We start from the raw sequence: 230,686 nt of genomic DNA on the forward strand, positions 1-230,686 counted from the left end.
ACGTCGATGGGCATATTGCAAAAAGGCTTTGTTAACCGTGTAATCGAAGCCGCGTTTGAGCAAGCAGGCATCGAGGTGCGATTTGTTTTTCTACCTTGGGCGAGAGCGTTGGAAGATACGAAAAATGGCAAGTATCACGCATTATCATATGGTTACTTTTCAGTAGAGCGGTTGGAGCATTTTTTGTATAGCGACAAAATGACCACCGATCACCTGTCGCTGTTTGCTCGAAAAGACAAAGCCCCCAATGGTTGGGCTTCACTCAGTGAGCTCAAGCACTTACGGTTAGGATTAACCCGCGGATATGTGTACAACAACGACATTAAAGATCTGGCTGAAAACTTGGCGAATAATGTATCGATTGTTAACACCGATACACAAAACTTGCACATGCTGGTGCGCAATCGTGTTGATATATTCCCGATTGAAGAGTTAGCAGGGTTGTATTTATTACAGCACAGTTTAGCGCCAGAAGAGGCTGCAAAAATTAAAGTGCTTGATCCTCCTGTATCGGAAGTTAGTACATACTTACTTTTTCCAAAGGCGCAAGAAAAACAAAGTCAGTATCTACTCAATAAATTCAATGAGGGCTTGGTTGAGGTGAAAAAATTAGAGATGATTAAGACCTACCGAGAGCTTTTTATCAAGACGCGGCTTGATGATGTTGATACCAGCTATGACGACACCAATCAGTAAAGTAGAGTAGTAATTCCCTTCACCGAGATTGTGAAGGACGTTAACACTTACGCCAAATTAGACTCTAGAAAATCAATCAGTAAACGAATTTTGGGCGTGAGATGACGATTATGCGGGTAAATGGCCCAAATGCCTTCGGGCGCATCTCGATACTGGGATAATACCTCTATAAGTTGCCCAGATTGCATTGCCTCTTGAACATAGTAGTCAGGTAGTTGCACTAAACCAAGTCCACGTAGCGCTGCGTCTTTAAGTGCATGCCCACTGTTATATTGAATTTTGCCATTCACACTCATTGATTTTTGCGTATCGCCAACGGTAAAACGCCATACATCTAACGAGCCTTTCAAGCAGCGGTGGTGCTTCAATTCCGAGAGGGTAAAAGGCTCGCCGTGTTCTTTTATATATTGAGGCGATGCACAAACATATGACTGTCGTGAGGCAAGCTTACGCGCCATCAAGGTTGAGTCTTGTAGTTTTCCAATACGTACCGCTAAGTCAAAGCGTTGTTCAATTAAATCCAATGTGGCATTCGTGAAATGGCATTCAAGTGATATATCTGGGTAGTGGCGCAAAAATTGATTCACCAATGGCGCAATGTAAGACTCTCCAAATGCGACGGGGGCGGTTAGCCGAATTAAGCCTCTGGGAGCGTGTTGCAATTCTGACACCGAGCGCTCCGCTTCTTCTAATCCTGTTATTAATGGTTGGCATTGTGCAAAGAAAAGCTGTCCGGCTTCGGAGAGTGTTACCGTGCGGGTCGAGCGGTGCAGTAACTTGCAGCCAAGTCGTGCTTCTAACGCAGCAACACGGCGACTGACTTGTGCAACCGACGTAGAAAGATGCTTTGATGCGCGAGTAAAACTGCCATATTGTGCAACACGAACAAACTCAATGACGCCTTCCCAACTAACCATTTATGTTCTCTTGGTTATGTGTATCATGCTTTTATTATTACATATACGTAATAATAATTTACGAAAATGTCCCTTATCAATACGGTGTTAGCCTCTATACTTCAAAGCACATTTATAAATCGAAGTCATTTTTTGTGCTGATTTCAGTCTGGAGGCGACATGGCATTATCACTCTCACCCAATCAAACTCATATTAAGTCAAAGGCTGCCGTAGCGTGGGGTCCTGGTGAACCTCTTACAATCGAAGAAATTGATGTTGAGTTGCCAAAAAAAGGCGAAGTGTTGGTACGTATTATCGCTACAGGCGTGTGCCATACCGATGCCTTTACCTTGTCAGGTGAAGATCCTGAAGGCGTATTTCCCGCGGTGCTTGGTCACGAAGGGGGCGGAATTGTTGAAGCTGTTGGCGAGGGCGTATCCAGTGTGGCTGTTGGCGATCATGTTATTCCTTTGTATACCGCAGAATGTGGCAAGTGTAAGTTTTGTACGTCTGGAAAAACTAATTTATGCCAGGCGGTAAGAGAAACCCAAGGAAAAGGGCTAATGCCAGACGGAACGTCGCGCTTTTCTAAAGAAGGCAAAACCATTTATCACTACATGGGAACATCGACGTTTTCTGAATATACCGTGTTGCCAGAGATTTCCTTAGCCAAAATCAATCCGTCTGCACCGCTGGAAGAAGTCTGTTTGTTAGGATGTGGCGTTACAACGGGTATGGGCGCGGTAATGAATACTGCCAAGGTTCAGGAAGGCGATACTGTTGCCATTTTTGGCTTAGGTGGCATTGGCCTTTCTGCTGTTATTGGCGCGCGAATGGCGAACGCCGGTCGCATTATTGGTATTGATATCAATGAGAGTAAATTTGAACTGGCGAAGCAATTAGGGGCAACCGACCTCATCAATCCAAAAGATTACGACAAACCTATTCAAGAGGTCATTGTAGAAATGACAGATGGCGGCGTTGATTATTCGTTTGAATGTATTGGCAACGTTAACGTAATGCGACAGGCATTGGAATGTTGCCATAAAGGGTGGGGGGAATCAGTGATTATTGGTGTTTCAGGTGCAGGACAGGAAATTTCAACTCGACCGTTTCAGTTAGTGACGGGACGTGTGTGGCGTGGCACAGCGTTTGGTGGCGTAAAAGGGCGCTCTGAGTTGCCAGATATTGTCGAGCGTTATCTGGCGGGTGAGTTTGGTTTACAGGAGTTTATCACGCATACGATGGGATTGAGCCAAATTAATGATGCATTTGATTTGATGCATGAAGGCAAAAGTATCCGTTCGGTGGTTCATATGGATAAAGTCTGATTTGTCATGTCGGTTGCCTGATTGGGTTAATTCCATTACTTCTTCAGGCAGCTTATCGCTCGATCATTTTATCTATTTCAGGAGTCACATATGCAATTAGAGAACATTGCACAGAACAAGGTGCATGACGGATGGCACAAGCGCTATCGTCATGCGGCATCGTCAACTCAATGTCCGATGACCTTTGCAATTTATTTACCGCCGCAAGCAAGTAAAGATACTCCCGTTCCGGTGGTATATTGGTTATCAGGGCTAACTTGCACAGATGAAAATTTTATGCAAAAGGCGGGTGCGTTCAAGCGTGCCGCGGAATTAGGAATCGCGATTGTTGCGCCCGATACCTCGCCTCGGGGTGAAGATGTTGCCGATGACAAGGACTATGACCTTGGTCAAGGCGCTGGTTTTTATGTGAATGCCACGCAAGCACCGTGGAATAAACACTACAACATGTACGACTACGTTGTAAACGAGTTGCCTGAGCTGATTGAAACCCACTTTCCAGTGACTCAGCAACGGGCTTTAGCTGGGCACAGTATGGGAGGGCATGGCGCGTTGGTGATTGGTCTCACTGCGTCTGAGCGTTACTCTAGTGTGTCTGCGTTTAGTCCGATTGCGAATCCCATTGCGTGTCCGTGGGGGCAAAAAGCCTTTAGCGCCTACTTGGGAGGCGCTGAAGAGGATTGGTATCAGTACGATGCCGTCAGGCTACTTTCACGGGCAAGCGACATTTTGCCCATGCGAATCGATCAAGGACTAAGTGATCCCTTTCTTGATGAGCAATTAGGTATTGAAAAGTTAGAACGCGCCCTTGCGCCATTTAACCACAAAGCCACTGTTCATCGACATGCAGGGTACGATCACAGTTACTTTTTCATCTCATCGTTTATTGATGCGCATCTTACTTTTCATGCTGATTACTTTAATCGTTAATCTGCATATTGGGGCGCACTGGGTGTTTTAGTCAGTGCGCCCTCGCGTTTTGGCTGCCAGGTAGTCATCAATAGTTAGCTAGCGCTTAACGACTCACGTCGCCGTTATAAAACATGGCGCGTTCTTTCAAGATGTGTGATTCGCCGATCAGGCTATTTTGGCTATTAAAAGTAAATTCGATATCAGACTTTCTCAGTGTCGGCGGCGTTAGCGCTTGAACGGTGACCATGGCTGTGGCGCGTTCGCCAGGTTGAACGGATAATTGATGACGGCCCACAAACGCAACCGGAAAGTCAGCTTGCGCAGAGAGCGCGTAAGTTTGACTCTCTTGTGTTTTGTTTAACACGGTTACCTGATAGGCGTTTTCTATATTTCCTTGGGCATTTGTGCGATACAGCGCGTTTCGGTCACGAATAAGTGTGATTTCAGCTGGTTCACGGTCAACGGCCCAAAGTACCATCGCCGCGACAGTGAGTATCATCGCAAGCCCGTAACCCAGATGCTCTTTCCAATGCGTGCTGGCGCTATTTTCTTTACGGTAGTCTATCAAGCGAGAAGCGTAGCCAAATTTTTCCATCGTATTGTCGCAGGCATCAATACATAAACCACAATTGATACAGTCATATTGCATGCCGTCCCGAATATCAATGCCTACAGGACAAACCTGTACGCATAAATGGCAGTCAACACAGTCGCCAAGTGATGCACCTTTCTCGGCTTTGCGTTTGCGCTTTCCTCTTGGATCACCGCGCTCAGTATCGTACGTTACAATCGCTGTTCGCGTGTCAAACATGGCAGACTGAAAGCGTGCATACGGACAGACATGCTGACACATTTTTTCACGCATCCAGGCTGCATTAACATAGGTGCACACCGCAAAAAACCAGACCCAGCCTTGTACCAGTGGTGTGGCAGAAAAAGTAAAAAATTCAGTATACAGCGTGCGCGCTGGTACGAAATACGACATAAATACCAATGAGGTAAGTAGTGAAATCGCGATGTAAGCCGCATGCTTAAAAGCTTTTTTGCGCACTTTTTCGGCATTCCAAGCTTGCTTATCAAGTGATTTGCTTTGGGTGTGAGAGCCTTCAATGCGACGTTCTACCCAGTTGAACATGAGGGTCCAGATAGTTTGTGGACAAGCGTAGCCACACCAAACGCGTCCATAATGTTTAGTAACATAAAAAAGCGCAAAGGCGGCTAAAGTAAATAAGAGCGCAAAAATCATAAGGTCTTGTGGGAATAACGTAATGTGGAAGACCCTGAGTGTCTGCTGGCCTACATCAAACAATATCGCTTGTTGGCTTTTAAATTGGAGCAACGGCAGCATCAAAAATAACGCTAACAACACAAAGCCTATTGTGCGACGAATCTGTTGAAAGTGACCTTTCTGCTCTCGAATGTATATCTTTCCGTCATGTACAGGTGCTTTAAAAATGACGTGTTCTTGATCGACAACGACTTTACTCATCTTTCTAACCTCGAAATTATTCTGGCGCAGTCTAAGTAAAAAAAGCTGTCATCTATATATACAAAAAAGTAAACTTTAATAGATACAGATGTGAGGCGAAGGATTGGTAAATGAAGGCGTTCAGATATGCACAATTGGTTCAATCAATAGGGGAAAAACTGGATGCAGGTATGTGGCAGGAAGGAGATAAGTTACCCTCTATCCGTGCGCTGGCTGCGCAGTATGGTGTGTCTAAGATTACCGTGCAAACGGCGCTACATCATTTAGAAGCACAAGACCGTATCGAAGCAAAGCCACGGTCTGGCTTTGTTGTAAAACACGCTCATATTGATAAGCGTCATAACCCAGCTAGTCAAACCAGCAAAACCAAGCAACCACGACAAGCGACTGTGCCGTCATTATTTCACGACATTATGGCCCGAAGTGCGGCATTTGATATATACCCGTCAGGAAAAGTTGCCCCATTGTCTACCCATTTGCAATTGCTTAATCGACATATAGGTCGTGCTTATCGGCAGCAGGGAGAACGGAAAAGTTTGTATTATTCACCACCAGAAGGGCTCGCGAGTTTACGGGAGCAAATTAGTTTGCATTACCGGCAGCACAATATCGCGATTGGAAGCGATGAAGTGTGTGTTACATCTGGATGTCAAAACAGTTTGTACCTCGCATTGAGCACTGTTACGCAGCCTGGCGATATCGTTGCGGTAGAAAGCCCCGGTTTTTACGGCGTGCTGCATTTATTGCAGGCCCTTAATTTAAAAGTGATTGAAGTACATGCATCTCTTCAAACGGGGATTAATGTGAATGCACTTGAGCAAGCCATTGAAAAACACAAGATTAAGGCATGCGTGGTGTCATCGAACTTTGCTACCCCTTCGGGAGCGTGCATGCCATCGCACGCAAAGGCACGTATCGCAGCATTAGCTGCTCAGCATAATATTGCGGTGATAGAAGATGATATTTATGGCGACTTGGGATTTCATTTTCGGCCAATGCCAATAAAACACTATGATTCTCGTGGACATGTGATTTTATGCAGTAGCGTATCGAAGAGCGTGTCTCGTGATCTTCGATTAGGATGGATTTGCGGAGGACGGTGGCATGATAAGATTGTTCGGCATAAGCTTGCGCAACAATTGGCATCGCCCATTGCTGTACAAGAAGGGCTGTCTACGTTTATGTCTCAAGGTGATTACCGACGTCATCTAAGTATATATCGCAAACAGTTGCGTCAGCAGCGTGATGATTTATTGTCTGTCGTGGCGAGTGCGTGGCCCGCTAATTTAGATATCACAAGACCAGAAGGCGGGTTAGCGGTGTGGGTGTCTCTGGCAGATGACATTGATACGATGCAGGCGTATCAAACGTTGCTACAGAAAAACATCGTGCTAACACCTGGCCACTTATTTTCTCACTATACTCATTTCAATCACTGTGTACGATTAAGTTTTGTGCATCCTATTGATACGCAGAGACGACGCGCATTGGTTGATGCGGGGGAGTACTTTAAAGATGCATCACGTAAGTAACTGTTACCACTAAGCTTTTACGTTGATTATTTGACCAGAAGTAGTAATACTCCAGTGTATTATCATGTCGGATGAGACAATGCGTTGGTTGTTATGAAGTGTCTTCATGTTAGCAGTTCTCCTAATCTTAACGCTAACTTCAGCTTACAGGCCACGTATTTGGCCAAACCGCCGTGTTTACCTTCAACATAGACACCACTGCTTAGTGGAGCATAAACATCATGAATAAGAACAAAATACTTCTGTTGTACGCACATCCATCACAGCGGCGCTCAGACGTTAATCAACCGATGTTTGAAGCGGCAAGATCACTTGATTACGTGACCGCGGTAGATCTCTATGGCGAATACCCTCGATTTAAAATTGACATCGATAAAGAACAGCAACGTTTGCGTGAGCACGATGTGGTGGTGTTCTTGTTTCCTTTTTATTGGTATTCCACACCGGCTATTTTAAAAGAATGGCAAGACTTGGTTTTGGAGTACGGCTTTGCCTATGGAGCCGGTGGCGATGCACTGCATGGAAAATGGTTTATGTGCGCCTTAAGTGCTGGCGGAAATGAACAGGCTTACAGAGCGCAAGGATATAACCATTTTACTTTACGTGAGCTGCTGCAACCCTTAGAGCAAACGGCCCGCTTGACCGGCATGTGCTACATTCCGCCATTTGCTTTATTTCAAAGTCGTACGGCCAAAGACGAAAACCGATTAAGCACACATATCCAAGATTGGCTTTTGGTTTTAAAGGGGCTGCATACTGGTGCAATTGATATTGATGCTGCTATGGCGCTGAATAAACTCAACGACAATTTAGATTGCGTGATTGGCGATGTCGTCCGTGAGGAGCAACGCAATGACTGAGTATTTTCTACAAGCTTTTATTTACCTTGCTGCGGCCGTTATCGCCGTACCTTTAGCTAAACGACTTGGTTTAGGGAGTGTGCTTGGGTACTTAATTGCGGGCGTGATTATCGGCCCAATCACACATTTGGTCGGTGAAGAAACTACCACGATTCAGCATTTTGCTGAGTTTGGTGTGGTGATGATGTTGTTTCTTGTTGGCTTAGAATTGGAGCCTAAAAAGCTGTGGCAAATGCGGTCGCGTTTGCTGGGAATGGGTGGCCTTCAAGTGGGCTTGTCTGCGGCTTTGCTTGCGGCTATCGCACTGTTTTTCTCTCAGCCGTGGAAAGCCGCATTGGCCATAGGCCTAATTTTTTCGTTGTCATCAACTGCGATAGTACTGCAAACCTTTGAAGAAAAAGGCCTGACAAAAACAGAAGGCGGAAAAAACGCGTTCTCCGTGTTACTCATGCAAGATATTGCAGTGATCCCAATGCTTGCATTCATTCCTGTGTTAGCTGCACCAGACATTGCAGCGAGTTCGGTCAGCCTGAAAGAGACGGCGGCCCATCATAACGTATCGTTAGTAGCAGGACTCCCAGCTTGGGGATACGCGCTGGTGATAGTGGCAAGTGTTGGCGCGTTGGTATTGGCTGGCCATTATCTAAGTCGCCCATTATTTCGTTATGTTGCGAGTTCGGGATTACGAGAAATCTTTGTTGCAACGGCTTTGTTGCTGGTGGTGGGGATTGCCGCGTTAATGAATCTTGTTGAGCTGTCTCCGGCGTTGGGCACCTTTTTGGCGGGTGTGGTGTTAGCCAATAGTGAGTTCAGACATGAGCTTGAGTCTAATTTGGCACCGTTTAAAGGTCTATTGCTTGGCCTGTTTTTTATTACCGTTGGCGCTGGCATTAACATGCAAATATTCGTCGAGCAATATCAGCTGATTATTGGGCTGACTGTATTGGTAATGGTGGTAAAAGGCTTGGTGTTGATGGGGCTTGCGCTCATGTTCAACATTAAAGGGGCTGATCGTTGGTTGTTTGCATTGAGTTTGGCGCAAGCGGGCGAATTTGGCTTTGTTTTACTGAGCTTCTCTATTCAAAATCACGTTTTTACCTCTGAATTTGCCAGTGTGATGCAGATGGTGGTGGCTCTGTCTATGTTTCTTACGCCATTGTTATTTATTGTTTTTGATCGCGTGGTAGTGCCGAGATTCAGGCGGGCTAGGCAACAACGCGACAAAGACACGATGCACGATGATATTCACGAAACAGGCGAAGTGATTATTGCAGGAATAGGGCGATTTGGACAAATCGTTAACCGTTTGCTGACGGCCAATGGAATGAAAACCGTGGTGCTTGATCATGAAACTGCGCAAATCGACAACATGCGTAAAATCGATATTCAGAGTTATTATGGCGATACTACTCGCCCTGAATTGCTAGACACAGCAGGTATTGAGCACGCCGCCATGGTAGTGGTGGCCATTGATAATCGCGAGTCGATAAATACCTTAGTTAAACACATTAAGCATGCTCATCCGACCGTTAAGGTGCTGACTCGGGCATTTGATAAAGGCCATAGCTATGAGCTTAGATTGCTTGGTGCTGATTATATTGTTGCTGAAACCTATCATTCTGCGTTGGAGCTTGGCGCTAAAGCACTGGAAATGCTGAATATCCACCCGTTTGATGTCGAACAGAAGCGCCATGCTTTTTGCCAAATTGAAAAAGAAGCGACAGAGGAGCTATACGAAACCTGGAAACATGGCTCAGAGGGACAGCGCTTCGATCAGAACTACCGAAAACTCTTTATTGAATTGGAAGGCAAGATCAAAAAGGCCATGCTTGAAGATCGCTTAGATCAGCACAATAGCAGTGAACGGGGCTGGACACCTCCACCAAAAGGCTATGATGAAGACTTAAAAAACAATGAGCGTTAACGATGCGTGTTTAACGTTGAATGTGTCTTTTCTGCTCTTTACCGTGCCATTGTTTATGCTGATTTGATCTAAATCAAAGTGTGAAAATATTCTCTCTTTATAATTCGGGCGCGCGCGTTGGCAGCCTAAACGAATAGGTGTGCATTCGGACGAAAGCACACCTGATTGTGCCTTGTTGTTCCCTTTCTTCGCGCGGTTTGACTTATTGAATCGAGGACCACACATTGCAAACTCAAACCGAATTGTTATTACCTGCGGGCAGCTTGAAGCATATGCGCTATGCCTTTGCATTTGGCGCTGATGCCGTTTACGCAGGGCAGCCACGCTATAGCCTTAGAGTCCGAAACAATGAATTTGATATTCACAAACTAGGCATTGGCATTGCCGAAGCGCATCGGTTAGGTAAGCAGTTTTATGTGGTCAATAACATTGCCCCCCACAATAAGAAAGTGGACACCTTTTTAAAAGACATTAAACCCGTAGTGGCGTTAAAGCCGGATGCTTTGATTATGTCTGATCCAGGGTTGATTATGATGGTACGTGAAGCGTTTCCAGATCAGGTCATTCATTTGTCGGTGCAAGCCAATGCAGTGAATTATGCGTCTGTGAATTTTTGGCAGCAGCAAGGGATTAAGCGTGTGATCTTGTCTCGTGAATTATCTTTAGATGAAATTGAAGACATTCGTCAGCGTTGTCCCGATATCGAGTTAGAGGTCTTTGTACATGGTGCTTTGTGTATGGCCTACTCAGGTCGGTGTTTGCTGTCTGGCTACATTAACAAACGGGATCCTAACCAAGGTGCGTGTACAAATGCGTGTCGTTGGTCATATAGTGCCGCTGACGCTAAACAGGACGATGTAGGAAATATCGTTGCTATGGATGCAACGCCTACCTTGGGCATGGGAGCGAGTACAGAGCGCATGATGTTATTGGAAGAGCAGCAAAAACCCGGCGAGTTTATGCCCGCGTTTGAAGATGAACATGGCACCTACATTATGAACTCGAAAGACTTACGCGCTATTGAGCATGTAGAGCGGTTGGTTAATATGGGCATTGATTCGTTGAAAATCGAAGGTCGAACTAAGTCATTTTATTATGTTGCGCGCACCGCACAGACCTATCGCCGCGCAATAGATGATGCAATTGCGAATAACGGGTTTAACCCAGAGTTAATGCAAGATCTTGATAAACTGACGAATCGTGGGTACACCGAAGGCTTCTTGCGTCGCCATACGCATGATAGTTATCAAAACTATGAAACAGGCAGTTCAGTCAGTCACCTTCAGCAGCTAGTGGGTGAAGTCATTGACTTTGACCACAAAGCGTCAATGGCCACAGTCGACGTGAAAAATAAGTTTCTACTAGGCGACAGTCTGGAGTTAATGACACCCAAGGGCAATGAGCACATTCATGTCGAGTACATGACAGACTTAAAAGGTAATGCGCTAGATGCTGCCATGGGATCAGGGCATATTGTGCGATTGAAAGTCCCGCCAAGAAAAGTGCTTTGCCGAGGCATTGTGCTCAGAAATTTACCTCAAGGCACGGATACCCGCGCGCCCTTTATAGAGGTGTTGTAGATAACGTTACGCTTTGAATTGATATCTCGTTGTGCCTATTTGGCATGCCAATGGAGGCAGGTGAATAAGTAGAGTGAACGCAATTATTCAAGAATCAAGATAGGTTTAATTGCTTGATAATTATGGTCAATAGATCTTCAGCATCAGAGTATTCTATCTCAGCCGCTCTACTGATATCTAAAATTAGGTTATCTACATTCGCATCATTGCTGAAAAGCTGCTCAACAATAGATGTAAGGGACTCTGAACTTGCAATACTGTGTGTGTCGCTAGCCAGCCTCATTGCGCTGGCTTTTTGTTCATCATAGTCTTGAGCTTCCATATTGAACGCCTCGAAGAAATGGACAATGCCAATCCAGAACTGAAACATGACATTGTCTCAACTGGCTATCCACTTCGAAGGGCGACTGGACGGCATTCTAGATATTTAAGCCCGATTAGCTGACACAGAATTCTGAACGCCCTCTGGCAAGATCATTGCGAACTGTACATTAGTAAAGAAAAACTTTGGAGCTTAGTATGATAAAATCAACATCTTATTTAGTAGTAATTTTTGTTTCAATATTATTGGTTACTAATGGAACAGAGGAACTTTATAAATTTGTTAATTTGTACTCTCTGTTTATATATTTTTTTATTCTTTTCTCTTTTAGTTTTCTTAAATTTGGTATTAAAAACAGTATTTTTTGCCTTTCAAAAGCCTTATCTATCAGTGATGTGGATTCTGGCTTAGTAAGCTCTTTTTATAGGTTTCAATATAAATTTTCGTATTCGGTTGCGGTCATATGCTTTGTATCAGGGGCAATAATAATCTTAATCAGTAGTGGTGGTTCTGAATTGCCAGGAGGCGGAACCATTGCTCAAGCATTCGGAATAAACGGGCTAATTGTTTTTTATGCGGTCATTTATTCAGAATTGTTGTGTAGACTTAAATTTAATAAGGATTAATTATGAAATTTTACGCACTAGCTAGGCTAAGGAGCTAATGGGAATTGTATACTATCAATTTCAGCTTTTTGTAACTTTGTTGAAATGAAACCCATATTTTATCAGGGCTGCAGTCGTGTTGAGTGGGCTTACACACTCACATGAAATGATGGTAAAATTAGTCTCGTGCAAAGAAAATTTACACACGGTAGTCAATTTTGTGCTTCAGATCATGAATGGTGGTGAACGCTTTTGGTTATTATGAGTTAAATGAGCAAATTTTTTTGTACTGAAATTGGCTCTTGTTATATAGGTATTTTATAGGGAAATACAAATAGATGGCGCTAACAATACTAAGCAGCTGCATTAATTGCGATATGTGTGAGCCCGAGTGCCCGAATCAGGCCATTGTGATGGGGGCGGAAATATACGAAATTAATCCAGACAAATGCACTGAGTGCGTAGGGCATTATGACACGCCTCAGTGCGTGGCTGCATGCCCCATAGATTGCGTTGTTCCTGATCCGCAACACGAAGAGAGTTTAGCGCAGTTAGCTGATAAGTTTGTCATGCTTACCTCATAATCAAACAGCGCAGAGTGGATGATACGCGCCTTACAAACGGTAAGTAGTGGAAATTATTAAATAGTAATAATTTTCATTTGTAATAAGTTTTACATGTAACATCAAATCTATTACTCTTTGGGCATTCAAAGACTAGGGAATGCCCCCATGGACGAAACCAGCGCTAAACACACTTTTACTCATATTCGCTCCCGTCATGTTGCAGCCATTGTCATGACATTGCTGACGGCAACCATCATGATTCCGGGGATGACGACGTACCTACCCTTTGCGATCGCTGACAAAATCGGTGTGCCTATTTTTCTCTTCCCGTTTATTTGGGTCGGTCTGTTTTTGTATTGCTATATGGCAAAAAAGAGTGCGCATGCATGGATAATGCTTTGGGGATTAGCATTGGTGCATGGGCTGTTGTCGTTCTGGGCACTTAAGTAAGGATAGATTGATGAAAAGCACAGACATTAAAAAGCTGTATCTGGTGCACAGTTGGGTGGGGCTTGTGACTGGCGTTCTACTTTTTGTTATTGCGCTTACCGGGGCGATGTCGGTATTTGGTCGACCAGAAATTAAAATATGGGCAAACCCAGATATTCGTTCGGGTATTGATATAGACACCCAACGTATAGAAACACTGATTGAAACCCATGCCAGTCATTTGCCAGCGCGTTTTCATGAGGAAATTTTGGTATTTATGCCGGGCACGCGCAGTTATGCCAACTTACGTATTCTGTTTGAAGATCATGAAAATGAAGAAGCGGTGTATTTGACCTTCGATAATCAAACTCTCGAAGTGATAGACCGGCAAGATGGCACACCTCGCGAAGTGTTTGCACAACGTAGAACCGATATCGCCGATTTTATTGTCGACTTTCATGCAGATTTACATTTGGGTCGGCCTGTTGGCCTGTTGCTGACGGGCTTACTGGGCTTAACTCTCATGGCATCCATCGTGACGGGTTTTATTATTCATCGCCAAAAATTAAAGCAGTTATTTACTTTTCGTTGGCGCAGAAGCACAGATATCACGCTAGCAGACAGCCATAAACTGTTTGGTGTATGGGGCATGATTTTTCATGGTGTGATTGGGTTTAGTGGAGCTTTTCTCGGATTAGCTACAGTATTACTTATTCCCGCTGCGGCGTTTGTTAGCTTTGGTGGTGATCAGGATAAATTGATCGAAACCTTTAATACCACACCCGAGCCCGTACTGGCGCAAGTTCAGGCACCCACTCGCATCGCAGATGCGCTTGAGCATGCATTGTCATATGACCAAGATATGCGAATGGAAGTGATGAGCATTTATGGTTACAACGATAAAAATGCTGTGATTTATGTCAGTGGTGTCGGCAGTGACAACGTTTCTAGGCAAATCCTCAAATACGCAGGCGCCGAAGGTCACCTTGATGACGTCTTTGGCCAATTTGAAAAAGTGGGAGGCGTAACCAGTTACATTTTGGATCTTATGTTCCCACTTCATTTCGGTAATTTTGGGGGGCCTTTTGTAAAGCTACTATGGACCGTGCTAGGTCTTAGCACGGCCTTACTTCCTTTGAGTGGCTTAATGTTGTGGATAGAGCGTGGTGTAAAAGCCAAGCAATCGAGTGTTTCGCTAAATACCTATACGCGTTTTAATCGTTTGATTACAGGCGCTTGTGGCGGCATTGTACTGGCGTGCGCTGCGCTGTTTCCAACGCAACTTTACTTAATTGCCACAGACACCATTCATAATACAGGCTTTATTATAGGGTGTGTGTTTTTCAGCTTATGGCTATTGGCAATTGCGTGGGCGTTTCTAGCGCCTTCCGTCTCTTCTGCGGCAAAACATATATTGTATACTGCGGGCGTTATACTACTGAGTGTATTACCGCTGAATACGCTGATTACGGGCGATTCGGTGCTCACAAGCACGGTAAACCAGCAATGGGAGACCTTAATTGCTGATGTAACGTTGTTTGTACTGGGAGCCTGTATGGTGTTTTTCACGCGCAAAGGTGTGAAAGCGAGCCAGAGCGCAACGCAGGCCAATAAGACACAGGATGATACGTCATCAGCGCCAACAAATACCGCTACGCAGCATGTAGTCAGACTCGGAGATTAGAGATGGAAAGTGTATTGGTTTTAATCGCGTTAGCAATGCAATTCTCTGGGCTGATGGTGCTTAAATCTCGCCATGGATTGACCGCGCATATTGGCAAGCGAGCGTTGGGGCTTATGCTGTTGAGTTTGTCTTTTGTGAGCTTGAGTTTGGTGTATGGGACACTCGCAGGGTGTCTCATCGGAATCGCACTCATTGGAATGATGGGCATGATTGTATCCATTGTTCCGGCCCGCGCCTCAGCGGGATAAGGCTATCTTATATCGATTGAGGCAGAGAATAAGGGCAGACATCGCTAACTTCGTGGGCTAGGATCAGAAAATTATCATAAGTAGTCTCATGCACATATGAATTTACAACACCTTAAAGCACTGCTATTGGCAATGGAATTAGGCTCTATCTCTGCGGCTGCGCGTAAGCTTGGAAAACGTCAGTCGCAGGTGAGCCAATGGATTGCAGACATAGAGATTGATTTAGGTGTTACTGTGTTTGAGCGAACAGGCAATACAACACGATTGAGCCAGCACGGCGAACATTTGCTTCCCCACCTAGTTCATACGCTGAGTCAGGCTGAACGCTTGATTCAATCCGCTGCTCAGCTGTCTTCTGGCTTGCCTCATACTATTCGTTTTGGTCTGGACGACTATGTGCCTGTTGTCCCTATGATAAAAGCCATGAGAGCGGTGAAGGAGCTTCAATCCGTTAATATTGAAATGGTAAGGGGCAGTCAGAGTGCGCTTATTGCTCATGTGTTAGCGGGCGAGCTAGATGTCGCCTTAGTGCATGAAACGTCGGCGATTAATCGGCCTGATATCGATTTTCGTCATGTAGGGGCATATCGCGACGTGTTAGTTTGTGGTATCACTCATGCTTTGGCATTGAAATCATCAGTCACTCGCGCTGAACTCGCTGAGTGCCGTGAACTACTGTTAAGTGCGCATGAGGCGTCCACTGAAAGTGGGTTCAGCGCGAAGTATGCTATGTTCGATGATATTCATGCTCTGACTACTGCACTTGAGTTAGGGGAGGGATTCGCGCTTATTCCTGAGCAGTGGGTGGCGACACAGCTTGTATCTGGCACACTAAAGCGTCTCATATGTGACTTTCGACCTGAATCCGTCTCGCACAATCTTGAGCTTTGCTGGCGCGCCGAGTTTTTACAACACACGCTCGGCACGCAGTTATTACAAGCGATTCAGGTTCAATACGCAATGTAAGAGGCGGCCCAATTAACCATTTGGTTGATATCGATTCTGTTCTAGCCAGCCCAGATATTTCTCAGCGTTTTCTCCTCTAAGTTGCCACGACATGCACCTCACTCCGCCGCCCATATGACAAACCTGTGAAGATTGCACTGGGATGACGGTTTTGTTTGTCCAGCGCTGTATGTCGGCCAAAGCAAGTTGGTCTTCTGGAATACCAAATTGTGGTAAATAGATACGTGAAGGTGTTACAAGCATATTGGTATATAGACCACACGCAGAGCCAAATTTCTCATCGTAAATATCGCTGTCATCATAGGGGGTGACGATATTGTGGATCGTTACACCGGGTAAGCCTGCTTCTAAATCTTTCTTTAACCTGCGCGCGTAAGCCGGGTCGTCTGGATAAGAGTTAATAACGAGTGTATTTGGCGCGATAAAAGCAACTACACCATCGGCATGCTCCAATCCGCCTTGTTCGTCTGCTTCGATGAATGCAACATGGTCGATAGACGGATAAGCTGTAAGTATTGAGCGGGCTTCGCTTTCGGTCAGTTCATTGTCGCGTAAAAACTTGCGGCTGATTACTACACGGCCATGGTAGTCATCCACAAAGTTACCACCATCATTGAGCCAATCGCTGGCGCGATATGCGAGTTGTGCTGCATCTATTGATTGTCCCAGCTGCGCTTGAACTCGGCCTGCTTCTCCGACGGGGCTTCCTGCCTGGCCGGCTGGTGTATAACGAAACTGGATGGGAGACACCGCATTTGAGAGGCTAAAATCCCGCATCCAGATGTCGTTTTGAGGAACGATGTACACGCGCTTCTCCCCTAACACCTCTGCGTAATCCCAGTATGACATTTCATCTGTGAGTACGATGAAATTGTCGTGCTTAGCGGCCTCTTTGGCATAGGCAACATGGAACTGAAAGATATCATCAGCTACCTCGGCATAGTAAGGATCGTCATAACGTGGAGACGCCACCACGATCAGCTCTTTTTGCGCTAATAAATTCGTATTGCCTTGCTGCATGGTGGGCTCCTGATTAACAGCGTCGAGGTCTTTACTGCAACCTAATAATGTAACAAGCATTAGGCATAGTAGGGCGGGTTTGAACATTGTATTTTCCTATTCGGTTAGCGGATGGAATTTAATACACTCACGGCAGCGCAACGACGTAATGAGTGCACTTCAGCGAGGGGCGATTAAGCCAAAACAATGCATAAAGTAGAGTATAAGAAATACAATGAAAAAGGGCTGAGTATCTGACTTTTTAGATACTGAAAAAGGCGCGGTGAAATATGAACATAAAAAAAGGAAGCGCTTTGGCTTCCTTATTTGGCGTGATTTCGTTTACGCTTTTCTGCGTGCAGCGGCAATTAGCAGTAATGATAAAGCCGTAAGCAGTAAGCCGTGTGGCTCAGGTACTGCCGTTGCTGTATTTTTGTCAGTGGTTACATTGAATTGACCTGCATTCACCGTACTACCCAAGGTGTTAGTGCCGCCAGACCCATTGCTAAAGACAACGTTACCAGAGAAGTTGACCCAAATGCTATCCCATGCGACAAAGCGGCCATTACCGCGGTCTGCTACTGATGCAAAGGTGGTCTGATCGGTAATTGCTTGCCCTTCATCAACAGATGCGTCCCAACTAATACCGTATGTATTTTGAATGTTATCTGGAATATTGGCAGCATAGAATCCTAGTACGTTACCACGAATAACGGCAGCAAATAGGTCGCTAAATAAAGTACCACTTTGTCCATTCAGATAATTTTCAGCGCCGCTGCTAAGGCCTAAACGTGACCATTGTGTGCCATCCACTGCATCTTCGTAAACCAATGCAGGCGATGAAGGGGCAACGTTAATCAACGTAGCTTGCGTTGAAAAAGACAATACGGCTAATAGACCAACTAGAAAGGTTTTCACTACACCACTCCTATACAACAGGTGATAAATTGAATGTATTTTAAATTTTCACGCATTACATAAGCATTATGTGTGCCAATAATAAATTTTAATTAAAACAGCAAGATAAACCTTTTTCTGGTGGTGGGTGTAAAATTTGTTGACGGATTTTTATCTGGATTTTGCTTTTCGATGTAGTTTCTATCGCCTGCCTTACGACATACAGATAGCGTAATAAATGACTCCTATTGTATAAAAGTTAATCAAACGTTTCCTTTTTTGCTAATAATATTCGAATAAATATTGAAAATGATAATAGTTATCATTAATATCCGCGGAATCTTTTGGCTTTATCTCAGAAGCCACCTTAATCGGTGACCCGCGTTACCACAAACTGTTAGTTGTAAGGAATACCATGCATCGTAGTCGTTTATCTTATATTGCCGCGCTTGTTATCGCGAGCGTGTCTGGTAATACATTCGCTGAGCAAGCATCTGTCTCTTCGCCTGCCGAGTCTTCGTTAAAAAACAGCTCCGAAGCGCTTGAAAAGATCACTGTTTACGGTCGCCACAATGCGTTGATTCTGAATTCAGGCACCGCGACTAAGTCCAATATGAGCTTAATGGATACACCTGCAGCAATTGTGGTGGTGGATAAAACCTTACTCGACCAACAAAATGCGTTTTCACTTCAAGACGCACTTCGTAATGTGAGTGGTTTAGGGCAAGCCGGTAACAACTATGGCATCGGTGATAATTTGGTGGTGCGTGGTTTAGGCGTAAATTATGCTTACGACGGGATGTTTGGCGGTGCAGATCTAGAAAATAGCTACAACCCAACCCGTTCACTGACCAACGTCGAGAGCATTGAAGTGTTAAAAGGGCCTGCTACAGGGCTATATGGCATCGGTGCTGCGGGTGGTGTGATTAACCTAGTTGAAAAAAAACCGCTATTTCAATCTCAAACATTGTTTAGCGGAACTATAGGAGAGTGGGATCACACTCGTTTGATGGTTGATAACACTGGACCAATAAACGATAAGTTAGCATACCGTGTTGTGGCAGCGCACGAACAAGAAGACGGCTACAGAGATCTAGGCAATGAGCGTGCGGAAGTTTATGGCTCACTAAAATTCAATGCTTCAGACACGCATGAGTTCTTATTCTCGGCTGCTTACATCGATGATAAGGTGCAAATAGACTCTATTGGACATCCAGTTCGTATTCTCAATCGAGACAGCCTTGCTGGCGAAGGTGATGAGATTACGGCTGATCGCCTTGTGAATGATAGCGATGCCGATAACGATAAAAAATTGGGGATTCAGTTGACTGATGCTCAGCGAGAGCAGCTGGCGGCGTCGATTAATGATACAGATGGTGTTTTACCCTTAGATCTTGGTGCTACGGGATTGATTTCGCCTTTATCTCGTCCTAATGCGGGTGAAGAAGTGCGCATTAAGGTTCGTCATGACGTAGATTTTTCAGCACAAACTAAACTGCGTCATCAATTTCAATACCGTGAATACGATTCTAACTTCGTGAGACAAACCGGTGCATACAATTACGTGTACTGGAATCGCTACGGAGAAATCAATGCTGAGCCTCGCGCACCATTAGAGGTAGATGGTGTGTTATACCCTTACGCAGCGCGCAGACAGGAGTACCGCAAGCAGGAAGTGTCTGAAACGACGCTTCAATATTTTGCTGATTTGCAGTCTACTTGGTCGTGGGGAGCGTTTGAAGGTGAGCATTTGCTGAGTGTGAATTATGAAAACCGTGACATGTCGGTCATGTCATGGTCTGCTTATGATGCAGATGGCAGCAGCGGAGATAATCCCATTCCATATATCTTAGATATTCGCTCTCCTAATTGGCCGACAGGGCGCTTTGAAGATTACGATACAGCGTTGCGTACCAATTATGATAAAGAAGTATCGGCATACGGTATTAGTGCGCAAGAAGTACTCTATTTTGACGAAAAACTGACTGCGCGTATCGGAGTGGCGTACTCGGCAATAGAACAAAAATACCAGCACAAAGGAACGGATCGTGCACCTGAAGCGAGCGCCGAGGCGGATACGGATGATTCAGGTCTTACCTATAATCTTGGGCTGAATTATTCGGTGACTGAGAATGTGTCTACGTTTGTAAATTATGCAAAAGGACGCACTGCATATAGCATACTCGGAGCTGTCGATGGTGAGGATGATCGCCCTGACTCTGAGTCAAAGTCGTTTGATATAGGCGTGCGCTTTACTGCTTTTGACGAAGACCTTTTAGGTTCTTTTGTTTGGTTTGAAACTCGCCGCACTAACTTGCGCTACGGCAATGAACTGTATAACGATAACCCTGAGGATCCTGAGTTCAATGTATCGGTTCCGCAGTACTTTTACGATGATGAGGACAACTCTGAAGGCTTTGAGTTTGATTTAAACTTTGCGCTGATGGAAAGCTGGTCGATGAACCTAAACTATACTCGTCAAGATGCGATTAATATTCGCTCACAAGAGCGTTTAGGCCAAACCAAAGGCGTTCCCAAGCACATGGGCGGCGTTTGGACAGAGTATACGATGCCCATTAATCTTCTAAATAATCCGATCTCATTCAGATTAGGCGCTGATTATGTCGGCGAAAGAACGATTAATTCGACTTCGTTTGGTTTACCCGATGCCGTGATTAATAGCTATGTGGTATGGGATGCAGGCATATCTTATCAGGCTGAAGAGTGGGATGTTCAACTTAATATAAATAATTTGTTTGATAAAACCTATTATTCAAAAGCAATGTTCCTAGGCGGGTTGCCCGGTGAAGAGCGTAATATCAGCCTAACTGTAAATTACAGGCTGTAAACATTGAGACCATCCTCTTACTCAATGCAGGTGGCTAGCTATACGCTAGCCGCTTTGTTTGGAAGTGTTATTGCTGCCTCATCAATGAGCTTTGGCATGATCCCTGTCTTTATTCTCCTATTCGACATGTCGCTGGCAAGCGCGGTGTATCTGACTAGCATTGTTAGCTTTCTCTTTTATCTGACATGTTTACTCGTTTGTTATTGCATGCCTTCATCAATCAAAGCTTGGCTATTTTTGTTGGCTGTTTCGGTAGTCGGAGCCAGTATGTATTGGAGTTTAATGCCGTTATGATGAATACAGGAATTCGCCGGAGTATGATTTGGCTGCATACCTATTCTGGGCTATTGCTAGGATGGTTGCTGTTTGCCATCTTTCTAACTGGTACATTGAGTTACTTCAGCACAGAGTTGACGCATTGGATGCGGGGTGGCCAGGTTTCACAGCACTGGGAAAAAACCGTTCATGTTGCCTTTGATGCACTGGCTGATACAAAGGATGAGGCAAAAAATTGGCAAATCACTTTGCCTGATGAACGAGGCGCTGAAGCGCGAATTCAATGGCGAGATAATGAGAATAAGCGCCATACCATCGAACAAGATAACGTACACGTTAACACGGCAGGTGGACGCTTCTTTGTTGCTTTTCACTATACACTGAATCTACGCGAATATGGCGGTCGATATCTGGCGGGAATCGCTGCGATAGCGATGATCGTGGCAATCATTTCGGGTATTTTCACGCACCGCCGCATCATTCAAGACTTTTTCGTTGTACGCGCTCGCCCCTTACTAAAACTGGTGACGGACGCTCATGCGATAGTCGGTATTGTGACTTTGCCTTTTTGTTTTCTGATCTGTTTTAGCGCACTGGCAATTTACATTAGTTTGTATGTGCCTTGGTTTGCCAATGCACACTTTGAGCATGGCGTGCGCGATATTGATAAGCAAATTACGGCGCGATATCAAACAATTACGCCTTCAGCGGAAATATCTTCACAATTAACCCCAACGCCTGATTTGAAGGCAATTTTGCAAGACGTCAACACCCACTGGAGTGCCAAACAAGTGCCAGTGATACCCATCCGCATCAGTGTTGATGCACCGTTTACAGCGCAAGGGCGGATTATTGTTTGGGGCATAGAGCCGACGTGGGTGTCTAATAAATTAGTGTCGCGCGCTTACAGTTGGAAACACGGCGCGTTTATTGCGTTTGATGACAAAGAGCCGTTTGCTCGAGAAGTACGCCGCGCGTTATACGGTTACCACGAAGCGCATTTTGCACAAACTGGATTACGTTGGTTGCTTTTTTTAAGCGGTATCGCATCGACGTTTTTAATTGGCTCAGGCTGCATTATTTGGTTTAACAAGCGAAAGGATAAAGTAAAGCATCTCTCGATCGGGCATCGCCTTGTTGATAAGTTGAATATCGCTGTAATCGGTGGCTTGCCGATGGCCTGCGCTGCATTTTTTTCAACAAATCGAATGCTGCCTACGACAGTTGTTGATCGCGCTGGCTGGGAGGTATTGGCTTTCTTCGTTGCTTGGGCGGTAGCGTTTGTTATTGCTTGTCTGTGTAAAAGGCAGCGAGCCTGGTTGTTAATCCTGTGGCTATCGTGCGGATTGTTCACGGTTTCAGCGGCGCTGAGTCTAGCAAAAGGTATGTGGACTGAGCACGCTGTGAGTTCGCTGTACTGGTGGGTAACATGCCTGATGGTATTCAGTGCGGCTGTTAATCTGCTGATTGCAAAGGCATTGCAGCGTAGATGGAGTAAAGCAGCATGCTAGTTCTGTGTTTTGTTTTTCTTTGCGTTACGGCTTGGGTATTGGCATTAAGTCAGCACAAACACTTTAAATTGATATTTTCCAAGCCGCCTACGTTGCCTCAGCAGTATGGCTTGCGAGCTATTGCGCTGGCATCAGTAGTATTGTCTTGGGTTATGCTTGACGTTAACTCAAATTTACTTGCAGGTGTGTATTGGCTTAGCTTCGCCACCGTGTCAATCATGCTGACCGCAGCGGTACTGGCAAACAAAGAAGCGGCAAGACAGGCGAAGCGCAAACATGACAAGCGAGCTTCTAACACTTCGTTGGCTCGCAGTCGGAACCAGCCAAATAATCACGCGGCGTAAGCCTGTTTCTATTAGCGTTGTTTATATTGGGTGGGGCAGTATCCACGAGACGTTTCTGGATGTCTTAACTTTATGTGCTTGGTTTTTCTGCCCGACACTCGCGCACGCCACAGTTTAAATGAAGAAGGCTTCAGCGAGCGCCGCATGACGGCAATTACGGCTTTTTCATTTAAGCCATAAAGTCGCTCAATGGCCTCGAACGGCGTGCGATCTTCCCACGCCATTTCAATAATTCTAGAATGCGTTGCGTCGGTAAAAATGTGTTTAGTCATGGCAGATGTTTGGTCACAAAGAGTAGAGATAAAACGCTAATACGTTGTTCATCGCTATTTGGTTTTCGCTGACATAACGTAAACCATCGGTGTGTTTTGACGCATACCACCTGCTGCATGCGCTAATATTGCCCTATTAGATTGTGTTTTCTGGCGTATTTGTCACACCTTGCAAATGCCACCAACCCCAATACAAAGTAACCAATTGAATTTGCTAGCACAATCAGTACGTCAATCACCTCGGCTTGTTGTCCCTCTAACACAAAACTGCGAGCTAAACTTACTGCGGGTGTAAAGGGCAATACACTGATGATGTTGAAAGGAAGGCCGTTTGCGGCAACGATTCCCATTAGCGCAAACATCACTAAGGCATGGATTGCTCCAGTTTGTTTGAAAATCAGGGTAAAGCCACTGATTAAAAAACCAACCCCAACTAAACTGGGTGCACCTAAAAACATCACAAGGTAGAAACTGAAAAAGCTCATCTCTAGCCAATTTTCTGTTAACCACATGGTGGCGTAACCGAGTAATGTAATAAATACAATAGTTTGCAGCATTTCGGCGATGATTCGAGCCATCATCACAGTGGGAAATCCCGCGGGAGACAAAAACAATTGCTCTAAATAACCCCGTTGTGTGTCGTTGCTTACGCTTTTAGAAATACTGCCATAAGCAGACGTTGCAAAACTCCACATTAAAAAGCCGAATACCAATCCATCTAATGACGTAGGTTCAGCGCTGCTAGCGGTTATCGATTTAATACCGTAAAAAAGTCCAATAAAGGTGCCGCCTAATAAGGCAAACCCTGTGACAGTTTCAAACCAATATTGGCGCATTTCATACCATTGAAGACGGATTTCATTATGAATAAGCTGTAACATTTTTAATGGGCCTTCGATGTGGTAAGTAAGGTGCGGTAAGCGTTTTCTATGGTTAGCTCATTGATGCTTAAATGGCTCGGGCGAATGGCATTGTCATTAAGCCATTGGATGGTAGGAAATACGGCATCGGGCAGATTATAAAAAATTTGAATGCCTTTATCTGTCGGCGTCATGGCGATATTTGAAGGCCAATGTTTCGGCACTTCTTTTAATAATAAAGGCAATACGTCAGCGGCGACTTCGATATTGAGCTCATATCGGTACAACTGATCTTTTAAGGTTGAAATATCGCCACTGAATATCTCTTTGCCTTTATCAATCACAATCACACGCTGGCAGAGGCGATCAATAAAGTGCATGTCGTGTGATGTAATAAGAAAACCATGCTCTCCTTGCTGAGCAAAGGATTTTAGCGTGTGCTCTAGTGCTTCAACGGTTTCCATATCTAAGCCCAGCGTGGGTTCGTCTAACAGTAACAGATTTGGGTTATGGGCGAGGGCACACAACAGCGCCGTTTTTTGTTTGTTTCCCGTAGACAAGGTGCGAGTGATATGATGTTGGTACTCACGTAAACCCAGTAAATCTAACAGCTGCTGAATAAATGGCCGAAAGTCTCGTTGTTTCGCATTGTGTAAGCGTGCAAAATATTCTGCATTTTGAATCGGCGAAAGTCGCCAGTTGATATTTCTACAGCCACCTAATACAGCACCCACTCGCTTTAAATATTTGGCACTATGTTTAACCGATTTACCGTCGAAAGTAATGTCACCTGATTCAAAGTCTACTAAGCGGCAAATAGCGTTAATGGTGGTGGTTTTGCCCGACCCATTGGCACCGAGCAGCGCCACGACATCGCCTTTTTCAACAGTGAATGACAAATCAGACACAGCGGTAAAATCACCGTAGTGCTTAGAGAATTGATTGACTGATAACATCCTGTTTCTTTCAGTGAAGGTAAGAATAGTAATGAAATAGGGGTGTTGAGTAAAAACTCAACACCCCTGGATGTTACAAAATGTTAGTTTCCGAGAATTAAGACGCGTTGGCTACGTTTTCAACATCTCGCCAGACTCTCAACAGGTTGTCGCCAAGAATTTTTTTAATGTCACTGTCTGAATAACCGCGGTCTAGCAACCCTTGTACAAGATTTGGGTACGTCGATACATCTTTAAGGCCGATAGGCAAAGAATCACCTACGCCATCATAATCAGAGCCAATGCCCACGTGCTCAATACCGACTAATTTGACTACGTGATCAATGTGATCCAATACGATATTCAAGTCAGCAAATGGGAAAGGTGACTTAGCAATGTAGGCCTCGTCGAAGGACTTATATTGTTCACTGTCTTTACCAAATTGTTTTTCGACAGCCTTTTTCTTTTCGCTCATTTTTGAGCGCCACGCGCGAGCGCCTGCATCAACAAAGGTTGAGCCGAAGTTGATCATCACAACGCCGTTATTTTTCGCCAAGGCTTTAATCATGTCGTCGTCCATATTTCGCTCGAATCCTGGCGTAAATTTGCGTAGCGATGAGTGTGAGGCAATAACAGGCGCTTTAGTGATGTCGATTACCTGATAAAATGCCGCATCAGATACGTGGGAAATATCTACCATAATACCAAGTTTATTCATTTCTTTGACCATGTCTTTGCCAAACGGGCTGAGCCCTTTCCATTGACGACGCAAGTCATAAGATGAATCTGAAATATGATTGCTCATTGAGTGGGCAAGCGTAATATAGCGGATACCGCGGTCATAAAAATGCTTAAGCGTATCTAAGCTGCCTTGTACTGGGGAGCCATTTTCCATACCCATTGGCAGAGAAATAAGCCCTTTCTCAACGTTACGCTCTACATCTGCAACTGATGTTGCCAGTGCGAACTTATCTGGTGCTCGGCCTACTATGGCCTCAACATAGTCAATTAATCGGTTAGCCAATACCGTTGACTCTTTTGAATTATCGAGTGATGCTGGTACGTAAATAGACATAAAAGGTGCATTCAAGCCACCCTGTTTGGCGCGTGGATAATCAAAATCTCCGCCTTCTGTTGCCACCGTTACATCTACCCATTCTTCTTGGAGTCGATAAGGAACATCTATATGTCCATCCACAATGACGTGTTGTTGCGCCAGACTATGGGCTTTCTCTGATGCGCTAAATGTGTCAGTAGCAGCGAAAACGCCTGTGCTACCTAGCAGTATGCAGAGGGATAGGTACTTCATCATAACGAGCTCCTTTTGAATGATTTCATCAATATTGGCGCGATGAATGCTGAGTTTGCCTTGCAGTTTTAGCACGAACGGAGCGCAGTATTTCCCCAATACTAAATAGGGAGTGGGCGAGTTCACGCATGTTAGTTTTTCGTCAGGGCAATAGACTCATCGCACACGAAAACGTGCGAACTATACTCAAGCGAGAATAAGATCAGAAGGTCGATACTACGGGAGCATTGCCTGCTAAGCAAATGATCTTCGTTGAAATTTGCCTATCAGTCGGTGATGATGAAGCTACATCACAAGGCGGAGTGCAATTAATGCTGATAAGGCGTTAATTGCACCTTAATGTCATGATTATCTGAGCCGTGCGGAGGCCAACGTGAGTTCACTACGAGACAGTAATTTGAAGGCGTTTCCGAATACCACGTTTGATGTGTTGATTGTGGGTGGAGGAATAAATGGCGCAGTGTCGGCGGCAGCGCTGTCGGCAAAAGGGGTAAAAGTAGCGCTGATCGATAAAGATGATTTTGCTAGCGCAACCAGCTCGAATTCCTCAAATCTCGCGTGGGGAGGCATTAAGTATTTAGAGAGTTTTGAGTTTTCATTAGTGAACAAACTCTGCCGAAGTCGCAATCATTTAATGCGGCATTACCCTTCAACAGTGAAAGAAATTCGGTTTCTAACCAGCATTCAAAAAGGATTTCGTTTCCATCCTTTTGTTATATTTTTAGGCACCATGTTGTATTGGTTGATTGGACGATGTTTTACGCGTTTACCTATTTACCTCTCTCCTCGAAATCTGAAACAAAGAGATAGCCAAATCGATACTCGTCATGTTTCTGGGGGATTTGAATATTCAGATGCGTATTTACATGATAACGATGCGCGCTTTGTGTTCAATTTTATCCGCTCTAGTATGAGTTATGGCTGCATTGCCGCTAACTACGTATCATGTGTAAATAGCCGTAAAGACCAAGGTGAATGGATTACACACGCAAAAGATGAAGTGACGGGACAAACTTTCAACATTCGCTCGCGGGTTTTAATTAACGCCGCAGGCCCTTGGGTAGATGCGCTAAATAAAATTAATCAGCAAACAACGCAGTATCAGCACGTGTTTTCAAAAGGGATTCATTTGATTGTTCCGCGCATAACAAAAGAGAACAAAGTGTTGACGTTTTTTGCTAGCGATGGGAGATTGTTTTTTGTAATTCCAATGGGGCCAAAAACCTGTATTGGCACGACTGACACTGAAGTTTCAGAGCCCACGACGCGGGTGACGGATAGCGATCGCGATTTTGTGCTATCTAATGTCAATAAAATGCTGAAATTAGCTACCCCCTTAACGACTGCCGATATAATTTCTGAGCGCTGTGGAGTAAGACCGCTTGCAAGAGAAATTGGCGAAGGCACGTCGGATTGGGTGCAGCTTTCAAGAAAACACGCCATTGATGTGGATCAGCATGCTAAGCATATCTCTATTTTTGGTGGCAAACTCACAGACTGTTTGAACGTGGGAGAAGAGATAGTTCGTGCGGTTCGGTCTTTTGGTATTCCGATTCCTTACTTTTCGCGTAAATGGTACGGAGAGCCTGACAAGTCTATCCGAGATGAGTTTTTTCATCGCGCTAAATTAATGGATCTCGACGCACTGACGCCAGCATCGTCTTCAGAGCCATTGTCACAGCGCTTTTGGCGACGTTATGGACGAAACGCCATGTGGATGTTGGAAAACATCAGAGAAGATCCCGCTAAAGGTGTATTGTTGATTAAAAATTCAGAATACCTAAGAGTGGAAATTGAGCATGCTGCGAATAGAGAAATGGTGACGAAGTTACAAGATTTTTTACGTCGACGTTCAAAAATAGCATTGGTGGTTAAGCACGAAGATTTATTGCGCTCACCAGGGTTAAAAGAGGCCTGTGAAATTTTATTTAAAGACGAAGCACATGAAAAATTTAAAGAGTACTGTGCTGAAGTCGCAGAGCAGAAGTAAACTGGTTACATTGTAAATGAATCATACCAACATGAAGATAAAACGGGGTAATGTTGAACACCCTCAAATTATTGCACTGCTTGAAGAGCACTTGTCTGATATGTATGCGACATCGCCCGCTGACAGCGTACATGCTTTGGATATTGATAGACTTAAAACTAACGATATCCATTTTTTTAGCGGTTGGTTTAATCACTCGTTGGCTGGTTGCATTGCCCTCAAATGTTTAAATGATCGAGAGGCTGAAATAAAGTCGATGCGCACCGCTATAGGGCATCGTGGAAAGGGGGTTGCCTCTCAATTATTGGAACACGTCAGTGATTTTGCAACACGACAAGGGATTGAAATGTTGTATTTAGAAACGGGAACTCACGACTATTTTCTGCCCGCACGAACGTTTTACAAAAAGCAGGGATTTCACTATTGCCAACCTTTCGCTCAATATGAAAACGACCCAAATAGTTGCTTTATGGTGAAGGGATTGGGTAACTAAATTCAATCATTCTTATTTGAATGACGGCCTAGCAAACTGTGAAATTCATTTTTATAACGTCTATCTCATGGTACGTTTTTTCGGTTATGATTCTTACCTATTTTTGATGGTGGTTTGATAATAGTATGTATGCAGCTCATGGTGATTTTTCAGTTGTAATTCAAGACGATATTATTGAAGTTCAGTTAATCGGTATGTTTAATCACGAGGGAACAGAGCAATACGTTAACAAAGTAAAAGCCGCCGTGGCAAAATTTGATGGTCGGCCGTTTTCCATGTTAATTGATGACCTTAAAATGGAAGGTGGGACACCTGAAGCCTATGAAATCTTGAACCGCTACAATACTTGGTTGAATAATCAGAATTTAGTCGCCAAGGCACTCATTATTGATAGCGAAGTGAAGAAGTTCATCATACTCGACCGCACACCCGCATTGAAAAATCAAAATGCACGCTTTTTTAAGTCTCGTTCTAAAGCGATAGCTTGGCTTCGCGATGAAATGATGCGAATACCTTTTAAAGAACGGTAACGGTCAATTTTACCCTTTCTCTGATAGAAAAATTGATGCAATAACAATGGCCTAAATGAGTGTAACGACACCAATATCGTATTTGTGCTATCCGTATCTAGTATCCTAGATTTAAATGGGCTAGTATGCTCTTCCAGATATGCCAGCAGTTGCAGGTATCTGTTAATTTTCGTTGTCAATAAAATGAGATTCAGACGCCATACTGGTTAACCGTTCGCGGCTATCTTCATAGTCCGACAAACTTCGGTAAATAGGTTCCACTGCATCATTCGTTTTTCGATTCTGATGACAATACATGCTGGCATGAAAGTTCGAGTAGACCGAACACAGTTTTTATCTTTGCGTTCATCTAAATAGCGCGAAGTATCCTAAAATAATGAGATTAGAATAAATGGCTACAAACTATATTCCCCTAGATAAAGAAAAGCACCGTGCTTTGAAGGTAAACGTCAGACATAATTTTGAATTCGCAAAAGACACGCACTTGTCAGCGGTAACGTTAAGAGAATTCGCTCAGGTTGCGACTTGCATGCCGATTGCGTTAATTAAGGATCCTGCGACAGGTAACCATCACGTTATCGCAATGCTAGGTATAGAAGATAAGCAAAACTTGTTCATGATTGATGGTAAGTGGTCTGGGCACGCCGTACCATTGAATATCCAACGCTTTCCTTTTGATGTTCGTCCAGATGGCGACACATTAGGTGTTTTCATTGATGAAAATAGTGATTTGATTTCGGATAACGGTGAATCGCTATTCAACGATGATGGTGAGCCAAGCGATTTTCTAAAAAATCGTCAGCAATTGTTGGGTGATATTGCCAACAGTGAAATTGCAACACAAAAGTTTATCAAAAAGCTCAATGAACTTGCGTTATTAGAAGAAGTCAACTTAATGGTACATTACGCTGACGGCAAGCAGCGTAATGTGACTGGCATTATTACCGTAAGTGAAGCGCGCTTAAATGCATTGTCAGATGAGCAGACTCTTGATTTGAAAAAGTCGGGTTTTCTTGGTGCTATTTACGCAATGTTATTGTCACTAGGTCAGATGAACCGTCTAGTACAATTGTCAGCTAAAACGGAATCACCTGTTCGTGCAATTCAGCTGCACTTCAATAATGCAGATAAAGCGGATAACGCTGAGAAACAGTAATCTTACCATTTGGTAGACCGCTGAATAGCGGTATATTTCAAAGGAAACGCATTTAAAAGGCAGGTGTTACGCACCTGCCTTTTACTTTGCAAAATCGAGCGTGCTGCTTACAGCACGTTGCCAGCCAGACAATAGTGATCGGCGGGTAGTCTCATCTAATGATGCTGTAAATGTACTTTCTACTGAATTGTGATGGCATAATGCATCGGTTGATGCATAGATACCTGCTTGCAGCCCTGCAAGGTATGCTGCACCAAGGGCTGTGGTTTCCATCACCCGTGGTCGTTGCACTGAAATGTTCAAGATGTCAGAAAGAAACTGACAAGCCCAGTCATTCGCCACCATGCCGCCATCAACACGTAATGCTGTCGGCTTAACGCCGTCTTGCTGCATTGCATGAAGTAAATCGCTTGTTTGATAGCACACAGCTTCTAATGCTGCTCGCGCTAAATGTCGAGCATCTGATGCACGTGTGAGACCATAAATGGCCCCTCGTGCATGAGGCTGCCAATAGGGCGCACCTAGCCCAGCAAAAGCAGGAACCATATACACGCCATGATTGTAGTCTAATTGCTTCGCTAAGCGTTGTGTGTCGGCGGCACGTTCAATAACCTGAATGCCGTCTCTAAGCCATTGCACCGCAGCTCCAGCAATAAAAATTGAGCCCTCTAAGGCATAGTGAGTTGTATCATTGATAGTATAAGCTATGGTTGAAAGCAGTTTGTTGTTTGACTGAACGGCCTGTGCACCTGTGTTAAGTAATACAAAGCAACCCGTACCATATGTGCTTTTAATATTGCCTTTTTCGAAACAGCATTGGCCGATCGCTGCGGCTTGTTGATCACCTGCCACGCCAAGAATGGGGATTGATTCTCCAAGCAGTGCGACCTGAGTATGACCGTAATCATCATTGCACTGTTTTACCTCTGGTAATATAGCCTTAGGAATGCCAAATAGCTTAAGCAATTCGTCATCCCACCGCATGTCATGGATGTTATACAGGTTTGTGCGACTGGCGTTTGTTACATCGGTTGCATGAATGGTACCGCCAGTGAGTCGCCAGATCAGGAAGCTATCTACGGTGCCAAAAGCTAACTTTCCAGATGCCGCACGGGCCTTTGCACCTTCGACATTGTCTAGAATCCATTTGATTTTGGTGGCAGAAAAATAAGGGTCAAGCAGTAATCCAGTGCGCTCAGAGACAGACTTTTCCAAACCTGAGTCTCTTAACGAGCGACAACTATTGGCAGTACGGCGGTCTTGCCAAACAATTCCATTGTAAATAGGCTGTCCCGTTTCTTTATCCCAAATTATTGTGGTTTCTCGCTGATTTGTAATACCGATGGCTGCAACGTGAGCACCTTTTGCTTTTGCCTGTGCAAGCGCTTTTTTACAGACAGAGAGCGTGCTATTCCATATGTCTTCGGGATCATGTTCAACCCATCCGTCAGCGGGATAATGTTGTTGAAATTCTTGCTGAGAGACACTGACAATATCTGAAAATGGGCTAAATACGATGGCGCGGCTAGATGTAGTTCCTTGATCTATGGCTAATATGCATGAGTCCACTGTCATGAGTTATCCCTCTTAAAAAACGCTTAATTTTGACACTGCGTATGGTTATTGAAGCTAATAAGCACAATACACAAAGTAAGTACAACAGAGCCTAGCGCTCCCGTCTAGATTTATATAAAATCTTGTGTCTTATCGAATAAGATAAAATCGATGTTGCTTAACTATTTTAAGCCGAATATTTGCATTGGTAAGTAATTTTCACGCATTTAAGACTATGAATTGACTTACGCCTTTTATCGGCGTTGTAAATAAAATCCCCACTTTTCAGCCACTTCATGCTTTTTAGAGCAATCCCTTGATTCTTCTGGCTTCCAGCACGATCAAATAGACAACTTTAATCCTTGACATAGACGTGAATTGATACCTACACTGTGCAATGTGGGTAAATGTGGCAAAAAGTGGATCAATTTGATCTCGTAGTGTCACAAACCAGTGCCAAATAGATGTTAAAACCAATAATGATAACGAAATAATAAAGGCTATAGGAATGTTCCGCGGGGCAAATGCAATCAATCTTGATGCTAAAGGAAGGGTGACGATACCAACGCGGTATCGGCAAGCGCTTCTTGATGATTGCCACGGACAACTGGTTTGTACGATAGATACGCAACAAAGCTGTTTGCTGCTTTACCCCTTAACTGAATGGGAAGAAATTGAGCTTAAGTTAAGCAAGCTGTCGTCAATGAATCCTCACGAACGTCGGTTGCAAAGACTTTTGCTTGGTTACGCAATGGAAGGCGAGATGGATAAGAGTGGCCGATTCTTATTATCAGCGCCACTGCGTCAACATGCTGGCCTAGACAAAGAAATTATGCTGGTAGGCCAACTTAATAAGTTTGAAATTTGGGATGCCAATATTTGGCACGAACAAGTTCACCAAGACATTGAAACTGAAAAGTCAGGTGAATTTGAATTAACTGAACGTTTGCAGGACTTCTCACTTTAATGAATGAACCTTTTTCGCATTTGTCGGTGCTTTTACACGAATCTGTAGAAGCATTGGCAATTAAGCCTGATGGCACTTATATTGACGCAACGTTCGGACGAGGCGGTCACTCGCAAGTTATCCTTCAACAACTTTCAGAACAGGGGCGGTTAATCGGCCTTGACCGCGATCCTCAAGCCATTGAGTCAGCAAAACGCTTCCAAGATGATCCGCGCTTTAGCATCGTGCACACGCCATTTTCTGATATTGAATCTGTGTGCCAACAACTTAATATTCATGGTGAAGTCGACGGCATACTGATGGACTTAGGCGTGTCTTCTCCGCAATTAGATGACGCATCTCGAGGCTTTAGCTTCATGCGCAACGGTCCGTTAGATATGCGCATGGACACCACACGCGGCATGAGTGCTGCAGAATGGTTAGCAACTGCGGAAGAACAAGATATTGCACAGGTTATCAAAGAATTTGGCGAAGAAAAGTTTGGTAAGCGTATTGCACATGCCATTGTGAACCGCAGACAAGAAAAACCGTTAGAAACCACCGCAGAACTTGCCGCTCTTATTGACGAAGCTGTGCCAGTTAAAGATAAATTCAAGCATCCTGCTACGCGAAGTTTTCAAGGGATTCGTATTTACATTAACAGTGAAATGGACGAAGTCAGACAAGGGCTTAAGGGCGCATTAGCATCATTGAAATCTGGCGGACGTCTTGCGGTGATTAGTTTTCACTCCCTTGAGGATCGGCTTGTTAAACGCTTTATGCGTGAACAAAGCAGAGGAAAGCAGGTGCCTCATGGATTGCCAATTACCGAAGCAGAAATTCAAGCTTCTAGGGCGATGACGTTAATTGGAAAAGCCATTAAGCCATCAGAAGAGGAACTAGATAAAAATATTCGCGCCAGAAGTTCGGTGTTACGGGTGGCAGAAAAGCTATGACCGATGTGAAAACCAACTTCAATTTGGCGAGTTTAATCGCCACAGAAATTGCCCGTCATCCGCTACGGGTTTTGTTGTTTATGGGCGTTATAATCAGTGCTGCGGCAGTGATCTTAAGTACGCACCACAATCGCCAGATGGCCATTGCCCTTGAACAACTTATTCAAGAAAAAGATGAGCTTGACGTGGAGTGGCGTCATTTAATTTTGGAGCAAAGTGCGTTAACAGAACATAATCGCATTGAAGATATGGTTGAGCAGCATTTGAATATGCACCGCCCGACACCTGAACAAGAAGTGGTGGTGCGCATAAAATGACCAAATCGACACGCCAAGCTAAACAAAATAGTGCGCCTAAATTAGTACAGTGGCGTTTTTGGACGGTTATTGGCGTCATCTTGGTTGTCTTTGTTGGTTTGACGGCCCGCGCGGCGTATATTCAGGTTATCGAACCAGACATGCTGATCAAGCAGGGAGACAGTCGAACTCTGCGTACGCGAAATACCTTAGTGCACCGCGGACTTGTTGTAGATCGCCACGGTGAAGAGCTGGCAGTGAGCGTACCCGTTCGTGCGATTTGGGCAGATCCTAAAACGATTCACCAGCATGAAAGTTTGCAAGATAAGCGGCGTTGGACCGCCTTAGCAGAAGTGCTTGGGCAAGATGTAGAATCGCTGTTTAACAAAGTGGCAAACCCGAAAAAGCGTTTTGTGTATATTCAGCGTCAAGTATCGCCCGCTATGGCTAAGTTTGTCGACGAATTAGATATTCCCGGTGTGTATTTACGAAACGAGTCTCGCCGCTTTTATCCTACAGGTGAGGTAAGCGCGCAATTGATTGGATTTACCGATGTTGACGATAAAGGCATCGAAGGCATCGAAAAGATCTATAATGAATGGTTGACGGGAACGCCTGACACCCGAAAAATCCGCAGAGACGGTAAAGGGCGTCAGGTTGAAATATTAGAAGAACAAAAGGGAGAAGCCCCAAAAGATCTCCAGTTAACTATTGACCAACGCATTCAGGCTATCGCTTATAAAGAGTTAAAAACTGCCGTGCGCTATTACAAAGCGACATCGGGATCTGCTGTGGTGGCAGATGTAAATACCGGTGAAATCCTCGCGTTGGTCAATAGTCCATCTTTTAATCCTAATAATCGTAAGGGCGTATCTGCTCATAGAATTCGTAATCGCGCCATTACTGACGCATTTGAACCCGGTTCATCGGTGAAGCCTCTCGCAGTGCTCAGTGCGTTGGAATTCGGAGCAGTCGAATCGGATGGCATGGTCGATACATCGCCAGGCTGGATGAGGCTGGGTGGCAGTATTGTTGATGATCCGCGTAATTATGGAGAAATCTCTCTTACTGAGATTATTAAAAAGTCCAGTAACATGGGGACATCAAAGTTAGCCCTTTCAGTGCCGAAAGAGTTCCTGTTAGATACCTATTACAACATGGGACTAATGTCAGATACGGGCACCCATTTAATGGGGGAAAGTAGCGGTATATTCCATGAACGTAGTCGCTGGTCTGATTTTGAGCTGTCTACTTTGTCATTTGGTTATGGTTTGTCGGTGACGGCCATGCAGCTTACTCGCATGTATACCATTTTGGGTAATGGTGGCGTTAAACGTCCGCTTACTATTGTTAAAGGTAAGGCGTCATCTGAAGGCGAGCGCGTGCTTGATCAACATAACGCCAGTGCCATTGTAAAAATGATGGAAAGCGTGGTTGCACAAGGCGGCACGGCTACAAAAGCCAGTGTGCCCGGTTACCGCGTAGCGGGTAAAACGGGCACCAGCCGCAAAGCCGTCGCAGGTGGGTATGGTGAAGAGTATGTCAATATTTTTGCTGGTATTGCGCCTGTGTCTGCTCCTCAACTCGCGATTGTTGTGTTAATCAATGAGCCTGGCGGAGATTTGTATCACTCTGGTGACACTGCTGCGCCAGTATTTTCAAAAATTATGATGGGCGCGTTACAGCTTCTTAATATTCCACCCGACGACAAACAAGTTTCATCTTTAGCCTCAGTGCATGGAGGCGATAATGCAGGATAACGGCCAAATGAAAAGCATCAAAGAGGTATTGGCGGGCTACGGTATTGATTGCCCAGATATTCCTGTTACAGATTTGGTATTAGATAGCCGTGAAGTGGCAATTCACAAAGCATTTGTTGCGATTAAAGGGCATCAGTTAGACGGTAGAGACTTTATTCCACAAGCAATTAGCCTTGGCGCGAAACTGATTATTGCTGAAACTGAAGAGCATAATGAACATGGTCATGTGGAAATGCGTGAGCAAACGGTTATTGTCTATTTTCATGCTTTACTGCGTCAGTTGTCAGCGCTTGCCGATGCGTTTTATGGGCAACCTTCTGACTCGCTTGATGTGATTGCTGTGACTGGCACAAACGGTAAAACCTCTACGGTACAATTAACCACACAACTCCGCCATGCATTAGGTGAAAAGAGCGCCTCAATTGGGACGTTAGGAACGGGAATCTTCACGGGCAAAGAGTCAAATTTAGCAGTGTCAGTGAATACCACACCTGATGCGATAAACATGCAACGGCTACTTTCGCAGTATCAGCAAGATAGCGTTAAGCAAGTTGCGATGGAGGCGTCTTCCCATGCCTTAGTGCAAGGGCGCATTGATAATGTGCGAATTCGCGTTGCGGTGTTCACTAATCTAAGCCGTGACCACCTTGATTATCACGGCAGTATGGCAGAATACGCAAAGGCTAAGCGTCAATTAATCCATTTGGACGGTGTTCAAACATTGGTGTTAAACGCTGACGATATAGAATCTGATGCTTGGCTAAGTGAAAAGCCCGACGCCATGCAGGTGATCTACTTTAGTACTGAGCAGTCTGTTCAGACGATTTCTGAGCGTGGTCAGTATTGCGTTGCTTCTAACATTCAATATGTGAGCAGCGGGTGCCAATTCAGGCTGTCTAGTTCTTGGGGCAATGCTGACGTGGTGCTGCCTTTGTTTGGCAAGTTTAACGTATCAAATTTCCTAGCGGCGTTTGCCTCTCAATTAGCATTAGGACACCGGTTTTCAGCTTTGGTCAAAGCTATTTCCTCCTTGCGTCCTGTCGCGGGCAGAATGGAAATTTTTGAGGGGCGTGATAACGCCAATATTATTGTAGATTACGCCCATACACCTGACGCACTAGAGCAGGTATTACTTGCCGTGAAAGCCCATTGTCGGGGCGAGCTGGTTTGTCTGTTTGGCTGTGGCGGTGATCGCGATAGAGGGAAACGCTCATTGATGGGAGAAGTGGCTGAAAAGTTTGCAGATCGTATTGTTCTAACGTCAGATAACAGCCGCTCAGAAGATCCTCATCACATTATTAAAGATATTTTGTCGGGATGTCGTCAACCCGACAGCGTGCTTGTAGAGGTAGATCGCCAAACTGCGATTAAGCAAGCACTGACGCAAACGGACAAGCACGATTTGATTCTTGTGGCTGGTAAAGGGCATGAGGATTATCAAATCATTGGCGACCAAGTGTTAGATTACAACGAACGACAATACGTACAACAACTCTTAAAGGGGAATGGGCAATGATCGCTGTAACACTGTCATGGATTGCAGAAAAAGTGCAAGGGACGCTGACAGGTGAAGATCGCCAAATCGCCGGTGTAAGTACAGATACTCGCACCCTTGCCGACGGAGATCTTTTTCTTGCGTTAGTAGGGCCAAATTTTGATGGTCATCAATTCATTGAAACCGCGGTAGAGCGTGGCGCGAAAGCGTTGATTGTCTCTCAACCGGTTGACACTAAATTGCCATATATTTTGGTAGACGATACGCGCCTTGCCTTAGGGCACTTGGGCGCAGCCGTTAAACAGGCTGTAGCGCCGAAAACTGTTGGGGTTACGGGTAGCTCAGGTAAAACAACCGTGCGTGAAATGGTAGCGGCTATTTTATCGCGCAAAGGCAAAGTGCTGTCCACAAGCGGCAACTTTAACAATGACATTGGCGTGCCGCTGACGTTGCTTCGCTTAGAACAGGATCACGAGTACGCCGTGATTGAGATGGGTGCCAACCACCTAGGCGAAATTGCGTATACCACCAATTTGGTTAAACCCGATGTGGCGACAATCGTTAATGCTGCTGCCGCGCATTTAGAAGGGTTTGGTAGCTTGCTTGGTGTCGCTCGTGCGAAGAGCGAGATATTTAAAGGACTACCTAAATCAGGTTGCGCGATTCTGAATGCAGATAGTCAATTTTATAAATTTTGGCAGGGTAAATTATTCAACACCCGCATCAAAAGCTTTGCAATGGATGCAGATGCTGACTTTCATTCAGAAGACGTTCAGCTTGGCTTAAGCGGGTGTGCCGAATTTAGATTGATTACCCCTTCTGGCAGTATGATGGTGAACTTAGCGTTACCAGGTATTCACAATGTTGCCAATGCACTTGTGGCCTGCGCGCTTGCAATGGAAGTGGGCGCAAGCTTAGAAGACGTCAAGTATGGACTTGAAAACATGGTACAAGTAGGCGGACGCTTGCAAGTCATGCAACTCACCAATCAAGTGAAAATACTAGACGATACATATAACGCGAATGTCGCATCAGTAAACGCTGCGATTGATCTATTGAGCAGTTTCCATGGACGTAAAATTCTGATTCTAGGCGATATTGGCGAATTGGGTGAGAAGTCTCGTTTCTATCATGAGCAAGTGGGCGAATATGCAAAGCAAAAGGGCATCAATGATCTCTTTACACTTGGTGTGTTGAGCCAAAGCGCAAGCGATGGTTTTGGCGGACAACATTTTAGCGAATTAGAAGACTTGGTGGAAAGTGTCGTAAAAGAAATCGGCAACGAGCAGCGAGATATAAGTATTTTGGTGAAAGGATCTCGTAGTGCACGTATGGAACGCGTCGTGAAAGCATTGGAGGTATCCCCCGTGGGAAAGCTTGAGCGCGTCAGGGAGCGAATTGCATGTTGATGTGGTTAGCCGATTGGCTACAACAATTCGAATCAGGATTTAATGTATTTTCCTACCTGACGATGCGTGCCATTTTAAGCACCTTAACCGCATTGTTGATGGCGGTAATAATTGGTCCGAAAATGATCACATGGTTGCAAACCATGCAAATTGGACAAACTGTCAGAGATGATGGCCCGCAATCGCATCTATCTAAAGCAGGCACGCCTACTATGGGTGGGTTACTAATACTTGCGTCTATTGTAAGTAGCGTTCTGTTGTGGGGCGACCTTAGTAATCGTTATGTATGGGTCACTCTTGCTGTTGTTGTAGGGTACGGTTTGATTGGTTTTGTAGATGATTATCGCAAGGTGATCCGCAAAGATTCCAAAGGCCTGATCGCAAAATGGAAGTATTTTTGGCAGTCAGTGATTGCCATTGTGGTGGCGGTTTATCTGTATGCGAATGCTCAGGATCCTGCTGAAACTGCTTTGCTCGTGCCATTTTTTAAAGAAGTTATGCCGCAGCTAGGGCTGTTTTTTATCGTCATGACATACTTTACTATCGTGGGAACCAGTAATGCGGTGAACCTTACTGACGGGTTAGACGGTCTTGCTATTGTGCCAACCATCTTAGTAGCAGGTGCATTAGCAATATTCGCGTATGCCACTGGTAATGTGAATTTTTCTAGCTATCTGAATATCCCCTATATCCCACTAACCAGTGAATTGGTTGTAGTGTGTACCGCTATTGTCGGCGCAGGATTGGGTTTCCTGTGGTTCAATACCTATCCGGCGCAAGTCTTCATGGGCGATGTTGGCTCGTTGGCGCTGGGCGCTACATTGGGCGTTATGGCCGTGTTGGTTCGTCAAGAAATCGTACTGGTAATTATGGGCGGTGTGTTTGTTATTGAAACGCTATCGGTCATCTTACAGGTGGGATCTTACAAACTCAGAGGCAAGCGCATATTTCGTATGGCGCCTATTCACCATCACTATGAGCTTAAAGGTTGGCCAGAGCCTCGTGTGATTGTCCGTTTTTGGATCATTTCACTCATTCTCGTATTGGTTGGCTTAGCCACGCTGAAACTGAGGTAATAGCATTGCTGCACTACGATTGGCTTGAACATAAACGCATAACGGTTGTCGGTCTCGGCGCTACTGGACGTTCGTGTGTCGCGTTTCTACGCAAGCACAATGCGGAGGTAACGGTGACAGATAGCCGTGCGTATCTCGATACTCAAGGTATCGATGCCAAAGTAGTGTTAGGTCGGTACTGCGCAGATGCGATTGCCAATGCAGAATTAGTAGTGATTAGTCCGGGTGTGGACCCCAAACATGTGCCGTTACATGCTGCCAACGAGAAGGGGATTGAAGTGATTGGTGATGTAGAGCTATTCGCTCGATTTAACCAGACGCCAGTCGTTGCGATTACCGGATCAAATGGCAAATCTTCGGTAACTACCTTAGTACACGACATGCTTCAGGCATCAGGACTGACCGCTAAAATGGGTGGAAATATCGGTGTTCCCGTTCTCGACTTACTGGAGTGTGAGGCGGATATTTTGGTTCTTGAACTGTCTAGCTTTCAGCTGGAAACCATTCATTCTTTGGCGCCAAAAGTAGCCTGTGTGCTTAATGTTTCCGATGACCACCTTGATCGCCACGGTGACATGGATACGTACGTGAATATGAAGCGCCGTATTTATCTAAATAGCACATTTCAAGTGTGTCACCGAGAAGATGCGAATACGTGGCCAATGCGTGTTGATGTTAAGCATACGTTTGGCTTATCGGTGTGTGACTCTGCATTTAGCTGGAATCCGCAAACTCAAACCATTTTATTGCATGGCCGTCCGTTCTTACCATTAAGTGAGTGTGCAGTGATGGGCGCGCATAATGCGCTTAATATTCAGGCCGCAGCAATGTGTGCCTTATTAGCGGGCGCGACAGAAGAAGCTGTGATTGAAGGGGCAAAACGGTTTAAAGGATTACCACATCGGTGCGAAGTGGTAACTAATCGTCATGGTACAACATGGATTAATGACTCTAAAGCAACCAATGTCGGCGCTACGTTGGCTGCAATAGAGGGGATTAAGCCTACATTAGGGCGTGGAAAATTAATTTTAATCGCTGGTGGAGATAGCAAAGGGGCAGATCTGTCACCTCTGGATTCTGCACTAAAACATGAAGTTGCAGAATTGCTGCTGATTGGAAGGGATGCAGATAAGTTCAGTGCTATTCAGCCAAAGGCTAAAAAATTTGATAGCTTGGCTGAGGCAGTGAATTTTGCAGCAACAATCACAGAAGTTGGTGATGTGGTGTTATTGTCGCCTGCATGCGCCAGTTTAGATATGTTTGATAACTATCAACATCGCGGTCAGGTGTTTGCGTCTGCGGTGGAGGCGTTATCAGCATGATAGGGCACATGTCAGCTTCAGATCATATCAAACAGTTACGAGAACTCTTCTCTCGCCAACATGACACACGTGTTGATGGCGCACCTTTTGATGTTTACTTATTGTTGCTGGCACTGGCGCTATTGTCGATTGGCTTAATTATCGTTACATCTGCATCTATGCCAGTGTCTGCGCGTTTATACGATAACCCATTTCATATTGCTATTCGCCATGTCATCTATATTGTGCTGGCCTTGATCGCAGCGACTATAGTTTTACAGATTCCGATGCGTTGGTGGCGTATCAGCAACCCATATTTGTTGCTGTTTGCTATCGCTTTACTGGTTGCAGTACTGCTGGTTGGGCGTAGCGTTAACGGGAGTACCCGGTGGTTGGCATTGGGGCCTATTACTATTCAAGCGGCCGAGCCCGCAAAGCTATTTTTCTTTTGCTATTTGGCTGGGTACTTGGTTCGTCGGTATGATGAAGTGACGGAAAACCTGAAAGGCTTTATTAAACCGCTGGTCGTATTTTTCGCATTGGCAGTTTTGTTACTGATGCAGCCTGATTTAGGTACCGTGGTTGTGATGTTTGCTACCACCGTCGGCTTGTTGTTTTTGGCTGGCTCGAAACTTTGGCAGTTTTTTGGACTCGCATTTGCGGGTGTGCTTGCGATTGTCGCGTTAATCTTCTTTGAGAGTTATCGACTAAAGCGCGTTGTTTCATTTTTAGATCCTTGGGCTGATCCATTTGGTAGCGGATACCAGTTAACACAATCATTAATGGCCTTCGGGCGCGGCGATTTCTTCGGCCAAGGTTTGGGCAATAGTTTGCAAAAATTGGAATTTTTACCGGAGGCCCACAACGACTTTATTGTTGCGATTTTAGCTGAAGAACTGGGGTTCTTCGGGGTGTTCATCGTATTGGCATTGATTTTTGCAATGGTATTTAAAACCATGCAGATTGGAAATCGTGCCTTAGCAAAAGATCGTCCATTCGATGCGTATTTGGCGTATGCCATCGGTATTTGGTTTAGTTTTCAAACTGCAGTGAACATTGGTGCTGCATCGGGAATTTTACCCACCAAAGGGTTAACTCTACCGCTAGTGAGCTATGGCGGGTCGAGTATGATTATTATGGCAATAGCCGTGGCATTGTTGGTTAGAATTGATTTTGAGTTGCGCGTGGACGGCGTACAGGCAATGAGCAAAGGGCGTGCGAAAAAACGAACGGGTAAACAAGCGGTAAACGACGTGATAGAACAGGTCAAAGCTTCCCAAGAGGGAGGTGACAATGCCTAAACGATTATTAGTCATGGCGGGTGGAACGGGAGGACATGTTTTTCCTGGTTTGGCTGTGGCTGACAAGTTGGCTGAACAGGGATGGCAGATTGAATGGCTAGGGACTGAAGCCAGACTCGAGGCTACGTTAGTCCCCAAAGCGGGCTACAAAATTAACTATATTGATGTAGCCGGCGTGCGCGGAAACGGCCTAGTGCGAAAACTTAAAGCACCGATTCAGATTCTCAAGTCGATATTTCAAGCACGGACAGTCATCAAACATTTTCAGCCTGATGTTGTGCTGGGAATGGGAGGATTTGCCAGTGGACCTGGAGGAATTGCGGCATGGTGTGCAGGTAAACCGCTTGTGTTGCATGAGCAAAATGCGGTGCCAGGGCTGACCAACAAAGTATTGGCAAAATTTGCTAATAAGGTACTGATGGGCTTCGACCATACCTTCCCTCAGCAAAGTGAGCGCCCTGAGAAATTTGCTTGGGTAGGTAACCCTGTAAGAAAGGCGTTTTCGAATATTAAGCGTACTAGTGTGCCTAGTACACCTATACGCATATTGGTGGTAGGTGGAAGTCTAGGAGCAAAGGCATTAAATGATTGTGTTCCTAAAGCCTTGGCTTCGATTTCGTCAGCGGAAGTTCGACATCAATGTGGCAATGGTCACCAGCCGAGCGTGATTGATAATTATCAAGCCGCCAACTTGTGTGCTGAGTTACAATGGCAAGTTGTGCCGTTTATTGATGACATGGCAGAAGCTTATGCATGGGCTGATTTGGTTATTTGCCGTGCCGGTGCGTTAACGGTGGCTGAGGTTGCGGCCTCGGGTATTGCGGCAGTGTTTGTGCCCCTGCCTCATGCAGTCGATGATCATCAAACAAAAAATGCCAAAAGTTTATCTGATCAGGAAGCGGCGTTTCTTTTGCCGCAAAAAGAATTGATTGAAGGAGGCTTAGTGCCAATTCTTGAACGTGTTGTCTCTTCACCTGAGACCCTGTTTAAAATGGGACAACGTGCCCGAGCGCTTGCGCGCTATCAGGCAACAGAAGATGTTGCGAATGTGTGTAATCAACTTGCTGGAAGTATGTCATGAGCCAGGTTGATAGTATTAATTATCAAGTGCCAGAAATGCGCCGTATTGAGCGTATTCATTTTGTTGGTATTGGTGGCGCTGGAATGGGCGGTATCGCTGAAGTGTTGCTGAATGAAGGTTACAAGGTATCGGGTTCTGACCAGAATCAGAATGCGATGACACGGAGGTTGCTCGGCAAAGGGGCAGATATCTATGTCGGCCACGATGCGGAAAATGTAGAAAATGCAGATGTTGTAGTGGTCTCTAGTGCCATTAATCTAGAAAATGCAGAAATAAAAGCAGCCCAAGAAGCACGCACGCCGGTGATTCGACGTGCTGAAATGCTGGCTGAATTAATGCGTTTTCGACATGGTATTGCTGTTGCGGGAACCCACGGTAAAACCACAACTACGTCACTAACGGCTACTATTTTTGCTGAAGCTGGGCTTGATCCCACTTTCGTAATTGGTGGATTACTGAATAGCGCGGGCACAAATGCGCGATTAGGTAAAAGTAAGTATCTCATTGCGGAAGCAGATGAAAGTGACGCGTCTTTCATACACTTACAGCCTATGGTGTCAGTGGTCACGAATATTGAAGCCGATCATATGGACACCTATGAGGGTGACTTCCAACGTATGCTCGACACGTACATAGAGTTTTTGCATAACTTGCCGTTTTATGGCTTGGCTGTGTTATGCGGTGATGATCCTGTCATTAAAGAGTTACTGCCGCGTATAGGGCGAAAATATGTGACATACGGCGTGTCTGAAGATGCAGACATTCGCGCTACCAATATTGAGCATCGCTTGAATAGCAGCGAGTTTACCGTTGTCAGAGCAGGCATGGCTGATTTACGCGTAACCCTTAATACGGGCGGCCATCACAATGTGTTGAATGCATTGGCAGCCATTGCCGTAGCAACAGACGTGGGTATTAATGACGATGCGATTCAGCGTGCGCTGGCGTCATTTGGTGGAATTGGCCGACGGTTTGAAATGTTGGGTGATTTCTCGACATCTGTGGGCGACATTACCTTAGTGGATGATTATGGTCATCACCCAACTGAAGTCGAGGCGACTATTAAAGTCGCGCGAGCCAATTGGCCTGATCGGCGTTTGGTTATGGCCTATCAACCTCATCGCTTCAGCCGAACCCGCGATCTGTATGAAGACTTCGTGCGCGTTTTATCTCAAGTTGACGTGTTATTGTTGTTAGAGGTGTACTCGGCAGGGGAAGAAGCGATTGAGGGTGCAGACAGTAAAGCATTGTGCCGCTCAATTCGTCAAAGAGGACAGATAGAGCCAATATATGTGCGAGATAAAGATGAGTTGCCAGTTTTGTTGGCAGATATTATCGCAGATAAAGACGTTGTTATGACACAAGGTGCAGGAAATATTGGCCAATTGGCAAAAACCTTGCAAGAAGCAAAAATGGAGCCTTCGCGCTTATCGAAAGGAGGTGACGCATGACTGTCGAATCGTTCGGTAAAGTTGCGGTAATGTTTGGCGGTGCGTCAGCTGAGCGTGACGTGTCGCTTAATTCAGGTAAAGCGGTACTACGAGCGCTTCAATCTCAGGGAATCGACGCGCATGGATTTGATCCCAGCGAGGCACCACTATCACAGTTACTTGATGAAAAGTTTACGCGTGCTGTCATTATCCTTCATGGCAGAGGGGGAGAAGACGGTAGTTTGCAAGGCGCTTTGCAACAGTTGGGACTGCCTTACACAGGAAGTGGTGTGCTTGGCTCTGCACTGGCAATGGATAAAATTCGTACCAAGCAAGTGTGGCAAAGTTTGGGATTGAGTACGGCAAAGTATGAAATCGCAACAAAAAGGGACTTTGACGCAGGATCTTGCCCCGCTATAATGGCGCGTTTAGGTGAGATTGTTATGGTCAAGCCTGCGTTGGAAGGGTCTAGCATCGGTATGGCTAAAGTCACCAGCGTGGATGATCTCGAGAACGCGATACAAAATGCGTTCAAGTACGATGAAAATGTGTTAATTGAACAGTTTATTGATGGTCTTGAATATACTGTTTCTATTTTAAATGGGCGTGCGTTGCCGTCTATTCGAATGGCTACACCGCGTACATTTTACGATTACACGGCAAAATACAAATCAGATTCAACTGAATACCATTGCCCAAGCGGTTTATCTGAAGAGGATGAAATGGCGTTGGGAGAGCTGGCGTGTAAAGCGTTCGATGGGGTTGGTGGTGCAGGTTGGGGACGCATTGATTTTATGCGAGATCAAAGCGGCAGATTTTACTTGTTGGAAGCGAATACCGTACCGGGGATGACGGAGAAAAGTCTGGTGCCGATGGCAGCACGGGTTGCGGGTTTGTCGTTTGAACAGCTGTGCTTAGAGATCGTTAAGACCAGTGAGGTAGTACGGTGAACGACACGCAAAAAGCGACTTCTCACAAGTTAGGAGGCGTTGTCTTTTTGCTTTCGGTGATCACTGCGTTGATATATGGCGCAGTCGAGGTGAATCGTTGGTTGGAAGATGAACAACGAGCACCAATTCACCGCATTATGGTGTCGGGACAGTATGCCCATGTTTCGCCGCGAGATATTGAAAAAATGATTCGTACGTCTCATCCCGGCAGCTTTTTTGAGTTGAATGTAGAAAGCGTTCATCGAGATTTAGAGGCAATGCCTTGGGTGTATCGGGCATCGGTGAGAAAACGTTGGCCCAATAATCTGAGTGTGTATTTGGTTGAGCAAGAACCTGCGGCGATATGGAATCACGATTTATTGCTTAACAAGTTTGGCGAGAGTTTTCCTGCAACACTGGAAAATAGCGGTTTGCCAACCTTGTTTGGACCTGGAGGCAGTGAGCAGACGGCACTAAATGGCTTTCGTGCCATGCAGTCATTATTGGCACCTACTGGTTTAAAAATTGAAGAATTGTTGTTAAGTGAGCGATTCGCGTGGGATGTGCGACTTAACAACGGAGTTAAATTAAAACTTGGACGGTCTCAGTTTGTCGACAAGCTACAGCGCTTTGTTGATGTTTATCCTTTATTAGCGAAGGAATCCAGAGAAGTCCTTTATGTGGATCTTCGCTACGATACGGGGTTAGCGGTAGGTTGGAAACCTGAGAACCAAACAGAACGAGAGAGTTAATTACGTGAGAGCACATAGCGATGTCTAAGGTAGCAGAAAGAAAGCTTGTCGTTGGCTTAGACATGGGCACCAGCACCATTAAAGCTGTGGTAGGTGAATTGCTAGATGATGGCAATGTCAGCATTGTCGGCGTAGGTACACATGCATCCAAAGGCATGGACAAAGGAGGGGTAAATGACCTCAACCTTGTCGTACAGTCGGTTCAGCAAGCTGTTAATGAAATGGAGTTGATGGCAGATTGCAGGGTGTCGTCTGTGTTTATGTCAATTTCAGGTCGACACGTTCAGTGCCAGAACGAAAACGGCATGGTGCCAATTAATAACCAGGAAGTGACACAGGAAGATGTCGATAACGTCATTCATGCTGCGCGGTCTGTACCGATTGCAGCCGAAAGACGTTTGCTTCATGTGTTGCCGCAAGAATTTACGATCGACGTACAAGAAGGAATTAAGAATCCGATTGGTATGTCTGGTGTGAGAATGGAAGCTGAGGCCCACATTATTACTTGTGCTGACGATATGGCGAAGAATTTAGTTAAGTGCGTAGAGCGCTGCGAGCTAAATTCTGACAAGCTGATATTTTCGGCCTTGGCGTCGAGTTATGCTGTACTCACCGATGATGAAAAAGAGCTCGGCGTGTGTGTCGTTGATATTGGCGGCGGCACCATGGATATCGTCATATATACCGATGGCGCGATTCGTCATACCGCGGTGATCCCTGTGGCAGGCAATCAGATTACAAGTGACATTGCGAAGATATTCAGAACGCCTATTAGCCACGCGGAAGAAATTAAAATTAACTATGCTTGCGCACTTAAAGATATGGTGAGCATGGAAGAAAATATTGAAGTGCCCAGTGTAGGCGGGAGACCGTCGCGGGCGATGTCTCGCCATACATTGGCCGAGGTGATTGAGCCCCGTTACCAAGAGTTGTTCGAGCTAGTTCACGATGAAATTCGTGGGAGTGGATTACAAGAGCAAATCGCTGCTGGTATCGTTTTAACTGGCGGTACAGCAAAAATGGAAGGGGCTGTTGAGTTTGCAGAAGAAATATTTCAAATGCCTGTAAGAGTCGGCACCCCGGTGGGGGTAAAAGGCTTATCAGAGTATGTTGAAGATGCCACCTTTGCGACCGCTGTCGGTTTGTTGCAGTACGGAAAGGAAACAGTGCAGTCAAAGTCTGCTAACGCAGCTAAACAGACTGATGGACTTTGGCAACGTGTACAAAGTTGGTTCAAAGGGGAATTTTAACACGGTTTAACCTGTTAAATGAGTAACAAGAATATGGGGTGCATCATGTTTTCTCATTGTATTAAAAACACATGTATGTATCTTGTTGCGCTGAAAATCGGAGAGTAAAAATGTTTGAATTAATGGATAGTCACAGCGAAGAAGCTGTAATTAAAGTAATAGGTGTTGGCGGTGGCGGCGGAAACGCAGTCGAGCACATGGTATCCCAGAGTATTGAAGGTGTAGAGTTTATTGCTGTAAACACCGATGCGCAGGTGTTGCGCAGCTCCTCAGCTGATGTCACGTTACAGATTGGTTCTACAGTGACGAAAGGATTGGGTGCGGGTGCGAATCCGAATATCGGTCGTGAGGCTGCCGAAGAAGATCGCGAAACGATCCGTCAAACCCTTGAAGGTGCCGATATGATCTTCATTACCGCTGGTATGGGCGGCGGTACAGGTACAGGGGCTGCACCAGAAGTAGCCAAGATTGCTAAAGAACTAGGTATTCTCACTGTCGCAGTCGTCACTAAGCCGTTTCCGTTTGAAGGGCGTAAGCGCACAGATTTTGCCGACCAAGGAATTGAAGAGCTTGCCAAGTATGTTGATTCTCTGATTACGATTCCAAATGAAAAGCTACTGAAAGTAATGGGTAAAGGCACACCATTACTACAGGCATTCAGCGAAGCAAATAACGTGTTGCGCGGTGCGGTACAAGGTATTGCTGAACTGATTACACGCCCAGGCTTGATTAACGTTGACTTTGCAGACGTGAAAACGGTGATGTCTGAAATGGGCACAGCCATGATGGGAAGCGGTGCTGCGTCAGGTGAAGATCGTGCTGAAGAAGCCGCCGAGTCTGCGATAGCTTGTCCGTTGCTAGAAGATATCGACCTATCTGGCGCACGTGGTATTTTGGTTAACATTACTGCGGGCCCTGATTTTGCTATTGATGAGTTTGAAACAGTGGGTAACGCTGTAAAAGCCTTCGCATCAGAAAATGCAACTGTGGTTGTCGGTACTGTTATCGATATGGACATGACCGATGAGCTTCGTGTAACCGTCGTCGCGACAGGTATTGGCGCAGAACGTAAGCCTGATATTTCATTAGTGAGTAACCGTTCTTCACGCACGGTAGCCGATAGTAATGAGTTTGCTCTACGCTCGACCAATGCTGAATCTGCGCCAGCCATGCACACTGACGGCAATAAAGCGTTAGCACCAGAGGAAAAGGCCGAAGTAGGCAATGATTTGGAATATTTAGATATTCCAGCATTCCTTAGAAAACAAGCTGACTAATAGCGTGCCTAATGACGCTAATAGGCGATAAGTAGTTGATAAAACGAACTTTAGCCATATGTTAGGGTCTATTGGTTATTAAATGTTAAGTTTTTTTGACAATCTAGAGGTAAGCGGCTAGAATACGCGCCCGTTTTACGGTTGGTTAATATTTGAGCTAACAGGTACAATGATAAAACAACGCACTATCAAACATGCTGTACAAGAGACAGGGATTGGTCTGCACAAAGGTGACAAGGTCACCATGACTCTCCGGCCTGCGCCGGCGAATACTGGGATCGTATTTCGCCGCATAGATCTTGAGCCTTATGTGGATATTCCTGCGCGTGCAAATGCGGTAGGCGATACAATGTTGTGTACCTGTCTATCAAATGAAGACGGTAAAACCATTTCTACCGTTGAGCACCTTGCTTCAGCCTTGGCTGGGATGGGGATCGACAATATTATTATCGAAGTCGATAGTAACGAACTTCCTATTATGGACGGAAGCGCCAGCCCATTTATCTTCTTATTGCAATCAGCGGGCATAGAAGAGCTTAACGCGCCAAAGCGCTTTATTCGTATTAAAAAGCCTATTCGTGTAGAAGATGGCGACAAGTGGGCTGAGTTTGTTCCTTATGACGGCTTCCGAATTGATTTTGCTATCGATTTTGATCACCCAGTGATAAGTCAGACTCGTCAGCACGTAGTGATGGACTTCAATGCAGATTCATATGTCGATGAAGTTAGTCGTGCACGTACATTTGGGTTTATGAAAGATTTAGAGTACATGAATGCGAACAACCTAGCTTTAGGTGGAAGCATGGAAAATGCGGTTGCGCTAGATGAATATCGTGTACTGAACCCAGAAGGCCTTCGTTATGATGACGAATTCTTAAAGCACAAAATATTAGATGCTATTGGTGACTTATATTTGGGTGGGCATAGCATTATTGGTGAGTTGAGAGCCTACAAAACAGGTCATGGTTTAAATAATAAACTGCTCAACGCTATGTTAAACGACCAAACCGCGTGGGAATACATTACCTACGAGAATAAAGACGAGCTTCCAATTCGTTTTGCATCCCCAGTGTTGGCTGGGTAGTCGATATACTTTACTTTAAAATGCCGCTTTTTAGCGGCATTTTTTATATTTCTGGTATATTTTATGCTCCCCTCTTGATTAATGGGTGGACATAACAGTAAAGTTACGGGTTGGCGTTGTAGCGCACTTTGGGTGGATATTGATGCTATATCGTGACAAACAAGGTCTCTCTGCCATAAAAAGATAAGTATAAAAAGTGCACAGGTTTTATGATGACAGATACTCGCCTATGCTTTAAGAAGCGGTAAGTAGACGTTAGTATTTGGCAATAATGTGCCGCAAGAGAATGAATGGTTATGAGCTTAACGCTTCTATATAAAGGCAAAACAACACGATTTAAATACAGCATCAGCATCAAGAAATTGATGACTGTCGTTGCATTGGTATTTGGCGTGTTGATGATCTCTGGTCGGGCAACGCAGCAGGCTGATGAATCTGTTTCACGGGTTCAGTTCGCACAAGCTGGGCTAGATGCTCAGAAACAAGAAGTCGAACAACTTCGACAAACCACCGAGCAGCGTGTTACTGGCATGATGGTAAAACTCGCTGATGTTCAAAGTGAACTGCAACGTTTAAATGCATTGGGCATGCGTCTTGTTGAGCAAGCCAATTTAAATCCCGAAGAATTTAACTTCTCAGACGTTCCACCAGTCGGTGGTTTGAACTATGACGCTGAGCTTACCCTTCCTTCAAGTGATACACTGCTCAGTTCAATTGACACTATGTTGGTTGAAATAGATGACAAGTCACAGCAGCTTTTAGTGCTTGAATCTTTACTAATGAATCACCATATAGATGAGCAGCGGTATTTGACGGGGCGTCCAATCAAGTCTGGATGGTTATCTTCTTACTACGGCATACGCAAAGATCCATTTTCTGGATTACCTGCGATGCACAAAGGTTTAGACTTTGCCGGGAAAGAAGGGGCCGATGTTATTGCAACTGGTGCCGGCTTGGTAACGTGGTCTGGGGAGCGTTATGGTTACGGTAACCTTGTCGAAATTGATCATGGTGACGGATTGATTACCCGTTATGGGCATAACAAGGAACTTAATGTTAAGATTGGTGACGTGGTAACGAAAGGGCAAGTAATAGCCAAAATGGGCAGTACTGGCCGTTCAACGGGTGCACACGTTCATTATGAAGTGATACGAGCTGGTCAACAGCAAGATCCTCTTCCGTATGTTTACCGAAAAAATAAATAGCGTAAAATACGGCTCACTTTTGTCCCTTTAGTTTCAGTCAGCGATAATCGCTGATTGGTATAATTTTAAACATGCTTGCAAGAAGCGAGTAGAATAATGATAAGTTGGAAGCTGTAAATCCATGTTTGCGAACATCGTAAGAAAAATTTTCGGGAGCCGAAATGACCGACTCCTCAAGAAGCTCGGTAAAACCGTTAACGAAATTAATCAGCTTGAACCTCAATTAGAGGCGTTAAGCGATGAAGAGCTAAAAGCGAAAACATCGGAATTTAAGCAGCGTATTGCAGATGGCAGCACGTTAGATGAAATTCTGGTGGAAGCCTATGCTGTCGTCCGTGAAGCGAGTAAACGCGTATTTGGTATGCGTCATTTTGACGTTCAAATGCTGGGCGGACAAGTACTGCATCAAGGTAAAATCGCCGAAATGCGTACAGGTGAAGGTAAAACGCTAACATCTACATTGCCAACTTATCTTAATGCTATCAGTGGCAAGGGCGTTCATGTTGTTACCGTGAATGATTATCTTGCCAGACGTGACGCAGATTGGAGCCGTCCACTTTTTGAGTTTCTTGGCTTAACTGTCGGCTGCAATATTCCAGGGATGAACCACGCACAGAAAAAAGAAGCTTATCTAGCCGATATTACCTATGGCACAAACAACGAGTTTGGCTTCGACTATTTGCGCGATAACATGGCATTTAGCCCGCAAGAACGCGTTCAGCGCGAACTGAACTTTGCCGTAATCGATGAAGTTGATTCTATTCTTATCGATGAAGCCAGAACGCCACTGATTATCTCGGGCGCAGCAGAAGATAGCTCTGAGCTGTATCGCCGAATTAACGTGATCATTCCTGAGCTAGTTCAGCAAGAAAAAGAAGATGAAGAAGGTGAAATGGGCGAAGGACATTTCACTGTTGATGAAAAGTCAAAACAGATTCACCTAACTGAAAATGGTCAATTGTTTATTGAAGAAGTGCTTAAACGCGAAGGAATACTTCCAGAAGAAGAATCTTTGTTTGCAGCACAAAATATTTCATTGTTGCATCATGTTAATGCCGCACTTCGTGCGCATAAAATGTTCCAAAAAGATGTCGACTATATCGTTAAAGACGACGAAATCGTTATCGTTGATGAGCATACAGGACGGACAATGGAAGGCCGCCGTTGGTCAGAAGGTTTACATCAGGCGGTTGAGGCTAAAGAAGGCGTTAAAATTCAGAACGAGAACCAAACCCTCGCATCTATTACCTTCCAGAATTATTTCCGACTATACAACAAACTGGGCGGTATGACTGGAACAGCCGATACTGAAGCCTTTGAGTTTAATCATATTTATGGCCTAGAAACTGTCGTTATTCCTACGAATAAGCCGATGGTACGTGATGATAAAGCCGATTTGATTTATTTGACCGCTGAAGAAAAGTACGAAGCGATTGTCGAAGATATTCAAGCGTGTGTTGAACGCGGCCAACCTGTATTGGTGGGAACAGTTTCGATTGAAAATTCTGAGTTTTTATCTCGCGTATTAAAGAAAGCGAAAGTTAACCACAAAGTTTTGAATGCTAAGTTCCACGCTCAAGAAGCTGATATTGTTGCTCAGGCTGGACGTCCAGGTGCAGTAACTATTGCTACCAACATGGCTGGCCGTGGTACAGATATAGTCTTAGGAGGTAACTGGCAGGCTGAAGTTGAAAAGCTTGAAAACCCTTCTGAGGATAAAATCGAGAAAATCAAAACTCAGTGGAAAGACGATCATCAAAAAGTCCTTGATGCTGGCGGGTTGTATATTATTGGTACAGAGCGTCATGAGTCTCGTCGTATTGATAATCAGTTGCGTGGTCGTGCGGGGCGTCAGGGCGATCCCGGTGCATCGCGTTTTTATCTGTCGTTAGAAGATTCACTCATGCGTATTTTTGCTTCAGATAAGATGGGAGCAATGATGAAGCGCTTGGGCATGCAGCGAGGAGAAGCGATTGAGCATCCTTGGGTAACGCGTGCTATCGAAAACGCGCAGCGTAAAGTTGAAGGCCGCAACTTTGATATTCGTAAGCAGCTACTGGAATACGATGATGTCGCGAATGATCAGCGTAAAGTGATTTACGAGCAACGCAATGAACTGTTAGATGAAGGTGAAATCAGCGACACTATCAATGTGATTCGTGAAGATGTTGTGTCAGGTGTCATTGATCAATATATCCCACCACAGTCTCTTGAAGAAATGTGGGATGTTCCTGGTCTGGAAGAGCGTATTAAAGCTGACTTTATGCTGGACTTACCGGTTGCTAAATGGCTTGAAGATGACAACAAGCTGTATGAAGAAAAGCTTCGTGAACGTATTTTAGATGAAGTTAAAACCGCCTACGAAGAGAAAGAAAAAGCAGTAGGCGCAGACGTGTTACGACAGTTTGAAAAGGCGGTGATGCTGCAAAACCTAGATAGTCACTGGAAAGAGCATCTTGCTGCGATGGATCATCTTCGCCAAGGCATTCATTTGCGTGGTTATGCACAGAAAAATCCAAAGCAAGAATACAAGCGAGAATCATTTGAACTATTCTCTGAAATGTTAGAAAGCTTAAAGCACGACGTAATTGGTATTTTAAGTAAAGTTCAGGTACGTGCTGAATCTGACGTTGAGGCTGTAGAAGAGCAGCGCCGCCAAGCAGACGATGTACCTAAGCAATATGAACATGAATCAGCGATAGACAATAGTGATCAGGCGGCTCAGTCTGGTATGTCTAATGAAGGACGCAAAGTAGGTCGTAACGACCCATGCCCTTGTGGTTCTGGCAAAAAGTACAAGCAGTGTCACGGTAAATTAAGCTAAGCATTGTTAGCTAATTATATTAAATATGAAAGAGGTCAGAAGTTCTGGCCTTTTTTTATGGTGGGACAAATTGATGAAACGAATAGTTGTGGCAGTAGGTGTGGTGTTAAGGAACCATGAGGTTTTTATAAGTCATCGGGATTCATCTCGTCACCAGGGCGGCAAATGGGAGTTTCCTGGCGGTAAAGTTGAAGACAATGAGTCGGTATCTGATGCGCTATTAAGGGAATTAAAAGAAGAAATCAATATCGACGTGATATCTCAGCAGCCGTTTATGGTGATTGAATTTGATTATCCAGATAAACATGTGAGCTTAGATATACATCTGGTAACGGAGTTTGCCGGAGAGCCGAAACAACTTGAAGGCCAAGAGGCGCGATGGGTCGCATTGCAAGACTTAGGCAATTATGAATTTCCAGAGGCGAATAAACCCATTGTTGAGAAACTACTCTCTATGTAAACAGTTTGCGTAGTCAAAAACGGTTGTGATGACTTATTCAGTTACAGCAGCCGCATATTAGAAAGCTTGATTCGCATATTTTTTCTGGTATTTTGAGTAGTATTAATAAACTGCAGAGATTAACACTTGGAGCATTGGGTAACAGGATGTAACCGACTATTTCAGTGGATCTTCGCGATTGTATTTCTTTGGTGTATCGGGTTAACGGTATCGATGCCTTATGCCAAAGAGCGTTCGATACACTTTTCTGCTGACTCTCCGTCTTTCATTAATATTATTAATAATCGGTTAGCGCCGATTGGCATGGCGGAAGCTACGCATTTATTGTTGTTTGAGCAAATGAATCAATGGCCTGCTATTCATTACATCGCAAAAGGTCGAACCCAAGATAAGCTCGATTCTGATTCTCCTGCATGTACGTTTTTTAAGGTCAAAACCCCACAGAGGGAAAAGCATTATATTTTTAGTTTGCCGACGGATGTTTTTCTGGGTGTCAGGCTTTACCAGCATAAATCAAGCACCCCTATTCCTACTGCTTATTTAAATGATGAAGGCGCAGTGTCTTCGTTAACGTCTTACTTCAATCATTTTTCCGAACATTCGCTATTGCTAATTGCTGATCATCAATATGGTGGGGAACTAGACCATGAGCTTAGAGCGCTGCGGCAGGCCAATTGGTATCGGCTAGAGGGGATAGATCCGTATTTGACGTTTATGCAGATGTTTTTAAAACGTCGTGTGGATTTTACGTTTGTTTATCCCGCCAGCCTTGTTACTTTTCCTGATATTTCCCAACAACTTCGTTCATATGCAGTGGAAGGGGTGCCCGATTTTGTATCTAGCCATATTATGTGTAACAACACACCAGAAACACATCGTTTTTTAGCCCGCGTTAACGAAGCTTTGCAGCGTTTGTATTCAAGCCAAGCATTTATGCAAGCATTACTTGATTTTACGCCGATCAGTGAACATGATTTTATTAAACGTCTTGTAACGTCGCGTCGATTTTTGTTGGGAGAGTAAACCGAAATGCTATCGTGGAAAACGTGGTATCTTGCTCCAATACTGCTCTTGCAAGGATGGTACGTTAAACGGACTATAGTGCGGCTTCCTGAGGCTGAAGGAAAGAGGGAAGGTAGCATTGGTCATCTACATCCACGTGCCCTCAGCATCTTAGTGTTAGGAGATTCAGCGGCGGCTGGGGTTGGCGTAAAGACACAGCAAGACGCATTGGTGGGGCAATTGGTTGGGCAATTAGAGCCTCATTACTCGATCACTTGGCAGCTGTTAGCCAAAACGGGAGAAAATACGTCGTCTTTTCGCAAATTGTTTGACACCTCCAATCCGATATGTGCCGATTGGGTTATTGTTTCGCTTGGTGTTAACGATGTTACATCACGTCAATCGCTACGCGTATTTGTTGAACACACGCAGAGATTGATCAATGAAATACGTGAGCGCACAGGCGCTCGCCACATCATCCTTACTGCTGTACCACCCATGCATTTGTTTACTGGGTTACCTCAGCCACTACGATGGGTGCTTGGGCAGCGAGCTAAACAATTAGATTCTGCCCTCAGCGACGTATGTGACGTGCTCAATTGCCATCATCTTACCATTTCAGATGACAACATAGTAAGCTCTGAGGCCCATTCCGACATGATCGCTGAAGATGGCTTTCACCCTGGCAAAGGCGCATATATGCTGTGGGGACAAAAGGTGGCTGAGCTAATTGTTGAGCAAGAAGGTGTAAACTAAGGTTTTCTCGATAAATTCTGCAGTGCCGCTATGTAACATTGAACGATAATTACCTTGGCGCTAGGTCGCGGTATTTATCAATCACTTGTTCTATGAAGTCACGCTTTTTAAGCTTTATGAAGGCGGTATTAAGCTTACTTTTTATGTCTGAATCGGTGTCGCGGTTGAGGGCTAAATAGTTGCCTCGAATGAATGCATGTTTCAACGTATACACTGGAATCACTTCATTAGGCTCAAAACCCACAGAGGTGAGTTGATATGGCAGTGTGAGTTCAGAGCCGATAATTAAATCAAGCTTGCCATTAAAAAATACATGCATATCGTCATGCTTTCTCGAGAACATCAAAAGGTTTTCCTCGGGTTTAAAACCTAAGTCGACAAGTACATCGTGATAAACATCGCTTCGAGCAATGCCAATGGTATAACTTAATAAGTCGGACTCCTTGCGAATTTTGATATCGTGTCTTTTTTTCAACCTGTAGAAATTTGTTTTCGACGATGCAAGGGGACCTATCCAATGAAAAAGTTTCTCTCTTTCAGGGTTGCGAGAGGTGGAAAATACTGCTGTGTTTTTAGTTTGCCTAGCGAGATTATAAGCGCGGGTCCATGGCAGCAGTTCTATCGAGCAACTGATGCCTGCAACTGTACATAACTCTTTGACAATTTCGGTATTTATCCCTACGAGCTCATCATTTTGGGTGAAATTGTAGGGCGGAAATTCCTCTGTAAATATTTTGAGTTGAGAAGATGCATAACCCAACGTTGGAAAAAGCGCAAAAATCAAAATTGCGATGGCAAAAGATAAACGACTCATAAGAATAGGCGCGACCAACTTAAGGGAAAATACAGGGTAAATATACCGTTAGGGGGGGGAATGCGCAATATCGAAGGTGACAACTGATTGAGTATCATACTTAATGATGTGAATACTTGTAAACTAGGAAAAGGCATGCAATGGACTCCCTTGATACTTCACATTGCACGCCGTCGTTTAATCGATTAACTGTATTTATCAATTAAATTAATGAGCATGGCAGTTTTACGCAACATTAATTCTTTGTCACCCTTGGCTTCCACGTTAAGGCGAAGTAATGGCTCGGTATTCGACATACGCAAATTAAAGCGCCATTGCTCGAACTCCAGTCCTAATCCGTCAATTTTGATACAACGAATGGCATCAGGCTTGAGGTAGGCCTCAATCTCATTCATAACGTTTTTTGCATCTGAAACCCGGCGGTTAATTTCGCCTGATGAAGGATAAGCCTTAATACGTGCCGACACCATCTCAGACAGTGTAGAAGAGCCTACACTGATAAGCTCAGCAACTAACAACCATGGAATCATCCCTGAATCACAATAGGCAAAATCTCGAAAATAATGGTGAGCACTCATTTCTCCACCATAAATGGCATTTTCCTCACGCATTCTTTCTTTAATAAATGCGTGTCCAGTTTTGCTCATAATTGGCTCACCCGCGTTTGCTTTTATGATGGATTCTGTGTTCCAGTAAACACGGGGATCATAAATCACTTTTTCGCCTTCATGTTTGCGAAGAAATGCTTCAGCTAGTAAACCCACGATGTAGTAGCCTTCAATAAATTGTCCGTGTTCATCAAAAAGAAAACATCGGTCAAAGTCTCCATCCCATGCGATACCGAAATCAGCATGATGCTTGATAACTGCATCGGCGGTGTCTTGACGAGACTCAGGTAAAAGCGGATTAGGGATCCCATTCGGAAAACTGCCATCAGGAGTATGATGAATCTTGATAAATTTGACCGGTATCTTATGTGTATTGAAATGGGCTTCAATGGCGTCTACGACATGGCCCGCAGCGCCGTTTCCGGCGTTTACCACAACTTTCAGGGGGGGCAATGCATCAATATCAATGTAAGACAGTATGTGCGCGATGTATTCGGGCAAATATGTCGATGTTTGATACTGACCGGTATTTTCAAGCGTAGGTTGTTCAATACTTGCTTTACCATTAAAAAACTCATCAGCAGAAGCCTCTGATTCTGCGTATTCAGAAAATGCTGAATCAATTTGTTCTTCGCTGAATCCTTCGGCCAGTGATTTGATGACATTTAAACCGCTGTCAGCACTAATAGGAACAGCGCCTTTGCCAACGAATTTCATACCATTATAATCAGCCGGGTTATGGCTGGCTGTGACTTCAATACCGCCATCAGCCCCGCTAAACTTAGTCGCAAAGTAGATTTCTTCAGTACCTGTGAGCCCGAGATCAACCACGCGACTGCCGCCTTGAATGAGTCCCGCACTTAAGGCATGCACTAGAGCGCGTGAGGTAAGCCGAATATCACCGCCAACGACAACGCTTTGTGCTTGCGTATGTTCTGCGAATGCCAAACCAATACGAAAGGCAATTTTTTCATCAAGCTGTTGATTCAGCTGGCCGCGAATATCGTAGGCTTTAAAGCAGGTTAACTCCATGTTTACTTCACCTTTGCTGGTGTGGTTGATGCGGCAGATAATTGGGCTGCATCACTCTCTTGGTTAGCACTTGCTCGTGTTTGGGTTTCTGGCGCACGGCCATAGCGATCAGAGAAGCGAACAATATCATCCTCACCCAAATAGCTACCAGATTGAACTTCAATTAATTCTAACGGTATTTTACCGGGGTTTTCCAACGCGTGAACAACACCTACAGGGATGTAAGTCGATTCATTTTCTGCCACGAGAAATGTGCTGTCACCGTTGGTAACTTTCGCGGTACCAGATACAACGATCCAGTGTTCCGCACGATGATGGTGCATCTGAACAGAAAGCTTCTCGCCAGGTTTCACAGAGATGCGTTTTACTTGGTAGCGTGTGCCGTTGTCTATTGAGTCATAGCTACCCCAAGGACGGAAAACCTCTCGGTGAAACTCGAACTCACTGCGCTTTTCTTGCTTTAACTTGGACACGATTGACTTGATATTCTGGACCTTGTCTTTGGCTGCGACCAAAATCGCATCTTTGGTTTCAATTACAACGGCATCATCTACACCCACCAACGCAACCATACGTTCTTCAGCATTAACGTAGCAATTTTGGCTACCCTCTACCAGAACATCGCCTTTGAGTACGTTACCATCTGCGTCTTTACCGCTATCAATTTGCCACAAGCTTTCCCAACTTCCTACGTCATTCCAGCCTGCTGACATTGGAACCACCGCTGCGCTGTCTGTTTTTTCCATGATGGCATAATCGATAGAATCTTCTGGCGATTGGGCAAATGCCTCAGCGTCTACACGAACAAAGTCCAAATCTTGTAACTTATTGTCGATTGATGATTTGCAGGCTGCCAAAATGTCGGGTGCGTGTGTTGCCATTTCCTCTAATAAACGGCTGGCTCTGAACATAAACATGCCAGAGTTCCATACATAATTTCCTTGCTCCAAATAGTCTTTGGCTGTCGCTGCATCGGGTTTTTCTACAAAACTATCGACCACGTACCCTGATTCAAGTTGATTACCTTGTTTGATGTAGCCATATCCAGTGTTCGGGGAGTCCGGAACGATACCAAAGGTCACAAGGTGTCCTTCATTGGCTAGCACCGTTGCTTGTCGCACGGCATGATGAAAAGCGTCTGTATCTTGAATGACATGATCAGCGGCTAGAACAAGCAATAACGGATCTCGCTCATATTGTTGCGCTAATAGCGCCGACAAACAAATCGCAGGCGCGGTATTTTTACCCTGAGGTTCTAATAAGATTCTGGCTCCAGTATTAGGAAGTTGCTGCATCTGCTCTGCGGCAATAAAACGATGGTCTTCATTGCATACCAATAATGGGGCACTGATGGGTAGGCCACTTAACCGCAATACTGTTTCTTGAAGCATGGTTTTGTCATTGGCAAGACGAAGAAATTGCTTAGGTAACTTTGCGCGTGACTTTGGCCATAGGCGGGAACCACTGCCCCCTGCAAGAATAATTGGCGTAATCATAACTGTCCTTAAATTGCGGTGTATGAGTAAAACAATCGGTTACTGTCCGTACTGCGTGTAACCGTCTTCAATAAGGTCGTAGCGAATACTATGCCACATGCATATATTGTTCAATAAGTGTCCGAAAAACTTAATAAAAGTTCATATTTTAGACATCTTTAGCTCACGAATAATGATCCATAAATGCGCATTGTTGCGCCGATGTAATGCAAACCAAAGTCGAGAATTATATGAAGGTCACGGAATACGCTTGACTTCGGTTGCTCACTTCATAGAAAGCAGCGTGTGACACAGCGATTAAAATTCATTCCCTAAAACCGTGTTTGCGTCGCTAAATGACGACATGAATGCGAATGTTAAGGATGTTGCTACGGAATACTCGCGTTTAAAGATTGTCGGAGCGGTGTTCGCCCCTACCTATTTCGCCTTTTTACCCTAATCGAATTGCTCGTCTTTGCCTATTTCGACTGGATTTTTCGTATTGACGCTCACGCTTACGAATGCTGTCGCATAACTAAGACACACGGTAAAAATAATATCAGATATAAAAAATGCTTATAGAACATGTTTGTAGCGTAAAAATAGCTGTCAAGGCCTTTAAAAATAAGGTTTTGAGTATCTTTGTTTATCCCCTTGCGGAGCAAAAATCGAATCTCTACAATGCGCTCGACATTTGAAAAAGGCAAAGCTTGCGAAAGTGAGTGACGCAAAGTGACCGGTCTAAGGGGTAATACCTATGACGGCGGCACCGCCAGGTTATCAAGGTAGACAACTGGCTTTCTGTTTGAAGTTTTTAAAATAGAGGCTGTTACCATGTTGAAACGTATTCTTACTTCGGCTGTTGTATTAACAACGTCATTAATCACATCGGTTAATGTACAAGCGGAACTAAACCCTGCTTTCATTAATGACACCTATACTGCGCGTTTTTTGTGGCAGGCTGAAAACCAATCACTAGAAAACAACACGTTTTCTTGCCCTGAATTGGTTGCACCAAAGCACGTTTTTGAAACTGTGAGTATATACAAAGACACTGACTGTCGTTGTGAAGTCGACCCTGTTAAAAAGGCGGCGTACGATGCGGAAAATGCGTACATAAAAGACTATATTTCTACTATTGTTGGGTTAGCCGACACCTACGTTGCAACGCCATCAGAACGTGGCGAAATTGCGCAATGTATGATGCAACATGTCGAGCATTGGGCCGCAAATGATGCCATGCTGGGTGACCATGTTCAGAATGTGGGCTATCACAAAACAGCAGAATTAATTGGCACAATTGCAACGAGTTACCTGAAGGTGCGCAATAGCCCTGATATCGTAAAAATTGATGCAAACTCGGTGGTTGGCAGTTGGTTGAAGCGTGCGTCAGATCACGTTTTATACTTCTACGACAATATTGCAGGTTCTACTACGAAAAAGAACAACCACCGTTACTGGGACGGTTATCACTTAGGCCGTGTAGCCATTGCCATTCAAGATGAAAGTCTGTTCTCGTGGGCGGTTGAAGGCTTGAGTATCGGTTTAGATGAAGTTGACGCAAATGGCGTGCTACCTGAAGAATTCGCACGTGGTGACCGCGCATTCAGCTATCACTTATATGCCACACTACCGCTTGTTGGTTTGGCTGAATTGGCGATAGCAAACCGTGAATATATGCCTGTCGAATTTTATCCATATGAATATAACAACGGTGCACTACATACATTGTTGAAGCTAATGCGAGACGTATCAAATGGCAATGTAGTGGGTGTGTTTCCTGAAGAACGCGAAATGAAATGTCATGAAGCAGCTTGGTTAGAAGCATATTTGGAACGCGCAAAAGTCGCCGACAAAGCTGCTATAAAAGCCGACGTTATCAACTTTAGAAATAATTGTAATGGCAAACTGTTTAACACATTCTTAGGTGGTAACGTCAGCTTAACTTACGGTTCTCCTATGTAATTAAATCAGGCACCTTAGGGACTGCTCTAGGGTGTCTCAATACGTCTCACCGCGGTTTATTTCTTCTTAATAATCAGGCCGCTTCGCTTAGAAGCGGCCTGATTTTCTAAACCAAACTAGAATCACCGTCACGTCAATTTTTAGGTATAGAATGTGCTAATAGATCACCTTTTTTTACTATGTAAGAGGGGTTTCTGTGATTTTTTATCGAATTTTCCATTTACTTTTTTTGATGTGTGTTTGGCTTTTTTCTGTGGGTAGCCAGGCCAATATTCAACCTGCATTTTCGAATGACGTATATACGGCTCGTTATTTGTGGCAAGACATGCACCAGCGTTTTTCCTATACATCATTCCAGTGCCCGGCACTCATGCCCGTTAAACGTCAGTTTAATTCTGGCAGTATCTATAAAGAGACCGACTGTGGATGTGAAATAGATCCTGCTAAACAGGCACAATATCAAGAAGAACTCTCAGAATTGCGTGGCTATATTAAAACCCTTGTTACGCTCTCTGATCGGTACATTGCGACGCCAACAGAACAAGGCGATATTACACAATGTATCATGCAACATATTACCCATTGGGCTGAGAACGATGCAATGCTCGGCCAACATCGTAACGATATTGGTTATCATAAAACGGCAGAACTATTGGGGGCCGTCGCGACGAGTTACCTGAAAATCAGGCATAGCAGAGATATCAAAACGATTCATCATGAGGATACTATCGGGGATTGGATGAAGCGAGCGGCCAGTCATGTGCAGCACTTTTACACCGATAAAGCGGGGAACCAAACGTTACGTAATAACCATCGTTATTGGGATAGCTTTCACTTGGGCAGAGCCTCGGTAGCATTGCAAGACAAGTACCTGTTTCAATGGGCCATGGATGGATTAACGATTGGTCTGTCGCAAATTGATGAAAACGGTGCATTGCCACTTGAAGGAGCAAGAGGGAATCGTGCGTTTAGCTATCATTTGTACGCGACAATGGCGCTGGTGGGGCTGGCTGAGCTCGCCGTGGTTAATCGTGAGTATATGGTAAACCCCTACTACCCATATGAAGAGAACAATAGCGCGTTACGCCGACTAATTTGGACAATACGTGCCAACGCGAAACGCAATAGTAAAGTTCCTCTATTTGCTGATGCTCGCCCAATGAAATGCCATGAAGCAGCATGGTTAGAAATGTACAGTGCGCGAGCGTTAGTTAAGTACAAATATTCAATCAACAAAGAAGTCGTGGCAATGCGCCGCGCCTGCAATGGGAAATTATACAATACGTTGCTAGGTGGTAATGTTAGTTTGACATACGGTAAACCTATCTAACGTATCGCAAGGCGACAAAGCGTGAGGAAGGCGTTAACCATTATTTCTCGGACGCTGATTGAAAGGAATTCGCGTCCGACTTGATCTGTTACATCATGTGTAGCGGTTGGCGAGCTACATTGTATCGCAACCAAAACGTTCACATGTATTTCCGCCCATTCGCGTATATCCGTGAGTTTGATAAGATGAATCATCAGGAAGTAAACTTAGCCAAGAGGCGTCGTTGTCGGTGGCGTACTTTAGTGGGGCAACCCAACTCAAATGGCCGTCGCTATGTAAATCGAACCCTGATTGGGCTTCACCAGCATGTGCTGAAAAGTCCTCAATAGCGCCATCTTTTAATAAATTCTCTGCCAATAAAGTGAGTTTGGAACGCTGATGATTACCGGCTTGAGCGTTGTTTTCATGGACAAATGCGGCCAAGCCCGACAAGGGAAGTAAAGCAAAATTATGGTATGCGTATGCGCGCGCACCTCGCTTTAATTCGTTAGGCAGAAACCCGTCATGCGTGATTTGGGATAAGGCGGTGAGATATACATTCTCTGACCACTGATAAAGGGCACGGTCATTCTTTATTACTGCGACTAACATAACAGACCATGCTGCCCAGTAATCGTGATTGTTCACTTTACGCAGTGGCCGGTTAGAATAATCGTGCTTCACTTGCTGGGCCAGCCTGTAAAGCCAAGACTCAATTGTTGCCTGTTCGACGTCGTTGAGAGGAAGCTTTTCTTTCACCGACAAATAGTAGCTAGCCGTTGTTGATAACGTCCATTTACGCACTGCTTTGCCTGTCATATTCGCTTCAGGGTCATTCAGTGTGGACCCTTTTGCCCAATCTATAAGCAGCGATGTAAAACAGTAAGAAGCTTCTTTCGCAATGTTAGAATCACGCTGAATGTGTTTTCCTAAATAGGCAACATATTTAGCAAACTCATGAATAGGCTGCGTACGCTGTAAATAAGCGGCTTCTGCTTCCTCGTTTAATGTTGCACGTCGTTTGTCGCTCCCCTCATATTTACTTCTGAACGAAAGACTATCGGTAAATATCGGCAATTGCTGGCACGCATAAGGTTTTGCATTTTTCTCAGACCATGTCTGTGCAGATTGAACAAATGCAGGGGGGGCAACAATATGAGAGGGGACTTCACCTTCTGACATGCTATTGCAGCCGCTTAACAATGCGGCTGCGCAGAAAACAGAGGCGACACCTGGGGTTACGTTATTGCGTTGTTTTAACATGTTGTGCAACGAGATTGTTGATTGATGAGGGAATTTCACACAGCCGTGCTGTTGCTGTTGTGGTGTTAAGCTGTTCACCCGAGAGTTTCGATCCATCTTCAAGCATTATTTCATCAAAGTCTAGCGCCAGAAATGCTTCCTTCCCATTAATTTCATGGTCGCCTAATTCAAACACAAAACGGCCATCGGCTTTAGTACGGTTATTGCGTTTGACGCGATAGGTTTTATGGGTTCCTGAACCGAACCAAACTGTGGCTTCAACAGTTCTTACCGCAGGGTTGGAAAAAGCGATGTCTAGCGTCATATGCTTGCTCGGTTGCTGTAAAAGCCCCTTACTAAACAATATTTCTTTTGCAACGCCACCCTCACTGAACGTGATGTTGTCTTGTTTAAGTAGCGCAGTTGATTCGCACCCATTATAAAATAGCGGATTGATTTCGGTGAATATTTCTTTATTGTCGAGGGTATAATACGAGGGTAATTCCCACACAATGACGTCGGGCTTGTTCTCTTGAAAATCAGACTTAAGGTAGTCAATCCACGCGCCTGTTGCAGCACCACCTGAAATGGCAAAATTGCTGATAGAAATATTGCTGTATTCTTGCAAGAAACCATTGAAATTGAACTTTTCTAATGCTGTAAAACTGGTGCCAAGTAGCACAATGTTTGATTCATCATCGCCAAACAGTGATGTGCTATCGTCAAAGCCTGAATTGGTTTCAATAGTGCGAAAACTTTTCTTATATTGAACAGGCAGTTGGGTATTGCAAAGCTGGTTAGCAGCGCTTTGTATACTGCTGTCTGCGCCTCGTACACCTGTGTACAGGGTTTTGAATTTAGGCGTACCTTCAGGGTCACCGTAGCCGAGTTCATTCAGTGTTTTTGCTATTTCTTTTGCCGTTGCGCGAGCGCCGTCTGGGGTCCAGTGTAAATCTCGCTTGTAAAAGAACTCGGGAATGCCTTTAGCGACATGACTCAAGTCGGGTACATGAAAACCGACTTGTCTGAACTGTTCGATTGCTCGCTCATACTGACTCAACATGTCGGCATGTTGCTCACGAGTGAGGTTAGTAAACATTTCTGGCTGAGCAAGCCCTCGGTTTGGGGTGTAAACCAAAATGAGCTCGATACCTAAATTATTTAAATAAGAAGCGAAGCGTTTAAGGCCTTTCAACTCTGCGGCCTCAGTAAAACCGTAGGCGCTATTCAAGTCTTTACCTGTATTCACTAACCAACCTTGCTCACCTTCTTCTACAAACAGATTGCCACGCAGAAAGTTAGTCACATAATTTTCTTCATATTTGGCGGCATCGCAATAAAGTGGGGTTGCCTCAATAGTATAGCTTGGCGCTGTTTCTGCTGATACTGTACCAACAGCTGCGAGTGGAAATAACAATGGTATCAATCGGCGCATAATGATGTCCTATCTTTCGCTTTCTCGAACGGTAACTTGTGTGTTTTGATTTACATTAAACGCAAATACGCTGGTCACTTTATTTCGCGTTAATGCTACAGCATCAGTAGTAATGACTGCGGTATCCTCTGCAAACGCAGCAAAGGGCATGTTGACCGCATTAATGTCACGAAAGCCGACGGTGTGTGGCTCTACTGAATTGACGACGTCATGTTTTCCATCCGCCGTTTTTAAGGTGAGGGTTGGGCGTTGGGTCAAATTGTACAGCTTGATGCGTGCCTTTCGCTTGTTGTCAAAGACTTGCTCGCTAATAGTGAAGTAGCCATTTTCAGCGGTATCATCAAGAACAATTGTAGCTAATTCACCTTTTTTAAGTTCCAGCGTTAAGGGCTTTCCACCGATTGAGAAGGTAAAGCTGCCGAAGCTTTCATAGCCATATCGTGATACTTCTCCTTGTGAGAGGTTCCCGATGCGCTTGTTATCATAGGCAACGTCAATAGTTTGAGAATTAATATTGATGAATCGAAAAAACGCCGCATCGCTGGGTGGAAGTTTTGCATAAAGTGCATCCTCAGCTGCCGTATTGAATGTAAAGATAGCCAAAAACGAAAATAGAATGGCGATACGAAATGTCATGATGGATTCCTTGTCATTGAAGATGCGATGTCTTGAGGTAAGGGTTTAACAAAATAGCGAACGGGAATCTCCCAAATCACAGTGTCAATACCAGCTAAGTCAGCATCGCTTTGCGATAAAAATGCAGCCATTGGTGAAAAAGGGCCTTTCCCTTCAACGGCATAATTTAAAATGTCTTGCTTAAGCGCTTGTTGTAAATAGCCGTGAAAATGCCACTTCTCATTAGCACTATAACTGGTCCCCACTAAGGCAATAGAGGGTAGGCTATCATCACCAAACAGAGAGGCAGTTTCTTCCGCTATCTTTTGTGTTTGAAATACGGGAAGCATTTCACCAGCAGGCCCCAGTGATTCCAAGTAGGGACTAACGGGTATAAAGGTCAGCAGATCACCGCGTAAAGGGATATCTTCGATATATTCAGTGCGGAACTGCGTTTGTCCCTGTAATGCGGGTAACGAATGACTGATCCAATTGGCACTCAGTTTTGCACCTAACGGGCTCCAATGGGTGTCTGTACGTAAAAACGTGTCACCGTCTTGCTTGGTGATAAGCGCGGGGTAGGGATCTACCACAGACAAACTGTGATTGATCAATATGCTTTTTACCTGATCACGTAAATCAAGTGTGTTATGAGGGGTAACACGTGCAAGCCTATCAGAATATATTTCTACTTTTTCGGGTATGACAACAATGTGCGACTCAATGCCCTTTTTCTGCAGCGCATTGACGGCAGTAATAATATAATTGGTATTGGCGTCGAGATTGTTTTGGTAATCAGCGGAAAGTTGATATTCCTCTTGGCTAAATAACCACGCATTTACGCCTACTTCTACGCCTTCCCGTCCTTCATTAAATATCTGATAATTGAAAGCTCCCCATACATTGGTAACGATGTCTTTAATTGGAAATGCTTTTTGATAATGCTGCTCCACTTCTGTCGCGGAATGACCCGTAATCACCGCTTCAGCATTCGTTGAAGTCGGTAATTTAAACCCTCCAGATGACCACACTGACAGGCCAATAATGATCGAAGCAAAGATGGCGGCGTTGAATTTATCTAACGTATTCGTCATGGTTCACTCCTAAAACTGAAAATACAAAAACGGCGAATAGCTAGAGGCTATCAGGCTACTTAAAGCGATTAAAAATACGGGCAAACGCAGCACAGAAACCGTATTGGCCATCATGTTTGAGTGAGTAAACTGTTCAAGCTTGTGAGCATGCTGCATCGCACCACGCAGCAATACAGTGATAATTCCAATAGCCAGTATGGTTAATTGCCAGCCTTTGGGTTCAATCATTGACGCGCCATTTTGTGAGGCAAAGTTGGGGATGAACATAGCTTCATACAACGTGAATGCTTGCTGCACGCTGTCAGCCCGAAACATTACCCAGCCAATCACGACTAAAAGCATGGTGAACATCCACGCCAGTAAGTTGAAGGTTTTGTAGTGGCCTAAGCCTAACGCGCGTTCGATGGCTAGCCAGCCACCGTGCCACGCTCCCCATAGAACGAAGGTCCAGTTTGCGCCGTGCCATAGACCACCTAGCAACATGGTCAGAAACAGATTACGATAGGTTTTGAATACGCCGTGGCGATTGCCTCCCAATGAAATGTAGAGGTAATCACGTAGCCAGCTAGATAAACTAATGTGCCAGCGACGCCAGAATTCTGTAATGCTTTGGCTAATGTAGGGCTGATTAAAGTTTTGAATGAATCTAAAACCCATCATTAATCCCAAACCAATGGCCATATCACTGTATCCTGAAAAATCAAAATACAGCTGGATGCTGTAGGCTAATGCACCGGTCCAAGCTTCAATCGTAGTCAAAGAGCCCGCGGTGAATGCGGCATCAGCAAGGGGTGCAACGGTATCTGCAATGAGAACCTTTTTGATAAACCCTTTCATGAACAGCACGACGCCTGCTGAAAACAGCGCGAAAGAATGCTCTCTATGCTCAAACTGATGCGCCAAATCTTTATAGCGAAGTACAGGCCCTGCAATTAATTGCGGGAAGAGTGCGATAAACGCTGCAAAATCAATAAATCGTTTGGTGGGTGGAGTGTCCTTTCGATGCACATCAACAAGGTAGCTGATGGCTTGGAAAATATAAAACGATATACCAATGGGCAAGATAACGTTGGCCAGTGGAAGCGGCTCACTGTTAATGGTAGCCAGCATAGCATTTAAGCTTTCAATACCAAAATTGGCATATTTGAAATAGCCCAATGTTAATAAATCACCGGTCACGCCTATCGCCAACCAGCGTTTGGCTATGCTTGGATTGCTATCAAGGTGTTTGTGCATTTGAATGCCAATCACGTAATTCCATAGTGTGACGAGTACAAAAAGCAGTAGAAAATCGATTCGCCACCATGCATAAAATGCATAGCTTCCAATTAGGATCACAAACGAGCGATAGCGAAAGGGCGTTGCGTAATAAATCGCTAGAAAAACAGGTAAAAACGCAAATAGGAAGATAGATGATGAAAATACCATGCGAATTACTCCGTCTCGCTGCGTTCTAACTTAACGCCCGCCGCTTGCTTCGCGTAAAGTTGGCGCACGATTTCGGTTTGATGAAGGGCGAAGTCTCCGGTAAAACCTAAACTGCCTTTAGTGCCACCGTTTTTTTGCAAAGTCAGATTGGCTAATTCAACCGTTGAGATATCTTCACCATGAATTGCGCCAGATTCGTTATACGCAAATAAGCCACCTGTTACACTGCCAGACACCAGCATGGTGTATGGGTCAAGCGCTAGGTCACGGTGAGTATGATCAGACAAATCTCTTGTATGAAAATACACAGCGGATCCTTTATTGGCCATGACGATTTCGTCTACTAGCGATACATCGATACTGTTTCGAACGCGTATTCCATGTTCTTTATTTTCGTATATTTTGTTTTTCCACGTTACGTTGTGGCTCGACTCATAAAAGGTAATGCCGTCGCCACCATTGTTGTAAATCGTATTGTTAGCAACGATATTGTGCTCACAAGAACGGTCAAGCATGATGCCAGAACGATTGTTATTAAACACGGTGTTGGCAAAAATGAAGCTATTGTTCACTTCGCGCGAAATAATAATGCCGTGTTTCTCTCTTGCGCCTTCGACGATATTTTTCGCTATGATCAAGCGTTCTGAGCGGTCGTGCGGGTCAATGCCGTACACGATATTGTCGATGTAGTGATTGCCAACAATCGCAACATCTTCTGCTTCATAGCTGAAAAAACCAAAGTAAATTTCTACAAATTTATTGTTCAATAACCAACCGGTTGGTGGGCCTGATGGGTCAATGCCCTCGCCAATCGCGGGTGCGCGCTCAAGGGTACTGTCAGTATGTGTGATTAAGCTGATGCCATAGGATTTTTGTGACTCATAACCCAATGAGTGGAACTCGCTGTTGACCATATAGGTGCGCGTGCCTCCCATAGAGGTGATGAACGGTCTGAACACTTTTTTATCGCCACTGTATTCAGAGTAAGTACCATTGGTTTCGCTCCAACCAGACACCTCACTGTTGAGAATAAACATCACCCCAGCGTTAATAAGAAACGCCCCCGACTCTTGAGACATCAACAATGTGTCGTGGTTGTCTACCACCAAAATGCCATCGTGACCGACTATAATCGGCACTCTGGCAATGTATTTGCCGTCTTTTGTGATGCTGAGTTCTTCAGGTGCCGCCGCGTGAATTTCATCTAGGGTCACTTTACCGTCGCGAACGAATATGGCTTTGGGAAACTCGCCTTGACGCTTAGACCACTCGGTAATTAAACCTAATCGATAGAATTTTAATGCTTCAAAGTTACCCACCATGCGTTCTACAGAGGTTTTGCCCTTACTTGGATATGCCAGTAACTTTGTTCTCACCGCCTGCTCAGTAAATCCCTCAAGAGAAGGCAGAGAGGGGCTGAAATTTTCCGTAGATTCAGCTTTTAAGGTGGAAACCGTAAAGTCTGTAGCCTTAATATGAAAAGCAACGCTGATAGAGAGCAACAAAATCAGATATTTCATTATTCACTCCTTTACAAAACAAACTGTGCTTCTAACGCAAAGCGATGGTCATCACTTTTTTGCGCAAGTTCACCAGTTGGGTTAAAGGTAGAGGCTCGAAGGCGAATAAAGCGTATTGGCCATTGCCAGTTCACTTGTGGAAAGTGAGTAATAGACAGGTCAATGCCCATGCCAAGGTCTTTGTCGCCTCCAGCGATAGAAATGGCACGACCACCCACGTAAATCGGCTGATTTTCATCGTCTCGTTGAAAGCGCGATATCGCCAGCGCTCCACGTGTGTGTTTGCCAAATGCGTACGCGCCAAAAATAGACCAATGACGCAAGTTGCTCATGTCTGCACGTAACGCTTCGTTGAAACGATATAGGGTTTCACTGTTGCCGTAGTGGTGTGAACGATTTGAGTGAATGCCCGATTGCGAGAACGTGTCTCCGTCTCCACCTGATGCTATCGTTGCAGTCATACCAATAGAGAGTGGCTGTTGCCTGAAGTCGAATCGGTAACCTGCGTCGAGGGCATAGCCATCATTGTCTTGTTCAGAGACAATCCCTGCGTCTGTTAGCATGTCTCCCTGTCCAGTTTGAAAGATGGCTTCTAGCTTGAATGCATGCCCAAATGCGGGTCCAGATTTCTGCCAATGACGTGATAACTCTGCACCGAACCATGTACGCTCGCCATTCACTCCGGCGGCATAGCTATTGGTCGTAAGTGGTAACAGGTTGTCATTCGACTGAGAAGCATGGGCTAACTTAACAGCAAGCGTTAAAGACTGATTAACGTGGTAGCGGCCAGATGCAAATACACGAAAAACATCATCGTGAATCTCAGGTAAATCGGCATCGGTACGGTAGCGGTCAAACTGCTGTCCAATACCGAATAGCCACTCTAATTCCGTTGTGCTTGCTTGCCAGGTGATTGACTCAATGTCTGCATCCCACCAAAGTCCGCTGTATTCTCGTAAACGCTGTAATCCAAAGCGAAGTGACTCGTTGGGATACTGAGTCAGGCCATGGTAAGCCACGTAAGCCTGTCTTAGTTCTGCCGACACATTATCGTTGTCGTCTAAATCTGTTGAAATTAACGTTTCTTCATCTACCAAGGTTTCGTCATCCGATGCAACTAGCACTCGGCCATCAAGGTAGGCAGACCAATTTGAATTGAGTTTAAGCCCTTGTTGATACCGACCCTGTAAAAAGAAGGAGTCTGCTTTAAAGCTCTCATCGTTGCTACGAACATTGTGTTCGCGATCAACATACCCCAATTTGATTTGTAGGCGCGAATCGGTAAGTTCTGCACCATTCGCCGCAAATGAGGCTAAATAAGACGTTGAAATTGGGAGTAAAATCAGTGGCAACCATCCCATTGCGCGCATAAATATTCCTTAACAGTGACATCACTGCTTAGACAAGTTAAGTTCAAGTGTTTGGGAAGACGTGATAAATGCGATTTCCTGATCCGCAGTCTGTTTTGCTATTGTTTTTTGCGCTTCACTTAATGAAAGGCCTGATAACATGTCTTGCGTTGCGGGTGTCAGTTCGCCGCCAAAGTAGGTGTAAACCTCTGCAAATGCATGGGCATAGATTGGATTGGGTTTAACCCCTTCGTAGCCGCTAAATACTTTGATAAGTTCTTTGTAGGCTGGTGAATAGCCATGCCTCGCCGCAAACAACAATGCATCCAACCCTTTTTGAAGTTCGGGCTGGCCGAGTTTTCCACTTAGGTAAAGAAGTCCCAAACGAAAATGTGCTTGTGCATCATTTGGCGCTTTCAACAGAAACTGTTCAGCTAACCATGGGTCTTCACTCACACGAAGTCCGTAGGAATAGAGCTTCCCTAACAACAGATAAGCTTCATCGTACCCTTTTTCACCCAATGCAATCAGGGTGTGTTCCAGCTCTTCTGTTGAGAACACGTATTTGGTTTTGATTTCGTAACGAAGCATTCGCAATAACAGTGCATCGGTGAGTAAACCATTTGATTTTGCTGCATGGTACACGTCGGTAACTGCAGGCTCACCATAGGCACTTGAGGCAAAAATGTTAAACAAAGACTCAGCTTGTGATTCATCTATTTTATTATCCTCGTAGGCTGATGAAATCGTATTGATAATACGTTTAACATCAGCATTGCCTGTTTGTAGCTCGGAGATTGCCGAGAGCTTTAAACAGTAATAGGCTGTTTCATTAGTGAAGGAGTCCTGGCAAATCTGTTTTACTTCTTCGGCATACAGACTCGGAGTATCTAAACGATTTATGGCTTGTAAAACATGTTCATCGCTTAGCTCCCCAGTTTTTATTAAGGCAGCGAGGCTCGAGGGTTCTCCAACTAAATCCAGCTGACTTGCATGTTCATGCTCAAACTGAATTAGCTCTATTTGCATCCAAGGTTCAAGCTGCGCTTGTGCTTTTAGCGCCTGATGAGCCTCGTTTACAAAGGCGTTATCGTAAAAAGCTAATTTACTTAATACTCTTGCATAATCACGCTTTGCTCTGTCACCTGTGTGTAAGCTCGCCTCAAGAAGAGACAGTGATTTTCGCAACGAGACTGGGTTGTCACTCTCCATATGGAGCCGTGCAAGTACATAACGGGCATCGTCAAATCCTCGTGCTGATAAGGCTTCGAGTGTGCGCTGTGCTTTTTGCGTTTCGCCACGTTCAAGTTGCTGCTTTGCCAATGCCACATCTAACGGCGGAGTGCCAACACAGGCACTCAGTGTCGTTGCCAGTGATGCACTAAGTAATAGACGTCTCATCTTTACTTCCTTATTTCTCGGCGTTAAAGCACGTCACTCACAGAAACACTCACTGGTAAGTTGATAAGTGATTTATCAATCGGTTGCTCTGGTTGAATAGTGACCAAAACGGAACCCAAATCTCTGGCTTGATCTTCGATGTCTTGGGGAAGTTTGATTGACGTGATTTGACCTCGCATTGTTTGCGCACTATCACTAAACTTGATGTTAGCTTGCTTACCGATAGCTAAACTCTCTAAATCTTCAAATTTAAAGCGTGCTTTGACTTCGGTTGTTGCATCTATCTGCGCCAGTTTTAGTGCTGTATCGCCTTTAACCTTGTATTCACCGTTATCTACTAAATTTGATACGACGGTACAATCACAAGGACTTTCAATCACGCTGCCTACACGGCTTGCTAGCATGGTTTCAAGCTCTTCTTGCTTAATGCCCACAGCTTGTGCAGCTGGCTGCAATACGTCTAATAACGGTGAGTCTACCGTTGCAATTGGTTGCCCCATTGACACTCGATCACCTTCAGACACCAACGCGGTGATAAACCCTTCTCTCGGCGTGACAGCAGAATAAGAGGGAATTGATACAGCCGCAGCAACGGCGTTTCGAACAAAAAAGCTGCTGTACAGGTTTGATGCAATATAGGCAGTTGCACCCAACCCGATTGCAAGTACTAAGCTTGTTCCAATCAACGCTTTGGCGCGCGCCATTGGGGTTAGGGGTTGGCTTCCAGAATGCTTTCTTGGTTTAGAAAAGTTATCACGCTGAAGCGTATTGATCACATCGCCTGCGGCAGTTACTTCACCAGACAGAAACTTTGTGATAATCATACGTAACGTCGACGTTTCTTTTACGCCAAGATCGTGGAATTCACAACCAACGCGAGCTAAATCTTCGCCTTCTTTTGACACCACCTGAAAGCGCACAGCTAAGCTGATTTCTAAGCCATCAAAATTGAATTTTAGGTGGCCTGCGCTGTTGTCACCGCGTTTGAAGGAGTCATGGTTATCACGAACAGCAAAGCCGCTCGCGGACAAATCTAACAACTCAAATGCATAGGGAATGTCAGAATTTGCCAGATGCAGTTTGCAAGGAATACGTACTCTCGCGTGTCTGCGTTGTGATTCTGATTCGTGAACCATATTTACTTGTGCTACTTGCATGATATTAACTCCATCTGGTGGCTACACAATGTGTAAAACTAAAGCGATAAATAAGCTGACCGACGAAAATGTCATTATTTGAGTCGACAGTTGATTAAAGTGACGTTGGAAGCGATCTTTACTGAGCGCCAGTTTGGTTTTTTGTCGTGTCCATGACTGCCGATCCAGCCTGAAAAACACATAAATTTTAATGAGTGAACCGTATATCTGATTGAAATAGAGCATGGCCGGAAAAGCTGGGCCAATGCGGTGACCGGAAAATGCTAAAAGCAGCGTTACCACAGAGCGAGTGAAGGCAATCCACAATAGGTACATCCATAGGATTTCAGACCCATATTTCAACGCGCCCATGATAGCTGCGGTTAATCCAAGAATACTCGTCCACATTGAAATGCGTTGATCCCAAAGCACGTAATAAGTAAGTACCCCTAAACGTGCAATGCCAAGCTTTGTCGCTCGGGAGTTTTGGCGAAGTGAGTTACCGTACCAGCGAAACATCAGTTGCTTAGCGGCTTTCAAAAATTCTTTCTCGGGCGGGTGTTCAACCGTATTGATGGTGGCATCGGGCACATAGTAGGTGTCCCATCCACGTCGCATTAACGAGTACCAACTCGATTTGTCATCGCCTGTTAGGAATTTAAAGCGTCCTAACCGCCAATGTTCAAGGTGGTCATTCTCTACATCATCAATAAATTCGTTCTGCGTGACCACACTTGCTCTGAACATCGACATGCGCCCAGTCAGAGTTAGTACGCGCTTAGATAATGCCATTGAGCTCATGCCAATATGTCGCTGGGCAAAGCGCAATTTATGCCATTGGCTCATCCAATACGTCCCAAGCACTTCGCAGGTTTCATTGGTCGTTAGCGCACCAACATTTGGATAAAGAGAAAAGAAGGGGGCGCATAAGGTGACAACGTCAGGTTCTAGTACGGTGTCGCCGTCAATAACTGCTGCCAGTGCGGTTTCGTCTGGCATGTCATTAGCGATACAGCGAAAGCCATTAGCTAAGCCATCTCGCTTTCCCGTTCCAGGAATACGTACAAACTTAAGTTTTACGTGCTCAGGGGGATCAAATTTCTGCCAAAGAGATTTCATTAGCAGCTCATCAGACATTTCTACGATGGAAGCCACAACCGTGGTGGGGTATCCGCAGCGGATTGCCTCTTCAATGATGGAACTGTATACCTGCGCGGTGGTTTGCGCGTCTATCCGAAAGCTTGTGACCATCAGATAAATATGTGACGGTGGATTTTTCTCAAGCGCGGCGAGGGCACGCCGCTTTTGAATAGGGAACACGATATATAAAAAGATCATACCGCGAATAAAGTGAACAATACCGACTGAGTATCGCCAGATTCCGATGGCACCAATAAACAGAATGTAGTGATAATGCTCTGGGTCGAATACCGTTTTAGGCACCATTAACGTTAGTGCGCCTAACAAACTAAACCAAAGCATCCATCCTGATGCCGCTCTTATTATATCTTGCATCGTGTGTTCCCTGTGCGTGTATTTTACCAGCAGATTCCGTGTTGGCTTTCTGTGGAAGCACTCTCCATAAATCCAACTAAATCAACTATACGCTTGTTGCCTGCATAGCTTGTATTTAACGGAATTATCGACTTGAACTTCTGGTCGGGATTACCAATGATGATGATGTCAGCGTGATCGACTACATCTTCTAATTCATCGTTGAGTAGGTTTGACACATGTGGAATTTTGGCGTTGATGTACTCTTTGTTTGCACCGTGAACACTGGCATATTTGACGTTTTCATCAAAGATTTTTAGATCAAACCCTTTGCCGATAAGCATCTCTGCTAGTTCCACAAGGGGGCTTTCACGAAGATCGTCGGTGCCAGCTTTGAAGCTCAATCCCAATAAACCAATCTTGCGTGATTGGAATGACGTAACGATGTCGTAGGCTTTTTTCACATGGGTTTCATTGCTGTTCATGATGGAATCTAGCAATGGCACAGACACATCCATTTGGTTGGCTTTATAGGTGAGCGCTCTAACATCTTTAGGTAGACACGAGCCTCCGAATGCAAAGCCGGGCTTCATGTAGTATTTTGAAATGTTTAATGATTTATCTTCGCAGACGATATCCATTACATCGCGGCCATCAACGCCCGCAGCTTTAGCTATGGCGCCAATTTCGTTAGCAAAAGCGACTTTGGTTGCATGCCATACGTTGCAGGAATATTTCACCATTTCTGCCACTTCGATAGGCTTAACGATAAGTGGTGCATCTAGATCAGAATAAAGTTGAGTAAGTAACTCAATGGAGATGTCATCTTCAGCACCAATCACTGTCATTGGAGGCTGGTTGTAGTCTTTAATTGCAGTGCTTTCGCGCAGAAATTCTGGGTTAACGGCTAAGCCAAAGCCTTGTCCCAACTTCTTACCAGAATAGTCTTCAATGATGGGGCGAATAAATTCATTTACTGTGCCCGGAAGAACAGTGCTACGAACTACGATTGTGTGATATTCGTCTTTTTCCGCAATTGCTTCAGCAATTTCTCGGCACACAGTTTGGATAAAATCTAGTTTTAAACCGCCATTTTTCATGCTTGGCGTTCCGACGCAAATAAATGAAATGTCGGAATTTGCTATGGCTTCTTTTGCATTGGTTGTTGCACTGATGCGTCCTTCGCGCACGCCCTCTGATAATAAATCACCTAAACCCGTTTCAACGATGGGGGATTTTCCATTATTGATCATTTCAACTTTATCATCAGAAACATCAACGCCAATAATCGTATTGCCTCTTTTTGCTAAACAGGCTGCACAGACTGCTCCCACGTAACCCATTCCGAAAATACTTATACGCATCTGCTTTCTCCCTGTAAGGTAATTGAAAAATAATTAGCAACTAAGCACTAGGTATTTAACTAATACTAAATTCGTGCCACTTCATTAAAATACTGCTTAAAAATTTAATTCGATGGGTAAGTTTGTGAATAACAAACTAAAAATAAACGGTAGAGGTGAACGTTTGGTGTACTATTTGTGACTGAAATGTGTACTAAGTCAAGAGGGGGATTGAAGTGATTATGATAGCTCACTATCGTGGTGCTGCTCTGCACGCCAATGGTGCAAGGGGTTGTGGCGTATTTTTGCATTAAATTAAAAATATTAATTTTTATTTAGGTTGTTTTATTTACCTATGTATTTCACCTGTATTCACTCATTTTAAGATGTCATGGATTCTTTATGTCACTTACATGAAGTTTTTATGAATTTTACTATTTTTCTTGAAAATTACTGTTATCAACTAGCGACTGCTAAATAGTTTATTCTAACCTCAATCGTAAACAGGGAAATAAATCGTTGATGCTTGTTTAGAGTAGAAGTACGGAAAAACGTAAGTTTAGAAAAAAGTGAACTGTATCTAATTGAAGACATTAAGCGTTGAAAAATATCCAAAATGTCACTTCTTATTCATGCAGCGCACATTTATAACGGTGCGTAGACGTGTGTGAATAATTAGCGACAGGGTGGGGCGAGGCTAACATTTTCAGTAAAATAAAGCGTAGTCACGTTTTAACAAAAAGCAAGTTCAACGAGCTCAGGAAAGTTGTGAAGAAATAAAACTACACGCTCATTAGCTGACGCGTTTTTCGCCGTCTAAGCAATTGATAACGTGATTAGTGTTGTTGTTCTAGCTTTATTAACAATGCTTCAATATCTTCTGGGTCGATAGTGGCTTGTTCTGTCTCTGCATCAACGGGAGAGGATGCACTGATCTTTTTCTCCTCGGCAGCCCATTCTCCAAGATCGATAAGCTGACACCGTTTTGAGCAAAACGGTCGAAACTCACTGTTTGATGTCCACTCAACATCGTTTTGGCAGGTAGGGCAGGAGACTTTCATAAGGTGTTTTCTAGTTACAATAGAGAATGCTATCTTAACAGTTTGCGATTTGAAATTCGACGGCAGAATCGACTGACGTTTGACCGTGTTCGGTTGGAACAAAAAACATAAACCGAATAGCATAACGGTATTTGTTGCCACTTAATACAGGGTAAAACCCTTGGTTAGTGGACACAAATACACGTATTAACTCATTCTTGTCATCTGCAACGCCTTGATAAAAACCATTTTCTGCAACTGATGGCGAAAAACGACCTCGTTCACGAAGGAATGACAGCGTAATATCTATTGCATCTCGAATCAGGCCTAACTCGCTTAACCACGCTTGGATATCTTCCTGTTTGGCTTCTGTGGGTTGTTTTAACCAGTAGTGCAAATTTGGTAGGTCAAAGCTACACGCCCCACCCGGAATAGCAAACCGCTGCCTAATAGACGATAAAAAACGTTCCTCTTTGAGGGTTTGGCCTATTTTCTTCGCGTGCTTTAATTCGTCCCTTAATCGTAAAATTTTTTGCAGGGCGGCTTGCAGTGCATCGCTATCTATCTGAGGGTGTTGTGACCAATGCACCAGATTCTTTTCATGGACGTCAATATCTTTGAGTACATCATTGCGAATATCAAGTCGCTCAATAAGATCGAGTAACGTAAAAAGAGCATTAAAAAACTGAATGTACTGCCAATCGGCAGACGCGTGATTGCCCTGTTCAGTTTGTATAAACAGTTGCTCTAGGCGCAGATAAGTTCGCACCTTCTCGTTGAGAGGAAATTCGTAAACGGCGTTTGACATTCAGCTTCCTTATGAAAGATAACTGAACTAAAACGTAAAAGTATCAGAATTTCAAGCCTTTGCTCGGTTTTTTGCTAAAGAAAGGTACTTTTGGTGTAATTCTTCGACACGTTTCTCGGTATCGGCCTTCTCGCCGTCGTTGATTATGACGTCATCGGCATGATGCAATCGCTCTTCACGGGATGCCTGATTATTCATAATTTGTTGAATTTGATGTGCGCTTTGTCCATCGCGACTGCCTGCTCTTAGACGCTGAGTGTTTTCGCTCACATCTACAACCAACACATGATCGACCAGTTCAAATAAATTGTTTTCTACCAGCAAAGGAATCGACAAAATACTGTATGTTGAATTCGCCTCTCTGGCTTGTTTGACCATTTCCTGACGAATTACTGGGTGCAGAAGGGTATCTAGCCAGCGTTTATATGCGCTATCTGAAAAGACGATCTGTCTAAGCGCAGAGCGATTGAGAGAGCCATTGTCTTGCAAAATATCAGGCCCAAATTTTTCTACGATAGCGTGTAAAGCGGGTGTACCGATATCTACGACTTCACGGGCAATGACATCGGCATCAATGATTACGATTCCTTTCTTGGCAAAGGTGTCAGAAACAAAGGTTTTTCCACTACCGATGCCGCCTGTTAACCCTATGACTAGATTACTCATGCTAATACCCATTGCCAATATGCATTTGCGAGCGTTTCACCATATAACAGCGTTATCCATCCTGCGATGGCTAAATACGGCCCGAAAGGGATCGGTTGGCTTTGATCTTTTTTCTGGAACTTAAGCATAGCGATGCCAATGACAGCACCCACAGCAGAAGACATCAAAATAACTGTCGGCAAGTGCTGCCAACCTACCCATGCACCAATGGCGGCCAGTAATTTGAAATCACCAAACCCCATCCCTTCCTTACCGGTTACTATTTTGAATAGCCAGTACACACTCCAAAGCGATAAATAACCGGCAACCGCACCCCAAATAGCATCGTTCGGTGACACGTACACGTGGTGCAAGCTCAGTAGCAAGCCAACCCAAATTAGCGGCAAGGTGATTTGGTCAGGCAATAGCATTTTATCAGTATCGATAAAGATTAATGCGACTAAACTCCATGTAAATAGCACGGCGAAAAACGCTTCGGTACTAAACCCAAAATGAGACGCTGTAATGGTTGATATAACGGCAGTCAATAATTCGACTGCCGGATAACGAACGGAAATAGGCGCGTGGCATTGGCTGCACTTGCCGCGTAGTATTAGCCAACTTAATACAGGAATGTTTTCCCAGACACGTATTTTATGACCACAAGCTGGGCAGGTTGAGTCAGGTTTAACAAGATTGAATGGGGGAGATGAATCAGCGTCTGTGTCGGGATGAAAATGTGCTTGATAGGCCTCTTTCCATTCACGTTCCATCATAATGGGAAGTCGATAAATTACGACATTGAGAAAGCTGCCAACCATCAGGCTGGTAACAAAAACAATACCCAGGAAGAATACGGGGGATGATTCCATCAGAATCAGTACTTCATTCATGCTAATGCTGCCGCTTATTTGTTGTTTTTAACGTGCTATAAAAAGGCTGACAAGGGTGCCAGAAATACCCGTGCAAATAAATCGAAAAATGGCTTGCGTCGATTTGACAAAGGTTCATTACACCACATTACCCATTTGGAATATGGGAAGGTACATAGCGACAATCAGGCCACCAATTACGACACCTAACACTGCCATAATCATCGGCTCAAGCAAGGCGGTGAGGCCATCTACCATGTCATCGACTTCTGCTTCATAGATAGTCGCGATTTTACTAAGCATTTCGTCTACAGCCCCTGATTCTTCTCCGATGGCAATCATTTGCGTGACCATATCTGGAAATACATTGGTGGCCCGCATTGCGGCATTCATTTGTAAACCACCGGCGACTTCTTTTTTTATGAACAGTATGGCGTCTCTGAATACGGCGTTGCCTGATGCCCCAGCGGCTGAGTCTAATGCGCCAATTAGGGGAACGCCAGCTGCAAACGTAGTCGATAATGTGCGAGTAAAGCGAGCAACTGCCGCTTTTTTCAAGATTTCACCAATTACGGGAATTTTCAGAATTTGCGCATCGACTTTATCACGTAGCGCTTTTGATTTTTTATGGGCGCGTTTAAATAGAAAACCGCCAGCGAATAACGCTGCGGCAATAAAGATGCCGTAATCCTGTACGAATCGGGATATGGCTAATACGAACAAAGTAAACGCAGGTAATTCTGCACCAAAACCGCTGAATATTTCCTCAAACTGTGGAACAACAAAAACCAATAAAATCGTTGTTACGATAAATGCAACTACCAGAACCGCAATAGGATAAAACATGGCTTTTTTAATTTTTGATTTAAGCGCCTCTGCTTTTTCTTTGTAGGTAGCAATACGATCATAAATAGTTTCAAGTGCACCAGATTGCTCGCCGGTTTCTACCAAATCGCAATATAAATCGTCAAAATGATCAGGGTGTTTTCTTAGTGCTGAAGAGAGTGGGTTACCCGCTTTGACTTCGCTGGCAATGTCTCCAAGCATTTTACGTGCAGTGGGATTGCTATGACCTTGTGCAATCATTTCTAAGGTTTGGAGCAATGAGACACCTGCTCCCAGCATAGTGGCTATTTGGCGTGAGATAACGCATATATCGGCCGCAGTAACTTTTTTTTGTCCACCGCCAAAGAGTGGCTTGCTGTACTTTTTGATTTTTGTCGCAGAAATACCCTGGCGACGCAGTAAATTTTTTGCCTCAGATAGCGAATTTGCGCTGATCTCACCTTTAATGCTGTTGCCCTTGCGATCTGCACCTTGCCAGACAAATATATCTGGGGTTTTTGTCGCCATTCGTTCTACTCCTCAGAGACAAAAAAGCCCGAACAAAGTCGGGCCATACTTGGTAAAATCAGATTAGCACAGGGTTGCAGGTGTACATACCGCAGTCCAAGACACCGCGCCGTTTGCAAATGCCGGTGTTAGTACATAGGTGGCGTTTGCCATTGTACCCGTTGCGTCTGTCGGTGCTGTTGCGGTAATCACACCATCGGTGATTGATAGACCGACAACACCAGCGGCAGCTGCAACCGGAGCAGGAATACCGTTTGTGCTTTCGTCACATGGTCCAACACCGCCATTTACCTGAGCACATACTTCGACGGCGGTTTTAGCGGCAGCTGTTGAGTTGGTTACTTCAGTGAAACGCGCTTTTTCTGTGTAGCCCTGATATGCGGGTAAGGCAATTGCAGCCAAAATACCAATAATCGCTACCACGATCATCAATTCGATAAGCGTGAAACCTTTGTTGCGGGTGTTCATAGTTGTCTTCATAGTTGTCATCTCCAAGCGTTCAAGTAGAACGACTTTTGTTTTACTAAATTAATCACTGACCAAATTGAGGTCGTTGTCACCGAAATTGCCAAACGGCTAATTTCGGCAGACACGTTGCCTTGATGTAAATTCAGTATAGAGCGACTTAGCAGAGTCACAAGTATGCAGGAACATACCTGAGTCTGACCGATGAAAACAGAGCGGAAAGTAAAAGTGTACTCAATCCTTGAATTTAAGTGCCGTGATCCTTACGGCACTGATATCCAAACAAAAAGATGCTAATTGCTTACAATACGTAAAGACAAATCAATCGCTTGAATATGTTTGGTCAACGCACCAGAAGATACGTAGTCCACACCAATGTCTCTCAATTCAGTGAGCCTATCTTTGGTGATATTGCCTGAGACTTCAAGTCTAGTTTTTCCTTCGTTTACAGCCACGGCTTCACGTAACTGATCGTTAGTAAAGTTATCTAACATAACAATATCCGCACCAGCAGCAATAGCTTGCTTAAGCTCATCAATTGATTCTACTTCCACCTCTACTTGTTTATCGGCATGAGTGCTTCTGGCTTTGCTGACTGCATTTGCGATCGAACCACACGCCATGATGTGATTTTCTTTAATAAGATACGCGTCGAACAATCCTATACGGTGATTGCTTCCGCCACCACAGGTAACGGCATATTTTTGTGCCAGCCTCAAGCCAGGTAACGTTTTACGTGTATCCAGCAGCTTTAGGTTGCTCCCTTTAAGCACCGACACATAATCGTGTGTGACGGTTGCAGTAGCAGACAATGACTGCAAAAAGTTTAGAGCAGTGCGCTCGGCGGTAAGTATAGACTTCGCACTTCCTGCTAACTCGCAAAATACTTGTCCGGGCGAAAGTTCGTCGCCATCTTTTGCCGTCCATTTTATTTGGATTTCACCGTCTACTTGTTTAAAGGCTTCAGTTGCCCAGTCACAGCCGGCCAAAATGCAGGCTTCACGCGTTAGAATTGTCGCTTTCGCTTGGTGATCTCCTGGGATCAGATTGGCGGTAATGTCACCTTCACTAGGAGACAAACCATTTAAATCTTCATAGAGTGCGTCTTTAACATTTTTTTGAATTATTGAAATCATGGTCACTTTTTTAATATTGGCGGAGTATCAGCCATTCTCCTCGTTGGGTGAATTCTAATTGTTTAAGGGCGCTCATACCTAATAAAATTTCGTCTCCTTGCATACCTGGGTTCAAGTTAGCTGACACGTTGTATAGAGCGATGTCACCAATGGTGATGGAGTCGGCACTCGTGCTCGCTACGGTTACAAACCCATTGGCGGTTGAGGCACGGCTTTTGTATCCTGCTGCTAAGCCGAGTTTTGCTTGCAAATGGGCGGGGATCGAAACGGTGGTTGCGCCAGTATCGAGTAAAAAGACAACCTTGTGACCGTTCAATGTGCCCGTTGTTACATAGTGTCCTTGGCGGTTTTGTTTCAAAGACACTTCGGTTACTTGACCTTTTGTAACGGAGTCTGGTTGTTGGTTGGGATTCATTTGTTTTTCAAAATAGTCGTTGAAAAACAATACTAAGAGTCCCATTGCGCTGAGCCAGGCAAGGATGATCATTCCCTTTCCCATCCCTTGTGTAGAGGCGTCTGGCGTATTATCTTGTTGCATATTACTAGGCTTAATCACGTGTAAATTACTACCATAATAGGCAGATATGAAGATTAAAGATGGGATAATCAACCCAAGTCGCGTTGTATTTAGCGACCATCACGATGAACGGCCTGCTGCAAGTGATGTATCACTGCTGGTTATTCACAATATTTCGTTGCCGCCAGGACAATTTGGAGGCGGCTATATTGAACAGTTTTTTACTGGGCAACTTAATCCCAAAGCCCACCCTTTCTTTGAAGAAATACACCAAATGCGGGTATCGAGTCATTTAATGATCAGTCGAGAGGGGGAAGTGATTCAATTCGTTCCCTTGCACCGTCGGGCCTGGCATGCTGGTCTTTCCAGTTTTCAGGGGGTAGAGCGGTGTAACGACTATTCAATTGGGATAGAATTGGAAGGCACCGACACCGTTCCATATACAGAAGCACAGTACCGTGCGCTTCAACAGGTAACCTTAGCTATTCAGGCTAATTACCCGCGGATAACGCTGGGACGTATTGTCGGTCACAATGATATTGCTCCTTTTAGAAAGACGGATCCAGGCCCTGCGTTTAATTGGCAGAAATACCGGACAATGCTTTGTGAGTAATGGGTATCAAGAATTGAACAGGTTGAATTCAGGACATCAGCATGACGCTAATTAGTTTGCTTTTTGTGCTCAGTATTGAGCGTGTCACTACGAAAACTCGGGCTTGGCAGGCAGAACACTATATTCAACGTTATGTTTCATTATTTGAAAAACGCTTAACGTCGCCACCAGAACATTCCCAAAGCTGGATCGTGTGGCTCATTTTGTGTGTTCCCGCCATTCTCACATATGGATTGATGGTGAGTTTAGGCCAAGGGTTTTTAACCTTTGTCATTTCTACATTGATTCTTATGCTATGTATTGGCTGCCCTGCATTACGTGAGGCCTATAAATGTTACTTACAGGCGGCCAATCGCGGTGACATGCAAGCGTGCAGTATGTACGAAGATGAAATGGGCCATCACGACGATGCGATTACCTTTGGCGAGAACCTTGTTTGGCTTAATTATCAGTATTATGCGGCGATAGTGATTTGGTTTGCTGCATTTGGCGCTGCAGGCGCTGTGCTATATGCCACCATACGAGGAGTGCATGAGTACCTTGTAACAATACACAGTGATTATGTGCGAAGCAGTTCGACGGTGAAGCATGTTGCCGATTGGGTTCCTGTTCGAATAACGGCTCTAGGGTTTCTTTTAGTTGGGCACTTCTCACGTGCTTTACCGGTTTGGTTAGGGTATCTGGTAGACCCGAGTATTAAGGCTAAAACGCTGCTGGCGAAGGTGTCTAAAGCGTCAGAAGATATTGAACCTCACGACAGTGACTGCACAGAAGAACCCTGTACATTGGTTAAATTGGCTAAACGTAATGTGATGTTTTTGATGGCGGTTATTTCTGTATTGACGTTATCTGGATGGCTCGCTTAATCAGTGAGCCATGAATCACCAAGCAATTGGCTATCTGCATGTTAAATCGGCCCATGCTGTTCTTTCATTTCTATTTCCGTAGCGTAGCGAGGCTGATTTTTTCATCGCAACGTAATGCTTAAATTGGTCTGACCAGACTCTTAGGAATCGCGTTTCGCCGCTTTTTTCTACAAAAAACACCTGATTTATCGCCATTTCGTCTCATTACTCTTTAGTAAAGCTTTACGCTGCCAATATTCTCGTCTAAGCTATTAGGTTAATTGGTCTTACCAATTTGGTTTTGACGCAAAATTTGATTAGAAATAGAGGATAAATTTCGGGGTATGCAACGCATTCAGTCAAAAAAGCTCTCAGATGTCATTGCTGAAGAAATTGAATCAATGATTATTGATGGCCGTCTGTTGGCGGGGCAAAAGCTTCCTCCTGAAAGAGAATTGGCAGATAAATTTGAAGTGTCTCGTCCGTCTCTTCGTGAAGCAATCCAGAAATTGGAGGCAAAAGGCCTTCTCTATCGTAAGCAAGGTGGCGGTACGTTCGTCAAGCGCCGTTTAACAGCGTTGGTGACAGACCCTTTGCTTGAACTCATATCTCAGCGTCCTGAAACCCAGTTTGATTTATTAGAGTTTCGTCATGCGCTTGAAGGGATGGCTGCATATTATGCAGCCCTTCGAGGGCAGGACTCTGACTATCAGGCGCTAAAGGCTGCATTAGATGAATGGCCAAGTGTTAGCGACAATAAAGACGCTGAAGCAGAAGCCTTAGCCAAGTTTTATCTGACCATGGCAGAAGCATCACACAATGTTGTGCTGATCCATGTTATGCGCAGTTTATTACCTATGTTGCAGGAAAATATTCGTTGCAACTTAGAAATGCTGGCAATAAATGCCAGTGCGACAGAAGAAATTGTTGAGCAGAGAAAGGGGATTGTTGATGCCATTTTGGCGCGAGATCCTGAGGCAGCACGCCGCGCCAGTAACGAACATTTGGCGTTTATTGAAGAAACGCTGCTTAACATCAATCGGCAAGATTCTCGTATTCAGCGAGCAATTAGGCGGATTGAAGTAAAACGATAAGTGTCGGGACGCGTAGTCCTGCATAAAGAATAACAACAGCGCTAAGCGAGAAAATTGCATTTTTGCACTATCTTTAACGACTTAGCGATTCGTTCAAAATAAGTAAATTAACGAAAGGAAAGCACCATGACAGATATGATGCATCCGGATGTGGATCCACAAGAAACGCAAGAATGGTTAGACGCACTCGAAGCCGTATTGGAAGAGGAAGGCGTTGATCGTGCTCATTTTCTATTGGAAAGTTTAATCGAAAAAGCACGCCGTAGTGGAGCGCATCTTCCGTATGATGCGACAACTGCGTATATCAACACGATACCGGCAGGGCAAGAACCCACGATGCCCGGTGATCAAACCATTGAGGCGACAATTCGAAATGCGATCCGCTGGAATGCATTAATGATGGTGCTTCGTGCCTCTAAAAAGAATCTGGAATTGGGCGGGCATATTTCAAGCTTTGCATCTTCTGCCATGCTTTATGATGTGGGCTTCAACCACTTCTTCCGCGCACCGAATGAAAAAGACGGCGGCGATTTCTTGTTTATTCAAGGCCATGTGTCTCCGGGGATTTACTCACGTGCATTTATTGAGGGTCGCCTAACAGAAGATCAGCTAGACGCGTTTCGTCAAGAAGTCGACGGAAAAGGCTTGTCTTCTTATCCTCACCCGAAGTTGATGCCTGACTTCTGGCAATTTCCGACCGTATCTATGGGCTTGGGTCCGATGCAGGCTATTTACCTTGCACGCTTCCTAAAGTACTTGACCGATCGCGGCATTAAAGATTGCTCAGAACAGCGCGTGTGGTGTTTTATGGGTGACGGTGAGGTAGATGAGCCGGAAAGCTTGGGTGCTATTGGCCTTGCGTCACGTGAAGGCTTAGACAACTTAACGTTTGTAATTAACTGCAATTTACAGCGCTTAGATGGTCCTGTGCGTGGTAACGGCAAAATTATTCAAGAATTGGAAGGTACGTTCCGTGGCGCTGGTTGGGAAGTGTTTAAAGTTATTTGGGGACGTTATTGGGATCCTCTTTTGGCACGTGACACATCCGGTAAGCTACTTGATGTAATGAACGAAACCGTAGACGGCGAGTACCAAAATTACAAAGCAAAGGGGGGCGCGTATACCCGTGATAATTTCTTTGGAAAATACCCTGAGCTGAAAGAAATGGTTGCGAATATGTCAGATGATGATATCTGGCGACTAAACCGTGGCGGCCATGATCCGGTTAAGGTTTACGCAGCTTACAAACGAGCTAGCGAAACGAAAGGGCGTCCTCAGGTGATTCTGGCTAAAACCGTTAAAGGTTACGGCATGGGATCTGCTGGTGAAGGTAAAAATATCGCGCACCAAGTGAAGAAAATGGATATGGAAGCGGTGAAGCAATACCGTGACCGTTTTAATATTCCTGTCTCTGACGAGAGTCTAACCGATCTGCCGTACTTCAAATTTGACGAAGACAGTGCAGAAATGAAGTACCTTAAAGCACGCCGTGATGCGCTACATGGTTATATGCCGGTTCGTTTAGCGAAAAGCACGGAAGAGCTAGCTGCACCGCCATTGAAAGCGTTTGAAGCAGTGACGAAAGGGTCTGGTGATCGTGAAATTTCAACAACGATGGCCTTTGTTCGTGTGCTGACAGCGATGTTGAAAGACAAGCAAATCGGTTCTCGAATTGTTCCGATTATCCCCGATGAGGCCCGTACTTTTGGTATGGAAGGATTGTTCCGCCAAGTAGGGATTTACTCCAGTCAGGGGCAAAAATACGTGCCACAAGATGCCGATCAAGTTGCTTACTATCGTGAAGACAAAAAAGGTCAGGTATTGCAAGAAGGCATCAATGAATTAGGTGCTATGGCATCGTGGTTGGCTGCGGGTACATCATACTCCACCAACGATTTGCCAATGATCCCGGTTTACATTTATTACTCGATGTTTGGCTTCCAGCGTGTGGGCGACATGGCATGGGCTGCGGGCGACAGTCAGGCGCGAGGGTTCCTTGTAGGGGGAACGGCCGGACGTACCACGCTTAATGGTGAAGGTTTGCAACATCAGGATGGACACAGCCACACGCAAGCAGGCTTAATTCCAAACTGTATTTCCTACGATCCGACATACGGATACGAAGTGGCGGTTATTGTTCAAGATGGCATGCGTCGCATGGGAGAAGAGCAAGAAAACGTGTTCTACTACCTAACCGTGATGAACGAAAACTATGTTCAACCTGAAATGCCTAAAGGGGCAGAAGAAGGCATCATTAAAGGGATCTATAAACTAGATACGGTGGGTGAAGCCAAGAGCAAGCTGAAAGCAAAATTATTGGGTTCGGGCACGATCTTATTGCAGGTACGCGAAGCCGCAGCAATATTGCAAGATAAATACAACGTGGCATCTGAAGTTTACAGCGTAACCTCGTTTAACGAATTGGCTCGCGACGGGTTAGACGTTGAACGTCATAACATGTTGAACCCAGACGCGAAAGAAAAGCAAGCGTTTGTGACTGAAGTACTCAATGACGGGTTTGATGGCCCAACGATAGCGGCAACTGATTACATTAAAGCCTATGCCGATCAGGTTCGTGCATTTGTGCCTGGCGCATATAAAGTATTGGGCACCGATGGTTTTGGTCGCTCAGACTCACGCGCGAATTTGCGCCATCACTTTGAAGTAGATGCCAAATTTATTGTCATTGCGACGCTTCACGAGTTGGTGAAATCAGGTGAGTTGGATAAAAAGGTGTTGCTAGACGCTATCAACGACTTTGGTATCGATAGTAACAAGCTTAACCCGCTTTACGCTTAAGATTGAAGGAGACGAATAACATGTCAGATATTCAAGACGTTAAAGTACCTGATGTCGGCGGCGAAGACGTTGAAGTCATCGAAATATGTGTATCTGTTGGTGATGAAGTAGAAGCAGAAGCTGCGCTTATCACCGTTGAATCTGATAAGGCGAGCATGGATATTCCTGCGCCATTTGCAGGTACAGTGAAAGATATTCTTGTGAATGTTGGTGACAAAGTCAGTCAAGATAGCCTGATTATGAAAATAGCATCAGGTTCTAACGCGAGCGAAAACACCGATGAGAGCCAAAGCGAAAGCGAAGCCACAAGTGCGCAAGCAAACGACACTGCAAGCGAAGAAAATGCGTCAGCGTCTTCTGCTGGTGGTGCATCCGTGATTGAAGTCACAGTGCCGGATATTGGCGATGAAGAAAATGTTGATGTGATTGAGGTTTTGGTGGCTGTGGGCGACAGTGTGGAAGCCGAAACGGGGTTAATTACACTGGAAACTGACAAAGCCACGATGGATGTGCCGTCACCACAAGCGGGTACGGTGAAGTCTATTAGCGTATCTGTTGGCGATAAAGTGTCTCAAGGAGCGTTGGTGCTTGAATTGGAAGTGGGGGAAAGCAAAGCTGCTCCTGCTTCTGCTTCTGCTTCTGCTTCTGCTTCTGCTCCTGCTCCTGCTCCGAGCGAGGGCAATGCACCGTCTGAAACTGCATCAACGGACGTGATTGACGTCTCTGTACCAGACATTGGTGATGACGGCGAAGTGGATGTCATTGATGTGCTGGTGGCAGAAGGCGATGAAATTGAAGCGGAAACGGGCCTAATTACCCTTGAAACCGATAAAGCGACCATGGACGTGCCATCGCCCAAAGCCGGTGTGGTGAAGTCTCTGAAGGTCAAAACGGGCGATAAAGTGTCGCAGGGGACGTTAGTGCTCACTCTAGAGGTGAAAGGCCAAGCAACCGCCCCATCGCCTGCTCCCGCGCCAGCATCGTCATCGGCACCAAGCCCGGCTCCCGCTCCAGTGACCTCAACGGCTGATCGTAAGCCGCCTGTGCCTCATCATCCGTCAGCGGGTGAAAAAAGTGCATCGGGTAAAGTGCATGCATCACCAGCAGTACGTAGGTTAGCGAGAGAGTTTGGCGTTGACCTTAGCAAGGTGAAAGGTACAGGGCCGAAGAGCCGTATTCTAAAAGAAGACGTGCAATCTTATGTGAAGTATGAATTATCGCGCCCAAAAATGAACGCGGGTTCATCAGTCGGCCAAGGCTCTGGTGGGCTTCAAGTTCTACCACCGCCAAAAGTGGACTTCAGCAAATTTGGCGAAGTAGAAGAAGTTGCGTTAACCCGTATTCAGAAAATTTCGGGGCCGAATTTACACCGCAACTGGGTAACAATTCCTCATGTTACGCAGTTTGAAGAAGCCGACATCACTGAGATGGAAGCATTCCGTAAACAGCAAAATGCAGTCGCAGAGAAGAAAAAGCTCGGCGTGAAAATCACACCGTTAGTTTTCATGATGAAAGCGGTGGCAGATGCGCTGAAAGCCTATCCGGTGTTTAATTCTTCATTGTCAGAGTCTGGTGAAAGCTTGATTCAGAAAAAGTACTATCACATTGGTATTGCTGTCGACACACCAGGAGGCTTGGTGGTACCAGTTGTTCGCGATGTGGATCAAAAAGGTATTTACGAACTTTCTGAAGAGTTGATGGATATTTCTAAAAAAGCACGAGATGGAAAACTTAAAGCCGCCGACATGCAAGGAAGCTGTTTTACTATCTCTAGTTTGGGAGGCATTGGCGGTACGGCATTTACGCCTATTGTAAATGCGCCAGATGTCGCCATATTGGGTGTATCTAAGAGTGAAATGAAGCCGAAATGGAATGGTGCGGAATTTGAACCTCGCCTAATGCTTCCATTGTCATTATCGTACGATCACCGTGTGATTGACGGTGCTGTTGCTGCACGATTCGCGGTTCATCTAAGCACTGTGCTAGGCGATATTCGACAACTCTTGCTGTAATGCTCTCTGTGCGCGGGTAGAAATTGCCCGCGCTTATGGGGTAACGTATTAAATCTGGAAGGTTTTTAACGGCTTTCCTTTGCTTACTGGTGAACAGCTAGGTAGAATTTCGCCGGTCTGGAAGAACAAAATAAAGATTGAGGTCATAATGAGCGATATTAAAACGCAGTTGGTGGTACTTGGCGCAGGACCGGGTGGATATTCTGCCGCTTTCCGTGCCGCTGATTTAGGCATTGAAACAGTGATTGTTGATGCACGCGAAACCCTAGGTGGTGTGTGTCTTAATGTTGGCTGTATCCCATCAAAAGCGTTGCTACACGTAGCGAAAGTCATTGACGATGCAAAAGAAATGGCAAGTCATGGCGTTGTGTTTGGCGAGCCAAAAATTGATTTAGATAAGGTACGTAGCTGGAAGGACAGTGTTGTTTCTCAGCTAACTAAAGGCCTTGGCGGCATGTCAAAAATGCGTAAAGTTAAGCATGTTCAGGGTTATGGTAAATTTACCGGCGCGAACACCCTAGAAGTTGAAGGTAAAGGCGGTAAAACTACCATTACGTTCGACAATGCAATTATCGCAGCAGGTTCTGAGCCTGTTACTTTGCCTTTTATCCCTCATGACGACGAGCGCGTAATTGACTCTACTGGCGCGCTTGAAATGAAAGATATCCCAGAAAAAATGCTTGTTTTGGGCGGCGGTATCATCGGTCTTGAGATGGGTACTGTATACCGTTCTTTGGGTTCGCAAATTGACGTAGTGGAATTCCTAGATCAATTGATTCCTGCGGCTGATAAAGACGTCATCAAGATTTATCAGAAGTACGTGAAAGATAAGTTCAACGTGATGCTGGAAACTAAAGTAACCGCCGTTGAAGCGAAAGATGACGGTTTGTACGTTACATTTGAAGGCAAAAACGCACCTGCAGAGCCAGTGAAGTACGATAAAGTCTTGGTGGCAGTGGGACGTCGTCCTAATGGCAGTCTGCTTGATGCAGACAAAGCCGGCGTAAAAGTTGATGAGCGTGGTTTCATTAACGTAGATAAGCAAATGCGCACGAATGTATCAAACATCTTTGCAATTGGTGATCTTGTAGGTCAACCGATGCTTGCACACAAAGCCGTGCATGAAGGCCACGTAGCAGCAGAAGTCATTGCAGGTAAAAAGCACTACTTTGATCCTAAGTGTATTCCTTCTGTTGCATACACAGATCCTGAAGTTGCATGGGTTGGTTTGACAGAGAAAGAAGCAAAAGAGCAAGGCGTAAATTATGAATCTGCGACTTTCCCTTGGGCTGCATCAGGTCGTGCTATCGCATCAGGTCGTACTGAAGGTATGACAAAGATGATTTTCGATAAAGACACTAACCGTGTCATTGGTGGTGCAATTATCGGTATCAATGCAGGTGAAATGCTGGGTGAAATCGGCCTGGCAATTGAAATGGGTGCTGATGCAGAAGACGTTGCATTAACAATTCATGCTCACCCAACATTGAATGAATCTATTGGTCTGGCATCAGAAATCTTCGAAGGAAGCATTACTGATTTGCCTAATCCAAAAGCGAAGAAAAAATAAGCACTGTTAATACGGTGATTACGAAAGGGCTCAATTGAGCCCTTTCTTGTATGTAATACATTCTGAGTTTTTACAGCAGAATGTTGTGATGAATCAGTATGTTGTAGTGGCTCATATCTAATCTGAGACGTTTGAACAAGAGTTTACACCTAACCTGACATGCAACAAAAGATAAGAAGCGGATATTTAAACTTTTATTTCGCTACTTCAGGTTTGTGCCATTAGCTGTCGTTTGAACCATAGTCTCTTGTATGGCTTTTTTAACAATTGAGTGGATGCAAAAATAAACCACTCTTTTTAGAGAAAACTGATAGTGGTATTTGCTCTTGTTTGCCATTAATAATTAAATTAAATGCTGAAACCTCTATAGATTCGATGTTATCCTCGCTGACAATGAATGATTCATAGAAAGTGTCATAGTCTAGATTATCTTTCTTTGTCATGATTGTGTCTACTGGGTAAGCTTCAGATGTAATGTCATTGCCTGTGCGTATTAGTCTGTCGAAACTTTTAACTTCAATACTTGTTTGAGATGAACTAGTCGTCACGAAAAGTGGTTGCTGAGGCCAGATCACTTCAGATTTTGAATGAAGCTTAAATGAAATACCTAGTCTAGTTATGCTCTGATTCTCCCAAACGTCCATTTTCACTTCAACGTCGTTGAAGGAGAATATCAATTGATTATCAACTCCAACATGACCACGACACCATTCTTTTTCAACTTTACCGCCGATAGCTTTTGGAAAGAAATACTCCTCATGTAAAACCACACATGAGGAGAGAGTAAAAGCCATTAACACAATCGTAATTAGTTTGATGATTTTCTCCAAAAAGCTAATGCCCTAATAATGGGCAACAAAATTGTTGGCTATAATATTTAGGAACGTAAACAACCACCTGTTTTTATCCTAATTTATTAGCTTGTAAGCAAGCATTTTACCTAAGCCATTAAGATAGCACCTACACACACAGCGAGAACAGTGATAAGTGAAGGTAATAACCACCGCTTTTCTTTTTCACTTTCAATAGCGCGAGAGGGTAATTTCCCACCATGCCCCAATTGGCACTTTCGCCACAAAATTGATTAACGAAAAGCTAATTTTCGGTATTTGCAGTATTAAAGTGTTTTAGTAAGTAATTGAGCTATCACTGACCAACAACATTCATTGGTTATCATCCTATTTGAATTGAATCGTTATTTCGACTAATTTCAAAGATCTTTTGAATAGCTACGTTGGATCTGGCTCTGGGCAATCCTATATCTGAATTGATCAATATTTTTATTTGAGCATTTTCAGACGCTTTCAATGAAACAAGCACTTCATCATATGCACCAAATTTCTTGGGATAATCATATGGTTTTTGCTCATCTAAAAAGTACATTTGAATATTTTTATCTTTCCTTTGAACGCTAGAGAGCACACCTGTGATTTGTATTAGAGAAGCTCTATCTGGAAGTTTGTCATTAATAGGGAAGTGGACCAATCCAAGTATCTAGCTCGTTGATTTACCCCGAATAGACTTACTTTTTTACAATTTAGCTAGCCATTTTTACTAAAGGTTGTGACTTTTCGTGTTCGATTCGATTAGACTGCTTCAGTTGTATATTTTGTTCAAAGAAGTCGGATAGAGCTTCTATTATAGAAATTGGGAATAAGATGAAAAAACTAACGTTACTCGCAGCAAGTGTCTCTTTGGCGCTTGGATTAACTGCATGCTCACCTCAACCGTCAGACCAATCAAAAACAGATGTGTCACAGCAACAAACTAAATCGTTGGAGTCTGGTGTTGATCTTAGTGCGGTGAAAGACAGCGTACGTGCTCAAGATGATTTTTTCCAGCATGTGAATGGTGCATGGTTAGATAAAACCGAGATTCCAGCGGATAAATCGAGTTATGGTATGTTCCATACTTTATATGATGACACGCAAGAAAATTTAAAAGCCCTGATTCAGGAAGCGGCAAATGCGGGTGAAAATGCCGAAGCAAACGCGCAAAAGCTTGGTGCGATGTATAACAGCTACATGAATGAAGTATTGGCGAATGAGCTTGGCATTAAGCCAATTCAATCAGAATTGGATACCATCCGCTCAGTTGACTCTTACAAAGGCGTAGCTCAACAAATGGGGATGCTTAACCGTATTGGTGTAGACGCGCCTTTTGGCTTCTTTGTTTATCCTGATGCGCAAGACCCAACTAAATATGGCCTCTGGCTTTACCAAAGCGGCCTGACGTTACCAGACCGAGATTATTATTTTAAGGAAGAAGACAAATACGTTCAGTTCCGTGAAGAAACGGTTAAGTACATGGCCGATATGCTTAAAATGGCAGGCCATGAGTCACCTGAACAAGCTGCCAATGCAGTATTTGATCTTGAAAAACGCATTGCTGAAAAGCATTTGTCTCGTGTAGAAAGTCGTGATGCTGAAAAGAATTACAACAAGCGTAGTGCCACAGAGGTCAACGCTTTATTAGGTGATTTTGATTTTGCTACCTATGCGAAAGCGGTAAGCGTCGATCACGCTGACAATCTTATTGTTCGCCAATTACCTTACTTTGAATCTTTCTCTGAATTATTCAACAGCGCTGATGTGCAAACGTGGAAAGACTATATGACCTTTAAAACGGTCGATACTTATGCGTCTCAATTGAGCAGCGAATTTGTTGATCGCTCGTTTGCATTTCACAGTACAACATTGAATGGCATTCCGGAGCAGCGCCCACGTTGGAAGCGTGCTGTGGCAGCCACAAGCGGCACATTGGGTGAAGTGTTAGGGCAGCAGTATGTAGCGAAGCACTTTACGCCAGAAGCAAAAGCAAAGATGGATCAGCTGGTTCAGAATCTGATAAAAGCTTACGGAGAAAGCATTAAAGATCTAGAGTGGATGACAGCCGAAACGAAAGAAGCTGCATTGGAAAAGCTATCAAAATTCACTCCTAAAATTGGTTATCCAGACAAATGGCGCGACTACTCAGAGCTTGAACTAAATGAAGATGATTTAGTGGGCAATTACAAGCGCGCTCGTGAGTTCGAGCATGTGTATGAAACCAGCCGTATTGGTGAAGACGTTGATCCAGCTGATTGGGGCATGTCGCCTCAAACGGTTAACGCATACTATAGCCCGACGCGCAATGAAATCGTTTTCCCAGCGGGTATCTTGCAACCTCCATTCTTTAATATGTCAGCAGATGATGCGGTTAACTATGGCGCAATTGGCGCGGTAATTGGACATGAAATTGGTCATGGATTTGACGACCAAGGCTCTAAGTACGATGGTGATGGAAATCTGCGTAGCTGGTGGAGTGAGGAAGATCGAAACGCCTTCGATGCACGTGGGAAGAAACTTGTTGAGCAGTTTAATCAGTTTGAGCCAATTGAAGGCCTTAAGGTAAATGGTGAGCTAACGCTAGGCGAAAACATCGGCGATCTTGCTGGTGCAACTATTGGCTATCGCGCTTATAAGATGTCACTAAATGGTGAGCCTGCTCCAGTGATAGAGGGACTGACAGGCGATCAGAGATTCTTTATGGGATACGCGCAAATTTGGCGTGGTAAGTACCGTGAAGACGCATTACGTTCTCGTTTATTAAGCGATCCGCACTCTCCAGGCGAGTACCGCGTTAACGGTATCGTCGGTAACGTTGATGCGTTCTATGAAGCATTTGACGTGAAAGAAGGCGATGGTATGTACATCAAACCAGAAGATCGTGTGAAGATCTGGTAATTGTGCGAACTTGAGTTTATATAGTGAAAAACGGCGCGAATGCGCCGTTTTTATTTTCAGTCCTAATCCTCTATTTATCTCGGTTTTTATAAGGTCAAGGCTTTTGTGAATAATGTCAGGCGCTCAACGCAAGGTGTCTTTTGTAAATAGGTGTCACTCCATAAACTGACTACTCTGCTGTTTTGCCGGAGTGTTTTAGCGTTACGTGCGTATAGTTGCCCTAAACTTTCGTTAAAATTCGCATAGGCGATGCGAGGGTAGTTCTCGTAGTCGATAGGGGGGAGTTTTTTTGTCAGTCTTGATGCATCAATATTACTTTTGATGTTGTTGACTACCGCAGAAACTTGATTCAAGTCTTCGTCGGTTAATAAATGCTCAGGGTTCATATTGCCTAACCCAAAGTCATCTTCCCTGACTAAATTTAAGTAGGTATTCAACGCCATTGTATCAAGGCGTTGTAGTCCATATTCTACCAAAGCAAGTGCGGTAATAAGGTGACGCTTGGTTTCTTGGTTTACCTCTTGATTTTTCTCATATTCGAATCTGGCCCGCATTAGAGCGTCTAATACAAGCGTTTGTAACCCAAAGCTAGTATCTCCTAGTACCAGTAGTACACTTGCCGCATCACTCTTTACTTCAATCTCAGCATCCTTACGCTGGATTAACGTAGTTAACGCCAATTTGTCATTTTGGTTTGCTAACCTTTTAAGCTCGTCAAGGCTGGCTTCTTCATACGGCCTAACATGTTCATGATTGAGGCCAGGTTTATCGAATATTCGAACCTCCTCCCCCAGATCTAAATCGATAAAAGCCACGCCTCTCTCAAGCAGCCATTCGCCTCTTTCTTGCTGAGCACGATAAAAATCTTGTTCTGATAAATCTTCAGCGGCAACACACCATTCGTCGTCATAATGCATTTTTTTATGGGACGTGGGGCCAGCCTGTACATTCACATCACTATTGTGAGACATGAATAATGACGTGTCGTGCTTAGCTGTATCTGCAGTGTTAGGCGTGGCGCGTACCGCTTCACCTTTATTTTCAAGCAATGACGTGCTGTTAGGGCTTGTTCCCTCATGGGGTGTGGTATCAGTGGCTTCAATACTATCAAAATATGATACGAAGCAATAGATGCCGACCAGCACCACAGTTGAAATGATTAACGAGCGTTTTATTTCCATATTATTTTTTCCTTCGCAGCGTTAAGGGGAGACTAGCCGCCACCCCTTACCCAATAAACTACCTTTATTTTTAACGGTATCTTAGTAATGTTAATTACGAAATGAACTGGAGTAACTTTATTACTGTGTATCGTTACCAAGAAAGAGTAAGGCGATCCCAGTCGTTGGTGGCGCTCAATATTGGTCTAATAAGGTATGAATTAAGTGTTTATGTACCTATTCAACCTCTTTTTATGCCTTTATAGATCAATGTTATTCGCTCAATGCAAGGTGTCTTTTTTAAGTAGGTGTCACTCCATAAACTGACTACTCTGCTGTTTTGCCTGAGTGTTTTAGCGTTAAGTCCGTATATTAGCGCTAACCTTTCGTTAAAATTTGCATAGGCAATGCGAGGGTAGTCTTCATTCTCAATGGGGGATAGTTTTATTTGCGCTCTATATTTATTAATGAAATTTCTAATGTTTGAGCTGGCATTTGCTACCTTGGCCAATTCTTCGTCATTCAAAACGTATTCAGGAGCCAGATCACCCAAGTAACCCGTATCCTCATCTACGTAGCGAAGGTAGGTCTCTAATGCGTGAGTATCTAGTCTTTGTAAACCATACTCAACATAACCAAGCGCCCCAATCAAATGACGTTTTACAGTTTCTGTTATCCGACCTTGATCTTGAAACTCAACGTCTGCTTTGTTGAGTGCATTTTGTGTAAGATATTGGAGGCCAAAGCTTGTATCTCCCAATATGAGCAATTGCTCTGCTGCGGCTACCCGCTCGGAAATACTAAAATCCTTACGCTGGATTAACGTAGTTAACGCCAATTTGTCATTTCGGTTTGCTAACCTTTTAAGCTCGTCAAGGCTGGCTTCTTCATACGGCCTAACATGTTCATGATTGAGGCCAGGTTTATCGAATATACGAACCTCTTCCCCCAGATCTAAATCGATAAAAGCCACGCCTCTCTCAAGCAGCCATTCGCCTCTTTCTTGCTGAGCACGATAAAAATCTTGTTCTGATAAATCTTCAGCGGCAACACACCATTCGTCGTCATAATGCATTTTTTTATGGGACGTGGGGCTGGCCTTTACATTCACATCATTATTGTGAGACATGAATAATGATGTGTCGTGCTTAGCTGTATCTGCAGTGTTAGGCGTGGCGTATACCGCTTCACCTTTACTTTCAAGCAATGACGTGCTGTTAGGGCTTGTTCCCTCATGGGGTGTGATATCAGTGGTTTCAGTATTGTCGTATGATATTAAGTAATAGATGCCGACCAGCACCAAAGTTGAAATGATTAACGAGCGTTTTATTTCCATATTATTTTTTCCTTCGCAGCGTTAAGGGGAGACTAGCCGTCACCCCTTACCCAATAAACTACCTTTATTTTTATCAGCGCTATTGTAACGCTAATAAACAGCAAATTGATGATTGTTTAGTCCATGAGCATTAAGTTTTACCCTGAAAACAGCTCTGAAGTGCCACTTCAATCTTGAGCATAATGTTAAAGCTTCCAGAAAAATTGAACCTGAGGCGGCTAGATGGTGAAAGTTTACTACGCTTGTAATGTTTTGATTAGATTAACTAGCTGTGAAAAATAAGGTGTCTAATTCAAATCTGCCGATAGTTAGAATTCACAGAAAATGAGAAATTAAGATAATGAATGCAAACTGTTTAGCAATAGGCATTAAACTTAAGATTCAACGAAATAACTTATCAAAACACACTAATATCGTATTAAATATCAATAATACCTTGGCCAACCAATTGATTATAAACAGGGATGTTTTCTTGTTGTATCTCATTCAATAAAGCCGAATGCTGATGTGTAAATTTAGCTCCGTTATTTACCAGCGTAGATATGTAGTACATGCAGTCACTATCAGTTTTACACAATGTTAACGCATAGAAAAGCGAGTCTTGGGAAGTCTGTTCAATTTGAACATTAACGCCATGCGATATGAGATAGTCAAACACACCTCTAGAAGCTTGTGTTTTCAATGCATGGGTTACGCCATTATTGAATTCTATATCTATAGCATGAATGTCTAAGCCTAATGGTATCAGCGCCTTCAACAATGCCACATTATCTGTAATCGCTAATACGGCAACCGACTGAGCAACAAATGTTGCGCCTTTATCCAGTAATTGTTTAATCGTTTTGATAGGAGCATCGTGAATAAGCGCTTGCTGCAGGGCTAAATCTAACAATTGTTGATCCATCAAACTCACAGCATCTGCAGCCTCCATAAACGCGTTCCAATCCTTGTTACTGGCATTTTTGGTTAGCTGTATTAAGGAAGGCATCATCTTTTGTACATCTTCTTTTTCTTTGTTAGATAAAGAGTCAAGGTTTAAAGGATGGCGAGGTGTAGAATTGCTTGAATGAACACCTGACTCCAGCTCTTGGTATTCATGTGTAGGTTTAATCGCTATGTTTGTATTTTTTTCTACTACAGGCAAGTACAAATCATTTGAAATACTTTTTTGTCTTTCATCCACCTGTTCCGCTTTCGAGACTAGCTTACTCTGTGTTGTAACATCTTTCGTAGAGGGTTCAAAAAAGCCCGCTAAATATGCCGCAAACATACCTAGAGCAACCATGACTACCATTAAAATAAAACTTTTCATTGAAACATCCTTTTCAACATATCCACATACAATGCCAACGCCTGCGGCAAGAGCAAAATTGAAAGTTTCCAATTGCATTTTGGCGTGAAATAAATAAACCAGCCTTCTCCATCGTAGTTATCGTCATAGCCAGAACCTAGAGGAGGGGCCAGGATAGTATACTTACCTTTATTTTTGGTCAATATTTTTATCGAGGTGTGAGCGTGAATAAGGAAATAGCGTCAGTAGTTAAGGAATTCTATGCAAGGTTTTTCAGAGTTGATGCAATTTTGCTATTCGGCTCCCATCAGGAAAAGGCTCGGTTTGATATAGATGTTTTAGTTTTGACAAATGGAAAGGTGTTTAGACGAGATGTACTCATGTTTGGGGAAACCCCGCTAGATGTGACTGCCATAGATGTTAACTCATTGAAGCGGTTTATGCAGAATAAAACTCGCGAATGGTTGATGATTGTAAATACCGGCACTGTAATTTTAGACTGAAAAGAAATCGTAGCTGAGCTAAAACGCGATAGTGAAGTATTAATTCAACAAGGTGCTGCAGAAATTTCAGAGCCGGGTTTGAGGGCTTATTTATTTAGATGCCAGTCTTATATATCAAAGATTGAACGTGCTACTAATGAATTAGAGCAACAATTTTTAAAGGCAGAGTTATTAAAAATCGCTGTCGATTTAGTTTACAAAGTTAACCGTTTTTGGTTTGATGACAGGCTAGAAAAGTTGCTTTCTCAGGCGTTAGATTGTGGGCTTCTTCTCTCAGAGGATGAATATAAGCAAACAGACACTTTTTTAACGGTAGTGAATGAAAAAGTTAGAGGCATTCAGTTAGAGTATTCGGTTGAAATGCAAGGAAATATGAAACAGCGAACCTTTGGAATGTGACCCTACTTTTGATAGCCTTGTACGCGTTACCCTTCTTTTACCACAATGCCCACTGCGGTTATTTGTTCCATTTCTCGTTGTAAGTCAGCAGAGAAAATCGGTTTGGTGTCTAACCAACCCTCTGGAAATGTGAGGGTGAGTGTATCTTTCTTGGCGGATGCGATGATGTCTGGGAGTAAGTCATCTTGTCGCTTGATATTTAACAATACGCCGATGCGCAACATTGCTATAAGTTTTGCAACACATTCAAAGGTGTAGTGGGTAAACTCAGGAATATCGGCGCTTCGTATTTTTTTACGATGAAAGCGCACCAGAATCGATAAAAGGGCCTGCTGCTCTTGATTAAATCCAGGCATGTCGACATTCTGGATGATGTATCCTGAGTGTCTTTGCACGCCTTGTGAGTTGATTTGCAAGCCAATTTCGTGCAAAAGCGCTGCCCAGCCAAGCATACTGCGATGCTCTTTCGTATTAATGTCCCACGCTTTAGCGCATTGGTCAAAGATTGACATGGTGGTTTTTAATACGCGGTTGGCCTGCGCGGTGTCTACATCATATCGAGTCGCCAAACTCTCTGCCGTGCGAACGCGAATATCTGGGCGAGAGAGTTGCTCTTCCATTTCATATATCACCCCTTCGCGCAGTGCGGCTGGTGAGTATTCTAGTGACGTTATCTCTAAACTCTTAAATGCCGCTGTCAGAATAGCGATACCTGCTGCCAGCACGCCACGGCGATCTTCACTGAGTGCTTCAAACTCAAGTTTATCGCTGTGACCAGCGTCACAGCAGACTTTAATCAGATTTTGTAAGTCTTTGTAGGTGACCTTTAAATCAAGTGGGTTGTCTTTAAGTTCTTGAACCAGAATGGTGATAATTTTGGCCGTGCCTGATGTTGCAATGCAAGATTGCCAACCGACAGCGCGATATTTTTCGTCAATTAATTCAAGCTCTTGTTGTGCTGCTGTGATGGCTTTATCAAATGCTTTTTTCTTAATTTCACCCTGTTTGAAAAAACGTTTGGTGTAACTGACACAGCCCATTTGCAAGCTTCTTAACAACTTAGTTTCTAGGCTTTCACCGATGATAAACTCGGTAGACCCACCACCAATATCAATGACTAAACGCTTGCCGCTAACATGGCTAGTATGGGCAACACCGTTATAGATTAAGCGCGCTTCTTCAGTGCCAGAAATGATTTCGATAGGGTACGGTAATATGTCGCGCGCGGCCTTGATAAACACTTTGGCATTCTTAGCTTTACGTAAGGTGTAGGTGGCAACAATGCGAACGGAATCGGGTTCAAAACCGGATATACTGTCTGCAATAATTTTGAGGGTCGCCAAACCGCGCTCAATGGCTTCATCTGACAAAATACCATTTTCGTCTAACCCTTCTGCTAGGCGAACGCGCTGTTTTACTTTATGTAAAATTTGTACTGACCCAGCAACAATACGGGCCACCACAAGGTGGAAACTATTTGAACCTATATCGAGCGCCGCCACTTTGGTGGTGTGGCGTGGTTCAAGATTTTCTAAAACAGATTCTGGGTTGGGCATCAATCGCCGTCACTCTTTTATTCGCAACCAAATTGGCAGTGATAAAAACGCGGTATCACGAATCTTGTGTTTTATCTGCACGGGTGCAGATAATATTTACACATGTTTGCCCAAAATCTCGGTTAGCATATTGAATTTACAACAATATTTATAATACGAAACCTCTGCGATTATGCCAGAGATTTCGTCATTTAAATTTTTAAGGGAATGATATTTTAGTGGTCTTTTGCTTTTAAATAGTTATAGGTTTCTATTTGCGAGCGGAGTTTTCGGCGGTTGCCGCGGCGTACATATTTGTTTTGCTGATCTTTGTCGATAACCCGCGCTTTGATGGTGTCTTTAAATTGGATATTCAAGATATCAACGATTTGTTGTTGCAGATCTTCATCATATACCGGGCAACCTACTTCTATGCGGTTATCCATATTGCGTGTCATCCAATCGGCAGAAGAGATAAACACCCGTTTTTTATCGGCATTTTCAAATACCATCACACGTGGATGTTCTAAGAAACGATCAACGACACTGATGATGGTTATGTTTTCGCTTAAGCCTTTTATGCCAGGACGAAGAGAGCACATTCCTCGCACAATGGCTTTCACTTTAACGCCGCTCTGGCTGGCTCGGTAAAGATCATCAATGAGCTCTTTATCGACAAGATTGTTCACCTTCAAAGTGATGCCAGAAGGCAGTCCGCTGTTGGCGTTTTGAATTTCTTGGCGCACTAGGGCCTGAATTTTCGTGCGCGAATTAAGTGGAGACACTTGCAGGTGCTGAAACTTCGTACGCCGATAGGGTTGTTGTATCAAATCAAAAACTTGAATGGCTTCTTCTGCCAATTCTTGATTGCGGGTAAATAAGCTAAAGTCGGTGTAAATTTTGGCGGTTTTCTCGTTAAAGTTACCAGTGCCGAAATGGGCGTAGTGAATAAGCTCTCCTCGCTCTTCGCGGCTCACTACACATAGCTTGCTGTGAATTTTAAATGATGGGCTACCCAGAACCACACGAATACCGGCTTCGGTCATCCGTTTAGACCATTCAATGTTATTGGCTTCGTCAAAGCGGGCGCGCAGCTCAACGACAACGGTCACGGTTTTGCCATTATCAACGGCATCAATCAAAGAACTAATAATTCGCGATTTAGATGCCACTCGATAAATATTCAGGCGTATATGGCGCACTTTCGGGTCAAACGCGGCTTGTCTAACAAATTCTGTGAAGTGTAAAAACCGATGATATGGATAATACAGTAAGACGTCTTTTGCTTTAATGGCGTCAAATATGGTGTCGTGTTCAGCAAAGATTTTACGGCTAATGGCTGGCAATAGCGGACTTTCTAAGTATGCTCTACCGACATTGGGAAACCCAATAAAGTCTTTAAAATTGCGGTAGTGGCCGCCTGCAGTTAGGCTATCAAGCGACGAAATTTTAAGTCGTTTTCGTAGATTTTTCACCATTTCTATTGGCATATCAGCGTCGTAACTGACTCTGACTGGCTCAGAATTGAGGCGCTGTTTCACACTTTCAGACATCTTGTCTACGAAACTTTCATCAATTTCGTCATTGATGTGATATTCCGCGTCTCGCGTCATCTTAAAACTGAAAGCTTCGAGCTTATCAAATGCCACAAAGCCTCTAAAAATCTGCTCCAAACACAGCTTAATAATGTCATCTAAAATGATGATGTGCTTTTTCTTACGGCTTTTTTCTGGTGGGATCACCACAAAGCGAGAAATTGCTTCTGAGGGAACTTCTATGGTGGCGTACTTAGTTGCAACATCTTTTTTATAAATAGCGACATAGAGATACGTAGATTCGCCATTTAATCGTGACACTAAATCAACTTTTTTATGCAGCAAAATAGGGGCGATATGGCGAAGTATTTTATTTTGGAAGTAATCCCTTAGCCACTCAGACTGATATGGCGTGACGTCTTTACTGTCTAGAAGGTGAATGTTGTAGCGAGCAAGGCCTTTCACGACGTCTTCGAAGATTCGATCGAATTCACCGGTCATCGACTTGACCTTGTCTTGTATTCGCTCCATCAGCAGTTTCATCTGTTCGGCTGCGTCGATATTGCCTTCATTCATATGAATAATGATGAGGCGTTTTACGTCGGCAACCCGAACGCGGAAGTATTCGTCTAAGTTGTTTGAATAAATCCCTAAAAAACGAATGCGCTCAACAATGGGATTATTTTTGTCTGCGGCTTCTTGCAATACCCTTTCATTGAAGGATAACCAACTGAGTTCTTTTGGATAATATAGCTCTGTGTCTGACATGCATGTACCGCGAATAAATCTATTGGAGAAAACTACAACCCTCTATGTTGCCATGTTTCTATGACAGAAAAATGACGTAACACGTTGCTTTATCTACGAATTTCTATGTCGACGACAAGGTCGTTAGCAATGTCTTCAAGTGCATCGGTTAACGCGTCTAGATCGAAGCCTCGTGGTACGGCGACTTTCGCTTGCGCTTTAAATAAGGTTCCGCCCCAATTGGGTGCAGGTTCGCATGAAGAGTCAAACTTAATAATATTTATATTAAATTGATGCAACACAGAAGTAAGTTCTTGAACAATGCCTGTTTTGTCATTTCCCATTACATCCACCAGCACCACTTTTTCATTCTCTGGTGTATTCGCTTCGCCCGGAACCAAGTGAATGCGTAAATCTGGATGCGCTTCAAAAGCGTCGAGAAGTGCTTGATGATGCTCTTCTGGCACATCGACGTGCACAAATCCAGCAAGGTGTCCGGCCATGTGCGAAAAATTACTGCCAGTCCAGTTGCCTTTTAGTGCGTAAACGGTTTTCGCTAAAGAATCGATTAATCCGGGTTTATCTTTACCAACGAGCGTAAAAATCATAGGTTTCATGCTAGTGCGACCTCCTGTAACTGTGCATAGCAAATAGAATGGAGCCAAAAATACATAGCGTGAATGCGCGTGTCACCGCCTGCGCTTAGTATTGATGGCAATATAGTAACAATAAGTACTAATGAATGACTTTAAAAGGTAGGAAGTGAAAATTTTTTTAGCTACGTTTGGGGAAGGGGGGATAGGGAAAAAACAACAGAGTAAAACAACCTAATAACGTAGAGGGCTCGACAAGCCCTCTACGCGGAAAATGAGACATTACATCGAAAATTTATGCTCTATGCCGACAGCAAACCATGAGCTGTCTTCACTTTCTTCAATAGAACGGTCGGTGTACCAAATATAAGCTTTGGTGTCGCTGCCTAATTTATAGTCTGCACCCACTGAAATGCTCTCATTGTCTTCTAATTCCTGAAATTGCGCTTTCAACTTCCACTTAGCAATTGCATACTGTGCGCTAACGGTAAAACCTGAGTCGCTAGAATCAGAGTCGACTTTCTCTTGTTTGTGCGCAATTGCGCCTAGTGTCCAGTCGCCCAGTTTGGTTTGAACGATTGCGCGTTGGGTGTCATAGCCGTTTACTTCGCTGTCAATGGCAAGGGCCGCAAATATACGTGATTTTTTCAGCTTCTTATCGCCATAAAACACCGTGGCTGAAATGCCATCATCAGCATCTACCTCATCTTCTGCGATGTAAGTAAACCCAGCTCTAACCCCACCAAATGAAGGACTTTCATAAGAGACGGAGTCACTCATTCTATTTTCGCCTTTCCACAAGCCTTTTAAGTCAGCTTCGTAGTCATTGAATAAATCAACAGGCTTACTGACCTCTTTAAGTACAGTGTCTTTGCGGCCAAGGAGTATTTTGCCAAAGTCACCTTTTAAACCAATGTATTGGTTACGGGATTTTAGGTTATCAGAATCTGATACATCGGCTAGATCCACTTGCCATTCAAATAGGTATAACACTTCCAGTCCGTTGTCTAATGCCATATCTCCTTTAATGCCCGCGCGTGACGCGTTGCTTTTTAGTTCTGTGAAACTGCCTTCGCCTTCATCTGAAGATTGAGCCGAAATGTTTGCCTTGCCATAAACGGTAATGGGATCCGCCATGACCGAAGAGGCAAATGAACCAGCAATTAACAGTAAAGATAGATTTTTAGTCAAAGTCATAGTGTGTCTTCTTTGTTAGAGCTACCTGAGTGATGAGCACGATATGTCACTATAGTTACAGTTTTGTGACAAAACGTCATTTAATTCATAAAAATGACATAAAAAATTCAATGAAATGTCATTGGGTTATCATGAATTTTCTTATGTGCTCTGCTGTTTAGCATCCGTGACAAAACACCGATCTCCTGACCGCATTGCCAAAAGTGTAGCCTACATCTAGAAAATTGAGTAATCAGAGCAAGTTAAGGGAATTGATGTCGCGCAAAGCGACATGGTTGAGAACGTGCATAATGGTAAAATACGGTGCTGCATTAGTAAGGTAGTTTGCTGAAAACACTCATATATCTGACTGAAATGCCGATATTTTTGTATCTAATCGAATACGTTGACTATATTTGTTTAGGTGCAGGTTATGGGCGAATATCATCGCCAGTTATCAGACATTGGGGAGAGTAATGCATGTCGATATTCCAGAAGTTAACAGTCAGACGTCGTTTAATTGTTAATGCGGTTGTTGTAGGGATTGGTTTTCTGATTCTCATAGGGCTCTCAATGTTTGAGATTAACAATCAAACCAAAATTGGATTGGCACTTCGCGATCTAGAATCAATTAGCACACAGGTTTTTATTCTCAGAAGAAACGAAAAAGATTTTTTGATGCGTAAAGACCTGAAGTATGCGGAAGACCACGATAAGAATTACGCAAAGCTCAAAGTGCACATTGAGGCACTACGCCAGTTTTTTGATGACACAGGAATAGAAACTGCCCCCTTTTCTGCCCTCGGACAACGCGTAGATGAATACCACGAGGCATTTTCTCGCTTAGTGGAGCTACAAAAAGAAATTGGTTTACACCCGAAGGATGGTCTTTACGGCGGGTTGCGTGCAGCAGTGCATTCGGTAGAAGAAGCATTGAAATCACAAAGTGACTACAAATTGCTTGCCGCAATGCTACAGCTGCGTAGAAATGAAAAAGACTTTATGCTGCGCGAAGATATGAAGTATTTAGACCGATTTAATGGTAACGTAGAAGCATTTCGACAAGCTGTATTGGATGCGGGCTATGCACCCGATTTAACACAGCAACTCGGTGATGCCATCGATTCCTATCAGCGCCAATTCAGGGCGTTAGTGGAAAAGCAACAGCAGCTAGGGCTGACGCCTGAAATGGGCGTGTTAGGTGAGATGCGCCAAGCTATTCATAACACTGAAACCAGTTTGGATGCATTAGATAAACTCGGTAGGGAGAGTTTAGAAGCACAAAAAACCAAAACGCTTATATTTCAAATCGTTTTATTCATTTTAATTTTCTCAGTGGTCATGGTGCTGGTGATGCTTACCGCTGCCAGTATAGTCAAACCGCTAGTAAAAATGCGCTCCATTGTGCATAAAAGCCGAGAAAATAATGACCTCACGTTGCGCACGCAAATTCAAGGAAAGGACGAAATTGCTTCATTGAGCGAATTCGTAGATTCTTTACTAGATGCGTTCCAAAGTTTAATTAAAGACGTGCATACGGCATCAATTACCCTAGACAGAGCCACAGAAAATCTGTCAGAAAATGTACAGCTAACCAGTTCCAGTATGTTAAGGCAGCAGGCTGAAAGTGACATGGTGGCTACCGCAGCGAATGAAATGGAAGCGAGCATTGCTGAAGTTGCCAATAATACGACAGCAATGGCTGAGCGGGCTGAATCTACCAACAACGATACCATCGCTCGTAAGAAGGAAATTGATGAAAGCGTGCGTCAAATCAATGTGCTGTCAAGCAAGCTCAATAGTGTCACTGATGTGGTTAATCAGCTTGAAGTAGATAGCCAAACCATAGGATCGGTGCTGGATGTGATTCGTGGTATTGCAGAGCAGACTAACTTACTCGCCTTGAATGCAGCCATTGAAGCAGCCAGAGCCGGAGAGCAAGGCCGAGGGTTTGCTGTGGTGGCCGACGAAGTGCGTAATCTGGCGATGCGAACGCAAGAATCCACCCGAGAAATTGAAAGCATTATTTCTACGCTGCAAGAACGCACGAGTTCCATCGTTTCTGAAATGCAAGAATGCCAAAAGCAAGGCGAAGACAGTGCCAAGCAGGTGGCCAACGCCAGTGCCTCTTTGGCTGAGACAACGAACAATATCAGAGCCATTATGGAAATGACCACGCAAGTTGCCGAGGCGATTCGACAACAGAATATGGTCACATCAGAAGTGAATGAAAATGTACTGAAAATTCGTGATATCACAACAGAAGTCAGTGAAAGTGCAGGTAAAAATGCCCAAGACAGTGCTTCTGTTAAAGAGCAGGCGAAAATACTCAGTAAAGTGGTGCGTAAGTTTAAAACGGCTTAAGTGCCTTTAGGTGATTGCCGTTTTACCATGAAAGCGGCGTTAAATTGTCGAATCAAGGTAGATGATAAAATAGAAATCCCGGCGTTTGAGCCGGGATTCTTGTGTTTGAACTCACGCGCATGACGCGCAGCCACAATCTGTTAGCGCTTATTTAACTGCCTTTCCATCTCTTTAATACTAGAGTGGCGGACATCCAGCCCTTTGACTAAAAAGATAACATGTTCGGCAATATTGCGCGCATGGTCGCCAATACGCTCAAGTGAACGCAACGTCCACAAAATATTCATGGAGCGCGAGATGGAACGCGGATCTTCCATCATATAGGTGACCAATTCACGCATGGCTGACTTATATTCACGGTCAACTTGCTTATCGGCCTTAGCTACGTCCAGTGCTTTTTCTACGTCAAAGCGTGCGAAGGCATCTAGTACTTGTTGCATCATGCGTTGAACGAGGGCGCCCATATGGCGCGCTTCTTCATAACCTGTTAGGCCGTCAGCACTTTCATGTAACGCCAATGCCATTTTGGCAATTTTATGGGCTTCGTCGCCAATACGCTCCAAGTCGCGGGTCATTTTGGTGACGGTAAGCACCAAACGCAAATCAGATGCTGCGGGTTGTCGGCAAGCCAGTACATTGGTACAGGCTTCGTCTAACGCAACTTCACGTAGATCAATATCGTCTTCAACCTTGATTACACGTTCAGCAATATCGCTGTCGCCGTGTTCAATCGCACTCACTGCATCGATGATTTGTTGCTCAACCAGGCCACCCATTTCTAGCGCCTGACTTTTCAGTTCTTCTAAATCAACATCAAACTGATGACTAATGTGTTTTTCTAAGTGTAATTTATCCACTCAACACTCCTTACCCAAAACGGCCCGTAATATACGCTTCCGTTAATTCATGCTCTGGGTTTGTGAAAACCCGTTTTGTATCATTCACTTCCACAAGCTTGCCCATATGGAAATATGCTGTTCTGTGAGAGACACGAGCCGCTTGTTGCATAGAGTGTGTGACAATAGCAATTGTAAATTTTTGACTTAATTCTGCAATCAATTCTTCTATTTTAGCAGTTGCAATCGGATCTAGCGCGGAACAAGGCTCATCCATCAAAATCACTTCTGGGCTAACGGCAATCGTACGTGCAATACACAAACGTTGTTGCTGACCACCTGATAGTCCGGTTCCTGGCGAGTGAAGCCTGTCTTTTACTTCATCCCAAAGACTAGCGCGGCGCAGGCTTGACTCAACAATTTCGTCAAGGTCGTACTTACGGTTGACCAAGCCATGAATGCGCGGTCCATATGCGACATTGTCGTAAATAGATTTTGGAAATGGATTCGGCTTCTGGAATACCATGCCAACACGTGCACGAAGTGGCACGACATCTTGTTTAGGGTGGTAGATATCTAGCTCTTCTAGTTTAATGTCACCCGTTACCTTACAGGATTCGATGGTGTCATTCATGCGATTAAGGCAACGCAAAAATGTCGACTTACCACATCCAGATGGGCCAATCATCGCTACCACTTCATTTTTACCAATATCGAGGCTCACGTCGTGAATGGCTTGCTTTGTATCATAAAATACATTGACGTTACGCATCGACATTTTGGCGTCATCACATAACGGTGTTCCAACAGTTTGTCCGCTAAACGCATTCTCTTCGATATTCGTCGCGACATTGTCTGTCGGTTCATTCATCGTATTGTCTTTCATCACTGCTTCCACAATTACTCTCCAACGTTTACCAACGACGCTCAAGTCGTTTACGTAGCCATATCGCTAACGTGTTCATTGAAATTAGAAATGCCAACAACACCATAATAGCTGCTGACGTTCTTTCAACGAACGCGCGCTCAGGGCTGTCAGACCATAAAAAGATTTGTACCGGAAGGGCGGTAGCTGGATCAGCCACGCCACCCGGAATATCTACAATAAAAGCCACCATACCAATCATCAACAGTGGGGCAGTTTCGCCTAGTGCCTGCGCAAAACCGATAATTGCACCCGTTAACATACCCGGCATGGCAAGCGGTAATACATGATGTAACACCATCTGCATTTTTGACGCCCCAAGCCCAAGTGCTGCGTCTCGGATTGAAGGGGGAACCGCTTTAATTGCAGCCCGACTAGAAATAATAATAGTCGGAAGTGTCATAAGCGACAGCACCAATCCACCGACTAACGGAATTGAACGGTGCATTTCAAAAAAGCCGATAAAAATTGCCAGACCTAACAAGCCAAAAATAATCGAAGGAACGGCAGCTAAGTTATTAATGTTAACTTCAATAAAGTCCGTTAAGCGATTGCGAGGGGCGTATTCTTCTAGGTAAACGGCCGCAGCAACCCCAATAGGGAATGACAGCACTATGGTTACAATTAAGGTGAACAATGAGCCCATGACTGCACCAAGAATACCGGCTTGCTCTGGCTCACGTGAGTCGCCTGACGTGAAGAATGTCGTGTTGAAATTTAGCGCGAGCTGATCATTTTCCATTAACGATTCAACCCACGCGATTTGCTTATCAGACATACGCCCAGTAAATGCGTCTTCAGGGTTGTCGCCACGGCTTTTCACGTAAGTGTCGATATCGTCATCTGCCACTAACCAGACACCTACTGTTTTGCCAAGTAGCGATGGATCGTCTATTAGCATTTCGCGTAGTGAAAAGCCTGCGCCATTGCTAACTAGCGAGTACAGTGTGCGTTTGTCGCGTCGACCTGATACATCAGGAAAGCGCTCGCGTAGCGCAGCTTTAATGATGCCCTGATAGTCAGCGGCCATTAGCTGAGCAGAATTTGACACATCGTCAATATCAAGACGATCTGAGTCGAATGTGACCTCCAGATACACCTCGGTTTGCAAGAAGGCGCTGTGACCTTTGCTGATAATGTCAGTAAACAATATTACCAAGCAGGCTAAGCCAAATAAAATCGCGGCAATACCATATGCTTTGAAGCGCTTTTCTGCGCGGTATCGCGCTTTAAGGCTGCGATTCACTAAATCGATAGCGTTTAAATTTTCAGATGATTCTTTCACAATGATACTTCTTCTTAATTTATGCTATTCATATTGCTCACGGTATTTCTTAACAACCATGAGTGCGATGTAATTTAATGCCAATGTAATCGTAAAGAGCACCAGTCCTAATGCAAACGCTGAGAGGGTTTTCGGGCTGTTGAACTCTTGGTCACCCACAAGCAAGGTCACGATTTGAACGGTAACGGTTGTGACTGACTCGGTAGGATTGAGGGTCAGGTTTGCAGCTAAGCCTGCAGCCATAACTACAATCATTGTCTCGCCGATAGCGCGTGAAACTGCGAGCAGCACCCCACCGACGATGCCCGGCAATGCAGCAGGGATCACAACTTGTTTAATGGTTTCTGATTTCGTTGCGCCCAAACCTAGTGAGCCATCGCGCAAAGATTGAGGCACGGCATTGATTACGTCGTCTGACAATGACGATACGAACGGAATGATCATGATGCCCATGACTAAACCCGCAGCAAGGGCACTTTCAGATGACACATCTAAACCAAACAACCCGCCTGATTCTTTAATAAATGGCGCAACGGTTAACGCGGCAAAGAAGCCATAAACAACGGTAGGAATACCAGCCAGCACTTCTAATAACGGCTTTACAGTGGTTCTGACTTTCGGGCGAGCATACTCAGATAAATAAATTGCAGCCATTAATCCAGCTGGGACCGCAATTGTCATCGCGATAGCTGAAATTAACATGGTTCCCACGAAAAGGGGCACTGCACCAAATGCACCTGAGCCACCCACCTGATCTTCTCGGATAGCCATTTGCGGGCTCCATTCCAATCCGAATAAAAATTCGTGAATAGGCACGCTTTGAAAGAAGCGAATGGACTCAAACAATACAGACAATACAATGCCTGCCGTTGTAAAAATGGCAATTGATGCACACAACAGTAGGATGTTCGTGAAGGCTTTTTCGACTTTGATACGCGCCTTCATTTTCGGCGAAATCTTCAGCCATACCAACACCATCAAAATCATGGCTGTGCTTAAACATACTACGGTCAAAGCCATATTGCTGGTTTGTTGAAGTGCAATGAGTCGATTGGCAGAGTTAATTACATAGGGCTCAGCGTCCAAGCCCATGGCGTTATTCGCCGCGATATTGGTAATCAGACTCAATACCAAATTAAGCTCAGTTTCAGGCAGGGCTTTTACCTGCTCAGGAAGTTCTTGCGTAATGATATGGGCGATCGCGTAATCATCGACTACGCTCCACAGTGCAACGAGGACAAGACAAGGGATGCCGCTCCACATTGCCATGAGTGTACCGTAATAAACAGGTAGAGAGTTGAGCGCCTTGGGCCCTCCTAAATCACTTGCAATTGCCAAAGAGCGCGCACGCCCTATAACGAAAGCAATTGCCATCAGTACAAAGGCTGATGTGATTAACATTGACGTATCCATATAACCTCTAGGAACCTATTTGTAATGGAAGTTGGATGCTTTGAAGGAGTACTAATTGCATTTTTGCTCCTCTTTAAGCGTTAAAAAGCCAGCTCACAAAGAGCCGGCATTTCAATAGTATGGGCATAGATTGCCCAATAAATTGAGACTACATTTATAGCGTTTTTTGTTCCGCAACTGTTGTGGCAATTTCATCACGCTTTTCTTCATTTAGCGGAATCATGCCTTTCTCAGTTAGGTAGCCTTCTTCACCGAATGCTTTTTCACTGGTGAATTCTGCAAGGTATTCACTGATGCCAGGGATTACACCGATATGTGCCTTTTTCACGTAGAAGTAAAGGGGGCGAGACACCGGATAAGAGCCATCTGAAATCGTGTCAAATGTTGGATCTTGACCGTCAATCGATGCCCCTTGAATTTGATCGATGTTTTGGTCTAGGAAACTGAATCCAAAGATGCCTAGTGCGTTCTTATTGGCATTTAGCTTCTGTACGATCAAATTGTCGTTTTCACCGGCTTCAATATACGGGCCGTCTTCACGAACCGTGTGACAAATAGACTTATAACGGTTCTTAAGTTGTTTCGCTTTTGCCTTATCACCCGCTTTGTCTGCGGCTTTAGATTGGTTTTTCAAATCACCAATCCAGTCAAATTTCTTACATCCACCCTCTAAAGCAAGCTCTGCGAAGGCATCACGCGTACCCGACGTTGGAGGTGGACCTAGCACTTCGATTGCACGGTTTGGCAATGCTGGGTTAACGTCTTTCCATGTTTTATATGGGTTCGCAACAAGGGTATTTGAGCCATCTGGGTTTGGCACTTCTTTAGCCAGTGCAAGGAACAAGTCTTTACGAGTGAGTTCCATTTTATCCACGCTGGCAGCGTTTCCGATGACAATACCATCGAAACCAATTAGCACTTCAATAATGTCTTTAACGCCATTTTCGGCACACATGCTGACTTCTGATTCTTTAATGCGTCTTGATGCATTTGTGATGTCAGGAAATTGAATACCTACGCCTTGGCAGAATAATTTTAAGCCACCACCAGAACCGGTTGATTCGACTTTAGGGGTTTTAAACGGGGTAGACTTGCCGAAACGTTCTGCCACTACGGTTGAAAACGGATACACCGTAGAAGAACCTACTACGTTAATGTAGTCTCGTGCTGCATGTGCAACACCAGAAGTCAGTGCGTAGGTCATAGTCAACGCGGCTAAAATCATAGGCTTTTTCATAAATTTCCCAATTTCATTTCATAACGATGAGTAGAAAGTGCGCACAGTATATGTAAGTTATATGACAGTTTTATTACACTTTGCGAATCAGCCCCAGCGATTAAGTGTTGCGTGTTTTAAAGAATTTACAACTTTTTGAAGAAATAAAAATTAAGAAGAGTATGACTGTTTTATGACAAAAAAAGCCGATGTAAAAATACACCGGCTTTCAGAGACTTAACCTCAATGGTTAGGCAATTGCTTAAACGCCGAAGATGCCTTTAATCATAAAGAAGAATACGATCGATAGTGCCGCACCAGCAGGCAATGTGACTACCCACGATACTACGATGTTTCTGACTACACCTAAGTTCAGAGCGGCGATACCGCGTGCCATACCAACACCTAATACCGCACCTACAAGCGTTTGCGTGGTGGAAATCGGTAAACCTGTACCTGATGCAATAACAACCGTAGAGGCAGCAGCTAGTTCTGCGGCAAAACCGCGGCTAGGCGTAAGGTGAGTAATGCCTTTACCAATGGTTTTGATAACACGGTGACCAAACAAGGCCAAACCAGCTACAATACCCAAACCACCCAGTGGTAGAATCCACCAGACGAGTTCTGCTTTTTTGCTGATTTCACCGCCACTGCTAACAATACTCACAACCGCAGCAAGGGGGCCAATTGCATTTGCCACATCGTTTGAACCATGAGCAAATGCCATACAACACGCCGTGACTACCATTAAGATAGCGAATACTTTTTCTACGTTGGCAAAATGTGTGTTCTTATCTGCGTTCGGATCGTATTTAATTCTATTGATAGCCAATTTACCGATAAAACCAATTAAGACCGCGATGGCAATTGCAATTAAGTATCCTTGGTTTGATGGAATATCTAGACCAATATGTTTTAAACCTTTTTTGATGGTAACCAAAGACATTACAAAGCCTGCAAGTCCCATATAGAAAGGAACATAACGCTTTGCATTTTCAAATGGCTTGTCGGTATCAAAAATCAGTTTTTGCGCACTTTGGAAGATAAGATAAGCAATAAAACCGGAAATCGCAGGTGTAATAATCCAGCTTCCGACAATGCCGCCTACTTTGCCCCAAGATACTGCGTCTACACTTACGCCGATTGCAGCGAAGCCAACGATAGCACCGATGATTGAGTGTGTGGTAGAGACCGGCCAGCCTAGATATGAGGCGAACACTAGCCACAAGCCTGCGGCCAGTAACGACGAAATCATACCGAATACCAATAACTCGGGTTCGTCAACAAAATAGGCGGAATCAATAATGCCTTTGCGGATTGTAGAGGTTACTTCGCCGCCAGCAAGATAAGCGCCGGCAAATTCGAATACCATCGCGATAAGAATCGCTTGTTTGATGGTAAGTGCTTTGGAACCAACAGATGTGCCCATTGCGTTGGCCACGTCGTTAGCACCAATACCCCATGCCATCAGAAAACCAACTAAAGCGGCTGTAATTATTAGTATTGTGCCGTAACTCGTTAATATATCCATTGTACTACTCTCTTACGCAGCTAGCATTAACTCTAAACGTGAACCAACACGCTCTGATACGTCAGCTAGCTCGCCAACCAACTCAAAAATATTGTACAAAAACATCACATCAACAGGGTTGAGTGTCGGCTCAAGTGCGTGAAGTTCTTGTCTCAGTTCAACCTGAATACCGTCTGTGTCGTCTTCGATGCGATCAAGCTCTTCAATCATATCTTCAACAATACGGACTTCACGGCCTTTAAAGCCAGTTTCCAGTAGGTCATCGAGTTCGTTAATCACTTTTTGTGCTTGCTGAGTTGCCGCAAGACAACGCTCAAGGTAAGCAATAAAGTGCGTTTGTAACGTTTGAGGGATCAATAGTTTGCGACCAAGCACGCGACCTGAAATATCTTTTGCTTTATTCGCAATTTTATCTTGCTGAGTCAGCAAATCGAGTAGGTCTTGACGCTGAATCGGCATGAAGATACCGCCCGGTAAGTTTACGCGAAGCTCGCGTTTAAGCTCATCGGCAGCTTTCTCTAAACGAGAAATTTCACGCTGTAAGGTTTCAGCCGCACTCCAGTCGTCTTTGAATGTAGACTCAAAGAAGGGAAGCAATCCTTGCGCACACTTATGAACCACATTCATGTGGTCTTCTAGTGGTTTTAGGGGGGATTTTGCAAACACCCCCAAAAATGAGTTTGAAGACATAATTTTGCTCTCTTTAGCTAATTTATATGTGCTGCATTGTCATTAAAGGGTTAAATTTGAGGCGCATCATACAGGAAGTGCCACAAGATAAAATAATAAATCGGTAAAAATCGTTAATTGACATAGATTCTTTCTTGCTTTTTTTTAGGTCAGACAAGCAGCTATGGGCTTATATTGGTTTGATCTATTATATTAGTTTGAACTTGACGATAGTCTATTTTTTAATCGCATCATCAAGAATACTGTCTTCATTTCAGTGTGTTAACCCTTACGCATAGTTTGCTCTTTAATAGAAGTTTTATTGAAAATGTGTCACTCTTAATCGAGTTAAACTATTCAAAAGGTGAGCAAAAATAATGAAGTGGCCAAACCTAAAACATTTGCATTATTTAGTGACACTGCATCAGGAACAGCACTTTAATCGGGCAGCCAAGCATTGTCATGTCAGTCAGTCGACATTGAGCACAGCAATTCAAAACCTCGAAGAGCATTTTGGTACACAGTTGCTTGAACGTGATCACAAAACTTTTGTGTTTACTCCTTTTGGGCTTGAACTGGTTGAGCGAAGCCGGCAGTTACTCAATGACGCAAGTGAACTTGTGGAGTTTGCACGTTCGGCAGGAGATTGGAAAGCTGGCACACTGAAATTAGGTGTCATTCCAACCATTGCGCCGTTTATGTTTGAAGGGCTTATTCAAAAAGTGAATGAAGTGTTACCTCAGATTAGCCTTCAACTGCAAGAAGACACCACTGCAAATTTGCTTTCTCAATTAAATGAAGGCGCATTGGATCTATTGATTCTTGCGCTGCCGATGGAAACACCAGGGTGCAAGCAGCTCGTGATTGGTCACGATCCCTTTCATTTGATCTCTCATCGAGACTTAGCGGGTGAATTGCCTCAACCGCTGGATATGTCGGCACTGCCAGCCAAAAGTATTTTTCTTCTGCAAAACGAGCATTGCCTAACAGGGCATGCGGTCAGTGCCTGCGGCTTACAGCACTCCGAGCAAGTCAGTTCGCTCGCTGCCAGTAATTTGTACACGTTAGTTCAATTGGCAACCGCCAAAATGGGCTACACCTTTATGCCTGAAATGGCCATAGCGCGGAATATACTAGGTTCGGCACCGCTAATATCCATGCCTGCAGAAGAAAATGCATACAGAGAAATCGGCTTGGTATGGCGAAGTGGTACTACTCGAGTGAGGTTATTTCGGTATTTAGCGGAATTGTTGGCACCATTAACGCCGGTTCCCGCATTAAAATAAAAAAATTTGATGATTTTCAAACTTTTTAAATCGTTATCTCGACATAAATAACAAATCAATAATAAACGGAATGTTCTGGTGTTTGAAAAAACAGATGAACAGCTAATAAACAAAGCGCTGCAGGGCAACAAAAAAGCCTGGCTTAGCCTGATAAAACGCTATGAGAGTTCGATATACAATTACGCTTTGCGCATGACGGGGAATCGTGATGATGCCATGGATCTACTGCAAGAAGTGTTTGTATCTGTATTTCGAAATCTGTCGAATTATCGTGGCGAGGGCGCGTTTAAAAGTTGGCTGTTTAAAATTGCCCACTATCGGTGCATTGAATTTTATCGACGCAAAAAACCGTCACACGGGCTGGAGGATGTACCAGAGGTTGAGTGCCAACAGGGAACACCAGAACAGCAATTTAGCGCTGGGCAACACAATGGCAAACTGGCGGTGGCGATGCAGCAGTTACCTTTAGCGCAAAAAGCAGTGGTAGAACTTAAGTTTTTTGGACAATTCACATTTGAAGAAATTGCCGAGCAACTGGGTATTTCAACCAATACTGCAAAATCTCGCTTATATAGCGCATTGGGCAAGCTCAAGACTTTATTGGAGGTAGACTATGCCTAATTATGACAAACACGAATTATTGGCCGCTTGGTTAGAGGGTACCTTAACTGAATCGCAGCGCGATGCGTTTGAAAAAGCATGCAGTCAGGATGAGGCCTTCAGCGAACATGTTGCGGCAGCGAATGTGGCAATGATGGATGTCGACAGTCATTCTTTTCAGTCTGTGCCTTCTTGGAATCGCGACGCTACCTTCACTTCACCTGATACAACCAAGTGGTGGCAGTGGCAAGCGTTACCGGCTATGTCATTTTGTACCTCGATGTTAGCCATTGTGATGGTGATTACCGGATTTGAAGTCAGGGTGGATAATGGCAGCGTTACGCTCGGTTTTTCGTCTCAGCCAAATGCACAGCAGCTTCAGGCCATGATTGATGAGCAGATGACAGAATACAAAGATCAGCAAACCGCAGTACTCACCCAATATACACAAGCGTTACAGCAACAACAATTGGCAACTAATACGGAGTTAACTAAGTACTTACTATCGTCAAGTCGCAAGGAAAGAAAAGAAGACTTTGCTGCGCTTATTGAATTTATTAACCAGCAACGCAGCGATGATCAGATGTTCTATGCGCGGCAATTAAACAAATTAGAGAACCATATTTATCACTTGTCGGATACGGTAACAGACCCGCAACAACCGACCTTAAACGAAATGCAATAATTGAGGATGTAATAATGAAAAAGAGACTGATTGCGGGAATTCTCGCCACAACATTAGTTGCCCCCTCACAGGCGCAAACCGACATGCAAGCATTACATAAAGAGCTGAAAATCATGTCGAATATCATGAAAACCGCATTGACGCTCGATGCAAAAGATAAGGGTATTAGAATGCGTGGCGTAGAGGCAACGTACCTTGCTGATCAAGGTGTTGTCTTCGAAGTCACAACCAGCAATGGCGGTTGGAATTTTGATATTGCTGATTTGCTATCAGATGTGCCTATTCCGCCGGTTCCTGATTTACCTTCCGTGCATTTTATTACCTCAGAGGATGAAATGGTCATCGATATTCAAGAAGAAATCGAAGATGCCACTCGTTCGGCGTTTGAGAGCGCTCGAGGAGAAATGCGTAAAGCACGCAACAAACTTCGCAATCTGCGTGAACAAGAGCGAGAGTATGCGTGGGAGCAGCGAGAGTACGATCGGCGATTACGTGACATTGACTTTCAAAAGCGTAGTGCAGACAAAACACATCTGTCGCAGCTAGAACAAAACGAAGCTGAACTACGCCAAGAACTCGAAGAAATTAAACGTAAACGTGAGGAAATTGCGAAGTATTCTGAGCAGTTAGAGGTTGAGCATAAAGCGCTGAATGAGAAACGTATTGAAGCGCGCCAGCAAACTTTCAAAGCCTTTCTCGCTAAGTTCGAATCTGGGATTGGTGATGTGTTATGTAACTATGGTGCTGGTTTGAAGTCGCTGCCAAAAGAGCAAAATGTGTCTTTTGTGCTAGATAAGTTTGGTCAGGTCGATGATCAGTCGTCGCGCAGTGATCGCATCTATGTGTTTAAACAAAAAGACATCAACGCGTGCGTTATCAACCGAATTTCAACCGACGAGTTGCTCACACGCGCTACGATATACGACTTTTAATGGCTAAGGCCAAGGTTGCAACCACCTACTCCTGTAGGTGGTTTTGCTTTTAAAGGTAGAGTGCTAGGCTATGTGTCCCAGGCTATGCGCCCCAGACCATGTGCCCCAGACCATGTGTCCCAGGCTATGTGCCCCAAGCTATGTGCTCCAAGCTATGTGCTCCAGGCTGTGTGCCCCAGACCATATGCGCTTTAATTGTTTATCAGACTGCCTATTCTAACGTTGAAGTCCCTTTGAAAAGGGTAATATTACGCAGCAAAACAGGAACCAAGGTGAGGGTCGCAGTGAGCAATCCCAGTATGGTTTCATAAGCCTCTGTCGCAGCGTACATAACAATGGCCAACAGTGAAAAGACCAATATAAATAGCGGTATTCTGATGTAGCGCCACGGACTTTCTTTGGAGTCTTCAATCCAGTCACGCATTTCTGAATGTTTTTCAGCATGTAATATAAAGCTACCAAAGCTGGCACTGGCGAGTTCCCAATTCCCTCTGTTTACGACATATCCTCGACGTATCAGATGCTCGAGTGCATCTTTATTCAGAGGGTTGGCAAAATGATCAGTGGCGAGTTGATAGAGAAGAAGTCGTTCTTCTTTGGTACAAAGTTCCCAGCGATAGCGGTAGGTTGCGCCCGCCTTTTCTACAAAAAACGCGGTGATTTCACTATTCGTCCAGTGTTGAAGAATGGTTTCTTTAAAAATGTTTTGTTCTGCCTTTTTCACTTTTAGTTCTAACCATTCGAACAAGCTGCGTTCACTTTGATTTAAAAAATCGTATAAAAAACTGATTTTGCTGCGGGTTTTTTTGTCGTTCATTTTGATGGACAAATGGTAACGAACGAAGACTTGCTCTACGCGCTCAAGCTCAGGCCAGCTAGTGCACTCTCTGCGTAGTATTTCGTAGGGATGTTCAGGAAATTCTCTGATGCGTCCATGACAGGGAAACCAATCGTAATATTTTGAAAACTGCGTAAATAGGCTCGCCCATCGCATGATTTCGGTGGCACACGCCATTTGAGTACAATCGGCATTGGGATAATATTGTTGTTTGGTCAGGCGATATAATGGGCTTACATCTGAAATGATGATGATTTGCAGGTGGGGAAAATGCATCGCAAACTCTATGAACTCTAGCGCTTTGTGTCGGTAAGTCTTATCTAGCGCGATAGCGCTTAAGTTTTTAATGACCAAGAGTGGACTGTCGTGATGGCAATGTCGCACCGTATCCTTAAGGCGAAGAATGACATCTTCTTCGGTTTCCATATGTTGTTCGGGCGACTCAGATACAGATACTTTCGCTTCTCCGCTTAATGGCGGAACGAGTTTTGCGAATACGCTTTTTTCTTGTGTCTCCGTTCTCATTTGTTTTTGGCGAAGTTCAGCTTGTATATCCAAACAGCCTGAAAACAGTAGTCGTGTTTTGTGTTGGCTCAGTATTCTCTCTATGGTGCTTCTTCGAGGGCGTAAAATCATTACTCGCTGGTGCTGTTCTGAACCGTCAAATAAGTTGGTAAGGTCGCTTTCTATTTCACTGCGCTTATCTTCGTTACGATGCTGCTCAATAATATGTGAACCAATAATGCGATTAAGAACGATGTGTGAAATGACGTACCATCCTAAGACACCCACGATTAGCGCAAAGGCCATAAGTACGAACAGGTTGTGTTGTATTGCATGGTAAATACGGTCTTGAACGGCTAACGATATAACCGACGCGCCGTTCGTGTGGGAGTGAATGGAATTGAGTGTGGCGATGAGCTCAGCCGATGATCCTGAAGATTTTAATAAACTTGCCATTAAGGAAAAGCTTGTTTGGCTAGAGTGTTTCGGTGTTGCCTTTTGTAAGCGATCAGTCAGAATGTCAATGTGCTTGCTATGACTGGTTTCGGAGCTAGCACAAAAGGCGCTCAATTCTGAGTATTTGATTTGCCAGAGTCGCTCAACATCACCGTGCTCAGTGGATGTGGGAAGGCAGAAAAACAAATTCGAAAAAGCACGGTTAGCTTTGTTTTGAATATTGAACAGCGCAAAATAGTGCTCCCGTTTATTGATTTTCTTCTCGAGTTTATCCACGAGATCTTTTGATTCCATCAACTCCACTTTATTAATAACATGGTCAGCGGCATGGTAAGTGAAGCTAACTGATGGCGGAATACAAACCAGCGCAGTAAACGCCAACATATAGCTTATAAATAAGCATTGCTTGGTATTTTCTACCGACTCTAATTTGGGCTTATTGAGTGCTGTTGTGTCTTTGTTGCTGCTTTCAATGTATCTGACATCCGATAGATAAGTCATTGCGAACGTTGTCATCGCAATAATCACTGTGCCCATAATAATCTCTTCGCCTAGCGCTAAGGAGGGAATACTGGCAAGTGTGATAACGCCAACAAACACCGCTGCGCCAATCAACCATGGTGCAAAGTGGTATGCTCTGTTAGTACGAATGACCGCCACATAAGTGAGGCATAGCACTGACAATAACCACATTGCAAGGGAATGAAATAACGTGAGTGTTTGCAATGAAATGTACAAGCAGATACTCATTAATAGTATTGTGTAGGTGGTGAGGTACAAATAGAACGTCCCATGACGTCGAGTACTGCGAACCAACGCGTACCAGGGAATAAAGCGGCGCGTTAACCGTAATAGCAGAAAAATCGTAAGATAAAATAAACCGGTCGTGAGTAGCGATGTAATAACCACGATGAGGTTCAGCAATTGCATATCTTGTTTTTTATACAGTACCGCTAAGCTCCAATCATGATGATCATGTAAGCGACCGACGGTGATGTAATGTAAATCACCATAATATTCACCGCGAAATGGCTGGCTGGTGGCGCTGGCATTCCCGTATTCTACCGCTTTGAGCACGCGGTTATCATTGTTGGTTGCCGCGTAGAAGTTGTCCATGAGGCTAAGATTCTCATTAGTATGATAAAGCACCTTGCCTGTCGCATTTTCGAATACGGCAAAGGCAAAATTTCTCGGAAGAATTGAATAGGTAAATACGTCAAGTACGACACTGGCGCTTTGTACGGGATAGGTGTCATCGTTTGTCGCAACCGCAATTTGAGTTTGAAATAATCCATTACGCAAATTCGCCAGTCGCTGCAAAATTAATTCTTTGCGACAAGGCGCATCAGGATCTGGTTGGCTGGCGCAACGTTTGGCGGCCTTGAAATACTCTCTGGAGGATATATCTGCTGATACGTCTTCGCTTTTCCAATTCCAATAACACCCCTCTATTCGTCCCGTCTTATCGGCCAAAAACATACTTTCCACGTGGGGGGCAATATTACTGAGTCTTCCAATTTGCTCTGGAGAGAGCACGCATTTAGTTTGTAATTCTGTATTGATAACGTGTTCTTTTTTAGCTTCTTCCATAGCGCTAAACAAATCAATTTGCATAACGTTTCGGCGAATATCTTCAAGCTCACTATGAAATTGCTTTTTTAGTTGCGTATGTAGTGATGAGGCTTCGAGTTGAATGAGGGTATTGATACGTGAATAGATGAGATAATCGAAACATAAGATAGAAATCACGCTACCCATCATGACAATGCCCATAAATACACGTTTTACATCTAGCTGGGTAAAGGCGTAGTTGTGTGAGACGAATCGCACTTTTAACAGCGAACTAGCACCTAATAAAATAAGCAGTGCAGCAATCGCAATGGTGACAATACTGGGAGATAGGTACAGCTTGGCGAGTTGAATATCTGACTGTGGAGCGAATCCAATAATAAATAAGCGTTGTTTTTTGTCGCTGATAGATACATCACGTAAATCTTCGTGATCGCTTTGGTTAAATTTAACATTAAATTGTTGAGGGGAAATATAAATACGGTATCTAACTCCCGCCATTTCACGTTCAACAATGCTGCTTTCACTGATTAATCTGCTGCTAGTGTAATGCTTTGGCGGTGTAGGGGCGTCTTTCTCGGCTTGTTGGCTATTTTCAGAATCAAGTGAAGTGAGGGAGGAAACTAAAATATCACTGAGTAAATTATCAATTTTTATCCCACTTGGCGACTTCTTAAAGTCTTGCTGTAAAAACACTTCTCCTTGTTCTGTCACGATAAAGTAGCTGATTAACCGGGTATTGGTTTTATTCAGGGGAGGCAAAATGTGATTAGGAAGTGATAAATAAAAATCGGATCCTTCTACAGAAAAACGTGTGTAGTTGGGCTTTAATGATTTTTCGTCAGTAATTTCTACGTGTCGCAGATAAGGGGCTTGTCTCGCTTCATCTTGCATCACTTGTGCAAGGCTGTCGTTTGTATTTTCTGGTTGTGATTTATTGAGGTCGTCAGGAAGCGAATCAGTAAGCCCTTGTTTGTTGTTGTCGCTAACGTAAGTGCTGACAGCTTGACCTTGTTTAAATGCCGCTTTTTGCAGAAATTTTGAAATGTTTTCTAGCCGATCGATAGATTGCTGAAAGCCTCGCCCTATGCGATCAATTTCACGGAAATGTAACTGATCTATGGTTTGGGCATTACTGATAGTTTTTAAATAGTAAAATATACCAAATGCAATAATGGCCGAAGATATACAAAAAATGATAAAAAACAGCGGAGATCGTCTGTGCTTGTGCATAGGCAAAGCGACGTCCATGTAGTGGCACTTTATCTATTAAGTGTAGTTAATATTGGATTTATCTCACATTATCTGTACTTTGAATCGCTGAATTGTATGGGTTTTGCACACCACGTGTTGGACACCACGTGTTGGACACCACATGCACAAATACCCGTTTTAGCCTGCAGTTAGAATAATTAAATATGAATAATCTGGTTTTTCATCCTATTTACAGTCAACTATCGTTGCCTCATCGACACCGTTTCCCAATTGAGAAATATGTCGGTATCCGTGATGCATTATGTACTCACGGGGTATCGAAAGCACGTTTCGTGCAACCTGATGCATTCACGCTTGAACAGGTATGTGAATTTGTTGACCCTGCGTATATGACGGCGTTGTATAACGGAACGCTCGACGCAAAAGCGATGCGCCGCATTGGCTTTCCATGGTCTGAGCAACTGGTAAAGCGAACACTAACGGCTGTGGGCGGGACGGTGTTAACCGCAGAGCTTGCTGAAAAATATGGCATTGCGCTGAATTTAACTGGCGGCTATCACCATGCGTTTTATGATTTTGGTTCAGGGTTTTGCATGGTGAACGATTTGTTTATTGCTGCTAATCGCTTATTGCAGTATCGCGATATCGACAAGGTATTGATTTTTGACTGTGATGTCCACCAAGGGGATGGCACGGCCAAGTTAGCTGAAGACCGTTCCGATATTTTCACGGTGTCGATTCATGGTGAGAAAAATTTCCCTCATAGAAAGCAAATATCAGATATCGACATTCCGCTGCCCAAGGGAGCGGGAGACACACTCTATTTAGAAGCACTTGAAGAAACGCTGTACTTGGCATTTCGCCAAGCCAGGCCCGACGCAGTCATTTATGACGCGGGTGTCGACATTCATATCGATGACGATTTGGGACACTTGAATGTCACTACATCCGGTGTTTTTCAGCGAGATAAGATGGTTATAGATTATTGTAAGGCGCATAATGTGCCTGTTATGGCGGTGATTGGCGGCGGGTATCAACGTGATATTCCCGCGCTTGTTGAGGTGCATTTGCAGTTGTTTAAAGCGGCGAAGGTATACGATTAATAACGTGGCGGCGCAGCTGATTTAGCGTATTATATGCATGAAAAAAATAGGTTCTGCAAATGTGACGCTACGCTAGACGGTGGTGTATAATGCGTGTACGATGTTATTGGATTATTTAATTATGAGGCAACGTATGAGGGGCATAGCGTATGTTTAGCTTCTTTCGTTCTAAGCTAACGGCTGAGCAACAAGAATTACTTAACACGGTACAAAATAGCGGTGCCAAAGTACGCGTTGTTGGCAGAGGCACAGTGGAAGTTGATCAAGACAGCATCATAAATTCAAAGCAGTATGCTGATGCAGTCAAAATGGCAGAGCAACTCGTCGCTAATAAAATTTAAGTCTTCATATCGAATTAAGGACGCTGTCACTCACGTTTCATACGTACATCTACGGAAAGACAATCTATGCTCGCCTTCCTTATTCTTCCCATTTTAGGTACAGGGTTTTACATTTTAATTAACGATCCTCAGGCGTTTATTCGATTGCATCGCTACCAAGGGCAGTTACTGTATTTAAAGTGTTTGGGGTATGGATTAATGTGTTTCTTGCTTGCGTTTATATTAGGGGCAAGCATCAATTACCTTTTACCGCCACAACTCCACTTATCAGCTTTTTCTCTAACATTACCACTGGATGTTCATGCGGGATTGGTGTCTGGTTTGCAGGCTATGCAACTGGGTAATGCGGCACAATTAAACCAAGTTGCCTGGTTTATCATTTTGTCGCTATTGATGTTTTTCATCGCTTCCGGCTGGTGTTGGCTGAGTGATTTGGCGTTAAAACGCCGCTCAGAAAAAAATGGCATTGATGCGAAAATTTTCCTAATGAAGCAACTGGTTAAAGATAGTCCAATGGACAAAATGCTGTTAGACGCGTCGTTACAAATTCAGCCCATGTTATTTAGCTTATCAAATCGAAAGGTGTATGTAGGGTTTGTATCAAGTATGGGGGAGCCCACAGAAAATGAAGGGATGGATCAAGAAGTCCGTATTGTTCCTATAATGAGTGGCTATCGCGATACCAATACACTGGTTCCGGTCTTCGAACATGAATATCATCGGCTAGACAAAGCACTAAGAAAAAGCTTAAGTATTACCATCCGTCAGGAATTAATCGACACTGTGTGCCCGTTTAGTTTCGACGTTTACAAGCAGGTTATTCAAACTAAACCTGCTGTCGATAAAAAATTAACCTTGGTATTTCAGCCTTCACCGCCAACCTATACTTGGCAGGTGAAAGCTGAGTAAATGCAGTCGCCGAGTTAGTCGCTAATAGGGGAAAGTAGCGCTGGGTTTGTTACCAGATTGCGTACACCGTGCGCGTGATCTTCGTTGAATGTGTTGTCTTCACACCACGATTTCAGACTCGATATATCCAGTTTCTCAACGTTGGGGCGTACGCGCCAAGTCACCTGTAATGGTGAACCTTGCTCGTTGTAACTTGGCCCTGTCGTAGACCCTAAATACTGCACTGGTTTTCCTGTATTTGAGGGGATATTGAGTGCTTGGTGCAATCCATTTTGCTTCGCGACCTTATTCACCTTATTCGCATCAAGGGCGCTTTTGTCGTTAACCACGACAAATACTTGGGCTTCTACACGTAACTGTGGATTCTTATTGGCATCGCTTAAACAGGCGCCAAGGGTGGGCCCTGGTGTGATGTCAGCAGATGAATGCACGTAGTGAAACTCTACGGTATCGCCTACCTTCACACCACCATGCTTGCCAGCACAAACCGCTTCTTTAAATGGCGTTGATTCACTGTCAGAGAGTTGACCAGAATACACATAGCCGGTGTTGTGTCCTTTACCGTCACCATTACCTGCATAGCTTGCGAATTCACCGCCAGCATGTTCCGCATTTTTGTGGAAATGAATGTTGCATAGATTCATTTGAGATGAAGCGGGGGAAAGCGAGAAGTGTGTGCGGTTATCGCCTTTTTTATCATCAATATTTCGGGGAGATTGAGGCCCGAACCCTGCGCCTTGGGTATTAGTAGACAGTGCCGCGCGCTGTTGGGAAATAACGCTATCATCCACAGCGTTGTCATGTTTGTGATCGCCTGCAAATGATGCACTGATTGGGGTTAAACTCAATACGGATAACGCTATTCCGATCTGTAGATTCCGATTCATTTGATTCCTCTAATTATTGTTGTTTCTCAGTTATTGTTGATTTCGACGTTTTAAATTGTCAAAGTCCTTTAGTAATAACTCAAGCTCTTCTTCGTCGCCGACAAAAAATTGCTCCCGATGCTCGCCAAGGTGCTGCGCTTTTTCCATCAGTGTTCGTTCAAACTTACTGTTCATACGCGAAAACTTATGCTCAAGCTGCTGCCACTCGTCTTCAAGCTCCATACTCATAAGATGAACTTGCAGTTTTAGTTCATCTCGAAGCGATTTTAATTTTAACCAGATAGACAGTTCATCACTCATCAGATGTCTCCATACGCAATTCTACATAGTAAATGTAGCACCGTTTTATCACTAGTGAATGACAATCAAAGGATTACGTTGCCAGAACGTGTGAGAAGGGAAGGGTTAATGAAGGCGCAGCAAGCCTGTATTACATAGTGTTGCTGCACCTAATTGAATTACAAGGCGTTATTCGGTGAATCTACTCAGCCACCGATAGACCGTTACATTGCTGCGGCAAGTTCTGCACCTTGTCGTATTGCGCGTTTGGCATCTAATTCAGCGGCTACATCCGCACCACCAATTAGATGCACGGTCATGCCCTTGGTTTCTAATCCTTGTTGTAACGTGCGCAGCGGCTCTTGACCTGCACAAACAATAATGTGATCGACATCAAGAATGCGAGACGTGTTGCCAATCGTAATGTGCAGACCTTCATCATCAATTTTCTCGTAACTAACGCCGTTAATCATTTGCACTTTATGATGAGTAAGGGACGTTCGATGTATCCAGCCCGTCGTTTTGCCTAATCCGCCGCCCACTTTTGAGGTTTTACGCTGCAATAAATACACTTCGCGATCGGTAGGTTGCCGTTCAGGTTGCATCAGTGCGCCAGGTGTCGACAACGATTTATCAATCCCCCAGTGTGCTAGCCATTTATCTCGGTGAGTTGTTAGGCTCTCTTCTTCTACTAAAAACTCGCCTACATCAAAGCCGATACCGCCAGCCCCAATAATAGCGACTTTCTTACCCACAGGTTTGTGGTGTTTGAGTACATCTAAATACGACATCACTTTCGGATGCTCGATGCCTGGTATTGATAACTGCCTTGGAATAATACCCGTTGCCAGCACGACTTCATCAAAACCTTGTGAGGTCAGTGTGTCTTCATCAGCTAGCGTATTTAAGTGCACATGCACACCTGTTTGCTTGATACGTTGGTCAAAATACCGAATCGTTTCATAGAACTCTTCTTTGCCCGGAATTTGTTTGGCGTAGTTAAACTGCCCGCCAATTTCGCTTTCTTTATCAAAAAGATGCACTTCGTGACCACGCTCAGCTGCATAAGTAGCAAAAGACAGTCCCGCTGGGCCAGCCCCAACCACTGCGACTTTCTTTTTGTTGGCAGGTTGTTTAAATATTAATTCCGTCTCGTAGCAGGCTCTTGGGTTGACTAAACAGCTGGCTCGTTTTTGCTCAAAAACATGATCTAAACAGGCTTGGTTACAAGCAATACAGGTATTAATAAGGTGAGATTCGTTACGCTCGGCTTTTACCACAAAGTCGGCATCGGCTAAAAATGGTCGTGCCATCGACACCATATCGGCGTGTCCGTCAGCCAATACTTTTTCTGCCACTTCCGGCATATTAATGCGGTTAGTGGTAATTAAAGGCACTGACACTTCGCCTTTCATTTTTTCAGTTACCCACGTAAATGCGGCCCGAGGCACGGAGGTTGCGATAGTGGGGACGCGGGCTTCGTGCCAGCCAATTCCCGTGTTGATAAGGGTGGCGCCTGCTTTCTCGATTTCTTTAGCGAGATACACAATTTCTTCCCACGGCGCTCCGCCTTCAACCAAATCCAACATTGACAAGCGGTAAATGATGATAAAATTAGTGCCGACTTTTTCTCGGGTTTGACGGACTATTTCGATGGCCAAACGAGCACGATTTTCTAAGCTTCCGCCCCACTCATCGTCTCGATGGTTAGTGCGCTTGCAGAAAAACTGATTGATCAGGTAGCCCTCAGATCCCATGATTTCAACTCCATCGTATCCAGCCTGTTGGGCTAATGCCGCAGACTTTACATAATCGTCGATGGTGCCTTTAATACCCCGCTTACTCAACGCGCGGGGTTTAAAAGGGGTGATGGGAGATTTAATGGCAGACGCAGACACAGCAAAAGGGTGATAGCCATAACGGCCTGTATGCAATATTTGCATACAGATTTTGCCACCTTCTTTGTGTACTGCATCGGTAATCACTTTATGCTTTTTAGCGTGACGGCGGCTACTCATTCGGCCACCAAAAGGCGCTACCCAACCAGATATATTGGGGCTGATGCCTCCAGTAACGATAAGGCCAACACCGCCTTTTGCACGTTCTGCATAAAATGCAGCAAGTTTATCAAATCCATTTTTTTCTTCTTCAAGGCCTACATGCATTGACCCCATAAGTGTGCGATTGCGAAGGGTAGTAAAACCTAAATCTAAAGGAGCTAGCAAGTGCGGAAAAGCCGTTTTCGTTTCCATAATCTCTTTCTATTCTTGTCATTTCATTCCGACAACGGAATGCTGTTAAACTGATCCTGATGGGTAAACTGTTAACAAAAGGATATACATTATTAACATCCTACAACTTGTCCGACCATTTGCAAATATCTGAAACCCTTAATAGATATGAAAGATTATATTGAATCTCTTAAACTGACTGATACGACGCTTGTGCAACCACTGTGGAGTGGTTACGGCCAAATTCTTCGAGGTTACAGCCAAGCATTGCATGCGCCTGTGGTTATCAAATGGGTCAACCCGCCTAACGTCGCATCGCACCCCAGAGGATGGAATACCGCCGCGTCTCACCAACGAAAGTTGCAGTCATTTGCCACGGAAAGACAGTTTTACCTTTTCCATCGCTTACCGAGGAGGGAAAAAGGTGAACTCAGCTGTTTGACTGCCAACTTGCTTGCATCTGAGCAAGAAGGTCAAGGTTATGTGTTTGTGTTGGAAGATTTAGCCGCCAAAGGCTTTACTCAGACATCTGCAAACGTGAATGCGCTTGGGCACAGCGAGGCAATTGCCAAGGCGACTGCGAAGGGGCCTTCTAGGGCATCTGTCGAGACGCACATTCGCACAGTACTGTATTGGTTAGCTGATTTCCATGCCTATTATCTTGTGAACGACACGTCGGTGCTTCCTGATGTCGGTAGTTATTGGCATTTAGCAACACGACTAGATGAATGGCAGGCCATGGCCGACGGTCAATTAAAACAGTGTGCTAAACACATTAGCACCACATTGCATCGGGCCCAATTTAAAACGTTGCTACACGGCGATGCAAAATTGGCTAACTTTTGTTTTACTCAATCAGGTGCTTGTGCTGCTGCAGTAGATTTTCAGTATGTAGGGCAGGGCGCAGGCGTGCAAGATGTCGCGTATTTTTTGGGAGGCGTGTTGAACTCAAAACAGTTGTTTAGCACTGAAAAACACTGGTTGTCTTGTTATTTTTCTCGGCTTGCATCGACATTAGACAATTTGAATGCGGATATTCCTACAGATGACGTAGTAGCCGAGTGGCAGATGTTATATCCCTATGCCTGGGCTGACTTTCACCGATTCCTAGCGGGTTGGAAGCCAGATCATGTTAAAATCAATGATTACATGGCGTGTCAAACCGATAGGGTATTGAAAGCGCTAAATGCCTGCAGCAGAGACAACGAATAATCTAAAAAACAACAGATGCAATGTAGAGAGAATCGCGGTATTTTTTGCATCGTTTCAAAATACAGAGGCATAGCCCTCTTTTTAGTAATTGTGATGTTGATGTAAAGTGATGAGTTCATTTTTTTCAGAAGCGCCGGCTAATGCCGTACTGATGGTGCCACCACGGCACTTTGGCTTTAATCGTGAAACCAGCAAAGACAATGTGTTTCAGCACCGCCCTACGACCTCCTCTGAGCGCGTTCGACAATCAGCCGTCAGCGAGTTTAATGCCATGGTGCATAATTTGGAGCAGGCAAAGATAAGCGTCGTGATCATGGATGCTCACGACGAGAAACACACGCCCGATGCAGTTTTTCCGAATAACTGGTTAACGACTCATCCCTCGGGAGAGGTTCTACTATACCCAATGCATACACCCAACCGACAAGCGGAAGTGAAGCCCAAGGCACTCAAGCGTGTGCTTAACGAAGCGGGATATGCGGTTAATCAGTTAATGGATGTTGCGACGCTTGAAGCCCATTGCTCTGGCAGTTTAGAGGGCACGGGGGCAATGGTTTTTGATCATACCAATCAGCGTATTTTTACTGCACTGTCGGAGCGTTGTGACAACGTATTGCTTGAGCGCCTTTGCCACTACGGAGGCGTAAACGATTACATTACGTTTGATACCCAAGGGTCAACAGGAACACCGATTTATCATACTAACGTGCTAATGAGTATTGGCCCGACGCTGGCGATTGTGTGTAAAGAAGCCATCGTTAAAGACCAACGGGCACGTGTTATGAAGGCACTGAATGCAACGCATGACGTGATGGAGATTTCCATGGCGCAAATGGAAACACAATTTTGCGGCAACATATTGGCCGTTAAAAATCGTCAGAATGAAACATACTGGGTTATGTCGTCTTCTGCGTATCATGGCATGTCTGCATCGCAACAAGCACAACTCAAGGAGCACGGCCTTCCGGTAGTATCTTCTATTGAGACTATCGAGCGTGTGGGCGGAGGGAGCTGTCGATGCATGGTGGCTGAGATTTTTCTACCAATATTGTAAAAAAAATGAGCAGTTGTGATGGTTACTTCGCGTATTTTATATTGTTCCCTGTCATTTAAAGGTAAACTGCAAGGGTTTGTATTTGGCCGCAGCACACGAATATAGAGTTGCGCCGGCCTCGCACCGCCTCTAACACCTTATAGCCAGATAACGATAATCGATGTGTCTGCGCGGTCGTCAATAAGAACAGCAGTAGGAATTCTATGCCAGGCTTACACCGTATAATTTTGATTGATACCCACCTTCCCGGCGTGGTTGAGTTGAAACTGAATGGACATACCAATATTTGTGGTACGAATGCATCAGGAAAAACCACGTTGCAACGCCTTATTCCCGTTTTTTACGGCGAATATCCGAGCCGTGTTGTTCCCGCTACACGAGACAGTTTTGAAAAATGGTACTTGCCTCGAGAGTCGAGCTTTATCATTTATGAATATGCTCGGTTTGAAGGCGATTTGTGTCAGGTTGTACTCGCATCATCAGGCTCAGGTGTTAATTATCGTTTTATCGGCAAACCTTTTGAGCTAGAAGATTACTTGTACAAAAACAACCAAGGTGATCATAGCAGTGTGACCATGAATGAATTGGCGAGGAACGTAAAGCGCGCCAATATCATGGTGACAAATTTGCTTAATACCAAAGAGTTTCGTGCGATTTTGCAAAATGACCGCACCGTGCTAAATCAATCAGCCAATAACAGAGAGTTGTTGGGGTACGCTAAAGTGTTTAGCTTGTGCGAAAACAACACCCATTTGCGGCACATTGAAAAGCTAGCAAAAGCCGTGCATTCCAAAGAAGGCAAAATGGAAACCATAAAAGCCATGATTGCTGCTATTTTGGAAGAAGATGGTGTGCAGCCCCCTAGCTCAAGCTTAAGCCGCAACCGAGTAGAGGATTGGATCCGCGAATGCCATTTGATTAAAGAATTTGACGCGATTCGTCCTGAATTTACCAAGTTGGAACAAGCCCACCATGAGCTTGAACAAGGTGAGAAGCGCCTCGCTGAAATTAAGCACCTTTTATCTAAAGATGCGAATACTCTTGCGGCACTTATTTTGTCGAGGCAATCAGAGCTTGAAGACGTGATTCACGAAGTGAAGAAGTCTGAAAGCCAGTGGACTCAATTGCGTGATGAATTGAATCAACAATTGTCTTCAGCCAAAGGCGATATCAAGAAGTATGAAAATGACTTACAAGGTGTAGAAGATGAATTCGATCACTGGCAGTCACAAAATATCGACACTCACAAGAAAAACTTGCAACAGCTCCCTCAATGGCAAAGCGAATTAGACACGCTTAATACCCGCTATGCGCTGTTAACAGAAAAACATCAAGATATTGATGCTGCCTACAATAAGCGAAAAGCCGACATTAGCGAAAAGTTGACGCAAGAGCTTGAAATATACAACGAAGAAAAAGCCGAACTTCGAGAAACCCTAGCGACGCAACAACAAGATGCACAGCGTGCGATTCAAAACGTGAAAGCCGAATTTCAATCTCAGTTGAGCCATATCGATCAAGAATATAAACAGCAACTGAATGAATTAAAGATTAAGCATGCTGAGTTGTCTTCAGCGCTGAAAAATGCCGGGTATAGTGAATTTGAACAAAGCCAGCTAGACTTGCTGGATGCCGCTATCAAAGAAGCTAGCATTCATGAAGATACGGCGAGAGAAACCTTAAGGCATGCACAAAATGCATTGCAGTCCGCTCTTAAAGCGCGCCAGAATGCGTTAACTGCGCTGGAGCAGACTCGCCGAGAGCACCGTGAACGAGAACTTGATGTTGAAAAGGTGGAGGCATTGCTTTATCCGGGCGAAGGCAGTGTGTTGGAGTTTCTTCGCAAAGAAAAACCAGATTGGGAAACCACGCTGGGTAAAGTGATCCACCCTGATCTTCTCTCGCGCACCGATCTCAAGCCCCGTCATGATGACAATCAAGACACGGTGTTTGGATTATCCCTCGATCTCACTGCTGTGAATACGCCAGAGTATGCCAATACAGAGCAGGCACTTCAGTCTAAATTGGCTGAGGCGCAGCGGGCGCTAGAGGTTGCGTTAGAAGCACAAAGTGATGCTGAACTCGCCCTTGCTAAAGCGTCTGAAGTGGTCAGCAAAGCCGAGCTTCAGCAGTCACGCGTTGAAAGTGAATGTAAAACAGCACAAACCAACCGTAAACGTGCGCAGTTAGACAAAGATCAGGTGCAAAAAGAATATGCGCAGGCATTGGCAGAACGTAAGCAGCAGGGCAAGGGCTTGGTCGCAAAAAATGAGACCGAGCAAAAAAACTGTCAGGCTAATCATGCGCTTGCTATTCAGGAAGTTCGCGATCAACAGCGAGAATCTGAAACAGAAACACAGTTTCACTGGCAGCAGTTAACGGGCGATACAGAAGATAAAATTGCCATTGTTGAGCAGCATATCTTAAAAGCAAAGCAAACGGCGCAACAAGACAAAAAGCAAAGCGACGAGTGGCTTGAAAACGAGCTTAATAATCGCGGTGTTGATGTAGATGAAATTGGCGCATTGCAGAAACAGGTCAGCGGGCTTAAAAACGATATTCAAGTTACTGAAGCCCACCGAAACAAAGTCAGAGATTACGAGCGTTGGTACGACGTGGTCTTTACGGGGCACAAGGTGTCGTGGCAACAAGCGCTAAAAGGCGCCAAGCAACAGGCGAGTCAAGCAGAGCGAGAGCTGGCCAAGCATGAAGCGCAATACAAACAAAGCCGTCAAGACAACAAAGACAAGCAAACAGCGTTAGAAGCAGAACTAAAAACGGCGAAAGAGCAAGAAATTGATGCGCAAACTCTACTTAAAGGGCTGACCAAACTCACGCTGCCAACGGCCGACATGGTGGAGTCAAACGCGACGGTAGGGCAACGCATTTCAGAAGGTCAGAGTTTGCTGCAAAATCGTGAGCGTCAATTAGCAGACATAAAAGCCTACGTTGAACACTTCGATCAACTTATCGCTGCTCAGGCAGGCACAGGCTTATCTGATACGTGGGAACGGGCGCGCGAAGAATGTGCCGTGACAACGTCCCAGGGCATACGTAGTGTTGATCATCGTCGCTTAGTGAGCCATTTAGCGCAGTTGCTTAATGTTATTGTGCCGCAAAAACTGAATGGGTTGCGTGAGCAAGGGCGCATTTTTGGCGCAGATTTAACTCAGTATTACAACGTTCTCGAAGACATTGATAAACGTATTGCCAGCCAAAGTCAGCGAATTTCAAAAGAAGTGGATCAAGAGTTGTTCTTAGATGGCGTATCTGAATCATCGGTACGTATTCGCTCTAAAATCAGCGAACTGGAGTTCTGGCCTGAACTGGCGGCATTTAATCGCCTGTATCAAAAGTGGATGGCATCCGGGGCGGCTGAGCTACCGTCTGAAGACTACGCACAGAGCATGCGTCGTGTGTTAGATATATTAGGGCGTGCAGCGCTGACAGGCGGTATCAGTAAGTTGCTGGATATCGAACTGCACATGTTTGAAGGCAAGTCTGAGCTCTTTATTCGTACAGATAGGCAGCTAAACGAATCATCGAGTCATGGTATGGCTTACCTAATTTTGTGTAAGTTTTTACTGGCCTTTACTCGCTTACTCAGGGGAGATGCCAATGCCACGATTCACTGGCCGATTGATGAACTGGGCACGTTACACCAGTCAAATGTAAAGAAAATTTTTGACGCCTGTCAAAATAACAATATTGCCGTTGTCGGTGCGTTTCCGAATCCGGAGTCTGATGTGCTCACACTCTTTGATAATCGTTACCTGATTGATAAAGCCACACGCAAATTACAGGTCGTGCAGCCAAAAACCAGTGTTATCAGTGAAAGAATTAAACAGCGTAAGCAGCAAGCGTCCGAGGAGGTTAGCGTATGATGACGGAACAAGGTCGAGTACTAGAATTGTTGCTTTCTGGTGCGTTTATATGTCAGGTCAGTGATGAAGACGCATGGCGCTTTATCAAAACATCTGGCAACAGTGAAAAATTAGAATCTCAGCTTAATATGCTTAACCGCACACTTGCGTCTGCGGCTGATGGTGATGTGTTTTTTGCCGCGTATCTGACGCTGTCTGAGAAAGAACGCAAAGTCATTGGTGCGCAGTTTCAGGAGGTGTCGGCGAACCTGTTACCCTTGGTAGAATGGTTATTGTTGATCCAACAGGCCAATGGCAGCGATGTTCCCGTGACATCGGGTTCTGCGCTGCGTCTGTCTGAAATCCAATCTGTGATAGAAGATACACCTGCTTACGCGGAGCAGCTTGAAAAAATTTCTCGCTACAGAATGTTTGGCTCTACCAGTACGCAATTAGATGGCCAGTTAAAGCAGGTGTTTAAACGTCTGACTGATTTAGGCTATTTGCTTAAACCCAACCAAGAAAAGCAAATCTATATCGCAACGGGAAAGATTGAATACTTATATGAAGTGATTCGCTTTATCGACGAAACCGAAGCACTGTCACTGACTGAGCAAGCTGAGTCTGCTGTTCAGCAAGGTAGCTTGCTGTAAGGAGCGCCTGTTATGAATCAAAATATGTATCAGGCTGGCGTATCACTGCTTAATGCGTTAAGTCGGCATGCTGATTTGATAATGCATACTTATATGTCTGGCACTGTCGATGAATCTAAGTACAGTGCTAAAGTGATAGAATCTTTGATGCAGCAAGATGTGCTTTGGCGCCCTGACGGTGAGAGTAAAATTCGACTTAAGCACGCCGTACGTAATTTGTTGGAAGGCAGCTTAAAAGATGAGCGCAACCGTCAAATTGATGCCAATATTGGCTCGGCGTTAAACAGCTTAAAAACTTTGGCTGCTCACTACAAAGAAGCGATTTATCATCAACGTTACGCCGAGGCCGAAGCTCACTTGTCTGATCTCGGCGAGCATGTTTATGCATTAACTGAATCGATGTCGAACAATGTGCGTGTGTTGTTTAGTCGCATTAACAATGAATTTGGCTACGTTTCTTCAATAGATGCCAAAATTCGAGAGAACGAATTGGCGCAGTCACAGGTGTCTGAGCTGTTAAGTCAGTTAGAGCTATTTCGTTTTGATGAGCTGAGTGAGTTGGCAGGCAGTAATCGTGAATTGCGCCAGTTGTTGGTGGTCACACTACAACATAGTTTTTCTCGCGCGACGCAGGAATTGTCAATTGTTCAAGGTCGGCTATTAGAACTGCTCGGGCGTTTTCGTGAGTTCAGAGGTCGAACACGGCTGCTTAAAGGCTTTTTGCTGCATATGGAGCAAAAGCCAGACTTTGCGCCCGGTAACTATACTAACCTCACTCAGGTTCCTATGTTGTTTAATCAGGCGGAATCTATCATCAAGCCGGCGTCGGTTGACGTTAATCGGGTTGAGCATGAGAATGATCTGCAAGTGCTGGTGGGGAATATCAAAGCCCTTAATCGTATCGCGCGTGGCGCAGATGAAGACCGAAAAGCCAGTGTGATCCAAGTTGAAGAACAGGCTGAAGTGAGTTTTGTCGAAGACGAGTATAAGCAAGCTGTTGAAGCGTATTTCTGTCACGTAATCGACACGGGGGAGCGTTTAACTGCGTTGCAATACCATGAAAAACAGTCACTGAATTTTGATCCTGAGGTTTGGATTTATCAAGTTATCGGCGGCTATCATGGTTTAAGTTTCGAAGAGCAACAGTATTTTGCCATTGATACCACAGGGCACCCTGATCCTGTCTATGACGGCAACTTTATTATTGAAGACGTTGAATTGGGATTACGTTGATTGGCGTTTAGTAGCCATTTTTGTGTCTACAAATTAGGTCACACGTTGTCTGATGCTTGCGCGGTTGTGGCCGAATGGCGGTTTATATGGCGGTACATTAGATATCGTTCGCGTTTATTAATCACTATATGAGTTTGTAAAATGAAATTATTTGCGTTAGTCATTAGCGTTCTCTTTGTTATCAGTGGGTGTGCGTCCTCTGTTTCGAGCAATAGCGAAAATACGTTTAGACACTCTCCAACTGGACTAGAGGTAACAAAGTTGAACGGTTGGTACTTTCATCTTCCCTTTGGAGAAGTTGGTTTGACAGAATCTTTGATTTTGAAAGATGAAAGATTTCGTCAAGCAATCAATGCACATGCTGAAGTTCCACTCGTAATGATTAGTAATAGTGAGGATCCCGAAAGTATTGATAACCCATATATTCGAATTATGGCCAGAAAGTCTCCAAACCTTGTGGGAACAGATATGACAGTGCTTCTTGAGTCAGTTATTCACACAATATCACGGGTGTACGGGGAGACGAGTTGGGTTGAGAAACCTAGACCTGTCAGCATTGATGGTTATAACGGCGCAACATGCGAAATAGAGGCGACTGTTTCAATTCGGCATCTTGGAGAGAAAACATCAAATGTACGACTGTATATTGTGATGAAGGAAGATACAGTTTTTACCATTGGCTGGAATAGTCCCTCTGAAATTAGAGAAGAAACAGTGGATGATCTGGAGAAAATTGTCTCAACGATAACCCTTTGAAGGTAAATTACAGAGGATTTAAGCCGCAAATTAACTACGAATCCTACATTGAGACAACTATTGGGGTGCTACGTGTTATGTTTTAGCTCACCCCACGGAAATTGCCTTCCAAGGACGGCACAATGTTGCAATTGGTCGTTCAATTCATCTAAAAGGCGCATAACCTCTCGGCTAGCAGTCTCCATGGCTTCTAACGCAGTTTGCGCTTTATCGAACTGATTAGCCACCGCAGCTTGCATGGCATCGAGCCGCTTTTAATGTACAGTTACATACTTTTGTGAAGATGTAGCAAAACTTTCATTTACTCTGGCATTGCGTGGGGATAATCTATGAGCTCCCCACAACAATGCATTGAGAGACTCATACTCAAGGAAGATGTATATGAACGGTAGGCTTATTTTTGCCAGTATTCTGTTGCTTAGCATTGCGTGTAAAGCACTGGCTAGTGCGGATTTTAAGCCGTGCACAGATATCGCTGATTTGCCCGAGTTGCAAAATACGTTATGTTTGACCGTGAGTGTGCCCTTGCACTACACCAACCATTCGGCCAGCGAAGATATCGAATTATTTATTCGCCAGTTTCCAGCCACAGAGCGACGCGTAGGTGCGCTATGGCTGGTGGCAGGCGGCCCCGGTGAATCAGGAGCGTCCTTTTACACACTCATCGATACGTATAGACAAGCGTTTCCGGGGTATGACATTTTTATCCCTGACCATAGAGGCACCGGATACTCATCTACCATATGTAAAGAGGAGTCAGTGACGTCTACTGGCGGCATCTCGCTGGTAGGGCAGGAGTGGGCGACGTGCTTTTCTTCCATGTATGAAAATCCAAACTATGTTAAAGCATTTAGCATCACCCATGCCGCGTATGATTTAGTGGAGTTGATTCAGCGGTTAAGTGGCAAAGGGAAACGGGCGCTTTATGGTGTGTCTTATGGTACGCAGCTCTCGTTGAGGGTGTTAGCCATAAACCCCAATATTGTTGATATTGTGGTACTTGACTCTCTGGTGCCGATGCAAGACGACTCAGCGTACGATCTAAGCCGCCGCTCTCACATTGTGAATGCTGTCGGTAAAGCATTCATTGAACGCTGTGACAATACGGCCCACTGTCAACAAACTAGGGAGCTGACAACTAGGTTGGCAAAACTTGTAGCTGAAAAACTGTTATTGTCAGATTTTTCGGCTGATTTACCTCGCTCTCACTTGTCGGATACCTTAGGGATGTTGCTGGATATTCCGCATCTACGATCGCGTATCCCCTCTATTATTTCTGCGCTTAATGATCACGACGTGACTCTTCTGAAAAGCACGTTGCAAGATGTTGAACACTATTATGCAGGTTTTAATAATGGGTATGCCAACTACGGTAGTTCAATACCATTGGTTCAAGTGATTTCGTCATCAGAAAACAATCTACAATCCTCGCTCAGCAAAGACGAAGTGAAAGGCGCAGAGGCTAACCTTCTTTTTACCAGCCCAATACCCAGATTATTGGCTGGAAACACGCTGCCGACTTATGCAAAAGACCGTTATTTCGCAGCGCTGCCAAAGCAAATTCCTCCTACCTTGGTATTTCAAGGTCAACTTGACCCTAAAACGCCAATTGATGGCGCTCAAAAGCATGTTAACAAATTGACTGGCGCGGGAGAGATTGAGTTGATTACGGTTGAGCAGGCGTCTCATTTTGTTGCATTACAAGCAAAAAATCATTTTATTGAGAAAACCAACGCGTTTTTAAACCGCTCTGAGGCCAATTTACATTAGTACTTTTGAGGAGCCATAAACGCCATTGTTTAATCTTGCAATTCGTCTAAGAGGCGCATGACTTCTTGGCTAGCCGTTTCCATGGCCTCTAACGCAGTTTGCGCTTTATCGAACTGATTAGCCTGCGCCGCTTGCATGGCCTCTAGTCCCATTTTATGCACGGTTGCATGGGGTTTGTCGAGTTGCTTAAATGCGTGTTGATTACCGTATTGTTCTTTTCCTTTCGATTGATACCATTTTCCTAGCCGGCACATGGTGTGATCGGCAAAGGTGCTGGGAGATTTATCTGATAAACCCGCAATCACAGCATATACGTCCCCCTTCCAGACTACATGATCGAGCTTCACCGTTTGAATAAATGTTGTGACGGAAGAGTCAGAGATGGTTTTCTGCATCGAATTGCAACTAGCAATAATGGTTCCGTAATCTTTGTCCAATGCGCGAATGCCCTCAGCCAGAGAGTCATTTTGTGACTGAACGTGTGTTACCGTCGACACCGCGTCTTCTGTGGATTGAATGATTTTGTTTACCAGTTCTGACACTTCATTCGCAGACTCGTTCGTATTATTGGCAAGGGTTCTTACTTCATCTGCGACAACACTAAAGCCGCGGCCAGCATCACCTGCACGAGCGGCTTCGATCGCAGCATTCAGAGCGAGTAAGTTAGTCTGATCTGATATTTTGGAAATGGTCGATACAAACTTGTTGATAGAATCAGCGGTTTCTGACAGGCCCGAAATATTGTCGGTCATGCCTTGCATATTCTGACTCAAGCGGTCTACACCGCTCACAATTGCTGAAACATTGCTGGAAGAGGCCTTGAAAAGGCCTTTAAAGTCATCAACAGACTCGCTTTCTTGTTGAATCTTCTCATAAGAGCGTAAAACCTGTTCTCGAATCGACATGATCTGAAGAATACATCCTATTGCCGAGTGTAATGTTGCAGTTTGAAATTCATCGTCGTTTTGGGTCGTTGTGTATTGGGTTTGCGCTTTTAATGAATCCGATAAACTGCGCTCTCTCTCGGCTAACGTTGCCTTGAGTTGATGCAGTTCTTCTTCCAGCGCAATACGCTTGTTTTTTTCTTCTTCATATTTAGATGCGAGCACGAACATGTTCTGGTGTGAGCCTTAATTACCATTAGATAACCTACAACATAGTTGTTTAACATGATTTTTGCTCAGGTTATTGAAAATAAATCTTGGGTTAACTTGAGCGACAAGTAACAGCGATTACACTTAAAGAACCTGCAACCGAGTGATATGTTTGTTACGCCTATGTACATTGATGACCGAGTAGAGCATGCCGTGAAACATGCAGGGCAACCTGTTCCCGTGATTTTGACATGTTCGGGAAGTTTAACGAAAGTGGAATCAGCACTGACGACCCATAATATACCTGTGACTGGCAGTACGCCTGAATTTTTGGTTTTGCATGCTGAGATAAATCAGCAGCAGTTGTCTGTGTTAGAAGGGGTAAAAGGGATTGGCAGCATAGAGCTAGATGAGAATACAGGCACGTTCTAAAAAGCGCCGCGTTTAGCAGCGCTTTTTCGTCAAATGTCAGCGGCCTTTGTTTAAGGCGTTGTTTTCATCACGTTTTGAAATTTCTCTTGGCCACGAATCACCCATGAGGGGGTTGCCTCGCCTGTTCCCGCGACTTTTAATCTCGGGTGGCGCTCGACCACATCAGAGAGAATCTTTTCTTGCTCGGGTGCGACATCAACAAAAAAGACGTGGTAGCCATTGGCGAGCAGCTTCTGAAAGCGTTTGAATTGGTAGTTAGGTATTTGAATTCCTATCAAGCCACCCTCCCATGTACAAAAGCCTAAGAGTACAACGGAAAGAAAAATGAAAGGAAGCCAGCCAGCTTCTGTTGTATGCCAACCCATAAAATAGGTAATAGACAACAATATCAAAGAAGCAACAATTCCGACAACAGCACCGAGTTCTGTTGAATGAACAACATCCTTTTTTAAGACGGGTTCAATGGCGTTTAGATGGTGTTTTTCAACTTCTGCATCGTTTTCACTTAATACATGCAGTTGTGGTGTAGTGAGCCCTTTAATTTCGAGTTCTCGCTCAATGACTTCTAGGTCGTCAAGGTCATCACTTATATAGTAATGTCTTAACATAATTACCTCCAGCAATGTGGCGATTAGACACACTTATAAAACATCATAATAAGCGACCTGTAATTAACTGAGTATAGCAGCTAATTGGTTATGTCGATTTTTACGCATAGTAATGAAATAAGGTTTAAAAAAAGGTCAAAATTCATACTTGCTGGCGCACGTTGTGTAGATTGAATGGTTGGGATGCGAATAAGTATTCTTAATAAAAGTATTAAAGCATTTCTTAATTTTGTCGATTCTATAGGATGAGAACACAGATAACCGTATGTTCTGACAGGAAAATACGTTCTATATGCGCGTGCGACAAGGTTGTCATAAAAAAATAATAATCGCTCGTCATAATGCCTGCGCTAAAGGTGTTAATGCAGTTTATGAAACACCCAGATCAAGGTAGTACACACATGTTCCATTTCATTCGAAATAATATCCGCAATAAACTCTTACTGCTAATTTCCACTGCATTGTTTGCTGTGGCTATTGCTGGGTTTGGTGGATTCTCTACGTTAAATAGCGTAACGAAGCAATATAGCTACACAGTTAACCATGATATGCACTATATCACTGGAATTGCGATGTTAAACTCAGACTTCAAAACGCAAGTTCAGGAGTGGAAAAACACCTTGCTACGAGGAGCTGATCAGGAACAAAGAGATAAGTACTGGGGGCGATTCTTAAAAAGTAGCGAAGCCATTCAAAAAGATTACTCTGCGTTGTTGGCTGACATGCCGGCAAACTTTCCATCGCGGCCTCATCTGCAAACCTTTGCTGATAGCTATCCTGACATGGTGCAGGCTTATAAGCAGGGCTATGAGGCGTTTGTCGCGTCGGGCTTCGACCACAGACGCGGTGACAAAGCCGTAAAAGGCATTGACAGAATACCTGCAAAAAGCTTGAGCGAAGCAGTCAGTGCAGGAGAAAAGTCTTTGGAGCAAACAAGGATCACATTGAATGACAAAGCCAGTATGGTGACGATTGCCACAGATATCGTCATGTTGGTGGTCATTGTGGTGAGTGTTGGTGTTACGTCATGGTTTATTGATACGCGTATTGTTAAACCATTGAACCGATTATCTGCGGCATCAAAGCGTATCGCCAAAGGCGATTTTACTGATGACATCTCGGTAGTCACTGAAGATCAAATTGGCGACGTGTCTAAGAGTTTTGTGTTAATTCAGCACGATCTGAGTCAGGTTATCGTGGGAATTCAAGATGACTTGGCACGGTTAGGGGGAACAATCGACACGCTTCAATCGGCATTTCATAATGTGAAGCTTGGTATTGATAAGCAAGTTTCTGAAACTGAGTATCTGGTGAATCATGTCACAGACATGACGCAAACCAATCATACCATCACTGATACGATGCAACATGCCAATGAAGCCATTTCAAACTCGGTAAAGCGCGTGGACGAAGGACGTACTCTGTTTAATGAGAACGTACTCATTAATCAAAGAATGTCAGAAGCAACACACAATGCGTCAGACATTATTGAAACCCTCAAACGAGATTCTGATGATATTGGTAGTATTGTTAATGTGATCAATGGCATTGCGGAGCAGACCAATTTACTCGCATTAAACGCCGCGATTGAAGCCGCACGCGCTGGTAAATCAGGTCGAGGGTTTGCGGTAGTAGCCGATGAAGTACGTACATTAGCAAACAAAACGCAGGAATCCACAAAGCAAATTTCTGACAACATTGCCAAATTACAAGAAGCGGCTGACAAAGCGGTGGTGGCAATGGATACGGGTAAAGAGCAAGCACAAGTGAGTGTAGAGCAAGCCAAGAAAACGTCAGAGTTTGTGACGCAACTGCGCGAAGCATTTGAAGAGATCCGTACGTTAAATCAAGATATTGAATTGGCCGTTCAGGATCAGGACAACAATACGCAACGGGTTAATCAAGGGTTAAAAACGATTGAGGGAGTGAGCGAATCTTCAGCGAGTGAGGCTATATCCTTGGAAAATGCTGCCGGCACGCTAAAATCTGTCTTTGAAAATATTGCGCAAGCGACGGCTAGTTTCAAACCTAAGCCATAAAAAGCCAAACAATAAAAACTAAGCAACAAACAGCACATTAAATTTTAATGAATTGAGCAGAGATGTTATCCCAGCAGTGTTATTGACTGCTAGGATAACGCTATTTGGTATTGGGTTGCGCATGTTGTCATGCTTGCATCTTATTTTGGTCATCCGATGATGGTTAAACGCAGTTTAACTCATATTGCGCAACGTACTAAGCGGAGCCATTTTAAGTGCCCAGCGTAATATTGACCATGGCCAGCTTGGTACGTAACTGTTGGCTTTTTCCTTTTCAATGGCGTTTATCATGGCTTTCACGCCGACTTCGGTGTCTACCATGAAGGGGACTTTTTCGACTTTTTCGTTGATTTCACTTCTGATAAATCCTGGGTGAACCGTAGAAACGGCGATAGATTTGTTAAGCACATCAATACGAATGCCTTCGGTTAACGATGTGATTGCTGCTTTGGAGGCTGCATACACGGTAAGTGCTCGGCGAAAACCACGTGTTGCACTTATTGATGAGATGGTTACGAGGTGGCCGTCGTTTTGTGCCCTAAAAATTTCCATTGCGGCTTCGCATTGTGCCAAAGCCGATACAAAATTGGTGTAGGCGGTTTGTTTATTGGCCTCAAAATACCCGGTTCCGACAGAAGCGCCCTTACCAATTCCCGCATTCACAATAATACGATCTATATGACCAAATTCGTTTTTAAAGTGGTTAAACACCTCAAAGACGTTGTTGTGATCGTCTACATCTAACGCGTGAATGGAGATGCGAATAGAAGGATTAATTGACAGGCAATCTTGCTTTAAGGCCTCGAGTCGTTCGATACGGCGTGCGCACAACGCCAAGTTTCGTCCCATTGCTGCATATTGTCTGGCCATTTCGTAGCCCAGTCCAGAGCTGGCGCCAGTAATCAGTATATTTTTTCTTGTCATAATTATCTTATTTATAGGTGATCATGTGGTTGTGGCTGCCTTCAAAATGGCTATGCTCGTTAAGGGTAGATAAAAACAAACGCGTTTGAGTCTTTACGAGTTTAGTGATACCACAATTCACGAGTGTCCAATTTAACTGCGCCAGAGATGTAATATCCGTATTCATTAATGACTGTATAACCATTGAAATTGGACCGCCAGAGGTAAACACTACCACATGCTTTTTGTCTTGGCATTCTCTGAGTAGGGTGGATAAGGCTATATCTACACGCGTCTTAAATTCGTTAAAAGATTCATCGTAATCGGCATCATGGTGACCTCGCATCCACCGTTCTACTGCGCTAGCAAAGAGCTGTTCAAAGGCTGCTTTTGGGTTGGGTTGTGCTTTCACATACGTTTGAATACCTTCTGGCGTAGCAAATTCGTCAGCCAATTTATGCAAAATCTGTTGGTGATCATACTCGTTCCAACCTGCATCCACGGTAGGGGAGAGATTCTCCATTCCCATCGCAGACAAACACCCCTGTGCGGTTTGCTGGTGGCGTTTCATACTGCCCATGTACACGGCATCAATACTCGGCAAGCGAGGCGACAACGCGGTACCTACTCGATGAGATTGCGCTTCTCCTAATGGTGAAAGCAAATCGTAATTGCGCTGCCCGAAAGAGGCTTGTCCATGCCGAATTAGGTATACGCTGGTCATTGTGAACTTCCTTTAATCATGTGTTGGTAGCATAACGGCATTTGGCCTTATTACCGCTTCATTAATTTATTACAACGATAAAGTAGATAATGTACATAGAGCCAAATATGCTTGAAAGCTGGATTTCGAGTTTGCCCGTGGTGGTAGCGGTAGTAAATTTGTTGCACAATTCCGGCAAGCCGGAATAAGCCATACACCTGATAGAATGTGAAGTCCACGGAATCTAGCCCGGTTCTTTCCAAGTAATAATCAATCACTTCGTCTCGTCGCAGCATGCCGTTTAAATGTGTGGGTTGTCTGCGGGTAGATTTCGCCATGAAGTCATCTTGCGCCTCTACCCAGTAGGCCAAACTGTTTCCTAAATCCATTAGAGGGTCGCCCAAGGTGGCTAATTCCCAGTCGAGAACGCCAATGATTTGGATGGGGTCGTCGGGCGATAACACCAAGTTATCAAATCGAAAATCGTTATGAGTCAGGCAAATACGCTCACGGTCTGGCAGATTATTTTCAAGCCAGTTAATCACCTTATGTGCTTTGGGGACGTTCCATGTGCGTGCTTGCGTGTAGCGTTTTGTCCAACCATTGATTTGTCTTTCGATATAGCCTTCACCTTTGCCTAAATGCGTCAGGTTGGCTTGTTCAATATCCACACTGTGTAAATGAATAAGGCTATCGATGGCGTTCAAGCACAGCAATCTAACTTGCTGTTCAGATAACACCAGACCGCGTGGCAGATTTTTACGAGGAATAATGCCGTTTAGCTTTTCCATTAAATAAAATTCTGAACCAATGATGGACGTATCATCACAGTGAGCAATCATGTCTGGCACAAGAGGATATGCAGGCTTTAATGCCTGTTGTAAACGGTACTCTCGCCCCATGTCGTGGGCACCTTTTGCTTTTGTGCCTGCTGGTGCACGACGTAAAATAACAGACGTAGAGGCGGCTTCTGGAAACGTTAAGCAATACGTCCAGTTAGATGCGCCTCCCGAATATTGAGTGATTTCTGGCTGCCCCGATAGTTCGGGCACATGGTCTGATAACCATTGTGATAAGGCTTTTATATCTAGTGTTTCCCCCTCTCTGACTTGTCCCGCTTTATCGGCAAATGAATTGGAGGGAGAAGGAAGTGTATGTTCCGCTGTCAATTTGTCACCTTATTGATATTTTTTTAATTCAAGTCGCGTTACCATGCCCATGTGCACTTCATCAGGTCCATCTGCGAGTCTCAGTGCACGAGCGCCTGCGGCAAATCGCGCAAGTGGGAAGTCTGCACTCATGCCTGCACCACCATGAATTTGAATCGCCATATCGACCACCTCTTGCAGCATATTCGGCACGACTACTTTGATTGCAGAAATTTCGGTCATCGCATTTTTAACGCCCACTGCGTCAATTTTCCAGGCGGCATGTAGCGTCATTAAACGCGCCTGATCAATGGCCATTCTTGCTTTCGCAATACGTTCACCATTGCCACCCAATTTCAATAAAGGTTGGCCGAATGCAACGCGCGACAAACCACGGTTAATTGCGAGCTCTAAGGCTTTTTCAGCCATGCCGATGGCGCGCATGCAATGATGAATTCTGCCCGGACCTAAGCGACCCTGTGCGATTGCAAAGCCTTGCCCCATGCCCACAAGTAAGTTGGCTTTGGGCACGCGAACATTGTTAAAGTGCATTTCGCCATGCCCGAAAGGCGCATCGTAGTCGCCATACGCGCTGAGCATGCGTTTAATGCTGATGCCTTTTGTGTCAAGGGGCACAATAACCATACTATGCTGCTGGTGTTTATGATTATCTGGGTTGGATAAACCCATGAAAATACAAACTTTTGCATTGGGGTGACCCAGTCCCGTTGTCCACCATTTTTTGCCGTTTATGACCAGTTCGTCGCCTTGCTCTTCAATGGTCGCCGCCATATTGGTGGCATCAGACGATGCCACATCGGGTTCAGTCATGCCAAACACCGAGCGAATGTCGCCATTGAGCAAAGGCGTTAACCATTTGGCTTTTTGCTCTTCATTGCCAAAGTGATAAAGCACTTCCATGTTACCTGTGTCAGGGGCGTTACAATTAAAGATTTCTGGAGCAAACAGCACTTTGCCTGTTTCTTCAGCAAGTGGCGCGTACTCTAGGCACGATAGTCCCGCACCTACTGTTTCGTCAGGAAGAAATAAATTCCACAAGCCTGCGTTTCTGGCTTTATGTTTCAGATCTTCCATAGCGGGATGGACAGTCCACTGGCGCCAATTTCCATCTGGATTCATGGCGTGGATATCGTCATACACCTGTTGCTCGATAGGGTATACATGTTCTTGCATGAAACGCTTCATGCGAGCCAAATAGTCTTGGCAGGTAGGGCTATGTTCGAAGTGCATATGGGAATTCCTTAATCGTCGTAACACCACCATACGCAACTTTTTATATTGAATGAAATGAAATATAGTGACATCAAACTGTGAACAATATTCATTTTATTATGGTTGATATAAAACGAATTCAACAACTTGATTTGAACTTACTCAAAGTGTTTGTGACCTTGTTTCAAGAGCAAAATATGACAAGGGCTGCAGAAATGCTGTTTATCACTCCTTCTGCGGTAAGTCATGCAGTTAAGCGCTTGCGCGATGTTTTGGGGGATCCGTTATTCGAACGCAAACGCAATAAAATGGTACCGACGCCAGCGTGTCAGCGTATGGCACCACTGATTATTGATACCTTGACCCGCTTGCAGCAAATTTTACAGCATTGGGGGCAATTTGATCCTGCAACTACTAAGCAGCATGTCACCATTGCCATGCACGACGCATTAGAATTGTCAGTACTGCCTTCTCTTATTGATAATTTATCGTCGTTAGCGCCGGGATTGACCTTGGCAAGCGTGCGAATTCAGCGAGAACAATTGAGCCGTGATTTATCCGCTGGCCATATTGATGTGGCGTTAGATGTCGCACTTCCAGTGAAGCACCCAGTGAATCATCTAAAATTGGCTGAAGATGAGTTTGTGGTTATGGGGGCGAGCAATCATGTTTTTTTTCAGCAAGCGACACCAGACACCTATCTCAGTAGTCGTCATTTGGTGGTGTCTAACCGCCCACAAGGTGCAGCACTTGAAGACCTAATGTTGCAGGCAAAAGGCTGGACAAGAGACGTGAAATTGCGTTGTCAGAATTATTTTGCTGCAAAAGCATTGGTGGCATCAGGTGATACGTTAGTGACTTTACCTAAGCGTTTAGCTGAACGGTTGCAGGATGATAGCGTGCACTTTGCGCCACTGCCTTTTTCACTCGCAAAACTGGAAACTCACATGTATTGGCACAGCCATACGCAAGATGATGCAGCGCTAGGGTGGCTGCGGGAAAACATCGCTCTCACTATGCAAAATGTCAATGCGATGGCTTAGTGAACTGTGCGCAAGCTAATTAATTTTATAGGCGGGTAGGTGGGTGTTGACTACATACAAGCCCGCCATTGTCAGCAAACCCTGGTAACTATCTTCACCATTGCCAGAGAATTCAAAGCGAAATTCAGTTTGCCAGTCGAGCTTTCCACGAAATGCGCCGATACGGGTTTTGCTCCGCGCAACACTGATAAGTTGCAATTGATTTTTTTCGCAATATTGTTGCAAAAATGCATTGGCGCGCTCTGAAATCGCACGCACTCGCCAGAATTGCACACCAATAAGAAAAATACCGAGCAGAAGAACTAAATCAAACAGTGAAAAGGTCATGGGTTAAAGACAGATACTCATCGCAGAATAATACTGGCTGTAATTTAACATAAGTTTTACCCTTGCCCACTAAAAAGTTTACCCACGGCTTTGGCTAACACGTCCGGTTTATGGGGATCCCTTAATACATTCAATACGGCAGACCGTAATTCAGGAATTTGTACAAGATCGGCGTAAATGCCTGCAAATAGCCCTTCGTTGGTTGTTTCTTCGTATTCGGCCACGCGCAGCAAAAACTGTTTTAAGCGTTCCGGTGATTGAAGGTGCTGCCACTGGCGACCTGCAATAATGATTAGGATCGCAGGGGTTTTGTATAGCTCTTCATTATTCAGTGCGCTATCAAGTAGAGATTCCACTAAGCCTGTGCATACACTTTGGCTTAACGCTCTAAGGCCATGTTGCCAGTAAAGCGAGTGGGTTGGGTGCGCAGATAACCACTGCTGAACTAGCTCAGCTAACTGAATCGTAACGGCCTGATTTTCCAATGACGTTAATAATGGCAGTTTAACTTCGTCTGCGATGTCACCGAAACGCTGTTTCAGCAATACAGTGTGCTCATCGTCGTCAATTCGCGCAGCAAAGTCAGCCAACCCTTGAATGGGCAGTGATTGCCAAGGTACAGAGTCTGGTGATTGGACATATCCCAGTGCTTGCGCAAAGTACTCGCTTGACGGCAAGCCCAGTTGCTTTCGGCTTATGCTATTGAAGTCCGCCAACTGATGTTGAGTCGGTACAAAGCTATATGGGTTTTCAGGCAATTGTCCGTTTTTACTCTCTGCTTGCTCTAACTCGCGTCCGAGTGCTTCTACAATGAGTTGCAAAAACTGATTGCGTGCTGCTTGAATTAGAAGCCCTTGCTCATCAAGTGGAAGCTTAACAAACCAGATAAAATGTTGTGACGAGAGCTGTTTGTTCCAAAACGTGATACCATACCAAGCGTGTTGGAGTCGCGGAAATGCCGGCGCTTTCGTACCATTTTCAATGTCTAAAAAGGTTTGAGCTGGTACTTTACGTATACCACGTCCCATGTCGAAGATGCGGTATTCGGTTCCAGCTTGCAGTAAAAATTCACTGATTGTTGATATCTGACTCATGATGTTCTGAATATTGATAATGGTTAGGTGGCAGGTAAATCAACGTTAGATTATACAGTCTGAACATGAAGAATAAAATTAATCAATCGCTCATTTTATTCCTTGAGCAACTATCGCACATCCTTGAAGCACATGGTTTGGTCGCTGAAACAGCCCCAGATGACCACGCGATGACATCATCAGCCCCTTTTGCATGCGATACTATGACGTTTGAGCAATGGTTACAGTTTATTTTCATTCCACGCATGCACGCCTGCATTGAACAGAATAACGTGCCAAACACGATATTAGTGGCACCTGCTGCAGAAGAGCTTATGGCTGCTTCTGCGGGGAAAACTGCGGTTGTCGCAACGCTACATAAAATTGATCTACTACTTTCGGAATAAATGACGTGAATCTTCCTATTATTTACCAAGACGAGCACATTGTTGCTGTGCACAAACCGTCAGGACTGCTAGTGCATCGTAGCCTTATTGATAAACGCGAAACTGAATTTGCCATGCAAATGGTTAGGGATCAAATTGGTCAACATGTATACACGGTGCACCGTCTCGATAGGCCAACATCGGGGGTATTGCTTTTTGGATTATCGTCAGAGGTTGCGCGCCGTTTAACCGAGCAGTTTACGCAAAAGCACATTGAAAAAACCTACTATGCCATTGTGCGAGGTTACGCTCCCGAGCAGGGTGACATTGACTATGCGTTAAAAGAAAAGCTAGACAAGATCGCAGACAAAATGGCAAACAAAGACAAAGAAGCGCAAGACGCGCGCACGCTGTTTAAGAGACTAGGAACTTTTGAATTGCCTTTTGCTGTTGGACGTTACCAGACTGCGCGCTATTCATTGGTTCGCTTGAACCCGCTAACGGGGCGAAAACACCAGTTACGCCGACATATGGCACACATTCGCCACCCGATAGTAGGTGATACAACACACGGTGATGGCAAACAGAATAAATTTGTAAGGGATGAGTTTGGTTTTAATGGGTTGGCACTGACGTGTCAGGCGATGCATATATCGCACCCGATATCGGGTGAACCATTAGCCTTGAAAACCGCCTTTGACGACCGCATGGAAGGACTACTAACCCGATGGGGATGGGATCACTGCGACATTCGCAAAATAACAGAATCTTTGGAGTAATTAAGACATGTCTGATCTAAGTATTTTTGTTGGCTCTGTATACGGCAACGCCCAAAATGTGGCGGAAGAAGTCAAAGCTATGATAGAAGCAAAAGGGCACAGTGCAACAGTATTTACGGATCCCACCTTAGATGACTTTAAAGCCAGTCGGGCAGTGTTGATGATCAGTTCCACCACAGGGCAAGGCGATATTCCTCCAAATTTAGAGTTTTTTGTAGCGGATTTAAAAGATGCGTTTCCGCTAATGGAGCAAAAACCCTTTGCAGTGGTAGCTATGGGAGACAGCAGTTACGGCGACACCTATTGCGGTGCGGGAAAACGTATCTACGAGCTACTTATAGAGCTGCAAGGTAAACCCGTTGATGACTTGCTTGAAATCGATGCAATTGAAACCTTAGAGCCTGAAAAAGACGTAGTGCCTTGGGTAGAAGCGCGCCTTCATGCTTTTGCAATCAGCTAACAACGCTTATATTTCAATAGAATAATTTAATGAGCCCGCTGGTCAGCGGGTTTCTTTATTTAGCCCTAATGCTTTTTGTTGCAATTGGGTGCATGCAGGGCCATCAATGCCTTCTTCGAACTGTTCGCAAGTCATGTTGAGGGTTTCGTTCAAGCACGCTACCGCTTCATGGTATAAACCGTGTTGTTTAGCCAAACGTGTCTGTGAAGTCATCATGTCACATACCCCCTCTATTGCAGACTCAACAAACTGCTTCATGTCAGGAGATGAAAAGTGTTGCCTTTCAGCGTGAGCAAGTGAGCAGGCTCGGACTTTTTGACACATTTTTTGCGTTGCATGGGTGAGTTCATCCGCAAAAACAGTAAACGAACTCAGTATCGCCAAGATTATTACGTGACGTAGTAGCGTGTTGGGCATGCTGTAGTACCTTTGGTGGCGTATAGGGGCGGGAAAGCCGAAATACTTGCCTGACTATAGTTCACGCAGCGGAATAATAAAAATTGAACACCGGAGTTCGCTACATGAGAGGCACCTTGCGCAGATAGGTCACTGAAAATTTGCTGGCGCTCATGGCATTCGCTTTGCTTCTTTGCCATGACAAAGAGAAGCGAGTAGGAAAATCGGAAATTAGCGGTCACTTCGTTTATTGCTGACAACGTGAGTGGCTGTGAGGCACCTTGCGCAGATAGGTCACTGAAAATTTGCTGGCGCTCATGGCATTCGCTTAGCTTCTTTGCCGTAAAAAAGAGAAGCGAGAAGGAAAATCGGAAATTAGTGGTCACTTGTTTATTGCTGACAACGTGAGTGGATGTGAGGCACCTTGCGCAGATAGGTCACTGAAAATTTGCTGGCGCTCATGGCATTCGCTTAGCTTCTTTGCCGTGACAAAGAGAAGCGAGCAGGAAAATCGGAAATTAGTGGTCACTTGTTTATTGCTGACAACGTGAGTGGATGTGAGGCGCCTTGCGCAGATAGGTCACTGAAAATTTGCTGGCGCTCATGGCATTCGCTTAGCTTCTTTGCCGTGACAAAGAGAAGCGAGTAGGAAAATCGGAAATTAGTGGTCACTTGTATATTGCTGACAACGTGAGTGGATGTGAGGCACCTTGCGCAGATAGGTCACTGAAAATTTGCTGGCGCTCATGGCATTCGCTTAGCTTCTTTGCCGTGACAAAGAGAAGCGAGAAGGAAAATCGGAAATTAGTGGTCACTTGTTTATTGCTGACAACGTGAGTGGATGTGAGGCACCTTGCGCAGATAGGTCACTGAAAATTTGCTGGCGCTCATGGCATTCGCTTAGCTTCTTTGCCGTGAAAATCTGCACCTTCTAAAAACCCCAATAGGTTTGTTTCGGTTTGGGAAAGATGGGTGTTTGATTGTGTGACGTGCTTTGAAAAAAGCGGTTCCGGCTTTTGGCTTAATAACGTAAGAAGAGCGGGGTGAATATAGTACTTTTTACAGATGGTTGACGTGTTGCCTAATTGCTCAGCGACGCGTCGGATAATAATATTGATAAACTTTTTACGTGGTGACAACGCATGTTCGGCTAATGCATCAGCATAACACTCACACGCCATACGTGTACCTGCCCATGTTCGAAAGTCTTTGCAGCTAAATGCTTCACCCATATGCGCTTTTATAAATGCATTAACATCTTCACTGTCGATATCTTGCCATCGTCCCTGTTCGTCTTTGTAGCGAAATAACGGGTAGCCGGGTAAGTCTGCGCATTGACGAACATAATGGCTGAGTTGTTCGTCATCGATTTCTACTTGACGTTGTTGGTTGCTTTTACCTTTAAATTCTAGAGTGAGGGTATTAGCGTGGTCGTTTAAGTGCTTTCTTCTTAAGGTTGATAGACCATAAGTTTGGTTTTGCTGGCAATACTGGGCATTGCCGATGCGAATACCTGTTTCATCTAATATCATTACCATGATGGCTAACACTTTGTTTTTTGACCACGTTTTGTCGCCAGTAAATCGCTGACAAATTTCTCGCATGGCGGGTAGCGATTGCGCGAAGGTGATGAGCTTTTCGAATTTAGCTTGCTGCCGTTTAGCTTCCCATAACTGGTGGTAAATGTATTGTCTTCGCTGTTTTAAGTCGTTACCTAAAGCTTGAATGTGGCCGTTGTCTAATTCACAAATTCTCACGTCTTGCCACATGGGGGGAATGGCTAATTTTTTAATCCGTGTGAGAGACGTCTTGCAGCTAATTTTCTCGCCCGATAGCCAAAAATATTGGAATCCACGCCCATACTTTCGTCGGGCAATAGTTAGGCTTTTGTCGTCAACGTGAATTAATTCAGCTTGTTGGCGTGTGCTAGGCGATTCAGGCATGTATTGCGCGCCCTTGTTGGTATCATGCTTTTGCTACGAACCGAGAGGGTAAAGTGGATCGCAAAAAATTATTCCTTTCTTGCGTTGGAAATGATGTCGGCAATCTCACTTTGATGTTCATTCAAGTATTGATTGAATTCTTCAATCACATGGTTATGCTTGATTGTTGATAAATAATACTGCACTTCTAAGCTCGGTACGTGGGCGGCATACACAATTTGCGATTCATCAAACCCCATTTCGCGCGCGTAATAGCGAGAGGTATAAAGGTCTATATCTATCCCTTCAATCACGCCTTCATACAAAAGTCTGACTAATGAACGTACTGTCACATCGTTCACAATTTCCAGTTCATTCGACGCTGACATATCTGCCCAGTGAGGGCTGGCGACGAAGCCCGTAATGGTGCCAATCACGCCAAATTCACGTAAAGGGCGATATTGTGCGATTTTGGGAACAACAGTTCCCGTAGAAAGGGTAAGTATTGGTGCACTGTAAATTAGGCTTTGCTGTTCTCTGCCGTGCCACAGTGGATTGTCTGGCAATCTGAAGTCGATTTTGCTCTCTTCGTACCAATGATCAAAGCGTTTGACTGGAAGAGGAATAAATTCGAATTGATAATGATGCGCTTTGCCAAACTGTTCTAAAATGGTGCGCAAAAAACCATTGTTATGCGGGCTGTCTACAAAGGCGTAGTATGGGTAGTAATCAATGTCTTCAACACCCACAATGAAGGTGATGGGGTCGGTTGTATGGGGATTACCTTCTTTATCATGGGGATTGGCGAAAAGCGTGAACGCAACCAAAGAGGCCGACATACAGCACAATAGCGTGATACTTTTTACTGTTTTTGACGAATAAAAATAATCACGCCATGGCTGCATAGAATCTCACTTTAACTTTGGCAGCGCAATCATGCGCTACGGGTTATTCTGCACCTCTGAGAAGCGCATTGATACCCACTTTAGCTCGGGTTTTCGCATCAACTTTTTTCACGATAATCGCGGCATATAGACTGTACTTGCCATCAGCACTGGGCAGGCTGCCAGGTACAACTACTGCGCCAGCAGGAACACGTCCGTAATGGGTTTCTCCGGTTTCACGGTCATAAATACGTGTGCTCTGTCCAATATAGACCCCCATTGAAATGACCGCACCTTCTTCGACAATCACCCCTTCAACGATTTCAGAGCGTGCACCGATAAAGCAGTTGTCTTCAATAATTGTCGGATTTGCTTGTAACGGTTCAAGCACACCACCGATACCTACACCACCAGACAAATGCACATTTTTACCAATTTGTGCACATGAGCCCACGGTAGCCCATGTATCTACCATTGTTCCTTCATCAACAAACGCGCCAATATTCACATAAGATGGCATGAGTACCACGTTTTTGCCGACATAGCAGCCTGTACGTACGGTGGCTGGAGGTACAACGCGCACGCCTTCTTGTTGAAAGCGAGCCTTATCGTAGTTTGTATATTTGAGCGGGACTTTGTCGAAGAACTGACTTTCTGCACCGTCAATAATGTCATTGTCATTAATTCGGAAATACAGCAAAACCGCTTTTTTAAGCCATTGATGTACTACCCACTCGCCTGCAATTTTTTCTGCCACACGTGCGGTACCGTCATTCAACATTGAAATCGCGTCTAGCACTGCGCGTTTGGTTTCGTCGTCTACGGTCGCCGCAGTGATTTCATTTCTGCTCTCAAATGCATTCTCAATTGTCGTTTTAATGTCTGACATACTTCGCCACTCAACTTTGTTCATCTAATAATTCAATTAATTGCTTTTTCAACGCTACCTGCTGATCCGGGCTTAACGCCTGTTCCTTGTCGTTACTGACTATGAATAAATCTTCGGCACGTTCGCCGATTGTAGAAATCTTTGCCATGTGCAAATTGATATTCAATGCCACGAATAAATGACTGATTTTAGCTAACAACCCAGGTGCATCTAATGCTTCTAATTCTAGCAAGGTCACGTTCGATTGGCTTGAATAAAAACGTACTTTTGTTGGTACGTCTAATTGTTTCATTTGTCGTGACATTTTACGTCGGTTTTTGTGCTCTAATCCGGGTTTGAATAGCTGCGTTTCTATGGCCTTTTGCAAGCTGGTTAGCCGAGACTGAGAAATAATCTGGCTGCCGTCTTGTTCCAATAGGATAAAACTATCGAACACATACCCATCTTGTGTGCTCATAATTTGCGCGTCGTGAATGGTGCAATTACGGCTATCAATCACAGAGGCAACCTGTGCAAATAAGGCTGGGCGGTCTTTGCCATAAACCAGCAGTTCAGTGCCAGCTTTAGAGGTCTTGTTACACAATGCCACAATTAATGATGCATCATCTTCTGGGAAGTTTTGTAGCACCACTTGCGCGTGCCAAGCAAGTTGTGCGGGTTTAAATCTGGCGAAATAGTCGTCGCTGAGCCGACTCCAAAACGTATCCAGTGCCTGCTCAGAAATATTGCCATCATCAAGCACAATCGCTTTTGCCGTCATTTGATGCTCAATAATACGATCTCGCAGAGTTTGTTTACATTGCAACCCATTGTCTAACGCTTTTTCTGTCAACAAATATAATTCCCGCAACAACGACGCTTTCCAATCGTTCCATAGATTGTCGTTAGTTGCTCGAATATCGGCGAGTGTTAACGCATAGAGATGGTTTAAATGGTTGTTGCTGCGCATTGCGCCCGCAAAGTCGTTAATGACTTCAGGATCGTAAATATCTCTTCGTTGCGCAACCACTGACATGAGTAAGTGATTTTCTACCAGCCAGCTGACTAAATCAGAGTCGTGCTTAGTAAAACCGTGACTTTCACAAAAGTTGGCAACATCGACAGCTCCCAATTTAGAATGGTCGCCATTTCGTCCTTTCGCGATATCATGAAATATCGCTGCTACATAAAGCAGTTCTGGTTTGTCCAAGTTTTTGACGATGCGGCGACAACGAGGAAATTCTCGTGAATGAGGGTCATGATAACGGTACACATTTTTGACTAAGCGATGAGTATGCTCGTCTACGGTATAGGCATGGAATAGGTCAAATTGCATCATGCCGACAATGTGATCCCACTCAGGTAAATATGCTTGTAAAATGCCATGGCGATGCATGATGTCCCAGCCCAGGCCAAAGAAATCTGGATGGCGTAACAGCGCCACAAATAGCGCGCGGGATTCTGGCCGGTTGCAATAGTATTCATCTGAAAATTGCCTGCGGGCATTGCGTAATTGGCGAATGCTTGAAGAGTGGAGCCCATTTACTTGTGGTGTATCTGCGATAAGAAGCAAAAAACGAAGAATCGATTCTGGATGTTTAAAAACATGCTCATTGCGCGTTGCAATTAAGCCATCTAATAATTCAAAGTCATCGTTAATCACGGTTTCAGATTTAACTTTGAGCGCTAATATATCTTGCTTAAAGTATTGCAAGAGCATGTCGTTTAGCTCAGTAATACGACGAACAATCCGGAAGAATTCCTTCATCATTCGTTCGACTGATGCTTTACCTTCATCACCATACCCTAAGCGTTTAGCGACATCGGTTTGATAATCGAACAAGAGTCGGTTTTCACTGCGGCCAGCTTCAAGATGTAAGCAAAAGCGCATACGCCATAGGTGTGAACGGCATTCAATAAGCTCTCGCCATTCTTGTTCGGTGAAGTAACCGTAGTCTACCAGTTCTCGGCCATTCCACACTTTAAAGTGTTTTTTCGCTACCCAACCAATGCACTGAATATCACGCAAACAACCTGGGTTTTCTTTAAGGTTTGGCTCAAGGTTGTAGGAGGTGCCGTGGAATTTATGATGACGTGCTTTTTGTTCATCATATTTGGCAATAAAGAAGTCTTTGCTGGTCCAAAAACGTTTGCTCTGTACATTTTCTTGAAGTGTGTCAAACGTCGCTTCGCTACCGATTAGCAGTCGCGCCTCAATCAAATTGGTGGCGATAGTGACATCTTCTTTCGCCAATTTTATCGTGTCTTTTATGGTGCGAACGGATTGTCCAACGTCGAGTTTGATGTCCCACAATAAGGTAATAAACTGGGTAATACGTTCTTCTACCGAGCGCTCGAGCGCACGTTCGCTGAGAATAAGTAAATCTATATCTGAGTGGGGTTGAAGTTGTCCGCGACCATACCCGCCAACCGCTACCAATGCCAAATCTGATACTTGGTCGAGTGCGAGTAAGTGCCATGCACGTTGCAATAAGGCGTCTACTACTGTCGCGCGCCCATGTACCAGCTCATCCACCAATACGTGTTCAAATGCGCTGTCGAGCCATTGATAGCTGCTTTCAATACAGGATTTGAATGCTTGGATATCATTTATATCATCCAATGCATTGATTTGCTCTTTAAGAGACAAAAGGCTCATGGTTCGCTCCTATCCTCGATGCTGCGAATATATCTTTGTCCAGTAACGTGCAGTGTGAAAGATGCAGAATCTAAATTCAAATAACTTATTACACGGCATCAGAAAGGTTAGTCATAAGCCTTTGATGTACGGGTATAAAATTTAGTAAAAAGAAACGAAAACGGGAAAGGGGAGTGCGTATTTGCGGCATAAGGCTACATTACAAATACGCATATTAATTAACTGTGGCGAATGATACGGTCAATTTCTTCGTCGTTACGCAACGTTAAAATTTCGACGCCATCTTCTAGCACGAGTAATGTGTGCTCCCACTGTGCACTCAAGCTGCGATCTTTGGTAACAACCGTCCATTGATCAGGTAGGATTTTTGAGTATCGCTTACCCGCATTTACCATCGGTTCGATGGTAAAGCACATACCTGCTACGAGTTCTTCACCCGTATTAGGCTTGCCATAATGCACTACTTGTGGCTCTTCGTGGAAACTCGCACCAATGCCGTGGCCGCAATATTCGCGTACAATTGAGTAGTCATGGCCTTCTGCATATTGCTGAATCACGTGTCCAATGTCACCCAGGCGCACACCCGGTTTAACCATTTTTATCGCTTTATACAGACTCTCTTGTGTTACTCGAATAAGTCGTTCAGCGAGAATGCTTGGTTTACCGACTACAAACATCTTGGATGTATCGCCATGATACCCATCTTTAATTACGGTGACGTCGATATTAATAATGTCGCCGTCTTTCAGCTTTTTATCAGACGGAATACCGTGACAAATCACATGGTTCACCGAAGTACAAATAGACTTAGGAAAAGGTGGGTGACCATAATTTAGCGGTGCGGGCACACCTTGTTGTTCATTCACAATATAATCGTGACAAATTTGATTTAGCTCGTCTGTCGTTACGCCTTTTTTGACATAGGGGCCAATCATTTCAAGCACTTCTGCGGCGAGTTTGCCAGCAACGCGCATTTTTTCAATTTCTTCAGGAGTCTTGATAATCGCAGACAAATCTGTAATTCCTTTGAAGCTGTAAATACAATCAAAAACAAAGCACTAATAGTAGCGCTTTCCTTGCACAGTGTATAGGGATGTCACAAGAGAAGCGCACATAACGCCTACCCAAGGCACTGAAAGGCTATCGATGCACTTAACGATATTATCGATAACCTATGCCTTTTGTTATGGTGATTGTCGGAAAAGTAGAAATCAGTACGATGTTATTCCACAAATTCAACCACTGTGGTGCTTCCTGCTGTGACAGATAGTGTTTGTTGCTGATTTTCTGGGTTCGGAATTTGGATGGCGTCATATTCAACGGGATCGTCATTGATTGCGGAACATGAGAAGGCAATAAGATAATTGCCTGCAGCCACATCGCCAAAGTCAAACTCATACACATCACCAGACTCACTCAAGGATATTTGAATTGATGCCATTGGTGCTAGTGCATTTTCAGGCGTGCCTGCTGATGCCTCGTTTGCATCGAATTCATCTGTGAGAGTCACGTTGGCTACTTCTCCTTCTGCTGGAAGAGAATATAAGTAGACTGATTTACCATGATCGGTATTCGGTGCGAATACCGTTTCACAGCCAAGCGAATTATTGAGAATGTTGGGGTCTACTGTACCTATCACTTTCCCTGATGATGAAGTTGAAACAATCGATATTCCCTGAGGTTTTAAATTAAAAGATTGGCCATTGGCAGTACTGACCAAAGAGGAGCGCAAATTAAATTCAAGAACATAGGTTTCTTGAGCGCCCTCAGAGACCGTAATGCCTCCCAGTTGGAGTTTATTACTGGGGGTTTTGAGCGGCTTTATTCCACTGGTATCCTCGACATAACAAAAAGTGGAATCGCCATTTTGATTTTGTGGGCACGCGTATGTGTTAATAATGAGGTTTTTATACACGCCAGGTGTGACGCTCATATTTTGCAGCAGTAATTTTTGCTCACTTCCCTGATAGTCAAGTAAGTTAATGGTATCGTAGCTGGGGTCACCGTTGTCGTCAGTGATGGCTAACTCAACACTCTCAGCGTTTTCGTCTTCAGGTACCAGGGTGATGGATGAAAAGGAAACAACAACCGCACTGGCTTCATCTACTGGGGCATCAGAAACAGCGAAAGAAAGGCGAGCATCTGTGGGACTGGGTGCCGGACTAGGACTAGGACTGGGGCTTGGCGCCGAATTACTGCTGGATGAGCCGCCGCATCCACTGAGCACAGATAGCATAGCTAAGCAAATTGCTGTGCGTAAACAAGGCATTGTTTTAACAGACATAGTGTAGACCTTATTCTATTTTCTAAATTGAATCCACGTTGCCATTGTTGCCGCAACAGGTGTCAAATTAAGCTTAGTGAAATTTGAGAAAACGTCCATAACCTCAGAATACGGCGTGTATGGTTCATATACCCTATTTGTTTTCTGAAAGGTCTCTCAAAACTTGATGAAAATCTCGTGATATGATATAAAGCGCCCGCAAAAATAGGTTAGGTGATGGGTTTGTCTTTATTGGCAACCTTCACAAATTTATTTTTACATTACGATTTATTTAAACAACACACATACATCGACACGTTTTTCGGGGTGTTCGTGAGCATGTACGTCATGTAAGCGGATCGAAAAATGGGATGTATGGAGGCTTAACCCCAATTGAGGAAATATTATGCCTAACGTATCAATGCGTGACATGCTACAAGCTGGTGTTCACTTCGGTCACCAAACTCGTTACTGGAATCCAAAAATGAAGCCTTTCATTTTCGGTGCTCGTAACAAAGTTCACATCATCAACCTAGAGAAAACAGTTCCTTTGTTCAACGAAGCGCTTAACTACCTATCAGGTGTTGCGTCTAAAAAAGGTAAAATCCTTTTCGTTGGAACTAAGCGTGCTGCAGGTGAAGCAGTAAAAGAAGCTGCACAAAAGTGTGACCAATACTACGTGAACAAGCGTTGGTTGGGTGGTATGTTGACTAACTGGAAAACAGTGCGTCAATCAATCAAGCGTCTTAAAGATCTTGAGCAACAGTCTCAAGACGGCACGTTTGAAAAGCTAACCAAAAAAGAAGCTCTTATGCTTCAGCGCGAAATGGACAAGCTAGAAAGCAGCCTTGGCGGTATCAAAGACATGGGCGGATTGCCTGATGTATTGTTCGTAATCGATGCAGATCACGAACACATCGCAATCAAAGAAGCTCGTAACCTAGGAATTCCTGTGGTTTCTGTTGTTGATACAAACTCTGACCCAGACGGTGTTGATTTCATCATCCCTGGTAACGATGACGCGATTCGTGCGGTTCAACTATACTTGAACGCTGCTGCAGACGCTGTAAATGCAGGTCGTGAGCAGAACCTAGAAGTTCAAGCTGAAGACGATTTCGTAGAAGCGGCTGAGTAATCAGTACGACGAAACGTCATATTGATGTCATGGACAGGCTCAATACTTTGAGCCTGATTCCATATCGAATTTGTATCAGGGGCAGGTCTGCCCCTGTTTTCAATCAAAGTTTTAAAGACTTAAAATTGCTGAGGAAACAAAAATGGCAGTGACAGCGGCCCTAGTAAAAGAGTTACGTGAACGTACTGGCGCAGGTATGTTGGATTGTAAAAAAGCACTTGTTGAAACTAACGGTGACATTGAGCTTGCAATCGAAAACATGCGTAAGTCTGGTCAGGCAAAAGCAGCTAAGAAAGCTGGTCGTATTGCAGCTGAAGGCGTAATCTTAACGAAAGTTGAAGGTGGCGTAGCAACAATGATCGAACTTAACTGTGAAACTGACTTCGTTGCGCGTGACGAAGGTTTCCTAGCGTTCGGCCAAAAGCTTATCAATGTAGCTCACGCTAACAAGCTAAACGATATCGAAGCGCTGAACGACGCTGAAATCGAAGGCGGTAAAGTAACAGAAGTACGTGAAGCACTGGTTGCTAAAATCGGTGAAAACATTTCTCCACGTCGTGTTGTAACGGTTGAAGGTGACAACCTTGGCGCATACGTACACGGTGGCCGTATCGGTGTAATCTCGATTCTTAACGGTGGTGAAGAAGAGCTCGCTAAAGACGTAGCAATGCACGTTGCTGCAGCAAGCCCTCAATATGTTAAGCCTGAAGATGTACCTGCTGACGTAGTAGAAAAAGAAAAAGGCATCCAAGTTGAAATCGCAATTCAGTCAGGTAAGCCTGCTGAAATCGCAGAGAAAATGGTTGCTGGCCGTATGAAGAAATTCACTGGCGAAATCAGCTTGACGGGTCAACCTTTCGTTAAAGATCCATCGACAAGCGTAGGCGATCTTCTTAAGTCTAAAGGTGCTGACGTAATCAACTTCGTACGTTTCGAAGTGGGTGAAGGTATCGAGAAGAAAGAAGAAGATTTTGCAGCAGAAGTTGCAGCGCAAATGGAAGCAGCGAAGAAATAATTATGTCGATGACTTTTGCATAAAGTTATTGTCATATAAACTACGGGCACCCCAGCAAATCGCTGTACGGTGCCCGTATTGTATATATGGATAACCCGTGGGTTTTTTGTACGTTAGTGTTGGCGTACAGTGAGAATTAACGGGTTATACTTATTAAATTTCAATCCACACTGTCAGTTAACCATTTATAGGATGCATCGATTCATGAGTATCACGCCAAAATCAGCTTATCGTCGAATTTTACTTAAACTAAGTGGTGAAGCCCTGATGGGGGAAGAAGGCTTTGGTATTGACCCAAAAGTCTTAGACCGTATGGCACAGGAAATTAAAGAGCTTGTTGAATTAGGTGTGCAAGTCGGTGTCGTAATTGGTGGCGGCAACCTGTTTCGTGGTGAAGGCCTTGCACAAGCTGGAATGAATCGTGTGGTTGGCGATCATATGGGTATGTTGGCAACGGTGATGAACGGATTAGCAATGCGTGATGCACTGCATCGCGTGTTTGTTAACGCGCGCTTGATGTCTGCGATTCCGTTAAATGGTGTATGTGACGATTATAACTGGGCTGAAGCAATCAGCTTGCTTAAATCAGGCCGTGTCGTTATTTTTGCTGCGGGCACTGGCAATCCGTTTTTTACTACCGATTCAGCAGCGTGTTTACGCGGCATCGAAATCGAAGCTGACGCCGTATTAAAAGGCACCAAAGTTGATGGTGTGTATAGTGACGATCCAGTTAAAAACCCTGATGCTAAGCTCATGACATCTTTGTCATATCAAGAAGTATTAGAAAAAGAACTGAAAGTGATGGATTTAGCTGCATTTACGTTGGCTCGTGACCACAGTTTGCCTATTCGTGTGTTCAACATGAACAAACCCGGCGCACTAAAGCGTGTTGTGATGGGGGAACAAGAAGGCACTTTGATTGATCATCAAGAGCAATTAAGCTAAGCCAGTTTTACCAATTATTGTTATTGAAAAGAAAGATAAGATTTAAGATAGGAAAGTTATTGTGATTAATGAAATCCATGCTGATGCAAAAGATAGAATGGAAAAGAGTGTCGTTGCGCTTAAAGGTCAAATGAGCAAAATTCGCACGGGCCGTGCACACCCAAGTTTGCTTGATGGTATCCAAGTGAGCTACTACGGTGCAGACACTCCGCTTCGTCAGTTAGGTAACGTGATTGCAGAAGACTCACGTACATTAGCGATTACCGTGTTTGACAAAAGCACGACGCAAGCTGTTGAAAAAGCGATTATGCAATCAGATCTTGGCTTGAATCCGATGAGTGCGGGCACAACGATTCGTATTCCTATGCCGCCTCTTACAGAAGAGCGTCGTAAAGACTTAATCAAGGTTGTTCGTGCAGAAGCAGAGCAAGGACGTGTTGCAATTCGTAATATTCGCCGTGATGCCAACAGCGATATCAAAGAGCTTCTGAAAGAAAAAGAAATCAGTGAAGATGAGAGCCGTAAAGCAGAAGAAAACATTCAGAAGCTAACGGATGATTTCATCAAGAATGTAGACGCTTTGTTGCAAGACAAAGAAAAAGAGCTCATGGAAATTTAATCTAACAAGAGATTATGTGAATTCCCATGGGTAATACGCAAAGTAGCAGTATGCCGAAGCACGTTGCCATCATTATGGATGGCAACGGACGCTGGGCAAAGAAGAAAGGAAAGATTCGTACATTTGGTCACAAGGCCGGTGTTGATTCTGTTCGGGCGGCGGTCAGATTCGCCAGAAAAAATGGAATAAAGTCTCTCACCCTTTTCGCATTTAGCAGCGAAAACTGGAAACGTCCCGTAGAAGAAGTCAGTGTGCTGATGGACCTGTTTAAGTTGGTATTAAACAGTGAAGTGAAGCGCTTGATTAAAAACGGCGTAAGGTTACGAGTTATTGGTGACACATCTAAGTTTGATGCCAAGTTAATCGAAAAAATCAGAAAAGCAGAAGAAACCACTCACGAAAATGCGGAGCTAACACTTAATATAGCAGCGAACTATGGCGGTCGATGGGATATCGTTAACGCCAGCAAACAACTTGCTGAGCAGGTTCAATGCGGACAGCTAAAGCCTGAAGATATTGATGAAACCATGTTAGAACAGCACACTTCTCTGCATGGTCTTGAAGAGTTAGACTTGCTCATTCGTACTGGCGGTGAACATCGTATCAGTAACTTTTTACTTTGGCAGTGTGCTTACGCAGAATTTTATTTTACTGATACACTTTGGCCTGATTTTGATGAGTCAGCATTTCAAGCTGCTGTAGATGATTTTGCAGATAGACAGCGTCGATTTGGCATGACTGGCGAACAAGTAAGTGAGAATTAATCGTGCCTCAAAAGCAGGTAAACCGACAAAGCATAACTAAAAGGGTTGCTGCATGCTAAAGCAACGAGTCATTACGGCATTAATTTTGGCGCCATTAGCGCTCTTTGCCATTTTATTTTTGCCATTATTTGGCTTCGAAATTTTAATTGCTGCGGTGGTGGCATTGGGCGCTTGGGAGTGGGCGAATATGTCTGGCTACACGTCCAAGCTTGCAAAATCAATCTATACAGGGTTGATTGTAGGTATATGCGCGGCGCTAACCTTTACGGTCCCCATTGAAACTATCTGGCACCATGGTCAACTTTCTGGTTTATATCGTCTAATACTAGGAATCGCCGCCGCGTGGTGGGGGCTATCTCTATTGATGATCATCGCGTACCCCAAGTACTCAGTATTTTGGCGAAATAGCCGTGTTATTCGGGCTGTTTTTGGGATATTGACTCTGATTCCAACATGGGTAGCAGTTGTTAGCTTGCGCACCAGTTTGTACGACGTTGACCCATATTATGGCGCATCATTGATTTTCTATGTGTTAGGTATTGTTTGGGCAGCTGATATCGGCGCATTTTTTGTTGGCGTGAAATTCGGCCGACACAAATTGCGCCCTAATGTATCACCTGGAAAAACCCTAGAAGGGCTGTTAGGGGGCGTTGGCGCTTCATCTGCCATTATCGCATTTGCTGCGTTACATTATCAGGTTGATCCTACTCGCATATGGATGCATGTACTCATTGGTGGCCTTACGGTTGGTGTGTCAGCACTTGGTGATTTAAACGAAAGTATGTTCAAGCGCTGTGCAGGATTAAAAGACAGTGGAACATTATTGCCAGGGCATGGTGGCGTGTTAGATCGCATTGACAGCCTAACAGCAGCATTTCCTGTATTTGCCTTTTGCTATGTATTGTGGATGGCATAATGCAAGGAGTCACGGTTTTAGGCGCTACGGGCTCCATCGGTGAAAGTACCTTAGACGTCATCGGCAGACATCCTGACAAATATAATGTCGTCGCGTTAACTGCACATAAGCGTCTAGCGCGTTTAGTTGAGCTTGCTAAGGTGCATAAACCCGACTACATCGTTGCTGCTGATCAAGCTGACTATGTTGAGTTGGCAAACTTAGCCAAAGCGCATCACGTATCTGCTACAGTTTTGGCTGGTGAGTCTGCATTGTCTGACGTTGCGTCAATGGCTGAAGCTGACATTGTGATGGCTGCTATTGTCGGAGCAGCCGGATTACTCCCTACACTTGCTGCTGTTAAGCAGGGTAAAAAAGTATTACTCGCCAATAAAGAGTCACTGGTAATGTCGGGGCAGCTTTTCATTCAAGCGGTTAACGAGAATAATGCGACACTTTTACCGATTGATAGTGAACACAATGCCATTTTTCAGTGTTTACCTAGCGACTTTAAATACGGAGATTTAGCCAGTTCGGGCATAAGCAAAATATTGTTAACAGGATCAGGTGGCCCCTTTTTAAATACGCCCTTATCAGAATTCCCGAGACTTAAGCCTGAACAAGCATGTGCTCACCCAAATTGGGATATGGGGCGCAAAATATCGGTCGATTCTGCGACTATGATGAATAAGGGGCTGGAATTTATTGAAGCATGCTGGCTGTTCGGCCTACGGCCTGATGATGTAGAGGTGGTACTTCATCCTCAAAGCGTGATTCATTCTATGGTGCAATACAATGATGGCTCGGTACTTGCTCAAATGGGAAACCCAGATATGCGCACACCGATTGCCCATTGTTTGGCTTGGCCACAGCGCATCGAGTCAGGCGTGAAACCGTTAGATTTCTCGACACTGTCGGACTTTTCTTTTTTAATCCCCGACTTTGCGCGCTACCCTAACTTGAAGCTAGCCATCGATGCATGCAAGCAAGGGCAGTTCGCTACCACCTCATTGAATGCATCTAATGAAATCGCGGTTATGGCATTTCTAAACAATCAAATAGCATTTACAGATATTGGGCGTGTAAATGAAACTGTTTTGAGCCGCTTAACACCGATAGATATTTCATGTATAGACACCGTTTTACACGTTGATCGTCAAGCGAGAGAATTAGCGATGGTGTGCGTTAAGGAGTGTCGACAATGATAGATTTCCTATGGAGTCTTGGTTCGTTTATAGTTGCTTTAGGGCTGCTGGTTGCGGTGCATGAATGGGGGCACTTTTTCGTTGCGCGCAAGTGTGGTGTTAAAGTTGAGCGATTCTCGATTGGGTTTGGTAAAGCCTTATGGCGAACGAAAGATTCGCAAGGAACTGAGTATGTCATTGCAGCTATTCCACTTGGTGGCTATGTTAAAATGCTTGATGAAAGAGTGGATCAAGTCTCTGAGGCAGACTTGCCTCATGCCTTCAATCGCCAATCTGTTTATAAACGTATTGCCATTATAGCAGCAGGGCCCATCACCAATTTCTTATTTGCGATTCTAGCCTTGTTTATCATGTATCTGATCGGTCTTGATACTGTTAAGCCTGTAATAGGAAAAATAGAACCGAACAGTATCGCAGCTCAAGCAGGTCTAGAACCAAACTCGCAATTTAGCCGAATTGGAAACCGAGAAACGGTTGACTGGGAAGCGGTCAATTTTGAGTTAATTTCGGCGATCGGAGAAAAGTCGCTTCCCGTTGAGATTTTGCTTCCAAATGGTCAAAAGCAAGAAAAAGTACTGCTGTTAGATAACTGGAAGTTTGACCCAGACAAAGTGTCTGCATTGACCAGTTTAGGCATTTCGGCATACCGTCCAGAAGCCACTACAGAGTTGGCATTTATCGCTAAACACTCAGGTGCTGATGCGGCCGGATTGAAAGTCGGCGATAAAATTCTCGCTATTGATGGAACTCCCATGCAAAATTGGGAACAAATAGTGGGGTACATTGAGCAAAGACCCGATTCTGATGTCACTATCACAATAAGCCGTGATGGCGTCAACATTGAATTGCCAGCTACGGTCGGCAATCGCAAACACGCTGATGAATCTGATAAGCTGGTTGGTGTATTGGGTATCGTATCTAAAGCGAGACCTTGGCCAGAGTCTTATTTGTTTACACATCACTATGATCCTCTCGGAGCATTCGTGAAGGCGTCTGAAAAAACGTGGCGTCTTATGACATTGAGTGTCGAGATGATTGGTAAGTTGTTGACAGGAGATGTGTCGGTAAAGAATCTCAGTGGACCGATTTCTATAGCGCAAGGTGCAGGCACCAGTGCAGGCTATGGATTAGTGTATTTTTTGAGCTTTTTGGCGCTGATTAGTGTTAATTTGGGGATAATTAACCTTTTACCACTTCCAGTGCTTGATGGCGGACACTTACTCTATTATTTTATAGAGCTTTTAACTGGGAAGCCGGTACCTGAGCAAGTTCAGGATATAGGATTTAGGATAGGTGGCGTTTTGCTATTGCTACTTATGACAATAGCAATTGTTAATGACGTTGCCCGCTTGTAACCGTTGCAACTATCAAGCGCAGCACAAACCAAAAAAATGGTTAGGAAGAATTTTAATAAATGAAGTTGAAACAGTTAGTAGTAGCCGGGCTATTAGTGTCCAGTGCTAGCTTGGCCGAGGCCGCAGCCGCAACTGAAGAAGATGCGAAATTTATCGTAGAAGATATAAAAGTTGAAGGACTTCAGCGCGTTGCGCTGGGTGCTGCGCTTACCTATTTGCCCGTGCAGGTAGGTGACCAGATGAATAGCTTTCGTATTGCTCAGCTGATTCGTGCTTTATACTCGTCAAGCCACTTTGAAGATATCGAGATTTTACGCGACAACAACATTCTTGTCGTACGTGTGAAGGAACGTCCAACTATCAGTAACATCATCTTTGAAGGCAATGATGATATTAAAGATGAACAGCTGTCGGAGAGTCTTGAAGGTAACGATATTCGTGTGGGTGAACCGTTGGATAAAACGGTTCTGACCAGCATCGAAAATGGCCTAAAAGATTTCTTTTATAGTATCGGTAAATACAATGCTGATGTGACTGCCATTGTTACACCTCTCCCTCGCAATCGTGTTGATTTAAAACTGCTGTTTGAAGAGGGCGATGCTGCCAAGATTGAGCAAATAAACATCGTTGGTAACGAAGTGTATTCTGACGGTGAATTGTTCAATCAAATGGAACTGAAGTTTGATACGCCATGGTGGGACTTCATGTCTGAAACGCGATATCAAAAGCAAACGCTATCTGGTGATATGGAAACGCTGACCAGTTACTACATGGACCGAGGCTATTTACGCTTTTCTATTGATTCTACACAGGTTTCAATGACACCGGAAAAGAGCGGCATTTATATTACGATGAATGTCTCTGAAGGTGAGCAATATAAAATATCTGACGTTGAGCTTGTTGGAGATTTGCTGGGTAATGAAGAGTTTATTGAGAGTGCATTACCGCTGGTCGAAGGGCGCTTATATAGCCAGGCTGAGGTGACATACACCGAGGAGTTCATTAGTAAGTATCTGGGACGCTTTGGCTATGCTTATCCCACCGTGACAACGGTTCCAGATATTAATGATGAAGATAAAACCGTTAAGTTGACCTTGTCGGTTGACCCTGGAAAACGTATCAACGTGAGACGAGTATTCTTTGAAGGTAATACGATTACTTCTGATGAAGTACTTCGTCATAACGTCATCCAAATGGAAGGGACATGGTTATCAAACCCACTCCTTGAGTCGTCTAAGAATAGCATTTCTCGACTTACTTACATGGATAACGTTGATTACGAGGTTATTCGACTTCCTGGAGAAGAAGATAAAGTTGACGTTAAGTACTCGGTAACAGAGAAGCCTTCTGGTTCATTTACAGCGGGTGTTGGATATGGCGACAGAACCAAGTTAAGCCTTCAAGCCGGCATTTCGCAAGATAACTTCCTAGGCACAGGGAAACGAATGGCGTTTAATATCAATACCGTTTCGTTCCAGAAAAGTGTGTCTCTGTCTTATACAGATCCTTATTTTACGGTAGATGGAATCAGTTTGGGGGGCTCATTGTCGTACAGCGAATTTGACGCTGGAAACGCGAATTTGATTCAATATAACAGCAAGCAATATTCACTGGGCGCCAACGTTGGGTACCCTATTGATGAGTTTAATCGAATCACATTTGGTTTAACCTACTCAAATGTTGAGTTGGCTGCAGGACGCACATCTTATGATCAGACTACACGTTTTTATAACCAGTTTTTAGACCCTAACGATCCTGATGCGCCTATCGATTATCAAACGTATCTAGGCAGTGTAGCTTGGAGCCGCAGCACGTTGAATCGTGGTCTGTTTCCAACGGCTGGTTCATCCCAGTCAGCCTCTTTTAGTATTACGACACCTAATTCAGACGTTAATTATTTTAAAACCATATATGACGGAAAATTTTATTTTCCTCTGTCTGCGAGCCAGCGCTGGTCTTTCTTAGCCAGAGTTCGTTTGGGTTACGGTAATGGTTACAGTGATATTAATGGTATTGATCAAATACTGCCATTTACTCAAAACTTTACAGCAGGTGGCAGTGATACCCTTCGCGGATTCGAAAACAATACGGTAGGGCCACGTGGGGTATACCAGGAAACACAGTCTATTGTAGACCCAAATGGTAATTCTATTGGTCTTGGTAGTGAAGTGAGTGAACTGGTCGTTTCACCACGCTCACTTGGCGGCAACGCCATGGCCGTTGGGGGAATTGAACTTATCGTACCTACGCCATTTATTGAAGATGAGTATGATACGTCTGTGCGTAGCAGTTTCTTTGTTGATATCGGAAACGTATGGGACACAGAGTTTGACTATGACAAGTACAAAGATCTAAATATCAGAAATGGTAGCGATCCATTGGCTGATTACAGTGATTGGAAGCGATACCGTGCTTCAGCGGGTTTGTCTGTTCAATGGCTCTCACCTATGGGACCTATGGTATTTAGTTTCTCGCGAGCTCTATCAGAACGTGATGGTGATGACATGAAATTCTTCTCGTTCAATATTGGGCAAACATTCTAATTCGAGTAAATCAACGAAGATTGATATTTAATTTAAGGAGCATCTCTTGAAACAATTCGCAAAATCTCTACTAGCAACAGCTGCACTGAGTGGCATGCTATTTACTTCTGCGGCGATGGCGGAACAAAAAATTGGTGTTGTTAGCGTCGAGCAGGTATTTTCTCAAATGCCTCAGGCAGCTGGAATTCAACAAATGATTCAAGATGAATTCAAGGACCGTGTGGAAGAAGTCAATCGTCTTCAAAAAGACATTGAATACCAATTAAACAAACGCCAGCGTGAAGCTGCTACAATGAATGAGCAGCAAATAAAAGATCTAGAAGCAAAAATTATGGAAATGCGTAAAGAGTACGCAGAAAAAGCACAACCGCTTCAACAAGATATTCAAAAGCGTTCTAACGAAGAGCGCAACAAGTTGCTTGTACTTATTCGTCAATCTATTGATGCTATCGCATCAGAAGAGAAATTTGACATGGTGCTGCAAGGTCAGGCTGCGATTTATGCTAAGCCTGAGTTTGATTTGTCAACAAAAGTACTAGAGCGCGTTAGCAAAGTTAAATAATTACTGGGCCTGAATGAAATCCTATACTCTTCAGGAAATCGCAGATCATATCGGCGCTGAGTTACACCTTCACGAGGGCGATTCAGCGTCAACATCAATACATTCTATTGGTACGCTAGCAAATGCTGGCATTGGTCAGATTTCCTTTTTATCAAATAGCAAGTATCGTAGCCAGCTGGAAGACACGACGGCGCAGGCCGTTATTTTGCATCCAGACGACTTACCTCATTGTTCTTGTTCTGCGCTTATGACGGAAAACCCTTATCTTGGGTTTGCCTATGCGGCGCAGTTATTAGACACCACACCCGATGCAGCTAGCGAAATCGCTAGTAGTGCGGTTATTGGTGATAGCGTATCAATGGGGGACGGCGTTAAAATTGGTGCAAATGCTGTAATAGAGTCGGGCGTTACATTAGGCGATTATGTTCAAATTGGAGCCGGGTGTGTTATTGGTAAGAATGCCTCCATTAAAAAACATACTAAGCTTTGGGCCAATGTGACTGTTTATCATGATGTCCAAATCGGAGAGCATTGCTTAATTCAAGCAAATGCTGTGATTGGTAGTGACGGTTTTGGCTATGCGAACGACAAAGGTCGCTGGGTAAAAATACCTCAAGTAGGGACAGTGATTCTTGGCGATCGTGTAGAAATTGGTGCAAGCACGACGATAGATCGTGGCGCAATTGATAACACCGTAATCCATGACGGCGTGATCATTGATAATCAATGTCAAATCGCCCATAACGTTGAGTTAGGTGAGAATACCGCTATCGCAGGCTGTACCGTTGTTGCAGGCAGTACGAAAGTGGGTAAACACTGTACTATTGCGGGTATGTCTGCGATAACAGGTCATGTTGAAATTGCTGATAATGTGCACTTTACTGGCATGAGTATGGTAACAAAAGGCATTGATACACCGGGTTTATATTCTTCTGGTGTGCCTGCATCGCCCAATAAGGAATGGCGAAAATCCATGGTCGGGCTTAGAAATATCACCTCTCTGACCCAGCGTGTCAAAGAACTTGAGAAAAAAATAGAGAAATAAAAGGCTGTGAAAACAGCTTTTTTATTGAAGGAGAGCGAGCTTTGTCCGACACGTTAAACACAATTGAAATTCAAGAGATTTTAGAATTACTACCTCACAGATACCCGTTTTTGTTACTTGATCGTGTAACAGATTACGTGCTGGGTGAGTCAATTGTGGCTTATAAAAATATTACTATTAATGAACCCTGTTTCATGGGGCATTTTCCTGGAAAGCCTATTTTTCCGGGGGTGCTTATTTTAGAAGCTATGGCACAGGCTGCCGGCGTTTTAGGGTTTAAATCGGTTGGAAATACAGATGATCTATACTTGTACGCAGGCATAGATAATGCGCGATTTAAGCGACCTGTAGTACCTGGAGATCGTCTGCAATTTGACGTTCAACTAGTTAAAGAAAAGCGCGGAATTTGGAAGTTCAAAGGAATTGCCTCTGTCGATGGAATGGAAGCTTGCAGTGCCGAATTCATGTGTGCAATGAGGAAAATGTAATCCGTGATCCATCAAACTGCGATTATCCATCCCAGTGCAAAGTTGGCCGATAATGTTAAGATCGGCCCTTACAGCATTATTGGTGCCGATGTTGAAATCGGCGAAGGCACAGTTATCGAATCACACGTTGTGGTTAAAGGTATTACCAAGATTGGTAAAAATAATCATTTTTATCAGTTCTGCTCGGTCGGTGAAGATTGCCAAGATAAAAAGTATGCGGGCGAACCGACTCGCCTTGAAATTGGCGACAGGAATATTTTTCGTGAAGCCTGTACTGTCCATCGAGGTACAGTACAAGATGAGAGCTTGACAAAAATCGGTTCCGACAACTTGTTTATGGCCTATGCGCACATCGCGCATGATTGTATGGTGGGTGACCACAATATTCTGGCAAATAATGCCACTCTTGCTGGCCATGTGCATATTGGCGATCATGTCATTCTAGGTGGCCTGACGGCCGTGCATCAGTTTTGTAAAATCGGTTCTCACAGTTTTTGTGGCGGCGGCTCTGTCGTGTTGCGCGATATTCCACCTTATGTGATGGTCGGTGGGGTAAATAATACTCCCCATGGTATTAACTCCGAAGGGCTGCGCCGTCGAGGCTTCGAGAAAGATACTATTATGGCAATTCGACGTGCTTACAAAGTGCTTTATCGTAATGGTAATCGTGCTGAAGAAGCGGTCGAGAAAATGCGCGAAATGGTTGAAGCTACACCTGAGGTTGGGCTTTTAGCGGAATTCGTCGCCAGCTCTCAGCGAGGCATTGTTCGATAAACTATGCCGAATCAACCGATTAGAATTGGCATTGTTGCAGGAGAGGCGTCTGGTGATATTTTAGCGGCGGGAATGTTGTCGCACATCAGACAAGCCTATCCTGACGCCATTATTGAAGGTATTGCTGGGCCTAAGATGCTTGAGCAAGGCTGTAAAAGCTTGTTCGATATGGAAGAACTGTCGGTGATGGGGCTGGTTGAAGTGCTATCAAGAATTAGACGGTTATTACATATCCGCAAAACCGTATTAAATCACTTCTTAAGTAATCCACCTGATGTGTTTATTGGTGTCGATGCGCCTGACTTTAACTTGCCTCTTGAGAAAAAGCTGAAAGCCAATGGAATAAAAACAGTTCACTATGTTAGCCCGACCGTATGGGCATGGCGTGAAAATCGTATTTATGGCATTGCAGAAGCAACAAATCTCGTACTAAGTGTACTGCCGTTTGAAAAGCGTGTTTATGACAAGCATGGCTTCCCATGTCAGTTTGTGGGGCATACAATGGCGGACGATGTTCCACTTGAGCCAGACAGAAATGAAGCCCGCGAACACTTAGGTATCCCTCAAGAGGCTGAAGTGGTTGCAGTGTTGCCGGGAAGCCGGGGAACTGAGTTAAAAATGTTATTGCCACCGTTTCTCGACACGATTCGGCAATTACGCAAAGAATCGCCCGAACGCGTCTTTGTGATTCCTGCGGCAAATGAAACCCGCTACAAACAAATCGACGAAGCATTACGAACGTCGGGGATAAAAGAGCAGGTGATGCTTGTGCTCGGGCAGTCCAGACAAGCGATGATAGCCTCTAACGTTGTGTTGCTGGCCTCAGGAACAGCAACGCTGGAAGCAATGCTGTGTAAGCGGCCAATGGTGGTTGCTTATAGGCTGAATTGGCTAACGCATCAAATGATGAAAAAGCTATACAAGGCAAAGTTTTTCGCTTTACCAAATTTATTGGCTGATCGCGAAATTGTGCCAGAACTGCTTCAAGAGGATGTCTCCTCGGAGGTGATGGTGCCCCTGCTTAACAAGTTGCTTAGTGGAGAGCAAAAACAAGATATTGCTTGCTTCCATTCGATTCATCTTCAATTAAAATGTCACGCAGATAAACAAGCCGCCGATTCGGTCCTTAACCTAATTCATGAGTAACCAAAACGTGCCACACTTTATAGCGGGAGTGGACGAAGTTGGACGCGGCCCCTTAGTTGGGGACGTTGTTACAGCTGCCGTCATACTAGATCCCTGTAAACCCATTACTGGATTAAATGACTCTAAAAAGCTGTCAGAGAAAAAACGTCTCGCGCTTTACGACGAAATACGTGAAAAAGCCCTTTGCTTTCATATTGGCAGAGCGACACCGGCAGAAATTGACTCGCTAAACATTTTGCACGCCACGATGCTGGCAATGACCAGAGCGGTGGAGGGATTATCCACGCAGCCTGATTACGTCAAAGTAGACGGAAATCGATGCCCTGCTTGGCACTATGCTAGTGAAGCTGTTGTAAAGGGAGACGGCACTGTGGCTGAAATCTCTGCTGCATCAATTCTGGCAAAAGTCACGCGCGATGCAGAAATGTTGGCGCTTCATCAGCAATATCCAGACTATGGCTTTGACAAACATAAAGGTTACCCGACTAAACTGCATTTAGAAAAACTCAATATACTAGGGCCTTTGCCGGTGCATCGAATGAGCTTCAAGCCCGTGCAGGTTGCAACTGCTCAGCTAGGCTTGAGTGGAGTATAAACTATGGACTCTGTGAATTTCGTACACCTTCGAGTACACAGTGATTTTTCGATGATGGATGGACTGAATAAGATCAAGCCCATTTTATCGAAAGTGAAAGAAAACAATATGCCAGCCGTGGCTATCACTGACCAGATGAATATGTGTGGGTTGGTTAAGTTTTACGGTGATGCGCATAATAATGGCATTAAGCCTATAATCGGAACGGATTTTTGGGTGCAAAGCGACGCACTGGAAGAACAGCTGTTTCGATTAACGCTATTGGCAAGTAGCAATGAAGGCTACCGCAACATTACTCTCTTGATTTCAAAGGCCTATCAACGCGGCTATGTGCAAAATAGAGCGGTAATAGATCAGGCTTGGCTGGCCGATCATGCTGATGGTGTCATTATTTTATCTGGTGGCAAAGACGGTGATTTGGGACTAGCGCTGCAAAAAGGTAATACCGAGTTAGCGAATCGTATCACCGCATTTTATACCACGCACTTTAATGACAATTACTACCTTGAGTTGATTCGGACAGGGCGTGCAGGAGAAGAGGACTACCTTCATGCTGCTGTCGCTTGGGCTGAGCAACATGCGCTTCCGGTGGTTGCGACCAATGAAGTGTGTTTTATTGACCCAGAAGGTTTCGAAGCACACGAAATTCGAGTAGCTATTCACGATGGTTATACGCTGGAAGATACAAGACGCCCGAAACGCTACAGTGCACAACAATATCTTCGAACCGCAGAAGAAATGCAGGCGCTGTTTGCTGACATTCCTGAAGCGTTAGAAAATACCGTAGAGATTGCCAAACGCTGTAATGTTACCGTGCGCTTAGGTGAGTATTTTTTACCGCAGTTTCCCACAGGTGGCATGACCACTGAAGACTTCTTAGTCAAAGTGTCTGAAGAGGGCCTTGAAGAACGCCTTGTCTTTTTGTTTCCCGATGAGCAAGAGCGTGCAGAAAAGCGCCCCGAATACGATGAACGTTTAAAAATCGAACTTGATGTAATCAACCAAATGGGATTCCCTGGTTACTTCCTTATTGTAATGGAATTTATTCAGTGGAGTAAGGATAACGGTATTCCTGTTGGACCAGGTCGAGGTTCGGGTGCAGGCTCACTGGTGGCTTATGCACTAAAAATTACCGACTTAGATCCTCTTGAGTTTGATCTACTTTTCGAGCGGTTTTTGAATCCAGAACGTGTTTCGATGCCCGATTTTGACGTCGATTTTTGTATGGATAGACGTGATGAAGTGATCGATCACGTAGCCGACTTGTACGGACGGCAAGCTGTATCGCAAATCATTACCTTTGGTACGATGGCGGCCAAAGCGGTGGTGCGTGACGTAGGACGTGTACTTGGACACCCATATGGATTTGTCGATCGAATTTCAAAGTTGATTCCGTCTGATCCGGGTATGACGCTATCAAAAGCCTTTGAGGTAGAGCCCCGATTACCTGAATTGTATGATCAAGATGAGGAAGTCAAAGATCTGATCGACATGGCGCGCATTTTGGAAGGCGTGACACGAAATGCTGGTAAACACGCGGGGGGCGTGGTGATTGCGCCGACGCAAATTACTGATTTTTCTCCTCTTTATTGTGACGATGAAGGCAACAACCCCGTTACCCAGTTTGATAAAAACGATGTAGAAACTGCTGGGCTGGTGAAGTTCGACTTTTTGGGTTTACGTACACTGACGATTATTCAGTGGGCCATCGACATGATTCAGTCTGGGCAAAACAAGACTATCGATATCAGCGCGATTCCGCTGGAAGATTCGAAGAGTTTTAAAACGCTGCAAAATGCTGAGACGACTGCCGTATTCCAGCTTGAATCCCGCGGCATGAAAGACCTGATTAAGCGCCTCAAGCCAGATTGCTTTGAAGATATAATCGCTTTGGTTGCCTTGTTTCGTCCCGGACCATTGCAGTCGGGCATGGTAGATAACTTTATTGATCGTAAACACGGTCGAGAAGAGATCTCCTACCCAGACGCTGAATATCAGCACGAATGTCTACAAGAAATTCTACAGCCAACCTATGGGATTATCCTGTATCAAGAACAGGTTATGCAGATCGCGCAGGAAATGGCTGGCTACTCGCTGGGTGGCGCTGACTTACTTCGTCGTGCGATGGGTAAGAAAAAACCTGAAGAGATGGCAAAACAGCGCGCGGTATTTGAAGAGGGGTCTAAGGGAAATAATATCGATCCCCAACTGGCGATGAAAATCTTCGATCTTGTAGAGAAGTTTGCCGGATATGGCTTTAACAAGTCACACTCTGCCGCTTATGCGTTGGTGTCATATCAAACGCTTTGGTTAAAGGCACACTATCCTGCTGAGTTTATGGCTGCGGTAATGTCGGCAGATATGGATAACACCGACAAAATCGTGACCTTGGTGGATGAGTGTAATCGAATGGGGCTAACCATTTTGCCACCAGACTTAAATGCGGGACGCTACAAGTTTACGGTAGATGAACAAGGCCGCATCGTTTACGGCATTGGCGCTATTAAAGGTGTGGGCGAAGGTCCAATCGAAGCGATCATCGAAGCGCGTGAAACCCAAGGTGCATTTAGGGACCTCTTTGATTTTTGCGCCAAAGTTGACTTAAAACGTGTTAATAAGCGCGTTCTTGAAAAGCTAGTACTGTCGGGCGCGATGGATAATTTAGGCCCTCACCGAGCATCATTGATGGCCACGCTACCTGAAGCAATTGCCGCCGCCGATCAGCACGCAAAAGCAGAGTCTTTCGGTCAGTCTGATATGTTTGGCCTGCTTACCACTGAGCCTGAAGAAGTGCGCCAAGCTTTTTCGAATGTACCTGAATGGCCAGAAAAAGTGTGGCTTGATGGCGAAAAAGAAACGCTTGGGCTGTATTTAACCGGACACCCAATTAATCAGTATGAAGCTGAGCTAAAACACTACAGCTCTGGTCGTTTAATCGATCTGAAACCGATGGGCAAAGACAGTATGTCAACTGCCTGCGGTTTGGTGCTTGGTGTGCGTGTGATGGTAAATAAAAAGGGGAGACGTTGGGCCATCGTGACGCTTGACGATAAAAGTGCACGTATGGATGTTCGCTTTTTCCCCGATATGTACGAAACTTATGAAGAAATTCTGCAACCTGACCGAATTTTGCTGATATCCGGACAGGTCAGCTTTGATGATTACTCAGGTGGCAATACAATAACTGCCCGTGACGCTATGGATATCGTACAAGCGCGTGAAAAAAATGCGAAATGGATCGAATTAGAAGTGAATGCACAGTGGTGTGAACCGCCGCAGGTCAGCAAACTTCAAGCGATACTGCAACAATTCAGCGGGGGAAGTTGCCCAGTGAGAATGCGGGTATTGCATCCTGATGCAGAAGTCACATTAGCGCTTGGTGCACAGTGGTATGTGACACCGGAAGACCAGTTATTATATGAATTGCAACAGTTTCTTAGTAAAGACAAGGTACAGATGCAGTTCCATTAAATTAATGTGTCGTGTGTTTGGCTCAAAGTGCTCAAAAACTAAAACATTTAACTAATATTGCTTGAACTGTGCCGATAAAAGTGAATAAATGGTGGCGTTTCAAGTAGTTGAACTTGATTTTGGGGCTTTTAGATACATATTAAGTATCGGGCAAATGGACGACGACAAACGTCAGGGTATGGAATGAGTTTACAATATCTAGAATTTGAGCAGCCGATTGCAGAATTAGAAGCAAAGATTGAAGAGCTTCGTCTAGTTAATCAAGGCGGCGAATTTGATGTCGGTATCGAAGAGGAAATCACGAAACTTCGTGAAAAAAGCGCTGAACTTACGCGAAAAATCTTCTCTGATCTGGGTGCATGGCAGGTGTCTCAACTCGCTCGCCATCCGATGCGCCCCTATACTCTGGATTATATCCCGCGTATTTTTACAGACTTTGATGAGTTGGCAGGTGATCGTGCGTTTGCGGATGACAAAGCCATTATTGGCGGGCTGGCCAAACTTGACGACCAACCCGTTATGATTATCGGCCATCAGAAAGGTAGAGATACACACGAAAAAATTAAGCGCAATTTTGGTATGCCAAAACCAGAGGGATACCGCAAAGCGCTTCGCCTTATGCACATGGCCGAGCGATTCAATCTGCCAATTATCACGTTTATTGATACGCCAGGGGCCTATCCGGGAGTAGGCGCGGAAGAACGCGGTCAAAGTGAGGCGATTGCCCGCAATTTAAAAGAAATGGCTGAATTGAATGTTCCCGTCATTTGTACAGTGATTGGCGAAGGTGGCTCGGGTGGCGCGCTGGCAATTGGTGTCGGTGACAGAGTGAACATGCTGCAATACAGTACTTATTCGGTTATTTCTCCTGAGGGTTGTGCATCTATCTTGTGGAAAAGCGCAGAAAAAGCGCCACTTGCTGCTGAGGCAATGGGAGTCAGTGCTAACCAGATTAAAGAGCTAGGCTTGATTAACACAATTATTGAAGAGCCTTTAGGAGGCGCACACCGCGATCATAATGGTATGGCGGCGAATTTAAAAGCGTGTTTAAAACAACAACTAGCCCAACTGAAATCACTATCGAAACAAGAGCTTAAACAGCAACGGTATGACAAGATTATGGATTTCGGTTACTGTTAAGCATATTACCGTTTAGATAGGCCGTCATCTGAACTTTCAGCTGGCGGCTTTTTATTATGAAATTACTTGAGCACCTCTACTCGCAACTCTCTGCACTCGACAATGTAAAGACCTTCGTCATTGCTTATAGTGGCGGGCTTGATTCTCAGGTGCTGCTTCACGCCACATGTCTTCTCAAAAGCCGGTTGAAACAGAGTGACCCGCATCTAGCATTTAAAGCGATTCATGTTCATCATGGATTGAGTCAGTATGCCGACGAGTGGCTCGCGTTTTGTCAGGCGCAATGTGAAGCCAGAGACATTGCTTTTATTGGGAAACGGGTGACGGTGGCTGACGTGAATAAAGTAGGCGTTGAAGCGGCTGCTCGGCAAGCCCGTTACGATGCGATTATACAGGCGTGCGACACTGGAAGTGTTGTACTTACCGCACACCATGCACAAGATCAGCTTGAAACCATATTGTTGCAATTAAAGCGAGGTCGGGGGCCAAAGGGGCTATCAGGCATTGCTAAACAGCGTCAGTTATCGTCAGAAATAAGTGTATGTCGACCATTGCTCGATTATGATCGCCAAGAGCTAGAAGCGTTTGCTGAGGAGCATGAATTAACGTGGATAGAAGATGATTCGAACACTGACGAACGTTTTGATCGCAATTTTCTTCGCCACCAAATCATCCCTCTTATGCAAGAACGCTGGCCATCAATATGCAAAACGGCACAACGCAGTGCAGAACAATGCGCTGACAATGTGATGCTACTTGACGAAGTGGTGCAAACTAAATTGCTAGACATCGTCAACGAATCAGGTGGATTGTCACTCACCGCTCTTGCTACAGAGTCCCATGCTTGGCAAAAGCAATTGGTTAGAGGGTGGTTGCAAAAACGTGACATGGCAATGCCTTCTGACGCACAGTTGAACCAGCTACTTAATCTTATGCAGGCGAAAGATGATGCTGAGCCATTGGTTGTTGTGGGAAATTACCACGTTCGTCGCTTTCACTCTCATTTATATGCGTTTGCGCCAGAAGACATGTCTTTGCACCCAATAAACACTATACCCAATACAGTGTGTGACTGGCGCTTGCAAGAACATGATAGTGTTGAAAATTCTTACTGGACACTGAGCGCCTGTGCATTGCCTGAGCGTTTAGAAACGGCACATAACTATGTTTGTTTAGCGCCGCCAGTGTGTTCGATTATTACAGGGCAGCAGGAAGCGGTAACGCTGACTTTGCCTGAGGGAACAGTACTCAGTTTTGGGCACCTTACTGCACGCTTTAAGCCAGAGAATGCGCAAATGTCTAAACCACTAAAACAATGGTTAAAGTTATGGAAAGTCGCGCCTTGGGTTCGAAAGCACATCCCGTTACTGATGTATGGAAATGAAATTCAGGCTGTATTGCTAAAAGATAGGGTTGTTGTTAAAAACTTGTTGCAATAAGGCAACAGGTATACGGCGATAATTTGCCATCGCGGCGGATTCTCGCCACGTAAGAGAAAATACCTTACGCAGCGATAAAGCAACTTCTTCCTGCATTTTTTGCGTGATATAGGGCTCTGTCAGCACGTTCAAATAGTTTTGTTTCACAATCTTCACGCTGATAAATGGCGCTACCAATGCTGCACGAAACACTGTATCTCTTTAGCAACGGATGATTGGCTACATGATCCATAATACGTTGAGCGACGATATCGTTGTGCTCCGGCAAGCTCCCGGGTAGCAAACAGCAAAACTCGTCGCCGCCAAATCGAAATGCATAATCTGAGTCCCGCAATGTTTGCGTTAAGATGTCAGCCATGGCCCGAATAACATTGTCGCCTTCCAGATGTCCGTGAATATCGTTTACTTGTTTGAAGTTGTCTAAATCAATTACCAACATACCAAAGCTTTGATTGTGGCGTTTGGCGTCGCTTAGCATCCGATGAAGTGACTCCTGATAGCTTCGGCGATTACCCAATGAAGTGAGATGGTCTTTCATTGCTAACTGCTTAAGTTGATGATGTTCAAAGGCATTTTTTATAGGTTTACTCATATAGCCGTGAAATTCTTTCAACATGGCAGATTCTTTTAAACTTGGTACGTGGTTGAAAAAGTACTCCGCTTTGGCTAGCACTTGTCGCTGATCGGCAACGTCATGCTTAAAATCCAGATATCTGACATTACGGCTTTTTTGTGTATCGCCCAAGGTGAGACTATCTTCATTAAATACAATGCGCATACCAGCAAGGTTAAGTTTTCCTGCTAGATGACAAAAATAAAGCTCAGCTAACTCTCTCAAGTCTATGGTGGTGAGAAGCTGTTGCATAAATGTATTAAGGTCAAATTGACTCAATTCAGATTGGAGGTGGTCAATCGAAAATACGCTGTCAAACGATGATGATGAATAACGAATTTGTTCCACAAACTGCTCCTGCCAAAATCTTGGCGATAATCTAAGCAAACCAAAAAAGAAGATGAACGCTTAGTTAAAATGCAGATAACGTGCCAAGATCTTTTTGGTATTGGAGAGGATATCTAATATGCATGGCATTTTCTTTGATGTACTGATACTTATGAGTGTTGCGATTGTAATGGTATGGTTATTTAAACGTATAAACTTGCCACCAATCCTCGCGTATCTGGTATGCGGTATCTTGGCGGGTCACGATATTTTGGCGCTTTTTGAACATCCTGAGGAGGTTCAGCTTTTCGCAGAGCTTGGTATTGTCTTTCTGCTTTTTTCCCTTGGGCTAGAATTTTCATTGCCTAAAATGATTGCAATGCGGCATATGGTGTTTGGTGTCGGCCTCGGACAAATGGTGCTTACCACGGGCTTTTTTATGCTGGTCGCGTTATTGTGCGGGTTAACCCTAAGTACGGCGTTTGTTATCGGTACGATGGTGGCATTGTCTTCGACCGCAATTGTGATAAAGCAAATTTCAGAGCTGGGGATTCTCAACACCCGTCGCTCACAAATGGCGGTGAGTGTGCTACTTTTTCAGGATCTGGCTGTGGTCCCCATTCTGATTCTCATTCCACTTCTGGCTAACCCTTCTGAACAAAGCATGGCGCTAATGATAGCGATGGCACTGCTAAAGGGGACAATCGTCGTCGCGATTTTAATGTCGGTAGGTAAGTGGTTATTGCCTCGTCTGTTTTCGGAAATCGCACAAACCCGCACCGATGAGCTGTTTGTACTCACGACGATTTTTGTGGCGCTACTCGCAGCAGGATTAACGTTTTGGTTTGGTTTATCGATGGCCTTAGGCGCATTCTTAGCGGGTATGATGTTAGGTGAAAGCCAATACCGCCATCAACTAGAGGCAGATATTCGGCCGTTTAGAGATATTCTTATGGGGCTGTTTTTTATTACCATTGGTATGCGTTTGGATTTATCGGTGATGATAGCGCAACTTCATTGGATCTTGCTTGGAGCCGCATTACTTATGCCCATTAAAGCATTTATTATTCGTGCATCTGCGTGGCTATTTAAAGGTGATCCTCAAGATGCGTGGGCATCGGGTATCAAGTTGTGTCAAATAGGAGAATTTAGTTTTGTTATTGCAGCCCTTGCTGTTAACAACGCGTTGATCTCGCAAAATCAGGCGTCACTGTTTATTTCTGTGGGGTTACTTAGCATGGCGCTCACACCATTATTAGTAAATCGAAGCTTAGTGTTTGCGCAAAAACTGGTTACTTCACCTATCTCAGATGATATCGCCCATTCAATCGAGTTCGAACAAGGAAAGTATGCCGACCATGTGCTAATTTTCGGTTTTGGTCGTGTTGGGCAATCGGTGAGTCGGCTATTAAAAAAAGAGGCAATCTCTTTTTTGGCTGTGGATGCCGATCCCGTGAGAGTGCAAGAAGCGCGATCTGCAGGCGAGCCTGTCACGTTCGGCGATGTGTCACAGAAAGATATTCTGCGTGCCGTCGGGGTAGAGCAGGCTAAGCTCGTGCTATTAACATTTGATGAACCCGCCCGAGCTGTGAATGTGGTTGAGTTGGTGTCTTCACTTAATCCTGATGTGCCTATTGTGGTGAGAACCCGAAAAGTTCACCATTTAGAAGCGCTATATATGGCAGGGGCGTCACAGGTGGTGCCTGAAATATTAGAAGGCAGCTTAATGCTGGCGTCTCAAGTGTTACACCTGTCGGGTGTGCCAATGTCGCGGATCCTTAAGCGCGTGCGAATAGAGCGAAAAGGTCACTACCGACACATGCAAGGAATCTTTCCGGGAGAATCCACGGAAATCAATTATGAAACCCACGATAGGCTAGAGTTAATGCACGCGGTTAGTGTGACGCATCAAGCCAACGCCAATGGAAAAACGATTTCTGATTTAAATTTATCGAAAATGCGGGTGTCGGTCAAAGGATTGCGACGAAATAACGTGGAAATTGCAGAGCCTGACGACAATACTGTTGTGATGGCTGGTGATGTTCTGGTGATTGCAGGAAAACCGAGGCGGGTAGAGCGTGCAGAGCGGTATCTGTTGTTTGGTAACGAAGTTTAACTGAGGAAGTATGCAATGAAATCACGCGATGTAAATAATACTAAGGCAACTTGTGCGTATGAATCAGATAACGTCTGCTAAAGCGAGTAGGACGCTTGTCGCCTTCCTCAGTTCGCTGATACTGTCTATTTTACTCGTGATTTCACAAGAATATCATGGTCAACTGCTGTCAAATAAGTATAAGGCGCAACTGTTAGCACGGGATCTTAAAAGTAGCTCTGATATGCTGACACAGCTTGCTCGGTTGCATGTGGCGACGGGGCAGGGCCAGTATTTTGATTACTTTCAAATGCTGTCCGATGCGCGTGCGGGCGCAGAGCCACTGCCTAAAAACATAAACGTGTATTTTTGGGATCAGGTAATTGCTGGGCAGGTGGAGTATCAAGCAAGCGATATTCACTTTGCGCTTAAAGATGAATTAGCCATGTTAGCTTTACCAAATGATATCGAGAACAAGTTTGAATATGCACTTAATTTAAGTGATACCTTAATCGGCAAAGAGCTGGATGCCATGTATCGATTAAACAATCAAACTCCCTCTCATACAGTTGATACTACTGATTCACAGCACCACATTATGACGTCTTTAATGGATCAATCTTATTTATCAGCGAAAGCCAATATTATGTATATGCTGCAACAGTTTACTGAGCTATCGAATCAGTATTTTGAGCGCAAACTGGACAACTTGGCCTCAGTGAGGCTCATTGTCATTATCATTTTTATTGGCTCAATACTTTGGTTTGCTGCTGAGTCACTGGCGTTATTTGTTCACTATTAATGAAAGTGCTTTCATTATTATAATTACTCTGAGCCTAAATATCGTTTTTCGCATATATAGACTATAGTCAGACATTAGTTTACCGCTTTTATTAACAAGTATTAGCAAGGTGATTATTTGGCTGAGAGCGCTTAACCAAGGTTGAATATATGCAATTTGCTGGAGCGAAACTCCTCGTAGTGGAGGACGATTCTGTCAGTTCTGCCCTAATCCGTGAGTCATTGAAAGCTTATGGCTACGAGAATCTGTATTTAGCCGAAGACTTAGCCTCTGCCCATCAGCTTTTAGCTGTAAATCGCTTTGATCTCGTCTTACTTGATGTGGGGCTGCCAGATGGTACAGGCGGTGATCTCTTAGTGTCGATTCGTAAACGATTTTCTGCGGTCGCCTTGCCTGTAATTATGATTAGTGGTGATGTGAGTTCCACTCACATTGTTAACTTTTTAGAGCTTGGTGCAAACGACTACATTTCTAAACCGCTCGATATTCCCGTTTTACTCGCACGCGTTAAAAACGTACTCACTATTCGTCAGCTAGACAAAGATATCGGGAATGCTAATGAACGCTATTCATTGGCTGCCAGAGGGGCAAAAGACGGTTTGTGGGATTGGTCAATTCAAACTGGTGAAATATTCTTATCTAGTCGTTGGATGCAAATTATTGGTGCCGACGGCGGGGAATGCACCAAAGATATTTCCTATTTTATTGAACGCATACATGAAGATGATGTGCTTAATTTTAACCGTGACTTACGTAACCATCTCAACGGCGTAAACGATTATTTTCAACATGAGTGTCGTATGCAGCATACCGATGGCTCTTTCCGCTGGACGTTAGTGCGCGGCACGGCCATTCGCCATACTAATGGCAAGGCTTATCGTATGGCAGGCTCCATCAGTGATATTACTGCGAGAAAAGTGCTAGACCCTCTCACTAGCACGTTGAACCGCTCAGCTTTTTTAGACAAGCTCGATATGCTAATTAAAAGTCGAACGTCTAAGTTGATTAAGCATTTCGCCGTCGTGGTGATATCCGTCGACCGCTATCAACTTGTCAGTGACAGTTACGGCCATCATTTTGGTGATCGCGTGATGTTAGAAGTTACGAACCGTTTGTCTGCCTTGGTTTCCCCAAAAGATACCATTGCACGAATAGAAACGGATCAATTGGCTTTTACACTGGAAGATGCTGGAAGTGAAGAGGAGATTGTGGCTTGGGCAAGACGCGAAATCTTGCGCCCCATAGTCATCCCTTTGCCGCCAGAAGACAGAAGTTTACACCTTACATTTTCAGCCGCTGTGATTAACGATACGGATATTTATCGTTACTCTCACGATATTTTGCGTGATGCCAATATTGCGCTGCATGACGCAATGAAGAAAATCGATGATGACATCAGTGCATTTCGTTCCAGTTTACAAATTTCTTTAAAAGATCGTATCGAGATGCTTGAAGATTTGCATGATGCGATTGAACAAGACAGTTTTTATTTCTGCTACCAACCGAAAGTGGACTTTGAGGGGAACCTGTGTGGCGCTGAGGCTTTGATACGGTGGAAGCATCCTGTTAAAGGCGAGGTCTCCCCCGTTGAGTTTATTCCTATCGCCGAAGAAACGGGCCTGATAGTGCCTCTTGGCCACAATATGTTCAAAAAGTTTTGTAAGGTTGTAAAGCAAGTAGAAGATAAGCAACGCGGCATTTTGATGTCGTACAATTTATCAGGTAGGCAATTTTTGGATCCTTCATTGCTAGATGTGTTGATGGGGTGCATTAAAGAGGCGGGTGTCAGTGCAGATTCAATTGAGCTTGAAATCACAGAATCGACGTTAATGAACGATATTGAATCGGCTGTTCAAGTGTTAAAGGAGCTGACCAAACACGGCTTTAAGGTATCGATAGATGATTTTGGTACGGGCTATTCATCACTGGCTTATTTAAAAAAGTTGCCTATTCATACGTTAAAAATTGATAAGTCGTTTGTCGATGACTTACTCAATGACGCTGACGATATCGCCATCATTTCTGCGATTACCAATATGGCAAACGCGCTCGGGCTTACCACTGTGGCAGAAGGTGTGGAAGTCGAGCAGCAAGCGGAGAAATTACATGAGCTGGAAATAGACATGTTTCAGGGGTATTGCTTTTACAAACCCTTAGAAGAAAGCGCGTTTCTAGCCTTGCTGAAATAGATTTAAGTCATACTCGAAAACAAAGAAATGTTAGTCAGAGGGCGTAGTTTGCGGTTTCACGCCATTGTTAGTTCAAAGGCAGGTACACATGAAATTGTTGCACAAACTGTTGTTCGCATTTTCCAGTATTGTTTTAACCTTCGTTATCGTTTTGTTGGTGATTTACAGCAAAACCGACACGGCTAAAAAAATGGGCGATCACCTTGCATCGGAGGTCATGCCCCTAACTAAATCATTATTGGTAATTGAAAGTGAGCTTCAAACCTCAATGGCATCTTTACGCGGATATATGTTGTTGGGCAACGAAGAGAAAGGTCGTCAAGATTTTCTCGCGCGACGCGCAAAAGCCTGGCGTATTATTTCTCGCCATATGTTAACGCTACAAGAGTACGAACAAGAGCGACAAATTACCTTACTGGTTGATGAAATGTCTTCACAGTTTCAACAATTTCGGCAAATTCAAGGGGAAATTGAGGGATATGTCGGCGCTGCCAGCAATATCCCTGCACGGCAAACCTATGAGAACGCCCTGATGCCTAATTTGAAAGTGGTGTTGAGTGCCTTAACCCGACTTATGACCAAATCTTCCTCTTTGAATGAAGTGTCAGTCATTACGGCATTAGCAGATATCCGCTATTTAACGGCGGGATTATCTGCCGATATTGCAGCCTATCTACAGAACCAGTCTTTTGAATTGGAGTTAGACATTAAGGGGAAGTTGGCACTCTTAGAAGAGCGATTGATTCAAACCGACATGCCCAATGATTTTTCGTTGCAAAAAGACTGGGATATTGTACAGCTCAATATGCCGAATGTGGCAGTGGCCAGCCGTAAAATTATTATTCAACGCTCGCAACCGAGTTGGAACAATGCGCGCTATTTACTGACGAGTCGGGCGTTGCCATTGGTAAAAGATATCTTTGACAATATCGATAAAATTCAGGTGATCGTGAGTGAACTTGAAGTACGGCATATTGAGGAGTTTAGCGAAGCAGAAAACGCCATTCTTGCCATTATTAAGTATGCAACCTTAGTCATGGTGCTGGTTTCCTGCGCGATCGCTTTTATGTTTTCACGCTACTTATCTGACTACATTGTCGGGATTCGCAAAAAAGCGGATGAATTGGCGTTGGGGTATGTGTCGTCAACGAAGCTCGCCACCTCCGGACGAGATGAACTGAGCCAGCTGTCTGCCGCCGTTAATCGCGTGTCTGAAAATTTAGATGCCGTGATAAAACAAGCGCAAGCCATGTCTAAGGGGATTTTAGACCAACCTTTTTCTGTCATTAGTGAGCAAGATCAACTGGGAACGGCCATTAACAGTTTGCAATCCAGTTTTATGAGCATAGAAGAACAGGCCAAGCAAATTGCACAACACAATTATAAGCTGGAAATTGTCCCCAGAAGTGAGCGCGATAGTTTGCTGTTTGCCTTGCGAGATATGTTGGTGTCATTACGCCAAAGTGAGGAAGAAAATTATCATCGAGATTGGCTCAAAAATGGCATAAATAGTTTAAATAAAGAACTTCGCTTTACCGATTCGCTTCAAGATTTAGCAATAAATGTATTGGATGTGATGATGGAGCATATCAGTGCCTCAGCAGGCGGCTTTTACCTTGTAGAAGGAGAGAGTGCCAAGCTAATTGCTAGTCGAGGTTATACCCGTCGCAAAATTGAAACCAGCACATGGCAAGCAGGCGATGGCTTAATTGGTCAGGTTATGATTGAGAAGTCGCCGATAGTGTTTGAGCGCATTAGTGAAGACTATTTGACTATTTCGAGTGGGTTGGGTGAAACCTCAGCCAGCAGTTTGGCGATTATCCCCTACGTGTACAAAGGAGAGTTAAAAGGCATTATTGAACTGGCCTTTATGCAAGCAGTGAAAGAAGGGGTGCTTGAGTATGCAAACCTAACCCTTGAGCCTATTAGTGTGTCGATAGACCAATTGCAAGCCAGAGATAAAGTGAATGAGCTGCTGGAAAAAACCAAAGCGCAATCAGTTAAGTTGGAAGAGCAAACGCAGGCTTTGGAGATATCTCGCGCAGATTTAGAACAACAGCAACTCAAACTAAAACGTAATAATGTTGAGTTGGAAGAAAAAACCTCAGAACTCGAGCAGAAAAATCACACCCTGAGCTTATTAAAAGAGAAACTGGAAGAGAAAGCCCTGCAAATGCAGCAGGCAAGCCGATATAAAAGTGAGTTTTTGGCTAACATGTCTCATGAACTTCGCACGCCCCTTAATAGCTTGTTGTTGCTGTCTAAAGAGTTAGCGGCCAATAAACATCAGCATTTAAATGATGATGAGGTGCAATCGGCCGAAATCATACATCAAAGTGGCTCAGAGCTGCTTACCTTGATTAATGACATCTTAGATCTGTCAAAAATCGAAGCAGGACGGATGTCATTGCATATCACGGAGGTGACTAAACAAGACATTGAAAACAGCCTCATGGCAATGTTTAACCATATGGCGCAAGCCAAAGGACTGTCGTTTGAGGTGCAAACAGAACGAAGCCCTGAAACCTTTAAAACAGATAAAACCCGCTTGATGCAAATTCTAAAAAATTTGGTGGGTAATGGGATCAAGTTTACTGAATCGGGTTATGTTCGGGTGCGGATATCGCCTGCGGATGAAGAGACATGTCAAAATCTGAAGATTGATCATGCTGTTGTATTTGAAGTGCAAGACTCAGGTATTGGCATCGACGAAAGTAAATTGGAGCTCATATTTGATGCATTCCAACAGGAAGATGGCTCAACTAGCAGAAAATATGGTGGCACGGGGTTAGGGCTCTCTATTTGTAAGCAGCTAGCCAATTTACTGAACGGGTATATCGATGTGAGTAGTGAAGTGAACAAGGGCAGTATATTTCGTTTCGTTATGCCGGTGGATTTTCAAGATGATGGGCTTGATGAAGTGCTTAATGGTGATAGCGCACCAACATCGCCAAATCTGTTAACACATGACGATGCTGGATTGCGTGAGGACAAAAAGCAGCCTACTTCAGATGATGATACCAGCCGCTCACTATCAACGTCTGATGAAGCAAGTTCGCCAAAGGGCGTGGTGACCCAGCATGGTGAAGAAAGTCACTATATTTTAATTGTCGAGGATGATGAAGGGCTGGCAAAATCACTGGCCAAAATGGTCGAAAAGTTTGGATTTGATGCCGCTATCGCCGGTACTGCGCGAGAAGGATTACAACAAGCTATTGCTCTCGCTCCGCTCGGGGTTATGCTCGATATTGGTCTGCCCGATGTGTCTGGATTGGAGCTGCTTAAAACCATGAAACAGCACCCTGATCTTAGAGATATACCCGTTCATGTGGTGACAGGCAGTGAAATCAATGTGCGGGATATTCTAGAAGTTGGGGGGCTTGGGGTACTAACAAAACCGTTAGATAGCGACCATATTGAACATTCGGTGAATTTGTTTTCTTCCCAAACTCAGCTGTCGGGAAATTCCATCGCGATTATTGCAGGTAAAAAAGAAAGTGAACGGCTCACTAAGCTATTAGATGAGTACGCCATTCAATTTAGCGTGTTTAGCAGCGTTAAAGCATCAAACGAGGTGATTGAAAATGGCTTAGCGTCTGTGGTGATATGTGATTGCCATGTGATTCCGTTTGAGGATGTCGTGCAGTTGCTTGAACACGTATCTAAACAGGTTAATCCACCCAAGGTGCTCTTAACGCGCTTTAATTCCCAAGAAAGCGAGGACGAATTAAAAGACTTTGAAGGGCATTACATTATTGCAGATGAGTTCGAAGAGCATGCATTGATTCAAAAGGCCACGCTGTTTATTCGCGGTTTACATTTTGATCCGCAAACAACAAGCGCTATCCCGTTTTTGCCCTTTCAAGATGCAAAATGTAAAGTGAAAAATAAACGTGTATTGGTGGTAGATGATGACATGCGCAACACCTTTGCCGTCGCGAAGATACTCAAAGACGAGGGCATTATTGTTGATATTGCCTCTAATGGGCAAGAAGCAATTAAGAAGCTGACCAACGCAACGTGTGATCTGGTTCTGATGGATATCATGATGCCCGTTATGGACGGGTATGAATGTATCAAGCAGATTCGACAAACCGATACTTTAGCGACTATTCCCATTATTGCCGTCACTGCAAAAGCAATGCTGGGCGAGCGAGAAAAGTGTATAGAGTTGGGGGCAAATGATTTTATCTCAAAACCCATTGAGAGTAATCGCTTGTTGGCTGTGGTATATGCTTGGCTGTGCATGAAAGTGTAAGTAAAATGAGCACAGAAAATAACGCATTTCTTATCGCTTTACGGGAAGCGTTTGAACAAAAGTGCGACATTGATACGAGTCATATCTCAGATGTGTATTTTGCCTATCAAATTCAGAACTTTTCGTTGCGGTTCCCTCATTATTCGTTAAACGATATTTTACTGTTGCTTGAAGGGCAGGATGCGCGCACTCAGCTTTTGATTGATTCGTTGTTGATCACTACCACAACGATGTTTCGAGAGCCAGAGACATTTCGCGAATTAAGACGTGTCGCGCCGGAATGTATTGGTAAAAGCACAGCACAAAAAGTGGCCTTTTTAGGTTGCTCATCGGGGGAAGAAGTTCTATCGTTTATGATTCTCATGCGCGAAGTGGCGAGGCACATTAGTTTCAGTGCCGTGGCCATTGACATCAGCGAGCATGCAATTTTGCAGGCAAAATCCTCCCTGTATCCACTCCATAATGTCGCCGAATATGCGAAGAATTATCAGCGAGCTGGAGGAGCCGATGTATTTCATCAATATTACCGTAAACACCAGGACTTGGTGGCATTTAAACCTGCGCTTACCGCTCCAGTTACCTTTCAAGTGGGCAATTGCTTTACGTTGCTACCACAACGTCGTTTTTGCTTAATCTTTTGCCGCCACTTAATGATTTATTTTTCACTACGTGACATGAAGCGCATTCAGGCAATGCTAATTGAAAGGCTTGAGCCAGGTGGCATATTGGTTATGGGGCAAAGTGAATCTTTACTTCTGGAGTTTGAAAATAAGCTGCAAAAGGTTGCTGAAGGCATGTACTTAAAAGCGGCGTGAACCTGCACAGCCTATATGGATAGCGGTTTGGAGTAAGAGAGAAGTAAATTATTCTAAATTAGTGTTTGCAAATCATCCCATTTACAGCAATTCGTCTACACTGAATATTAAGTGAAGAACACGATAAATATTCCCCCCTAACAAGGCAGGGCGCCGAAAGATGCAAAAGATTTTGCTCGTTGATGATAAACCAGCCAACCTCGTGGTGTTAGAGCGAATATTGGCTGACACTGAAGTGGAAAAATTGCAGGCTTTAAGTGGCAACGAAACGTTAAAGGTTTTATGGAAACACCCTGATGTTACTTTGATATTACTTGATTTGAATATGCCTGATATGTCGGGGTTGGAGGTCGCACAAATACTGCGTGAAATGGAACAGTTTTGTCATATTCCTATTATTTTTGTCACTGCTGCTGACCCGAGCAGTGATATTCTGAGTCAGGCTTATGGATTGGGAGCCGTAGATTTTATTCTGAAACCGATTGACGATAGCGTCTTGTTGGCCAAGGTCAATGTGTTTTTATCGCTAGAGGAGAAGAAACACGCTTTAGAGCGTGCGGTAATAGAGGCAAATTATTGGCGTGACTTTAACCATCAAGTGCTCGATTTAGCGCCAAGTTTACTGTATTTGTCTGCCGATTTTTCCTCTTTTGAACCTCTAAATATACGCGCTAAAAACGCAGATCTTAGCGACGCATTTAATGAGTTTATTCACACCCATTTTCATCATAATAATAAAACACTTGCCGATGCCACAGAGTCTCGCATGAATACCCACTGGCGAGTTGAACATGGGGGCAAAGAAGAAACCTATGTAGTAACCATTTCACCTTTTTACTTTGGTGATAAAAAACAGCTTCTCGCGGCGCTGGAAAATGTCAGTGAACAGGAAAATGCGCGCCGTGCGGCAGAGGAAGCTGATCGTGCGAAATCTAATTTTCTCGCCAATATGAGCCATGAAATCCGTACTCCGCTGAATGGTATTTTAGGGATGGCGAGCCTATTGGCTAGAGAAGAGTTGAATACGTCGCAGCGGGAATATGCCAATACGATTTTAAGTTGTGGCGAACATTTGCTCACCGTCATCAATGATATCTTAGACTTTTCTAAGATTGAAGCGGGTCGCATGGAGATTGATCGCATCTCGTTTGACTTACCAAGTATGGTTGAAGCGTGCATTATGACGTTTTCTACCAAAGCCCTCGAAAAGCGCATTGAACTGGCCTATGAAATTGAACCTAGAGCCCGAATCAGTTGCTCGGGGGACAAAACGCGGTTGCAGCAGGTACTCACGAATTTGGTCAGCAATGCGGTGAAGTTTACCCACAAAGGATATGTAAAACTGACGGTTACGGTAGAGGAAGAAACCCAAGATGGCTGTTTGTTAACGTTTTCTATTCAGGACTCGGGCATTGGTATTGCCACCGAGAAAATACCACAGCTATTTGAGGCCTTCACACAAGCTGAAATGTCTACTACGCGCAAATATGGTGGTACAGGGTTGGGGTTAACTATCTCACGTAAATTAGTAGACATGATGGGAGGGCAATTATTCGTCGAAAGTGACGTGGACAAAGGCAGCCGTTTTTATTTTACGCTACCGGTTGCCGATATTGGCCCGTCGTTAATTGAACCGGCTGCAGAAGTGTCGCCGAAAATTGAGGGCATACGGGCACTGATTGTGGACGACATGCCTGTGAACTTAGAAATTTTAGAAAAGAACCTGGCGTTGTGGGGGTTAAATGTCACCTCTATGAGTGAACCTGTGGTGTTAGAAGATGTGCTTTCGGCGGCGAAAAATGCAGATCTGATTATTTTAGATTACCAAATGCCGAGTATTAATGGCGCTGATCTCGCCCAGCAAATTCGTAGTCAGTTAGAAATGACACCGCCGATTATTCTGTTTTCTTCAGTGCTGCATATTCCCGAAGAAGAACGAAAGTTATTTACGCAAATTACCTATAAACCTTTCCGGCTGTCTGTATTTTTTGACGTATTGATGCGGGCATTGTTTGACAAGCATCACCGATTTACGTCTCAGCAAAAACCTATCACGGTAAAACGTGCGACGGGGAATACATACCCACTGAATCTTTTGATTGCTGAAGATAACGAAGTGAATCAACGATTAATGCAGCATTACCTGCGCGATATGGGGTACAAACCTGCATTGGCTGAGAATGGCCAGCAGGTGCTTGATTACTTGCGCGACCACAGCGTAGATGTGGTGTTAATGGATATGCTTATGCCAGTTATGGATGGCATACAGGCCACCAAAGAAATTCGCCAATTGTATGGCGATTCTGCGCCAGAGGTGATAGCGGTCACCGCAAATGCCACTAAAGAAGATAAAGCGTTATGTAAACAGGTGGGCATGTCAGATTTTTTAGCTAAACCTGTCAGTGATGTGCATTTAGCGGAGGCGTTAGAGCGCGCATATGCACGTATTAACAATAAGCGCACCGCAAAGGGCGAGTCGCCACCTCGTAATCAGAATCAGTTACCACAACACGCCGTATCTAAGGCTGCCCCATTGAATTTTCTCTCTGAAATTGATGTGCTGGATACTCAGCGCTTTGCGTCTTTTCCTACGGCCTTGCAACAACAATTGGTATCAAGTTTTGAAAATGAGTGGCAAGCTGGGCAAGAGCGAATATTACACTGCTTTGAGCAAGACGACTTTGGTCAACTTGAAAAATCCGCCCATAAATTAAAAGGCGCGTGTTACAACATTGGGTGCTTGCAGTTAGGCAAAATATGTGAGCATTTTCAAGAATGTGGCGAAAATCAGTTATCACCTGAAGAGAGTCTAATTGCTTTGTTTTCACAGGCTGGCAATGAGGCGCTTACCACCTTGAAAGTGTCGGTGAATTTATAAGTGTTGCTGTGTTAAGATGTGGTTAAATATGTTTGTGCTGTGATATTGCTTTCGTAAAATCGTCAACGTTGAGATCTAAATCCCATAAATGGCCTTGAAAATGTTGAATCGTTTTTTGTTTAAGGCCATGAAATTGTGATTCTGTTTCTATACCTACGGCGATTAGTCGCGCGTTTATAGCCTGTGATAGTTTACAACACGCGTCAATAATATCTGAATATATCGTGTTGTGTTCGAACGAGGTAATCAGTACGCGAGACAGTTTGATGTATTCTGGCCTAAGTGTGAGCAGCATGGCCACGGGAATAGAGGTTTCACCAATATCTTGGATGCATAGGCCTATACCAGCATCATGCAACGTGGCAAGATGTTTGATTAAGAGGGGCATATCGCGCGCGCGCTCCCAGTCTGATACATCGATAGTCAAATGCAGATTTTTGCTTTCCAGTTGTTTACTTAAATCAATCAACTGTTGATTCAACTCGTAATTAATTAATTCACGGCTGCTTTGATTTAAAAACAGTTGAATACCTGATAAATTGGCGCTGTTAGACGACGTGCAGACTTCACCTAAGAGCTTGTCTTTCAAGGTTTTTTCGAACGTGCGGCTTAAACCAAGTTGTCTTATATGTTCTATTGTTCCACGAATGCCACCGTATTCGTTGGCGTTTTCTAGCCTGCAAAAAATTTCGCCGCCAATGATCTGATCTCGTTGTCTGTCATATATAGGTTGATATCCGAGCTTTATGTGCCCCGTTACTCTTTCATGATTGCTGGCTCTATGATCCTGACTATTGCACAGCTTCACGCTACCTTTATGATTAGCTTTAACATCGTACAGCGCAACGTCGGCGGCTTTACTCAGTAAAGAGGGGGTTTCGCCATGATCTGGATAAAGCGCCGCGCCTGTACTGGCGGTAATGCGCAACTCTTTTCCTTCATAATGAAATGTACCGTTACATTGCTCAGAAATTTTTTTCGCGATATTTTTGACTTCATCGTCATTGTGAATGTTAGTGAGTAAGCAAACAAACTCGTCGCCGCCAATGCGAGCTGCATAGTCGGAGGTACGTATCGAGTTACTCAATCGTTTGGCGAATTCTATAAGCAGCGCATCGCCCACGTCATGTCCATATTTGTCGTTAATGCCTTTAAAGTCATCTAAGTCAAACGCCAATAAGCCTAATTTTGATTTTTGCCGTGAGGCAAGCGACATGTTTTGCTTAATAGTGTCTTGAAAAGAAAGGCGATTGGGAAGTCCTGTGAGAATATCGACCGTGGCAAGCCGGCGCATTTCCTCTCGCTGTTTAACTAGAGTAATCAGCACTTTTAATTTAGCCACGAGCTGAACTTCGTGAATGGGTTTTTCAATAAAGTCCATCGCACCCACTTGATAACAGGTTTGTTCAAGGCCGTGAACATTGTTTCCGTGTGCGGTAACAAATAGAATTGGCGGTGGTTCGCTGTACTGCTGGTGGATCAGTTTTGCCATTTCAACGCCATTCATACCAGGCATCGAATAGTCTAAAATCACAATGTCGACTTGGCTGTGCAACAAGTGTTTTAACCCTGCTTGCGCGCCCTCTGCTAATATCGTATTTACCTTAAGTGGCGCTAGCATTTGCTCTAATGCGAACAGATTTGAGCGAAGATCATCGACTACAAGAAGGGTAATCGGGTCTTCATTCATTGGTGCCCACCAACAAGTGTGTTGCTTGGCTTGATATCAGATGCTGACGCGTGAACGCTATTTGATAGTTTCGATTTGCTGGTGTGGTGTAAATGCTCCGTAGAGCGCTTATCACATGCCAGTAACTTTACCAGCCATTGAGAATCAACCTCATCTGGCAGTACCTCCGCGTTCGGCACAGTATGTAAGGCAGAGGTTGGCATTGCGCTATGGGGCGTGTTATTTGGGCTGGCAATACAGCAGTGGGCACCTGCATCAAAGAGTTTTTTCAATCCTGTGCTACCATCGGAATTGGCGCCAGAAAGAACAATGGCAAGGGTAGATTTAGCCTCAGAGCCGCAGCAGGATTCAAATAATAAGTCGATAGAGGGCTTAGCATAATGAAAGGGTTCGTCATCATAAAGCCTGAAGCGCTGCCCGTCATTATCTAACAGCACATGGTAACGTCCGTCAGCGATATAAAGGGTGTCACTCTCTATCCAGTCGTGGTTTTGCACGAGTTTGCACTTTATATGCACCAAGCTTTGGAATGCATTGCACAAATTTTTCGCATCATAGTTTTCACTCAGGTGCATGATGAATATGATGGGGGGACAATGATACAAGCTTTCAGCACTTAACAGCTGACTAACTTGCTCAAAGCTGCCAGCGGAACCCCCTATTAATATTCGCTTGTACACACTGAGTCCTTGCGAGAAATATCTTGCACGTAATAAACGTATAGACCAAGTTTAGATATCATGCATGATAATGATAAATATTTATCCCATTGTGTAATCTCTTGAGATTGAACGTGTCTGACCATGGTTCTAAGTTCTCGGCCTCTCCGGTAATGACATACCCACCAGGCACTAAACTAGGGAGGATAAGCTGGTTTATTACCTCTTGTTGTTTTTCCTCAGAAAAATACATCAATGTATTTCGGCAACTTATCACATGTACTGCTCCCAAAGAGGCGTCTCTTGTCATGTCATGGGTGGAAAAGTGACAGGATTGGCGGATGGCTTCGCAAAATGTAAACGTTGATTTTTGCTGAGAGTCGATGAGTGACAATAAGGAGCTATTTGCAGGCAGTGCGAGGGATTTAAATCCTGACTCCAATTCTTCGAGTTTGTTTAATGGATATACGCCTGCCGAGGCAATGTCAATTTGGTTGGCGTTTAAATCGGTACCAATCAAGGCTGCTTCAGCAAGCTGATTACGCAATGCAATCAGCATCGCATACGAATAGACCTCTTCTCCCGATGAGCAGCCAATGCTCCAGAGTCGGAAATTGGCGGTATGGGCAAAATGAGGCAATATTTCAGAATAAAATAGTTGGAAGTACTCTTTATTGCGAAAAAAGTGCGTGTAATGCACGGTAAGCGCTTGCACCAAGTCGTATTCCAGTTTTTTGTCGCCTTTTATCAATGCCAGAAGTAAAGTTTCATGAGAGGCTAAGCCCTGTGTTTCGATAAAACGCTGGATTCGTTTTTGTAGAACAGGCAACGCATATAAAGTAAAGTCATGCTGACATTGGCGCTTAATGACATGCAGTATGAGCTCGCAGAGTAGCTCGTCCTTGTCCATGTTATTTTCCTTGATTGTGTGTGTTTTTTTCTGGTTCGCTTTCGTCGAGAGCATCCTTCTGCTTCGAAGGTGACGTTGCGTGCTTTTGCTCGGGTTCTAACAACGTTTTAATACATGCTAGTAATGCACCGCTGTCTACCGGTTTTTTTAATTGACACATAGGCGCTACGCATTGCTTGGCCATCGCTTCTGGTAATTTATCTGCAAAAAAAATAACGGGCACCTGTTTGAGTTTGTCGTATTCGTTTAAATAATCAATCAAGGTGTGTTCGCTTTCTACAACATCTACTAGTCCTGTGACAATAATATCGATGCGTGTGTCTAACAATTTTTGTTTGGCTAATTCGAAGGTGTCTGTCAAATGGGTTGTCATTCCAGCTTGTTTAAGCAAAATACTCAAATTAAATAAGTTGCGCATATCGTTATCCAGCAACAAGATGCTGTAACTTTGTGTAAACTCGATTTTTTGAGTGGGCGACTCAGGCTGAAGGTTTTCATTTGAGGAAGCGTTATCAGATTGACGAGGCGGGTTTACTTGTGATGCAAGCGACATCGCGTGCTGGTTATCCGATGGTTGTGGGTTTGCGGTGGTATCCAAGCCAAGCAACGCGGTTAACTTTGCTTGTCCTGCCGTATTCCAGCGTAAAACGGTGTTAGTCGTCGCTTCAAGCCAGTATAAAGACGGTGGCATCGAATCTTCAACCAGTGCGATGATAGAACAATGGTTGTCTAAACCCAGTAAAAAGGGTTCGAGATCGTGTTGGTTAAGCTGGGATACGTTATTGGCATCAAGTAATGAAATGATAACGTAACGGAGTTGGCTGCTACTTTCTGGCATCGTGCCATTTTTGCAGCGTAACAACTGAATTCGTTGTTTAATATTGTGGGCACTCAAGTAATCGTATATTTCGACATCATGATCAATCACCAAACAGGTGGGCAAAGGCTCTCGTTCAACTGGGGTTTTTCCATCTAACGGAAGGGTCAATGTGAAGGCACTGCCTACGCTGAATTCAGAAGTGAAATGGAGTTTTCCACATAGATTGTTGGCGATACTTTTTGAGATTGTTAAGCCAAGCCCTGTTCCTTCAAATTGATGTGCAATACTTTCATCACTTTGCCTGAATGCATCAAACAAGATGGCTTGTGATTCCGGCTTAATCCCTAAGCCCGTATCGTTTACGGTGAAATGAATAATCGTATCGTCGCAGGATACACGCAGAGATACCTCGCCTTGCTCGGTAAACTTAAATGCATTAGAAAGCAGGTTACGCAATACCTGACACAGGCGTTTCGCATCGCTCTGGATCATTTTAGGCACGTTGTCATCAATATGGGTATTCCAGCTTAATTGCTTCTTTTGTGCCAAAGGCTGAAACTGTTTTTCTAATTTTTCGATAATAGCTCTCACATCGACATGGTCGATAATAAAATCCATTCTCCCCGCTTCAATTTTGGCCAAATCAAGGAGATCGTTAATTAACAACAATAAGTCTTGCCCGCTTTGTAAGATGACGTTGAGGGAGTCAGTTTGATTTTGCGGAAGTGCTTTAGCGTCGCGTAACAGGGTTTGCGTTAGCACCATGATGCTATTTAGTGGTGTGCGCAATTCGTGCGACACTTTGGATAAAAACAACGACTTCTGTTCATTGGCGTAGCTAAGCTGTTTACTCAGGGCTTGTAACTCTGTGTTAAGTGTTTCTAAATGTTGGTTTTTGTCGTTAATCTCTTTGCTTTGTTCAAGTAGTTGTCGATTACTGATTTTTAGTTCATCGGCCTGCATCTCCAGTTCAGCTTCTGATTGTTGGAGAGCTTGTGTTTGCAGGGTGAGCTCGTTATTCGTTTGATCCAGCTGACTTTTCTGCTCTTGAGTAAAGTTTAGCAGCGCTTGAGTCTGATCCATTTCTAACCGAGACTGAATTAAAATCGCTAGCTTTTCGGTTAGGTAGTGATAATCATCGGTTGAGTCTGTTGATGATGTGTTAACTGTCTCCTGTTGTGGTGTGCTATTAAGCATCTCCAGTACGCCAAAGGTAGATGGACCATGACGAAGGGGAAGAATATGCACTGTTTCAATTGTTCTGGAGCTTGTGGCCGTGTCAATTTTTATCGGTGAATGCTCGGCTTCGAACTGTGTGGCTTTTCCCGTTTCGAATACGTGCTCAGCGATAGGGGAATGGTGTTTTTGTAGCTTGGCCTTATGCTCCTGGGCAAGATTTACGCCCGCAACCAAGCGTAACCCGTGATGCTCGCCTTTGTCAGAGCGCAAAAATATGGCTGCGGCAATACAAGGATAGTGCGCATGAATGATATCCAGTGCAAGTTTGCAAAATGATTGCGTGGATTGGGCTTGATGGAATGCAGTGTTGAGTGCGGTAAATACTTGATGCGCCTTATGTCTGACCTGTTCTTCTTTGATATTTTGCGAAACGATAGTGCGAACTCGCTGCATGGCACTCACGAGCTGTTGAATTTCTGTTATCGATGATTCTTCACTAATATCGGCTGTTAACTCTCCCTTCGCGATTTGATGGCTGTTTTTCGCAATACGTCGGAGGGGCGAGGCAATCGTATTGACAAGCGAAATTCGCCAACGGTTAAGATAAAGTAAACAAGCGATGCCGGTCAGCGCGCAGAGCAAAAAGGTGAGCATGAGGCGTTCGTCAGTTGCTTGTCTAATATTGGCTTGTTTGGTGTTGGTTTGGCTGCGAAGTTGGCGTAGCTCAGAGAGTGCATCATCATGTAATACGCGACTTTGTTTGATTAATTGATCTGCGCCAAAATGATGCTTCTGTGCTTGAATATCCCGCATGGTCATGGCATTGCTGTGAAAGGTTTCAAGCTCTCTGATTAATTGCTCTAGAGACAGCCCTAACGTGCTTTGTTCTTGCTTGGCGTCTTTGAGGATGTCTAATAGGGTGCCATATGTCGCCCAGTAGACTTTCCAATCAACCATCTTGATGTCGTAACTGGCACCCATAAGTAGAGAACTCAATCGTGTTGAATAGCCTCTTAGATCTGCTGCGATGCCAAGCTGCTCTAAGTCATTTATACGCTTGGCATTGTTAACAAGCTGCGTAGTGATAGCAAATAGCCGCGCACTTGCAGGACTAACGGTTTGTAAGTAAAGCTGATTGAGCGGCGTGTGAAGTCGCTTTTGTGAGAGATCGACAATGCGCCAGTGATTCAACTCTTGACGCGAAAGAAGCGTTTTAAGCTGCCTCGTATCCGTGCGACTTTCATGCACCTGCAACGCGTCTGTAAGTTGCCAGATTAATGGCCACAACTGATGAATGCGTTTTTTGTGCTTATCGGCCCGAGTGGAATACCACGCTTCGGTTTCTGCCGTCACTTCTGCTAAGCTAATCTCGAGTTTACTGATGACTGTTTGCGTGTGTCTGGCATGTTCGCTTAGTTGCCTGTAGTCATAAAAATTCCAGCCTAATATGACAACAATGGGAACCATAATCATGATTGAAAGCACTAACACATAGAGCAAAAGTCTGCGCAACGCGCTGTTAAAACTTAGCGCATGCATTAATTGGCCTCCTGCGTATCGGGAAGGTAGGTGACTAGCCGTTGAATCCACGCAAGCTCTTCTTTCATAGCGCGATGATGACTAGGTAGGCTAAATATCTCGGCAATGGTCGGAAGCTCAACGTGGTAATGCTGAATGTTGAGATAAAGCAGGTCTGCATAGACATCGGATAACAGCAACAAATGAAACAGATGTGCGTTGTGTCTTTCTCCGGTAGCCGTTGACGAATCACCTGTTGTAAAGTCGCTGTCTAGGCTTAAAGGCAGCAGTGAGCCTGTATGGGCCTCTGTACTCCCTCGTATTGATGTGATGAGGTCTAGTGCCTCTTTTGGAGGTAAAGCTGGCGTCCAATTCACGATAGAGGATATTTGATTGTCGATGACCATGTTTTGTAATAAGTACAATAATTGCGTGACCCTTAATGAAAAAAAAGCGCGCAATATTCGTGGTTCAATGTCTTTCGCAATCGTTTTGATTGTGGCAACGAGCAACACGTAAAGATCTGAGTGAGTAAAATGCATTTCGTTAGTCATTTTGATTGCAGAAGCTGAGGGAACTGGCTGACGCATGCTATAGCAATAGACTAACGCCACTGATGCTTCAATCCATTTCAAGGTATGTGTGTCATTGATGTCTTTAGGAAATTGGTATCGAGCGGGAGAGCGGATCTTACCCTGTTGCTGCTGCCATAGCTGTAACAGCATGAATAAGTCGTAGGTGAGAATTAAATTGTGTCTTGCTTGTACTTGATTGCGCCTTACTTTCACTAACATCGGAGACGGAGATAAGCCTAAGCTGAGTAACGTATTGTACAAGTGTGATGTGAGCTGATACGTGTGTTGTAAGGTTTCGAATGACGTATCATTGTGATGATGAGGCGTTGATGACAACGTCTTTACCGACAATGGCGCGAAGTCTGAGAAAGTAAACTCGCAATGAGAATTCGCCATTACAGAGGGAAGAATCGACGTGAAAGCGGCAGAAATAAGAAGAACGCGCACGATGTATTTAGGCAGGCTCATGGTGATGTTAGACGTATTGTGCTAAATAAATTTAAAGTGTAGATGCCATTTAAGTATGTTGCTTATCAATGATGGCTATGAATACGATTAATTTGTGTAATGCTGGGTGATAGTTCGGCACCACTAAATGTTGGAGGCTGTGTGAGTAATCCCTTACGACAACTCGTTTACGTTAGCCATGAAACGTCAGACAATGACGAATCATCATTACTTCAATTACTTCAAACTTGCCGTGACCGTAATGCATCTTTACAAATCACGGGATTTTTAATCTATTGTGATGGAAATTTTTTTCAGATCATTGAAGGGCCAGCAGACAATTTACCCGTGGTATGGAATGCCATTCAAAAAGATGCTCGCCATTCTGGAGTAACGTTATTGCTTGAAAGACCCATAGAGCATCGAGCTTTTGCTAGTTGGGAAATGGCCTTTGAGCATTATCAAAGCGAAGTTGCAATCACCGAGCAAGGCTATAACCGATTTTTATCAAGACAAACTGGCGATGATATTAGGTGGTTGTCTTTGCAGCAGCAAGATTCAGATATTGCTAGGATGATTACGCAATTTAAACAAAATTGTTTGGGTTCGATGGACCTAGATATTTAAAAAAGCGCGTATTTCGTCTTGTCTGCGTAATCCATCGCGGTAGCCCAGTTCTATTAAATCGGCACAAAATTCTTTTTCAAACAGTAAGTAGCTTAACAAGGTGGAATCGGCCTTTTGAGTTGCGCCAATTAAACTGAGCAAGGCTCTGATGCCTTTGGGTAGCAAGTGAAAATAGCGCGACGCAAGCGTATTAAACCCTAAACTTGGATTGATGATTAAACATTCAATGGGCTTTAAGCCAATATGTTTGCGCTGCTCTGGCGTCATAATCTTCAGTGTTTGATTAACCCGCTCTAATCGCTCTAAGTCACTGTGTAGTGTGTCGGCAAAAATCGTATCAAGTAAATGCCCCGCAATGCTTGCCGCGGTGGGATAATACATTGCATTAATAAATCGGTTGCTCTGTTCAGGTTGTTCGACACCGATCACTAAAATTTTTTCAGCCCCCAAATGAATCGGCGCACTGAGGGGGGAATGCAAATGTATAGCGCCATCGCCAAGAAATTCGCCGTCAATTTTAACGGTAGGAAACACCAACGGAATCGCAGAGGAAGCCATTAAATGCTCTACATCTAATGTGCATTTTAGGCCACGACGCTGGGCGCGCCGCCACGGTTGTATATCATCACGCGCTTGAAAGTAAGCAATAGAATCATAGCTGGTATAACTCGATGCAAGCACACTTACAGCACGCAGATTTCCCGACATGATATTGTGATCGATACGTTTGAAGTCGAGATAATTTTTAATTAATTGGCGTAGTGGCGCGTTATTCAACAAACTGGTTGGGCGTTTTTGCACATGGTGGCTTCGAAAGCGAGAGGTATAATTACGAAGCATATAACCAAAGACGTCTTTCACGTTGGCTCCGTAAACATGATGGGTACGAAAATGCTTCCAAACCCACTCTAATTTACGAATGCCTAAATGGTAGCATGAAGCATAACATGCAAGTGACGTCGCATTAATTGCACCCGCTGAGTTGCCACATATGATGGGAAACGGAATACTATGATTTCGCGGTAAAAAATGCGTGATCGCTTTAAGTACACCGACTTGGTAGGCTGCGCGGGCACCGCCTCCGGAGAGCATCAGACCGTAATGTTGTCTTTGGATCATATACTGACTCTCTATGTTGAAGCCCAACTGTGCGCCGTAATACTATAGCTTAATTGTCATTCCTTCCGCGGCGGCGAAAACGTCTATCTCAGCATGCGCGATGTCTGTTAACTCTTTACTTTGCGCCTCAATATCTGCGATTTGCGCGTCAGTTCTGTTGTTGTCATGGCTATATAGCGCGAGTCGCTTGGCACGGCTTGCCATAGCCAGCTTTACGGCTTCCTCTGCGACCGAGTGACCCCAGCCTGATTTGGTCGGCATATCTGCCAATAAATATTGCGCATCATGAATGATCAAATCTGCATTTTGAGCAAAATGTACCCAGTCTAAAAAATCGGTTTGTTTTTTATAAGGAGGGTACAATTCGTTGTCTGTAATATAGGCAAGAATTGCGCCGTCTGCTTCAATTTTATAGGCACTGCCATTGCCTGGATGGTTCATTTTTGCGCGTGATACCGTTGCGCTGCCCACCTGCCAACGGTATTCGAGGTCGGTTTGCGAGGCGATGACAATATTGGCTTTAAGATCTTGATAGTGAACTGGAAATTGTGAACCTGACATCTGCGTTAATATTGCATCTGGCTCGAAAGGATCTGTTTCGCCGGGGGTAATATAGATATTGCGTTCGTCCTGATACGCTGGCGCGAAGAAAGGGAATCCTTGAATGTGATCCCAATGGTTATGAGACAATAAAAGATGAATATCGCCTTTTTCATGCTTTAATCGATGTCCTAAATTCACAATGCCTGTACCCGCATCGAGAATGAAATGTGTTCCATCATCAAGCTCAACGTAAGTACATGCGGTATTTCCACCATATTGTATGTATTCTTGCCCTGAAACTGGAACGGAGCCTCTGACACCGTAAAATGTCACTTGCATAGTGTAAATCCCAAAACTGCCCTGTGAGGGAAAATTCTCGCCATACTTAAAGCCTACCATTATTGTTTGGTTTTAGCCTGAAAATTTTGGACACCCACTTTTTAGGGCCCTCACCTTGGATTTCGTTTGTTGAATTTTTACAGCTGGCTCCGCTGGCTAGACATCCACATTACATCACTTTATAGTGCCTGCGGGAAGAAAAGCTTTACCCCATAAATGGACGTTTACTTATGAAAAAAACACTTATCGCAACGGCACTAATTGGTGCCACTCTTTCACTTTCAACCTCAGCGCAAAACTTCGGACAACGTTATTCAGAAGAGCCCCGGGTTTGGATGGTTCAACACACAGAAGACGCGCTTTTAACCTTTATTTCAGAAGACTATCAGAATGTGACACACCCAAGTTGCATGACGCCGTCATACGCAGGTATTTATGCAGTGGAATATGACACACACGGTTTTAACGAAAAAACGGTTATGCAGGCACTAACCCATACTGACACACTCGCAGTGCGATGGGTGCGAACGGGTGAGTGTATTAACGGTTATGAAAAGATTTCTAGCCTGAGTATGTATTCTGCCCCAAGTGAAACGAATGCTGGCGGTGGAACAGTTGGAAATAGCTCAAATGCGCGTTCATTGGGGGTGTATAAATCAGATGGCACGCGTGTTGGAAGCCATTTGAACTTGTCTATGACAAGCTATGCTGAGCTGTATTTTTATGACAACACTGGAAGTATTAAACCAAAGCGAGCTAACAAAGGTATTCGATTTGATCAGGTTTTCTATGATGAGGAAAATTGTGAAGGCACTGCTAGTGTGGCTAGTTCACTCGGAATGATAAATGAACCCGCATTTGGTCTCCGAATAATTAAGGGGGACTCAAGCCAGCCTTTAAGGCACGTTAAGCGTTCAGTGATAAACCAGTGGACTGGAGAATGCTCAAATCGTGTAGAAAGCCAAACGACCTACCCAATAATTCCTGCATCAGATCCCGTTTGCGGTGCCGAAGCGTGTATCGTTAAGGAAGATTAGCGCATTAGTGAGCAGTAGTTATTGAGCTCCCTATTTTGGCGTATCACCGTTGAGTCTGTGCGCGCCCTCTGCACTATCGTGCAGCACTTTGCTAAGAAATGCACAGAAAGGGAGAGCATTTGCGTGAATAAAAAGCAGATTACGCAGCGCTGAAACATAAAAAAACCTCCACCTTTTTAGTCAAGGGGAGGTTTTTATAGAAATTGGTGAGAACTAAAGAATGATTACAAAGCGGTTAAAAACGCGATAGCTTCGTCGATATCTAGCATCTGTTTTTCACCAGTGCGACGGTTTTTGTATTCAATCTTGTTTTCATCTAAGTTACGCTCGCCGATCACGATTGAATGAGGTACGCCTACCAGCTCCATGTCGTTGAACATAACGCCAGGGCGTTCTTTTCGATCGTCAAATAACACGTCGATACCCGCTTGAGATAACTTCTCGTACATGTCTTCCGCTACTTGTTGAATACGATGTGATTTGTGCATATTCATCGGAATAATAGCTAACTTGAACGGTGCGATTGCATCTGGCCACTTAATACCAAATTTATCATGATTCTGTTCAATGGCAGCGGCCACGATTCGAGATACGCCAATACCGTAACAGCCCATGGTAAGCACTTGGTGCTTTCCAGATTCTGTTAGCACGCCACAATTCATTGCTTGTGAGTATTTCTCGCCAAGCTGGAAGATGTGGCCAACCTCAATACCGCGCTTAATTTCAAGTGTACCGTTGCCGTCTGGAGATTGGTCGCCAGCCACTACATTACGTAGGTCGGCAATGTTAATCTCACCCACATCGCGCTGCCAGTTTGCGCCAATGTAGTGGAAGCCTGTTTCATTCGCACCGCACACGAAGTTAGTCATTGCGGCAGCAGAACGGTCAACAAACAGCGGAACGTTCAGCGAAATAGGACCCAGTGAACCAGTTTGTGCTTTTACTGCGGCTTCAATTTGCTCGTCACTTGCCATTGTCAACGGTGAAAATACACCGTCAAGTTTTTCGGCTTTAATATCATTAAGCTGGTGATCGCCACGCAATACCAATGCAACAATGCCCTGAGAGCCATCTTCTTGCACGTCACCTAGTACAAACAACGTTTTAACGGTTTGTGCAGGCATCACGTTTAATTGCTGACTCACTTGTTCGATGGTTTTAGCATCGGGTGTTGCGACTTTTTCTAACGTTTTTTCTTCTGTATCGACAGGAGGCACGGCCATTGCTTCGGCCATTTCAACGTTGGCTGCGTAGTCTGAGCCTGAGCTAAATGCGATGTCGTCTTCGCCTGAGTCTGCCAGCACGTGGAATTCATGAGACAGGCTACCACCAATAGACCCTGTGTCGGCTAACACGGGACGGTACTCTAGTCCGAGTCTGTCAAAGATGTTGCAATACGCCGTAAACATCTTCTCGTAAGTGTCGTTCAAGCTGTCTTGAGTAAGGTGGAATGAGTAGGCGTCTTTCATCGTAAATTCGCGGCCACGCATAATACCGAAGCGAGGGCGAACTTCATCACGGAATTTAGTCTGAATCTGATAAAGGTTAATTGGTAGCTGTTTATAGCTACTAATCTCATTGCGAACAAGCGCTGTGATGACTTCTTCGTGAGTAGGGCCCAGTACGAAGTCACGTGAATGTCTGTCTTTAATGCGAAGTAGCTCAGGGCCATATTCTTCCCAACGACCTGATTCTTCCCACAAATCGGCAGGTTGAACAACAGGCATAAGCACTTCGATAGCGCCCGCTTTGTTCATCTCTTCTCGAACAATATTTGCTACGTTATTTAGTACACGAAGCCCGCTGGGCAACCAAGTGTATAACCCTGAAGCCAGTTTGCGGATCATGCCCGCTCGTAACATCAGCTGATGACTGATTACTTCGGCGTCTGCCGGCGTTTCTTTTTGTGTCGCTAACAAATATTGACTGGTACGCATTAGCCTACGACATCCCTCGTTGATTTTAAAAAGAGCGCTATTCTATCAGCAGGGACATAAGGGCTAAAGAGCTAAATCTTACTTTCAAGCCCAATTCTTACGCTTTTTCGATAGCAAAAACCATATTTTTACTTTCTAAGACACGCCAACGTACATTGTGATTGAATAATTTCACGCCGTATTCGCGAATGTCTCCCTCGGTTTTGCTTTGCCTTTTGTGATAAGCCGGACGCGGATCTTGGTTTAGCACGCCTATCACGACCGAGCGAAATTCGGGATGATGTCGCTCTATATCGGCAATCTGATGTTCAACCGCGGGATCAAATTCTGTTGAAAGTGCGCTGGTAGGCGCGGTAGATGCAAATCCGCCCGAGGCCTCATGTACACTATCTGAGTAAGGCACATAAGGTTTGATGTCTAATATGGGTGTACCGCTGACCAGATCCATACCACTGACAATCAAGTTTACTTTGCCCTTACGCTGAATAACGTCTTCGAATTTCACTACAGACATGCCTATGGCGTTAGGGCGAAATGTGCTGCGAGTCGCCCACACGCCGAGTTTATGATTGCCGCCTAAACGAGGTGGCCGTACTAGAGGCTGCCAGCCATTTTCGGCAGTGTGATGAAATTGGAATATTAGCCATAAGTGAGAAAACTGCTCAATGCCTCTTAACCCATTTATATCATTGTAGGGAGGGTGAAACTCAATTACGCCTTTTGCTTCACGCACTAAACCAGGTTGTCTGGGAACAGCAAATTTTTCATCATACGGGGTAGATATCGTGGCGATAGCCTCAACGGAAACTTGCATTTAATTAATCACTTATACACATTTAGCAACATTTTTACTGGGTTTTGACATCTTTTCAAAATATTTATGTACTAGAATCCACATATCGAATTCGTTTCTCTTGCTACGTGTTCGATAAATCCCAACCAACTCTTTTAAGGCTTACTTTCTGGTAAGCCTTTTTTTATGCCACTTCAACAGGTTACACTTAGCCAGTGTTTTTGTTGAAAGCGAACGGTATAGCAATGAATGCTCCAATGCTTTTTAATACCGTTTTTGTGTTGATAGTAAATAAATACTGCTAACAATATTCTCTCGGCTTTTTGGGCCTCCGACCAGCTTGAAAAAAATCTTGAAGACATTATATCTGGCGGGTAAACGAATAACTCCTAGATCGTAACAGGGTACGTATGATCAGTGTAAAAAATGTTATTAAAAAATTTGGCGATTTTATCGCTGTAGACGGGTTAAGTTTTGATATTAAGCCCGGTGATGTGGTGGGGTTTTTAGGACCTAATGGTGCCGGGAAGTCCACGACGATGAAAATTCTGACAGGATTTATCGAGCCAACTGAAGGCGAGGTCAGAGTGGGTAACATGGCGATGGATCAGTCGCGTAAAGACATCCAAACTAAAATCGGATATTTACCCGAGGGAGCGCCCGCCTACGGTGATATGACACCCGCACAGTTTCTTCATTTTATTGCAGAAGTGCGGGGCTTAAAAGGTGATGCTAAACATGCACGTATTAAAGAAGTCGTGCAGCAAGTTGAGCTACAAGATGTACTAGATAAGCCCATCGACAATCTCTCGAAAGGCTTTAAGCGCAGAGTTGGGCTGGCTCAAGCAATACTGCATGATCCTGAGATTTTAATTCTGGATGAACCGACCGATGGCCTTGATCCCAACCAGAAACATCAGGTTAGGCAGTTAATTCAGAACTTATCTAAAGATAAAATCGTTATTATTTCCACACATATCCTTGAAGAAGTGACGGCTGTTTGCAACCGAGTCATGATCATTGCTGATGGTCATTTGCGTTTTGACAGCACGCCGCAAGCGTTACTACAACGTTCACGCTTTTATCAAGCGGTATCGTTACATCTGAGCTATTCCGCAGATATTTCGGGTTTGGCAGAACTACCCGGCGTCGAGGATATGGAGGTCGACATGCACTCTGGCAAGGTCACGTTATTCCCTGAAGAAGGTAAAGAAATAGTGCATCTGGTTAATGAACATGTGCAGCAGCGTAAACTGCCTGTTGATATGTTGTTTGTTGAACAGGGGCGGTTAGATGAAGTGTTCAGAGCATTAACGTTGGGGGCGACAGCAAGATGATCGGTATCGTTTTTAAACGCGAGTTTGCAAGCTTTTTTGCCACGCCTGTGGCTTACGTGTTTATCACCATTTTTCTCATTTTAAGCGGTATTTTTACATTTTTTATCGGTGGCCTCTATGAGCGAGGACAAGCTGATTTACTTCCGTTTTTTAATTTCCATCCTTGGCTATATTTGTTCCTCGTACCCGCTATCGCAATGCGAAGTTGGTCGGAAGAGCGTAAAAATGGCAGCATTGAACTATTGATGACGTTACCGATCACCTCATTTGAGGCGATGATGGGTAAGTTTTTTGCGGCATGGGCGGTGTTGGCCTTATCGCTCATGCTGACGTTTCCGCTGTGGCTAACCGTTAATTATCTTGGAAATCCAGATAACGGCATTATTCTCGCCGCTTATGTTGGCAGTTGGTTGATGTCAGGTGCATTTCTAGCCATAGGAATGTGTATGTCTGCGTTAACTAAGAATCAGGTGATTGCCTTTATCCTCGCTATTGTCGTGTGCTTTTTGTTTGTCGTGAGCGGCAGCAACATTGTGCTGGATGCATTTAAAGGATGGGCCCCTTCAGTTGTACTAGATACCATTGCGTCCTTTAGCTTTCTCACGCATTTTGAGTCGATGTCTAAAGGGGTGATTGCGCTCAATAATGTCGTTTATTTTCTCATTGTCGCATCATTATGGTTGTATGGCGGATTGTTAATTATCGAGCAAAAGAAGGCGGACTAAAAAATGAAAAATACATTTACGTCTTGGTTAATTGTTGTGTTTGTCACATTGTTATTTTTTGCGTTGGTGCTTCTTAATAATACGTTTTTAAATAGCGTGAGGCTGGATTTAACTGAAAATAAGGTGTTTACGTTGTCTCAAGGCAGCAAGCAAATTATTAGTGAATTAGATGAGCCAGTGCATTTGCATTTCTTTTATTCGGACAAAGCCTCCAAAGGGATGACCCAACTCAGAAACTATGCCACTCGTGTTGAGAGCTTGCTGCAAGAGTATGCGACACAATCAGAAGGAATGATTAAGTTAAACATTATCGATCCAGAGCCATTTTCAGAACAAGAGGACCAAGCCAATCAATATGGGTTAACAGCAGCGACTATTGGCACGGCGGGCGAGGCCATATATCTTGGGCTTGCGGCAACAAATTCAGTAGATGATCAGCAAATCATTGCGTTTTTTGATCCATCGCAAGAGCGCTTTTTAGAGTATGAAGTGAGTAAACTTCTTTACCAACTTAGCGATCCTGAACCTGTACATGTCACTGTGCTTTCAGACTTACCGGTGGCGGGTGGTCCTAACCCTATGACTGGCCAATTCTCGCCGCCATGGGCGTTCTATTCCCAGTTAGAACAGCTTTACACTGTAGAGCAAATTACGGGGGAGGATGCTGGTATTCCTGACAATACCGATGTGCTGCTCCTGATTCACCCTAAAGCACTATCTGAAGCAATGCTATATGCGATTGACCAGTATGTGCTTAACGGCGGAAAGCTAGTTGCCTTTGTTGATCCGCATAGCGAGTCTGATCCTATGGCAATGATGGGCCAGATGGGCGTAAATAGCTCGACGCTAGAGAGATTATTCAAAGCGTGGGGCATTGAGTTTACTCAAGATAAGGTGCTGTTAGATGCGCTAGTAGGTCTTGATATTCGCACACCAGAAGGTGGCGTAGCTCGTCATTATGGCTTTCTTGGTTTAACCGAACAGCAGCTTGATAGAGAAGATGTCACCACATCTGCGCTTGAGATTATAAATGGTGCATCGTTTGGCGTGTTTAATCATTCACAGCCGTCGCGTTTAACATGGCAGCCTCTGCTCATCAGCAGCCAAAATAGCGATCTGATAGACGCACAAATGTATGCATCAATGCAAGATCCTGATGCGATAGCCAGAGAATACACCGCCACCAACGAAACGCATACACTGGCCGTGAGAGTGAGCGGTAGTGCTGATTCTGCATTTTCAACGACGCCAGAAGATGTTCAGTACCCCAAAGCACATACGCCGTCATCCCAGCAAGTTAATGTGGTGTTGGTAGGCGACACCGACATGTTGTTAGACCGTTTTTGGGTGCAACAGGCTAACTTTTTTGGACAAACCATTCTTACGCCGTTTGCCAACAATGGAGATTTTGTAACGAATCTTGTTGAAAACCTAGGCGGTAGCAATGCCCTAATCAGTATTCGAAGTCGAGGTGCGTTTGCTCGTCCGTTTGAGAAAGTGGATGCGCTTACTGTAAAAGCGGAAGAAAAGTTCCGAGAACAAGAGCAAATTCTGCAAATGCAATTGGAAGAAACTGAAATGCAACTGGCTGAACTGCAAGATGGTTATGGTGAAGGCGGATCCTTAGTGCTGTCGGCAGAACAACAGCAAGCAGTAGATGCATTTGTCGATAAGAAAATTGAAATTCGAAAGGCATTGCGCGACGTTCGACATCAACTTGATAAAGATATTGAATCTTTAGGTAATTGGTTGAAATTTATCAATATCGCTGTCGCGCCGCTTATTCTTATGTTGCTATTGATGATGGTTGCGCGGTTGTTTAAGTTTCGTTCTACGCGATATCAACAAGGGTAAACAGGGACGTCCGGATGAAAAATCAATTATTACCTTTATTTCTAATCATGGTGCTTGCTGTGAGTGCTGCTAGTTGGGTGTTGTATCATCAGCACGAGCCTGAAGCACGAACGGAGCAAGTATTGTTTCCTGAATTGCGCACTCAGGCGAGTAGTATTACGCAAATCAAGCTCCAAAATAACACGGGAGTATTATTACATGCACAGCGAAGAGGCGATAGCTGGTACAGCTTATCTTCAGCGGATGCTATGTTTCCTGTGAATAACAATAACCTCTCAAATCTTCTTGTGCAGTTGCGAGATGCAAGATTACTTGAGGCGAAAACGGCTAATCCAGCTCGTTACGCTAAATTAGGCGTAGACTCGCTCAGAGAAATTACAGAAACACCGTCAAAAGAAGACGACCTAAAAGGCACCGACATTGATGCAATGGGAACATTAATCACGTTGAGCGGCGCAAAAACGTTTCAGGTGATATTAGGCAATACTGCAACGTCTGGGTTGGGCAATTATGCTCGTGTTCCTAATAACGAACAAGCATGGCTGTTAGATCAGGTTATTGAACTGCCCGAGAATTCAGTAGATTGGCTTGTGCAGCCCCTACTTGATATTCAAGAGGAGGAAATCACTCGTGTTAGTCGTATTGATGAATCTGGTTGGCAGATCCAGCGTAATGAAGAGACTGGGGAGTTAGTTCTCCAGCCACACGAAAATGGTCATTCGTTGCGCTATGACGGTGTCTTAGACGCGATGTTGTCGAATATAACCAGTTTGCGCTTTGACGCCATTGCCGCTCGCGAAGAGATTAGCGACATCAATTCAGTAATGAGTCAGTTGCTCATTCAGTCACAAAGAGGGGATGTTGAGTTACGAGTGTTTGAGTCAGAAGATAGCGCTTGGCTTACCTTCGATACCTTAAACGAAAACTGGCAACATTTGACACAACATAGATTTGGTATAACGGAATTTACGGCTCGTCAGCTTAGTAAATCAATGGAAGACTTTTTGCCAGAGGCTGGTGACATTAAAACTGACGTCGATGCCGATGTTTTAGAAATAGATGAGGGTAATGAACCTTCAGGAGTTGAAACCTTAGATTAATTTGATAGGCAAGTGGGCTGTCAGGAAAGTGTGTAAGTAGGTGTTTTCTTCAATGAGGCTTTTTGGACACCCACTCAGTAGACCGAGCTCGTTCTTGATTTTACTTTTCGAGTATGGGCTGACATAACGAGGTTGTTTCCGTTCGACCGCCTACGCCTGCTAAAGATGCTTGATTTGAGGGCGGGTTGTGTACTCGCCCTATGACCGCCCGCTCAGCACTTCACTAGCAGAATGCTGAATTCTTCGCTCCGAGCAACACGGCGAAAATAGGATTTATCTTAGAAAATGCTTTCTGAGCAGCCACTTTTCCGCAGATGTGTTGTGAGTTTTTAGGTATTGTTCTCAATGCGTTATTTTTGAGGAGCGGCCATACAGGATGCGAGAAGCATTTTCATAGCATGCTCACCTTTTTGTTCTAAGGTACGCATATTCCTGATTGGGATATTTTCAGGATCAGGATATTGCTTCAAAACGCGTTCAATGCTCGCTTCTCTGATAATATGTAATGTTGGGTAAGGTGACTTGTTGGTATAGTTATCAAGGTCACTTGGATGCGCATCTGCAAAACAATAATTAGGATGAAATGTCGCAATTTGATAAATACCGCGATATCCGCCGTTGTCAACAATAGCTTGAGCATAGTCTACTAGCTCGAGATAGTCGTCGAATTCGTCGAAGCCACTAGGCAACATGATTAGTGTGGTTTCGATTGTGTCATTACTGTCTAGCAATATGAGTTCTTCAAGCACGGTTTGAAGTACATCATTAGAAGACGATGTTGTTTCAACGGTGTAACGGATGCTGTTTCTTACTACTTCGCGTTTGGCAAACGGACATAAATTAAGGTCAACTACTACATCACTCACCCAGCGCTGTGTCTGGGTGATAATGGTCTGCTCGTCTACTTCCATCATTCTGAATGGTACTTTACATAAGCTTCGAGTGTGTTTTCAATTAAGCTTGCTACTGTCATTGGGCCGACGCCACCGGGAACAGGCGTTATCCAGCCAGCGCGCTTCTCAGCGCTGTCAAACTCTACGTCGCCGACTAAGCTGCCGTCATCCAGTCGATTAATGCCAACATCAATCACTATTGCGCCAGGTTTAATCCACTCACCGGGAATGAACTCAGCTTTGCCCACGGCGACAACCAGCAAATCAGCTCGTTCAATATGGCTTCGTAAATCGCGCGTAAATTTATGACAGACCGTAACGGTGCAACCCGCTAAGAGTAACTCCATCGACATTGGACGCCCAACAATATTAGAGGCACCTACAATGACCGCATTCATGCCTTTGATGGGACGTTTTGTTGACTCGATGAGCGTCATGATGCCTTTAGGTGTGCAAGGACGAAGGGCGGGGATACGCTGAGCCAATCTGCCGATATTGTATGGGTGAAAACCATCGACATCTTTACTCGGCTTGATTCTCTCTAACACTTCTTCTGCATTCAAGCCGGCGGGAAGGGGCAATTGAACAAGAATGCCGTCAACGGTTTTGTCGTTATTTAGCTTATCAACTAACGCAAGTAACGCTTCTTGTGTGGTATCTGCGTCTAAATCGTGTGATTGCGACACAAAACCGACTTCCTCACACGCTTTACGTTTATTTGCGACATAAACATGAGAGGCGGGATCGGTTCCGACAATAATAACGGCCAATCCTGGTGCGCGTTTTCCGGAAGAAACAATCGCTTCTACGTGAGAGGCGACATTTTGACGAACGTGTTTTGCAATTAATTTTCCATCAATGCGTTGTGCTGGCATAACTTCGATTTTTGTGTGTGGAAAAATGGGTGTCGTATTGTCACATAACGCTCAGGTTTCAAGCAACCTGTTCTGGTGTTAACCATTGATTTTTATTGCGCTATGACTTCGCTTGGAATATCTGGGGGCTTAAACAAATTAATATGACCATCCGTCAGAATGATAAATTCAAAAGTTGACCATTTGGTTAAAATAATTAAACGAATTCTGGTGGCTTATGCTATCTTTAAGGTCCTTTCGTATAAGCTTTAAGAACAGAATTCGTTCCTGATTCCAAATTTTTGTGAGGTCTACTTTAATGGAATTGTCAGCCGTAGAAATTTTTGGCTATTGTGCATCGGCATTAGTTGCGTACTCGTTGACGCAAAGCTCTATTATAAAACTGCGATGGATTAACTTGTTTGGTTCATCGTCATTTTGCATGTATGGCATCATTATCGGTGCATATCCTGTTGCCGTGTTAAATGGCTTCATTGCCATGACCAACGTGTACTTTCTTCGAAAGATTCTCACGCAGCCCAAACAGAATTTCTCAGTATTAAGAGCAAATCAACCATCTAACTATGTCAATTTCTTTTTAGATTTTCACAAAGAAGAAATCAAACAGCTGTTTCCTTCGTTTTTAAATCAGTCACAACAAACCGAAAGAGAGTACTTTTTACTAATGGAAAATACAGAAGTAGTGGGAGTGCTATCTGGATATAGAAATGAAGATGCCGTGTTTGTTGTCGACTTTGATTTTGTTATTCCTGCTTATCGAGATTGCAAGCTGGGGCATTTTGCATTGGGTAAAGGTAATCAGCTTGCTAAATATACTGGTTACTCTCGTATAGCCGCAACGGCAGATAGCGACGCGCACGCTCAATACTTGCAAAAACTTGGCTTTAGTAAGAAAGACACGCTATTGTGGACATTCGACGGAGCAAGAGAAGCCTAACAACAATTAGGGCTTCTCTATAGAGGGAGGCCCTATGAAAAAACTTAAACATGAGCAGCAACTCCTTAAATTAGCGCTTTCGGTTGGCGAAACCTACGCTAAGAATCGAGGATACGATGGATTTACCTCAACCACTGGCCAAAAAGAAAAAGTAGAAGTTATTTATCGTCTGCTTGTAAATGATAAGTTGGTCACACCCATGCCAGAAGAACAAGAAGATCTTTTGAACATGAAACACCGTTTAGCAATATGGGTACGTAATAAATTACCAGAAACCCATCCGTTGGCTAAATGAGTGCTAAAAATGAGCAAATTGAATGAAAAATGTCGTATTTGCAGTAAAAATAACCGTTTAAAAATTTTATTTAAAAAAGTGTTTGACGGGGTGGGGGCAAGTCGGTAATATGCGCCACCCGTAGCGAGGGAGGATTTGAAAACTCTCTCAAAGCGAAAAATCGGTGAGTAGCGCAGCTTGGTAGCGCACTTGGTTTGGGTCCAAGGGGTCGCAGGTTCAAATCCTGTCTCACCGACCATTTATCTGTTAAGCAGATTCGTGAGCGCCCGTAGCTCAGCTGGATAGAGCAACGGCCTTCTAAGCCGTGGGTCGCAGGTTCGAATCCTGCCGGGCGCGCCATGCGAACGGTAATTCGAAGCTGGATCAGCTAGAATAGTTTAACAGTGCATGACAATGGTGGGCGTAGCTCAGTTGGTAGAGCCCCGGATTGTGATTCCGGTTGTCGTGGGTTCAAATCCCATCGTCCACCCCACTTTGCGGAAGTGGTGGAATTGGTAGACACGCTGGATTTAGGTTCCAGTGCTTCACGGCGTGAGAGTTCAAGTCTCTCCTTCCGCACCATCTTTATAACAGTCAATATTCATATATCTATATCGATTATTCGGCTGTATTGCATTTCGGTGAGTAGCGCAGCTTGGTAGCGCACTTGGTTTGGGTCCAAGGGGTCGCAGGTTCAAATCCTGTCTCACCGACCATTTTGCGGAAGTGGTGGAATTGGTAGACACGCTGGATTTAGGTTCCAGTGCTTCACGGCGTGAGAGTTCAAGTCTCTCCTTCCGCACCATTATCTCAATGTCTTTTTCTTGCTAGTAAATCCACGATACAACAGTAAATTTTCTTTGCTACATCCTTATTTCACAAATTAATAAATACTGAAGTGCTGATCAGTCTTTAAATTAACGCACGTAATTAGTAGGTTTTTCCCATTTCGACTCGACTCTTGCAGCCCCTTACACTATAATGCGGCGTCTTTTTATCCGGCAGAGATAGGCTTTGGTATCTTTAGCGTATCGATTGCTGTGGGATGATATTGTGTCAGATAGCGTAAAATTTGCCTATTTGCCGCAATATACCGATGACATTGCAAACAAATTTCTATTACGTTAGCGAATCAAACATCCCTCGATAAAATCCCCAGTAACAAAACAAGAGCGCAAATGAGAGCGCAAAGTTGAGGTAGAAGAATGCAAGTTTCAGTAGAGACGACTCAAGGTTTAGAACGCCGTCTTACTATCACAGTGCCTGCAGAATCTGTAGATTCAGCGGTTAAGTCACGTTTACAGCAATTAGCGAAGACTCAGCGTATCAATGGTTTTCGTCCTGGTAAGGTGCCAGTATCTGTAATTCAAAAGCGCTTTGGTCAAGCGGTTCGTCAGGAAATTGCTGGTGAAGTAATGCAGCGCAATTTCTTTGAAGCAGTTGTTCAGGAAAAGTTGAACCCTGCAGGAATGCCAGCGTTTGAAGTGACTAAAGACAAGCACGGTGAAGATTTAGAGTATGTTGCTTCTTTTGAAGTCTACCCTGAAGTTGAAGTAAAAGGCGTCGAAGAGATTGAAATCGAGAAGCCTGTTGTTGAGATTGAAGACAAAGATCTAGACAACATGATGGAAACACTTCAAAAGCAACACGCAAACTGGAAAGAAGTGAAGCGTAAAGCAAAGAAAGATGATCGCGTTGTGATCGACTTTGTTGGCACCATTGACGGCGAAGAGTTCGATGGCGGCAAAGCTGAAAACTTCACACTTGAGCTAGGTAAAGATCGCATGATCCCTGGCTTTGAAAAGCCACTTGTAGGTGCAAAAGCCGGTGAAGAAGTGGTTGCAGATGTGACTTTCCCTGAAGATTACCATGCAGAAGCGCTTAAGGGTAAAGACGCACAGTTCAAGATCACGGTAAGCAAGGTTGAAGGCCTTGACCTACCTAAGATTGACGAAGAGTTCGCGAAACTATTCGGCATCGAAGACGGTAATGTAGATGCACTTAAAGCAGAAGTTCGCAAAAACATGCAGCGTGAACTAGAGCAAACGCTTAAAGCACGTGTTAAAGAAGACGTTATTGCTAAGCTAGTAGAGAAGAACGAAATTGATCTTCCTAAAGCGCTTATCGAGCAAGAAGTTAATGCACTTCGCGAGCAGGCAAAACAGCGTTTCGCTCAGCAAGCGGGCGGTAATGTTGATAACCTACCTGAACTTCCTGCAGATCTTTTCGAAGAGAATGCACGTCGTCGCGTGTCAATTGGTTTGATTCTTGGTGAGATCATCAAGGTCAACGAATTGAAGGCAGACGAAGAAAAAGTAAATGCAATGATCGAATCTGCTGCGTCTGCGTACGAAGATCCTCAAGAAGTTATCGAGTATTACAAAGCAAACAACGAATTGATGCAGCAAATGCAAAATGTTGCACTTGAAGATCAGGCAATTGAATTCGTTCTTGACAAAGCTAAAGTCACCGATGTGAAAAAAGACTTTGACGAGATCATGAACAAACAGGCCTAATTTACTGTTTGCTAATTGACTTTAATAGTCAGCAACTGATTAAATGCTCGGTAATTACCGAGCATTTTTTTTTGTGAAAGAAGCAATTTATGATGAATACACCTTTCGATCCCCTAAACGCCCTTGTCCCTATGGTTGTTGAGCAAACATCTAAAGGTGAGCGCTCTTACGATATTTATTCTCGTTTGTTAAAAGAGAATGTTATTTTCTTAGTCGGTCAGGTAGAAGACCATATGGCAAACCTGATTGTTGCCCAGATGCTTTTCTTGGAAGCGGAAAACCCAGATAAAGATATTTATTTGTATATCAATTCTCCGGGCGGCTCTGTGACTGCTGGCATGGCAATCTATGACACGATGAATTTCATCAAGCCAGACGTAAGTACGGTTTGTGTTGGACAGGCCGCCAGTATGGGCGCATTTTTGTTATCAGGCGGTGCGAAAGGAAAGCGTTATTGCTTGCCTAACTCTCGTGTAATGATTCACCAACCTTTGGGTGGCTTCCAAGGTCAAGCATCTGATTTTGAAATTCATGCTAAAGAAATTCTGTCTATTAAAGAAAAACTAAATAGGCTCATGGCAGAGCATACTGGTCAGAACTACGAACGTGTTGCACAAGATACAGATCGTGATAACTTCTTAAGTGCAACAGAAGCGAAAGAATACGGTCTAATTGACCAGGTTTTATCTAATCGTATGGATGCTAAGATAGATAAATAATTTGAGAAGTTGGCCTTTTAGGTTAAAACTGATAACACTAGAGAAGTATTTGCTAGTGGGTAAAAGAGGCAATATATAGATGACTGATAAACAAAACGGTGATGACAACAAATTGCTGTATTGCTCTTTCTGCGGAAAGAGTCAGCATGAGGTACGTAAGCTCATTGCCGGCCCGTCTGTGTTTATTTGTGATGAATGTGTCGAGTTATGTAACGACATTATTCGTGAAGAAGTAAAAGAGATAGCGCCGAAGAAGAAGCAGGACGCGCTTCCAAAGCCGCAAGAAATTCATACGCACCTTGATGATTATGTGATTGGGCAAGAGCACGCGAAGAAAGTACTTTCTGTTGCTGTCTACAATCACTATAAGCGTTTGCGTAATGGTGACGTACACGAAGGTGTTGAGTTAGGGAAGAGTAATATCTTACTAATTGGCCCGACAGGAAGTGGTAAAACCCTTCTGGCAGAAACCTTGGCTCGTCTTCTAGACGTTCCATTTACCATGGCAGATGCAACTACGTTAACCGAAGCTGGATACGTAGGAGAAGATGTTGAAAACATCATTCAAAAGCTTCTGCAAAAATGTGATTACGACGTTGAAAAAGCACAGCGTGGTATTGTGTACATCGATGAAATCGACAAGATTTCTCGCAAATCTGACAATCCATCAATTACCCGAGATGTGTCAGGTGAAGGTGTACAGCAAGCGTTGCTTAAGTTGATTGAAGGTACTATTGCTTCGGTTCCGCCTCAAGGAGGCAGAAAGCATCCGCAGCAAGAGTTTTTGCAAGTCGATACGTCGAAGATTCTATTTATCTGCGGTGGAGCATTTGCAGGACTAGATAAAGTCATTGAACAGCGAGCTCATACTGGTGCGGGTATCGGGTTTGGTGCGGATGTTAAGTCTAAAGCCAATAAAGATACAATTAGTAGCTTGTTCAAAAAGGTAGAGCCAGAAGATTTAGTTAAATATGGCTTAATCCCAGAGTTTATTGGTCGACTTCCTGTTGTCACCAGCTTAGAAGAGCTAAATGAAGACGCGTTGATTCAAATTCTTCGTGAACCTAAAAACGCTATTACTAAGCAGTATGGTGCGCTGTTCTCAATGGAGAACACCGAGTTGGAGTTCAGAGATGATGCCCTTCAGGCGATTGCGAAAAAAGCAATGGACAGAAAAACCGGCGCGCGAGGTCTTCGCTCTATCGTAGAAGGTGTATTACTGGATACCATGTATGACTTACCCTCAATGACAGATGTTAGCAAAGTTGTCATTGATGAAACTGTTATCAAAGGTGAATCAAAGCCTATTCTGATTTACGATAACAGCTCAGATAAAAAAGCAGCGTCAGAATAACGTGTAAAGGCCCTTGTAGGGCCTTTTTACTTTGTACGTTGAACTTTGCCTGCCAAGCCCCATATACAATAATTAATTAATAATAAGTGGTTAGAGAAAAAGCATGACGGAACAGCGAGTTGATCGCATTGAAATGCCTGTACTGGCACTGCGAGATGTGGTGGTTTATCCCCATATGGTCATTCCTTTGTTCGTTGGAAGGGAAAAATCAATACGTTGCCTTGAAGCAGCGATGGAAAAAGATAAACAAATTTTTTTGGTTGCTCAAAAAGATGCGGGTATTGATGAACCAGAAACCGACGATATCTACCAAATCGGCACTATTGCAACGATTCTTCAACTACTCAAACTGCCTGATGGTACGGTTAAGGTATTGGTAGAAGGCGGTGTAAGAGGAAAAATTCAAACCTTTTTACAAACTGAAGAGTATTTTGTCGCAGAAGTCGTTCAGCAGGATGACGAGGCAGTGCCTGAAAGTGAACAAGAAGTGCTTATTCGCTCGGCGATATCTCAGTTCGAAGGATACGTAAAACTAAATAAAAAAATTCCACCAGAGGTACTCACTTCTCTCAGTGGAATTGAAGACGCCGCCCGTCTAGCCGACACAATGGCTGCTCACATGCCGCTGAAGTTAGCTGAAAAACAAAAAGTGTTGGAAATGGATGGCGTGAATGAGCGCTTGGAATATTTAATGGCGCTCATGGAAGGTGAGATTGACCTTCTACAAGTTGAAAAGAAAATTCGCACTCGCGTAAAAAAGCAAATGGAAAAAAGCCAGCGCGAATATTATCTGAATGAGCAAATGAAGGCCATACAGAAAGAATTAGGTGAGTTGGACGAAGCGCCCGATGAATTTGAAGCCCTAAGCAACAAGATTGCTGACGCTAAAATGCCAGAAGAGGCTAAAGAGAAAGCGACTGCAGAGTTGCACAAACTCAAAATGATGTCACCTATGTCGGCTGAAGCGACCGTGGTAAGAAGCTATATTGATTGGTTGACTAATGTGCCTTGGTTCAAGCGCAGTGCTGTCAAAAAGAATTTATCTAAGGCTGAAGAAGTGTTAGATACCGATCACTATGGGCTTGAAAAGGTTAAAGAGCGTATTCTTGAATATCTAGCGGTGCAGCAGAGAGTTAAGAAGCTCAAGGGGCCGATACTATGTTTAGTTGGCCCTCCTGGTGTCGGCAAAACGTCTCTGGGACAGTCTATTGCAAAAGCGACAGGCCGCAAATACGTGCGTATGGCGTTAGGTGGCGTTAGAGATGAAGCTGAAATTCGCGGACATAGAAGAACTTATATCGGTTCTATGCCGGGTAAGCTTATCCAAAAAATGGCGAAGGTAGGGGTGAAAAATCCATTATTTTTGCTTGATGAAATCGATAAAATGTCGTCTGACATGCGTGGCGATCCCGCTTCTGCATTACTGGAAGTGCTTGATCCTGAACAAAATAATAGTTTCAGCGATCATTATTTAGAGGTTGATTACGACTTATCTGACGTGATGTTTGTTGCTACTTCAAATAGCATGGATATTCCTGGTCCACTATTAGACCGTATGGAAGTAATCAGGCTGTCTGGTTATACCGAAGATGAAAAACTTAATATCGCAACACGCCATGTCATCGAGAAGCAGATGGAGCGAAACGGCCTTAAAAAGGGTGAGCTCACGATAGATGAATCAGCGATTATTGGCATCATTAGATACTACACTCGAGAAGCTGGTGTACGTGGTTTGGAGCGCGAAATTTCTAAACTGTGTAGAAAAGCGGTGAAGAATATCCTTCTGAATAAAGACCTGAAGAATGTGCATGTAACACAAGACAACTTAAAAGATTTTCTTGGTGTGCAGCGTTTTGATTACGGTAAGGCGGATAAGAACAACCAAATTGGTCAGGTCACGGGCTTGGCTTGGACACAAGTTGGTGGAGACTTACTCACTATTGAAACGACCAGTGTTCCTGGAAAAGGTAAAACCACTTTTACAGGTTCTTTGGGCGATGTTATGCAGGAATCGATTCACACGGCTATGTCGGTTGTGAGAAGCCGAGCAGAAAAGCTTCGTATTAACGAAGATTTTTATGAAAAGCGAGACATACATGTACACGTACCTGAAGGTGCGACACCAAAGGATGGCCCCAGTGCCGGTATTGCTATGTGTACTGCGCTTGTTTCAACCTTAACAGGGAATCCCGTTAAGGCTGACGTTGCCATGACAGGAGAAATCACGCTAAGAGGTGAAGTACTTGCGATTGGCGGATTAAAAGAAAAGCTCCTCGCTGCACATCGTGGTGGAATTAAAACGGTTGTGATCCCGAAAGATAACGAACGTGATTTAGAAGAAATTCCGAACAACGTTAAAGAGGATTTATCTATTCACCCCGTGCAGTGGATAGATGAAGTTTTGGAACTCGCATTGCAAGAAAATCCCGAGGGATTCACGCCTGTAACGGTTTCAAAGAAGAAAAAGTAGACGAAAACTCACTTTTTTTCGCTTTTTTTGCTTTTAAGGGCTTCCTAAACGTAAAAGTTGTGGTAGCCTTTAAAACAGTTTCGCTTTAGGCCTTGATAATAAAGGGATTGCGGCGATTCAACTAAATAAATTAATTGTAAACCATTGCTTGAACTTAGTGGTCAAGCTTGTTATAACGTTGCCGGAACACACACGTTCGGAACACTAAATAATAACAATTGAAGGGGATCTTATTGTGAACAAGAACGATATGGTTGAAGCTATTGCTGCTGGTGCTGACATTTCTAAAGCAGCGGCTGGTCGTGCTCTTGATTCTTTCACTGACGCAGTTACTGCTGCACTTAAAGAAGGTGATCAGGTTGCGCTAGTTGGTTTTGGTACTTTCTCTGTACGCGAGCGTGCAGCACGTAGTGGTCGTAACCCTCAAACTGGCGAAACTATCCAAATCGCTGCTGCTAAAGTACCTTCATTCAAAGCAGGTAAAGCACTTAAAGACGCTTGTAACTAAGCATTGCTTTAAAGGTTTTGTAAAACATCAGAACCAAAGCATAAAGTTTGTTTAAAAGGCGATGAGTATTCATCGCCTTTTTCGTAACTGACTCTACGGTCTTATAATCCATCCCAAATCGCTACGTTTTAAATCGCTAAAACATCGCCATAATTCCTGCCATAGGCGGTAGTAATCTAGTAAATAATTGGGCTATAATCCCGCGTCATACTACCCAAAGTGCATGCCGTTCTGCGGTCATATGGAGTGTAATAAATAAAATGTTGGAAAAAATTAGAGAAGGCTCACAAGGTTTTTGGGCTATTGTTATCCTTGGGCTTGTCATCCTGAGCTTCGTTTTCGCAGGTGTTGGCGGATATATTTCTTCGTCTACAGATGCGCCTGCGGCGAAAGTAAACGGAGAAGTCATTACAATGCAAACCCTTGAGCGTGCGTATCAGAATGAACGTGCACGTATGGAGTCTCAGTATGGAGAGGCGTTCTCAGCAATGGCTGCTGACGCGGACTATCTCAAGCAATTTCGTGATGGCGTACTCGACCGCCTAATTGCAGACGAACTTATTGAGCAAGTAGCCAAAGGCATGGATTTAAGAGTAAGCGACGCGCAGGTGAGAGAAGCTATTTCTGCTATGCCTGAATTTCAGATCGCAGGTAAGTTCAGCCGCGACAGATTTGATGCATTACTTAGACAAGCTGGTTTCCAGCCGCATACGTTTATGGACTATATGCGAGACGAAATGACGCGTCAGCAGGTAATTCGTGCGCTACTAGGCAGTGAGTTCGCCACTAAGAATGCTGCGCAAACTGTATTCGCTCTTCAACGTCAAACTCGTGATATTAAGTATCTCACGGTTTCTTCAGACGAGTTTAAGAATGACGTCAGTGTGACAGAAGAAGAGCTACAAGCTTACTATCAAGACAATTTGACTCAATACGACACAGAAGAGCAAGTGAGTGTTGAGTATGTAGAGCTAAAAGTTGCTGATCTTATGCCAAATGTTGATGTTTCTGAAGAAGATGCATTAGGCTTTTATGAAGACAACAAAAATAACTATCAAACAGAAGAAGAGCGAAGAGTCTCTCATATTCTTATTGAATTTGGTGATGATAAAGAGGCTGCAAAAGAAAAAGCTGAATCGTTATTGGCACAGTTACGTGATGGCGCAGACTTTGAAGTATTAGCGACTGAAAATTCAGAAGATTTATTCTCTGCTGAGAATGGCGGAGACTTGGATTGGTTTGTAAAAGGTAGCTTTGACCCTGCATTTGAAGATGCGGCATTTTCTCTTACCAAAGGCGATATTTCTGATGTTGTCGAAAGTGCTTCTGGTTTTCATATTATCCAGCTGACTGATGTAAAAGCGCAGGAAGTAACTGCCTATGACGATGTAAAGGAAGATATCTACGCCACGTTAAAAGAAGAAAAGGCACAAGAGGAATTCTATAACTTGCAGCTGCGTATGGAAGAAGTCGCGTTTGAATCACCAGATTCTCTCGAAGATGTTGCAGCAGAGGTAAACTCAGAAGTTAACTCAACGGCGCTATTTTCTCGTAATACCGCTCCTCAGCCAATTGCTTCTCAGGCTGCGTTAGTCAGCGCTTTTGATCCAGCGATTATTGAAGATGCTGTAAACAGTGATGTTATTGAAGTAGAAGAGGGGCATGTTCTTGTGCTTCGTGTTGCTGAGCATAAACCAGAGCGCACAAAATCGTTTGATGAAGTGAAAAATACAATTGAAACAGCTTTGTTAGCTGAAAAAGTGCAGGAAGCTGCTAAAGCATGGGCTGATTCAGTTATCGTGTCTTTGCAAAATGGTGAAGATGTTGCATCTAAGCTGGAAGAAAAGTCTCTTGAGTGGAAAACTGCGGAAGGTGTAACTCGATTTGGAGCAAATGTCTCTCCGGCTATTGCGGAGACAGCGTTTAAATTAGGAGCAGTGAGTCAGCCTCGAGATGTCGCTTTGCTGAATAATGGAGATGTGAGCATTGTCGAATTAGTTGATATTCACTCTGCTACTGAACCCCAGCCACAAGAATTGGCTGGTATTCAACAGCAACTTCAGTCTGCGAAGAGCCAACAAATGATGGCTGATTTGATCGAATCACTTAAAAGTGATGCTGATATTGAACGATTTTAATCAATTATTGTTTCTTCATCTTTGAAGGTTGCATTTTAAAGCCAGTGGTATTTACCACTGGCTTTTTTGCTATCTATACTCCAGACATCTGGTCGTTGAAGCGACGACTTTCAGTTTATTTCAATTTATTTGAAACTATCAATGGGTATAGCTGCCATCGGTCATCGCCTTGGACACCCACTCGATTTATTGGATTCTACGAAGAACAATC

The 230,686-nt window shown here is 44.2% G+C and carries 191 protein-coding genes, 6 tRNA genes and 1 riboswitch (1 of these 198 only partly in view); of the genes, 117 read left to right on the forward strand and 80 right to left on the reverse strand.

Features of this window, described 5'->3' with window-relative positions; all coding sequences use genetic code 11:
• Positions 1–696, forward strand: the 3' portion of a protein-coding gene (locus OE749_RS09085) for a substrate-binding periplasmic protein (protein WP_263712130.1). 132 nt of this gene lie to the left of the window's left edge; the window shows 696 of its 828 coding nt (coding positions 133–828); the start codon falls outside the window, past its left edge; it ends in the stop codon at positions 694–696.
• 47 nt (positions 697–743) lie between these two features.
• On the opposite strand, the gene OE749_RS09090 is transcribed toward OE749_RS09085, so the two are convergent.
• On the reverse strand, positions 744–1,613 hold the full coding sequence (locus OE749_RS09090; protein WP_263712131.1) for a LysR substrate-binding domain-containing protein: 870 nt from the start codon (positions 1,611–1,613) through the stop codon (positions 744–746).
• 159 nt (positions 1,614–1,772) lie between these two features.
• Here OE749_RS09090 and OE749_RS09095 point away from each other — a divergent pair, with 159 nt between their 5' ends.
• Both OE749_RS09095 and fghA read left to right on the forward strand, forming a co-directional pair.
• Entirely contained in the window at positions 1,773–2,924 is a 1,152-nt protein-coding gene (locus OE749_RS09095; protein WP_263712132.1) for an S-(hydroxymethyl)glutathione dehydrogenase/class III alcohol dehydrogenase, read from the forward strand.
• Between the two features lie 90 nt (positions 2,925–3,014).
• On the forward strand, positions 3,015–3,854 hold the full coding sequence (fghA, locus tag OE749_RS09100) for an S-formylglutathione hydrolase (protein ID WP_263712133.1): 840 nt from the start codon (positions 3,015–3,017) through the stop codon (positions 3,852–3,854).
• Positions 3,855–3,939: 85 nt separating this feature from the next.
• Here the strand turns inward: fghA and ccoG are convergent, their stop codons facing one another.
• Positions 3,940–5,325 carry a cytochrome c oxidase accessory protein CcoG gene (gene ccoG / locus OE749_RS09105; RefSeq protein ID WP_263712134.1) on the reverse strand — a complete coding sequence of 462 codons (1,386 nt, stop codon included), beginning with the start codon at positions 5,323–5,325 and terminating at the stop codon, positions 3,940–3,942.
• A 110-nt stretch (positions 5,326–5,435) separates the two neighbouring features.
• On the opposite strand from ccoG, the gene OE749_RS09110 reads away from it, so the two are divergent.
• The 4 genes from OE749_RS09110 to trhP all read left to right on the forward strand — a co-directional run bounded on the left by OE749_RS09110 (position 5,436) and on the right by trhP (position 11,221).
• On the forward strand, positions 5,436–6,857 hold the full coding sequence (locus tag OE749_RS09110; protein WP_263712135.1) for an aminotransferase-like domain-containing protein: 1,422 nt from the start codon (positions 5,436–5,438) through the stop codon (positions 6,855–6,857).
• A 221-nt stretch (positions 6,858–7,078) separates the two neighbouring features.
• Complete coding sequence (locus OE749_RS09115) at positions 7,079–7,717, forward strand: NAD(P)H-dependent oxidoreductase (protein WP_263712136.1); 639 nt, start codon at positions 7,079–7,081, stop codon at positions 7,715–7,717.
• Entirely contained in the window at positions 7,710–9,641 is a 1,932-nt protein-coding gene (locus OE749_RS09120; protein WP_263712137.1) for a monovalent cation:proton antiporter-2 (CPA2) family protein, read from the forward strand. The genes OE749_RS09115 and OE749_RS09120 overlap by 8 nt, the downstream gene beginning before the upstream one ends.
• A gap of 272 nt (positions 9,642–9,913) precedes the next feature.
• On the forward strand, positions 9,914–11,221 hold the full coding sequence (trhP, locus tag OE749_RS09125) for a prephenate-dependent tRNA uridine(34) hydroxylase TrhP (RefSeq protein ID WP_404828161.1): 1,308 nt from the start codon (positions 9,914–9,916) through the stop codon (positions 11,219–11,221).
• Positions 11,222–11,315: 94 nt separating this feature from the next.
• Here trhP and OE749_RS09130 read toward each other — a convergent pair whose 3' ends face one another.
• Positions 11,316–11,591, reverse strand: coding sequence for a hypothetical protein (locus OE749_RS09130; RefSeq protein ID WP_263712139.1), 276 nt, complete (start codon positions 11,589–11,591; stop codon positions 11,316–11,318).
• 149 nt (positions 11,592–11,740) lie between these two features.
• Between OE749_RS09130 and OE749_RS09135 the strand changes: the two genes are divergently transcribed.
• The 6 genes from OE749_RS09135 (at position 11,741) to OE749_RS09160 (ending at position 16,041) form a co-directional block, all read left to right on the forward strand.
• On the forward strand, positions 11,741–12,169 hold the full coding sequence (locus OE749_RS09135) for a hypothetical protein (RefSeq protein WP_263712140.1): 429 nt from the start codon (positions 11,741–11,743) through the stop codon (positions 12,167–12,169).
• Positions 12,170–12,486: 317 nt separating this feature from the next.
• Entirely contained in the window at positions 12,487–12,732 is a 246-nt protein-coding gene (locus tag OE749_RS09140) for a YfhL family 4Fe-4S dicluster ferredoxin (protein WP_263712141.1), read from the forward strand.
• 147 nt (positions 12,733–12,879) lie between these two features.
• Positions 12,880–13,164 (forward strand): hypothetical protein, encoded by a 285-nt coding sequence (locus OE749_RS09145; RefSeq protein WP_263712142.1) that lies wholly within the window; start codon positions 12,880–12,882, stop codon positions 13,162–13,164.
• A 10-nt stretch (positions 13,165–13,174) separates the two neighbouring features.
• Positions 13,175–14,827, forward strand: a complete 1,653-nt coding sequence (locus tag OE749_RS09150; protein ID WP_263712143.1) for a PepSY-associated TM helix domain-containing protein — start codon at positions 13,175–13,177, stop codon at positions 14,825–14,827.
• A gap of 2 nt (positions 14,828–14,829) precedes the next feature.
• Positions 14,830–15,075: a hypothetical protein gene (locus tag OE749_RS09155; protein ID WP_263712144.1), complete on the forward strand. Its 246-nt coding sequence runs from the start codon at positions 14,830–14,832 to the stop codon at positions 15,073–15,075.
• Positions 15,076–15,171: 96 nt separating this feature from the next.
• The gene (locus OE749_RS09160) at positions 15,172–16,041 is read left to right on the forward strand and encodes a LysR family transcriptional regulator (protein WP_263712145.1); all 870 of its coding nucleotides are present in this window, start codon (positions 15,172–15,174) and stop codon (positions 16,039–16,041) included.
• A 12-nt stretch (positions 16,042–16,053) separates the two neighbouring features.
• On the opposite strand, the gene OE749_RS09165 is transcribed toward OE749_RS09160, so the two are convergent.
• Entirely contained in the window at positions 16,054–17,148 is a 1,095-nt protein-coding gene (locus tag OE749_RS09165; RefSeq protein ID WP_263712146.1) for an agmatine deiminase family protein, read from the reverse strand.
• 234 nt (positions 17,149–17,382) lie between these two features.
• Positions 17,383–17,958 (reverse strand): hypothetical protein, encoded by a 576-nt coding sequence (locus tag OE749_RS09170; RefSeq protein ID WP_263712147.1) that lies wholly within the window; start codon positions 17,956–17,958, stop codon positions 17,383–17,385.
• 394 nt (positions 17,959–18,352) lie between these two features.
• Here OE749_RS09170 and OE749_RS09175 point away from each other — a divergent pair, with 394 nt between their 5' ends.
• From OE749_RS09175 to OE749_RS09185, 3 genes are all read left to right on the forward strand, one after another.
• Positions 18,353–20,785 (forward strand): TonB-dependent receptor, encoded by a 2,433-nt coding sequence (locus OE749_RS09175; RefSeq protein WP_263712148.1) that lies wholly within the window; start codon positions 18,353–18,355, stop codon positions 20,783–20,785.
• A 317-nt stretch (positions 20,786–21,102) separates the two neighbouring features.
• The gene (locus tag OE749_RS09180) at positions 21,103–22,572 is read left to right on the forward strand and encodes a PepSY-associated TM helix domain-containing protein (protein ID WP_263712149.1); all 1,470 of its coding nucleotides are present in this window, start codon (positions 21,103–21,105) and stop codon (positions 22,570–22,572) included.
• Complete coding sequence (locus OE749_RS09185; RefSeq protein WP_263712150.1) at positions 22,566–22,916, forward strand: DUF3325 domain-containing protein; 351 nt, start codon at positions 22,566–22,568, stop codon at positions 22,914–22,916. Before OE749_RS09180 ends, OE749_RS09185 begins: the two co-directional genes overlap by 7 nt.
• Positions 22,917–22,927: 11 nt before the next feature.
• On the opposite strand, the gene OE749_RS09190 is transcribed toward OE749_RS09185, so the two are convergent.
• From OE749_RS09190 to OE749_RS09205, 4 genes are all read right to left on the reverse strand, one after another.
• On the reverse strand, positions 22,928–23,188 hold the full coding sequence (locus tag OE749_RS09190; protein WP_263712151.1) for a TIGR03643 family protein: 261 nt from the start codon (positions 23,186–23,188) through the stop codon (positions 22,928–22,930).
• A gap of 122 nt (positions 23,189–23,310) precedes the next feature.
• Positions 23,311–24,069 carry an ABC transporter permease gene (locus OE749_RS09195; RefSeq protein ID WP_263712152.1) on the reverse strand — a complete coding sequence of 253 codons (759 nt, stop codon included), beginning with the start codon at positions 24,067–24,069 and terminating at the stop codon, positions 23,311–23,313.
• Between the two features lie 2 nt (positions 24,070–24,071).
• On the reverse strand, positions 24,072–25,004 hold the full coding sequence (locus OE749_RS09200; RefSeq protein WP_263712153.1) for an ABC transporter ATP-binding protein: 933 nt from the start codon (positions 25,002–25,004) through the stop codon (positions 24,072–24,074).
• Between the two features lie 97 nt (positions 25,005–25,101).
• Positions 25,102–26,295, reverse strand: a complete 1,194-nt coding sequence (locus OE749_RS09205; RefSeq protein ID WP_263712154.1) for a dipeptidase — start codon at positions 26,293–26,295, stop codon at positions 25,102–25,104.
• Between the two features lie 370 nt (positions 26,296–26,665).
• On the opposite strand from OE749_RS09205, the gene OE749_RS09210 reads away from it, so the two are divergent.
• The 4 genes from OE749_RS09210 to OE749_RS09225 all read left to right on the forward strand — a co-directional run bounded on the left by OE749_RS09210 (position 26,666) and on the right by OE749_RS09225 (position 30,461).
• Complete coding sequence (locus OE749_RS09210; RefSeq protein WP_263712155.1) at positions 26,666–28,282, forward strand: glycerol-3-phosphate dehydrogenase/oxidase; 1,617 nt, start codon at positions 26,666–26,668, stop codon at positions 28,280–28,282.
• 31 nt (positions 28,283–28,313) lie between these two features.
• Positions 28,314–28,775 (forward strand): GNAT family N-acetyltransferase, encoded by a 462-nt coding sequence (locus OE749_RS09215; RefSeq protein ID WP_263712156.1) that lies wholly within the window; start codon positions 28,314–28,316, stop codon positions 28,773–28,775.
• Positions 28,776–28,900: 125 nt separating this feature from the next.
• Positions 28,901–29,305, forward strand: a complete 405-nt coding sequence (locus OE749_RS09220; protein ID WP_263712157.1) for a hypothetical protein — start codon at positions 28,901–28,903, stop codon at positions 29,303–29,305.
• Between the two features lie 391 nt (positions 29,306–29,696).
• Positions 29,697–30,461, forward strand: a complete 765-nt coding sequence (locus tag OE749_RS09225) for a SapC family protein (protein WP_263712158.1) — start codon at positions 29,697–29,699, stop codon at positions 30,459–30,461.
• An 81-nt stretch (positions 30,462–30,542) separates the two neighbouring features.
• Here the strand turns inward: OE749_RS09225 and glpK are convergent, their stop codons facing one another.
• Positions 30,543–32,036, reverse strand: a complete 1,494-nt coding sequence (gene glpK, locus OE749_RS09230) for a glycerol kinase GlpK (protein WP_263712159.1) — start codon at positions 32,034–32,036, stop codon at positions 30,543–30,545.
• 487 nt (positions 32,037–32,523) lie between these two features.
• On the opposite strand from glpK, the gene mraZ reads away from it, so the two are divergent.
• The 21 genes from mraZ (at position 32,524) to OE749_RS09335 (ending at position 56,605) form a co-directional block, all read left to right on the forward strand.
• Complete coding sequence (gene mraZ / locus OE749_RS09235) at positions 32,524–32,982, forward strand: division/cell wall cluster transcriptional repressor MraZ (protein WP_263712160.1); 459 nt, start codon at positions 32,524–32,526, stop codon at positions 32,980–32,982.
• Positions 32,982–33,917, forward strand: a complete 936-nt coding sequence (rsmH, locus tag OE749_RS09240) for a 16S rRNA (cytosine(1402)-N(4))-methyltransferase RsmH (protein ID WP_263712161.1) — start codon at positions 32,982–32,984, stop codon at positions 33,915–33,917. Before mraZ ends, rsmH begins: the two co-directional genes overlap by 1 nt.
• Entirely contained in the window at positions 33,914–34,234 is a 321-nt protein-coding gene (gene ftsL / locus OE749_RS09245; protein ID WP_263712162.1) for a cell division protein FtsL, read from the forward strand. Before rsmH ends, ftsL begins: the two co-directional genes overlap by 4 nt.
• On the forward strand, positions 34,231–35,973 hold the full coding sequence (locus OE749_RS09250) for a penicillin-binding transpeptidase domain-containing protein (protein WP_263712163.1): 1,743 nt from the start codon (positions 34,231–34,233) through the stop codon (positions 35,971–35,973). Before ftsL ends, OE749_RS09250 begins: the two co-directional genes overlap by 4 nt.
• Positions 35,963–37,489, forward strand: a complete 1,527-nt coding sequence (gene murE / locus OE749_RS09255) for a UDP-N-acetylmuramoyl-L-alanyl-D-glutamate--2,6-diaminopimelate ligase (RefSeq protein WP_263712164.1) — start codon at positions 35,963–35,965, stop codon at positions 37,487–37,489. The genes OE749_RS09250 and murE overlap by 11 nt, the downstream gene beginning before the upstream one ends.
• Positions 37,486–38,877: a UDP-N-acetylmuramoyl-tripeptide--D-alanyl-D-alanine ligase gene (locus tag OE749_RS09260; protein WP_263712165.1), complete on the forward strand. Its 1,392-nt coding sequence runs from the start codon at positions 37,486–37,488 to the stop codon at positions 38,875–38,877. The genes murE and OE749_RS09260 overlap by 4 nt, the downstream gene beginning before the upstream one ends.
• The gene (gene mraY / locus OE749_RS09265) at positions 38,871–39,953 is read left to right on the forward strand and encodes a phospho-N-acetylmuramoyl-pentapeptide-transferase (protein ID WP_263712166.1); all 1,083 of its coding nucleotides are present in this window, start codon (positions 38,871–38,873) and stop codon (positions 39,951–39,953) included. Before OE749_RS09260 ends, mraY begins: the two co-directional genes overlap by 7 nt.
• Positions 39,954–39,958: 5 nt before the next feature.
• On the forward strand, positions 39,959–41,275 hold the full coding sequence (gene murD, locus OE749_RS09270) for a UDP-N-acetylmuramoyl-L-alanine--D-glutamate ligase (RefSeq protein WP_263712167.1): 1,317 nt from the start codon (positions 39,959–39,961) through the stop codon (positions 41,273–41,275).
• 8 nt (positions 41,276–41,283) lie between these two features.
• Positions 41,284–42,555, forward strand: a complete 1,272-nt coding sequence (gene ftsW / locus OE749_RS09275; RefSeq protein WP_263712168.1) for a cell division protein FtsW — start codon at positions 41,284–41,286, stop codon at positions 42,553–42,555.
• Positions 42,548–43,636 carry an undecaprenyldiphospho-muramoylpentapeptide beta-N-acetylglucosaminyltransferase gene (murG, locus tag OE749_RS09280; protein WP_263712169.1) on the forward strand — a complete coding sequence of 363 codons (1,089 nt, stop codon included), beginning with the start codon at positions 42,548–42,550 and terminating at the stop codon, positions 43,634–43,636. The genes ftsW and murG overlap by 8 nt, the downstream gene beginning before the upstream one ends.
• The gene (gene murC, locus OE749_RS09285; RefSeq protein ID WP_263712170.1) at positions 43,633–45,087 is read left to right on the forward strand and encodes a UDP-N-acetylmuramate--L-alanine ligase; all 1,455 of its coding nucleotides are present in this window, start codon (positions 43,633–43,635) and stop codon (positions 45,085–45,087) included. Before murG ends, murC begins: the two co-directional genes overlap by 4 nt.
• On the forward strand, positions 45,084–46,016 hold the full coding sequence (locus tag OE749_RS09290; RefSeq protein ID WP_263712171.1) for a D-alanine--D-alanine ligase: 933 nt from the start codon (positions 45,084–45,086) through the stop codon (positions 46,014–46,016). Before murC ends, OE749_RS09290 begins: the two co-directional genes overlap by 4 nt.
• Positions 46,013–46,747 carry a cell division protein FtsQ/DivIB gene (locus tag OE749_RS09295; protein ID WP_263712172.1) on the forward strand — a complete coding sequence of 245 codons (735 nt, stop codon included), beginning with the start codon at positions 46,013–46,015 and terminating at the stop codon, positions 46,745–46,747. The genes OE749_RS09290 and OE749_RS09295 overlap by 4 nt, the downstream gene beginning before the upstream one ends.
• Before the next feature lie 20 nt (positions 46,748–46,767).
• The gene (gene ftsA, locus OE749_RS09300) at positions 46,768–47,997 is read left to right on the forward strand and encodes a cell division protein FtsA (RefSeq protein WP_263712173.1); all 1,230 of its coding nucleotides are present in this window, start codon (positions 46,768–46,770) and stop codon (positions 47,995–47,997) included.
• Positions 47,998–48,107: 110 nt separating this feature from the next.
• The gene (gene ftsZ, locus OE749_RS09305) at positions 48,108–49,274 is read left to right on the forward strand and encodes a cell division protein FtsZ (RefSeq protein WP_263712174.1); all 1,167 of its coding nucleotides are present in this window, start codon (positions 48,108–48,110) and stop codon (positions 49,272–49,274) included.
• A 169-nt stretch (positions 49,275–49,443) separates the two neighbouring features.
• Positions 49,444–50,358, forward strand: a complete 915-nt coding sequence (gene lpxC / locus OE749_RS09310; RefSeq protein ID WP_263712175.1) for a UDP-3-O-acyl-N-acetylglucosamine deacetylase — start codon at positions 49,444–49,446, stop codon at positions 50,356–50,358.
• Positions 50,359–50,654: 296 nt separating this feature from the next.
• A complete protein-coding gene (locus OE749_RS09315) occupies positions 50,655–51,563 on the forward strand; it encodes a peptidoglycan DD-metalloendopeptidase family protein (protein ID WP_263712176.1) in 909 nt (302 codons plus the stop codon).
• A 121-nt stretch (positions 51,564–51,684) separates the two neighbouring features.
• On the forward strand, positions 51,685–54,387 hold the full coding sequence (secA, locus tag OE749_RS09320; protein WP_263712177.1) for a preprotein translocase subunit SecA: 2,703 nt from the start codon (positions 51,685–51,687) through the stop codon (positions 54,385–54,387).
• A 70-nt stretch (positions 54,388–54,457) separates the two neighbouring features.
• Positions 54,458–54,847, forward strand: coding sequence for an 8-oxo-dGTP diphosphatase MutT (gene mutT / locus OE749_RS09325; RefSeq protein WP_263712178.1), 390 nt, complete (start codon positions 54,458–54,460; stop codon positions 54,845–54,847).
• A gap of 126 nt (positions 54,848–54,973) precedes the next feature.
• Positions 54,974–55,870 (forward strand): hypothetical protein, encoded by an 897-nt coding sequence (locus OE749_RS09330; RefSeq protein ID WP_263712179.1) that lies wholly within the window; start codon positions 54,974–54,976, stop codon positions 55,868–55,870.
• 6 nt (positions 55,871–55,876) lie between these two features.
• On the forward strand, positions 55,877–56,605 hold the full coding sequence (locus OE749_RS09335; RefSeq protein ID WP_263712180.1) for an SGNH/GDSL hydrolase family protein: 729 nt from the start codon (positions 55,877–55,879) through the stop codon (positions 56,603–56,605).
• Positions 56,606–56,654: 49 nt separating this feature from the next.
• Here the strand turns inward: OE749_RS09335 and OE749_RS09340 are convergent, their stop codons facing one another.
• From OE749_RS09340 to OE749_RS09350, 3 genes are all read right to left on the reverse strand, one after another.
• Positions 56,655–57,419 (reverse strand): substrate-binding periplasmic protein, encoded by a 765-nt coding sequence (locus tag OE749_RS09340; protein WP_263712181.1) that lies wholly within the window; start codon positions 57,417–57,419, stop codon positions 56,655–56,657.
• Positions 57,420–57,604: 185 nt separating this feature from the next.
• The gene (locus tag OE749_RS09345) at positions 57,605–59,059 is read right to left on the reverse strand and encodes a phosphohexomutase domain-containing protein (RefSeq protein WP_263712182.1); all 1,455 of its coding nucleotides are present in this window, start codon (positions 59,057–59,059) and stop codon (positions 57,605–57,607) included.
• Between the two features lie 2 nt (positions 59,060–59,061).
• The gene (locus tag OE749_RS09350; protein WP_318527875.1) at positions 59,062–60,552 is read right to left on the reverse strand and encodes a mannose-1-phosphate guanylyltransferase/mannose-6-phosphate isomerase; all 1,491 of its coding nucleotides are present in this window, start codon (positions 60,550–60,552) and stop codon (positions 59,062–59,064) included.
• Positions 60,553–61,226: 674 nt separating this feature from the next.
• A riboswitch (cyclic di-GMP riboswitch) is annotated at positions 61,227–61,311 on the forward strand.
• 57 nt (positions 61,312–61,368) lie between these two features.
• Between OE749_RS09350 and OE749_RS09355 the strand changes: the two genes are divergently transcribed.
• Positions 61,369–62,499 carry an alginate lyase family protein gene (locus OE749_RS09355; protein ID WP_263712183.1) on the forward strand — a complete coding sequence of 377 codons (1,131 nt, stop codon included), beginning with the start codon at positions 61,369–61,371 and terminating at the stop codon, positions 62,497–62,499.
• A gap of 253 nt (positions 62,500–62,752) precedes the next feature.
• The gene (locus OE749_RS09360; protein ID WP_263712184.1) at positions 62,753–63,829 is read left to right on the forward strand and encodes an alginate lyase family protein; all 1,077 of its coding nucleotides are present in this window, start codon (positions 62,753–62,755) and stop codon (positions 63,827–63,829) included.
• Positions 63,830–63,943: 114 nt separating this feature from the next.
• Here OE749_RS09360 and OE749_RS09365 read toward each other — a convergent pair whose 3' ends face one another.
• The 19 genes from OE749_RS09365 to OE749_RS09455 form a co-directional block, all read right to left on the reverse strand.
• Positions 63,944–65,071: an alginate lyase family protein gene (locus tag OE749_RS09365; protein ID WP_263712185.1), complete on the reverse strand. Its 1,128-nt coding sequence runs from the start codon at positions 65,069–65,071 to the stop codon at positions 63,944–63,946.
• Positions 65,052–66,485 (reverse strand): alginate O-acetyltransferase AlgX-related protein, encoded by a 1,434-nt coding sequence (locus OE749_RS09370; protein WP_263712186.1) that lies wholly within the window; start codon positions 66,483–66,485, stop codon positions 65,052–65,054. The genes OE749_RS09365 and OE749_RS09370 overlap by 20 nt, the downstream gene beginning before the upstream one ends.
• Before the next feature lie 9 nt (positions 66,486–66,494).
• The gene (locus OE749_RS09375; RefSeq protein ID WP_263712187.1) at positions 66,495–67,121 is read right to left on the reverse strand and encodes an alginate O-acetyltransferase AlgF; all 627 of its coding nucleotides are present in this window, start codon (positions 67,119–67,121) and stop codon (positions 66,495–66,497) included.
• Positions 67,118–68,194, reverse strand: coding sequence for an alginate O-acetyltransferase AlgX-related protein (locus OE749_RS09380; RefSeq protein ID WP_263712188.1), 1,077 nt, complete (start codon positions 68,192–68,194; stop codon positions 67,118–67,120). The genes OE749_RS09375 and OE749_RS09380 overlap by 4 nt, the downstream gene beginning before the upstream one ends.
• Positions 68,195–68,203: 9 nt before the next feature.
• Positions 68,204–69,622: an MBOAT family O-acyltransferase gene (locus OE749_RS09385; protein WP_263712189.1), complete on the reverse strand. Its 1,419-nt coding sequence runs from the start codon at positions 69,620–69,622 to the stop codon at positions 68,204–68,206.
• A 5-nt stretch (positions 69,623–69,627) separates the two neighbouring features.
• The gene (locus OE749_RS09390; RefSeq protein WP_263712190.1) at positions 69,628–71,142 is read right to left on the reverse strand and encodes a right-handed parallel beta-helix repeat-containing protein; all 1,515 of its coding nucleotides are present in this window, start codon (positions 71,140–71,142) and stop codon (positions 69,628–69,630) included.
• An 11-nt stretch (positions 71,143–71,153) separates the two neighbouring features.
• Positions 71,154–72,512, reverse strand: a complete 1,359-nt coding sequence (locus tag OE749_RS09395) for an alginate export family protein (RefSeq protein ID WP_263712191.1) — start codon at positions 72,510–72,512, stop codon at positions 71,154–71,156.
• Positions 72,513–72,533: 21 nt separating this feature from the next.
• Positions 72,534–73,892, reverse strand: a complete 1,359-nt coding sequence (locus tag OE749_RS09400; protein WP_263712192.1) for a tetratricopeptide repeat protein — start codon at positions 73,890–73,892, stop codon at positions 72,534–72,536.
• Positions 73,893–73,915: 23 nt separating this feature from the next.
• Positions 73,916–75,049, reverse strand: a complete 1,134-nt coding sequence (locus OE749_RS09405; RefSeq protein WP_263712193.1) for a PilZ domain-containing protein — start codon at positions 75,047–75,049, stop codon at positions 73,916–73,918.
• A 21-nt stretch (positions 75,050–75,070) separates the two neighbouring features.
• On the reverse strand, positions 75,071–76,543 hold the full coding sequence (locus tag OE749_RS09410) for a glycosyltransferase family 2 protein (RefSeq protein ID WP_263712194.1): 1,473 nt from the start codon (positions 76,541–76,543) through the stop codon (positions 75,071–75,073).
• Between the two features lie 23 nt (positions 76,544–76,566).
• On the reverse strand, positions 76,567–77,886 hold the full coding sequence (locus tag OE749_RS09415) for a nucleotide sugar dehydrogenase (RefSeq protein ID WP_263712195.1): 1,320 nt from the start codon (positions 77,884–77,886) through the stop codon (positions 76,567–76,569).
• Positions 77,887–78,701: 815 nt separating this feature from the next.
• On the reverse strand, positions 78,702–78,926 hold the full coding sequence (gene yacG / locus OE749_RS09420; RefSeq protein WP_263712196.1) for a DNA gyrase inhibitor YacG: 225 nt from the start codon (positions 78,924–78,926) through the stop codon (positions 78,702–78,704).
• A gap of 34 nt (positions 78,927–78,960) precedes the next feature.
• Positions 78,961–79,713, reverse strand: a complete 753-nt coding sequence (zapD, locus tag OE749_RS09425) for a cell division protein ZapD (RefSeq protein WP_263712197.1) — start codon at positions 79,711–79,713, stop codon at positions 78,961–78,963.
• Between the two features lie 51 nt (positions 79,714–79,764).
• The gene (gene coaE / locus OE749_RS09430; RefSeq protein WP_263712198.1) at positions 79,765–80,379 is read right to left on the reverse strand and encodes a dephospho-CoA kinase; all 615 of its coding nucleotides are present in this window, start codon (positions 80,377–80,379) and stop codon (positions 79,765–79,767) included.
• Positions 80,376–81,251 (reverse strand): prepilin peptidase, encoded by an 876-nt coding sequence (locus tag OE749_RS09435; protein ID WP_263712199.1) that lies wholly within the window; start codon positions 81,249–81,251, stop codon positions 80,376–80,378. Before OE749_RS09435 ends, coaE begins: the two co-directional genes overlap by 4 nt.
• A 117-nt stretch (positions 81,252–81,368) precedes the next feature.
• A complete protein-coding gene (locus OE749_RS09440; RefSeq protein ID WP_263712200.1) occupies positions 81,369–82,583 on the reverse strand; it encodes a type II secretion system F family protein in 1,215 nt (404 codons plus the stop codon).
• Between the two features lie 63 nt (positions 82,584–82,646).
• Positions 82,647–83,063 carry a pilin gene (locus tag OE749_RS09445; protein ID WP_318527871.1) on the reverse strand — a complete coding sequence of 139 codons (417 nt, stop codon included), beginning with the start codon at positions 83,061–83,063 and terminating at the stop codon, positions 82,647–82,649.
• A 278-nt stretch (positions 83,064–83,341) separates the two neighbouring features.
• Complete coding sequence (gene nadC / locus OE749_RS09450; protein WP_263712201.1) at positions 83,342–84,184, reverse strand: carboxylating nicotinate-nucleotide diphosphorylase; 843 nt, start codon at positions 84,182–84,184, stop codon at positions 83,342–83,344.
• A 10-nt stretch (positions 84,185–84,194) separates the two neighbouring features.
• Complete coding sequence (locus tag OE749_RS09455; RefSeq protein WP_263712338.1) at positions 84,195–84,722, reverse strand: retropepsin-like aspartic protease family protein; 528 nt, start codon at positions 84,720–84,722, stop codon at positions 84,195–84,197.
• Positions 84,723–84,768: 46 nt separating this feature from the next.
• Here OE749_RS09455 and ampD point away from each other — a divergent pair, with 46 nt between their 5' ends.
• The 6 genes from ampD (at position 84,769) to lpdA (ending at position 93,634) form a co-directional block, all read left to right on the forward strand.
• Positions 84,769–85,314: a 1,6-anhydro-N-acetylmuramyl-L-alanine amidase AmpD gene (gene ampD / locus OE749_RS09460; RefSeq protein WP_263712202.1), complete on the forward strand. Its 546-nt coding sequence runs from the start codon at positions 84,769–84,771 to the stop codon at positions 85,312–85,314.
• Between the two features lie 41 nt (positions 85,315–85,355).
• Complete coding sequence (ampE, locus tag OE749_RS09465; RefSeq protein ID WP_263712203.1) at positions 85,356–86,180, forward strand: beta-lactamase regulator AmpE; 825 nt, start codon at positions 85,356–85,358, stop codon at positions 86,178–86,180.
• 323 nt (positions 86,181–86,503) lie between these two features.
• Entirely contained in the window at positions 86,504–87,253 is a 750-nt protein-coding gene (pdhR, locus tag OE749_RS09470) for a pyruvate dehydrogenase complex transcriptional repressor PdhR (RefSeq protein ID WP_263712204.1), read from the forward strand.
• 126 nt (positions 87,254–87,379) lie between these two features.
• On the forward strand, positions 87,380–90,052 hold the full coding sequence (gene aceE, locus OE749_RS09475) for a pyruvate dehydrogenase (acetyl-transferring), homodimeric type (RefSeq protein WP_263712205.1): 2,673 nt from the start codon (positions 87,380–87,382) through the stop codon (positions 90,050–90,052).
• Between the two features lie 20 nt (positions 90,053–90,072).
• A complete protein-coding gene (gene aceF / locus OE749_RS09480) occupies positions 90,073–92,064 on the forward strand; it encodes a dihydrolipoyllysine-residue acetyltransferase (RefSeq protein WP_263712206.1) in 1,992 nt (663 codons plus the stop codon).
• Between the two features lie 148 nt (positions 92,065–92,212).
• Complete coding sequence (lpdA, locus tag OE749_RS09485) at positions 92,213–93,634, forward strand: dihydrolipoyl dehydrogenase (protein WP_263712207.1); 1,422 nt, start codon at positions 92,213–92,215, stop codon at positions 93,632–93,634.
• A gap of 260 nt (positions 93,635–93,894) precedes the next feature.
• Here the strand turns inward: lpdA and OE749_RS09490 are convergent, their stop codons facing one another.
• Together OE749_RS09490 and OE749_RS09495 are read right to left on the reverse strand one after the other, a co-directional pair.
• Complete coding sequence (locus OE749_RS09490; protein ID WP_263712208.1) at positions 93,895–94,464, reverse strand: hypothetical protein; 570 nt, start codon at positions 94,462–94,464, stop codon at positions 93,895–93,897.
• Positions 94,465–94,807: 343 nt separating this feature from the next.
• Entirely contained in the window at positions 94,808–95,119 is a 312-nt protein-coding gene (locus OE749_RS09495; protein WP_263712209.1) for a hypothetical protein, read from the reverse strand.
• A 173-nt stretch (positions 95,120–95,292) separates the two neighbouring features.
• Here OE749_RS09495 and OE749_RS09500 point away from each other — a divergent pair, with 173 nt between their 5' ends.
• Positions 95,293–97,359 (forward strand): M13 family metallopeptidase, encoded by a 2,067-nt coding sequence (locus OE749_RS09500; protein ID WP_263712210.1) that lies wholly within the window; start codon positions 95,293–95,295, stop codon positions 97,357–97,359.
• 86 nt (positions 97,360–97,445) lie between these two features.
• Here OE749_RS09500 and OE749_RS09505 read toward each other — a convergent pair whose 3' ends face one another.
• The 3 genes from OE749_RS09505 to OE749_RS09515 form a co-directional block, all read right to left on the reverse strand.
• On the reverse strand, positions 97,446–98,540 hold the full coding sequence (locus tag OE749_RS09505) for a hypothetical protein (RefSeq protein ID WP_263712211.1): 1,095 nt from the start codon (positions 98,538–98,540) through the stop codon (positions 97,446–97,448).
• A 220-nt stretch (positions 98,541–98,760) separates the two neighbouring features.
• Positions 98,761–99,855, reverse strand: coding sequence for a hypothetical protein (locus OE749_RS09510; protein ID WP_263712212.1), 1,095 nt, complete (start codon positions 99,853–99,855; stop codon positions 98,761–98,763).
• Positions 99,856–100,273: 418 nt separating this feature from the next.
• The gene (locus OE749_RS09515; protein ID WP_263712213.1) at positions 100,274–101,167 is read right to left on the reverse strand and encodes a hypothetical protein; all 894 of its coding nucleotides are present in this window, start codon (positions 101,165–101,167) and stop codon (positions 100,274–100,276) included.
• A 203-nt stretch (positions 101,168–101,370) separates the two neighbouring features.
• Here OE749_RS09515 and OE749_RS09520 point away from each other — a divergent pair, with 203 nt between their 5' ends.
• Together OE749_RS09520 and OE749_RS09525 are read left to right on the forward strand one after the other, a co-directional pair.
• On the forward strand, positions 101,371–101,649 hold the full coding sequence (locus tag OE749_RS09520) for a hypothetical protein (RefSeq protein ID WP_263712214.1): 279 nt from the start codon (positions 101,371–101,373) through the stop codon (positions 101,647–101,649).
• A 78-nt stretch (positions 101,650–101,727) separates the two neighbouring features.
• Positions 101,728–102,048 carry a hypothetical protein gene (locus OE749_RS09525; protein ID WP_263712215.1) on the forward strand — a complete coding sequence of 107 codons (321 nt, stop codon included), beginning with the start codon at positions 101,728–101,730 and terminating at the stop codon, positions 102,046–102,048.
• Between the two features lie 26 nt (positions 102,049–102,074).
• Here the strand turns inward: OE749_RS09525 and ppx are convergent, their stop codons facing one another.
• The 4 genes from ppx to OE749_RS09545 form a co-directional block, all read right to left on the reverse strand.
• On the reverse strand, positions 102,075–103,604 hold the full coding sequence (gene ppx, locus OE749_RS09530; RefSeq protein ID WP_263712216.1) for an exopolyphosphatase: 1,530 nt from the start codon (positions 103,602–103,604) through the stop codon (positions 102,075–102,077).
• 215 nt (positions 103,605–103,819) lie between these two features.
• Positions 103,820–105,886: a polyphosphate kinase 1 gene (gene ppk1 / locus OE749_RS09535; RefSeq protein WP_263712217.1), complete on the reverse strand. Its 2,067-nt coding sequence runs from the start codon at positions 105,884–105,886 to the stop codon at positions 103,820–103,822.
• Between the two features lie 89 nt (positions 105,887–105,975).
• Positions 105,976–106,482, reverse strand: coding sequence for a glycine cleavage system protein R (locus OE749_RS09540; RefSeq protein ID WP_263712218.1), 507 nt, complete (start codon positions 106,480–106,482; stop codon positions 105,976–105,978).
• Positions 106,483–106,740: 258 nt separating this feature from the next.
• Positions 106,741–107,655: a porin gene (locus OE749_RS09545; RefSeq protein ID WP_263712219.1), complete on the reverse strand. Its 915-nt coding sequence runs from the start codon at positions 107,653–107,655 to the stop codon at positions 106,741–106,743.
• Positions 107,656–108,114: 459 nt separating this feature from the next.
• Between OE749_RS09545 and OE749_RS09550 the strand changes: the two genes are divergently transcribed.
• On the forward strand, positions 108,115–109,998 hold the full coding sequence (locus OE749_RS09550) for a methyl-accepting chemotaxis protein (RefSeq protein ID WP_263712220.1): 1,884 nt from the start codon (positions 108,115–108,117) through the stop codon (positions 109,996–109,998).
• Positions 109,999–110,138: 140 nt separating this feature from the next.
• Here the strand turns inward: OE749_RS09550 and phoU are convergent, their stop codons facing one another.
• From phoU to OE749_RS09585, 7 genes are all read right to left on the reverse strand, one after another.
• Positions 110,139–110,855 carry a phosphate signaling complex protein PhoU gene (phoU, locus tag OE749_RS09555; RefSeq protein ID WP_263712221.1) on the reverse strand — a complete coding sequence of 239 codons (717 nt, stop codon included), beginning with the start codon at positions 110,853–110,855 and terminating at the stop codon, positions 110,139–110,141.
• Between the two features lie 10 nt (positions 110,856–110,865).
• The gene (gene pstB / locus OE749_RS09560; RefSeq protein ID WP_263712339.1) at positions 110,866–111,612 is read right to left on the reverse strand and encodes a phosphate ABC transporter ATP-binding protein PstB; all 747 of its coding nucleotides are present in this window, start codon (positions 111,610–111,612) and stop codon (positions 110,866–110,868) included.
• Between the two features lie 136 nt (positions 111,613–111,748).
• Entirely contained in the window at positions 111,749–113,047 is a 1,299-nt protein-coding gene (pstA, locus tag OE749_RS09565) for a phosphate ABC transporter permease PstA (RefSeq protein WP_404828162.1), read from the reverse strand.
• 21 nt (positions 113,048–113,068) lie between these two features.
• Positions 113,069–114,457 carry a phosphate ABC transporter permease subunit PstC gene (pstC, locus tag OE749_RS09570; RefSeq protein ID WP_404828158.1) on the reverse strand — a complete coding sequence of 463 codons (1,389 nt, stop codon included), beginning with the start codon at positions 114,455–114,457 and terminating at the stop codon, positions 113,069–113,071.
• A 154-nt stretch (positions 114,458–114,611) separates the two neighbouring features.
• Complete coding sequence (locus OE749_RS09575; protein WP_263712224.1) at positions 114,612–115,694, reverse strand: PstS family phosphate ABC transporter substrate-binding protein; 1,083 nt, start codon at positions 115,692–115,694, stop codon at positions 114,612–114,614.
• Positions 115,695–115,935: 241 nt separating this feature from the next.
• Complete coding sequence (locus OE749_RS09580; protein ID WP_263712225.1) at positions 115,936–117,204, reverse strand: inorganic phosphate transporter; 1,269 nt, start codon at positions 117,202–117,204, stop codon at positions 115,936–115,938.
• A 12-nt stretch (positions 117,205–117,216) separates the two neighbouring features.
• Entirely contained in the window at positions 117,217–117,894 is a 678-nt protein-coding gene (locus OE749_RS09585; RefSeq protein WP_263712226.1) for a TIGR00153 family protein, read from the reverse strand.
• Positions 117,895–118,250: 356 nt separating this feature from the next.
• Here OE749_RS09585 and OE749_RS09590 point away from each other — a divergent pair, with 356 nt between their 5' ends.
• From OE749_RS09590 to OE749_RS09605, 4 genes are all read left to right on the forward strand, one after another.
• Positions 118,251–119,159, forward strand: coding sequence for a hydrogen peroxide-inducible genes activator (locus OE749_RS09590; protein ID WP_263712228.1), 909 nt, complete (start codon positions 118,251–118,253; stop codon positions 119,157–119,159).
• A gap of 78 nt (positions 119,160–119,237) precedes the next feature.
• Entirely contained in the window at positions 119,238–119,780 is a 543-nt protein-coding gene (locus OE749_RS09595; protein ID WP_263712229.1) for an RNA polymerase sigma factor, read from the forward strand.
• On the forward strand, positions 119,773–120,444 hold the full coding sequence (locus OE749_RS09600; RefSeq protein ID WP_263712230.1) for a hypothetical protein: 672 nt from the start codon (positions 119,773–119,775) through the stop codon (positions 120,442–120,444). The genes OE749_RS09595 and OE749_RS09600 overlap by 8 nt, the downstream gene beginning before the upstream one ends.
• Before the next feature lie 14 nt (positions 120,445–120,458).
• A complete protein-coding gene (locus tag OE749_RS09605; RefSeq protein ID WP_263712231.1) occupies positions 120,459–121,376 on the forward strand; it encodes a hypothetical protein in 918 nt (305 codons plus the stop codon).
• A 211-nt stretch (positions 121,377–121,587) separates the two neighbouring features.
• Here the strand turns inward: OE749_RS09605 and OE749_RS09610 are convergent, their stop codons facing one another.
• On the reverse strand, positions 121,588–125,994 hold the full coding sequence (locus OE749_RS09610) for a hypothetical protein (RefSeq protein WP_263712232.1): 4,407 nt from the start codon (positions 125,992–125,994) through the stop codon (positions 121,588–121,590).
• Between the two features lie 167 nt (positions 125,995–126,161).
• On the opposite strand from OE749_RS09610, the gene OE749_RS09615 reads away from it, so the two are divergent.
• From OE749_RS09615 to OE749_RS09625, 3 genes are all read left to right on the forward strand, one after another.
• Entirely contained in the window at positions 126,162–127,061 is a 900-nt protein-coding gene (locus tag OE749_RS09615) for a histone deacetylase family protein (protein ID WP_263712233.1), read from the forward strand.
• A 149-nt stretch (positions 127,062–127,210) separates the two neighbouring features.
• Positions 127,211–127,402, forward strand: a complete 192-nt coding sequence (locus OE749_RS09620) for a hypothetical protein (RefSeq protein WP_263712234.1) — start codon at positions 127,211–127,213, stop codon at positions 127,400–127,402.
• A gap of 66 nt (positions 127,403–127,468) precedes the next feature.
• Positions 127,469–128,311 carry a hypothetical protein gene (locus OE749_RS09625; RefSeq protein WP_263712235.1) on the forward strand — a complete coding sequence of 281 codons (843 nt, stop codon included), beginning with the start codon at positions 127,469–127,471 and terminating at the stop codon, positions 128,309–128,311.
• 14 nt (positions 128,312–128,325) lie between these two features.
• Here the strand turns inward: OE749_RS09625 and OE749_RS09630 are convergent, their stop codons facing one another.
• From OE749_RS09630 to OE749_RS09640, 3 genes are all read right to left on the reverse strand, one after another.
• Entirely contained in the window at positions 128,326–129,198 is an 873-nt protein-coding gene (locus OE749_RS09630; protein WP_263712236.1) for a delta-class carbonic anhydrase, read from the reverse strand.
• A 30-nt stretch (positions 129,199–129,228) separates the two neighbouring features.
• On the reverse strand, positions 129,229–129,498 hold the full coding sequence (locus OE749_RS09635) for a hypothetical protein (protein WP_263712237.1): 270 nt from the start codon (positions 129,496–129,498) through the stop codon (positions 129,229–129,231).
• A gap of 203 nt (positions 129,499–129,701) precedes the next feature.
• Complete coding sequence (locus OE749_RS09640; protein WP_263712238.1) at positions 129,702–131,729, reverse strand: NADPH-dependent 2,4-dienoyl-CoA reductase; 2,028 nt, start codon at positions 131,727–131,729, stop codon at positions 129,702–129,704.
• 147 nt (positions 131,730–131,876) lie between these two features.
• On the opposite strand from OE749_RS09640, the gene OE749_RS09645 reads away from it, so the two are divergent.
• The 6 genes from OE749_RS09645 to OE749_RS09670 all read left to right on the forward strand — a co-directional run bounded on the left by OE749_RS09645 (position 131,877) and on the right by OE749_RS09670 (position 140,479).
• Positions 131,877–132,920 carry an ecdysteroid 22-kinase family protein gene (locus OE749_RS09645; RefSeq protein WP_263712239.1) on the forward strand — a complete coding sequence of 348 codons (1,044 nt, stop codon included), beginning with the start codon at positions 131,877–131,879 and terminating at the stop codon, positions 132,918–132,920.
• 109 nt (positions 132,921–133,029) lie between these two features.
• Positions 133,030–133,974 (forward strand): arginine deiminase-related protein, encoded by a 945-nt coding sequence (locus tag OE749_RS09650; RefSeq protein ID WP_263712240.1) that lies wholly within the window; start codon positions 133,030–133,032, stop codon positions 133,972–133,974.
• A gap of 203 nt (positions 133,975–134,177) precedes the next feature.
• On the forward strand, positions 134,178–137,858 hold the full coding sequence (locus OE749_RS09655) for an ATP-binding protein (protein ID WP_263712241.1): 3,681 nt from the start codon (positions 134,178–134,180) through the stop codon (positions 137,856–137,858).
• On the forward strand, positions 137,855–138,490 hold the full coding sequence (locus OE749_RS09660) for a condensin complex protein MksE (protein ID WP_263712242.1): 636 nt from the start codon (positions 137,855–137,857) through the stop codon (positions 138,488–138,490). Before OE749_RS09655 ends, OE749_RS09660 begins: the two co-directional genes overlap by 4 nt.
• Before the next feature lie 12 nt (positions 138,491–138,502).
• Positions 138,503–139,723 (forward strand): phosphoenolpyruvate carboxylase, encoded by a 1,221-nt coding sequence (locus OE749_RS09665; RefSeq protein ID WP_263712243.1) that lies wholly within the window; start codon positions 138,503–138,505, stop codon positions 139,721–139,723.
• A gap of 141 nt (positions 139,724–139,864) precedes the next feature.
• Positions 139,865–140,479 (forward strand): hypothetical protein, encoded by a 615-nt coding sequence (locus tag OE749_RS09670; RefSeq protein ID WP_263712244.1) that lies wholly within the window; start codon positions 139,865–139,867, stop codon positions 140,477–140,479.
• A 68-nt stretch (positions 140,480–140,547) separates the two neighbouring features.
• On the opposite strand, the gene OE749_RS09675 is transcribed toward OE749_RS09670, so the two are convergent.
• Positions 140,548–140,718 carry a hypothetical protein gene (locus OE749_RS09675; protein ID WP_263712245.1) on the reverse strand — a complete coding sequence of 57 codons (171 nt, stop codon included), beginning with the start codon at positions 140,716–140,718 and terminating at the stop codon, positions 140,548–140,550.
• Between the two features lie 142 nt (positions 140,719–140,860).
• On the opposite strand from OE749_RS09675, the gene OE749_RS09680 reads away from it, so the two are divergent.
• Entirely contained in the window at positions 140,861–142,249 is a 1,389-nt protein-coding gene (locus OE749_RS09680) for an alpha/beta fold hydrolase (RefSeq protein ID WP_263712246.1), read from the forward strand.
• A 29-nt stretch (positions 142,250–142,278) separates the two neighbouring features.
• Here OE749_RS09680 and OE749_RS18580 read toward each other — a convergent pair whose 3' ends face one another.
• Entirely contained in the window at positions 142,279–143,364 is a 1,086-nt protein-coding gene (locus OE749_RS18580; RefSeq protein WP_318527872.1) for a methyl-accepting chemotaxis protein, read from the reverse strand.
• A gap of 147 nt (positions 143,365–143,511) precedes the next feature.
• On the opposite strand from OE749_RS18580, the gene OE749_RS09695 reads away from it, so the two are divergent.
• The gene (locus OE749_RS09695) at positions 143,512–143,775 is read left to right on the forward strand and encodes a hypothetical protein (RefSeq protein WP_263712247.1); all 264 of its coding nucleotides are present in this window, start codon (positions 143,512–143,514) and stop codon (positions 143,773–143,775) included.
• Between the two features lie 50 nt (positions 143,776–143,825).
• Here OE749_RS09695 and OE749_RS09700 read toward each other — a convergent pair whose 3' ends face one another.
• On the reverse strand, positions 143,826–144,383 hold the full coding sequence (locus OE749_RS09700) for an NAD/FAD-utilizing enzyme (RefSeq protein WP_263712248.1): 558 nt from the start codon (positions 144,381–144,383) through the stop codon (positions 143,826–143,828).
• A gap of 371 nt (positions 144,384–144,754) precedes the next feature.
• Here OE749_RS09700 and OE749_RS09705 point away from each other — a divergent pair, with 371 nt between their 5' ends.
• Complete coding sequence (locus OE749_RS09705; RefSeq protein WP_263712249.1) at positions 144,755–146,422, forward strand: methyl-accepting chemotaxis protein; 1,668 nt, start codon at positions 144,755–144,757, stop codon at positions 146,420–146,422.
• A 174-nt stretch (positions 146,423–146,596) separates the two neighbouring features.
• On the opposite strand, the gene OE749_RS09710 is transcribed toward OE749_RS09705, so the two are convergent.
• From OE749_RS09710 to OE749_RS09725, 4 genes are read right to left on the reverse strand one after another with little or no spacing between them, the layout of a single operon-like run.
• Positions 146,597–147,346 (reverse strand): SDR family oxidoreductase, encoded by a 750-nt coding sequence (locus OE749_RS09710; RefSeq protein WP_263712250.1) that lies wholly within the window; start codon positions 147,344–147,346, stop codon positions 146,597–146,599.
• Between the two features lie 7 nt (positions 147,347–147,353).
• The gene (locus OE749_RS09715) at positions 147,354–148,049 is read right to left on the reverse strand and encodes a histidine phosphatase family protein (protein WP_263712251.1); all 696 of its coding nucleotides are present in this window, start codon (positions 148,047–148,049) and stop codon (positions 147,354–147,356) included.
• Between the two features lie 50 nt (positions 148,050–148,099).
• Positions 148,100–149,197, reverse strand: coding sequence for a phosphotransferase family protein (locus OE749_RS09720; RefSeq protein ID WP_263712252.1), 1,098 nt, complete (start codon positions 149,195–149,197; stop codon positions 148,100–148,102).
• A 9-nt stretch (positions 149,198–149,206) separates the two neighbouring features.
• Positions 149,207–150,427, reverse strand: a complete 1,221-nt coding sequence (locus OE749_RS09725; protein ID WP_263712253.1) for an acyl-CoA dehydrogenase family protein — start codon at positions 150,425–150,427, stop codon at positions 149,207–149,209.
• Between the two features lie 80 nt (positions 150,428–150,507).
• Between OE749_RS09725 and OE749_RS09730 the strand changes: the two genes are divergently transcribed.
• Complete coding sequence (locus OE749_RS09730) at positions 150,508–151,452, forward strand: LysR family transcriptional regulator (protein ID WP_263712254.1); 945 nt, start codon at positions 150,508–150,510, stop codon at positions 151,450–151,452.
• A gap of 15 nt (positions 151,453–151,467) precedes the next feature.
• Here the strand turns inward: OE749_RS09730 and OE749_RS09735 are convergent, their stop codons facing one another.
• Positions 151,468–151,779 (reverse strand): DUF3301 domain-containing protein, encoded by a 312-nt coding sequence (locus tag OE749_RS09735; protein WP_263712255.1) that lies wholly within the window; start codon positions 151,777–151,779, stop codon positions 151,468–151,470.
• 56 nt (positions 151,780–151,835) lie between these two features.
• A complete protein-coding gene (locus OE749_RS09740; RefSeq protein WP_263712256.1) occupies positions 151,836–152,873 on the reverse strand; it encodes a DUF3549 family protein in 1,038 nt (345 codons plus the stop codon).
• 65 nt (positions 152,874–152,938) lie between these two features.
• On the opposite strand from OE749_RS09740, the gene OE749_RS09745 reads away from it, so the two are divergent.
• The 3 genes from OE749_RS09745 to OE749_RS09755 are packed head-to-tail and all read left to right on the forward strand — an operon-like array spanning position 152,939 to position 154,477.
• A complete protein-coding gene (locus OE749_RS09745) occupies positions 152,939–153,259 on the forward strand; it encodes a YqcC family protein (protein ID WP_263712257.1) in 321 nt (106 codons plus the stop codon).
• Between the two features lie 5 nt (positions 153,260–153,264).
• On the forward strand, positions 153,265–154,017 hold the full coding sequence (gene truC / locus OE749_RS09750) for a tRNA pseudouridine(65) synthase TruC (RefSeq protein ID WP_263712258.1): 753 nt from the start codon (positions 153,265–153,267) through the stop codon (positions 154,015–154,017).
• A 7-nt stretch (positions 154,018–154,024) separates the two neighbouring features.
• Positions 154,025–154,477 carry a flavodoxin gene (locus OE749_RS09755; protein ID WP_263712259.1) on the forward strand — a complete coding sequence of 151 codons (453 nt, stop codon included), beginning with the start codon at positions 154,025–154,027 and terminating at the stop codon, positions 154,475–154,477.
• A gap of 42 nt (positions 154,478–154,519) precedes the next feature.
• Here OE749_RS09755 and OE749_RS09760 read toward each other — a convergent pair whose 3' ends face one another.
• From OE749_RS09760 to OE749_RS09790, 7 genes are all read right to left on the reverse strand, one after another.
• Positions 154,520–154,894: a hypothetical protein gene (locus OE749_RS09760; RefSeq protein ID WP_263712260.1), complete on the reverse strand. Its 375-nt coding sequence runs from the start codon at positions 154,892–154,894 to the stop codon at positions 154,520–154,522.
• An 866-nt stretch (positions 154,895–155,760) separates the two neighbouring features.
• Positions 155,761–156,816 (reverse strand): DNA topoisomerase IB, encoded by a 1,056-nt coding sequence (locus tag OE749_RS09765; protein WP_263712261.1) that lies wholly within the window; start codon positions 156,814–156,816, stop codon positions 155,761–155,763.
• Between the two features lie 68 nt (positions 156,817–156,884).
• On the reverse strand, positions 156,885–157,700 hold the full coding sequence (locus tag OE749_RS09770; protein WP_263712262.1) for a hypothetical protein: 816 nt from the start codon (positions 157,698–157,700) through the stop codon (positions 156,885–156,887).
• Positions 157,701–157,743: 43 nt separating this feature from the next.
• Positions 157,744–158,568 (reverse strand): 2,3,4,5-tetrahydropyridine-2,6-dicarboxylate N-succinyltransferase, encoded by an 825-nt coding sequence (gene dapD, locus OE749_RS09775; RefSeq protein ID WP_263712263.1) that lies wholly within the window; start codon positions 158,566–158,568, stop codon positions 157,744–157,746.
• A gap of 10 nt (positions 158,569–158,578) precedes the next feature.
• On the reverse strand, positions 158,579–161,206 hold the full coding sequence (glnD, locus tag OE749_RS09780) for a [protein-PII] uridylyltransferase (protein ID WP_263712264.1): 2,628 nt from the start codon (positions 161,204–161,206) through the stop codon (positions 158,579–158,581).
• A 218-nt stretch (positions 161,207–161,424) separates the two neighbouring features.
• On the reverse strand, positions 161,425–162,219 hold the full coding sequence (gene map / locus OE749_RS09785) for a type I methionyl aminopeptidase (protein ID WP_263712265.1): 795 nt from the start codon (positions 162,217–162,219) through the stop codon (positions 161,425–161,427).
• 209 nt (positions 162,220–162,428) lie between these two features.
• Entirely contained in the window at positions 162,429–163,490 is a 1,062-nt protein-coding gene (locus OE749_RS09790; protein WP_263712266.1) for a DUF4382 domain-containing protein, read from the reverse strand.
• Between the two features lie 385 nt (positions 163,491–163,875).
• On the opposite strand from OE749_RS09790, the gene rpsB reads away from it, so the two are divergent.
• The 18 genes from rpsB to tilS all read left to right on the forward strand — a co-directional run bounded on the left by rpsB (position 163,876) and on the right by tilS (position 184,605).
• On the forward strand, positions 163,876–164,604 hold the full coding sequence (gene rpsB, locus OE749_RS09795) for a 30S ribosomal protein S2 (RefSeq protein ID WP_263712267.1): 729 nt from the start codon (positions 163,876–163,878) through the stop codon (positions 164,602–164,604).
• Between the two features lie 142 nt (positions 164,605–164,746).
• Positions 164,747–165,619 carry a translation elongation factor Ts gene (gene tsf, locus OE749_RS09800; RefSeq protein ID WP_263712269.1) on the forward strand — a complete coding sequence of 291 codons (873 nt, stop codon included), beginning with the start codon at positions 164,747–164,749 and terminating at the stop codon, positions 165,617–165,619.
• Between the two features lie 204 nt (positions 165,620–165,823).
• Complete coding sequence (gene pyrH / locus OE749_RS09805; RefSeq protein ID WP_263712270.1) at positions 165,824–166,564, forward strand: UMP kinase; 741 nt, start codon at positions 165,824–165,826, stop codon at positions 166,562–166,564.
• A 61-nt stretch (positions 166,565–166,625) separates the two neighbouring features.
• Positions 166,626–167,183, forward strand: coding sequence for a ribosome recycling factor (gene frr, locus OE749_RS09810; RefSeq protein ID WP_263712271.1), 558 nt, complete (start codon positions 166,626–166,628; stop codon positions 167,181–167,183).
• Between the two features lie 26 nt (positions 167,184–167,209).
• A complete protein-coding gene (gene uppS, locus OE749_RS09815; protein WP_263712272.1) occupies positions 167,210–167,947 on the forward strand; it encodes a polyprenyl diphosphate synthase in 738 nt (245 codons plus the stop codon).
• 52 nt (positions 167,948–167,999) lie between these two features.
• Positions 168,000–168,863 (forward strand): phosphatidate cytidylyltransferase, encoded by an 864-nt coding sequence (locus tag OE749_RS09820; protein ID WP_263712273.1) that lies wholly within the window; start codon positions 168,000–168,002, stop codon positions 168,861–168,863.
• Positions 168,863–170,047, forward strand: a complete 1,185-nt coding sequence (ispC, locus tag OE749_RS09825; RefSeq protein WP_263712274.1) for a 1-deoxy-D-xylulose-5-phosphate reductoisomerase — start codon at positions 168,863–168,865, stop codon at positions 170,045–170,047. Before OE749_RS09820 ends, ispC begins: the two co-directional genes overlap by 1 nt.
• On the forward strand, positions 170,044–171,402 hold the full coding sequence (rseP, locus tag OE749_RS09830) for a sigma E protease regulator RseP (protein WP_263712275.1): 1,359 nt from the start codon (positions 170,044–170,046) through the stop codon (positions 171,400–171,402). The genes ispC and rseP overlap by 4 nt, the downstream gene beginning before the upstream one ends.
• 59 nt (positions 171,403–171,461) lie before the next feature.
• The gene (gene bamA, locus OE749_RS09835) at positions 171,462–173,945 is read left to right on the forward strand and encodes an outer membrane protein assembly factor BamA (RefSeq protein ID WP_263712276.1); all 2,484 of its coding nucleotides are present in this window, start codon (positions 171,462–171,464) and stop codon (positions 173,943–173,945) included.
• Positions 173,946–173,991: 46 nt separating this feature from the next.
• The gene (locus OE749_RS09840; protein WP_263712277.1) at positions 173,992–174,507 is read left to right on the forward strand and encodes an OmpH family outer membrane protein; all 516 of its coding nucleotides are present in this window, start codon (positions 173,992–173,994) and stop codon (positions 174,505–174,507) included.
• A 13-nt stretch (positions 174,508–174,520) separates the two neighbouring features.
• Complete coding sequence (lpxD, locus tag OE749_RS09845) at positions 174,521–175,552, forward strand: UDP-3-O-(3-hydroxymyristoyl)glucosamine N-acyltransferase (RefSeq protein WP_263712278.1); 1,032 nt, start codon at positions 174,521–174,523, stop codon at positions 175,550–175,552.
• Between the two features lie 41 nt (positions 175,553–175,593).
• On the forward strand, positions 175,594–176,040 hold the full coding sequence (gene fabZ, locus OE749_RS09850) for a 3-hydroxyacyl-ACP dehydratase FabZ (protein WP_263712279.1): 447 nt from the start codon (positions 175,594–175,596) through the stop codon (positions 176,038–176,040).
• Positions 176,041–176,043: 3 nt separating this feature from the next.
• Positions 176,044–176,814 (forward strand): acyl-ACP--UDP-N-acetylglucosamine O-acyltransferase, encoded by a 771-nt coding sequence (lpxA, locus tag OE749_RS09855; protein WP_263712280.1) that lies wholly within the window; start codon positions 176,044–176,046, stop codon positions 176,812–176,814.
• Positions 176,815–176,817: 3 nt separating this feature from the next.
• Positions 176,818–177,960: a lipid-A-disaccharide synthase gene (lpxB, locus tag OE749_RS09860; RefSeq protein ID WP_263712281.1), complete on the forward strand. Its 1,143-nt coding sequence runs from the start codon at positions 176,818–176,820 to the stop codon at positions 177,958–177,960.
• Between the two features lie 7 nt (positions 177,961–177,967).
• On the forward strand, positions 177,968–178,555 hold the full coding sequence (rnhB, locus tag OE749_RS09865; RefSeq protein WP_263712282.1) for a ribonuclease HII: 588 nt from the start codon (positions 177,968–177,970) through the stop codon (positions 178,553–178,555).
• Positions 178,556–178,558: 3 nt separating this feature from the next.
• On the forward strand, positions 178,559–182,026 hold the full coding sequence (gene dnaE, locus OE749_RS09870) for a DNA polymerase III subunit alpha (RefSeq protein ID WP_263712283.1): 3,468 nt from the start codon (positions 178,559–178,561) through the stop codon (positions 182,024–182,026).
• Between the two features lie 183 nt (positions 182,027–182,209).
• The gene (gene accA, locus OE749_RS09875; protein ID WP_263712284.1) at positions 182,210–183,166 is read left to right on the forward strand and encodes an acetyl-CoA carboxylase carboxyl transferase subunit alpha; all 957 of its coding nucleotides are present in this window, start codon (positions 182,210–182,212) and stop codon (positions 183,164–183,166) included.
• A gap of 56 nt (positions 183,167–183,222) precedes the next feature.
• Entirely contained in the window at positions 183,223–184,605 is a 1,383-nt protein-coding gene (tilS, locus tag OE749_RS09880) for a tRNA lysidine(34) synthetase TilS (protein ID WP_263712285.1), read from the forward strand.
• 64 nt (positions 184,606–184,669) lie between these two features.
• Here the strand turns inward: tilS and OE749_RS09885 are convergent, their stop codons facing one another.
• Positions 184,670–185,566, reverse strand: a complete 897-nt coding sequence (locus OE749_RS09885) for a GGDEF domain-containing protein (protein WP_263712287.1) — start codon at positions 185,564–185,566, stop codon at positions 184,670–184,672.
• 118 nt (positions 185,567–185,684) lie between these two features.
• Here OE749_RS09885 and OE749_RS09890 point away from each other — a divergent pair, with 118 nt between their 5' ends.
• The 6 genes from OE749_RS09890 to OE749_RS09915 all read left to right on the forward strand — a co-directional run bounded on the left by OE749_RS09890 (position 185,685) and on the right by OE749_RS09915 (position 198,582).
• On the forward strand, positions 185,685–187,661 hold the full coding sequence (locus OE749_RS09890) for a monovalent cation:proton antiporter family protein (RefSeq protein WP_263712288.1): 1,977 nt from the start codon (positions 185,685–185,687) through the stop codon (positions 187,659–187,661).
• A gap of 58 nt (positions 187,662–187,719) precedes the next feature.
• Positions 187,720–188,442: a hypothetical protein gene (locus tag OE749_RS09895; protein WP_263712289.1), complete on the forward strand. Its 723-nt coding sequence runs from the start codon at positions 187,720–187,722 to the stop codon at positions 188,440–188,442.
• A 149-nt stretch (positions 188,443–188,591) separates the two neighbouring features.
• The gene (locus tag OE749_RS09900; protein WP_263712291.1) at positions 188,592–190,631 is read left to right on the forward strand and encodes a putative bifunctional diguanylate cyclase/phosphodiesterase; all 2,040 of its coding nucleotides are present in this window, start codon (positions 188,592–188,594) and stop codon (positions 190,629–190,631) included.
• Positions 190,632–190,719: 88 nt separating this feature from the next.
• On the forward strand, positions 190,720–194,889 hold the full coding sequence (locus OE749_RS09905) for a response regulator (protein ID WP_263712292.1): 4,170 nt from the start codon (positions 190,720–190,722) through the stop codon (positions 194,887–194,889).
• Positions 194,890–194,894: 5 nt separating this feature from the next.
• Positions 194,895–195,704 (forward strand): CheR family methyltransferase, encoded by an 810-nt coding sequence (locus OE749_RS09910; protein ID WP_263712293.1) that lies wholly within the window; start codon positions 194,895–194,897, stop codon positions 195,702–195,704.
• A gap of 160 nt (positions 195,705–195,864) precedes the next feature.
• Complete coding sequence (locus OE749_RS09915) at positions 195,865–198,582, forward strand: hybrid sensor histidine kinase/response regulator (RefSeq protein ID WP_263712294.1); 2,718 nt, start codon at positions 195,865–195,867, stop codon at positions 198,580–198,582.
• 22 nt (positions 198,583–198,604) lie between these two features.
• On the opposite strand, the gene OE749_RS09920 is transcribed toward OE749_RS09915, so the two are convergent.
• Genes OE749_RS09920 through OE749_RS09940 form a run of 5 tightly spaced genes read right to left on the reverse strand, consistent with a single transcriptional unit; the run spans position 198,605 to position 206,401 of the window.
• Positions 198,605–200,272: a two-component system response regulator gene (locus OE749_RS09920; protein WP_263712295.1), complete on the reverse strand. Its 1,668-nt coding sequence runs from the start codon at positions 200,270–200,272 to the stop codon at positions 198,605–198,607.
• The gene (locus OE749_RS09925) at positions 200,269–200,952 is read right to left on the reverse strand and encodes a chemotaxis protein CheB (protein ID WP_263712296.1); all 684 of its coding nucleotides are present in this window, start codon (positions 200,950–200,952) and stop codon (positions 200,269–200,271) included. Before OE749_RS09925 ends, OE749_RS09920 begins: the two co-directional genes overlap by 4 nt.
• A 58-nt stretch (positions 200,953–201,010) precedes the next feature.
• Positions 201,011–201,841 (reverse strand): CheR family methyltransferase, encoded by an 831-nt coding sequence (locus OE749_RS09930; RefSeq protein WP_263712297.1) that lies wholly within the window; start codon positions 201,839–201,841, stop codon positions 201,011–201,013.
• Position 201,842: 1 nt separating this feature from the next.
• Complete coding sequence (locus OE749_RS09935; RefSeq protein WP_263712298.1) at positions 201,843–205,379, reverse strand: ATP-binding protein; 3,537 nt, start codon at positions 205,377–205,379, stop codon at positions 201,843–201,845.
• Positions 205,379–206,401, reverse strand: coding sequence for a hypothetical protein (locus OE749_RS09940; RefSeq protein ID WP_263712299.1), 1,023 nt, complete (start codon positions 206,399–206,401; stop codon positions 205,379–205,381). Before OE749_RS09940 ends, OE749_RS09935 begins: the two co-directional genes overlap by 1 nt.
• Positions 206,402–206,542: 141 nt before the next feature.
• Here OE749_RS09940 and OE749_RS09945 point away from each other — a divergent pair, with 141 nt between their 5' ends.
• Positions 206,543–207,007, forward strand: a complete 465-nt coding sequence (locus tag OE749_RS09945) for a BLUF domain-containing protein (RefSeq protein WP_263712304.1) — start codon at positions 206,543–206,545, stop codon at positions 207,005–207,007.
• On the opposite strand, the gene OE749_RS09950 is transcribed toward OE749_RS09945, so the two are convergent.
• Both OE749_RS09950 and OE749_RS09955 read right to left on the reverse strand, forming a co-directional pair.
• Positions 206,996–208,126, reverse strand: a complete 1,131-nt coding sequence (locus OE749_RS09950; RefSeq protein ID WP_263712305.1) for a patatin-like phospholipase family protein — start codon at positions 208,124–208,126, stop codon at positions 206,996–206,998. The genes OE749_RS09945 and OE749_RS09950 overlap by 12 nt on opposite strands.
• A gap of 42 nt (positions 208,127–208,168) precedes the next feature.
• Positions 208,169–209,008, reverse strand: coding sequence for an MBL fold metallo-hydrolase (locus tag OE749_RS09955; RefSeq protein WP_263712307.1), 840 nt, complete (start codon positions 209,006–209,008; stop codon positions 208,169–208,171).
• Between the two features lie 230 nt (positions 209,009–209,238).
• Between OE749_RS09955 and OE749_RS09960 the strand changes: the two genes are divergently transcribed.
• Complete coding sequence (locus OE749_RS09960) at positions 209,239–210,045, forward strand: hypothetical protein (RefSeq protein ID WP_263712308.1); 807 nt, start codon at positions 209,239–209,241, stop codon at positions 210,043–210,045.
• Positions 210,046–210,269: 224 nt separating this feature from the next.
• On the opposite strand, the gene OE749_RS09965 is transcribed toward OE749_RS09960, so the two are convergent.
• Complete coding sequence (locus OE749_RS09965; RefSeq protein WP_263712309.1) at positions 210,270–211,982, reverse strand: proline--tRNA ligase; 1,713 nt, start codon at positions 211,980–211,982, stop codon at positions 210,270–210,272.
• A gap of 97 nt (positions 211,983–212,079) precedes the next feature.
• Positions 212,080–212,796 carry a tRNA (N6-threonylcarbamoyladenosine(37)-N6)-methyltransferase TrmO gene (tsaA, locus tag OE749_RS09970; protein ID WP_263712310.1) on the reverse strand — a complete coding sequence of 239 codons (717 nt, stop codon included), beginning with the start codon at positions 212,794–212,796 and terminating at the stop codon, positions 212,080–212,082.
• A gap of 389 nt (positions 212,797–213,185) precedes the next feature.
• On the opposite strand from tsaA, the gene OE749_RS09975 reads away from it, so the two are divergent.
• Genes OE749_RS09975 through OE749_RS09990 form a run of 4 tightly spaced genes read left to right on the forward strand, consistent with a single transcriptional unit; the run spans position 213,186 to position 217,791 of the window.
• Positions 213,186–214,112: an ABC transporter ATP-binding protein gene (locus OE749_RS09975; RefSeq protein ID WP_263712311.1), complete on the forward strand. Its 927-nt coding sequence runs from the start codon at positions 213,186–213,188 to the stop codon at positions 214,110–214,112.
• Complete coding sequence (locus OE749_RS09980; RefSeq protein WP_263712312.1) at positions 214,109–214,837, forward strand: ABC transporter permease subunit; 729 nt, start codon at positions 214,109–214,111, stop codon at positions 214,835–214,837. The genes OE749_RS09975 and OE749_RS09980 overlap by 4 nt, the downstream gene beginning before the upstream one ends.
• Before the next feature lie 3 nt (positions 214,838–214,840).
• Positions 214,841–216,691: a GldG family protein gene (locus tag OE749_RS09985; protein ID WP_263712313.1), complete on the forward strand. Its 1,851-nt coding sequence runs from the start codon at positions 214,841–214,843 to the stop codon at positions 216,689–216,691.
• 14 nt (positions 216,692–216,705) lie between these two features.
• Entirely contained in the window at positions 216,706–217,791 is a 1,086-nt protein-coding gene (locus tag OE749_RS09990; protein WP_263712314.1) for a DUF4340 domain-containing protein, read from the forward strand.
• A gap of 350 nt (positions 217,792–218,141) precedes the next feature.
• Here OE749_RS09990 and OE749_RS09995 read toward each other — a convergent pair whose 3' ends face one another.
• Together OE749_RS09995 and folD are read right to left on the reverse strand one after the other, a co-directional pair.
• On the reverse strand, positions 218,142–218,705 hold the full coding sequence (locus tag OE749_RS09995) for a DUF1415 domain-containing protein (protein WP_263712315.1): 564 nt from the start codon (positions 218,703–218,705) through the stop codon (positions 218,142–218,144).
• Positions 218,702–219,559, reverse strand: a complete 858-nt coding sequence (gene folD, locus OE749_RS10000; protein WP_263712316.1) for a bifunctional methylenetetrahydrofolate dehydrogenase/methenyltetrahydrofolate cyclohydrolase FolD — start codon at positions 219,557–219,559, stop codon at positions 218,702–218,704. Before folD ends, OE749_RS09995 begins: the two co-directional genes overlap by 4 nt.
• A gap of 298 nt (positions 219,560–219,857) precedes the next feature.
• Between folD and OE749_RS10005 the strand changes: the two genes are divergently transcribed.
• From OE749_RS10005 to OE749_RS10070, 14 genes are all read left to right on the forward strand, one after another.
• Positions 219,858–220,496 (forward strand): GNAT family N-acetyltransferase, encoded by a 639-nt coding sequence (locus OE749_RS10005; RefSeq protein ID WP_263712317.1) that lies wholly within the window; start codon positions 219,858–219,860, stop codon positions 220,494–220,496.
• A gap of 34 nt (positions 220,497–220,530) precedes the next feature.
• Positions 220,531–220,791: a DUF5062 family protein gene (locus OE749_RS10010; RefSeq protein WP_263712318.1), complete on the forward strand. Its 261-nt coding sequence runs from the start codon at positions 220,531–220,533 to the stop codon at positions 220,789–220,791.
• Between the two features lie 161 nt (positions 220,792–220,952).
• Positions 220,953–221,029: transfer RNA gene (locus OE749_RS10015), tRNA-Pro, on the forward strand.
• Positions 221,030–221,053: 24 nt separating this feature from the next.
• A tRNA-Arg gene (locus tag OE749_RS10020) sits at positions 221,054–221,130 on the forward strand.
• 57 nt (positions 221,131–221,187) lie between these two features.
• A tRNA-His gene (locus tag OE749_RS10025) sits at positions 221,188–221,263 on the forward strand.
• A gap of 4 nt (positions 221,264–221,267) precedes the next feature.
• A tRNA-Leu gene (locus OE749_RS10030) sits at positions 221,268–221,352 on the forward strand.
• A 57-nt stretch (positions 221,353–221,409) separates the two neighbouring features.
• Positions 221,410–221,486, forward strand: a tRNA-Pro gene (locus tag OE749_RS10035).
• A 4-nt stretch (positions 221,487–221,490) separates the two neighbouring features.
• Positions 221,491–221,575, forward strand: a tRNA-Leu gene (locus OE749_RS10040).
• Positions 221,576–221,975: 400 nt separating this feature from the next.
• On the forward strand, positions 221,976–223,286 hold the full coding sequence (gene tig, locus OE749_RS10045; protein ID WP_263712319.1) for a trigger factor: 1,311 nt from the start codon (positions 221,976–221,978) through the stop codon (positions 223,284–223,286).
• 89 nt (positions 223,287–223,375) lie between these two features.
• Positions 223,376–224,005 (forward strand): ATP-dependent Clp endopeptidase proteolytic subunit ClpP, encoded by a 630-nt coding sequence (gene clpP, locus OE749_RS10050; protein ID WP_263712320.1) that lies wholly within the window; start codon positions 223,376–223,378, stop codon positions 224,003–224,005.
• A gap of 79 nt (positions 224,006–224,084) precedes the next feature.
• Positions 224,085–225,359, forward strand: coding sequence for an ATP-dependent protease ATP-binding subunit ClpX (clpX, locus tag OE749_RS10055; protein ID WP_263712321.1), 1,275 nt, complete (start codon positions 224,085–224,087; stop codon positions 225,357–225,359).
• Positions 225,360–225,462: 103 nt separating this feature from the next.
• Positions 225,463–227,829 (forward strand): endopeptidase La, encoded by a 2,367-nt coding sequence (lon, locus tag OE749_RS10060; protein WP_263712322.1) that lies wholly within the window; start codon positions 225,463–225,465, stop codon positions 227,827–227,829.
• A gap of 235 nt (positions 227,830–228,064) precedes the next feature.
• On the forward strand, positions 228,065–228,337 hold the full coding sequence (locus OE749_RS10065) for an HU family DNA-binding protein (protein ID WP_263712323.1): 273 nt from the start codon (positions 228,065–228,067) through the stop codon (positions 228,335–228,337).
• A gap of 260 nt (positions 228,338–228,597) precedes the next feature.
• Positions 228,598–230,475 (forward strand): SurA N-terminal domain-containing protein, encoded by a 1,878-nt coding sequence (locus tag OE749_RS10070; RefSeq protein ID WP_263712324.1) that lies wholly within the window; start codon positions 228,598–228,600, stop codon positions 230,473–230,475.
• The last annotated feature ends 211 nt before the right edge of the window (positions 230,476–230,686 follow it).

It is taken from the genome of Fluctibacter corallii, assembly GCF_025751585.1.
Taxonomy (GTDB): Bacteria; Pseudomonadota; Gammaproteobacteria; order Enterobacterales; family Alteromonadaceae; genus Fluctibacter_A; species Fluctibacter_A corallii.

What these genes read in the sequence shown, in the direction of transcription:
- OE749_RS09610 (WP_263712232.1), bottom strand. Translation starts at nt 125,994, where the DNA reads ATGGACGTCGCTTTGCCTATGCACAAGCACAGACGATCTCCGCTGTTT.
- OE749_RS09910 (WP_263712293.1), top strand. Translation starts at nt 194,895, where the DNA reads ATGAGCACAGAAAATAACGCATTTCTTATCGCTTTACGGGAAGCGTTT.
- ispC (WP_263712274.1), top strand. Translation starts at nt 168,863, where the DNA reads ATGCAAGGAGTCACGGTTTTAGGCGCTACGGGCTCCATCGGTGAAAGT.
- OE749_RS09950 (WP_263712305.1), bottom strand. Translation starts at nt 208,126, where the DNA reads ATGATCCAAAGACAACATTACGGTCTGATGCTCTCCGGAGGCGGTGCC.
- pyrH (WP_263712270.1), top strand. Translation starts at nt 165,824, where the DNA reads ATGAGTATCACGCCAAAATCAGCTTATCGTCGAATTTTACTTAAACTA.
- OE749_RS09895 (WP_263712289.1), top strand. Translation starts at nt 187,720, where the DNA reads ATGAATCAGATAACGTCTGCTAAAGCGAGTAGGACGCTTGTCGCCTTC.
- tig (WP_263712319.1), top strand. Translation starts at nt 221,976, where the DNA reads ATGCAAGTTTCAGTAGAGACGACTCAAGGTTTAGAACGCCGTCTTACT.
- OE749_RS09905 (WP_263712292.1), top strand. Translation starts at nt 190,720, where the DNA reads ATGAAATTGTTGCACAAACTGTTGTTCGCATTTTCCAGTATTGTTTTA.
- coaE (WP_263712198.1), bottom strand. Translation starts at nt 80,379, where the DNA reads ATGAGTAATCTAGTCATAGGGTTAACAGGCGGCATCGGTAGTGGAAAA.
- lon (WP_263712322.1), top strand. Translation starts at nt 225,463, where the DNA reads ATGACGGAACAGCGAGTTGATCGCATTGAAATGCCTGTACTGGCACTG.
- OE749_RS09640 (WP_263712238.1), bottom strand. Translation starts at nt 131,729, where the DNA reads ATGGAAACGAAAACGGCTTTTCCGCACTTGCTAGCTCCTTTAGATTTA.
- mraZ (WP_263712160.1), top strand. Translation starts at nt 32,524, where the DNA reads ATGTTCCGCGGGGCAAATGCAATCAATCTTGATGCTAAAGGAAGGGTG.
- OE749_RS09500 (WP_263712210.1), top strand. Translation starts at nt 95,293, where the DNA reads ATGAAAAAACTAACGTTACTCGCAGCAAGTGTCTCTTTGGCGCTTGGA.
- OE749_RS09340 (WP_263712181.1), bottom strand. Translation starts at nt 57,419, where the DNA reads ATGAGTCGTTTATCTTTTGCCATCGCAATTTTGATTTTTGCGCTTTTT.
- OE749_RS09145 (WP_263712142.1), top strand. Translation starts at nt 12,880, where the DNA reads ATGGACGAAACCAGCGCTAAACACACTTTTACTCATATTCGCTCCCGT.
- OE749_RS09900 (WP_263712291.1), top strand. Translation starts at nt 188,592, where the DNA reads ATGCAATTTGCTGGAGCGAAACTCCTCGTAGTGGAGGACGATTCTGTC.
- OE749_RS09185 (WP_263712150.1), top strand. Translation starts at nt 22,566, where the DNA reads ATGCTAGTTCTGTGTTTTGTTTTTCTTTGCGTTACGGCTTGGGTATTG.
- secA (WP_263712177.1), top strand. Translation starts at nt 51,685, where the DNA reads ATGTTTGCGAACATCGTAAGAAAAATTTTCGGGAGCCGAAATGACCGA.
- OE749_RS09740 (WP_263712256.1), bottom strand. Translation starts at nt 152,873, where the DNA reads ATGAGTCAGATATCAACAATCAGTGAATTTTTACTGCAAGCTGGAACC.
- OE749_RS09715 (WP_263712251.1), bottom strand. Translation starts at nt 148,049, where the DNA reads ATGACCAGCGTATACCTAATTCGGCATGGACAAGCCTCTTTCGGGCAG.
- OE749_RS09375 (WP_263712187.1), bottom strand. Translation starts at nt 67,121, where the DNA reads ATGACATTTCGTATCGCCATTCTATTTTCGTTTTTGGCTATCTTTACA.
- OE749_RS09385 (WP_263712189.1), bottom strand. Translation starts at nt 69,622, where the DNA reads ATGGTATTTTCATCATCTATCTTCCTATTTGCGTTTTTACCTGTTTTT.
- murE (WP_263712164.1), top strand. Translation starts at nt 35,963, where the DNA reads ATGCAGGATAACGGCCAAATGAAAAGCATCAAAGAGGTATTGGCGGGC.
- ampE (WP_263712203.1), top strand. Translation starts at nt 85,356, where the DNA reads ATGACGCTAATTAGTTTGCTTTTTGTGCTCAGTATTGAGCGTGTCACT.
- OE749_RS09790 (WP_263712266.1), bottom strand. Translation starts at nt 163,490, where the DNA reads ATGTCTGTTAAAACAATGCCTTGTTTACGCACAGCAATTTGCTTAGCT.
- OE749_RS09695 (WP_263712247.1), top strand. Translation starts at nt 143,512, where the DNA reads ATGTTTGTTACGCCTATGTACATTGATGACCGAGTAGAGCATGCCGTG.
- OE749_RS09975 (WP_263712311.1), top strand. Translation starts at nt 213,186, where the DNA reads ATGATCAGTGTAAAAAATGTTATTAAAAAATTTGGCGATTTTATCGCT.
- OE749_RS09365 (WP_263712185.1), bottom strand. Translation starts at nt 65,071, where the DNA reads ATGTTAAAACAACGCAATAACGTAACCCCAGGTGTCGCCTCTGTTTTC.
- OE749_RS09965 (WP_263712309.1), bottom strand. Translation starts at nt 211,982, where the DNA reads ATGCGTACCAGTCAATATTTGTTAGCGACACAAAAAGAAACGCCGGCA.
- lpxD (WP_263712278.1), top strand. Translation starts at nt 174,521, where the DNA reads ATGAAATCCTATACTCTTCAGGAAATCGCAGATCATATCGGCGCTGAG.
- lpdA (WP_263712207.1), top strand. Translation starts at nt 92,213, where the DNA reads ATGAGCGATATTAAAACGCAGTTGGTGGTACTTGGCGCAGGACCGGGT.
- OE749_RS09215 (WP_263712156.1), top strand. Translation starts at nt 28,314, where the DNA reads ATGAAGATAAAACGGGGTAATGTTGAACACCCTCAAATTATTGCACTG.
- OE749_RS18580 (WP_318527872.1), bottom strand. Translation starts at nt 143,364, where the DNA reads ATGTTCGTGCTCGCATCTAAATATGAAGAAGAAAAAAACAAGCGTATT.
- OE749_RS09415 (WP_263712195.1), bottom strand. Translation starts at nt 77,886, where the DNA reads ATGCGTATAAGTATTTTCGGAATGGGTTACGTGGGAGCAGTCTGTGCA.
- OE749_RS09705 (WP_263712249.1), top strand. Translation starts at nt 144,755, where the DNA reads ATGAAACACCCAGATCAAGGTAGTACACACATGTTCCATTTCATTCGA.
- OE749_RS09205 (WP_263712154.1), bottom strand. Translation starts at nt 26,295, where the DNA reads ATGATGAAGTACCTATCCCTCTGCATACTGCTAGGTAGCACAGGCGTT.
- OE749_RS09435 (WP_263712199.1), bottom strand. Translation starts at nt 81,251, where the DNA reads ATGAATGAAGTACTGATTCTGATGGAATCATCCCCCGTATTCTTCCTG.
- OE749_RS09505 (WP_263712211.1), bottom strand. Translation starts at nt 98,540, where the DNA reads ATGGAAATAAAACGCTCGTTAATCATTTCAACTGTGGTGCTGGTCGGC.
- OE749_RS09200 (WP_263712153.1), bottom strand. Translation starts at nt 25,004, where the DNA reads ATGTTATCAGTCAATCAATTCTCTAAGCACTACGGTGATTTTACCGCT.
- OE749_RS09735 (WP_263712255.1), bottom strand. Translation starts at nt 151,779, where the DNA reads ATGACCTTTTCACTGTTTGATTTAGTTCTTCTGCTCGGTATTTTTCTT.
- OE749_RS09095 (WP_263712132.1), top strand. Translation starts at nt 1,773, where the DNA reads ATGGCATTATCACTCTCACCCAATCAAACTCATATTAAGTCAAAGGCT.
- ppk1 (WP_263712217.1), bottom strand. Translation starts at nt 105,886, where the DNA reads ATGTCAGACACAGAGCTATATTATCCAAAAGAACTCAGTTGGTTATCC.
- OE749_RS09175 (WP_263712148.1), top strand. Translation starts at nt 18,353, where the DNA reads ATGCATCGTAGTCGTTTATCTTATATTGCCGCGCTTGTTATCGCGAGC.
- bamA (WP_263712276.1), top strand. Translation starts at nt 171,462, where the DNA reads ATGAAGTTGAAACAGTTAGTAGTAGCCGGGCTATTAGTGTCCAGTGCT.
- ftsZ (WP_263712174.1), top strand. Translation starts at nt 48,108, where the DNA reads ATGTTTGAATTAATGGATAGTCACAGCGAAGAAGCTGTAATTAAAGTA.
- OE749_RS09400 (WP_263712192.1), bottom strand. Translation starts at nt 73,892, where the DNA reads ATGAGACGTCTATTACTTAGTGCATCACTGGCAACGACACTGAGTGCC.
- OE749_RS09440 (WP_263712200.1), bottom strand. Translation starts at nt 82,583, where the DNA reads ATGGCGACAAAAACCCCAGATATATTTGTCTGGCAAGGTGCAGATCGC.
- OE749_RS09250 (WP_263712163.1), top strand. Translation starts at nt 34,231, where the DNA reads ATGACCAAATCGACACGCCAAGCTAAACAAAATAGTGCGCCTAAATTA.
- dapD (WP_263712263.1), bottom strand. Translation starts at nt 158,568, where the DNA reads ATGTCAGACATTAAAACGACAATTGAGAATGCATTTGAGAGCAGAAAT.
- OE749_RS09160 (WP_263712145.1), top strand. Translation starts at nt 15,172, where the DNA reads ATGAATTTACAACACCTTAAAGCACTGCTATTGGCAATGGAATTAGGC.
- OE749_RS09575 (WP_263712224.1), bottom strand. Translation starts at nt 115,694, where the DNA reads ATGAAAAAGCCTATGATTTTAGCCGCGTTGACTATGACCTACGCACTG.
- OE749_RS09760 (WP_263712260.1), bottom strand. Translation starts at nt 154,894, where the DNA reads ATGCCCAACACGCTACTACGTCACGTAATAATCTTGGCGATACTGAGT.
- OE749_RS09820 (WP_263712273.1), top strand. Translation starts at nt 168,000, where the DNA reads ATGCTAAAGCAACGAGTCATTACGGCATTAATTTTGGCGCCATTAGCG.
- OE749_RS09670 (WP_263712244.1), top strand. Translation starts at nt 139,865, where the DNA reads ATGAAATTATTTGCGTTAGTCATTAGCGTTCTCTTTGTTATCAGTGGG.
- pdhR (WP_263712204.1), top strand. Translation starts at nt 86,504, where the DNA reads ATGCAACGCATTCAGTCAAAAAAGCTCTCAGATGTCATTGCTGAAGAA.
- OE749_RS09745 (WP_263712257.1), top strand. Translation starts at nt 152,939, where the DNA reads ATGAAGAATAAAATTAATCAATCGCTCATTTTATTCCTTGAGCAACTA.
- OE749_RS09630 (WP_263712236.1), bottom strand. Translation starts at nt 129,198, where the DNA reads ATGAATCGGAATCTACAGATCGGAATAGCGTTATCCGTATTGAGTTTA.
- OE749_RS09195 (WP_263712152.1), bottom strand. Translation starts at nt 24,069, where the DNA reads ATGTTACAGCTTATTCATAATGAAATCCGTCTTCAATGGTATGAAATG.
- rseP (WP_263712275.1), top strand. Translation starts at nt 170,044, where the DNA reads ATGATAGATTTCCTATGGAGTCTTGGTTCGTTTATAGTTGCTTTAGGG.
- OE749_RS09190 (WP_263712151.1), bottom strand. Translation starts at nt 23,188, where the DNA reads ATGACTAAACACATTTTTACCGACGCAACGCATTCTAGAATTATTGAA.
- aceF (WP_263712206.1), top strand. Translation starts at nt 90,073, where the DNA reads ATGTCAGATATTCAAGACGTTAAAGTACCTGATGTCGGCGGCGAAGAC.
- OE749_RS10070 (WP_263712324.1), top strand. Translation starts at nt 228,598, where the DNA reads ATGTTGGAAAAAATTAGAGAAGGCTCACAAGGTTTTTGGGCTATTGTT.
- OE749_RS10005 (WP_263712317.1), top strand. Translation starts at nt 219,858, where the DNA reads ATGGAATTGTCAGCCGTAGAAATTTTTGGCTATTGTGCATCGGCATTA.
- OE749_RS09920 (WP_263712295.1), bottom strand. Translation starts at nt 200,272, where the DNA reads ATGAATGAAGACCCGATTACCCTTCTTGTAGTCGATGATCTTCGCTCA.
- OE749_RS09540 (WP_263712218.1), bottom strand. Translation starts at nt 106,482, where the DNA reads ATGAAACCTATGATTTTTACGCTCGTTGGTAAAGATAAACCCGGATTA.
- OE749_RS09585 (WP_263712226.1), bottom strand. Translation starts at nt 117,894, where the DNA reads ATGTCTTCAAACTCATTTTTGGGGGTGTTTGCAAAATCCCCCCTAAAA.
- OE749_RS10010 (WP_263712318.1), top strand. Translation starts at nt 220,531, where the DNA reads ATGAAAAAACTTAAACATGAGCAGCAACTCCTTAAATTAGCGCTTTCG.
- OE749_RS09335 (WP_263712180.1), top strand. Translation starts at nt 55,877, where the DNA reads ATGCTATCGTGGAAAACGTGGTATCTTGCTCCAATACTGCTCTTGCAA.
- OE749_RS09355 (WP_263712183.1), top strand. Translation starts at nt 61,369, where the DNA reads ATGTTGAAACGTATTCTTACTTCGGCTGTTGTATTAACAACGTCATTA.
- dnaE (WP_263712283.1), top strand. Translation starts at nt 178,559, where the DNA reads ATGGACTCTGTGAATTTCGTACACCTTCGAGTACACAGTGATTTTTCG.
- glpK (WP_263712159.1), bottom strand. Translation starts at nt 32,036, where the DNA reads ATGACAGTGGACTCATGCATATTAGCCATAGATCAAGGAACTACATCT.
- clpX (WP_263712321.1), top strand. Translation starts at nt 224,085, where the DNA reads ATGACTGATAAACAAAACGGTGATGACAACAAATTGCTGTATTGCTCT.
- OE749_RS09755 (WP_263712259.1), top strand. Translation starts at nt 154,025, where the DNA reads ATGTCTGATCTAAGTATTTTTGTTGGCTCTGTATACGGCAACGCCCAA.
- tsf (WP_263712269.1), top strand. Translation starts at nt 164,747, where the DNA reads ATGGCAGTGACAGCGGCCCTAGTAAAAGAGTTACGTGAACGTACTGGC.
- ppx (WP_263712216.1), bottom strand. Translation starts at nt 103,604, where the DNA reads ATGCCCAACCCAGAATCTGTTTTAGAAAATCTTGAACCACGCCACACC.
- OE749_RS09290 (WP_263712171.1), top strand. Translation starts at nt 45,084, where the DNA reads ATGACTGTCGAATCGTTCGGTAAAGTTGCGGTAATGTTTGGCGGTGCG.
- OE749_RS09930 (WP_263712297.1), bottom strand. Translation starts at nt 201,841, where the DNA reads ATGGACAAGGACGAGCTACTCTGCGAGCTCATACTGCATGTCATTAAG.
- glnD (WP_263712264.1), bottom strand. Translation starts at nt 161,206, where the DNA reads ATGAGCCTTTTGTCTCTTAAAGAGCAAATCAATGCATTGGATGATATA.
- OE749_RS09260 (WP_263712165.1), top strand. Translation starts at nt 37,486, where the DNA reads ATGATCGCTGTAACACTGTCATGGATTGCAGAAAAAGTGCAAGGGACG.
- OE749_RS09580 (WP_263712225.1), bottom strand. Translation starts at nt 117,204, where the DNA reads ATGGATATATTAACGAGTTACGGCACAATACTAATAATTACAGCCGCT.
- ampD (WP_263712202.1), top strand. Translation starts at nt 84,769, where the DNA reads ATGAAGATTAAAGATGGGATAATCAACCCAAGTCGCGTTGTATTTAGC.
- OE749_RS09380 (WP_263712188.1), bottom strand. Translation starts at nt 68,194, where the DNA reads ATGACGAATACGTTAGATAAATTCAACGCCGCCATCTTTGCTTCGATC.
- ftsA (WP_263712173.1), top strand. Translation starts at nt 46,768, where the DNA reads ATGTCTAAGGTAGCAGAAAGAAAGCTTGTCGTTGGCTTAGACATGGGC.
- OE749_RS09545 (WP_263712219.1), bottom strand. Translation starts at nt 107,655, where the DNA reads ATGACTTTGACTAAAAATCTATCTTTACTGTTAATTGCTGGTTCATTT.
- OE749_RS09710 (WP_263712250.1), bottom strand. Translation starts at nt 147,346, where the DNA reads ATGACAAGAAAAAATATACTGATTACTGGCGCCAGCTCTGGACTGGGC.
- OE749_RS09960 (WP_263712308.1), top strand. Translation starts at nt 209,239, where the DNA reads ATGAAAAAAACACTTATCGCAACGGCACTAATTGGTGCCACTCTTTCA.
- uppS (WP_263712272.1), top strand. Translation starts at nt 167,210, where the DNA reads ATGGGTAATACGCAAAGTAGCAGTATGCCGAAGCACGTTGCCATCATT.
- OE749_RS09345 (WP_263712182.1), bottom strand. Translation starts at nt 59,059, where the DNA reads ATGGAGTTAACCTGCTTTAAAGCCTACGATATTCGCGGCCAGCTGAAT.
- OE749_RS09455 (WP_263712338.1), bottom strand. Translation starts at nt 84,722, where the DNA reads ATGCAACAAGATAATACGCCAGACGCCTCTACACAAGGGATGGGAAAG.
- OE749_RS09135 (WP_263712140.1), top strand. Translation starts at nt 11,741, where the DNA reads ATGATAAAATCAACATCTTATTTAGTAGTAATTTTTGTTTCAATATTA.
- OE749_RS09590 (WP_263712228.1), top strand. Translation starts at nt 118,251, where the DNA reads ATGAAGTGGCCAAACCTAAAACATTTGCATTATTTAGTGACACTGCAT.
- OE749_RS09915 (WP_263712294.1), top strand. Translation starts at nt 195,865, where the DNA reads ATGCAAAAGATTTTGCTCGTTGATGATAAACCAGCCAACCTCGTGGTG.
- zapD (WP_263712197.1), bottom strand. Translation starts at nt 79,713, where the DNA reads ATGTCAAACGCCGTTTACGAATTTCCTCTCAACGAGAAGGTGCGAACT.
- OE749_RS09725 (WP_263712253.1), bottom strand. Translation starts at nt 150,427, where the DNA reads ATGCACTTCGAACATAGCCCTACCTGCCAAGACTATTTGGCTCGCATG.
- OE749_RS09140 (WP_263712141.1), top strand. Translation starts at nt 12,487, where the DNA reads ATGGCGCTAACAATACTAAGCAGCTGCATTAATTGCGATATGTGTGAG.
- OE749_RS09150 (WP_263712143.1), top strand. Translation starts at nt 13,175, where the DNA reads ATGAAAAGCACAGACATTAAAAAGCTGTATCTGGTGCACAGTTGGGTG.
- OE749_RS09220 (WP_263712157.1), top strand. Translation starts at nt 28,901, where the DNA reads ATGTATGCAGCTCATGGTGATTTTTCAGTTGTAATTCAAGACGATATT.
- lpxC (WP_263712175.1), top strand. Translation starts at nt 49,444, where the DNA reads ATGATAAAACAACGCACTATCAAACATGCTGTACAAGAGACAGGGATT.
- OE749_RS09110 (WP_263712135.1), top strand. Translation starts at nt 5,436, where the DNA reads ATGAAGGCGTTCAGATATGCACAATTGGTTCAATCAATAGGGGAAAAA.
- OE749_RS09090 (WP_263712131.1), bottom strand. Translation starts at nt 1,613, where the DNA reads ATGGTTAGTTGGGAAGGCGTCATTGAGTTTGTTCGTGTTGCACAATAT.
- tsaA (WP_263712310.1), bottom strand. Translation starts at nt 212,796, where the DNA reads ATGCAAGTTTCCGTTGAGGCTATCGCCACGATATCTACCCCGTATGAT.
- OE749_RS09650 (WP_263712240.1), top strand. Translation starts at nt 133,030, where the DNA reads ATGAGTTCATTTTTTTCAGAAGCGCCGGCTAATGCCGTACTGATGGTG.
- OE749_RS09985 (WP_263712313.1), top strand. Translation starts at nt 214,841, where the DNA reads ATGAAAAATACATTTACGTCTTGGTTAATTGTTGTGTTTGTCACATTG.
- OE749_RS09990 (WP_263712314.1), top strand. Translation starts at nt 216,706, where the DNA reads ATGAAAAATCAATTATTACCTTTATTTCTAATCATGGTGCTTGCTGTG.
- OE749_RS09940 (WP_263712299.1), bottom strand. Translation starts at nt 206,401, where the DNA reads ATGAGCCTGCCTAAATACATCGTGCGCGTTCTTCTTATTTCTGCCGCT.
- ftsL (WP_263712162.1), top strand. Translation starts at nt 33,914, where the DNA reads ATGACCGATGTGAAAACCAACTTCAATTTGGCGAGTTTAATCGCCACA.
- OE749_RS09770 (WP_263712262.1), bottom strand. Translation starts at nt 157,700, where the DNA reads ATGCAGCCATGGCGTGATTATTTTTATTCGTCAAAAACAGTAAAAAGT.
- OE749_RS09395 (WP_263712191.1), bottom strand. Translation starts at nt 72,512, where the DNA reads ATGCGCGCAATGGGATGGTTGCCACTGATTTTACTCCCAATTTCAACG.
- OE749_RS09660 (WP_263712242.1), top strand. Translation starts at nt 137,855, where the DNA reads ATGATGACGGAACAAGGTCGAGTACTAGAATTGTTGCTTTCTGGTGCG.
- OE749_RS09165 (WP_263712146.1), bottom strand. Translation starts at nt 17,148, where the DNA reads ATGTTCAAACCCGCCCTACTATGCCTAATGCTTGTTACATTATTAGGT.
- aceE (WP_263712205.1), top strand. Translation starts at nt 87,380, where the DNA reads ATGACAGATATGATGCATCCGGATGTGGATCCACAAGAAACGCAAGAA.
- OE749_RS09625 (WP_263712235.1), top strand. Translation starts at nt 127,469, where the DNA reads ATGCTCGCCTTCCTTATTCTTCCCATTTTAGGTACAGGGTTTTACATT.
- OE749_RS09600 (WP_263712230.1), top strand. Translation starts at nt 119,773, where the DNA reads ATGCCTAATTATGACAAACACGAATTATTGGCCGCTTGGTTAGAGGGT.
- lpxB (WP_263712281.1), top strand. Translation starts at nt 176,818, where the DNA reads ATGCCGAATCAACCGATTAGAATTGGCATTGTTGCAGGAGAGGCGTCT.
- OE749_RS09890 (WP_263712288.1), top strand. Translation starts at nt 185,685, where the DNA reads ATGCATGGCATTTTCTTTGATGTACTGATACTTATGAGTGTTGCGATT.
- yacG (WP_263712196.1), bottom strand. Translation starts at nt 78,926, where the DNA reads ATGAAAGTCTCCTGCCCTACCTGCCAAAACGATGTTGAGTGGACATCA.
- OE749_RS09370 (WP_263712186.1), bottom strand. Translation starts at nt 66,485, where the DNA reads ATGCGCCGATTGATACCATTGTTATTTCCACTCGCAGCTGTTGGTACA.
- pstB (WP_263712339.1), bottom strand. Translation starts at nt 111,612, where the DNA reads ATGTCGATGCGTAACGTCAATGTATTTTATGATACAAAGCAAGCCATT.
- OE749_RS09405 (WP_263712193.1), bottom strand. Translation starts at nt 75,049, where the DNA reads ATGCAAGTAGCACAAGTAAATATGGTTCACGAATCAGAATCACAACGC.
- clpP (WP_263712320.1), top strand. Translation starts at nt 223,376, where the DNA reads ATGATGAATACACCTTTCGATCCCCTAAACGCCCTTGTCCCTATGGTT.
- OE749_RS09665 (WP_263712243.1), top strand. Translation starts at nt 138,503, where the DNA reads ATGAATCAAAATATGTATCAGGCTGGCGTATCACTGCTTAATGCGTTA.
- OE749_RS09315 (WP_263712176.1), top strand. Translation starts at nt 50,655, where the DNA reads ATGAGCTTAACGCTTCTATATAAAGGCAAAACAACACGATTTAAATAC.
- OE749_RS09635 (WP_263712237.1), bottom strand. Translation starts at nt 129,498, where the DNA reads ATGAGTGATGAACTGTCTATCTGGTTAAAATTAAAATCGCTTCGAGAT.
- OE749_RS09130 (WP_263712139.1), bottom strand. Translation starts at nt 11,591, where the DNA reads ATGTTTCAGTTCTGGATTGGCATTGTCCATTTCTTCGAGGCGTTCAAT.
- mraY (WP_263712166.1), top strand. Translation starts at nt 38,871, where the DNA reads ATGTTGATGTGGTTAGCCGATTGGCTACAACAATTCGAATCAGGATTT.
- OE749_RS09180 (WP_263712149.1), top strand. Translation starts at nt 21,103, where the DNA reads ATGATTTGGCTGCATACCTATTCTGGGCTATTGCTAGGATGGTTGCTG.
- OE749_RS09410 (WP_263712194.1), bottom strand. Translation starts at nt 76,543, where the DNA reads ATGCAAGATATAATAAGAGCGGCATCAGGATGGATGCTTTGGTTTAGT.
- OE749_RS09510 (WP_263712212.1), bottom strand. Translation starts at nt 99,855, where the DNA reads ATGGAAATAAAACGCTCGTTAATCATTTCAACTTTGGTGCTGGTCGGC.
- OE749_RS09225 (WP_263712158.1), top strand. Translation starts at nt 29,697, where the DNA reads ATGGCTACAAACTATATTCCCCTAGATAAAGAAAAGCACCGTGCTTTG.
- OE749_RS09445 (WP_318527871.1), bottom strand. Translation starts at nt 83,063, where the DNA reads ATGAAGACAACTATGAACACCCGCAACAAAGGTTTCACGCTTATCGAA.
- ftsW (WP_263712168.1), top strand. Translation starts at nt 41,284, where the DNA reads ATGTCAGCTTCAGATCATATCAAACAGTTACGAGAACTCTTCTCTCGC.
- OE749_RS09980 (WP_263712312.1), top strand. Translation starts at nt 214,109, where the DNA reads ATGATCGGTATCGTTTTTAAACGCGAGTTTGCAAGCTTTTTTGCCACG.
- OE749_RS09605 (WP_263712231.1), top strand. Translation starts at nt 120,459, where the DNA reads ATGAAAAAGAGACTGATTGCGGGAATTCTCGCCACAACATTAGTTGCC.
- OE749_RS09995 (WP_263712315.1), bottom strand. Translation starts at nt 218,705, where the DNA reads ATGATGGAAGTAGACGAGCAGACCATTATCACCCAGACACAGCGCTGG.
- OE749_RS09155 (WP_263712144.1), top strand. Translation starts at nt 14,830, where the DNA reads ATGGAAAGTGTATTGGTTTTAATCGCGTTAGCAATGCAATTCTCTGGG.
- OE749_RS09515 (WP_263712213.1), bottom strand. Translation starts at nt 101,167, where the DNA reads ATGAAAAGTTTTATTTTAATGGTAGTCATGGTTGCTCTAGGTATGTTT.
- OE749_RS09550 (WP_263712220.1), top strand. Translation starts at nt 108,115, where the DNA reads ATGTCGATATTCCAGAAGTTAACAGTCAGACGTCGTTTAATTGTTAAT.
- rsmH (WP_263712161.1), top strand. Translation starts at nt 32,982, where the DNA reads ATGAATGAACCTTTTTCGCATTTGTCGGTGCTTTTACACGAATCTGTA.
- OE749_RS09680 (WP_263712246.1), top strand. Translation starts at nt 140,861, where the DNA reads ATGAACGGTAGGCTTATTTTTGCCAGTATTCTGTTGCTTAGCATTGCG.
- OE749_RS09675 (WP_263712245.1), bottom strand. Translation starts at nt 140,718, where the DNA reads ATGCAAGCTGCGGTGGCTAATCAGTTCGATAAAGCGCAAACTGCGTTA.
- OE749_RS09390 (WP_263712190.1), bottom strand. Translation starts at nt 71,142, where the DNA reads ATGAAATATCTGATTTTGTTGCTCTCTATCAGCGTTGCTTTTCATATT.
- OE749_RS09115 (WP_263712136.1), top strand. Translation starts at nt 7,079, where the DNA reads ATGAATAAGAACAAAATACTTCTGTTGTACGCACATCCATCACAGCGG.
- nadC (WP_263712201.1), bottom strand. Translation starts at nt 84,184, where the DNA reads ATGATTTCAATAATTCAAAAAAATGTTAAAGACGCACTCTATGAAGAT.
- OE749_RS09700 (WP_263712248.1), bottom strand. Translation starts at nt 144,383, where the DNA reads ATGTTAAGACATTACTATATAAGTGATGACCTTGACGACCTAGAAGTC.
- OE749_RS09645 (WP_263712239.1), top strand. Translation starts at nt 131,877, where the DNA reads ATGAAAGATTATATTGAATCTCTTAAACTGACTGATACGACGCTTGTG.
- OE749_RS09620 (WP_263712234.1), top strand. Translation starts at nt 127,211, where the DNA reads ATGTTTAGCTTCTTTCGTTCTAAGCTAACGGCTGAGCAACAAGAATTA.
- OE749_RS09120 (WP_263712137.1), top strand. Translation starts at nt 7,710, where the DNA reads ATGACTGAGTATTTTCTACAAGCTTTTATTTACCTTGCTGCGGCCGTT.
- rpsB (WP_263712267.1), top strand. Translation starts at nt 163,876, where the DNA reads ATGCCTAACGTATCAATGCGTGACATGCTACAAGCTGGTGTTCACTTC.
- OE749_RS09935 (WP_263712298.1), bottom strand. Translation starts at nt 205,379, where the DNA reads ATGCATGCGCTAAGTTTTAACAGCGCGTTGCGCAGACTTTTGCTCTAT.
- murC (WP_263712170.1), top strand. Translation starts at nt 43,633, where the DNA reads ATGAGCCAGGTTGATAGTATTAATTATCAAGTGCCAGAAATGCGCCGT.
- OE749_RS09655 (WP_263712241.1), top strand. Translation starts at nt 134,178, where the DNA reads ATGCCAGGCTTACACCGTATAATTTTGATTGATACCCACCTTCCCGGC.
- tilS (WP_263712285.1), top strand. Translation starts at nt 183,223, where the DNA reads ATGAAATTACTTGAGCACCTCTACTCGCAACTCTCTGCACTCGACAAT.
- fghA (WP_263712133.1), top strand. Translation starts at nt 3,015, where the DNA reads ATGCAATTAGAGAACATTGCACAGAACAAGGTGCATGACGGATGGCAC.
- OE749_RS09615 (WP_263712233.1), top strand. Translation starts at nt 126,162, where the DNA reads ATGAATAATCTGGTTTTTCATCCTATTTACAGTCAACTATCGTTGCCT.
- pstC (WP_404828158.1), bottom strand. Translation starts at nt 114,457, where the DNA reads ATGGATACGTCAATGTTAATCACATCAGCCTTTGTACTGATGGCAATT.
- folD (WP_263712316.1), bottom strand. Translation starts at nt 219,559, where the DNA reads ATGCCAGCACAACGCATTGATGGAAAATTAATTGCAAAACACGTTCGT.
- murG (WP_263712169.1), top strand. Translation starts at nt 42,548, where the DNA reads ATGCCTAAACGATTATTAGTCATGGCGGGTGGAACGGGAGGACATGTT.
- trhP (WP_404828161.1), top strand. Translation starts at nt 9,914, where the DNA reads ATGCGCTATGCCTTTGCATTTGGCGCTGATGCCGTTTACGCAGGGCAG.
- OE749_RS09765 (WP_263712261.1), bottom strand. Translation starts at nt 156,816, where the DNA reads ATGCCTGAATCGCCTAGCACACGCCAACAAGCTGAATTAATTCACGTT.
- ccoG (WP_263712134.1), bottom strand. Translation starts at nt 5,325, where the DNA reads ATGAGTAAAGTCGTTGTCGATCAAGAACACGTCATTTTTAAAGCACCT.
- OE749_RS09955 (WP_263712307.1), bottom strand. Translation starts at nt 209,008, where the DNA reads ATGCAAGTGACATTTTACGGTGTCAGAGGCTCCGTTCCAGTTTCAGGG.
- accA (WP_263712284.1), top strand. Translation starts at nt 182,210, where the DNA reads ATGAGTTTACAATATCTAGAATTTGAGCAGCCGATTGCAGAATTAGAA.